Genomic DNA, 230,686 nt, shown 5'->3' on the forward strand with positions numbered 1-230,686 from the left:
GGCACTGGGTAGTCCCCAAATTATAAAACAATATCTTGAAAACCAACCTCGACTATTTCTTCATCCTCAAATTTTACCGCAAGACCATGCTCAGGTTCCCACGTGCATTCAAGTAACAAACCAACTTGTCTTACATCTTCATCAAAGACCATAGGAAATATCAGTTGCTTAGGTTCAACAATATTAGCTATCTCGTCCTTTGTAGATATGACAGGAGCCATCTTATCAGCGAATTTCTCACCGAGCCGCTGTCTGTAATCTTCGTAAACTTCTAAATAATAGTTCAATATAGCATCCTCAGCCAAGTTCAAAAGACGTTCTTTGTCATTAAAAAATTTATGATAAGCATTGACCTGTGCATCTTCAAATTCTGCATCATCTTCCGCTTCAATATTTAATGTTACAGTCTTTTCATGTCCAAACAAGGTAATGTTCATAGCCCTCTTCCAACCATGGTAGTAGGCTAATTCTCCAAACATTTTATGTTGAATGGTCTTCATTGCTGCCACCCTCTACTTGTTTTTTTACTTTACCTGCCTTAAAAACTCCACTTAGGGTTTCATTGACCCTCTCATTCTTATAAGCAAATGTGGAGTCACCACGTTCTTCATTCTATTTTCCATTATTCACCGGCATTTGTGCAAGTCTTTCTCCATACGTATTGTTAAAGGTTCTAGCTGGGCTCTTCTGCCCAACTTCAAACGTACCCTTAGGAGCCTCCTCAAAATTTACGCCTTCTCTCAGTAGCGAAACTGCCTTTTATAAAAAGAAACCCTTTAACGAGTAACTGACACTCAATCAAGGGTTCTTAATAAGTAAAAAGCTATTTTATTATTAAATATGTTCCCTCTTAACTTGCTCAAACCACCGCCTAGCAACGGAACTTGCAGTTTCATTAGAATCAATTGTATGCACAAGCTCATACTTATAATCTGCGGTTAATTTATTTGCTTTAACATCGTAAACCAGTTTAATCTCTGTTGGCATTTCACGATTGTATTCTTTGCATAATTTAATCATTTCTTTAATATCTTCATTGATTATTTTAACAACTGCTTTTTGACGGACTACAGAAGTATCATAAGAAAAATCGTCTTTATTCTCTACATTGATCAATGCATCATTAAGTTTATGTCTCTCGACAATTTTACCATTGATATTATAAAAAAAATCATTTAAAATAAGACCTTCTTCATAAGAACAATATATATATATTTTATTTGCTCTATCGAAAACATACTCTAAACATATCGAAACCATATCCGCCTGCAATTCACTAAAGTAATCCTCAAATACTTTTCCCAATATATTCACTCCTAGTTTAGTATATTTATTCCCTCATATCTTCCGTCTATCTCATATTCAACGATAAATTCTGATGGCCTTTTATTATTTCCCTCGTATTTAATTTCAACATTAACTTTTACTTCTTTAGGAGGAGTCTCTTTTAAGGCTGTAGCCCATTCTTCTTCTATCTTTTTATATTGTTTTAGATTAACATCCGATAACTGTGAAACTAGATTATCAATTTTAGGCGATCCACCAAATCTATCACCTGCCAAATGGCCTGCATGATCTTGCCCTTTAACTTTACCAGGTGTATTTTTACTGTGTGGTAATCTTTCTTCTCTGTTTGTTAATTGTAAATTTTCTGTTTCAAATTTCACAAGTCTACCTGCATTATCTGTTTCATAGAAGTAGTCATACTCTCCTGTTATATATCTTATATTAGGCTTTAATCTATTTTTTCTTCCATTTGTATACTGTTCTCCTCTTCCCACGAATGTTTTAACTTCACTTTCTCCAGCTAAACGATTACCCGTACCCTTAGTATTCTTTCGAATTTGAGGCTCACTCACACGCTCTACTTTTACAGGCTTATCAACTTTCCGAACCGTCTCTACCTTAACCGAATCACCCAGCTTCTCCACATCACGCTTGGACATAAACCTTCCATCAGCTTTGCGATAGCGATTATGAACAGGATCGTAGGTCACCTTACCAATCATCTGCATCGTCTGTTTCTTCGCGTTCTGCAAGGTCTCTCTCACGGTCTGCTGGGCAAGTGCTGAACCTGCAGGTGCTAGCTCTGGCCCCAGTCTTGGCATACTGCTGTCTAGGATGTTGTTATACGTTTTATGTAGCGACTGTGCCCAAGAGGCCGGTGCATTTTTGACGCTTTGGTAGGCTTGCTTTGTGACGTTGGCAACGGCGCTTGTGCGAAGCGTGTTGCGCATGTTGTTGAGCTTTTCGGTTCCTTTGGTCGCAAGGCTTAGGCCTTTAGCTAATCCGACTAAGCTTCAATTGAAACAATGAAAAATAAAAACCCTTTGAAATTATATACCCTCAGATAAAAGAAAACATTTGCTGCCTATTGTAGACAATCAAGTGCTTTATAGTTAGCTATATAAAATAAGTCATAAGTTTTGGTATGCTCCATGTAACGAATAATTTTAGAATTTAAAATTCCATTCGGCCTAGTAAGTATACCTATTTTCCCAACAAAATATTGTTACACAATTCCTCAATAATACTTCTGGGTTAAAATGTAAAAAAGCACTCGTTGCCATAAGTGACAATCAAGTGCTTTAAGTTCATCTTTTTTTAAGTAGCGTAAATTTGTAAGTTTTGTAGTAACAGTATGATACCCTTTACATGTCATGATAACTACTACTTTAAAACTTACAAGTTTGTACGAGTTCGTTAGTTTCATGCTCATTCCATGTGTTTATATTCACCGCCATGTAAAATGTCATTTCGCCTAAGCTCGTACTTCGTTTTCTATTCTATCATTACACACATTACTCCATGATAGTACAACCATCATAGAATATCTATTTTCAAATACCCCATTATTTTTTCTATCCACTTCACATGTATTTTGTTTTTCATTTATTTATATATGTGTTAACATGTTTCATTATAATATTTGCTTGTAAAATATAAAATAAGTAGTAAGTCTAATTCATTTGAACGAACCTTATACCTCTACTGGCCCCATAAAACCAGTAATAATAAGAATATGTTCCTTCAATTTGACCTTTTTTAAGTTCTCTACTTTTTCTGCTCCACCTAACCCTAATAGAGGTGTATAACCAAAACACTCATCATACTCTAACTCATTGTATTGTTTAAGCGCTTCGGGATAAGGCTGCCAAGATAAATCTTCATCCCTGAATTCTAAATCAGCAATATTTTGAAAGAAAAATTCAAATGTAAACATAATGATTTTTACTATACCATACCTGTAATTAAGTAATCCAACATATCCATCCGACCAAATAACCAAGTCTCCCATACCTGTAGCAAACAATACGATTGAATCCTTAAATCTTGGACAACTCTCCTCCAAGATTTCTATAAATTCCTCTGGATTTACGCTTTTAAAATACCCTTGCATAAATGTACCAAATCCATAATTACTCCAAAAATTTATTACTTCATTTGGTACTAATTCTTTATACTTTTCAATGATTTCACTCGGAACTTTACTATGCAACTTAAAATCTTTTAAATATTGCTCCATCTAAACTCCTCCTTTAATGTGTTAACTTTACATTCAAATACGTATTTTTTAGTTGTTCTGTTGTCATGTTGTTTGCCATTTCCTCGATTTGTTTATCAACAATTTTGATTCTAGACCTCCATTGACTACCTATAGAGAAATTAACCCTCTTATCTCCCATTCCTCCTATTATTTCAGCTTTTCCACCTGCTATCTGGTCAGGGTTATGAAGTGCTGCTTGAGTATCTAACCATTCCTGAGCTTTTTTCTTTGCTTGCGATAACGTTATTCCTTCGCCTTGAAGTTCATTTACCTTTTGTGCATAAGCTTTTTGTCGAGCAATTTTTTGAGCTGCATTCCCTTCTTTCGCTCTACCTTTATCATTAAATCGCTCTCGATTTTCCTGGTATTCATGTACGGTTAATTCATTCATACCTTTTTCTTGATCCTTTAACTGTCTTGCAAATTCTTCTGAATCGAATTTAGTTTTGTAGTTAAATTTCACTTCAATTTCTTTTGTTCTAGGTATATTATCTAAATGCTTGACTTCACCCGTATCCTGTTGAATTTGACGTTCACTCACACGCTCTGCTTTTACAGGCTTTTCAATCATCTGCATCGTCTGTTTCTTCACATTTTGCAAGGTCTCCCTCACCGTCTGCTGGGCAAGTGCTGGACCAGCCGGCACAAGTTCTGGCATGAGTCTTGGTATACTGCTGTCTAGGATGTTGTTATACGTTTTATGTAGCGACTGTGTCCAAGAGGCCGGTGCGTTTTTGACGCTTTGGTAGGCTTGCTTTGTGACGTTGGCAACGGCGCTTGTGCGAAGCGTGTTGCGCATGTTGTTGAGCTTTTCGGTTCCTTTGGTCGCAAGGCTTTGTCCCATTTTCCCCGCTACCTTCGTAGAAAGCGCCCCAGCTCCAGCAATTCCTAATGCTTGCAGAAGACTTGCTTTACGCTGTTCTTCACTGATTTTATTCCCGAACATGTCGCGTCCGGTCATATATTCTCCTAGCCCGTTTGCAGCCACAAGACCGTAGAGGCCTTTTTCGGTTTGCTCCAGGACTTTGAAGGATTTGGCGGATTTGTAGGCGTCTAAGGCGTGATCCGCTGCGCTTAGACCTTTAGCCGTTTTGTAGATGGCTTTTCCGCCTTTTGCGGCTCTTCCTACCCAGCCGACAACCGGAATGAAGCCGGCTGCTGCCATGGCTCCCGCTGCGACGCGCTGTGAGGTGGAAAGTTTTTCACCCGTAACAGGGTCTACGCCTTCTGCTGCTCGTTTATAATCATAATATCCGCTGACCTCTCCTGTAAAGGTAGAAACCGCGTCCCACGTTTTTTCATACCACGGCTTGTTTGCTTCTTCTTCTTGCTTTTTTTCCAGCTCGTATACTTCTTCTTGCTGCTTGTTATAGTCAACATATGAAGTTGCATAGTCGTTTAGCTTTGTTTGAACTTTATACAGCTCGCTGTCGTGATAGGCTTTTTCGTCAAAGGCAAGCTGATAGACACTTCCTCCTTGACTCGTAGCAAGCTCTAAGCCGCTTACTAGCGTATCCACTACCGCATAGAAGTCGTCCATTTCGCTGTATTCTTTTGACCATTCAGCGTCTAGCTGGTTCACTGCTTCAATTGTATCGGTGCGTTTTTTCTCTGCTTCTTCTATTTTATCGTTAAACTCACTCGTTGAAAACGCTGAAATAGAGACGATATCATCGATGCCGTTTAAAATACTCTGCAGATCTTCGTGCTGCTGCGCAACCATTTCTTTAGCATTGCTATTGGCGTTTTTTAGCTCTGTTTCTAAAAATGATTCATCTACAATCGTGCTTCCTGATAGCTTTGCTTTTTCAGCTTTAACGTGAAGCGTTGAAAAATAGCTTTGCTGCATTTTAATTAAGTTTTCCCACTGTCCGGCCGTATCGGCGTGCTGCTTATAAAAAGATTTTATATTGTCAGCGCCTTTTCCTTCTAAGCTGCCTTCTAAGTCCGCTACGCCCTGCAGCGCTTTTTTCAGTTCACCCAGCTGGCTGAGTAACTCATCGTAGGCTTTTTCCCTGTCTTTTGCTACATCAAACAGTGCTTTTGCATCGTATACCTTTCCCACAGTCATCCCCCTTTGCTGCTACGAATGGATAATAGATTCGTCTTGTTCTTTTAGTAAGTCTACATTAGATTTTGTATCTTTTACGTTTTTGTTTAGTGCTTTTATATAAGTAGAAATAAGCGTTTGAATTTCTTCTTCGCGCGCTTCCCATTTCTCTGTAGTATCAAGGCTGTTTTTTCCAAGGTCAGGCATTTTGCTAATGGATAAATTTCCAATCGCTGTGCTGACTGCTTCAAGCTTTTTGATAACGTCAGCGTGATCAAGCTTAATTGTCATGAAAACAGCCCCCTTCTAATTTCACTAATCTTGTTTTCTACTGCGTCATAGGCTTCTTCACCTTTAGCTAATAAAGAATCCGCTTCTCCAATAACGGCGTTCAAGCCGCTCAAAGCTCCTTTTTCAGCTTCTAGCGCCCATATCTTTGTTTCAATTTCACGAATGTATCCATCGTAATCACCGTCTAAAATGCCTTTTATGTTGTCGTAGGCTGCCGTACGTTTTTCGTCAAAATCATCCGATAACGTGCCCGTCCATTTGTCTCCCAGCTCAGGCTTTTTGATGTGTTCAATTTCTTTTAATGAAACAGCTTGTTCATGCTCAATTTTACTTTTAGCCGTTCTTAGCTTAGAAATTTTCCCTTCTACATCTGAGACTCTTCCAGATACTTCACCCAGCAGTCCGTCTAATACGCTTCCTAACCCCATATCGTTCCTCCTGTTCCGCACATTTCAAGTTCAATCCAATAATTATAAGTATAAAATTTGTCTCATTATAGCTAAATAGGAAAAAACTCTCTTTTTTATGCTTCTAGTTTTATGAATTGAGATAAAAATGGAAAATCAGAGAAAAAAGACTCATGTCTAAATACGTCATCCAACCATATACCGTTATCTAAAACAAAGAATAAGTAGAATAAAACCATTTCTTTGTACCCATACCCGTTTTTTCCCACAAATTAAAGCTTTTTGCGTAAAAAGACCAACTTCACTTCGTTTTTTTACACAGCAAAAAACCTCTGCACATCCTGCAGAGGTTTTGTTTTATACTTGAACCGGCGTTGGTTCTTCAGCTGTTTGTTCGTGCTGTATAAGTCCGTAGTTTTCCCATGCTCGGCTTTTCCAGCGGAAAAACATAATAACTGCGCGCGTCCATTCATCGGCTGCGATGGCAAGCCAAATGCCAGCGAGCCCCATGTCTAAATGGAAAACGAAGAAATAACCGAGCGGCAAGCTCATCATGACCATCGACATCGCACCAATTAACACCGGATATTTGGCATCTCCCGCTGCCCGCAGCGAGTTAATCAGCACAATGTTCATCGTTCTTCCCGTTTCAAGCACAATGCTCAGAAGCAGCACTGTCGCCCCAAGCTCAATGATATGCGGATTGTCTGTAAACACGCTGATCAGCTGTGTTCTGAATGTCATCACAAGAACAACCATCATCATCGTTACGGCACTGGCCCATTTGACGCTTTTCCATACGCGATGGTACGCTTCATCTTTTTCGTTTCCGCCTACTAAACGGCCGACAATAATCGCTGTACCCATTCCAATTGCAATGGCAAATAAGTAAATGAACATTGAAATATTCATCGCGTACTGTCTCGCAGCAAGTGATTCTGCTCCTAGGTAGGTTGCATAGTATAAAAAGACAATTTGACAGCCTTGATACATCACTTGTTCAAAAGCCGACGGAATACCGATTTTTAAAATTTTACCGATATATTCTTTTGAAAGCGTAATGTAGTATTGAAATTTCACTCTATATTCCATCACTTGATACAGCAGCCAAAAGAACACAATAAGGGCAACGAATCGGCTGAACGCAGATGAAATCGCTGCTCCTTGCACGCCCATTTCCGGAAAGCCGAACTTTCCGAAGATTAAAGCATAGTTTCCTGCAATATGAAAAATGTTCATTCCAAGTGAAACAAACATTGCCTGCTTCGTAAAGCCATGTACGCGAATAATCGCTGCAAGAGAGTTAATAATCGCTTGAAGAAAAATAGCTCCTCCGACGATGGATAAATAGCTTTGTGCATACATCAGCACATCACCTTGTAAGTTCATCGCTTCCATCATATGCCTTGAAAACAAAAGAAAACCCGCGCTAATGACTAGCCCGACTCCTAAATTTAACGTAACGGCCAAAGCAGAAATCTTTGACGCTTCCATATACCGTTTTGATCCTAAATACTGAGAGACAACAATTGCCGCCCCGTTACCAATGACCTCTAATACCAAAATCGCAATGTGAAGGTATTGATTGGCTGCTCCGACTCCTGATACGGCATCATCCGATAGCGCACTTAGCATAAAGGTATCAGCAATCCCCATTAACATAAAAAGAAACACTTCTAAAAAGATCGGCCACGTTAAGAAAAACAAATTCAGCTTTTCTTTTGGCCCTTTTTTTGTTTCGACCGCGGTCATCCCATCACCTTCTTTACCGATATCCAATTTCAAACAAGAAGTATCTTACCACACATTTCCTTTGTATACATCCCCTTTTTAGCACATTTTTTATTTTATTTGTTTAGGCATAAAAAAAGCCGCTCCCTTGAAGGAAGCAGCTTTTTTCCGTTATTAAATTGAAATTTTCACTTCTGCGTTCATACCTGGAAGAACTTTATCTGATGCATCATCGATTGAAATTTTCACCGGTACTTTTTGCGTTATTTTTGTGTAGTTTCCTGTATTTTGAGCAGGAAGCATAGAAGACACTGAGTTTGTTGCGCGGCCGATTGCTTCAACATGACCTTTAAAGACTTTACCTGAATCTCCGTCCACTGTAATATCGACGCTATCTCCTTCTTCGATATCACCTAGGTCTGTTTCTTTAATGTTTGCTGTGATATAGATTTTAGATAAATCAGCTGTTTGTGCTAACACATCGCCAGCTTTTACTAATTGATTTTGAGATGCGTTGTTTTTAATGATTGTTCCGTCAATCATAGACGTTACGTCTGTTGATTTGTCGCCTTCTTTTAAGCTTCCAACAGAGTCACCTTGAGAAACGCTATCTCCTTCTTTTGCATTCCATTCGCTCAACTGACCGTTAGCTGAAGCCATAACTTGTGAAAGCGGTGCTTCTACCTGCGCTTCATCGGTTTTAACGTAATTTGCTTTTTCGTAGAAATAATATCCACCAAAACCTACTAGTAATAAAATCACAATGATTCCAACAATGTTAGTAACCAATAAACGACTTTTACTCATCGGAATTCCTTCTTTCTATAGTTAGTATATTATACAGATGTTTCTTCTGTTTGAGGTGCCGGCAGCATTTTTCTTTCTTCTTGCGGCTCAGCTTTTTCTTGCACCTCTTCTTTTTGAACAAGAATTCTATTTTTACCGCTCCACGCTTTACTTAGTGAAGCAATGAGCATAATTACGCCTAAAATACCAAGCATGAAAAATAAGTTATGATACGCATGTAAAATCGACGCTTTTTTAGCGCCTGCTACAACAGCCGTCACTGCCGATGTCTTTGCGTCCGCTTGACTCATTCCCATACCCATATAGCGTTTGATCATTTCAGACAGCTGCAGCTTCACCTGAGGATCTACTGAGCTAATTTGTCCTCGAAAATCTTCATAATAAATCGCGTTTTGTCGAACAACAAACCATCCTATTACAGGTGCTACGATGGCTCCTAGTAAATTTCGAATGGAGTGCAGTGAAATCGAACGCATGGAAGCTTGATGTAAATCTCCGGCTAGTGCCGCTCCTAGCGCGCCAGATACCAGTGCCATACTAACACCCATACCAAAGAGCATAATGTGAACATACAAGCTCACTAGTGATGTATCAGCTGATACGTTCACCCAGCTAAATCCCACAATGACAATAAGAAGTGATCCAATCGCTCCAAGGTAGCCTGGGCCAAACTTGTCATACAAGAATGTCGTCGCAAATGCTGAAATCAGTACCCCAATAAAGAAGTACAAATAAAAATAAGAAAGCGTAGTGTACGATGCATTTTGCACATTTTGCATGACGCCATTAATACCTGCGATTGCTAAGATGTATGCCATATGACCGCCAATGGCCATAATTGTACCCGCAACTGGTTTTACAGCTAGCAGCGATTTTAATGGTACTAACGGATTTTCAGCCGCTAAATCCACTAAAACAAAAATGACAACTAACCCTGCTGCAGCCAATAAGAACGGCCACACTTGGATAGAAGCAAATCCTTCGTATCTTAGTTCATACAGTGGATAAACTAATAAAATCATAAGAAGGCTAAGAATAAAGATACTTTTCTTATCCACTGGACGCTCTTCTTGCTGAGTTGGATCATGAGCGGGTAATACCTTATATCCGATAAACAGACAGACAAGAGAAGCAAGTATTCCTAAAACAAACACCCAGCGCCAATTATCCATGCTAAGAGATACAGCACCTAAAAAGGCTCCAATCGCCGTTGAACCGAACAGTCCGCCGATCGCTAACACTAAAAAGAAGTTTCGGATTTTATTCGGAAACGAGATCAGCGCAGCTGGAATAATGGTTAAAAACAGCATTCCTGAGCTTAAGCCTTGAATCAGACGACCAAGGGATAAAAATGCCACATTTTCAGAAAAAACGTTGATAATCGAACCTGCTAAAAAGACTAAAACGAACGTTAAGTATGCTTTACGTACGCCATATTTTTTCGCAAGCATCGGACCAATTGGTACCCCAAGTCCAAATGCCAAGTTAGAAATAATAGATGGCAATAGTAAGCTTTGTGTACTCGCATCAAATCGATTTTGAATCAATACTTGATTGACCGTGTAAGATAAATTCAAAAAATACTGAGGGCCAATTGAAAATAGCGTTAAAATCGCCATAATTAAGTATTTAGGTACGCTTAAACCTTGTTTGTCGGAGGCTACTGCTGGATTATTCTGACTCATATTTATTCCTCCTTTTATTAAATTCTTTTCATATGACTAACAATTCCTTACATATTTTATTGTACAAGTTGTATCATGCAAGTTATAGCAGCACTACATATTATACATCTTTTAATGAAGAAATCAACTTCTTTGTTTCAACTTAAAAAGACTATTTTTCAATAGCCTTTTTGTTTATCTATATGTATTCGCTTTAACATCCATTGCTGCGCCATTTTTTAAAATTATGATTCAAGCGGGATAAGCTTTTTTCCAGTACTAAAATCTCTTCTTCCGACCAATCTTCTAACACTTCAGCATAGGCTTGTTTACGCTTGCTTTGTACATGCTGCAAAATATCTTTCCCTGCATCCGTCATTTCAATTAAACTAATCCGCCCATTTTCTGGACTTGGAAAGCGACGAACAAACTGTTTAGTCTCAAGCGCAGATACTTGCCGGCTAGCTGTAGATAAGCTCAGCTTTAAATTTTCAGCTAATGCATTAATCCCGAGCGGACTGCGCTGATCTAGCTCGCTTAACAGTAAATATTCAGACCGGTCCAAGCTTCCAAGCTTGGGACTGTGCGTCGTTGTTAGACGAACAAGCAGCGCAATTTCGTGCTCAATGGTTTGCAGCGAGTCTCGCTTCACCTCTGTCTCCCCCTTTATCTCCTAGAACATTCTGTACTTTTCGATATGTTTACTATACCGCAACCGTTCGCGTGAACCAACCTTTTTTCCGTTTTTCTTCTATTATATAGAAAGATATCATAGATGGGATACATTTAATTCTAGCATCACAGGACAGTGGTCGCTTCCCATTACATGCGGATGAATAGCAGCTTCTTGAATAACATCTTTGATTCTCTCCGATACGATAAAATAATCAATGCGCCATCCGATATTCCGTTCTCTCACTTTGTTCATATACGACCACCACGTATAGGCTCCTTCTTGATTCGGATACAAATAACGAAATGTATCAAGAAATCCGCTAGCAAGAAGCGTCGTCATTTTCCCTCGCTCTTCTATGGTAAAACCAGAATTTCCTCGGTTTGGCTTTGGATTACGCAAGTCAATTTCTTCGTGTGCTACGTTTAAGTCTCCGCATAAAACTACCGCTTTACGGCTATTTAATTTTTTTAAGTACACGAGCAGATCATCTTCCCATTGAAGCCTTTCTTCAAGCCTCGCTAAGTCTCTTTTAGAATTTGGCGTATACACATTTACTACATAGCATTGTTCAAACTCAAGCGTGATAATACGTCCTTCATCTTCTGATTCTTTATCCACACCGTATGAAACCGATAAAGGCTTCTGCTTTGTAAAAACAGCCGTTCCGGAATAGCCTTTTTTCACGGCGTAATTCCAGTACTGATAATATCCTTCTAGCTGCAAATCAATTTGTCCTTCCTGCAGCTTCGTTTCTTGAATACAAAATACATCCGCATTCACTTCTTGAAAATAATCTAAAAATCCTTTTCGCACACACGCACGAATGCCATTTACGTTCCACGAAATCAACTTCATAAACTCTTCACGTTCTCCTCACTTGATTTATGTATCAGTGTTTAGTTTAGACAATTTTTTGCATGAGTTCAAATAATTTAAAGGATACACTTCTTTTTAAGGTATTCCTGATATTTCTTCTTATTTTATTTTCTGTACCTCAAACACTAGATATAAGAGGTGAAACATAATGTCAACAAACCACACGTATGAAAATAACGAAGAAGTTTCTGCTGTTTCTAAAAAAGAAGAGCACCCTACTAAAGAATGCAAAACACAGAATCAAACAGCGCTTACTAAAGAAGATTTTTCTTTAAATGATTCTGCCATTAAGCACTTTAGCAGGTAATTCATAAAAATAAAAACGCGTTTACTGGTAGCAAGACTTGTTGTACGAAGCTCTTGCTATCCATTTCTTAAAAACAAGGTGATCATATGCTAAAAACCAATCAAATGATAGAAGCCAATCAAATGATAGAAGCCATCAAAAAATATTCCATCCCTTTTGCTGATGTCGATGACTTACTGCCGCTTATTAACAAATCAAGCCGCGCTCAATACGTACTTCTCGGTGAAGCATCTCACGGTACATCTGAATTTTACAAAATTCGAGCAGCTATTACGAAAGAATTAATTCAGCATCATGATTTTTCCTTTATAGCAGTGGAAGGAGACTGGCCTTCGTGTTTTGAAGTTAATCGCTATATTAAAGGATATACAACTCAGTACGCGAATGCCGAAGATGTCTTAAAATCTTTTAACCGCTGGCCTTCATGGATGTGGGCTAATCAAGAAATAAAAGAATTGATTGAATGGCTTCGTGATTATAACAACAACTTACCAGCACATCAGCCGAAAGTAGGTTTTTACGGCTTAGATGTATACAGCCTGTGGGAATCGATGGAAGCTATTATTGAGTACTTAGAAAACAACCACGCTTCCGATGCAAAGAAAGCGAAAAAAGCCTTTGGATGCTTTGAACCTTTTCATCGCGAAGCACAGATGTACGGAATCTCTTCTGCTCTTTACGGAAAAAACTGCATGGTAGAAATCTTAGAGCTTTTACAAACCATTCAGCAAAAAAAAGATACCTATACTCATGAGCCTGAGGCTGCGCTTAGTATGCAGGTAAATGCGCTGGTAGCAAGCAATGCTGAAGCTTATTATCATACGATGATTACCAACGACAATGAATCGTGGAATATTCGCGATCGTCATATGGTAGAAGCTTTAAAATATATTCAAGCTTACTACAAAGATAGCGCTAAAGGCATTGTATGGGAGCATAACACTCACATCGGAGATGCAAGAGCAACGGACATGAAAAGCAGCGGCATGGTGAATGTAGGTCAGCTTACCCGTGAAGAATACGGACCGAAGCATGTTTACGCCGTCGGATTCGGGACTCATCACGGCACGGTCATTGCTTCCGATAGCTGGGGTAATCCTCAGCAGGAGTTAACCGTTCCTCCAGCTATAGAAGGAAGCTGGGAAGATACCATCCACCGAGCAGGTGCTTTTGATCAATATCTCATGTTTACAGAGGAAAACCAAAATTTTTTTCATTCAACGATAGGCCACCGCGCCATTGGTGTTGTATATGACCCAGAGATTGAACAATACGGAAATTATGTTCCTTCTCGCTTGTCAAAACGATATGATGCTTTTATTTATGTAGAAAAAACACACGCCTTATCGCCACTCATCTTTTAATTAAATAAGCGGACTTCCAATGAAGTCCGCTTATTTTTATTGCAAAAAGCTACGAATTGTATCGGTCACCAGTGCATGATCTTCTTCTTGTGACATGCCTGATACGGTAATGCTTCCAATTACACCGACGTTTTTAACCGAAATCGGAAATGACCCGCCTACCGCTTCGAATTCCTGAGGGTTCGCTGCATAAAACTGCGCGTAAGAACGATCTTTTAACTCGCAGTACAGCTTCATATAATACGAGCTGTGATGGTGGCGAAGAACAGTATTTGATTTTCGTTTAATCCATTCTTCATGATCCGGAATCGCCCCTTCCATCGCATGATGAAAAAGTGTTTGACCATTTCGTTTAATACTTACAGTTACTGCCTTACCCTTGCTTTTTGATTCATTAATAATGGCCGTGCCGATCCGTAACGCCTGGTCATTTGTAAATTGATGAAAGATTAGTTCTTTTTCCTGCTGAACTACTTTTTCAAGCAGCGTCTCTACCGAATGATTACTCACTGTTTCTCGCTCCTTAGTTAAAATAAACCGCTCGTTTTTCTTTGCTGCTTTCAAATGCCGCTTCGATAACTTTAACTACGTCACGAGCTTCTTCTGCTGAAACCGGAAGCTCTTCTCCTCGAAGCAGGTTGTCGGCAATTTTTTGATAATACATTACGTAAGAACCGTGCAGCGTTTGAATTTCTTTCGTTTCACCTTCGCCAGTTGTCAGCTTTCCATAGTGCTCAGGGCTCTCGGCTCCCCACGTATCATCCACTGGCTTCTTGCCGGCTCTTAGCATATCTTCCTGGCCGTCAATCCCGTATTTAATATAGCTTGCTTTTGTTCCGTGAACTTGAAAGCGCGGCCCGTTGCTTGGCACAATAGCGCTTGAATGCAAAATAACGCGAAGAGAACCGTATCCAAGCACTACGTGGAAGTAATCATCCGTACGTGCATGATCTCGCTGCCCAAACACATCAGCTTGAACAAAGTCAGGCATTCCAAAAAGATGTAAGGCCTGGTCAATTAAATGAGAGCCTAAATCGTAAAGCGCTCCTGAGCCAGGTCCTTCATTCTCTCTCCAGCGGTCTCGAACAGCTGGACGATAGCGGTCAAAATGAGCTTCATACATTTTAACGTCGCCTAATTTCCCTTCTTCAATCAGCTGTTTCACTGTCAAATAATCATTATCCCATCTGCGGTTATGATAGACGCTTAGTTGAACATCTTGTTCTTTTGCTAATTGAATTAATTCATTTGCTTCTTTTTCTGATACGACCATTGGCTTTTCAACAATTACATGCTTGCCTGCGCGTAGTGCGTCTTTCACCATTTCATAGTGCATGCCGCTAGGCGTTGTAATAATAACTAAATCAATGCTGTCATCTTCTAGAAGTTCAGATAGAGTGCTCACTACTTCAACATCCTCTAAGTCACTCTTTACTTTTTCAGGATTTGAACTCATTACCTTTGAAATATGAAATTCTTCTAACACGCTTAAAAGCGGCGTGTGAAAGACCGTTGCTGAAAATCCGTATCCTACTAATCCTACTTTTATTTTCTTCATTGTGTTTCCTCTCCTTTATCAAAATCTGTTACGATAAGCTGCACTTGATTTTGTTCTATTTTTTCTTTTACATCCGCTTCTGGCGCTTTATTTGTAATTAGGATATCAATGTCGCTCATATCACATACTCGATGTAAAAATTCACGTTCAAACTTTGTATGATCCGCAAGCATAATCACTTGTCTTGCGCATTGAATCATCTGTCTTTTTAAAAACGCTTCTTCTTCACTTGGAGATGTAATACCATCTGCACCAACGCCGCACGTACCTAAAAACAGCTGATCTACTTTGTATTCCTGCAACGTAGAAATCGTTCTTGGCCCGGTGACGTTACGGTTTTTCCCGTTAAACTTGCCCGGCAGCAAAAACGTATCACACGCTGTATATTGATCGAGCAAATCCACATTATCAATGGAATTCGTAATAACGGTGACATGCTTTACATCCATATACTTCGCCATCAGTGCGATGGTAGAAGACGTATCTAAAAGCACGTCATACCCCTCCGACATTAACGAAGCTGCTTCTTTAGCAATTTGTTCTTTCGCTTTGGTAGGCGTCCGTTCACTGTAATCAATAATATGACTTGACGATAGCGTCGCTCCGCCTTTAACTCTCATAACCTCGCCGTTTTCTTCAAGCTTGACTAAATCGCGTCTCGCCGTATCTTTTGAAACGGTGAACATATCGCAAATTTCGTCTAATGTAATTGTGCGGTGTGTGTGAAGGTATTCAATAATCCCACTCATGCGCTGCTCTTGATACACCCGAATACCCTCCTTTTTTACTTTGATATGAGCTAATTATAGCGCAAAGAAAAGTTAAAAACCAGCAAAAATACTTAAAATAATTAAGTTTTTTACGTTTTTAACTTAAATTATAAAAGTACGCAAACGCCTTCTGGAAATAACTATCTTATTTTGGATAATACTTCTTTTATATCTGATACCCTTTCACGCTTTTCACTAATCGCTTATGGTTCAGACTTCTAGCAAACGTATAGGCAAAAAAAGCGGGAATCGTAAAGATTCCCGCTTTTTCGTTACATCTTATGTTCAAGCGCCTTGAAGTTTTCTTGAAATTGCTCCAAGCGAACAAATCCTTCTTCACGAAGGCGTTTATTTTCCTCTTCAATTGCTTTTGTTTCCTGCATTCCTTTCATAATAATATTCCACGTTTGCTCCATCGTTTCTACTTTTACGCTAGGGGCACCGGACATTTTAGCGATTTTAACGCTTTGCTGTGAAATATTTTCTGCATTTCGAATGAGCAGTTCATTTGTACGTTTGTCTAATTCGTTCATCGACTCGGCTACTAAATTTTGACGCTTTGCTGCGATTGCGTTAATAAGTCCATTTTTAAAAATAGGAATCGTTGTAATAAACGCAGAATTGATTTTGCCGATCAGCTTTGTATTTCCTCGCTGCAGCATGCGGATTTGAGGAGCGGATTGATAAGATACTTGTTTTGCCATTTCTAAATCATATAATCGCTGCTCCATCAGCTCAACTGCGTTTTTTAAGGTTTGAAGCTCCATTGCCGTCAGCTGATTTCCACTCGACGCTCTTTCTTCAAGCACCTTTAGCTCTTGTTTTAACTCTTCTACTTTCAATTCGCCCGCTACAATGTATTTTTCAAGCTCCATGTAATACTGATAGTTTTGCTCGTAAAGCTGTTCAAGCGTTGTGGTTGAGTGCTTCATTTCAGTTTCATATTTTGTGATTTCAACATATACTTTATCAATTTCAGAGCCCATCGTCTCATATTTTTGAAACAGCTTGTCCACTATTTTTTGACCGCGTTTAAAAAGCTTAGAGAAAAACCCTTTATCTTCAACAAAATCCTTTGCATCAAATTTATCCATAATCTTTCCAAGCTGCTTTAATAATTGACTTGATTCTTCCATGCTAGACGATTTAATTGTACTAAGCACTTTTCCGGAAAACGAGGAAATTTCATTGGCTGTTTCTTTTCCGTATTCAAGCAGAGCCAGCTGATTTTTATAATCAATTTGTTCTGCTAAGCGACGTACTTCCGGCTCTTCTCGCAGTTTTGCTTTTACTTCATTAGGCTTTGTTTCTAAAACTTCTTCGGCTTCGTTTACATCTAAAGGCTGTAATTCGTTTGTTGCCATTTAAAAACCCTTCTTTCTTTAAAAGATTCGTTTTAACCATTTTTGAATGAGCGAGGGCTCTTTGAATTCTTCATTAAAGCTAATATCTTCTAGCCAGTGCATATCGAAATACTTTTCTTCGACGAACGCTTCTATATCCAGTTGCCCCGTCGGATTAAAGAGAACAATATCAACGCCGAACTCATTTAACAGAAGCAGTAAAGCTGCATCTTCACGCGTAAACGTTTCATGTTCATTTCCATGATAAATAATGAGACGGGGTACATGCTGCGTATAATCAAACTTTTGAAGCATACGAAGCACGTTGTTTGGAAGCTTCAAAGACTGATTAAACAAATACATTTGATGCTGATACGCATCTTCATGATCCAACCGAAGAAGCTTTGGATGTGCACAATACCTAGAAATAGCTTCAGCAAGCCCTTGCTGAAGCCCGATAGGCAGCTCTTTATAGCGCCACCAGTTGCTTTCAATCATTTTATCTGGACTGAGCGTCCCATCACTTCCGAGAGCTCCTTGATAATGAAAGTGATTATTCCCCTCTATCTTTTTGGCAAAAGGAACAGAACCAATCGTCAGAGCTAACTCATTTTCCGTTTGCATGAGCTCATGCACTTTACTCCAGTACTCTTTTCGGTTTTTAGAAATACCAAGTACTTTTGAAAATAGGACCGGCACGTGTACATATGGCTTTGACACTTCAAAATTAGGACGGATAAACGCCCGTTCTCTCATTAATAAAAAGATCTCATCATACGTTGTTTTAAGAGTAACTGAAGCAGGAAAGTAAAAGCGAAATTGCCACGGTTTATACAGCATGGACTCCTCTGAATGAAGCACTTGCTCAATTTCTTGTGAAGCTCTAAATGCTACCGTACCTTTTCGAACCGGTTTATCCGTTGGAAAAGATACAAGCGAGCTAGTAGAAGGAAACGTATAAACCGTTGTTAAATGCTGATTCTTATCTACTTCTTTTAAATTATCCTTTCCTTCTGGATGAAAGGTAAGGACGTCAAAACCTAGTAAAATTAAATAATGGAAAAAATACTGCTCGCTTTTATTCGCATCCCCATACCACATGATGCGAGGCGCGTGCTCAGGAAATGCTTTATCGACCATCCAAGGTTTTACATGATTCCACTGCCACTTTATTAAATCGATTAATACGCGTTGAAAATGCCCGTCCATAAAGCCCTCTGCGTGCTGTTCTTTAAAACAAGTTAACGTTTCAATAAATTTTTCACGTACTCTTCTATGTATAGCGGGATTTTCTGACTTCACGATCAGCTTTTTTCCTTCTAAAAAAGCAAATAGCCGATTGACAGAAAGACCGCGCTCTTCTTGATTAATTTTAAGGATCGTTTGTACTTCTTTTAATCTATCATTAGAAATGGACTTATCAAGCTTATCTTGCAAGACAATAATTGATGGTGATGAATGTGCAAGTTCATAAAGAAAAGCTGCGTACTCGTCCGCATCAAGATGAGTGCCTAAATATCTGCCTGCCACTTGTTTATAGGTAGTTTGCTGCTCATTTTGTATAAAGTCACCTCGCAGAGAAACATCTTTAGAAAAAAGAGAAGTTCCATCCTGCTCGTTAAGATTAATCATATGAGGATCAATTAATTTACTCACACCTTACAGCTCCTTTCTTTTCAGACATATACATGCTAAAAAGAAAGGGTACTCGTTAAAGCACCCTTTCTTTTTCATTTATCGCATGCCTTTTTTATACGGATAATCCGTAGTTCCGGCAAAGATCGGCCAATCCGCCAGAAAAACCGCTGCCAATGGCATTAAATTTCCAATCGTTTCCGTGCTTGTATAGCTCACACACCACAACAGCTGTTTCAATTGAAAAATCTTCGCCTAAATCATAACGAAGCACTTCTTCATTTGTTTCGGCGTCAATGAGACGAACAAACGCGTTGGATACTTGTCCAAAGTTTTGTCCTCGAGCATCTGCGTCGTGAATGGTGACGCTAATTCCGATTTTTTCAACGTGGTCAGGAAGAAGAGAAAAATCAACGGCGATTTGCTCATCGTCTCCATCTCCTGCACCTGTACGGTTGTCACCGGTATGCTCCACAGCTCCGTTTGGACTTTTTAAATTGTTGTAAAAAACAAACTCTTCGTCATTTACAACTTGGCTTGATTTATTGGCTAAAAATGCACATGCATCTAAATCGAAGTCCTGAGACCCAGCATATTTATTTGTATCCCACCCAAGACCTACTATTACTTTTGTTAAGCCTGGGTTCGTTTTGGTTAGGTCAATGCGCTGACCTTTTGATAAAGAAATTGACATAAAAACATCCTCCGTACATTTTCTTACTTTAATGATTAGGCGTTTAAACCAAAGTCGTTTACAAGTGCCGCTAAGCCGCCTTGATAGCCGCTGCCAATGGCATTGAACTTCCATTCTCCACCGTGTCGATACAGCTCGCCTACCACGACCGCTGTTTCGATCGAGAAGTCTTCACCTAAATCATAACGAATTAACTCTTCGTCATTTGTTGCATTTAAAATACGAACGTAGGCGTTGCTTACTTGGCCAAAGTTTTGACCGCGTGCTTCCCCTTCATGGATCGTAATGGTAAACGCAATACGTTCAATAGATTGAGGCACATTTTTCAAATCTACTTGAACCTGCTCATCGTCTCCTTCGCCTACGCCTGTACGGTTATCTCCGGTATGCTCAACTGCTCCGTTTGCACCCGTCGTATTATTGTAAAAAATAAAATCAGATTCTGAAGCGCATTTTCCTGCTCCGTTTAATAAAAAGACAGATGAATCTAAATCAAAATCGTTTCCACCGTCATACTTATTTACATCCCATCCAAGACCTACTACTACGTTTGTTAATCCTGGATTCGTTTTTGTTAAATCTACTTTTTGTCCTTTTGAAAGATTAATAGCCATTTTATTCCCTCTTTTCAAGTTGTTTATTTTGTATATTTATTTGCAATTTCTCCTAATCCAGTATCTCTCGTTGCATCTCCAGTTGCTGAAAACTTCCATTCATTCCCGTCTCGATAAATTTCACCTGCAAATAAAGCTGTTGCTCCTGAATGGTCTTCAGATAGATTAAAATAGATAAGCTCTTCGTTTTTAGCGCTGTCCACAACACGAATAAAAGCATTTTTAATCATACCGAAATCTTGGTTTCGCTCAACACACTGATAGATGTTGACTATAAACACAAGTTTATGTACGTTTCCAGGAACATTTTTTAAATTAACAAAAATTTGTTCATCGTCCCCTTCACCTGCTCCGGTAAGATTATCGCCTGAATGCTTAACGCTCCCGCAGTTACTGTGACGATTCCCAAAATACACAACGGCTGAGTTACTTACAAGCTTATCGTTCGAATTGAGCATAAGAACAGACGCATCGCAGTCAATCTCTGGTCCGCTTCCTCCAAAACCAAAAAAGCTGCGTTTTTTTACAGGATCCCATCCTAATCCAACTGTAATAGAAGATAACCCTTCTCTTCCTTTTGTTAAATCAATTTTCTGCCCTTTTTGTAGATTAATAGCCACTTTTATTTACTCCTTTACTATAGCGAACACGTTCTTTTACAGGTTCTATATAACTTTACATAATAGCGTAGATAAATGAAAAAATAGTGAAATCTGTGATACTATTTTTAACGTTTACGTAAGTCTTCTTATGGAGAGAATACCACAATTTGGTGATTGTTTCAAAAATTAAGCTATGTTTTCTAACGTAAATTCATTGACTGAGAGTTTAAAATTTAAGTTAAACTATTAAAAAAAGGCTGTCTCTAAACCGGAAATCCGAGTTATGAGACAGCCTTTTTTGGCTTATTGAGCTATTTTTAAAGTAGGTTCTTGCTGTTCAGCTGTTTTAGCAGCTGCCACGTTTTGAATACGGCCTTCAGCTTTGTATTCAAACGGGCTCTTAAGTGTTTTAATATAGTTTACCGTTGCTTGTAAATCTTCTGGTCCCACTTCCATATCTGAAGAAAGTGCACCAATACCATACTTTTCATTTCCGTACATATAGTTATTCACTACTACCGTGTATTCTTTTTCTTTGTCGATTTTACTTCCATCTGGCAGCGTAATATCGACTACTTTATTAGTACTACTGTCCCACGTATAGTTAAAGCCTGCAACATGAAAGTCGAGTCCGGATGAGGTAATCTGGTTATTCAGCACCGTTTCTAAATCCGCTCCGCTTAGCTTTACTTTATTTAAGACGTTGCCAAACGGCTGAATCGCAAATAAATCGCCGTATGTCACGTCACCTGCATCAAGCTGTGAACGAACGCCTCCGCCATTCATTAAAGCAAAGTCAGCGTTCATTTCTGCTTTCATACCGTCAGCAATTAAGTTTCCAAGCGCGATATCGCCTGTTGGCCCGCTAGACGGATAGCCTTTTGCTAAATCAGTAGATGACTTCCCAACCACTTCTGCTTTAATAGGTGCCGCTAAGTCTTCATATTTTTGCATAATCTTTGAAACTTCAGGATCTGGCGTATAGTCTTTTTGATATACGGTCACAATTTTTGCATCCTTTTTCACGATGTCACCCGTATTGTCGATTTCAACGTCTACGTCAGAAAACGCTGAGCCGTATGAATAAGCTTGAACAATTAGTTTGTTATCTACTACTTTGTTATTGTATACGTGATTGTGAGCTGAAAAGATCACGTCAACTTCATCATCAACTTTTTTAGCGATATCCGCTGCATCAAATTCAGTAGGAGTTCCGTTTTGATTAGATGGATTATGAGCAAGTACCACAATGGCTTTAATACCTTGCTTTTTCAACTCTGCCGTATATTTATCAATCGCTTCTGCTTCGTCCGTAATTTTTAAGTTTTCATTTCCTTTACGAACGATCATGCTTGGCGTTTCTTGTGTTACAACGCCGATAAAGCCGATTTTCTTGCCGCCTACTTCTTTTATTGCGTAAGGTTCCGTAATTAATTTATTAGTTGAAGTATCATAAGCATTTGCCGCTACCACCGGGAAATTCATGCCGTCGTATCCTTTTGTGCCTTTTGGATGGTTTCCGCCTTCAATCATACGGTGAAGCTCAGCAATGCCTTCATCAAACTCATGATTTCCAAGCGTACCTACATCAAATCCAAGTGATTCCATCACTTCAACCGTTGGCTCATCTTGAAACAGCGCTGAAACTAACGGGCTTCCGCCAATCATATCTCCAGCATGAACTAAAAGCGTATTCGGATTTTCAGCTTCTTGTTTACGAATAGCTGCTGCCGTATACTTCATATTTCCAGCTAACAGCGTTTGGCCATTTGAATTGATTTTTGTATCTGTATCGAGCTGACCGTGCAGGTCGTTCATACCTAACAGCTGAATCTTTGTATTATCTTTGGATTCGCCGTTTAAATTAATTTTGTAAATGCCGAATCCTTTGTCGTCCGTTTTATTTGTATACGTAATGTTGCTTCCTTCAGTTAAATAGCTTTCTCCGCGCGGTGAGCTTGTGAACGTCACGTTAGCTGTTCCGTTAATTGGTGCAATGGACCAGTTATCGTCAGCTGTTGGCGTGATTTCTTTTTGCTCGGTAATGTAGTCCATGAGAATTTGACGGTTTTCATCCGCTGAATCAACTACAAGCTCGCTTCCTTTTAGACCAGGGAAGTTTCCGCCTCCGCCAGCTCGGTAGTTATTTGTCACAACAATAAACTCTTGATTCGGGTCAACCGGTTTACCGTTATACGTTAAGTTAACAACTCGGCTTGAATCTGCGTGAATGACATTTCCATTCACATCGTATTTTGCTGGTTTTGTGACGTCAATTTGATATTGAACGCCATCGATTACGTCGAAGTTATAAACAGGGAAGCTTGGGTTTAATAATTCCTGCTCTTCTGTTTTGTTCGGTGTAATTTGATTAAACTTACCGGCAGACATATCAATCCAGTCTTTTACAACAGAACCTTTTACTTTAACCGCTTTTAACGTATTGTCATACAGATACAGGTCGCCTGCGCTTCGAATCGTTAAGTCACCTTTTTTAATTTCTGTATATTCATCGACGCCGTTTCTTCCTGCTTTAAAAGGTGCTCCCACTGATAAAATCGGAAGGTCTTTATATTCCGGCTTGTTTTGAGAAACGTATTTTTCTACGTAATCTTTTTGTGCATTTGTTACAACTTGAATAGATGGATCATCTTTTACAAGAGAAAAATAGCTGTGAATATCATCCGTCGTTTTACCAATTGGTGTGTTCACATATTTAACCGTTGCATCGTGATCTTTTTGAACTGCTTTAACAACACCTTTATCCGGTTCTACCGTACTTTGCGTAACCGTTTTCCCTGATGCATCTTTTACGTCTTTATACGTTTCACGCGTAGACGATTGAGAGCTTACTACTTTCCATTTTCCTTTTTCTTCTTTTAACGTTAAGTCAATTAAACCAAGTGATCCTCCGCCGTAACCTGCTTGGACAGCGGGAACGCCGTTGATTGTTCCTTTTGCATTATCAACGCCAGGAAGAGGCTTTTTATCTGCTCCAAGGAACAAACCGTCTAGCGAAGCTTCCGTTTTAGCAGGGAAGACTTTATGCGTATGCGAAAACGTAATAGCATCAATGCCTTTTACTTCACTTAATGAGTAAATGACATCTTCCGTATTTTGCTTGTTGCTACTAAACCCAGAGTGAGCCATCGCGACAACTACGTCCGCGCCTTTTTTCTTCATTTCTGGAATGTACTTATTGGCTGTTTCCACAATGCCTTTTGTAATGACTTTCCCATCAAGGTTTGCTTTATCCCAATCGTTAATTTGAGGCGGTACAAAGCCAATAAAACCAACTTTAATCGTTCGTTTCTTTCCATTTTCATCGACGACTTTTTTATTCATAATTTTATAAGGCGTAAATTTATTTTTATCATTTTTTGGGTTGTTGTCATGATCATCAACGTAGACATTGGCATTTATGTAAGGGAAGTTCGCATCGTTGTACGCTTCTGTTAAGAAGTCTAATCCATAGTTGAACTCATGATTTCCAAGCGTTGCAATATCGTAATCCAGCTGATTCATTGCTTTAAATACAGGATGAACTTCACCTTTTTTCAGCGGGTTAATCTTGGCTTTATACGTGCCTAGAGGCGTTCCTTGAATGAGGTCTCCGTTATCTACTAATAAGCTGTTTTTCACTTCTTTTCGAGCATTTTTGATTAAGGTAGCGGTTTTAGCTAAACCTACTTTTTCATAAGGGGCGTCTTTGAAATAATCATAGTTTAATAGATTCGTATGAACATCGGTTGTTTCCATCAGGCGTATGTTCACAAGCGCATCTTTTTTATTATGGCCTTGATGCTTGCTTTGCTGTGAGCTTTGTCCAGGATGACGTTCTTCCGCTCCTGCTTGTGTAGTTAAAAGAGGCATCGATAATAGAGAAAGTGCCAGTGATGTGGAAAGGATTTTCTTCGTTTTACTGCGAGTATTCTTTTTCATCTACCATTCACCTTTCAAGTAAGTTATCATCGCTATAAATCTAGCAACTGTTCAAAAATAGTATAGCAGAAAAGATTTATAAAGGATGTAAATTTTTTGATTTTTTAGTAAACCATTTGTATGCGTTTTATTAACTTTTTGTAAACCGAAAAATTTTTTTTAGTTTCTCTCTTTAAAACAAAGGACTATAGTTTTTATTAATTGGATGAACCCTCCTTTTTAAATGAGTCTTATTACCTAATAAATCAACATTCCCACGCTCTCTTTTCATTCAAAAAAAATTTATTTCAAGCGGTGTGTATATATGTACTATACATAGGATATGAAAAGCAGACATTAAGTTTGTCACAGCTTCTAACAAAATTTCGTAGATATAAAAAAGAAAGAGGAGGTTTTTGTCTTCTAACAAATAGATATATTTATATAATTTTACATTTATAACATGGAAACGAGGTTGAGTTATAAGACATACCTACTATATCAATCCAATCTAAAGCATCTATACACATGAAACCTACGTTCACCCTACAAATAAAAAAATCCGAACGAAGTTGATTCTCCATCAAGAATCTTGATTCATCGTTCGGATGTTCTTTGGTTAACATACTTTTTTCTCAGCCGCGTTTTCTTACTGACCTAATTCTTTAATTTGTTTCATAATACTTGATACATCTTGAATTGATTGAAACAATTCACTGTTTTTTAGCGCTTCCGGATTGAAGCTGCCATCCTTTATATTGGCTTCATACGCTTCAATTCCACTAATGATTTTTTCGTTTTGTTGAACAAGCTGATCGTGCACATCAGAAGCGATGTCAGGAGCTTTGGTTTGGTTAAATTCTTCAGCTTTCCCTTTCATTTCCTGCAGCTTTTGCTCTAGCTTTTTTATTGCCTCATCGTCATTAACAGCTTTTTCCGCTAGAGGCGGTATTTCTTCAGCAAACTTTTGTGCTTCACTCACGTAATCTTTCGCATCGTTTGCGTAGTTCAGCGTACTGCTTGTATCTTCAAGAAAAGAACAGCCGCCGACCATAAAAAGAACAGCAGTTGATATGACTAGCATCCACTTTTTCACTTAGCACTCAACCTTTCTTATTTTCTTTTTTGCTATCTTCTTTTCGATTTTCGTTTCTTTAACTCTTTCATAATAATGGGTACAGCTTTTTTTATTCCTTTTTTTACAGCGGGGCTTTTTAACAGTCTCGATAGTTTTGACATTTTTAAGCTCCTCTCTTCTTTTGAAATAACAAAAAACACCTTTACCATATGTGGTAAAGGTGTTTGTATCCAGACCTTTACCAATGGCAACATTGGCAAAGGTCTCGCTAACAATTTACATTGTCAATAAAGCCGGAGATAATAATCTCGAAATGACGACTTTACTGCAAGAGCTACTCCCCTTTGAGCAAAACAGCATTTTTTGTTAACACAATCATAACGTACGTTCCTGATTATCGTCAACTTATATGGAATTAGTACACATCTTTTTTGGTAAATACCAGAAACGACACGAGCAGCCCGGCAAGTCCCCAAATGGTTAAAACACCCAAGGAAAACCCTAGTGTCATTCCTTCAGTCGGAGGAGCTGTGCCTTGCAGGTAAGAAGTTAAATTTAAATTGACCATAAACAAGTACTTAGCTGAATTCCACGAAGAAACCATACTGCTTAAAATCGTACCTGCAATCAAACAAGCAAGCATCACACCCATACCCGCAGCTGTACTTTTAATTAAAACGGACAGCATAAAAGCAAGCGTTCCAACCACCAGTGATACAAACCAAGCAAGGCCAAACTCCATTAAAATATATCTCCACTGCGAAATTAAATGAACGTCCGCTGTATTCAAATCATTGCCCTGCACGCTAAACCCCGTAAGAATCGGGGCTGTCCAGCCTTTAAATCCAAATACAATGCCAGAAATGAGATACGACAACACGCCAAACATTAAAATTAAAAACGAGACGGACATGACGAGCGTGATATATTTACTAAGCAGGATTTTCCACCGTTTCACAGGCCTCGTCAAAAGTACCTTGATGGATCCCAAGCTGTATTCTGAAGACACTAAATCCGCTGCAATAATCATAATCATCAGCGGCAGCAAAAGCTGAATAGCGTTTTCAATGAACCCTCGCACAAACGTTGGTGCTCCCGGTTCTGAAGGATTGATATCGTTATCTAAGTAATACTGCTGCTGCGCCACGCGAATTTCAAGCTGCTTGCGCCAATCATCTGAAATTTGGCTTCCGCTCAGCCGATTTTGCGTATCGATAATTTCTTGCTGCAGCGTACTGCGCCAATCGGTCGTTCCTAGCTTTTCTTGAAGGCGCTGCGTTTCGCGAAGCTGAGCATAGGTGAACATGGAAATCAAAACGCCCATAATAAGGGTAACGATTAACAGGCGCTTTTTTCGAACGAGCTTGATCATTTCATTTTGAACCAAACTAATCAATCGATTCGCCTCCTGTCATTTCGATAAATAAATCTTCAAGAGTTGGAAGCTTTCGGTTCATTTCTTTTACCGTTACTCCTGCTTGAATGAGCTGTTTGTTCCACTCCCCCACTTCAGCTTCCTCATAAAACGTCGTGACATATTCTCCCTGCACTTGCACAAAGTCCGTCACTTGTTTTAAGACGTCTATTCCCGCAGGCTGCGGATCTAGCTTCCACAGTAAGCGCTCTTGCTGAGTTAACAGGGTCTTCACCGATTCTGTGTGAATAACTTCCCCTTTTGCAATAATCGCTACTCGGTCACACATCAGCTGAATCTCACTCAGCAAATGACTCGATACTAAGACGCTTAGACCTTCACTTTCAGCTAAAAAGCGAATAAATTTACGCATGTCCCGAATCCCAGATGGGTCGAGTCCGTTCGTTGGCTCATCTAAAATGAGCACTTTTGGTTTTCCGAGAAGCGCTTGCGCAATTCCTAAACGCTGCCTCATGCCTAACGAATACGTGCGAACTAAGTCGTGGATACGCTCTTGCAAGCCAACTAATGCCACAACTTCATGAATGCGTTCTTCCGTCATAGAAGGAATCATGCGTGAAAAATGCTGCAGATTTTCCCAGCCGCTTAAGTATGGATACAGCTCAGGATTTTCAACAATACAGCCGATATGCTCCATCGCTTTTGTAAACTGCTTCGATACGCTGTATCCACAGATAGAAATGGAACCAGCCGTCGGGCGAATCAAGCCGACAAGCATTCGAATCGTTGTCGTTTTACCGGCTCCATTGGGTCCTAAAAAGCCGAACACTTCGCCTCTTTTTAATTCAAAATCAATATTTTTGATAATTTCTCGTTTTCCTATTACTTTTTTCAGTCCTTTTACTGAAAGCGTTACTTCACTCATATCATTCCCTCCCTTACCACGTAATAAGCGATGCTACACGTTCTGCGATCAGCTTGTAGCCTTTTGCATTCGGATGAAACTTATCAGTATATAAGTAGTCATCTACCTTTAGCTGAAACAAATCAAAGGTCGGAACAAAAACAGTTTGCTTATAATTAGCACTTAATTCACTGCTTTTGTAATTCCATTCTCGTACAATAGCCGTTGTCGTTTTTGCATCTTGCAGGTTACTAAACGGATTATATAAACCAATTAAAAAAATCGTCGCGTCTTTATTTGCCGACCGGATGCTTTTTAAGATGCTGTCTACGTTTTTTAAATAGTCATTTTCTAGCTTTTGGATATTGTTTTTATTTAAGTTCTGCAGCGTTTGTCCACCTTGAAATAAGTCATTTCCTCCAATGGTGATCAGCACGGTATCTGCCGACTTAATCTGCCGCTGAATTTCCTGCTGCTTTACTTGACTTGCCAGCTGCGAAGACGTTTGACCTTTTATTCCAAAGTTACTTAAGAGAATTTTCTTCTTCGTTTTTTCTTCAAGATTATCTTTTAAATACCCAACGTATCCTTTTCCCGCTGCATCTCCTGTTCCTCTTGTCAGGGAATCACCTAAAGCGACAATCGTATAATCCTTGGTGTTTTTGTTACTGCTGCTTGTTTCCTGCTTCGGCTTTGGCATTTCTTTTACAGTAGCTTTTGAGGCGCTAACATAATCATAAATAGACATTCCAAGCCCTGCTGCAAACAGCAGACACGAAATAATCGAAATCAAGGATACAATCCATACCCACTTTCCTTTCGCTTTCACTGGCTGCACTCCTTTTCGCCTTTTTAGTTATCTTTTTTTAGAGCTTCAACTGTTTTTAGTAAAGCGGACCAGTCTAAATGACCCCAGCCATTTTCAATTCCTTGTTCATAATGACCTTTCACAAGCTCTCCTAACGGAAGCGGAGCGGACACTTTTTTGGCTGCATCAATAGCCAAGTCTACATCTTTTAGTCCAAGCTCCAGCTTAAATCCAGCTGGATCAAAGTCTCTTTTAGCAATTAAATTGCCGTAATTTTTATACACAGGAGATGCAAATAAGCTATTAACCACTTCAAGAAACTGCTCCGCTTGCATGCCATACTGTTCTACCATGACTACTGCTTCAGAAACAGCTTCTAACATCGATACTAATAAAAAATTATTGCCAAGCTTAGCTACATTTGATAAGTAAGGCTCGTCTCCTACAGTAAAAATAGTTTGACCAATCGCTTCAAACAGCGGCCAAACGTGCTCTCTTGCTTCTTTATTACCTGCAACTATTACTTTGAGAGCCGCAGCAGCTGCTGCGTCGGGGCGACCTAAAACAGTCGCTGCAACAAAATGCTGTCCTGATGCAGCATGTGCGCTTGTTAATTTTTCGGATAAATCTACGCTAATAGTACTCACAGAAACGTGAATACCGCCTTTTTGAAGGCCTGCAAGTATACCGTCTTGTGACATCGTTACTTCTTCTAAAGCCTCGTCATTTGAAAGAATTGTAAAGACAAGATTTGCTTCTTGTGCTGCTTGAGCAGGTGTCTCTACAACCTTTGCTCCTTTTTTCACAAGACTTTCCGCCTTCGCAGCAGTCCGGTTATAAATCGCAAGTTCATGACCCGCTTTTATCATATTTTCCGCCATCGGTAATCCCATATTTCCTAAACCAATTAAACCCACTTTCATCTTTACCACTCCATTTCAGCACTCAGTATGTACATTTATACTTGTTTTCTACCTTTAGAAAAACTATATTTTCATTATTATATAACTACAGTAAAAGCGAATACAAAGAATAGCCTTTCTAAAATGTTCAAAATGTGACATTTTTTAGACGTGTCTTATAAAAAACTTGTCAAAAAAAACACGGATACTTTTTAAATAAAGCGCTTGCAAGCATAGGAAATTTCTGCTAAGATATAAGAGAATTATTTTTGTTCGGTGGGGATGTATGAGTATTGTCACTTTTCGTCTTTAGATTTGAGCAAGAATAGTACCACAATGTGCGAGTCCGCACGAGGAGGCAACAATTATGGAACAAGGTAAAGTAAAATGGTTTAACGCAGAAAAAGGTTTTGGATTCATCGAGCGCGAAGGTGGAGACGATGTATTCGTACACTTCTCAGCAATCCAAAGCGAAGGCTTCAAATCTTTAGACGAAGGTCAAGCTGTAACATTTGACGTAGAACAAGGTCAACGCGGACCTCAAGCTGCTAACGTTCAAAAAGCATAAGAAACACAACATATCAGAAACAGATCCTTTAAAGGATCTGTTTTTTTGTGTACAAACATAAAAAAGCCCTGTTTTTCAACAGGGCCAGTCGGTACAAATACAGAAGTAAAGTTAATGGTACTCTTAGTATAGCACAAGATCATAACAATCTATACGAAATAATAAAATAAAACTTTCATCCGGCACGTTTACCTATGTTTATAGCTATTCCAGACTCTCTAGGGCGCTCGCAAATCGTTTAATTCCTTCTCGAATAACCTCTTCTTCCCCTCTGCCAAACGTAAAGCGAATAGCTCCGCTTTGAGAACTCAGCACGCTTCCTGGGACAAAAGCCACTCCTTTTTTAAGCGATTCTTCCAATAGACGATAGTCATCGACCGGCTGATTCACTTTGCACCATAAATGAATCCCGCCTTGAGGCGAATCAAAAGATACTTTTGATCCAAGCAATTCGTTCAGACTCGACGACAGGGCATACTCTTGCTTTTTAAGCTCTTGTCTAAGCTTTGCAATATGAGAAGAAAACGTAGGAGAATCTAAGAATTGATAAGCAATCCACTGCGGAAAGATGCTGTGACCAAAGTCAATTTGCTGCTTAGCATCTGCCAGGCGCTGAATCACTTGCTCCGGCCCCACTATCCAGCCAATTCGAAGGCCTGATGCCACAATTTTAGAAAGCGAGCTGATATAGAGGACATTTCCGTTCTCGTCCATCGATTTCAGCGTTTGATGTACATTGCCATCAAATGCCGTGAGTGAATAAGGATCATCTTCAATAAGCGGAATGCCGTATTCTGAAGAAAGCTCTAAAAACCGCTTTCGGCGCGCTTCTGATAACACAATACCGGTCGGGTTTTGATAATACGGATTTAAAAAAACCATTCGAATGCGATGCTTTTTATGTAATTCTACTAAGTCGTCCGGGTTGGCTCCATTTTTATCTACAGGCAGTAAAAACGTTCGTAGACCTGCTGATTGAAAGAGCGGCAGTGAATAGCTATAGGACGGATCTTCAATCGCTACTGCATCTCCTGGTTTTAACAAACACTGCACAATCAAATGAAGTGCTTGCTGTGCACCTGATGTAATTAGAATAGAATTGGAGTCAGTGGAGATTTTCCGGTACTCATGAACATGAGCAGCAATAGCATCACGCAAACGTTCATTGCCGTGGGGATGATCATAGCCTAAATGTTCATTAAAAGGCATGCCCGCTAATATTTGCTGAAAATCTTCGCTTGGAAATAAGCTAGGAGCTAACTCTCCGCTGGCTAAGTTCACAAAATCCGTTCGCAAAGCCTCGCTTCTGATTCGCTGTACGAGCGGTAAATTAGGCAAAAATGAACCGTCTTCTACATATCTCCCCCAGTTTGGAATACGTTTTCGGGAAATTCCCCAGATGCTCGAACTAACTCGCGTTCCGCTTCCTTTTTTACGTTCTACGATTCCAAGTGCCTGCAGCTCTTCATAAGCAGCTACTACCGTGCTTCTGTTCACGTTGAGCTCAGCGGCAAGCGTTCGTTCTGATGGCAGCATAGAATCCGGCGGAAAAGCTCCCGATGAAATACAGCTTTCAATATATTCTGCAATTTGTTTATAAATCGCTTTTTTGCTAGCGCGATCTGGTCTCCAGTTCATGCGGCGTCAGTCCTTACATTTAAACTTTCTTATTAGTAGTTTATCCTTTATCTCTCTTATCTTAAAGAAGTTTTATAAAAAAAGACCATCCAATTTGGCATTTTTTTGCTCATCCACTTTACAAAAATATGATATCACTACTTTTCATTTGTTAGCATTTAAGTTTACATAATAATTTTATAGTTAATTAAATTAAATTATATTCATTATATCAATAAAAAATCCGAACGAAGTTGATTCTTCATTAAGAATCTCGATTCATCGTTCGGATCTTTACTAAAATACTTTTGTCACAGCCTCTTTTTTATAGAGGAGGTAAATCTAGCTTGCCTTCTTGAAACAATTCTTTCACCATGTGCTTGGCATACCCTGTTGCTTGCCCTAGCGTAATCTTTGCTGGCATAGGCGCTTCATTTGCATCGACGATTACATCGATAATGCACGGTTTATTCTGTCTAACTGCACTTTCAAAAGCCGGCAGCAGCTCGTCTTCCTTTTCTACTCGGTAGCCAACACCTCCGCAGATATCTGCATACCTAGCAAAATTCGGGTTTGTTAAATCTGTCCCAAATTCAGCATTTCCCATTACTTCTTGTTCAAATTTAATCATGCCGATTTTATGATTGTTAAATAGCACTACGACTAGCGGAAGATTGTATTTAACAGCTGTAATAAAATCTGCCATTGTCATCGCAAAGCCGCCGTCTCCACATACCGCAAACACCTGCTTCTCGGGATAAGCAATTTTCCCAGCAAGTGCGCCCGGCAGCCCGCAGCCGAGAGTCGCTAGCCAGCTTGAAATCACAAACTGCTGATTTGTCATACGAAAATGACGCGCCATCCACACTGTGACGTTTCCTACATCTACAGACAAGACCGCGTTATCATCCGCTACGTGCTGAAGCGCTCGAATCACTCGCTGGGGCTTGATAGGTACACTTTCTTTGGCTTCTTGGGTATCAAGCTGATTCCACCACTTTTTCATACGTTCTTGACTTTGCTCTAAAAACTGGCGATGCTCTGAGCGGCCAACGTTTTCTAAAAACCACTGAACCGTTGCTTTCGCTTCTCCCGCAAGCCCTGCATCTACAGGATATCTTTTGCCAATTTGTGCAGGATCAATATCAATATGAATCGTTTTCGCATGGTCTGGCAAAAAGCCTGTAAACGGATAGGACGTCCCAATCATGATGAGCGTATCCGCTTCTTGCATCGCTTCATACGCTGGCTTTGTCCCGATTAATCCAAGTCCTCCGAGACAATATGGATGTTCATCCGGTATTGCGCCTTTTCCAGGAAGCGTAAGGACAATAGGTGCTGCGATTTTTTCTGCAAATGCAAGCAGCTCTTCTCTCATTTCATGTGTGCCTCGACCGGCTAGGATAACCGGACTTTCCGCTTTACCAATCAAATCTTTTGCTTTTTCAAGATCTTCTCTATGGGGAAAAATGTCTTGTTTGACAATTATGCTTGATGTTTCTCGTGCTTCTGATCCAACTTCAAAACGAGGAATATCATCGGGAATGGTTAACACAGCCACACCTTTTTTAGCATACGCTGTTCGAATCGCTTGATTGACAACAGTCGGAAGCTGCTCAGCGGACATGACTCGCTGGTTATATACAGCCACATCATCGAACATTCTCTCTAAATTAATTTCTTGAAACGCATCGCTGCCGATGAGATCTGATTCTACTTGCCCTGTAAGTGCTAAAACGGGCGCTTTGTCTAATTTGGCATCATATAAGCCATTTAGTAAATGAATTGCTCCCGGTCCGGCAATAGCCGTACATACACCGATTTTACCCGTTAACTTCGCATATGCAGCTGCTGCGAGAGCTCCCGCTTCTTCATGCCTTACTTGAATAAATTTAATTTTATCCTGTACTTTGCGAAGCGGTTCAATAATTGAATTAATGGAGTCTCCTGGCATGCCGTAAATATGATCAACGCCCCATTCAATTAGCAGTTCAATCAGTTTTTCTCCAGCTTTTTGTTTAAACATATGACTACCCCTTTCTTCTTATATATAGAGATAGTGTGACCTGATACGCTCTTTCTTACTTATTTTCAGCCGTATAATTTTCGTTTTCTTTCGTTAAAGGAAGGCAACATCTTCGTTAAATTTTCTTCATTCCTTGCAATTATCATTATCTTTTGCTATTCTATAAGAAGAATTATTTTTGTTCGGCAACAATCGATAGGTGAATACTTTCGTCTTAAAGATTTTGATCATGAGCAAGGATAGTAATACAATGTGTGCATAGCACACGAGGAGGCAACATTCATGGAAAAAGGTACAGTAAAATGGTTTAACGCAGAAAAAGGTTTCGGATTTATCGAGCGCGAAAACGGCGACGATGTATTCGTACATTTCTCAGCAATCCAAAGCGAAGGATTCAAATCTTTAGACGAAGGTCAAGCTGTAACATTCGACGTTGAAGAAGGTCAACGCGGACCTCAAGCTGCTAACGTTCAAAAAGCATAAGTAGTAAAAAGACTCTGATTTCAATCAGAGTCTTTTTTTATGTAGAGCTACGCATAAATTTTTTTAACATGTAGTTTGTACACGTTATTATAAATAGTAAACTAAAAGAGTCTCTTCATTCCGAAGAGACCTTTTGTGGAAGAAATAGTTGAAGAAATAAAGTGTGGATGTTGCATCGTCCTCATTTTTTAATAATTAGCACCAGCCGCCGCCGAAGCAAGAAGCACCGATGATGATTAATAAGATGAAAAGTACAATGATTAAAGCGAAACCGCCGCCGCAGCCACCGCCGCCATAACCACAACCGTATCCGTAACCTCCGTAGTATCCCATGTGTTTCACCTCCATTTGCTATACTTTAAGATATGTGGATTTGGTTAAATTGCTCCTAATAATTCCATAGAACTTTTGAAAATGTTTGTCATACACTAAAATACTGAGCTTCTCAAACAAGTTTCACAAAGTGATAAAATATCTGATTTTATGGGCATTTACTCCTCTTTTTTTTATCTTTTAAAAATGTAATCGCTCCCTTTTTCATGAATGTACACCGCGCTGAATACCTTTAGTTATGTACACTCACACAGGAGGGATTCAATATGTTAACACTCGAAATTTCAAAGCAAATCGTTAAAAACGTCTACCCTATTGTCTTATCGAATCGCAGTAAAATCTTTCAAGAGGAAGTGAGCGTCGCTGCTTTGCAAGACTACTTTGGTCTTGATCATGCCTTTAGCGTGTATGCAGCTGCCACCATTATTTATCAGCTAGAAGCTGACGGATATGTATCCAAACCTCTGAAGCGCAGCGAATACAAGCGAATTTTGCTCAAATAAAAACAAGCATCCCCGCAAGGATGCTTGTCTTATTTATAGCTATACCTGTCGAATAATTGCTCGACTCTTTTGTGATAGTCCGCAAGGTAATCAGAGAGTTCCGTTTTGCTCAAATTATTGGCCTGCTCCTCAAATAGTGACAGCAGCGAAATTTTAATCATTTCCATTTCCGTTTCCGAACGATTTTCATTTCGCAAATCTTTTCTTAAATTCCACAGGCTTTGCTCCATTTCATGCTTTAATTGTTCTAGTGATTGTGGCTCTTCAAATCCGGCACGAATGTCTTTTTTAAATCCACTCATCTTATCACTCCTCGCATTTGCACCTGCTAGATAGTATCTAATGTATACTATACCATAAATAACTATACGAGGCTTAAGCATGCATTTTAAGCAATCGGTCACAAAATAAAAAACATCTCTTTGGATGTCTTTACGTTACTTTTTATCTTACTTCGTCTTCTTCACCTTTTACATATTTAAAAAATGAATCAATCATTTCATTTAAGAAATCATTTCGATCTTCAAAATTCATAATTTCTAAAAACTCCACAATATCCTTATCTAAGCTAATAGAAGCGGGAACATAAGCAGCTGCTTCCCTTCTTTGCGGGAATGGAATCACATTATCTTTCTTCTTCATAAAACACCGTCCTTTTTCTGTGCTTTACTAGTGTAAGCTTTCAAGGAACGATTTGCAAGTCCCTCTGATGTAAAATTTTATATAAACATTCTTCTGAAAAGACAGAGTATATCTTTAGCTACTCAAGTAAGCTCATTTGACATTAGCCTTTTTCGTGTTCTGGCGTCATATTAATAATTTGCCGCTGTTTTCTCTTTTCCTTTTGGCATCTTTTAGCAAATTTAAACACAAATAGTTTAAAAGAGGTTTTTATTTCCTTCTTATAGGTTAAAGAAAGGAAACAACATTTTTATATGGAGGGGTTACAAATGATTGCATTAACTGGAAAAGTTGCGCTTGTGACGGGAGCGGCATCTGGGATTGGACGCGCTTCAGCCATCACATTAGCTGAACAAGGAGCGCGCGTTGCTCTTTTAGATTTAGACGAAGAAAAATTACAAGAAGTAAAAGAGACCATCATGTCGAGCGGCGGAGAGTGTATAGCCATTAAAACAGACGTCTCTAACTCTGAAAGTATAAAAGAGAGTATCGAAACGATCAGCAGCTTATGGAGTCAATTACATATTGTTTCTATTAACGCAGGCATCAACGGTACGTTTTCTTCTATTGAAGAACTATCACCAGAAGATTGGACAAAAACGATTGATACAAATTTAACGAGTACTTTTTTAAGCGTGAAGCATTCTATTCCTTATTTAAAAGCTCAGGGAGGAAGCGTTATTATTACTAGCTCGATTAACGGCAACCGTACATTTTCAAATATCGGCATGAGCGCATACAGTTCCTCAAAGGCTGGCCAAATGGCGTTCGGCAAAATGGCAGCTCTTGAACTTTCTACATACGGAATACGCGTTAACGTTATTTGTCCAGGAGCAGTTGATACAAATATTGAAAGCAATACATTCCGTCAAGAAGACAAATTAAAAGAAGTCGCGATTCCAATTGAATATCCAAATGGCAATCAGCCGCTTGCTAAACGCTCGGCTAAGCCCGAAGAAGTAGCGGATTTAATTTCCTTTTTAGCTTCTGACGCGTCCAAACATATTACCGGAAGTGAAATGTTTATTGACGGCGGAGAATCGCTGCTGTAACGTACAAGCCCCTGCATTATCTGCCAGGGGCTTGTTTTTTGCTTTTATGAACAACGTCTACTCCGCCCGAAGCGGATATAATGCTGCCTGTAATCATATCTGAGTTTTCATCACAAAGAAACTCAATAATACGCGCAATGTCTTCTCCTGTCCCTGATCGGCCCACAGGCGTTTCCTTGTCTTCTAGTAATCTTGCTTTTATGATATCATTTTCTTTCATGTCTCCTACAATATCTCCGGGACAGACCATATTGGCCGTAATCCCGTATTCGGCTACTTCTAGAGCAAGCGATTTGGTCAGAGAAGCCAGCCCTGACTTAGCGGCACTAAAAGCCGCGCGGTGCATCCATCCAGGGGTATGCTCTACATCTTGAAAACCGTATGTAATAATCCTTCCAAACTGCTTTTTTTGCATAATAGGAACAACAGCTTTGACAAAGTGAAAAACAGAGCTTAAATTCCCTTCCATCATTTCGTACCATTCACTGTCTGTGTACTCTATTAATTTCTTTCTTTCAAATACATACGGACCTGCATTATTAATTAAAACATCAATACGTCCAAACCGCTCCATGGCCTGCGCAACGACATGTTCAATATCTGCTTTATTTGTTATGTCTCCTTCTACAAACTGTACGTTATCGCTATATTGATGCCATTCTTCTTGCAGTTCTCGCACTTTATTTTTATCACTTCGAAAATGGACGGTAACGGAATACTGCTTTTTTAAAAACTGTTCTGTTACTTTTTTGCCAATACCTTTATGACCCGCTGTAATCAATGCATGTTTCATCTACCTTCACCTCTTTTACTCTACTTATCTACTATATATTAGACAGCTCCTTAGTTTCTCCTTTACTAACGGAAAAAAGCCCTTGACGAAAGGGCTTTTTTTTACGGTCTTAACAAAATTTTACCTGTACTTTTTCGGCTTTCAAGAAGCTCATGTGCTTTCGCTCCGTCTTTTAAGTCAAATACCACAGGATCGGTTAGCACAAGCTGACCTTTACTGATCCACTCAAACAGCTGCTGTGAACGTACTTTACGTTCTTCATATGACACAAGCACGTTCCATAAGTCTCCGCCTGTAAGCGTTTTAGAGGTATCCATCAACATACGCGGATCCACTGGAGCCGGATCGCCTCCTGCCATTCCGTAAAACACCACGTTTCCTCCTGTTTTTACGGCTTCAAAGCTTTTTTCTAGCGTAACCCCTACAGATTCGTAGGCAACATCTGCTCCTCGCTTCGTTACTTCTTTCACTTGTTCCACCCAGTTATCTTCGTATAAAAAAACATAGTCAGCTCCTGCTTGAGCGGCTGCTTTTGCTTTTTCAGAAGATGACGTTAAGCCAATAACCTGTCCGCCTAATAGCTTGGCAATTTGAACTAAAAGCTGCCCTACACCTCCAGCAGCTGCGTGAACAAGCACATAATCGCCGGGCTGAATGCTGTAGCTGTCTTGTGTTAAATAGTGAGCCGTTAACCCTTGCAAAAGTACAGAAGCAGCTGCATCAAACGAAATATTGTCAGGTACAGCAATTATTTTATCTTGTGGCACGGCAACAAGCTCTGCATTTGCAAAAGGAACGTCAGCAAACGCAATACGGTCTCCTACGTTAACATGACTTACTTCTGCTCCTACTTCTTCTACCACACCTGCTCCTTCATATCCTAAAATATACGGAGGTGTACCTGTTAAGTGGTAGTTCCCTTTTCTTCGGTACACATCAGCAAAATTAAGCCCAATTGCTTTTGTTCTTACTAGTACATCTGTTGGGCCAATAGAGGGATTCGGTATATCTTGATAGTGAAGAACGTCAGGTCCTCCAAATCTTTCAAATACTAATGCTTTCATATATAAGTTACCTCGTTTTCTTTATGTATTCCCTTTCATCGTAATTCAAAGAGATACCAAACACAAGTTTCTGACTCAGGGAAAAAACGCTTTGTCTCCTCAGGAGACAAAGCGTTCTTTTACTTTGTTTGCGCTACAACTTCTCGCATTGTTCCATTTTTTTGATAAGACGTATGAAAAGAAAAGGCTTTTTCAAGAACGTGCGGTGTTTGGCCGCCTCGCGTGAGCGCTTCTTCGTAATACGCCATAAGCTGGTCGCGGTACATTGGGTGGGCACAATTTTTAATGATTCGTTTTGCCCGTTCTCTTGGAGCGAGTCCGCGCAGGTCTGCGTATCCTTGCTCTGTTACAATCACATCAACATCGTGTTCCGTATGATCAACGTGCGAAACAAACGGCACTATGCTTGAAATATCACCGTTTTTAGCAATGGATTTTGTTACAAAAATACCGAGACGCGCATTTCGGGCAAAATCTCCTGAGCCTCCGATTCCGTTCATCATTTTTGTTCCCATCACATGCGTGGAATTGACGTTTCCGTAAATGTCTAGCTCTAGGGCAGTGTTAATAGAAATCAGTCCTAAGCGACGAATGATTTCGGGATGGTTTGAAATTTCCTGCGGGCGAAGAATGAGCTTATCTCGATAGACTTCAAAATTAGAGAAAACTTGTTCCATTTTATCTGCTGAAAGCGTAATTGAGCAGCAGGAAGCAAACGTAACTTTTCCTGCGTCAAATAAATCAAACACGGCGTCCTGCAATACTTCTGAATACACTTCTAAATCATGAAACTCTGAATCTAACAAACCGTGGAAAACGGCATTTGCTACAGATCCAATTCCAGATTGTAAAGGAGCAAGCGATTCAGTTAATCGCCCTTCTTTAATTTCTTGGCGTAAAAATGAAATCAAATTTTGAGCCATTACAACCGTTTCTTCGTCAGGTGCTACAATCGTAGACGGTGAATCTAGCTGATTTGTAAATACAATACCTTTTACTTTATCCACATCAATTGGTATGCCTAACGAACCAATCCGGTCATCAGATTTTTTTAAAGGAATTGCATCCCGCTGTCCTTGAACGCCTGGATCATACAAATCGTGAATGCCTTCTAACAGCTCTGGCTGCGCTGTGTTAATTTCAATAATAATCGATTTTGCATGCTGGGCAAAAACCATCGAATTGCCAATTGACGTTGTTGGAATCATCATTCCGTCATCTGTGATAGAAACCGCTTCCAAAATAGCGAAATCTATTGAATCTAACACGCCTGCACGCACCCATTCAGAAGTATGCGATAAATGCTGGTCAATAAACTGAAATTCACCTTCATTAATTTTTTTACGCATGGTCGGATCCGCTTGAAACGGCAGGCGTTTATTTAACATCCCTTTTTCTGCAAATAGCTTATCCACATCTGACCCAAGTGAAGCACCGGTATACACGCTAACTTTTATCGGTTCTGTTTCCGCTCGTTTCGCTAGCGCAAACGGTACAGCTTTGACATCCCCCGCTCGTGTAAAACCGCTTAGACCAAGAGTCATTCCATCTTGAATCCAAGACGCTGCTTCTTCAGCAGAGACAACGCGATTCTTTAGTGCTTCATGTTTAATTCGACTGCAAACGTTTTCCATTCTGTTCACTCCTTGTTTTTGCTCTTTTTTACCATTTTACTGTAAAGCAAGCGGCTACAAGAGTTTTTGGAATGAAATGGACAAAAATAGCGATAAAACAGCATATTTGATGATAATTAAGCAAAAAGACGGTTAAAAGCCAAGCAGCTTTCGAAAATAGCTGGCGTACGACTGACTGACCGGAATTTTTTCTCCGTTGTTCATCACTAATAAAAAAGTTGAATGTGTATCAGGATAAATTTCTTGAATCTGCGTCACATTGACGATAAAGGAACGATGACAGCGCACAAACTCTTCTTTTGGAAGCACATAATCAAATTCATTTAACGTGTATTTATGCGTACCCGTATATTTCTGTGCGTACACATATGTTTTTCGGTCACGCGCTTCTACGTAGATAATTTTTGAGAAAGGAACCGGTATCCATCCCTCGTTCACCTTTAACGTCACAACTGACTTTCCGCTCGTTAACGCGGGAAAAATGGCCGTCACGCACCCTTGAACCTCTCCTTCGTCTAAGAAAGGCACGGCCATGCCGTAGTAGGGCGTGCCAAACACGTCTCGGTGAATAAATTCCGATACTTTTTGCTTTCGTTCTAATGCTTTATATGTAATCGTTCCTTTTTTAATTTGATCTCCAGGGCTGATTTTTAAATTAATTCGTTTACTTGCGCGGTAATACACGTACGTTTCTAGATCTGACACGGCAATCGACGCTTCATCAGAGAACAATTCGCTGATAACGTCTAATAATGCTGAAGCTTTAAATGGTTTCATCTTTTCACCTTCTTTTGTCTAGTCAAACATGCTGCTTCTTTATTGTAGCGCAAAAGCAAAAGCTAGTGGGAAAGAAGCATGGAATTTATCTTTTCAACTGCATAAAATTTCTATTTTTTCACAACATAAAACAATGAAATGAAGGAAGGGTGAAATGTATGGGCTATGCTGAATCGACGTTTCGAATCGCCTGTTCATTTTTTGTGCTGCTTCTTTTAACGCGGCTCATGGGAAAAACAGAAATCAGCCAGTTAAATGTGTTTACATTTATTACGGCGATTACGATTGGTAATATTGCCTCTTCCCTCTCCACTGATAAGGGAGTGGAAATTGATAAAGGGATTTATTCACTGCTAGGATGGACATTTTTAACGATTGCTATGGGCTATATTGGGATGAAATCGAAAAAAGCACGGCATCTTATTACAGGTGAACCTAAAATTGTGATTAAGCAAGGAAAAGTGATGGAAAAGGCGTTAAAACAAGTCCGGCTAGATATTGAATCTCTTTTAGGCATGCTGAGGCAGCAAAACGTATTTTCCATAAAAGATGTAGAATACGCCATATTAGAAATCAACGGAAACCTTTCCGTTATGCAAAAACAAGATAAAAAGCCGAACTCATGGTCAAAAACGCTTTTATTCCCCACTTCAACAGGCGTTATTTACGATGGAAAAGCGAATGAAGATGCGTTGAAGGACCTGCACGTAGATAATAATTGGCTGCATAAACAGCTAGAAAAAGCGGGAGTCAACTCAATTGATGACGTCTTTTACGCTGAGGTTCAGTCAGACGGATCGCTTTACATTGACTATAAAAAAGACAAATTTAACTCATAAAAAAAATCCGTACCAAAAGGCACGGATTTTTTATTAGCTTGCTTTTTTTACACGATTTGTAATGGTATCTTCTTTTGGTGATGTTTTACGAATAAAGAAGGCTAACACAAACGCGATCACACTTAAAATCGTTGCAATCATAAACGCATCGTTAATACCCATTGCCGTACCTTGATTCACAGCTTCAGCCATACTGCCTTTATCTGTCAGCAAAATTTGCTGATTCGTTACGATGTTTTTCACGTGTTTTTCACCTTGATTCATCATAATAGATACAAAGAACGCCATTCCTACAGCTCCAGCAACCATTCGAAGCGTATTAACCATCGCCGTGCCGTATTTATTTAAGCTAAGCGCAAGCTCATTTAATCCTGCTGTAAAGATTGGCATCATGAGCAGCGACATACCAAACATACGAACAGTATAAACAATCATCACATACATAAATGTTGTTGTCGTTTCAAGTTTTGTTAATTCATATGTTGTCACAACGGTAATTGCTAAACCAATAACAGCAAGCCATCTTGCGCCGAACTTATCAAACAGCCGTCCTGTAATCGGAGACATAATCCCCATTACAATTCCCCCTGGCAGTAACAGCAAGCCTGAAAGAAACGGTGAGAAGCCCCGTACGTTTTGCATATAAATCGGCATTAAAATCATACCTGAAAACATTGCCATTGTCACAATCACGTTAATAATTGTTGTTAATGTGAACATACGGTAACGGAAAATACGGAATTCAAGAAGCGGCTGATCAATTTTTAACTGACGGAAAATAAAGAACAGAATTGAAATACCGCCTACAATGAACATGGCTAATACTTCAGTGCTGGTCCAGCCCTTTGTACCGCCCGTAGCGAACGCATAAAGCAAGCCTCCAAATCCAATTGTTGACAAAATAACGCCAAACACATCTAGCTTAGGTCGGCTTGTTTCTGTCACGTTTTTCACTAAAATAATAGCCGCAATTACGTTAATGAGTGCAATTGGAAACATCATAAAGAATAAAACGCGCCATGAGTAGTGTTCAACTATTAAACCAGAAAGCGTCGGCCCTACTGCCGGTGCGAAGTTCATCGCTACACCAAAAATCCCCATCGCAAAGCCGCGTCGGTCAGGCGGGAATAATGTAAAGATAACGTTGGTAATTAACGGAAATAAAATTCCCGCTCCCGCTGCTTGCACGACGCGTCCCACTAAAATAACGGAAAATGTCGGTGCAATACCGCAAAGCAGTGTTCCTACTGTAAACAGCCCCATTGCTGTAATATACAGCTGCCTCGTAGTAAATCGATTCATTAAAAATGCTGTAATTGGAATAACAATTCCGTTTACTAACATAAAGATGGTTGTTAACCAGTTGCCCGTAGCCGCCGTTACATGGAAATGATCCATCATTTGCGGAAGCGCAATGTTAATCAGCGTTTGATTTAAAAAAGCGACGAGCGCTCCCATTATCATTACGCCAAAAATAGACCGAGTTCGGGCTTGATCGGACTGTTGTGTTTGTGTATTCATTTTAACAAGACCTTTCCCTTTAAAATTATCTGTATGTAAATCTTCAGATGACAAACAGGTTAAGAATATATTTTATGTGTTCATTCTATTAATTTATGTCACGAATATTTAATGAACTTAATTATATACCGAATAAATATATCCGTTTCCGAAATATTTGTCAACAAATATGATCATTTTCGTAAAACTTTTCCATCAGTATATATAAAGTAGCATGCCCTTTAATGAAGAAAAAAATAAGAGCCCTTCAACGAAGGCTCTCATTTCCTTAAGAAATACTTATTTTAAGATTTGAACTTTTACTGTTTTTCTTCCCCATTTTAACGCTTCTTTTTGAGAAGGAAGAAGAACGTCAATTTTATTTCCTTTAATCGCGCCGCCCGTATCAGCTGCGATTGCCGTGCCATAACCTTCTACGTATACTTTTGAACCAAGCTTAATCACTTTTGGATCGACAGAAATAACTTTTTGATTTGGATTCTTTTTTAAATCGATTCCAATCGCCGTTTTTCCACTGCAGCCTTTGCAGTTCGCTGTGTACGCTGTTGCTGTTACTCTAAATTCTTTCACAACATTTGAAGACTTCGCAGGCGCTGCTTTAGCAGGCGTGCTTGATTTTACTTGAGATATCTTTAATACTTGTTTCGGATGAATGCTGTCTGACTTTAAGTTATTCCACTGTTTCAGCTGACTAACCGATACTTTATATGTCTTTGCAATTTTGTATAGCGAATCTCCGCTTTTTACTGTATATGTATTTGTTGCAGCTGATGCACCACTTGCCACTCCGAACAGTGACATTAGAACTAAACTGAACGTAATCATTGTCTTTTTCATGTAATTGATTTCCCCTTTATCTACCAATACATAAAAAATAACACATGAATATTACAGTTATATTTCAGTAGCATGTCAATAGTTTGATAGTTTAGTTACAGTAAAAATAAAGATTCTTCCTTTTAAACTAGTAAATTAATCACCTTCACTCTTCAAAAACATACATATTTAGGTATATGACGGTGCATTTACACACATTTATAATGGATTATTTCATTTGTAACATTTCACTGGTTCTAGAGGCTTAGACTTTATTTTATATTGGTTATTTAGAACATAGTTTATTTAAAATTAATAAATGCGTTAAAGGAGCTTAATAAAATCACTTTTTACACCGCTGTTGATTTCCGTGCAAGACTTCGCTTTCCGCGGATGGCTGATGAGCCTCCTCGTCGCTTGCGCTCCTGCGGGGTCTCATCTATTCCACTATTTCCGCAGGAGTCTTCGTCTTGCTCTCCAATCAACTGCTAGAAGCGCATACATATATCACCGCCATAACAATAAAAAATCCGAACGAGTTGGATTCTCCATCAAGAATCTCAATTCACCGTTCGGATTTTCCTTCAACTAAAATGCTTTTATCATAGCCTTTTTATTTGAAATTAAAATACCTGCAATACTTGTTAATACGGCTGCCACTGAAGCATTCTGGCTGCTTCAAATCTTTTTTCTACGTTCGGCCAGTAAACGATTTTCCACCAATTATCCACGTACGGATCACGTTCATTTTTGTACTGTAAATAATACGCGTGTTCCCATACGTCTAATACGAGCAGCGGAATCGTATCCCACTGCGTGAGAAGCTGATGGCGCTCAGCTTGCAAGACTTCAAGCTTTCGCGAACGCGGCGACCATACTAAGATGGCCCACCCCGCGCCTTCTACTTTTTTAGCGGCTTGAGAAAAGTGCATCATAAACTTCTCATAGCTGCCAAAGTCTTTTTGAAGCTGCTGCAGCAGCTGCCGCCTCGGTCGTCCTCCTCCTTCTGGACTCATAATCTCCCAAAAAATTGTGTGTAAGTAATGACCGGAGCCATGAAAAGAAGCTTCCCGTTCCCAATGTTTTATGAGGTCAAAATTGTTTGTGTTACGGGCTTGCTGCAGCATGAGCTCTGCTTTATTTAATCCATCGACATAGCTTTGGTGATGCTTGCTGTGATGAAGACGCATGATTTCCCGGTTAATATACGGTTCAAGAGCTGAATAGCTATAGCCAAGCGGCGGCAGCTCGTGCTTCCCTGGCGCTATCGATTCTCGCTCCCTGCCGTCGTCTCCAAGCCGCTCTTTTAAAACTTTATCAATATGCCGTACTGCATTATTGATTTCTTCTAACGTATATTCGTTAACATCTTCTTCGCTTAAATATTCAAGAACATCTTCTTGCGTGCGCGTTATATATGACGTTATATCTACTTCTGTAATGGCTTCTTCAAATACAGGATCACATACTTGTTCAAGCCAGGTCTGAACTTCCATTAAGTATCTTTTTCTCTCATCTTGATCGGCCATACTTTCCCTCCTTACACCTCATCTTCACTATCATATTCAAAAGAAAAAGCAACATAACTTCCTACTTGTATCTATTGAGTTAGAAAATTCGACATGAAAAAGCAAGAGCTCCTTAAAAAACAAACTCTTGCCTTTTTTCTTATATCTTCTTCGCCATATTCACATAGTCAATCGTTTCTTGCTTACTAACAGCCGCGTGCTTCAGCTTTGGGTTATAATAAAGCTCCACTTTTATATTATTGATTTCACAGTGGTCTGGCATATCCTGCAAATCCGTTAAAAATGGCAGCAAGTGATTGTTCATATCGTATTCAAACGCCCCGTTTTGCAAGTAATACACCTTCGGCACATAGTTAATATGGCGAAAAAACTTCACTACGTTAATTCGCTCACCGTATGAGGCGATCACTTCATCTTCTGTCAAGTCCGGATAAGATAAATTAAACACTTGCCGAACCGGCGTTTTCAGCCACTTGGTCAAGCAAGTCTGCGGATTGTTGACAAGCGCTTTTGCTCCTTTTACGTACCCCGCTAAAAACATCGACATAAAGCCGCCGCCCGATGATCCGTAAAATAGCACGTTAGACGAATTTACCTGTACTTTTTTCATGAACTTTTCAATTAAAACCGCAATGTCTTTTAAATAAAAACGGTCGCTTGTCCCTTGTCCCCATGCAAGTGACACTTTTCCTAAATAAAGCGTGGGGTCGTTGTAATAAATAATCGAATCTTGGAATTCATTCATCCACGAATGCCGCTGAAAATATGGAGGTCCTGCCGGCATTTCTTGACTTGCCCCTCCTCCTGATCCAAACACAAGCAAATGAGAAGACTCTCTTTTCAGCCTTATTAAAAACTCAAACAGCACTCCGTTCCACTCGACCGCGACTAAAACGGGCTTATTAAACGGTAGCTGAAGTTCGTCCAGCTTCTCATACGTACTATTTATTTTTTCATATTGATCAAGCAACAGCTCTGCAACTCACTTTCCTCAAAATGATCCGTCGTATACGTCTGACATTGATCATGGCTCTGTAAAAAAGAACCTGTTACAGTGTATGAAAATCAGTGGACAAATGTTTGTACACCTTATCAAAAATAGGCCTTACCTACATATCCTCCTAGGCTTCTGTCACGAAATAAAACTCTTCACATACGATACAGCATCATAAAAAATTCAAAGATCGGAGCTGGAGACCGTTGTCAACGCCCTATATGGATTATAATAATCCAAACGTACAATACTTTTCCGATTTGAACAAAAACAGACTTAATACGCGCAATGATGAGAACTATATCAATCGGCTAGGAAGAGATGTGCTAAATACTCTTGGAAACGTATCGTTACTCGATATTTACTTAAGCAAAAGCCGCGTGGTCGAACCGCACTACCATCAAAATGCCGCTGAGCTTGTCTACTGCATTTCAGGCTCAGCCGTCGTTTCATTAATCAATCCGTTTAAAAACGAAGTCACAAACATTCCGATTACTCCCGGTCAAGTAGCCAATATCCCTCAAGGCTGGTGGCACTGGGAAATTGCGTCTGAAGACAATACGCATTTACTTGCCATTTTTGACGCCCCTTACCCGGAATATATTTTTGGATCGGACATTTTAAATAAAACGCCTATTGAAGTCCTTGCTCACACGTACTGCTTAGATCCAGAGCAGCTAAAGAATGCGCTGGCTCCGTTAAAAAATCAAACCATCGTAATTGGACCAACAGACGAATGCGGAGAAAAAGAATACTATAAAAAGAAAAAACAAGGAGGCCCTGTTCACCACCAGACGCCCACTTATACGTATCCTCCGCCTCAAAATTCTTATTATCAACCTCAAAACCCTTATCACTATCGATACTGGTAGAAGCAAAAAAACCCGTTGCCAATGCAACGGGGTTTCTTAATGAATACATAACGTTATTAATCTGTATATGTACTATGAAAAGCGGCTTCAATATATGCAACTTGGAAATGGTAATGTCCAATTAAATATTTAACAATGTCCACTTGATCGATTTTGCCAGGCTTATCGACCATCGCTTCTTTCACCATTTTTTCAAATGTACCTTGATCAAATTGTTCTTCATGAATAACAATTGTTTCAGAGTACGTTTCGCCTTGCCCTTCTGAAATGCGGTAGTAATACAATTTTTTCACCTCGATTTGTCTTAAGTGTATGTATACCCTTAACTACTCATTTTGAAACATTTTTTCAGCGTTCTTTTTCCGCTTTACGATAGGCTGCGGCTTTCGCTTTTACAAGCAGCCTTGTAATCCAGTACGCCACTAATGTTATTCCTATATCAATAAGAAAAATATAAAACAAGCTCATTCCTTTTCTTGAATCAATAAATTTAAAATGATGTTCAAGAGGCGCCAGTCCGAACGAAAAAACAGCGCTTAACAGAATGGTATACAGATAGAAATTTTTTTGATGATTTGTACAATATTGATAAAGCAGCAGAAAGCCTACAGGCAAAATAGAAGCGGTAATATTTGTTGCATTCGGAAGCAGCGGCGTTAAGAAAAACGTGTGCGTTAAATGACCGCTTCTCCCAAGTGCAATATCAATATATGCCCAGAGCATATGCACTGTGTAACCGAAGAAAAACACCTCAAAGATCCGTGTCCGGTCTGCGGTAAAATATAACAACACAAGAGGAAGAACGAGCGAAGCAAGTACCACCCAAAACTGCCAGTTCCCAAAATCTGAATACTGATGCCAATACGACGATAATAACTTCTGCAGCTTATCGCTTTGTTCATGTATGTTTCCCCAGTATCGTTCATAACTCACTGAAGTAACCTCCTATATAGAGTCTCTGCTTATATATGTACGAATAAGCTCCATTTTATACAGAGAAACATGGAAAGCGACCATTTATTGCTTGTCATCACCTAAATACGTCACCAGGAGTTCATGCTCAATGACTTTACTTGCTTTTCGATTAACAGCATACACTTTTGCTGTTGGTCTTGAACTGACTGATACCGATAGCTTTTCATCTTTAAAATGCAGCGCGACTCCATCATCTACAGCATAGCCTTCTTTCATTTCTCCGATTGCCATTAACTCATGATACGACGGTCTTCGATTGCTTTCTCCGTCGTAGTGAGGACAGTTACTTCCCGTTAAAAAACCTAAACAGTCGATTTTAGACAGGTTGTTGTTCATTGAATCAGTGACGCCTTCTTCAAACCAGCAAATCGAACCTGCGCTTATTCCTGCTAAGATTATTCCTTTTTTATAAGCTTCTTGTGAACTACCCACCACTTACCAACCTAACGGATCGCTTGAAGTGGGGGGCTTCCTGGGTAATTGCCACTTTTGATAGCTGACAAAATAAATCAGGCTAACCCTCTTGTTCCAAGAGTTTGGTTTACAATTGATTAGGCCATTGCTAACAAGCGAATGCCTTCTTTTTTGATATTGAGTGCCGAATTATGATCCCTATCAAGGTGTAATCCACAAACGCATTGATAGACACGTTCAGACAATTTTACTTCTTTCACTGAGCAGCAATTCGAGCACATTTTTGTAGAAGGGAACCACTTGTCAATCTTGATCAGTTGTTTCCCTTGGTCAGCTAATTTATATTGTAAGAACGTAATAAACATTCCCCACGCGTTATCAGCTACACTTTTTCCAAACTTGAGTGCTTTAGACATCGCCTTCATATTTAAGTCTTCAATCGCGATGGCGTCAAAAGTAGCCACCAGTTCTTTTGATTTTTGATGAAGAAAATTTTTGCGTTGATTAGCCACTTTTTCGTGTAGTTTAGCAACCTTTACTCGCTGTTTTTTCCAATTTGAAGAACCTTTCTTCTTACGAGAAAGTTTACGTTGTTCAGTAGCTAACTTATCAAGCATTTGACAATAAAACTTTGGGTAATTGGCTTTCTTACCTTCGCTATCGACAAATAGCCCATCCATCGCAAAATCTAAGCCTTCAATTTTTTTAACCTCTTTACCAACAATTTTTTTCTCGCAAACTGTTAAAATGGAGACATAATACTTTCCAGAAGCAGACATTGATAATGTACACGATTTAATTGTTGATTCTCCTGGAATCTTCCTGTGTTGTTTAATTTTCACTTGTTTTAACTTAGGTAACTTGATATGACCATCCAACAACTGAATGTTTCCGTTCACCACATTGGTTGTATAGCTTTGTTTATGGCGTTTACTTTTAAATTTCGGGAACCCCGCGTTCCCTTTGAAGAACGCTTTGTACGCCTTCTCCAAGTTCAGTTGCGCGTTAGCCAGCGCGAGAGAGTCCACTTCCTTTAACCATTCAAACTTTTTTTGTATTTAGCAGGAGTAGGATGCTTGATTTTTTTAGCTTCTCTTTATCGTCTTTCATCCTTTCGAACGTATCCATACGTTCCGCCAGCATCTTATTGTAGACAAACCGAACACAACCGAAGGTTTTGTGGAGTAATATTCTCTGTTCTTCTGTTGGATATATTCTGAACTTGTATGCCTTATTTTGTGTAGCCATATCAATTCACCTCATTTCATTCCTTGATTTTCAATATATTCTTTCACAACTTTGATAGGAGATCCATCCGTAGTCAACAAACAAAAACTTCTCGACCAGAACATTTCTTTCCATAACTGCTTTCGGACAGAAGGAAATTCTTTTTTGATAAGCCTTGAGCTGGCACTTTTGTAAGCATTGATGAATTTGGATAGCTCCGAATTAGGTTGAGCTTTGAACAAGATATGGATGTGGTCAAAGTCGTAATTCCACTCAACCAATGTAATATTGTATTTTTCACTCAGTGACACAAATTTGTCTTTGGCATATTCTGAAATGGTATCATCAATGACATTTCTTCTATATTTTACGACCAAGACTAGATGGTAATACATCGAGAACACTGAATGATTATTGCTATCTAATTTCATTGATTTATCAGTCCTTATTCTTTATAAGACTGATTATATTATATAAGATTAGGAAACAAAAGCTTTTGGGCTGTCGCCCAGCCGAAATTCATCCCCCCCCCCTTACGGTTGGGCTTCGCTCTTCACACGCTTGAAGAGGGAGAGTTCTTTCGGAAGTATGCTAAAGGTAAAAACAACAAAAAGTATATATTAGCGGCTCCTTTTAAAATTGTTTAATCGAGTCTTAAAAATATTCTAGGGCAGTTTGATTAAAGGTAAAAAAGCACTTACCCGTTATGAGGTAAGTGCTTTTTATCAGCTCTGATTTAAAACACGAAGCTTAACTTGCTTTGTTCCGACTTTTACCGTCTCTCCGTTTTTGATAGCTTCTTTCACACTGAGACTGTGCAGCAAAAGATTTTCTTGAAGCAATGTTTCAAACTTCGCCACGGCTTTCTGCACTTCTTCGTCTCCGCTAAGTTCCAAATCAATACGTAAATTCACGGGTAAATCCAGCTTTTTGCGATAGTCTTGAACCGCTCGAATTACTTCACGAGCGATTCCTTCCTGCACGAGTTCTTCGGTTAACGCCGTATCCAACACCGCAGTATACGTGCCGTTTGATGCAACTGCAAAACCTTCTTTTGGCACTTTTTCAACAAGTACGTCTGCCGTTTCAAGCGTTAAGTTTTCTCCTGAAGCAAGCGTAACACTCAGCTTGCCTTGTTCAACAAACTCTTTTCCTTGCTCTTCTGAAAGGTTTTTCAGCGCTTGGTTGATCTCATTTACTCGTTTTCCAAATTTTGGTCCAGCCTGTTTAAAATCAAGTTTTAATACATAAGAAACAAGTTTGTCGTCGTCTTGCTCCACGTTAAAGTTCTTTACATTAAGCTCATCTTTGATGACATCACGATATGCTTTCCACTCTACATCTTCTTCCGTTACCACAAGTGAAAGACTTTGCAGAGGCTGCTTTACTTTTAACGAATGCGTATTGCGGATGCTTCGGCCTAGTTCCACTACTTGAAGCACCGCTGCCATTTCTTTTTCCAGCTTTTCATTCACTTTCGTTTGATCACACACAGGATAGTCTGCCAAATGAACGCTTTTTCCTGTCAGATTTTCATGAATATCATCCGCAACAAACGGGGTAAACGGTGCTAACAGCTGACTTACCTTCACTAACACTTCATGAAGCGTATCGTAAGCTGCTGCTTTTTCGCCGTCCATTCCTTCTGACCAAAAACGATCGCGAGAACGCCGTACATACCAGTTGCTTAGCTCTTCAATGAATGCTGCGATTTCACGAGCGGCACTTGTAAACCCGTAATCTTCAAGATGTGCTGTTGTTCGCTTAACCGTGCTGTGCAAACGCGAAAGAATCCACTCATCCAATTTTGTTTTTTTCAATTCATACGTTTGCTTCGGGTCATAGCCGTCAAGCTTGGCGTACAGTACGTAAAATCCGTACACGTTCACAAGCGTATCAATCACTTTTGATTTCGCTTCTTGCACGACGCGCTCTGAAAATTTCTTCGGGTTCCAAGGCGCACTGTCTGCTAAAAGCGCCCATCTAAGCGCATCGGCACCAAATGTATGAATAAGATCAACAGGGTCCAGCGCATTTCCTTTACTTTTAGACATCTTTTGACCGTTTTCATCTAACACGTGCCCAAGAGATAAAACGCGCTTATAAGGTGCTTTTCCTGTAAAGAGCGTTGAAACTGCCATCAAGCTGTAAAACCAGCCGCGCGTTTGATCAATTCCTTCTGCGATAACGTCTGCCGGGAACTGCTTTTGAAACAGCTCGCTGTTTTCAAACGGATAGTGATACTGCGCAAACGGCATCGAGCCGCTGTCAAACCAAACGTCAATCACTTCCGGCGTTCGCTTCATTTTTCCGCTGCAGACCGGACACGTTAGCTGCACGTCATCTACATACGGCTTATGCAGTTCAATGCTGTCATCCACAGAATAAGACGCATGATTCTGAAGCTCTTTGATGCTTTTCGGCGCTACTTGATGCTGACACCCCTCGCATTCCCATACGTTCAGCGGCGTTCCCCAGTAGCGTTTTCTGCTGATGTTCCAATCCACCATATTTTCTAAAAAGTTGCCAAAGCGACCGTGCTTGATATGATCCGGGTACCACGTCACGCTTTCATTGTTTTTCAAAAACTGTTCCTTCAACGCCGTCGTTTGGATAAACCAGCTTTCATTTGCGTAATAAAGAAGCGGCGAGTCGCATCGCCAGCAAAACGGATAGCTGTGCTCATGCTTTTCTTTATGATACAGCACGCCTTCATTTGCTAAGTAGCGCACGATATCAACGTCGCAGTCTTTTACAAAACGTCCTTTAAACGGCGGCACGTCAGCCGTATACTGTCCTTTTTCATCCACTACGTTCACAAATGAAAAGCCGTTTTCTTTTACGACTCTGTAATCATCTTCGCCGTATGCAGGTGCTAAATGAACAATGCCCGTTCCGCTTTGGTCCGTTACGTAATCAGCCGTTACGACTTCATGCCCTTTTTCCACTTTCACAAAATTAAACGGCGGCTCATACGACATCCCTTTTAACTCATTTCCTTTATGCTGAGATAAAACGGTATACTCTCCTTTTAACACTTTGTCTGCGAGCGCTTCTGCCACTATATACACGCTGCCGCCTTGCTCGGCGCGCACGTAGTTCATCTCTTTATGCACCGCAAGCGCCACGTTTGACGGAAGCGTCCAAGGCGTTGTCGTCCAGCCTAAAAAATACTCGTTATCGCGGTTTTTCACTTTAAATTTCACCGTTACCGTTAAATCTTTTACATCTTTATACCCTTGCGCCACTTCATGCGAACTCAGCGACGTTTGACAGCTCGGGCAGTAAGGTGATACGCGGTGACCTTTATAAAGAAGTCCTTTATCATGAATCGTGCCAAGCACGTTCCATACACTTTCAATGTATGAATTCTCCAACGTGATGTAAGGGTCTTCCATATCAACCCAATAGCCAAGCTGCTCCGTGAACGTGCGCCACTGCTTTTCATATACAAACACACTTTCCTTACATTTGGTGATAAAAGCTTCTACGCCGTATTTTTCAATATCATGCTTCCCCGATATCCCGAGCTGCTTTTCAACACCGAGCTCTACCGGCAGTCCGTGCGTATCCCAGCCCGCTTTTCGAATCACTTGATGCCCTGTCATCGTCTTATAACGAGCCACCACGTCTTTAATCGTCCGACCTAGCGCGTGCCCAACGTGAGGCAAACCGTTTGCTGTAGGAGGCCCTTCATAAAATACAAACGAAGGATGCCCTTCTCGATTTTGAACCGACTGCTGAAACACATTTCCCTTTTGCCACTGCTGCTGGATACGCTGCTCGCGCTCTTGCGAAGACTCCCTTACATTCACTTCTTTCATGTGATACCACTCCTTTTAAAGTTAAAAGCACACAAAGAAACCCGTCCCTATGACTAGGGACGGGTTTTAACCGCGGTACCACCCTGGCTTCTATTGATCCGTTCATCAATAGCACTCAGCAACGTACAATCATACGCGTTCTTTTTAACGGTAGACTACCGTTCAAACTTACTTATAGGTTCAGTTTGACTTCTCAGAGAGGATATTCCGCTGCCGCTTGAACACTGGCTTTCAGCTATCACCAGCTCTCTGTGGAACAAACTTGCAGCGTACTGATTCTCTTCAACGAATTTGTGTGCTTTTATTAGTAGCTATTGTATGCGTTTTGGAAGGGAATGTCAATGTTTATGAAATTTATGTATGTTTCTCCTTATAATATAGTCGTCCAATGATAAAATAACCGCTTACTACTGTTTGCTACAATATTTTCTGCCTTTTTCACGTTCTCAGGAAAAGAAAAGGAAATATACACAAAAACCCACCTCATTTAAGATGGGTATTGTTTGGCCCTCCGGCTTGAAAGATGATTTTTAAAACCAGTTAATAAACGGCGGGATGCTTTGAGGGAAATGAAATAGATTGCATGGATCATATGCTCGTTTCACTTCTCGAAGCTTTTTAAAATTCTCTCCATAATACGCTGTTGGCCAATCTCTGATGAACCGGTCCGGCCAGTTCACATAATCTCCAGTTGTATATCTCGATAAAGCATTTCTTAATTCTTCAATCCATCTAATGTTTGATCGCTCTTCTGAAGGATGGCTCCATGTAACAAGGTACTCCTGTGCGATAATAGCATCTCTATAATAGAAGGCCGTTTCATTAGAGGCAACTTCCTCCACTGCTCCCCCCAGAGACTGGTGCCAAATACTAGATTTTTCATTTGGAGCATTTTCTAAAAAATGCTTCATTGTTAAAATAGCATCTTTTGGAAAAGGTTTATTAAGAAAAGAACCTGACCTTTTTCGAGGGGCGGGTTGGTTTCCACTCGGATCGTCAAAAAATTGTACAGCTTCAATATATGAAACTTCCTTTATTACTACTTTTTTAGGACAACCAACATCTATTAAAGGCTGCAGAAGTTCCTTCAACTTGAATGATGAGCCAACGAATTCACCTTGAGCGATAATCTGATTTGCTTCCTTGGATTTTAACTCAATCTCCGAAGTTAAGCGCTTATCGGTATTCGTGGCCCAGTGCTGCCATGCATCAAAAGCAGCTTCAAAATCTTCCCATTCCCATGTAATTGAAAAAATTGACACCTTTGAGATAGGCCGTACCTTGAATGTAAGAGACGTAACGATACCAAAGTTTCCGCCCCCACCGCCACAACAAGCCCAAAAGAGATCACTGTTGTGATTTTTATTTGCCTTAATGAGTTCAACTTCTCTCTGTTCATTTACGATCGCCATTTCAACTTCAAGCAAATTATCACAGGTAAGCCCAAACAACCTTGATAACATCCCAATTCCTCCGCCAAGCACAAGGCCTACAAGACCAACACTGCTTTCCGTTCCTGCAGGGATAGTCGTTCCTTTTTTCCATAATTCATTATATACTTTCCCTAGATTAGCTCCTGCTTCTATTTTCGCTGTCATGTCTTTAGAGTTGAACGTGATTCTATCCATTTCACTGACATCAATCACTAATCCACCGTTTACTAATGAAAAATTTTCATAGCTATGCCTGCCGCTTCTTATTCGAAATGGGACATGATTTTCCTTTACCCACTTCAATGCATTTACTACATCGTTTGTATTCTGACAAAATACAATTATTCTTGGAAATTTAGGCACACCTAAATTATTATTTGTTCTAGCCTGATCATATTCCGCATCATCAGGTGTAACGATTCGTCCAGTAAGCTTTGTTTCCTCCACGATATAACCCCTTTCTCACATAATACAGATAAGATGCTATATCCTATGAATTTTTTCCAGAAAAGACACACAGTTTAAAGGGAAGAAATAGAGAAGAGAAAACTTACCGGAGGGTTTCTGGACAAGTATGCTCATTTATTTTCGATGCATCAACTCTCTTGTTGTAGATAAGTTTTCAATTGAACAAATTTTTGCTTTATATTAAAGTTTTCCTGGCGGTATTGTAAATTGCATAAATTGAAGTACTTTTATTTTCCGTTAAATTATTTAAACGCGCTACATTACGGATTTTTTTCATTTGAGTATAGGGCAATTTGCATTCTTAAAATGAATGATTCGTCTTTCCAAAAATGAACCTTCTTAATTATATCTGCCTAAAAACCATTGATTAAAGCTTAGTCAACGGTTTTTTCGGATTCTTTATTTTATCTATTATTCAGATATCATATCATGCTAGATCAATATAGTACCTATCATCCTCCACCATCTTCTTCAAAAACTCTTCTAAAGAATCGGCAATTTTTATATCATCATAATAAATGGGATTATGCGGTTCTTCACTTATTTCTATCAGCAGCAGCGCACTTTCATTGGCTTCAAAAAATAGTAATTTACCCTCTTCCAGCTCTTCGTAAAGTTCGATATCAGGGTAAAATTCAAAATCGTTTACTTTTAATCTAGCGTCTCTGATTGAGGAAGGACCCATGATACGGTTTATATTATCTTTTGAGCTCTGGAGGAAACCATAACCCACCTCTAAAAGAAACTTCCTCAACTCAAAAGGAAACTTTAAGCCTAACGTTCCTTCTACCTCTTCAATATCAGCTTCACATACGGGGTAAAACTGATTATCTTGTTGATTCGCAACAAAGTCGTATCTCATCATTTCCTCTCCTTTAGATCTTACACATATGCACACTCATCATTATTACACATCGCTTAACGTAACCCTCACGAGAAAAGGCATCATTAACATCCATTAGATCAATTACAACACAATGTCCTGATACCCTACTTCTTCTACAACTTCATCTTCAATTTTAACTCCTATTCCATTTTCAATATCCCAAGAGACATCGCAAAGTAAACCTAGCCTTCTTTTTCCATTCTTCCTTACTCTTCTTACAATTAATTCAGCGGGCTCTACTAATTTTTTAAAATCGGAGACGGCATGAATGTTTGTAACAACCTGATCTGTTTCTAATTTATTACCTATCATCTCTCTATACTCTTCATAGTTCTCAATATAGTAATCATAGATGTGCTTTTCTGCCTCATTCATTATGTTTTCCATGTCTTGAATGAAGCTAAGAAATGCTTCTTTCTGTACATTTGAAAAATCAGTGTTTTCGTATGCATCAATGCTTAAAAGAATTTCCTTTTCTTCACCAAACATTTTAATCGTAGTTTTCCCTCGCCAAAAGTTGTTTTTATATTCAAGCTTTCCAAATAACTCATCATTAATCCTTGTCATTCTAATCGCTCTCCTAGCTTAGCTTTTAAATTACATAGTCTGTTTATTTGTAGCAGCTACCGTTTTTTCTACTCTTCAATTAAATCCATGTAATACTCATTATCGTCTATAAATTTCTTAAAAAAATCTTCTAATGAGTCTGCGATTGGCGTGTCCATATAAAAGACTGGATTATGAGGTAATGTTAAGTCTAACGATATGTATACTCCTTCATTCACTTCAAAGAAAATAAGTTTACTTTCTTCGTAAAGTTCTTCTAAATCGAAGTCGAATTCAAACATTCCTTTTCGTAGTTTAGCATCTGCTATCGTTTTGGGTCCCATAATTCTATTGATTGCCGTATTACTTGGCTCCTTAATAAATCCATACCCAACGTCTAAATATAACTGCCGTAAATCGTTAGGAAAACGAATACCTATTCTTTCTTCTGCTTGTAAAATCTCCTGTTCAGATACATGATAAATGTTATTTTTCCCATTATTAATAAACGCAAAATCTGCCATTGCTGTTACCTCCTATGAGATGCCGTTCATACATTTTTTATGATCACTTAGATTCACTCCAATGGTGAAGACTGTGTACGATTAGCGAAAGTGCAAACTATCTATTTCACTTAAAATCCAGCTGAGAAATGAGCTCTTTTAAACTAGACGACAAATATTTATAGCTTTTCTCTTCACCGTTTTCTACGAAAATTTCTCCAGACTCATTATTTATAACAACTAGCATGCCATTGCTTTCAAAACCTAACGGAATGTACGTGCTGTTTTCTTTTTCAAGAATATACTCCTTTACACGTTGACAAAATGTTTCAGGTTCTACACCGGGAATGACAGGATATAAGTTAATATTATACTGAGACACCCATCCAATCATTTCAAGAAACCAAAACGCGTTAAAATAAGCTTTTACATCATTATGAAGTATCACGTTTATTTCTTGTTCAAACTGTTGAAAATTTGTATTTTCATACTTTTCTAGAGGCTTCCACGCTATATAGCCTTCTTCGTCTTGAGAACCTACATAAATATGTGCATCTGCTTCTTCATTCCAAGAAATCAAAGGCAACGTTCCATTGAACTCTTCCCATTTTCCCGTTAGTTTCTTAAAATATTGTTTCATTACATGTTTCAAAAGCTTCCCCCTACCTTATATACAACTATATTTCCAACTCAGTATTCTCCGTCCCATTCACACGGAATATAACCGCTAAAATCCATACCTACCAATTAAAATAGGATTTCAGAAAATCAGAAAAGGTAGGCCACGTTGCCTCTAATTCTCCTTTTAACAGCAGCTCGTCTCCTCCTTCGAAATTAACTATGTACACGCTATCGGTTAAAGCATCAAGCACTAGTGCGGCATTAGCTGATATTTCACTTAAAATCAGATATTGTTTAGGAAAGCCGTATTCTCTTCGGCAAATAAGCGTATATGCTTCAATGTTATTTTCTTGATCTACTAAATCGAGTAATTCAAAAGGTACGTATTCTTCCCAGAATGGCCCAGCATACCGGTTATAAAATTCTGTGAAGGTTTGGGATACCTTTACTTCTAGCCGTGCTAAAGCATCCTTTACTGCAGTTTTACCTTCACGTATATATATTTCCCCTTCAAGAGCTTGGTTCAATTTATCTGGCAACATCTTAATCTAACATTCCTCCTATGTCTTGTTTTCTACTAATTAATTGCCTATTCAACATTTACCCAAATGAATGTAGCCACATCACTCGGAAAATCATCTGAAAATGCATCACAGGCTAACTTTTTTGTAATGATTTCACATAAAAAATCGGTCATGGACAGTGAGTAAATATGATGTTCAGGCGATCTAGATTCATACACCATCACTTTCCATTCTTCAGGGCTCCCCTTCAGTTAGCCAATATAATTCGTCACCATTCTCCGTATATCCCCAAGGCAGAACCCTTCCACTTTCTGGATAAATATGATGTTTATAATATTGAGGGAATTTTAATTTTGATTGACTATAAGCCCTGCTCATTTCTTTTTGTCTAAGAAAAAAATTAACATGTTCATCATTTACAAAAGGCGTTAATATCCATAAAAACCTCCAACTTCAGTCGCCCAAAAACATTTGTTTCCCATAGATTTAGGATCAATGTTATTTAATCGTTCTTTTAGCCACTTAATGACGGATTCTGGTATATCGTTATCAATAAAAGCATCTTCACCATTTAGTTGAACTGCCTGATCAATCATTATTGAATATACTAATAAGCATTCGGCAAATTGATTGATAGAAGAATTTATAAATACTTTTTTGTCACCATTGCTCTTATCAAGAAACACCACATTTTCCGTTTCTTTTGTTAGGCATATTGGATCACCAGCAGCAGTTGACCCTAAAAACCAACAGTTTTGAAATTCTTCTGACATACTGAATATACTTGTAATAGGTTTTAATACCCCTTGTGACGAAGTAAAGTCTAAATACGGCGCGGGAGTTTCAGGTAAACCTGCTAGAGATAAAAACTGCTTTACTTCTTCGGAAAAACCTGTGCTTTGTAAAGTAGCATATTCAAATTTTATTAGCGGTCCGTCTTTTTCAACGTTCCAGGAGTTATTAAACGCTTTTGGTAAAATCATTTTTCCACCTTCCTACTTCTTATTTGCTAAAATGTACGCTGCTTATTTTTTTACTAACAACTCAACTCACCCTAATTAACGACGCTTTTTCTAATTCATTAGTAAGCCCGATTCTACTAAACCGCACCAACTTCTAGAGATATCTTTCATGTCTTTATCCCATTAAATAATTAGTGCATCGTACATATTTGTCTTTAAGTTTATACAAATTGTATCACCATAGTTTGAATCAGCCATAATTAAATATCAATCCGGTAACCATCCTATCGGTCTTCGTTCAGGATAAAATCAATCATCCGGATAAGAAACTCCTCTTTTTTAGAACCATTGGAGGGAATATAAATCTCACTTAGTGCTGTTCCAGGAATGAATAACTCTCCTCCATTATACATTTGTAAGAAATTTTTATAGATTTGAGGAAATTGAATATGAAGCTTCCATTCAAGCTCTTTTAAGGCCTTTTTATTTACTCCTGAATTTAACTTATGGATGCCTTCAACATACTTATTTATTTCTTCAACAAATGGCTTTAGTTCAGAATTTTATGAGTAAATCCCATTTATTTAGACTCCAAAGGGACCTATTGTCTAACTCCTGCCATTATCACCTGCATAACCCGACTCCTAAATAATCACTAAAAGAGATACTCATACCTCTACAACACATAAAATAAACATATACAGAATGATAACTCTGATGGGATTTGAAAGGAGAAATCACCTTTGACAAAATATCGGATTATGACCTTTGATGGAGGCGGTACTTTAGGGGCTTTAAGTTTACAGCTTTTGAATAGATTAGCTCATCAAAACCCAAAGTTAATTAGTGAAACCAATGTTTTTTCAGGAAATTCAATTGGTTCATTCACCGCTCTTGCATTAGCAAGCGGAAGATCACCGGAGGAGACGTTTCAGTTTTTCAAAGATCACATCTTACCAGCGTTCAGCGTTTCCCGACCGGGCGGACCTGTCTTTAACCAGCAACTACCCTATTCTGGTTTTATTAAAGCCATACGAACATTTTTCCCCCGAGACCTTCGCCTTAGAGACTTAAAGAAACGAATTGTTGTGCCTGCATTCCACTTATTTTCACCGGATCTGAATCGTTGGAATCCAGTGTTATTCCACAACTTTCCTGGTTCCCCTTATCTTAATGAAAAAGCGAGTGACGTAATCCTGCGGAGCAGCGGTGCTCCCGCAACGCAAAGAGCTTATCAAAACTACGTGGATGGGTATACAGTAGCAACTAATACCAGTACAGCTAGTATCGCGTTTGCAGTAGGGAAAGCAAAACAGCCGTTGGATCAAATTGCCGTATTATCCATCGGAACAGGTGAGCAGCCAACTCAATTAAGAAGAGATACAAAAGGATGGGGAATGGTAAGTGCGGATAACATACGACCAGAAGATATGGAGGACCTTCCGCCAAATTGGGGAGTCCTTTTAGACCGGTCTCCTAATGAACCGTTGCTGCCGTTTCTTCAGATTATCTCTGGTGGATCGAGCTATTATGAATCAATGGTTAGCTCTGAGCTTTTAGGCGATCAGTTTTTCCGGTTAAATCCGCGGATTCCTAATTTCTCTAAAACCGATCCTTCTGTGGTGCCCGCTCTTATTTCAATTGCTAATAAAACTAATTTACGACCTGCGTTTCATTTTATAGAGAAAAACTGGAATTAATCTGACCGTACTTTAGATTAATTTTTTGTTTCTATATGGAAGTATTTAAAATTTTATATAACAAGATATCCACGCTGGCAGCGTAGCGGTCATCCTACGCTCAAGCAATTCAACTAAACCTCTTCTCTCCCCCCAACCACAACAACCGCTAGCTCCAAAAAGGAACTAGCGGTTGTTCATAATCTCTCAGAAACCAATCACTCTTCCACCGGCTTCTGCTCATCTGTTAACGTATCAATTTTAGTAATTTGAAGTTTGTCTTTGCTAGCAGTTTTCACATGGTAAATTCGTTCTTTTTTAAACTGCGTGCTCGCGTCATATGAGTCAGTGAACGTATATACTTCGTTTGTATAAATGTCGTAGGTTCCGTTGTCATGTGATTCTGTCTTTTTCACTAGAAACTGATCGTTAGCAAACGATACGTTTTTTCCGGCGAGTGATGTGATATAGCTTTTTAGCTGTTTATATACTGGCTGATTCGAGTCGATATAAGGCGCCATCGAACTAAAGTCCCCGCTGTTTAAACTTGAAAAGTAAGCAGCTTTATAGGAGATAAAAAAGTTTTCAAGATCCGTTTTGCTTACTTCAGCTGGTTTAGTCTGTTCATTTTTTAGCGGCTTCGTGCTGGACGTTTCTTTTATATCTGAGCTTGTTTCTGCCGTTTGATTGTCACGATTCATATATACAATCGTCAGCAATAAGACAAGGACGATAGCGCCTCCTATTAAAATAGGAAAAGTGCGTCGTGATGATTGCTGCTTTTTGAGCACGGGAAAGTCTGCGTAGGATGGCAGCGTAACAGGTTCTATATCTACCTTTAACCGAGCTAATGGCTTTAGCATCTCCGTGCTCTTTATACTGTTAAGCCGCTGAAGTGCTAAAAATTCTTCGTATGTAACAATAAATTCATTTACTGCTATTCCTTTATACATGCCGTAAATTCGGTTCCATAGCTCTCGACATCGAGTATCCTTGATATCTTCACTCAGTTCGTTAAAAAATGGTCGTGATTTTTTAATAAAAGCCGATAACCACGTTTGATGAACATCAACTTTGTGGACTCCATTTAGGTCGTTAAGTGATTGCTTTAACTTGGCATGTTCATTTGCATCGTTTTGGCTAATGACTTCCATACTGCGTTGCGTTTCTTTCAGCACAGTAGAAAGACTCTTACTCATTTTTTCTTGTAGCGCATCAAACTGACTGCGAACATCAGGCCAGTGAAGTTCGAGTAACTGTTTTTGTAAATTCGTGGCTTTTCGAATACTTTCATTTAGCTCATGCTGCTTCGTGCGAAAGGCGGTCGCTTTTTGTTTGGTCACTACTTTATTTTTGCTTAGCTGATGCCACTCTTGCTTCAAGCTCTTGTCTTCTTCGAGTAATGTGGCTATCGCTTGTTTTACATGTTCATGCTTTTTTTGAAATTCAACGAACGCTGACAAATACGTACTCCAGTTTTCCTTCAATTCTTTTAACGATGACGTGTTAGCGTGTTTTTCTGTTAGTTGAAAAAAGTCGTTTCTAAACGCTACCATATCCGCTTCAGAAGCAAGTTCTTTTCCGAAAAGCTCTGTCACATTCCTATGTATATTTGTTAACTGTTCAATCTGTCCCATATTGCTTTGACGCTTTTTTATGTAATCCGGATAATCGTTTGAAAGAAACCTTAACATCATATATTCAATGTTATTTATGTTGTACTCTGTACGTTCTTTTTCCAGTTCGTCATACACTTTCTGCAGATGACGTTCTACTATGGAGAGAAATTTTTCTTTATCCATCCCGTCTACTTCTTCTTTTAGCATGTTTAAAGATTCCGTTTCTCCAATAAGAAATCCCTTTTCCTTATATAGCTGTATCCATGCTTCTAGCAGCTGCGCTGCTGATTCATTCCAGTGGCTTGTATTCATCGTTTGCTTCACCTGTTGTTTTTATTTTAATCCTTTCTTAACTATACAGGAATTGAACAGAAATTCTATTACAGTTTTATTACTCTTGAAAAATCAAGTTCAAGCTTTCTAGAGCCGCTTCTAGCGTTTGTTTGTCTCCTTGATCGTCACTGTGTGCCACAAGCACTACGGTTGTAAATACGGCTTTCCATTTTGCCAGTCTGTGCGTTTCTTCGTCTACTTCTCCGTACTCTTTAAAAAAACACGTTCTTCCTTGAGGCGGTAAAAAGCTGTAGGCAATCGCTAGGTCAACTGCCGGGTGACCAATATGAACATCTCCCCAGTCAATGATGCCTGAAACCATATTGGTTTGATTAACAATCATGTTTTTAATATGAAGATCTCCGTGAACTAGTACATGTTTTTCTTGATAGTGAATTTCTTGTATGTCATTTACATAGTCTTCAAGAATCTCTTGTTTTGAATAAAGACTACGCTCCTTCATTTGCTTGACATACTTTTCTAACGCCGGCTTTCGTTTCATCATATCAAGCCGATTTAACTCATCAAACGGCACGCCGAGCTTTTGAGCTTTTAAATAAGGATAGTGATGCAACGCGCGAAGAAATCTTGCTAGTACAGAAGCAGATTGTATGCGCTCTTCTTCTGTTAATCCTGCAGGCGGAGTTCCTTGCACGTAGTGATAGCCCGTAAAAGGCCAAGGATAGCCTCCATTCGACTTACCGAAAAAAATGGGTTCGGCAATCGACAGAGGCAATTGAGAAGCAAGACTTGGTAAAAGCTGATTTTCTGTTTTTAATAGTCCTACTGCCAGTTCTCGTCTAGGAAACCTGAAAACAAACCGGTCGTTTACTTGATAAACCGTATTGTCAAAGCCGTAGCCAAGCAGCGAAATTGTAGCAGGCGCAAGTACTGGAAACTGCGTCTCGATTAGCGTTTTGGCAAGCGCTGCTGATACGATTTGTTCTGCATCCCATGCATTTGGCACTGTGATCACCTTTCTTTAACATGAAGTTTGTATGTTATGTAAAAGTATATTATAAATGATTTTGACCATAAAAACCCTCTGGCGCAAAGCCAGAGGGTTTCAGTGAATATATAAATAAAATAGATTCCTCAGACCAGTACACCCCGCCTCTAGGTTAGTAGCTTACGGTACGTTTACTACTTAATACGTACACCAAAATACCTCATCGACCGTTTCTTCAACATGCTCCATCTTAATAAAGTTCAATAAAAAATCCGTTTGGTCATTTCCTGTATACTCATCTTGGTCAACATTATAAAATTGAATAAGCTCGAGCTTGTACATACCGTTTTTAATATCAATTCTATACTTAGAACAGTTTTTATCAGGCACTAACTGACCTTCAAACTGGGCGGCCATCGTAAGGCAGTCATAATCTACGAGATAAAGCTGATGATTGGTTACATTTATATAACCTGTTGCTTTCCTAAAGTATGTATCTATATTCGACTCTGTTCCAATATTCACTTCTACGTTCCAAGAGTGTTCAATTCCTTCTTCTGTCATTTGACATACTAGGATATTTCTCTTTTTCATTTCACTGCCGAAGTGGTTCAGAAGCTGGTCTAGCTCCCAATCCTCATCGACAAATGATTGGTACTCTTTTGCGTTTGCCACTCCGATAAAATTGGTATCGCCAAAATCCATAGAAAATTTCACTTTATCTCCTCCGAACTTTTGAGTAATTTTTATTATCCATTAACATATATCCGCAAACTTCTTACAAGCCTTCTCTAACTCTTCTTTTTTAGCAAGCTGACAAACCCACTCTTCAGGAATGCCATCCATCTCATAATATGCTCCTGCCATAGTACCTGTAATAAAGCCTATTGTATCGGTATCTTCTCCAAGATTCACAGCAGTAAGTACAGCTTCTTTGTAGTCATCGCTTTGAAGAAGAGACCAAAGAGATGCTTCTAGCGAGCTGACGACGTATCCGGTTGACCCGATTTCCTTTCTCGCTGCGTGCGGCAAGCTTAGGTTTAACAGTCGTTCATACGAAGAAAACCCTGCTTCATACTCCGTACCTGTTAACTGCTTTTGACAGAGATTTACCGCGTTTTCATATGCTTCAAAAGGCTCGTTGCCGTCAAGAAGACGAATAAGCAGCTCCACATATATAATGCAGCCAAGCGTAGAGCGCATATGACGGTGCGTAACGTGCGCAATTCTTTCTATTTCTTCTTTTCTTTTTGTAAAGCTAGGTTCATCACATAGTGTAAACGCAAGCGGAGCAATACGCATAAGCGCTCCGTTTCCGTTGTCATACTCACCTTTTCCTCCCCATTCTTCTTTAGGAAGTCCGCTTTTATAGCGGCGAATCGCTTCGCTTGTGGCAATGCCAATATCAAACATTTCTCCGTACGGTGTCCAGTAGCCATTCGCCCAATAGCTCTCAAACTTTTGCATCAAATCATATTCATCTTGTTTTTCTAGTAAATTATCAATCAAGCACATCGTCAGAGATGTATCATCTGACCACGTTCCTTTAGGCTGGTTGTATGTACCGTAGCCGGTCATATCCGTAATCCGAAATGAATCGCGTTTTTTAAACTCAACTGGAACGCCTAAAGCGTCTCCCACAGCTCCTCCTAGAATCGTAGAAAGGACTTTTTTATGTAGCGTCATGTGATCAACTCCTTTCTATTATTGTAATTGTTTGATTTTGGAATTTGCAAGAGATCTCTTGCCTAGATGCTTTTTCTTCTTTATAAAATAGGAAGAAATATAAAGACATCCCTTCATAATTCTCTAAAACAATTGACCAACAAGAACAAGTGTTCTATAATTATTTTTTGTAAATATATGGAGGGTAAAACAATGAGACCCGAGCTTAAAAGAGACTTACCTATCAACGAATTTACGGACTTTTACTGGCTCAAAACCGAGCTGCAGCAATTTTGCCGAGAAAACAACATGAGCCCGTCTGAATCTAAAATAGAACTTTCAAAAAGAATTGAAGTGTTTTTAACAACCGGTGAGACTCAACACTCAGGAGCACCTTCTAAAAGACGCTCGTCCTCTAAAACACAAGCGCCGCTAACATTAGATACCGTCATTGGGGAAAATCACCGCTGCAGTCAAGAAGTACGGGCTTTTTTTAAAGAAGCCATTCATCCTACGTTTCATTTTTCCACTTATATTCAAAACTACTTTAAAGAAAATGTAGGGAAAACCTATCGAGATGTGGTAAAAGCGTGGCATGAAGAAGAAAAACGAAAAAAGCAGCCGCCCTATCAAAAAGAAATTGCGCCTCAGTTTGAGTACAACCGCTTTATTCGCGATTTTTTTAAGGATCCGAAAAACAATGGAAAAAGCCGCGATGATGCAACTGCGGCGTGGAAGCATTTGAAACTTCAGCCTGGAGCAATCAATACCGCTCTTAAATCAAACTCTACATAAATAAAGACCATTAAAACACCACCTCAAGAAAAGGTGGTGTTCGTGCACGCCTGTAGATTTCTTCACATACACATGTACCGTTTGTTGCGGCGTAAAATCTTTAGCTATAAACAGACTCTTTTTTAATTAAACCAAGCGTCTGTGAAGTAGAAGCATGAATTTCGTTAAAGAAGTCTGGATGATCAACTAACGACATGCCATAAGAAGGAATCATTTCTTTTATTTTTGGCTCCCACTTGTTCATGTTTTCTGGGAAGCATTTTTCTAATACTTCAAGCATAACGTGAACGGCCGTTGACGCACCAGGAGAAGCGCCAAGAAGTGCAGCAACAGAACCATCAGCGGCACTTACAACTTCTGTACCAAACTGAAGCGTTCCTTTCCCACCGGCTTCCGTGTCTTTGATTACCTGCACACGCTGGCCTGCTACGACGATATCCCAGTCTTCGCTTTTCGCGTTCGGGATAAACTCACGCAGTTCTTCCACACGTTTTTCATTTGATAACAGCACCTGCTGAATTAAATATTTTGTTAACGCCATTTCTTTGACACCTGCTGCTAGCATGGTTAAAATATTATTCGGTTTTACAGAACTGATTAAATCCAAGTTTGAACCTGTTTTTAAGAACTTTGGTGAAAAGCCGGCAAATGGACCAAACAACAGCGTCTTTTTATTATCGATATAGCGTGTATCAAGGTGCGGAACCGACATTGGCGGAGCTCCGACTTTGGCTTTTCCATATACTTTCCCGTGATGCTGCGCAATCACTTCAGGGTTATTGCATACCATAAATAATCCGCTTACCGGGAATCCTCCAATATGCTTGGATTCGGGAATACCTGTTTTTTGAAGCAAAGGCAAGCTTCCGCCTCCGCCTCCGATAAAGATGAACTTTGCCGTGTGGTACTCAACTTTGCCGCTGTCTACATCTGAGACTTTTACTTCCCACATACCGTCACTTTTACGTTTCATATCTTTTACACTTCGTTTGTAATGAACGTGAACCCCTTTATTCTTCAGATGGTCAAACAACATGCGTGTTAAAGCACCGAAGTTTACGTCTGTTCCCGAATCAATTTTAGTTGCAGCAATTGGTTCATTTGACGTGCGCCCCTTCATGATTAACGGAATCCATTCTTTTAGTTTGTCAGGACTGTCGGAATACTCCATTCCTTGAAACAACGGATTGTTTGACAGCGCTTCAAAACGCTTTTTCAGAAACGATACATTTTTTTCCCCTTGTACCAAACTCATATGTGGAATTGGCATGATAAAGTCTTGCGGATTGCGAATCAACTTGCTGCTTACAAGATAAGACCAAAACTGTCTTGACAGCTGAAACTGCTCGTTAATTCGGATCGCTTTCGTTATATCTATAGATCCATCAGCTTTTTCTGATGTATAGTTTAGTTCGCACAGCGCAGAATGGCCCGTCCCTGCATTATTCCATTCGTTCGAGCTTTCTTCCCCTGCGTCTGCGAGTTTTTCAAATACTTTAATGTCCCATTCAGGTGCTAACTCTTTGAGTAATGATCCCAAAGTTGCGCTCATGACTCCGGCACCAATTAAGATAACGTCTGTTTTTTTCTGTACGTTGCTCATTATAACCTTCCTCATCCCCTATATTTGTAAAAAGATGTAGGCGCTCCTGCTTACGTAGTAAAAAAATTCAGGTGCGACCTAAGAACACACCTTTTTCTGTCTCACTTATAACTATATCACAGTATAATTGTCTGATGATTATAAACTATTCAAAAATGATAAAAAAGTGAGAAAATCGCCCACAAATTCCAAAAAACTTATTGAATTCCGTCTGCATTTTCTTTTATTAGTAAACTTTTATACCTACTTCTAAGTGGCAAAGCATCGATTAATAAAATAACAAACTATTCCAAAAATTCAGCTTAAAAACCAAAATAATTGTCTTGAAAATTTCACCTACTATAACTATACTCAGCCCAAAGAACAATCAGCACTATAAATAGAAAAGCCTTCATTCTTTTTGACTAGTTATACGTAGATGTATATATATGTATAGAACACCAACTTGTCCAGAGGTGCATATCTAGAAAAATAAGTATATATTACAACAGCTAATTCTCAACAGATATTGCAAGTTGCAATATCTATTGTCATATAACATACCATGAAATAAGTGAATAAGTAAATGATTATTCAGAAATTTATGTTATAAAACCTAACATGTATGTTGACTTTTACATAGGACATACTTAACAGTACTTTACATGCTTCTTTCATTTTAAATTTGTTTAATTGCCTTGTTCATGCGCCATAGTTGTTGCTGAGTTCAATCAAAATAAGCCACGATTAGCACGTGACTTATTTTAATTCTTATTGAGCTGGTTGAATATCATCTTGTGTAAACGTCCAAATACCACGATTTTTACTAAAACCGCTTAATTCAAACTTAAAATCGCCTTCTTTTGGTATATCAAACGTTGCAATACCGCTTTGTTTTTCTCCTGGTGAAATGTTTCCATTCAAATAATCCTCTGTGGCACCAGAAACAACCTTGGCGTTGTCCATATTCATCTAAATAGATTATTCTATCTATCGTGCGCTCTGAATGCAAATACAAAGTTTTTTTTGTTCTTATACTTATGCCTTTTTTAATAAATTCTTATGGTGTACCTATTAAACCAGGATTTATTTGTTCAATCCTTGCCCAGTCAAATAAACACGTAATAGACATTCTATTAGTACATTGAATTTTTATAGATCCCCCTTCACCAATGTCTTCAATTTCGAATTCCTCAATTTCATTAATAGTTCCAAATGAATTGATTTCCAATTCTTTCACACCCAAAAATGACATTTCAATATATACTATGTCCCATTCCCCCCACCGTTTAGGCTTATTTTTTACAATCTCTTTAGTAGATAATTGAATAAATAATGTCGGACCATCTCTTTTTATTTGAACACTCAATAATTCAGAATCGTTAAACATTGGCATCCTGCCAAAAATGCCTGTAACTGCTTGAGGGTTCATTATCCTACTCGAGTTAATCATATATACACTCCTCTATTTCTATTAATACGTTATCTATCTCTTACACGCTTTATAATTAATCAAGACTATATTTCTATATATAAACACAATACATATTCACATGAAATATATACCTTCAAAACCTCTATTTCCCTCGCTTGTTCTTCGCGTTGTATGTTAGTATTTATATAAAATTTAGCACTTAGTACACTAAGTAAGTAATCGTAGCCTTTTTAATTTACGTATTTAAACGTGCAAAAAGCACTTGTAGTCTACTATAGACAATCAAGTGCTTTAAGTTCATAAATTTTCTAAGTTTATTGATATTTGTAAGTTTTATAAGTTATTTTTATAGTTGACAGTTTGACATGTTTTTTACCATGTCGCAAGTGTAACATTTAAACCCTTTAGCTTGTTTAATCTCATGTGTTTCGAGTTTATGGCATCCATAAAGTGATTCTGATATGTAAAGAGGTATCTCACCTAATTTTTGGTCTCTTCTCGTTATCCTCGTATAATAACACCATAACGATATAACCTTTATAAACTCTCGACTTTCAAAATGACATTCTTCGTTTTATTTCTAAGGAGCGTGAATTTGGGAGCTTAAAGCGTTACAAGCTTTGTCGTTAGCTTAACACTCCCCATTCCTTTTATTAAATATTTTATCACACCAAGTGTCACTATGACTAAATTATGACAAGTGTAAAAGAGGGTTGCAAAGAATTTTGTTACCTTTACATATTTGGACTTTTTGGACAGCTAGATTGTAGAAGATGCAGCATTCAATTATCTTACTTAATTCTCACAATACACTTGTAATCTATCAACTTTCAAATAAACAAAGTGTCCTATCAAATATTGATAATCTTCAAATAAGTCACTTGTAATGAAAAAACCTACATCTAAAATATTATCTTCTAGCATCTTACCCCAAAGAATATAACTATAATTATTAACATGCTTAACTTTCTTCAAACATTGATCTTTTTGTTCCTCTATATCCAAACTATCGTTTATAAATATATCTATTTCAACTTCATATTCTTTGCCTACTTCCAGTTTTTGAGGGGATACATTAAATCCTATAACTTCTTGATTATTAACTAAAAATTTAATTTCTTCCTCAGCAAGAGAGTCAAGCTTGCATATTTCTATTTTGTTATTCATAATTTCTCCTCTATTCCACAGGATTAATAACAGGAATATTCTTTCCGTTATTCATCATTTTCCAAAAAGTTTTACCACTTTCAACATGATACGTTGTAATTTCTCCTAAGTTATTTGTTCCTACAAATTCAAACTTAGCATAACTTTTTATAGGAACACCTTTAGCATTAGTTAAACTACTGTTTTTCATAAATTTAACATAGCCTGTTCTTAGTTCTCCATTATAGTTGTATTGAACTTTTATTCCATTTTTTATTACATCATTAGCTCCTGCTAGATACTCATCAGCATTAGAATATGCTCGTCCGAATTCACCACCATGTTTACCAAAGTGTGATTCTAGTTTTTCTATACTCCCAAAGTTAATTCCGCTGGTTTTCTTACTATCATTACCTGTACCCTTAGCGACAGCCCCCTGATCATTGATCCTCTCAACATTCGCCTTACCACCAGACTCTTCCACTTTATCCAACGCTTTCGACTGGCCTTTTGAAACATTCCCCATCTTATACGTCGTTAATCCATTTAACGCTTCACCAAAGGTCTGTCCAGGTAACGCCTCTCCTATCCCTACCAGTTGAGGTTGAGGGCGTAAAGTCGGTATCTTAGCATCTAGTAAAGGTTGAAGCTGCTTCTGAACAGGTTCATACACCTTCTTCGACCAATTGCTTGCTGCTTTTGGGCTGACGACATTTCGCATATCGCTTAATGTTTTGGTTGCTTTATGTGCAGGTACACGCGGAACGGATTTTACGGCTCCTGCGGGTTTCGCTCCTCCAATGACGCTCGCAAACAGAAACATGCTGTTTTCCCAGTGCTCTTTTGAAAGAGGTTTGTCAGGATTAAGTGCCTGCTGCCCTACATCTAAGAGTCCCATCGTTGCGTGATTGACAAAGTCATACGGTGAATCAAACGATTTTTCCCCTCGTTCATTCAACCCCTCTTTGAAGGCAACAGCGCCATCAAATCCACCCATCGTTACAAAGTTTCCAAAATCATATAAGGAGTTGAACTGTTTATCTCCTCTCTCCCCCATACCGGCCCAAACGTCTTGTGCTACTCCTTTAGTACCCGTAACTGTGCCTTTTGCTAAGGTGACAGCACCTTCCCCTACGTCCTTGACTACAGCTTTTATACCGGTTTCTTCTTTTTTAGCTTTAGGATTTTCACAGATTTCTGTAAAGTCAAAGGATTCAGCTGTTTTTTTAGTCCCAACACTCTTAACCTGCCCCTGACTCATCACCGACTGCATAAGCATTCCCTCAACGCCCGTAGCGTTTTGAAGAATCTGTTGAGACGTTAGCATGCCTACAGTTGAAGAATCGTTGAGCGCCTGCAGGTATGGACTTTTTTCCAGTTCCACTGCTTGCTCTGCAAGTGACAGTTCCGCTAGTTTTTTCATGTTAGCAGGTGCTGTATCCTGCTGAATTTGCGTTAGCACTTCTCTTATGTAAGGCGAGGTTTTTTCAAGTCTGTGAATTTCTTTTAACTGTTCAGCAGGCGTCATCGCCTGAAGCTGAATCAGTTTTTCAAGTCCTACTTCCTTTATCACTTTCTCTTGTTTTTCTTTTCTTGTCAAGGTTGTTGGAATACCTTCTTCAAAAACCGAGACGCCTCCTGAATCGGCCATCGCTTTTTTCGCCAACGCGCTCAGCTCACTTACATTGCCCGGCTGAATGGAACCATTTTGAAACCCAGCTTTCACTTTAGAAAGCAGCGAGTTTAAAGACGTCAGCTGATCTTGAATGACTGAAAGGCTTTGCGTTTGCTGTTCGTCAAAACGGACTAAATCGTTCATCGTTTTGTCCGCTTTGTTTTTTGCTTGTTCTACTTCTGTTAAAAAACCTTGATCGTTAAGCGCTGAAACAGAAGCAAGATGACTGACTTTTTGAATTGCTGCATTCGCTTGATCGACAAGCGAAACGGTTGTATTTCTTGTTTGATTTAAATGCGCGGGAATAGTGTCTTGTAGAAACGGCTGCGTGATGTAGCCGTCTTCGCTCGGTTCGAATGAGCGCAGCGCATGTGTGATTTGAGTTAGTCGAGCTTCATAGGAAGTGAGTAATGAATGATACAGCGTTAAAAAAGAAGCATGTCCCGTTTCGTAAAAAGATCGAATCGCTTCTCCTCCTTTTCCTTTAAACGCATCATCTAAGCTTGAAAATGCCTGAACCTGTGAAATCAGGCTCTGAATTTGTTCTTTTTGACTTTTAATAGAATCTAAGATAGCTTGAATATTTTCGTGAAAAGCATCGACATCAAGTGTTTTCAATAATCTGTAACCTCCTAGCTGTATCGATGTAGAAAAACAACAAACGGTTAACGAACAACCGCCCGTCATTTTTCTAAACCTAAGCGGACGCTCCTCTTTACAAGGCTTGCATCATCCGCTAGATAAAACCTTTTTATTTGAATGCCAAATCTATGCTGGTTGAAAGGTTGTTTTTGATAGCTTTATATAAAATATGAACATTATTTAGCGGCGTTTGCAGCTTTTTCATCTGCTTCTTTTATGGACTGCACGGATTTTTTGGTGGCGTTCAAATCATCGAGGAGCGTTTGCTTGTAGTCCACAATTAACGTTTGCAGCTGCTGGTTCAGCTGGTTTAATTCATCGAGCACCGCTAGTTCTTGTCCGCTTCCGACGTGAAACGGAAAAAGCGGCTGAAACTGCTGCGCAGCAGCGCTTAGGTCACTAAGCGTTCTATTAATTTCACCATCTATTACTTTAATTTCGTCTGCCATACTGTATCACACCTTATCTTTTGCTTCGTCTTCTTGCATTTTAATGGCGCGTTCCATCCCTTGTATATCTGATTGAAGCGTCGTAATTTTTGCATCAATTGTCGTGATGGCATCCGCCAGCTGACGGTTCAGCAAATCATCGTATTCGTCTAACATAGCCGTACGGATGTCTTCAAACCCAACAGCAAGGCTGCCTGACCAAGTGGCGGAAGTAAGCTCTGGTTCTTTTACCTTTTCCTTTGCACGTTCAAGCTCGTCTTTGACTTCCGTTAACGTGTTTTTACTAGTCGTAAGCTGCTGGATATCTTCATGTGCCTGCTTTACTTGGGTATACAGATGAGCAACAAACATCTCATTCATATGATGACACTTCCTTTATATCTATCTCTTGGTTCTTCTAACAGTAATTCCCTTTTATAGCTTATCAAATAAAGAAAGAGAGCACACCGGCACGTTTTCTTATATTTTTTGGGAATAATGTAGGTTTTTAGTTCAATACCCACTCTTCAGGATAAAATAACCAAAACTATCTTACCATTGACAATTTATCAAGATTTTTGGACTACTTCACTTGTTATTTCCACGCCACTAAAAGGCCTTTTTACACAATTTTTTTGTTAAAACGCATTCATTCTTTCTATTTCCAAATATTTAAACATGCGCTAGTATATACATAATATAAAGAGGAGGTTGAGTATGAGAGAAAAGCTCGTAAGGCTCGGTTATTTACTGGGGTTGGCTCTTGTTTTGTCCGGCATTTTATATTTCTTTGCATCGAACTGGCAAGGCTTTGACCGCTACACTAAAATTGCGCTGAGTGTGGGGCTGATGCTGCTGTTTTACGGAAGTGCGTTTGCGGTGCGAAAGCTGCTTCCTCAGCAGGCATTTTTAAGTCACTGGACGCTTTTGGCCGGCGCTCTTTCATTTGGATTAAGCATCGCGCTTCTTTCTCAAATTTACAACACACACGCTGAATCGTACTGGCTGTTTTTAATTTGGCTTGTGCCGGTTATTTTGTTTAGCTTTTTTACAAAGTATCAGCCGTTTTACGTGTTATCGTTTGTTTTATTTCAATTCACCATGGCTTTTTTTATTTCACCAACAGGTGCAGTTTCACAGCGAGGCGAACACGAGACGCTTTTACTTTACGCAGGAATGGCGTTTGTGAACTTGATTATTTTTTGGATCATAAAAAAGAAACAGCGCTCGTCTCCTGTGATCATGTATGCAGCGTTTTGTTTGTTTCACTACATTTTTTTAACTGTTTCCCTGCCGGATTTCACAGGCAGCTCTAGCTTACGGATTGGTCTTATTATTTTTTATTTGCTGTTTTTACTAAGCTCCTTTTTTTATTTTTCAAAAGTGAAGCCGCAAAGGTCGTTTTTAGGGATTTCCATTGTGGCATTTGCTTTATTTGTTATTGAACAGTTTTTCTCTTTTATTTTTAAACACTACGCTGAATGGTCACTGTTTTTAGCTTTAGGATTCGTGATTTTATTTATTGGTGCAAGCGTATGGTTTGTCAAATGGCTCACGGCTAACACGTCAGCACAAAAAACCTCGCTCCGCGTGATCAAACGAATAGCGGTGATTGGGATTACGGCCATTGCATCGGTGATCGGCAGCAGCTCTTTAGGAGGACTTGTCACACTTATTACAGGAACGTACCCAACAAACGGAATGCTTGTGATTGGCGTTTTGCTGATTGTGGCATGTTATTTAATTAAAGCAGATATTCCAACCGTAAAATATACGCTTTTAATGATGGGCGTATTAATTAGCGGCGGCGCTTCTTTTTTTGTGAACGACATTCTGTTTTTTATCTACGTCATCGCACTTGTAGCGCTTTTAGTATTCACGAAGCATACGCCCGTTCGCATGCTGCTTTTTGTGCTAGTGCAAGGGCTTCTGTTAATAAAGGTTCCCACTGCTTACTATGACACTATCAAAATAGATTATGTGCTGCTCGCTTTGTTTCTATTAAATGCCGCTGTGTACGCGATAAACGTACACCACGCGTTTAAAAAAGCAGCGCTGCTTCTTGCTTTTATCTTTTTACTGTCGCTGACTGAATTAAGCGAATCTTCTTTTTTAAATATTATTTACTGCACGGTGTTTTTTGTAATTTCGACCGTCTTTTTATTTGTGACGGTACGAAAAGAGCCAAAATATGATTTTATTGTTGGCATGATTTTCTGGTTTGTTTTTTTAGCGATGAAATATTACGACTTTGTGTGGGATTTATTTAATAAATCACTTGTGCTCGTTATTTTAGGTCTGATCTTTCTTTTCCTAAGCAGGAAATGGGACCTGTCAACGCCTGATCAGCCGCAGCCGTCGTTTCTTGACCGCAGCCGAACCGCTGTATGGATCATCATTCTTGTTCAGCTTATTATGCTGGGCGGCATTTTCACTAAAAACGAAGTGCTTCTTCAAAACGGAAAAGAAATTAAGCTCGCTTTACAGCCGATCGATCCACGCTCGCTGCTGCAAGGCGATTATGTTGAGCTTAATTACAACATTGCGCACGTTACCTTACCTCATGTGAAAGACGGAGAAAAAGTGAAGCTCGTTCTTCGCCCTGACAAACAAGGCGTGTATGAATACGCAAAAATCTACCAAGCGGATGATGACTGGAATAAACCGTATACTTCTAAAAGGAAAGACGTTGTCATTACGGGGAAGTATCACGACTGGGGAATTCAGTACGGAATTGAGCATTACTTTATTCCAGAAGGAACCGGCAGCAAAGTGGAAAGCGAAGCTCGTTTTGCTACTGTACGCGTTGGAAAAAACGGAGATGCGATTGTTACAAAAGTAGGCAAATAAAAAAGCAGCCGCTTCAACATTTAAGCGGCTGCTTTTTGTTTTAATTGATAAATACGCCGATGATCATCGTTAAAATAAGGATCACAAAGAAAATAATGATTCCATAGCCAATCCATTTTATTCTTTTGGGCGTTCCTTTTACATTCATATCTGTTAGTTTTCCTTCAATACGCTTTTGATGTTCAGTAACATCATTGTATTCATTGTTAGGTGAAGTGATATTACCCTTCCTTTCTATTTAATCGTTTTCTTTCTTTTAACAGCTCTTCATATCTTTTTTCAAGCCGCTGCTTGTCTTTTCCTTCTGGCGTGATAGAAAGCTCGCTAATCACTTTTGTTAATTCTAGTTGAAGCGCAAGTTTCTCCGCTTCATTTTGCTGCTGTGACGCTTTTTTGCTTTTACCCGTGTCTTCAATCGCCGCGAGCTCCGCTTTGGACTGTTTTAACGTCAAAACATGCGTCGCAAGCTTTTTAACAAAATAGCGGTCGTGCGTCACAAATAAAATCGTCCCTGGATAAGCTTTTAACACTTCTTGAAGCGCTTCTTTTGTATGAAGATCAAGATAGTTGGTCGGTTCATCTAAAAGAAGAACCTTATAATTTCCTAAAAAAACTTTTGCTAATGCCGTTTTGACTCGTTCTCCTCCGCTTAGCATCTCTACTTTTTTATACACGTCTTCACGTTTGAAAAGTAAGCGCGATAGCACCGTACGAATAAACTGCTCGGTGTACGGACTGTCTTCTTTAATGTTTTCTAAAATGCTTTTAGCGGGATCTAGATTTTCAAGGCGCTGATGGAAAAAGCCGAGTTTTACAGGCTTCGCAACCGTGATGCCTTCTGTTTGCTGTTCAATCATATTCAGCAGCGTAGATTTTCCGGCACCGTTTTTGCCGACAATCGCTACTTTCGCTCCTGGCTTCACACCGCCTTTTAGATTTTGAAACAAGATATGATTACCAGCTGATGCCGAGACTTTGTCAAAGCTCAGTACCTGCTTACTGTGTACTTGGTGAAACTGCGATAAATCAAAATGAATTTCTTCCATTTCTTTTGGCTTTTCTTTTTTCTCTAGCTTTTCAATTCTTGTTTCAATTGCTTTTGCACTTCTGTCTAGCTTCGCTTTTTGTTTTCCGACCGCTCGCTTATGAAGTCTCGCTTCAGAGTTCCCCATGCGGCTCGGCGCTTTTTTAAGCGAATTTGATTTTTGGCTTTTTTCTTCAGAGGCCAGTTCAAGCCGCTGCTTTTCTTTTACATACTGTTCATATTCAAACTGCTGTCTTTCCACTGCGTGTTTTTTTTGCGTCACATATTCTTGATAATTGCCTTCATAGCAGTGAATTTTGCCGTCTTCTACTTCCCAAATAGACGTACAAAGGCGGTTTAATAATTCTCGGTCATGTGAAATCAGCAGCAGACTGCCTGTAAAAGATTTCATTTCTTCTTCAAATTTTTCTACGCCTTTTACATCTAAGTGGCTCGTTGGCTCATCGGCTGCAAGCAATTCTGCGCCGGATGAAAGAGCAGCAGCAATTTTCTTTCTTGTTTCTTCTCCTCCGCTAAGAAAGTCGGCTTCATTTGGCACGTTCCACTGACTTTTCATATCAGGAGAAACGGCTCCTGTAGGTTGAACATCAAGCTGCGGAATCAATGCGGCACGGCAATATGTTTGCACAATTCCTTGATCTGGACTCATTTTTTTCATTAAAATATGAAGCAACGTCGATTTGCCTTCTCCGTTTTTCCCTACAATTCCAATTCGCTCGCCGCGATGTACTTGAAGTTTCTCTGCTTGAAAAAGCAGGCGATCTCCATAGCTTTTTTCAATATTTATAGCTTCTAACAATAACATAAAAAAACCTCCCTAGGATTTCTAGAGAGGATTAGAGGTCATAATTAGGCATACGCAAATATGCACCCTTTTTATAGAGTAAAAAAAGGGAGAAATCACTTCATATAAGACATATAGAAATGGCACCTAAAAATGTACAGACTAATCCTATCTAGACAAATGTTCATTTAAAATAAAGTTTTAAAAGAATGTCTAAAAAAATAGGATTACTTATCCATTGTCTACGGTACCTTTCCTTTCTTAGTATAAAATGACTTACTTCTTACAGTGTATGACGAACATTTTTAAATGTCAATATCGATTTGGATGATATTCCCTTCTTTTCCTACGCACAAAAAAATCCTCAGCCCATCACAGCCGAGGATTCCTGTATTACACGTATTGGTTCACTTTCCCTGTAAAATCAGGCAGCCACTCGCCGTGGGCTTCAATTAAATCATCGCACATACGAATGATGTCATCCATAGATAATTCCGCATTTGTATGAGGATCTAGCATCGCTGCTTGATAGATGTGCTCTCTTTTTCTAGTGACTGCTGCTTCAATTGTTAGCAATTGCGTATTAATATTCGTACGATTTAACGCCGCAAGCTGCTCAGGTAAGTCCCCTACATAAGTCGGCATAATACCGCTTCGGTCTATAACACATGGAACTTCTACGCACGCTTTTTTCGGCAGGTTACTAATTAAGCCTCCGGTATTTAATACGTTACCTGCAAATTTAAACGGCACGTTCGTCTCCATTGCTTCAATGATTCTAGAGCCGTACTCATGTGAACGTGTATGAGTTAACTGACTGTTATTAACCATTTCTTCTCTCATTGATTCCCAATTGCTAATTTGCTCTTCGCATCGGCGCGGGTATTCATCAAGAGGGATGTTAAACTGATCAACAAGATTTGGATATTTATGTTTAATAAAGTATGGGTGATACTCTGCGTTATGCTCAGACGATTCGGTAATATAGTAACCGAACTTATCCATTAGCTCAAAACGCACCATATCGTGATGCTTTGTTCTTTGCTTTTCTTTTGCCAGACGCTTAATTTCTGGATATAAATCTTGTCCATCTCTGTTTACTTCTAGCAGCCATGCCATATGGTTAATGCCTGCGATTTTCTCTTGTATTCCTTCATGATCCATTCCGAGAGAATCAAATAAATCTTTTGTACATACTTGAACACTGTGACAAAGGCCTACCGTCTTTACATTTGTATAGCGCAGCATTGCACCAGTCAGCGTTGCCATTGGATTGGTATAGTTTAAAAACAGCGCATCCGGACATACTTCTTCAATATCTTTTGCAAAATCAAACAGGACCGGAATCGTGCGCAGTGATCTGAAAATTCCTCCAATTCCTACTGTATCTCCAATCGTCTGACGCAAGCCGTATTTTTTAGGAATTTCAAAATCAATGACGGTGCTTGGTTTGTAACCGCCTACTTGAATGGCATTAATCACATACTTTGCTCCTGTTAAAGCTTCTCTGCGGTTCAAATAGGCTTTAACCGTAATATTCACTTTATAGTTTTCTTTTAGATTGTTTAGCATATTTTCCGAATCTCTTAAACGCTCAGCATCTATATCGTAAAGAGCAAACTCAAAGCCAGCTAAAGCAGGCACAAACATGCAGTCTCCTAAAATATTTTTTGCAAAAACTGTACTTCCCGCTCCGATAAATGTGATTTTAGACATTGTCATCTTCCTTCCCCGTATTGGTTTTATCCTTTTACAGATCCTGATGAAAGCCCTGCAATAAAGTATTTTTGTAGCACTAAAAATAAAATGGTCATTGGAAGCATCGCAATAATCGCAGCTGCTCCTACTAAGCTAAGATTATTTTGATTTTCGGCAAAAAAGCTTGCTAACGTAACGGTTAATGTATGCATTTCCTTATCTTGAAGGAAGAAAATTGCAAACTGATAATCGTTCCAAATGTAGACGCTGGCAATAATTAAAATAGACGCAGTAACAGGCTTTAGCAGTGGAAATACGATTTTAAAGAAAATCGTTAACGTACCGGCACCGTCAATTCTTGCTGCTTCCTCGAGCTCTTTAGAAATAGTGGAGCGAATGAAACCCGCATACAAAAAGATCGTTAGCGGCAAAAATGCTGCGACATTATTTAAAATAGCAATTTGGTACGTGTTCATCATCCCCATATTCACAACCATTTTGTACAGCGGAACTAACGCTGTTAAAGGCGGTATTACCATCACGGCGATAAAGATAAAATAGACGTACTTATTTAGTTTCGTTTGGCGGCGTGCTAGAGGATACGCAGCCATTGATCCTAAAACAATAAGCAGAACCGCGGAAACGAACGTAATGATAAACGTATTCATAAAAGAACTGCCTAAATTCGCTTGCTCCCAAGCCGCTGTGAAATTTTCAAGGTGTACGCTTTTTGGAAATACCCATTTGGAACTAAAATCCCCGGTTGCTTTTAAAGAAGTCGTAACAAGAATATAAAAAGGGACAATATGAACAAGCGTTATACAAAGAGCGAGAAAGGTAAAAAATCGTTTTTTTCGTTTATTTGTATAGTCCATCACGCTTCTGTCTCCTTTCGTTTAAAGTACACAAGTGCTGATAAGCTAATGACTAAAATAATGAGCGCCATGCACACACCTTGAGTTGCTGCATAACCGGCGTCTTGTCTTCTAAAATATAAGTCATACATAAAAGTAGACATCGACTGTGATGCATCTCCAGGTCCTCCTCCTGTCAGCGCCACAATGACGTCAAACAGTTTTAAACCCCCGATAATATTTAAAACGACGTTAATTGTAATAGAAGGCATAAGCAATGGAAGCGTGATGTTTTTGAACTGCTGAAGAGCAGATGCTCCGTCAAGCTGCGCTGCCTCGTAGTAATCTTTTGAAATACTTTGCAGCCCTGCTAAATAAATAATCATCGCAATTCCAACAAATTGATACGTATTGACGAACACGATAATCCAAGAGTTAAGCTCCGGAGTTCCCAAAGCATTAATCTTCTCAAAGCCTAAAAACACAAGAAGGTCATTTAAAGCGCCCCCTTGGTAGGCAAAAAAGAAGTACCAGATATACCCCATAATAATTGGGCTGATAATAACCGGAAGGTAGACAATTGTTCTTGTTACAGCTTTCATTTTAATGCTTTGATTCAGAAGCAAAGCGTATAACAAGCCAATAATATTTTGGAAAATTGTACTGCCTATTCCGTAGAGCAGCGTATTTTTTATCACAAGCCAAGTCGTTGGATCTGCAAGCAAACGTTTATACTGCTCGAGCCCAACCCAATCGTACGTTTGTGAAAAACCATTCCAATTAGTAAAGGAAAGTCTAATTCCGTTAATAAAAGGATAGATAATAAAAACGGTGATAATTACTAAGCCGGGAAGGTACATCCACCATAAAGAGGATTCTGTTTTTAATTTTTTCCTTCGTTTTTCCGTATCTCTTACTACAGAAACCGGCTCTTTCCTGACTAATTCATTCATCGTGTTCACTCCTATTTCAGCTTGTGTTGAAAAGAAGCAGGAGCCTATCTCCCTGCTTCTCGGCGAACAAGGAACTTTTGCACACTATTCTATTGTTTACTGAGACGCTTGTACTCTTTTTCCATCTCATTTGATAATTGCTTTGGCGTTAAACTTCCCGCTAGCATTTCTTGACCTGTAGAAGACATCACTGCCCACATGCCGCTCGGTAAATACTTTCGGTCGAAGTATGGCTCAACTTTGATATCACTATACTTATCGTAGTATGCAGAGTAGTAGTTTTGTGTTTTATTGTTTGTCAGAGCCGATGCTGAAGACGTTCCTTCTGCAATCTTTTTGGCAACTTCCGGCTGCGACACAAATTCAATAAATTTCTTGGCTTCTTTAAGGTGCTTAGAATCTTTCCACGCAGCAAGAGTAAAGCGCTCTCCGCCAATCCAGCTTTGCGTACCGCCTTTATGAATAGCAGGCACCGGTACCGTTCCTACTTTTACTTCAGGATTTAATTCTGTTGCATCCGGTCCAAGAGATCCGCCTACAAATGTGAAAGCAATTTTATTTTGAGCCATTAATTCCGTTGCTTGAGATACTTTTGCGGTTAATACATCTTCATTCAGCAGCCCTTTCTTCTTCATTTCTGCCATTGTTTCCGCTAGCGGCGTGTAGTTTGACCAATTAAATGTTCCTTTTTCCAACTGCTTAGCGTAGTTCTTATTTTTTGCTGTAATAAGCTGAGGTGTAGCCAGCTGATCAAACACTTGAGCAATATTGCCGTTTTCTCCTCCTGGGATCCATAGAGGCGCTACTTCTCCTTTACTTTTCTTCTTTACTGTTTCTAACGCTGTTATAAATTCATCCATTGTATTAGGAGGCTTTATTCCGTACTTTTCTAACAGCGTCGCATTATAGCTAATTCCGTCTTTTGCTTGATTTAAAGGATACGCATACACTTTGCCGCTTTTATCTTTTAAAATTTGATTTAGCGCCGGATCCAAATGCTGAACCCAATCCATATCTTTTAAATCTGCTACATACTCACCGTAGCGAAGCTGAGACCAGCCGTGCGTATCAAATAAATCAGGCATATCATTTGCACCCATTTTCACACGAAGCATATCTTCATAGCCGTTACCCGGAAAATTTGCATCAATTTTAATATCTGGATTTTGTTTTTCAAATTCTGCAATCGCGTTTTGAAGCGCTTTTCTCTCGCCTTTATTACTCATCGTAGAAAAAAGCGTTAACGTTGTTTTTCCATTTCCGCCTGTTGCCGCTTCTTTATTTCCGCAGCCCGCTGCCACAACAGAAAAGACTAGTAATAGAACGAAAAGATACGTAAGCTTTTTCATTTATCTTTTTTCCTCCTTATACTCTATCAAGACATAAATAACTGAATATTCAGTTATTTATACATAGACAAATTCATTGCACAACGAAATAAAGTCACTTATAATTTAATCCTATACTTTTACAAAGGTTCAAAGAGTCCTAGAGATGAAAAAGCTTTTTCATTTACATACTTATCTGCCAATAAGTATGTAGTTTCTAGGGCTTTTTAACCTGCTTTTTCTATGTTTTTTTCTATTTTTCTTCCCCCTTATCACTCTTTATGTATGAATTCTTCTTTTCTATCACCCCCTTTCAAGTTATAACTTTTAGGCTACTGTTTTTTGAGTAAGGCTCCGCAGCTTTCACGATAAATTAATTTAGTCGGCACCATGACTTTTAAAGGAATGGACCTGCCGCTTAATCGATCTACTAGCATTTTAACAGCCTGCCTTCCCATTTCTTCGGTATATACTTTAACTGTGGTGAGCGGCGTACTCGCAAATGCTGCGATATCCACATCATCAAAGCTTACAATCGCTACGTCTTCAGGAACCTTTATATTTGATTGCTGCAAGGCACGCATTGCTCCTATCGCCATTGCATCACTTGCGATAAAAAATGCCTGAGGAAGATTTCCTTGCTTAATCGCTTGTCCCATCAGCTCATATCCTTCATTCATTGAATATTCGCCGACATAAACTTTCTCAGAATCGAGCAGGCCTTTTTCATACATAACGCGTTCAAAAACCGTTTGACGCTGATCTTCAATAATAGAACTTCCGTTGATATAATGTTCTCTTTCTGTCCCTCCGATATAGCCAATTCTTTTATAACCGAGGTCAAATAAATGATTTAATGCATGTTTAGTAGCTTTCTCAAAATCAATCATGACCGAATCGTACAAATCCTCATCCGCTTTGTGATTGATAAAAACAATAGTATCTAAATGATTGCTCACTTCTTGAACCGTTTCTGGACTAACTCTTCCCACTACAATTACTCCATCAAGATCCTGCAGCAGCTCTTCTTGCTTCATGCCTTTTAGTCTAAATGACTTTACTGTAAAAATTTCTTTTTCTGCGCATTGACTTTCTATTCCATGGCGAATAGAAGAAAAAAAAGGGTCTACTAACTCTTCTTCAAGGGATTGAGCAAAAATAATACCTATCTTTGGAGCTTCTATGTCTTTTCCGTTTGCCGTTCCTTTTCGTATCTTCACGGGCGTATATTGCAGTTCCTTGGCTGCATGAAGAATGCGCTCACGAGTAACCTCAGATACAGAAAGCGTATGATCATTATTTAGTACTCTGGATACGGTTGAACTGGAAACATTAGCGTACGCCGCTATATCTTTTAAAGTTGCCATCTTTTTACCTCTCTATTATAATCTTCTATTTTTACTAAATATTTATCTCTTATATTGGAAGAATAGCACATTAATAAAACGCTTTCAATAAATAATTTTAAAATTTCAGTAAATTTATTAAAATATTCCCCAAAATTCTTCATTTCTTTTGTTAGTTCCGCCGTTAAAATGACAAAAATCCGCTATTACTACTTTGTTTTTATCACACCGCACTAAAACTTAAGTAAACTTTTAGTAAATATTAATTTTCATAAGAATTTGTTCATATTTGATATAAAACGGTTTGTTGGGGAAAATAAAAGGAGAAATACTGATAAGGAAAGAGAGAGCCTATGATTAGCCAACATTCTTATTTTCAACAATGTCTGCCTGCCCTTCAACAATTACATAATATGAATTTTACGAAAGAACAGCTGTTGCAAAAAGACTTTTTAATCGGTCAAGAAAAGGAACTAAGCATGTACTACTCACCCCATAACGATTACATAAATCCAAACGCTCATATTATTATTGTCGGCATCACACCAGGCTGGTTTCAAATGAAAACCGCTTTTAAACAATGCGTTTCCAGCCTGTCCCATCATCATCCGCTTGAACAAGTACTGTATGAAACAAAAAAAGCCGCTAGCTTTAGCGGAACGATGAGAGTAAATTTAATAGACATGTTAGATCGATGCGGCGTTCAAAAAGCGATCGTTATGGACAGTGCCGCTGAGTTATTTGCTTCACAGCGAGATATGCTGCATACAACGTCCGTATTAAAGTATCCTGTGTTTTACAAAGGAAAAAACTATACGGGTCATCAGCCGCCAATTGAACGATCAGCACTTCTTTCACACTATGCTTTTGAAGTGTTTCCACAGGAATGGAACGAAATAAAGAATCCGTGCTTAATCGTTCCGCTAGGAAAAGCAGTTGAAAATGTTTTAAGAAAACTTTCAAGTGAATCTTCGCTTTCTCAGCATACGTATTTATTTGGCTTTCCACATCCATCAGGAGCAAACGGACATCGAAAACGAATATTTGAAGAACACCTAAGGGAATTTACGGAAATTGTGGAGGAGTGGGCTGTAAACAGAAGGAGTTGAAAACGACCTTTAGCTCTTTCTGTTTGCAACATCTCCTTCTTTTTCTTCTAGTTCTCGTTCATTTTGCTCTTCATGAAACTCTTCTTCTGTTTGTGCAGCAAGATAGTCAAACGGCGTATAGTAATTACGAGGAAGCTTTCGGTGCCAAACTGTTTTAATAATAATAATCATCAGCGGAATACTCACCGTTAAAATAGCGACTAAAACTAGTAGCGAAAAAATCATAAATTATTTCCTCCTGCTTTATGAACCGTGCCTCCTGAAATAACAAAGCGGATCCCCTACACCCATCCACTTATATTTCATCTACATTCACTGTCATCAGTATACGGGATTCATGAGTAACAAAACCGTTCTTTTCAAAAAAACGTTCTGGTTTGCCTTGGCCTCTTTCAGTAGACACGTAGACTTCTTTCACTTCTTTTTGTATAAGTAACTCGTTAAGGAAAGATAAAAGACTCGTTCCTATGCCAGTTTGCTGAGTGTTGCTTAACACACAAATTTCATTTACATAAAACGTCTTATAGTTCGCCCACTGTTCTTCATTTCCTATTATAAATCCTATGAGTTTATTATTTTTACTGTGGAAGTAACCTATCCCTATGTAACCTGGAGTTTTACTGATATCGTATAAACGAGCATAAGCAGTGTTTATACTCCAAGGCTCATTCCACGGTGACCCACTAAAAACACTTGTATAGATGATTGCTGCTTCTTCTAATTCTTTATCCCTTAGTAAACGAACTTGACTTTTCATCATATTACTCCTTTTCCTATCAACTTTCTTGAAATTCATTTATATATAAAACACTCCATGTATTGGTTAATTATAACATTTATAGACATAGAACGAATAAATTAGTTATCGTTCTCACTGTACTAGAAAAAGGAGATCCAATTTTCGGACTCCTTTTCTTAAATCAACTTTATTTCTTTTTACTTGAATTAATAGATGTATCTATAAAATCATTCACATATTCGCTCATTTCTCTGTACTTCGTCCAATGTAAATAGTGATGTCCTTGTAAAACAACTAGCTTTTGCGACGATACGTGACTTAATTGATTCTGGTAAAACGTAATATTTGATTTTCCCTCTTTTGGTTCTTTGTCTACTTTTCTAGTAAAAATCATTACGGGCATCTTTGAAAGAAATGACATATCGAGAGTTTTATTTATATTGTTGTTCAGTTCTTTTGCTTCATCGATGACGTTTTTGTTGTAGCCTTTCCAGCTGGAGATTACTTTTGTCATTTTTAAATTTTTTGTTGTATACGTTCCTTCTTCGGCTAGCGGTAGATACTGATTAGGACTAGTAAGCAGGGCTAAGCGAGCAAGTCCACTTGGCGCTAAAACACTCATCAAACTTGGTATATTCGGCGCTTCTTCTTTAAAATAATCTAGCGCTTGTGGCAGCGTAGGGTCTATTCCAATAATTGCTTTTACTTCATCTGGATATTTATTAGCGTAATACATGCTGTAAACACCAGAAACTGAGTGCGGCATTAATATATACGGGCCTTTTATATCCGATTTTTGCAAGGCTTCTCTCATTTCACTTACACTATTTTCTACCGTTCGTTTTTTATTCGTAATGTCACTCCATCCGTATCCAAATGGTTCTACCACCACGACTTTATTATCCTTTGACAGTTCATTTACTAACGGTTCAAAATCCAGTGCAGGCGCAGTCGTTCCCAACCCGCTTAGTAGTACAATCGTATTTTCCCCTTTACCTTTTGTATATACATGAATATCTCTGCCATTAACCTCTACTAGTTGACCAATAGGAGGGTACTTTTTCTTTTCTACTGCCGTTATAACTTGATTCGTTACAACCCAAATGATGCATATCCCCAATATAGCTACTATCACATTTCGTAGAATTCTCAAGAACCTAAACTTTTTTTGCACGTTTACCTCTCCTTTCCTTAAGTAGCAGTTAGTAAGCCGACGAGAATGCTAACGAATCTTTGTAACTGCTTACTTACTATGATGCTTCAGAAAACGTTTAGTTCTATTTCCTATATAAAATTTAAAAGAATGATAGCAGCTTACTTCAGCACTAAACGAAAAAAAGGCCTCTTTCATCAGAAGAGACCTTTTACTATTTATTAAAAAGGGAACAATAAAAACTGTAACTCCTTTACTTTATGCCTAAGCGTATAACTGACGCTACGTTTTTAGCTGTTCTTTCAATGTTTTCACCGGCTTTTTCCAGTGCTTCCGGAAGAGTCACTGCCCCGGGCACGACGCTGAATAAAGCAGAAATACCGTGTTCATACACAGCTTCGCTTCCCGCTCCAATGCTTCCTGCTATCGCTATCACGGGAACGCTATGCTTTTTTGCTGTTTTCGCTACGCCGATGGGTGTTTTTCCGTAAATGGTTTGTCCGTCTATTCTTCCTTCACCGGTAATGACAAGATCAGCATTCTTAATATAGCTTTCTAGCTGAGTTGCTTTAATGACAATGTCTACACCTGGCTTTAACTCCGCAGATAAAAATGCCAGCAGCCCGCCACCAAGCCCTCCTGCCGCTCCGGCACCAGGAACGTTCTGAATATGAATATCCATTTCTTTTTTAATAACGGCTGCGTAATGAGCTAGATTACGGTCAAGCTGTTTAACCATATCAGGAGTTGCGCCTTTTTGAGGACCAAACACAGCGGCTGCTCCGGTTTCACCCGTTAACGGATTGTCTACGTCGCACGCAACTTCTACTTTGACTTCAGCAAGCCGAGAATCCAAGTTTGTAAGATCAATAGAAGTTAACTGATCTAAGCTGCCCCCTCCTTCTTTTATTTCTGCTCCTTTAGCATCAAGAAGCTTTGTGCCTAAAGCTTTTGCCATACCGGCTCCTCCATCATTTGTAGCACTTCCTCCGATGCCAATAATGATATGCTTCACTTTGTGATCTAACGCTTTAAGAATGAGCTCGCCAGTTCCTCGCGTTGTTGTGATAAGCGGGTTTCGTTTATCGACAGGGACATGATGAAGACCTGAAGCGGCTGCCATTTCAATAACAGCCGTTTTGCCGTCTCCAAGAATTCCGTAAAAAGCTTCCACCTCTTTCCCTATCGGTCCAGTTACTCGCGCTTGTATAATCTCTCCACCCGTTGCGTCCACAAGCGACTGAACGGTTCCTTCTCCACCGTCTGCCATAGGTACTTTACTAATCTCAGCGTCTGGAAAATGAGCTTTTATTCCTTTTTCAACCGCTTCACAAACATGCAGAGCCGTTAAGCTTTCCTTAAATGAATCAGGTGCAATCACAATTTTCATAGAAACACTCCTTTTTGTTTTTACCCGTATAGCTTTAATACACCAAATATAAGCGTGGATACAATTGCCATAATGAGTCCAATAAGCGATTCGTAAGGGATTAATTTTAAACGTTCTTTTATTTTCATATTTACACTTCCGCCCGTTGCGTGGAAAAAGCTTCCGTGCGGGAGGTGATCAAGTACGGTCGCTCCGGCATGAACCATAGCAGCTCCGGCTAAAGCAGAAACGCCCAGCTCTAAAATCGTCGAGCCAAAAACTTGGCTTGCGACTGCTGTTCCTGCTGTTGTCGAAGCGGTTGCCGCTGACATAAAAATACCTGAAACCGGAGCTAAAACATAAGCTGGCAATCCAATGGCAGACAAGCCTTGAATAATCACGTCTTTTAGCTGGGAGTTGGCAATAATTCCTGCTAATGTCCCTGTTCCAAGAAGCATAATGGCTACACCTGACATTTTTCCTAATCCAGAAATAGCGTATGTATTAAGCTGTTTTCCTTTTTTCATCACAATGGCACCAACAATTCCTCCTACAGGAAGCGCAACCATTGGATCAATATTAAGATCAAAAAGCGGGCGCAGCGCCAGTAGCACGATGGTAACAATTGGTGCTATGATGGCCGTTAAAAACAGCGGCAAGCTGCTTGCATCCACTGTATCTATTTCTTCAATTTGAACCATTGTTCCTTTTTTCACTAATCGTTTGGCTACTATATAAGTGGCCGTTACGCCAAATATAGCGGGAATAATTCCTGCAGCCATCACGGATGTAAGCGGAATATTAAATGCATCTGAAGCAGCAATGGCGTTAGGATTAGGAGACATTAAATTTCCTGCCTTTCCTCCTCCAATCATCGCTAATAAAATAGCTGGCTTTGACATACCCGTACGTTTAGCAATTGCTAAAGCAATAGGCGCCACTGTGATCACAGCCACATCCACAAACACACCTACTGTCGTAAGAATGAGTGTGGCTAGCGCTAGAGCTAAAAGCGCTTTTGTTTCCCCTAATTTTTTTACAATGGTTTCTGCTATAACTGCTGCAGCACCTGATTCTATTAATACCCCGGCCAATATACCAGCTGCAAGAATCCGCAGCACTGCGGGAATGATGCCTTGCGCTCCTTCAATCATTAAAGTAACGGTATCAGCAATATTAACTCCGCCAATCAGTCCTCCTATTAAAGCTCCGGCTATCATTCCGTATGCAGGAGCCACTTTCTTTAGAATTAATATAATGGCAATTACTAATGCACAAATCGCGCCTAACGCGCTTACTTGAACGTCCATAAAGCATCCCCTTTCTTGTTTCTTCTATCCCCAATGCTAATTGTAAGCGCTACCTTTAATTCTTTCATTAGTCACTTCAACAAAAAAAGACCTTACTATCGCAAGATCTTTTATGCACGTGCACAATTATGAAATTTTAGATAACAGTAGCGCTACATACAGTTCAAGAAGGTCTTTTACTTTCCTTGGATCTTTTCCCGTGATATCTTGAATTTTATCTAAACGGTAGCTTAGCGTATTTCGATGAATAAAAAGCTTTTTAGCTGCCGTGCTTCCTTCGCCATTTTCTTCTATGTAGATCGTTAACGTTTCGATAAGCTCTTTTTTCTTATCATATTCCTTAAGCTTTTCATAGTATTGCAACAGATCATGATTTTCTTGAAAACCGGCGCGTTGACGTAACAGTACGGGAATTTGATAATCCGAATAGCAGTAGAAATCAGCTTCTGGATGAAGCTTTGAACCAACCGAAAGCGTATCTTTCGCCTGCTGATACGATGTATGAAGGCCTTTAAAATCAGCTTGAACAGATCCTGCCGCTAACTTACACACCATACCAGACGCCTGAAGCTGTTTTTCTAGCTGTTCCGCATAGCTGCTAGCGCTGCCGGCTTCTATAGATTTTAATAGAACCACTCCGTCTGGAAGCATAGCGTATAGATCATTATTAGCTATGTATTTCTTTACAACCTTCATAACTTCATGGCGATTTTCAGCTTTAATAATTAGTGCCATTCTTGGAAGGTATAAGTTAATATTAAACCGATTCGCTCGTTCAAAAAATAAGGAATCAAGCGGCTCTTCTTGTTGAAGAAGCTGATGAACCACCTCTTCTTTTAATCGTTCATCCCATTGAATTTCCTCTATTAAAATCATTTCTTGAAAAATCATTTCAGCCGCCATGCGCACAAGCTCTCCGTAATTACGAATCTGTTCTGGCAGTCCTGTTAATCCCACAACCCCAACAATTTCTCCGTTAAAGAAAATAGGCAAATTCACGCCCGGTTTGGCTCCGCGCAGCAAGTTAGCCTGCTGCTGAGTGATTTCGTAGGAACTGCCGCTTTTTAATACCATTAACGCTCCTTCGTGGATTTGATTCATTCGATTTTTATCACCCGAACCAATAATGACTCCTTTTTCGTTCATTACGTTAATGTTGCAATCAATAATCTCCATCGTTCTACGCACAATTTTCTGAGCTAATTCTTTTGTTACGTATCTCAAGCCTGCTCCTCTCTTTCTTTACATTCCCATCTTTTTAGTTTCTTTATCAAAGTAGAATGATCGATACCTAATTCTTTCGCTGCTTGCCGGAGTGATGAACAATGTTGAATAGTTTCTTTAACGAGCCGCTGTTCAAACTGCTCCACTTTCTTTTTTAGAGGTAAATAATCACATTTTTCATCTTCATTATAAGTATGAAAAGGTAAATGATGGGCTTCAATTATTTCACCAGGAATAGACACAATCATATTCTCAACCATATTTCGAAGCTCTCTTACATTTCCCGGCCATTGGTACGCTTCTAGCATTTGCTTCGCTTTATTTGATATGCGCTTTTGGACGTAATACGAGCTGCAAAAGTAGGAAACGTAATGATCAACTAGTAAACCAATATCCTCTTTACGTTGAGATAAATGCGGAAGGGTGATTTCAACTACCTTTAAACGATAGTATAAATCTTCACGGAACCTCCCCTTTTGAATAAGCTCTCCTAGATGTTGATTTGTTGCCGAAATGATTCGTATATCGATACTTTTTGTTTTAGTTCCTCCAATTTTCTGTACCTGCTTTTCCTGTAACACTCGAAGCAGTTTTACTTGCAAGGAAATTGGCATTTCACCAATTTCATCAAGCATCAAGGTTCCGCCATCAGCGAGTTCTAACAGTCCTATTTTCCCTTCTGTTCGAGCGCCAGTAAAAGCTCCCTTTTCATAGCCGAATAACTCTGATTCTAGCAACGGTTCAGGAATGGCTCCGCAGTTCACTTTAATGAATGGCTGATTGTTTCTATCGCTTGAATCATGAATAAGATTAGCGACTACTTCTTTTCCCGATCCTGAGGGACCTGATAGAAGAATACTTGTAGGAAACGGAGCTACTCGTTTGGCTTGCTGATAAACCAAGTTCATCTTATTGCTTTGAAACACTAGGGGCTGTTCCGACCCATTCACTTTTACAGCGTATTTATTTGCATTCATATGTGAAAACTCTTTTACCTTTAACAGCTCTTTTTTAACTGCGTTTAACTGTGTAATATCCTGTACAGTGGTAACAACGAGCTCTATTTCACCTTGTTTGTTAAACACTGGATTTCCTGTTACCATAACGTCTCTTCCGCTTGAAATCGTTTGCATAATAGAGCGCCGTTTTTTTCTTCTAACACAAGTAGGGAAACAGATTGATCAATATATCCTTCATCTATAACGGTTTGCATATGCTTTCCTAATACGTTTTGTTTATTGGTTCCTGTGATTTTTTCATAAGCTTCATTTACATATAGCGTTATTCCCTTTTTATTTACTACATATATTCCGTCCGTAGAGAATTCAATAATGGCCTGTAACGTTTCGTTCGTCAAATCTTTTTTTTCTTTAAAAGAAGTCATTATTTCATGTTCCTTTCTTATGGTGAATTTCCGCCAATATACGGTGAAACTTTTCACCACTATCCATTCAATGTACAATAGGCTTTTTCCTTCTAAAAGCGGTGAATTTTTTCAGCACATGGTTATAAAAATCAAGGAAAACTGAGCTAATATTTACTTTTCGAATATTGGCATAGAAATTGCAGTTTAGTATGTTGAAAGAACAGGAGAGAGTCTCCCCCTTCTAAAAAGGATTATTCTCTCCAGAATATAGGGTAAATGCAGTACAAAGTCATTTTAGAAGTACAAATAAAAATCCCGCTACGTTTAGGAGGCTATTGTATGTGTAATATTATTAAACCTAACTCAAAGCTTTATGTGATGGATAACGGCTCGATGCAAATGGATAAAAACTGGATGCTTGCAATGCATAACCCAGCAACTGTTAAGGACCCTCATACACCTACGGAATTTGTAGAGTTTCCAATTTATACTGTATTAATCGATCATCCGGAAGGGAAAATTCTGTTTGATACAGCCTGCAATCCTGAATCAATGGGACCACAAGGACGCTGGACTGAAGCAACTCAACAAATGTTTCCTTACTCAGCTACAGAAGAATGTTATTTACCGAATCGACTAGAACAATTAGGGGTTGATCCTAAAGAAATTAAATTTGTTGTTGCTTCCCACCTTCATCTTGATCATGCTGGCTGCTTAGAATTGTTCACTAACGCTACTGTTATCGTTCATGAAGATGAGTTAAATGGCACCCTTCAGTCTTATGCACGCAATCAAAAAGAAGGTGCTTATATTTGGGCTGACATTGACGCGTGGATAAAAAATGACCTTCATTGGAAAACGATTAAACGAAACGAAGACACCATTAAACTGGCAGAAGGAATTAATATCTTGAACTTTGGAAGCGGACATGCTTGGGGTATGCTTGGCCTTCATGTTCATTTGCCTGAAACAGGTGGCATTATCTTAGCATCTGATGCAATCTATACAGCTGAGAGCTATGGTCCTCCTGTGAAACCACCCGGTATTATCTACGACTCTCTCGGGTATGCAAACACGGTTGAACGTATACGCCGTCTAGCCTACGAAACGAATTCGCAAGTTTGGTTTGGTCACGATGCAAATCAATTTCAGCAGTTCCGCAAATCTACTGAAGGTTATTACGAGTGAAATCAAGCAACTGCTTAAGATAAAAAATTTTTCTATAAATTGGAGGGCAAACAAATGACCATCTCAAAACTAGTTTTCACCCCTCTCAGCTATACAGGATGGGGATCACTTCAACAACTGCTTCCGGAAGTGAAAAAATATCACCCTGCTCATATTTTAATTGTCACAGATTCCGTATTAAAAGACATTGGACTTGTAGATAAAGTGAGTGCTCCTCTTATCCAAAATGGATATGAAGTAGATGTATACGCAGATACGACACCAGAGCCGCCTTTAGCGCTTGGTGAAAAACTCGTATCTTACGCAAAAAGCCGAAAATTTGATTTAGTCATTGGAGTTGGTGGGGGCAGCGCATTAGATTTAGCAAAACTTACGGCCGTTTTAGCCGTTCACGACGGAGCTGTGGAAGAATATTTGAACTTAACTGGCACGAAACAAATTACGGAAAAAGGGCTTCCAAAAATTTTAATTCCCACGACCTCCGGCACGGGCTCAGAAGTAACGAATATTTCTGTATTATCTCTTGAAAGCAGCAAAGACGTTGTGACCCACGATCATTTGCTTGCGGACGCCGCGATTGTAGATCCCGAGCTTACGCTGAGCGTTCCTTCTAAAGTAACGGCGGCTACAGGGATTGATGCATTAACTCATGCCGTTGAGGCTTATGTATCGGTGAATGCAAATCCAGCAACGGACGCCTTAGCCCTGAAGGCAATACGCATGATCAGCTCTTCTTTAAGAGCAGCTGTAGAAGATGGCCAAGATAAAGAAGCACGAACTCAGATGAGCTACGGAAGCTATTTAGCAGGTCTTGCTTTTTTTAACGCCGGTGTTGCTGGTGTTCATGCACTTGCATATCCGTTAGGCGGACAGTTTCACATTTCTCACGGTGAATCAAACGCCGTATTGCTTCCATATGTGATGGGTTACATACGCAGCAGCTGCGTGGCGAAGATGCGTGATATTTTTGAAGCACTAGGCGGAAACGTGACCTCTTTATCAGAAGAGAAAGCTTCTTATCAGTGTGTAAAGCAGCTGCAGTCACTTGTTAAAGACGTCGGCATTCCTCAGACTCTTCGCGGATTTGAAATTCCAGAAAGTGCCCTTCAAAAGCTGACAGCAGATGGCGTCCAGCAAAAACGAATTCTCGCTCGCAGTCCTTTGCCTCTTCATGAAAAAGATATACGAGCTATTTACCAATCCGCTTATGATGGAGTCATAGTAGAACCTCTGCACTAAAAAACTCCCCCTTATATAAGGGGGAGTTCTATTTATGCTGCTTTGACTGTTGTACCGAAACGATTTTCTCTTGGATCGCTAGGCTGACAGAATAAAACAATTAGCCAAATACCGCCAATCAGTGGAACCAATGTAATGAGCTGCCACCATCCGCTTTTTCCCGTATCGTGGAGCCTTCTTGCCCCTACCGCTAACGAAGGAACGGCAACCAATAACGAGTAGATTACCGGCAGAAAAAGAGGCTTATCAATCACGAACTGAATGAACGAAAGAATAAAGGAAATAACAAAGTTAACTAACACAAACATCCAGTATTCAGTTCGGCTTGCTCTGCCAGAAAACGTACCGTAATTTTTCAACACCTTTATCTACCAGTTCAACTTTATCACTCCCCTTTTTTATTATAAAATTGTAAATTTATAGTTTATATATCCTTTTTATTCAAAAAACAAACCGTTCAACGAACAAATAACGACATTTTTTATGCAAAAGAAAAAACTTCTTTCAAAAAAGAAGTTTTCTTCATGTATTATGCTTTTCTATTTAATCAAATCATTTCGGTCTTCCATACTTGGCGGTTCCTCAAGCCACCCGTTTTTGGCCATGATTTTCCCCCCGTCTTGCCCGTATGTTAAAATGTCTTTGGCCGTACTGACAAGAGTAAGAGGAAGATCTCCACGTAAACTAAATGCAGTGCCTAGAGCGTTGCTTCCCAGCCCAAAACTGCAGAACAAACTCACGCAGTACATCATTAGTTTATCTGAAAAAGGTGCTACTTTTGACTCAGTTGCTTTCGCTCCCCACGTTGCAGGCGTCTGAATATCGCTCTCTAAAAGAATTTTGCTATAATCACTTACAATTTTCTTAGCCAGCTCTTTTCCTTTTACAAAATACTTCTTTACTTCAGGCTCACTTGCTACTTGAGCAAACCCTGTGATCATTTGCATGCCAAGAATGTTGCTTTCAATAGCGTAATAAATATGTGCTACCTCTACAGTATTTAATGCACGTTTACTGGAAAATAAATGGAGGCCATTCATGTAATCTGTACCTTCAGCAAACTTCGCTGTTTTAGGTACTGAAACAGCTGGAGGCCTTGGAAGCACGTTTTTTTCCTGAAGATAATCTACACATTTGTCATAGCCACTTTGCGTGAAAGCGGTAAGCTCTTTATATAGAGAGATCATGTCTTTTCTGTAGGACATGGTTAAATGAAGCGTATGTAGCCCCATGCTAATTTCTTTTAAAAGGCGAAGAAACATAATATCAAACATTTTATCATAAAGCTTAGGAACACCGACATTTACGTCTTTTTCTGTGTATCCTACCGGTATGGCTGCCCCTTCATTTTTTAGAATCGTTTTGATATCTTCAATATAGTTCACCACTTGCATATGCGTATCTTGCATAATTTCTTTTGCCCCGTCATCTTCTGCGTGCGCAATAAAATATTCTAAAATTCTTCGGATCATTGTCTTTTGCTGATAGGTCATCCAAAGAGTAGCAATTTCACTTGAACTTAACGGTATTTCTTGACTCATACACTAAACCTCCTGCTAGGGATACATACGTAAAGCGCTATTTATTCAAAAGTCGGCATCTGTACAAGTGAAGGTTGTATTCTACTTTAATGTTCATTCACGTAATCAGATACAAAACTCTGTCTCTTCCTCAATTAATTCTGCTTCATTTACTATGCACAAACTGGAAGAATTCTATGTATTTACCCTCACTTTTAAATAGAGGAAACAAAAAAAGCCCCCTTCTCATTAAAGGCGCTTTTTTCAAAGAAAACGTTTTTATTCCATCGTATCAGAAATTCTTTTGTAGCTTCCGCACTTTTTTAGATATTGAATGATATCTTGATCTTTTACACGCTGAATAGCTGATCCGAACAGTTCTGCTGCTACCTGCATGCGTTCATGTTTATGTTCAATGGTCATAATATATCGAAGCGCATCCACAACCGGTGCATTGTGACGTGTACGACGAGTTATGTACTCGTGGATGGCTTCATTTAACCCTTCCGATTCCGCTTGTTGAAACTCAGGTTTTCTTACTGCTTGACTATATACCACTTTTTTGCCACTCCTTCTCCTCATTTTTAGTCATTTTTTATCTTTCTTTTATTTCCATTTCCCTAACAAAAAGGAAACAAAACATGAAATCTTAACTTTTTTTATAAAAAAACAATTATTTTTCATAAAGCTCTAACAAGCGTTTGTGTATCCAAATAGCTGCTTGTAAACCTTCTCCCATCGCTACCGTAACTTGTTCAGAATGAGCCACAATGTCTCCTGCTGCCCACACGTTTGAAACATTCGTTTCTTTTGTACGTGAATTTACGATAATGTGCTGATTTTCTAGGAGTTCTACTCCGAGCCCATGCGCTAATTCTGTTCGAACTTTATTTCCTCCAAACGCTAAAAAACCTCTTTCTCCATAGATAAATTCATTGTTTTCGAGGATGACTCCTTTTAACATTTCTGCTTCAGTTATGACTTTTTTTATTGCCTCTTCTTTATAGGTAATTCCCTTTTGCATAAAAGCATCTGCTAAAGGTCCAATCTCTTTTTTGTCATGATTAATGTACGTAATGTCGTTTGTCCAATATGTTAACGTAAGAGATAAACTGGCTCCTGCTTTTCCCGACCCTAGTACTAATACCCTTCTATTATTTACTTCGTACCCGTCGCAGTCGGGACATACATATACGGTTTTTCCCATACACGGATATAGCTCTTGCTGAAGTTCAGGCGGAACCCGGTCTACTACTCCCGTCGCAAACAGTAGAGTAGCTGCTTTGTAGTTAGCAGAGTTTGTGATGACGTTAAACCCTTCTATTTCTTTTTCACACTGAAGGACACGCTCTTCTGCAAATTGAATGCCGTAGCTTTTTGCTTGCTGCCTTCCCGTTTCTCTTAGAGTTTGCCCGCTTATTCCCTCAGGCCATCCCAATATATTTTGATAATTTTTGCAAAGATTGGAACGTCCATCGTTTGAATCAATAACCAATACACTGCGCTTATATCTTCCAAGCTGAATAGCAGCTTGAAGTCCTGCAATTCCTCCACCTATAATGACGCAGTCATGCTTTTCTGCCACAGCACATCACCCCAGCTTTTACTATTTTCTAAACGAAAGCTTCAGTTCTTCATTATCTGTTCTTCTATTATTTTTATACGCTTTATTGTCTTTATTTTTTGAAGTCATTCTACATACAAAAAAACCGCCTCGGCAGCTGCCCTGCCTAGAGACGGTTTTGTATAAAATGAAGAAAGACGATATTACTCATTTTTCTTTCCTGCTTCTTTTTTATTAATTTTAGTAATCAGCTCTTCTTTATGTACTTCACTACCTTTCCCGTAGCGTAGACGGCTATGACAGTTGGGACATAGTGCCGCAGCGTCCTTTGGCTTAGCGAGTCCGCTCTCTGAAAGCTTTGAAAGATAATACATTTGCAAAAAGGCGCTTCCATCTTTTGCGATAAACGGCGCGCTTTCTCCGCAGGCTTCACAAATACCAGCTGCGCGTTTGTGAACATATTGTTTAAGAGCTGCCGTTTGCTCATAAACACTTGTCTTTTTTTCTTTCCCTGATGCCATATGACGAAGCTGTTCAGTTGAATAAAGTGAAACATCCAGCTTTGCTGCTTTTTCCTCGATCACGGGATTTCGTTCAAGTTCAAAAATAATGGCTTCACGAAGCTCTCCGTCTGAGTCCCACATAATTTCTAATTGATGATTAATATACGTCACTTCATCAATAAACTCGACTACTCCAGGCTCCACGTAGTGAAACAAGTAAACGGCTTTTCCTGATAAAAAATGTTCACGAAGCGCTTTATTGCCTTTAATGAGCTGCATCGATCCTCTTTGACCTTCTCCCGTATGGAAAAAAGCGGTTTTATCTCTATTCCACCCGTGTCCTGTTCCGTATTCACTTCCGCTTTCTTTTGTGAAAATAAAAATATATGGATGCACTTTTGGCGTTGATATTTCGCTTTGTTCCTGTCCTTTATAAAGCTTATGAATTTGTTTTCTGCGATAACGATGTCCTTTTTGAAAGAAATCTCCGCGCTGTAAATCCGTAATCAATGAATTGCCTCCTACTGCGGTCCTGCTTTTATAGTACTTATAGCTCTACTATACACTAATTTTTGTTTTCTTTGCAGATCGTTTCTTCTATCTATTGGATTTATATCATACAAAAAAGCAGCTGTATGGGCAGCTGCTTTTTTGCTATAGTCAATTTTGCACGGTATAGTCTTCTCCTAGCCATTTTGTGCTGAGTTTTTTTAACGTACCGTCTTTTTTCAGCTTTTTAATCGCCTGATCAACTTCCGACTTTAACTTTTCGTCTTTTTTGTTAAACATAAAATACACTTTTGAATTAATCACAATATCTCCAACCGTTTTTTGCTGAAATTTCAGCGCTTGATTGCTAAAATTAATGGAAAATGGTGTCGCAAGCGTAGCATCTGCTCGGCCTGTTTTTAATTGAGTGGTAGCATCATCCGCACCTTGACCGGCGTAAACTACATCGATTTTATTGCCGTGTTTTTGATTGTATTTGTCTAGATAAACAGCCGCATTGCTTGTAGCTCCTACAATCATTTTTTTACCTTCTAAATCTTTTAAGGAATGAATATCATTTCGAGTTTTAGGAACTGTTACATAAAGCGGAGAATAATTATATGTTTCATCATTAAATAAAAATTTTTTCTTTCGCTCAGCGTTTTGAGCCATATTATGAGCAATCATATCAATTTTATTACTTTCTAAGCTCAGAAGCAGATTTGAAAATTCCATCGTTTTAAATTCAAATTTATAATCCTGTAGCTCTTTGTCGATTGCTCTTACTACTTCTACATCATAGCCGGTCAGTTTGCCTTTATCATTGATAAAGCAAATATTAGGAAACTGAGTGCCTGTTCCAACAACAATCGTTTGAACATCTTTTTCTTTCTTTTCTCCTGCACTTGAAGATACGTTTGTTCCGCAGCCTGCCACGCTAACAGCTACTACAATTGAAAGTAAAAACAGCCAATATTTTTTCATACGTTCCTCCCCTAAATCCCTATATTATCTAATAAAAAGAGGCTCTTGATAAAGCACCTGCTTCATCAAGAGCCTCTGGTTAACCAGTCGGCATACTTCGTGTAAGATTATTCACATCATAATACTAGTTAACCGATAAATCAAGTAGGTTTTCAGAAAAAGATTATCTTGACAGCTCGGTGTCTACCGCTTAAGATACAACTAATAAAACAATAAAACTACATATCTACCAGTCAACTGGAGGCAAATGGACACGATAATAAGTGTACGTTTGCTTTTTTTATTGTCATCCATCATTTTATCTTTTGGAGGTAAAACGTATGAAATTTGCTTTATTTAGCCTTATTCAAAACATTCCGAACCCGGTTACTGGAGAAACATTAACTGCTCAAGAAAAATTTCAGCATGTGTTAAATCAAGCAGTGCTGGCAGAAAAATTAGGTTTTGATGCTTACGGGGTCGGCGAAAGACACGGAGCTCCTTTTTTGTCTTCTTCTCCTCCCGTTGTTTTAAGTGCAATCGCTGCTAAAACGTCACACATTCGCCTCCTTACTACCGTTACCGTTCTAAGCATTTTAGATCCTGTACGAGTAGCTGAAGATTATGCAACGCTTGATCACCTGTCGGGTGGACGCCTCGAACTGATTATTGGAAAAGGCAACGACCCGCGTCATTATCCGCTTTTTGGCATTACAGAAGAAGAACAATGGGAATCTCTTGCTGAAAGATACGCTCTTTTGAAACAGCTTTGGACAGAAGAAAATGTCACGTGGAGCGGCCGTTATCGTCCGCCTTTAACTAACGTTACGACTCAGCCTCGACCGTTTCAGCCTTCTATTCCCGTTTGGCATGGAAGTGCGTCAAGCCCGCTGTCTACAGAACTGGCGGCTAAATACGGAGAGCCGCTATTTTCATCTAATTCCTTTCACCCTCAGGCTAAATATAAAGCGCTGATTGACCACTACCGCGAACGTTTCGCTTATTATGGCCATGACCCACGCAAGGCCATCGTCGGTTCGGGGACGAGCAGCCTATATATTTCTGATACAACGGAAGAAGCGATTCGCCGCTATCGTCCGTACTATAACGCATTTAGCAATACAGAAGCAGCGAAGCATAATCAATCGCCGTTCACGTCACTAGAAGATATCGTTCAACACGGCCCTGCTTTAGTAGGAAGCCCGGAGCAAATCATTGAAAAAATTATAGACTATCACCGCGCTTATGGAAATGAAGTGCTGAGCATCAGCGTAGACGGTCTAAGCGAAGCAGAGCAGCGCGAACAGCTAGAGCGTTTTGCAAGTGATATTGCACCTGTTCTTCGAAAAGAAATTCCCAGCAGCGTGTGGGAAAATAAAAAAAAGAAAACTCCTTTTTAACAGGAGTTTTCTTTTTAGCTAAAAATAATTTGTCTATTAATTTATCAACTTTTAAACTAATAAACTACTCTGGTTAAGATGCCTGCGTGTCTGTGTCGTAAATATTGGCCGTTACTTCACTTCTTTGACAAAGTAAGATGAGCAGCCAAATGCCTCCGATAACTGGAACAAAGTTAATTAAATACCACCAGCCGCTTCTTCCTGTATCATGCAGTCGGCGAACAGTAACTGCAAGTGAAGGGAGAATCATTGCTGCTGCGTATAACCATATTAAAATAGGTGCAAAGAGTGTAAGTGAATCAATGAAAATAAATATAAATGGAACAAGCGCAAAGATATAACTAAACAATGTAAACATCCAATACTCTTTATGTGTTGCTCTTCCTTGAAACGTTGCATAATTTTTTAGTGCATGTAAATACCACTTCATATAAAAACCTCCTTTTTAAACCGAATTTTGTAAGACAAGCTTACTAGCAGTAATTACCTTAGCATACAAAAAATTAATTTCATCTCCTATTTTTTGAAAAAATCCCAAATGGCAATATAGATATAGGAGAGAGATGGATAATAATTAGTAATAAATACCCAAAATTTTTAGATCAGAGACCATTTTATACCTATAATTACTTTTAATTAATAAAATGTTCTTTTATAGAAAAAAGCTGCCGTATTAATAAACACGGCAGGCTCTATCTTTACTTATGTTCGGTAAAAGTAAGGCCCACATGAGCTTTCATGGGTAATCACATAAGACCACGTAAAATCTTTATCAACCACATATAAATCTTCTAAATACATGTTTGTATTTTCACTTAAATCAGCGCTTATTAGATACTTACATTTAGATAGCTGCAGCACTCGTTCATCATCCTCAAACAGCAAATAACAGTCGTTTATTATTTGCTGTTCGAACGCTTGAATCGCTTGTTCTCCTTGTAAGCAAGGGAGCTTTTCATAGCTAAATGCATGCCATAAAAATTGGTCCATATAAATTTTCTTTTTTTGCGATGCGCTTAAAGCACTTGCAAATTCATGTTCCCATCGCTTTCGAAAGAATTCACCTTGATTCGATAATTTTTTAACAAACATTCCTTTTTTCTTTAACGCATCTTTCATTTTCACTGTGCTTTTCCATCCTTTATTCTGTATTCATTTCTTGTTATCGGCTTCTTAGCTTATTTTTCCACTAGTACCCGTGCGTTAGATTCTTTGCTTTTTGACCAAATTCACTTTATAAAAAGTCGGCTTTAACGTGCACAAAAACAATACAATTGTACTTAAAAGCATGATCAGGCTTCCACCAATTACAGCTCCTTGAATCGAAAAGATGTGCGCAGCCATGCCGCATAAAAAAGTCATGATAATGATCAGAAGTGACTCAAGCAGTCCATATATGCTTCCTACTCGACCCATCATGTCAACGGGAATACTGTTTTGATAAAAGGTTTGAAAACCAGCACTTGCAAAAGCTAACGCAAAGGATAAGCTAAAAAATCCTGTTCCCATGGTTTGAAAAGAAGACGAACACGCATACAGCAAATAGCCAAGCGACACTCCTACACTGCCGGCGCCTATGAGAAAGTTGGTCGACAGCTTCTTAGCAAACAGTGTGTTCACAACTGCTCCAATCATAATGCCAGCGCCTGCTATGCTTAATAAAAATCCGTATTCACTTTCGGACAAATGAATGACTTTTGTTGCAAATGAGACTTCAAGAGAATCAATTGCCGTGGCCATGACCATTAAGAAGCTGAATAATACATAAATGGTGATAATGTATCTGTTGGCTCTACTGAAGTGAAACACCGCTTTCCAGTCTTCTCGAATGGTGTTTACAGACAGCTTATTTTCTTTAACTTCTGTTTTTGTATCCAGGTTCGGCATGAACAAAGTAACCACCCCTGACAATACCAGCGCTGCAGCATTGGCATAAATGGCAAACGCAGGCGTTCCAATCATAAATAACGCACCTGCTGCGGCTGGCCCAATAAGAAAACCACCTGAGTCAATCAAACTGCGCAGCGAATTAAATCTTTTTCGTTTTTCACGTGGAATAAGCTTTGTGATATAAACCATCGATGCCGGCCGAAACATTGAACTTGCCATACTGATGATAAATACGAGCACATAAATGATCAGTATGGATGAGAAAAACGGAAAGCAAGCAATAATCCCCGCGCGCGTCCAATCTAAAACCATCATAAGCTTCCGTTTGTTCATGCGGTCAATTAAGCTTCCAGACCATATATTTGTACATAGCGCAGCAAGCGGCTTTATCATATATAGCCCTGAAACCGCAAGCGGCGAATTCGTCATATCAAGCATCATTACATTTAAAGCAATTAAATAAATCCAGTCGCCGATATTGCTAGTGCCAATTCCAAACAGCAATAAACACGGGTATTTCCAAGACAACAGCTTATTTTTCATAAAAGAAAGGCCTCCGCTTCACTATTGATTTTTGTCAATAAAAAAATCCCACCCCCAAGACATTTGTCTTAGGGGCGAGATTATGAATCGCGGTGCCACCCTAGTTTGTTCATATGTCGCCATATAAACCTTATCGAGTACGGCTTTCGCTTATACTCTAGCTTTGTAACGGAAGCAGCCGTCGCACTATCACGTTAGATCCAATGCGCTGCTCAGAGGCTTGCTTCAACAGCGTTTCTCTTGCTCCTTTTCAGCTTCCGGAGCTCTCTGCTAAGAATACGCACTGTCTACTTTTCTCTTCACGGCATTTAATTTTTAACATCTTACCATTATTATCTATTTTTTGTAAATACTTTATTTCAAAATCATTTTTTGCGGCTGAGAAAAGAATAGTCGATACCCTAGATATACGAAATAAATGATAGAAGCCACCAGCACGATTCCCCACATATTGTACATATCCTTATTTCCCCATACGCCTGTTAGTGAAAACAGCGCTGGAATCGTCAACGTCACCCACGACTGGACAATCGCCACTTTCCCCACATATGCAGATACATCTTTTTTGCTCGTGTTAAGCACATAAAATAAAAACCATAAAAACGACCAAAGAATCCATGTAATGGCGTTAACTACGTCATGATAGTGAACAAGAGAAACCGTAACGTACACTAAAGCGATAATCGATACCCAAAGCGAGTAATAGCCAAGTCCTGTTCCCTGCATTCCCTTTAATACAGTCACCCCTACATACAAATACGTAAGGCCAAATAAAAAGATTGCCGTTCTTTCATACAAAATCCAGTTGCTTTGATCTGACGTAATAATTAAATAAAACGGAACAATAACTTGAAAAGCTCCAACAAATAAGTTAAATACGCCTACGTTTTTTTCATCTGCTTTTCCAAGCAGCATCAGTCCATTTAAAAATAAAGCTGCTCCTGACAGCAACAGTCCAATTTGATCCATTTTTCAGTAAGAAAAGCCCCCAGCTTTTCTTGTCCTCCTCTGCGTCGATGTTTTTCTTTAGGATGTACGGAGTTGTAGTTTACATGTAAAAAAGAAAAAGCAATTCCTTTTGAAAAGGAAACTGCTTTTCTTTCTGTTTCTATTACACTTATAAAATGAAGCTGACAACAATTGCTGACAGTACGCTTACAAGCGTAGCTCCGTATAGTAAACGAAGACCAAAGCGCGCTACTGTATTTCCTTGCTTTTCGCTTAAGCCTTTAACAGCTCCTGACACGATTCCAATTGATGAGAAGTTAGCAAATGATACTAAGAATACAGATACAATTCCAAGCGTTTTAGCACTGAATGTTGAAGCCATATCCGACAGGCTCATCATTGCCACAAATTCATTTGTTACAAGTTTTGTTGCCATAATTCCACCCGCTGCCACAACTTCTGAAGCAGGAACACCCATGATGAATGCAAACGGTGCAAACACATAGCCAAGCAGATGCTGGAACGATAGACCAAATAACATTTCAAACACGTTATCAATCGCAGCCATCAGCGCAACGAAACCAATCAACATCGCACCTACGATAATCGCTACTTTAAATCCATCCATAATGTATTCGCCAAGCATTTCGAAGAACGTTTGTTTATGACCAGTTTGTACTTCTAAAATATCTTCTTGATCCGTTACTGTGTAAGGGTTAATGATAGAAGAAATAATAAATCCACCAAACAAGTTAATCACAATTGCTGTTACTACATATTTTGGTTCAATCATTGTCATATAAGCACCGACAATTGACATTGAAACAGTCGACATAGCTGATGCACAAAGCGTATATAAACGGTTTGGCGGCAGTTTGTCTAGTTGCTTTTTAACAGTAATAAATACTTCTGACTGACCTACAATCGCAGAAGCTACTGCGTTATAAGACTCTAATTTTCCCATTCCGTTAATCTTGCTGAGAACTAAGCCAATCCATTTCATAATGAACGGAAGAATTTTAAAGTGCTGTAAAATCCCAATCAAGACAGAGATAAAAACGATAGGAAGCAGCACGTTTAAGAAAAACGGCATTGATCCTTTATTCGCGATTCCGCCAAATACGAACTCTACGCCTTCATTTGCGTATGAAAGCAGCTTTCCAAAAACGCTGGCAATCGCATTGATAATAATCAAACCAAACTTTGTATTAAGAAGTAAAGCTGATAAAAGAACTTGAATCACAACCATAATAACGATTGGTTTGTATTTGATTTCTTTACGGTTATTACTTGCAAGATACGCTAATCCAAAGACAACGAGTAACCCTAAGATGCCAATTAAATATTTCATAGTATCCTCCACTGCTTACTTATTTTTGTAAGTCTTTTGATGAAAAATAGCCTGGTAAGATTTCGTTGATGTTGGTAATCACAAAATCTCCTTTTAGGTTTGCTAAGATAATTTGTGTGTGATCATCACAGAACTCAGCTAATACTTGTCTGCATGCGCCGCAAGGAGAAATTGGGCCGTCCGTATCTCCTACAACTGCGATAGCTGAAAACTGCTTGTCCCCTTCTGAAACAGCTTTAAAAATAGCCGTTCGCTCAGCACAGTTCGTCAATCCATAGGAAGCGTTTTCAATATTACATCCACGATAAATCTTCCCATCAGTTGTTAAAAGAGCTGCACCAACATGAAAATGAGAATAAGGTACATGTGCTTGTTTGCTTGCTGCAATTGCTTCATCTATTAATTGTTTTGGCTCCACCTTCATCATCCTTTGCTTAGTTTACAGCAGGTTAGCTAGTACTAACCTGCTGTCAGTTATTAATAATCAGAGTTGCTTAATTGACCTTTTGCAATTGATACGCCAGAGCTTGCACCAATACGTGTTGCACCAGCTTCAATCATTGCTTTTGCATCTTCTAAGCCGCGAACGCCGCCAGAAGCTTTTACACCTACATCTGGTCCAACCGTTTTTCTCATAAGCGCTACGTCTTCTACCGTTGCGCCTCCTGTTGAGAAGCCTGTTGACGTTTTAACAAAATCAGCTCCAGCTTTTACAGCTAGCTCAGAAACTGTTGCTTTTTCTTCGTCTGTTAAAAGAGCTGTTTCAATAATTACTTTTACTAGCGCTTTGCCTTTTGCAGCATCTACTACTGCTTGAATGTCGCTTTGCACTAGGTCATAGTTTTTATCTTTTAACGCACCGATGTTGATTACCATATCTACTTCATCTGCACCATTTTCGATTGCATTTGTTGTTTCAAATGCTTTTACTGCTGAAGTAGTAGCTCCAAGAGGGAAACCGATTACCGTACACACTTTTACTTCTGGAGCATCTTTTAATAACTCAGCTGCTTTTTTTACCCACGTTGGATTTACACAAACCGAAGCGAATGAATATTCTTTTGCTTCTTGTGCTAAAACAGTAACTTGCTCTTCTGTTGCATCTGCTTTTAATAATGTATGATCAATAATACCCGTAATGTTTTGACTCATTTTGTTATTCCTCTCTCTTTCTTAATGAATTTCTTTATAAATTAACGTTGGAGCTTCCACTTTTTCAGCGACCGTGCTGTAAGAATCATAAACGATATCCATTACTTCCTGTACATCTTCGCTATTGCTGTGGATTGTAACAAGAGAGTCGCCTTTTTTCACTGAATCGCCAACTTTTTTATTTAGCATAATACCAACTGCTAAGTCGATTTCAGATTCTTTTGTTGCACGTCCTGCACCTAGCTTCATTGCCGCTACGCCGATTTTTTCTGCAACGATTTCTGAAATGTAGCCATCTTCTTTTGCTGGCACTTCAATTTTGTGCGCTGCATCCGGTAATTTAGAAGGATCGTCTGCCACAGAAGCGTCTCCGCCTTGTGCGCTTAAGAACGTTTTGAACGATTCTAATGCTTTTCCGTTTTTAATTACTTCTTGAAGCATTGCACGCGCTTCATCTAAGCTGCTCGCTTTTTCAGCAAGTACAACCATGTGACTTCCTAATGTTAAGCAAAGCTCTGTTAAATCTTCAGGACCTTCGCCTTTTAACGTGTCGATAGCTTCTTTCACTTCAAGCGCATTACCAACCGCAAATCCTAGAGGCTGGCTCATATCTGAGATGATTGCTTTTGTGTTTCGGCCTACACCTTTTCCGATTTCAACCATTGCTTTTGCTAATTCTTCAGCGTCTTCAAGCTTCTTCATGAATGCGCCGTTCCCCGTTTTTACATCCAAGCAAATGGCATCTGCTCCAGCTGCAATTTTCTTACTCATAATTGAGCTTGCAATTAACGGAATCGAATCAACCGTTGCTGTTACATCACGAAGCGCATAAAGTTTTTTATCCGCCGGCGTTAAGTCTCCGCTTTGACCGATAACGGCAATTTTATTTGTATTTACTAAACGAATGAATTCTTCGTTTGTAATTTCAACGTGGAAGCCAGGCACTGCTTCAAGTTTATCAATCGTACCGCCAGTGTGTCCTAAGCCTCGGCCAGACATTTTGGCAACCGGTACATCAACCGCAGCTACTAAAGGTCCTAATACAAGTGTTGTTGTATCACCTACGCCGCCTGTGCTGTGTTTGTCTACTTTAATACCTTCAATTTTTGATAAGTCGATTTGATCGCCTGATTCAACCATTGCTTGCGTTAAATTTACGCGTTCTTCCTGCGTCATTCCTTGAAAGTAAATTGCCATCGCAAATGCTGATAGCTGATAATCAGGTAAATCCCCTTTTGTATAACCTTCGATAATAAAATCGATTTCAGCTTTATTTAATTCATGTCCATTACGTTTTTTTTCAATTAAGTCAACCATTCTCATGACGTTTTCCCCCTAAAAGTATCTGCATATTGTGCATCCACTAAAACGTTTTCAACAACTTACACCCTTACTATATAATAGCTTTGAACAATTGTAAACAGATATATTTACATTTGTTCAAAAATATTTATAGCGTTTGTTTTAGTGAATAAAAAAAGACTTCCGCACTCGGAAGTCTTCCCTTATTTTTCAGCTTTTATCACAAATGACAACATGATTCGGTACTTATTCTTTACCTTTTTATAAGGAATTAATACATATGGCTTATCAAGCGGCGTAAACCGTTCAATTCCTTTTTGATTAGCATCCGGAGAGAAATACATTCTTCCCCACCGTTTAATCATATAGCCTGTGGTTCCTTTGGCAATCACTCCGTCTTTTGAGACGTCTATTTGAAAAGGATACCGGTTTCGCTATGCCTGCAGAGATGACGCAGAATAAGATACGATATCTTCTGCTATTTCAATCCGATGAAGCTTTTGCTCTTAAAAAAACAGCGTCTTCATCTCCTTTACTCTTGTTTATCTAATAAAAAGCGCGCCGTGAACTGATCCGTAACGAGCACATTTGCAAATTTCCCTTGCAGCGCTCCGTAAATGCTGTCGATTTTCTGATCTCCGCCGGCTACTAAAATGGCGTACTCTTTCTTCTTCAGCTCTTCCAAATCAAGTCCAAGCGTCCGTTCGTCCAAGCTTTCATTGCAAATTTGTCCATCTTTATCAAAAAAACGTGAACAAATGTCTCCTACTGCTCGGGAGGAAATCATCTCTACATCTTGTTCGGAAAAGTAGCCAAGCTGAAAAAGCAGCGAATCCGTTTTAATGGGTCCCGTAGTAAAGACGGCAATGTTGGCTTGCTTGCCTAAATCTAAAATGCGCTTAATATGACGGTCCGTTTCCATTGCTTTTTTGACTACCACATGATCAACAATTACAGGCAACGGAAGATGCATAGGAGGCGTATTGTATGCCTTTCCAAATAAGTACATAATTTCAGAAGCATACGTGCTCGTTTCCGAATGGCTTACTCCGCCTTTTAACTGCACAACCTGCACGTCATTCACATACTTTTGTTTTAAATCGATGGCTACTTGATAAAGAGTTGTTCCCCACGTCACCCCAATAATATCTCCATCTTTTACAATGTCATAGAGATAGTCAGCTGCTGCCACGCCTAGATGACTTTTAATAATGTGATTTTCATATTGAGGCACCGGTGTGACGATTGCTTTTTTTAGATTGAATTTTTGTTCAAGCTGAGAAGACAATTTTTCACTATTGATAGATGAATCCACAATTTTAATTTGAACAATGCCTTCTTCTTTTGCTGTCTGCAGCAATCGAGAAACCGTAGGCCTTGATACACCAAGCTTTTTTGCAATTTCACTTTGATTATAATCAAGAATATAATACATCCTTGCCGCTTCAATCACCTTATTAAATTTCTCTTGATCCATCTCCATCGACTTGTTCTCCCTTACCTCATGAATTTCTTATCCCAATTTTACCAAACTTATGTCTTTAGTTTACTTGTTTGGTGAACAAAATTTCAAGAGGGGATTTTGTAACTGAGATGAAAAGAGAAATACTCGGGTTTAAGGAGACCAGTTTTCTACGTATCCATTCATTCCAGCATACTCATAAAGAGCTTCTAACTTACGCTCCGAATAATAGTTAAAATCATTGTGAACTGCTGTTAATTTAAGATTCTCATTACGAACAAACATCTTCTCAAGGTATAAGCTCTTAGCAAGTTTATTGCTCTTTTTTGTGTTGCAACTTTGACAGCTTAACACCAAATTCCACATATTATCTGATTGGATATAACTCCATGGAATAAAATGATCTACATGAGTAGCGATGCGTTTATCAGAAAGAACTTTCCCACAATAAAAACATTCTTTTGTTTCGTATTTCCAAAGTATGTTATAGAATGCATGCAGCGATTCGCGTTTTGATATATTTTCCACTTTCAACAAGACATCTTCTAACTTATTTTTGTCATTATGCTTTTCTAAAAATTTCGCCAAATGATAATTGGTTAAATGAGTAACAATTTGTCTATATTTTTGTAAAAAAATATACATACTGCTATTAAACTTTATGTATTCTGTTCTTTTATCAAACTCATAAATAGAACCTTCCATATCTCCGTATAACGCCCCTACTACATACCTTGCCCCCACTTTTTAGTTCTTTCTACTAACTGCAATTGAAAATTACTTGGTAAATGATCGAATACTACTTTATTGGGGACACCATACATTAACTGAAATTCCTTTAACTCTTTTTGAATTCCAGCTTGTCTATTGGGTGTATTTAATTGATTTAAATCATGATGAATAACCAAGTTCCAATATATTTTAGCAAATGAAAAATACACTTGATCAAACGTGAGTACTAACCGATTGTCAACGTTATATAGGTTTTCAATTAAAGCTTTCATTAATCCATATTTATACGTTGTGGTAAAGTGACCATTAGCAAAAAATTGATTAATGATCTTCCAAATTTCTTGTTCTGTTAAATAAGCTTTTTTTATTTCTCCTACTTTTAAATTAAAACTCACCTGCCACCGCTCGCTCCTCCCACTATTGCACCACCAAACTACGCTTCTTCTGTTTCCACTAAATAAACCCGATCATCAAACTTCCCGCGCTCCTTGGCCTTCTCCTCACGCACTTTCTCAAGCTGTTCTGGCGTGGCCCCGTGCACAGCTGCTAGCGCGTGCATAACTTCCAGTAAATCTGCGAGCTCTTCAATAGCATCTTGATGCGTTGGGGCTTCTATGTATTCTCGAAGCTCTTCTTTTGCTTTTTTTATCAGCTCATTTTGATATTCTTCTCGCTGCAGCACGCGTGATTTGAAGGTTTTTCCGCTTTGTTCAATAATAGTAGGAATTTTATCTCGTACTAGCTTGTTATAAGTAGGCATTATTTTTTCCTCCATCTCTTACCTTTCTAGTAAACTAGTATCTTTCAAATTCTGCTTTATTTCCGTTAAATACATTTAAATCAATAAACGTTTCTTTACCTTTATAGCCGCTTAACCGCCCTTTGTCCGTATACTGCCAAAACGTCCATTCTTTCTGCTCTTCAAGAGTAGGCTTTTTCACAACATCGCGAATCCAAATATCACACCCAGGATATCTGTTTTTAATATACAAATCATACGCTTTAGGCGTCGTATAAAGAATGACGCGCTTGTCATAATGAGATTTAAGACGTTTAATCATGCTAGAAAGCTCCTTGTATACATGTTTCGGAGACGGAAGGTTTTGTTTTTTATCTCCGTAAAATTCTACATCAATTACTGGAGGCAGATCGTTATTTTTAAGAGAGACCGTTTTGATAAAATTAGCCGCTTGTGTGGAACCTTTTCTATCGTAGCTAAAAAAGTGATAAGCTCCGATCCGCATGTTTTTGCGATTTGCTTGTTCCCAGTTTTGTTTAAATAAAGGATCTTGAAATGAACTTCCTTCCGTTGCTTTAATAAAAGCAAACTGAATATCTTGTTTACTCAGCACATTCCAATTAATCTCCCCTTGATAAGTAGATACGTCTACGCCTTTTACATCATAGCGGTTGGCACTTATCGCATTAGGAATTACCCAGCCTTTACTCCATAGTAAAAATATAAAGCTTACAAGAACGACTAATATAACTCCTACGGCAAGAAATCTTTTGTTCTTTTGATTTGCTTTATCTATTGTGTTTACCCCCTTTTTTTAGAAAATAATGCTAATATTCTAACATAAAAAGGATTTTCCAAAGCAAAAGAGCCTACAAGTCTTTATTTGGAAATATAAAAAACCACCTAAAATCAGGCGGCTCTTCTTTTATGCTGCGTCTTCAGATGGTTCATTATCTTTGGCTGCTTCTATAAGTAAGAAAATAGCCGTTAAAATGTGCATGATCATGCCGACCACAGGAATCCACGCAATAGCGGAACAGACAATTCCCATGATATGCCCTGTCCGAACTTTGTTTGTTTTAATGGCAAATACTAAACCTACGATATGCAATGCGAGCATTAGAATAAGCGGCGTGTAGGCTAGGCTTATAACCAAGGTGCCACCTAGAAGTGGAATCCCCCAAAGGGCCTCCAATCCTCCGCCGACCCATTTCAATATACGACTTGCTTTTCCCATTGTATCCTCCCCCTTTGTCTTCAATGTATGCAAAGAGGTTTTGTTTCTGAACGTTTGTATATGAAAAAAGTGGCAAAAATACGTGTACGAAAAATAAATCGATAGTCCCGTATAAAGATACGTTTTTATACGGGACTAGTGTAATAGTGGAAAATGAATGAGAGGAAAAGGCGTTGTTTTACATGTAATAACGAGAAGCTCTTCGGAAAGAGAACGAATTAAATATAAACAAAAAAGCCGAACTCAAAATGTAAGCTCGGCTTTTTCTTATATAACAAATAGAAGTATTATAAAATGTTTGTCGTATTAGTGTTCTCGACTCTTCTCAAATTTTTCAACAGCTTCAAAATCAAGCTCGGCTGATATCCAATCGCCTTTTTCCGGGAATTCTAGATTTCGAACGACTATTTTATTTGGCCCTTTTTTTTCTAAAATTTTCGCCTGGCAGTTTTTGTACATAACTACTTCTCGTTCTTTGATATCTGTCCACAACAAGTGCAGAACCCCTTTCAACTTTAAGAAGTTAATATTTCGAAACACTGTTTTACATTTTATTATATTTTTTTTGATTTGTTAATTTTTTTGTCTTGTTTTTCATAAAAAAATGATCAAAACGCTTTTTTCTACTACAATATACCCAAAATATCTTTTAATCCTTAAACATTTATGTTATATTGTAAAAATTGTATTACAAATTTTTTATTTTTGTAGAAAAAAGCAGAACGGCTTATGCGCAAAAAACTTTGCTGCTTGTAGCAAGTTTTTTTATTTTTGCCTTTTAGCCTATCCTCTTTTCTTTTTTTCACATAATTATAATGGACATATCAATTCGTCCTAATACGTAGGAAGGCTTGAAAATTCAAAAACATCTTAGCATAAAGCCATAAAGTTATTCCGCTAAAAATACAGTTGAATTTAAAAATACTCTACCGAAACAGCCAAAACCCTCTATCCATACAAAAGACTGCTTTTACCGCGTTTATCTTTTGTAGAGATATAAAAGGCTACCTTCCACTATTTAAGAAACCGCAATTTACTCGCTGGGAAGCAATACATACTGATAGAAGTGTTCAGAAACAAAATAAATTTTACTCTTGATATCTGGCTATAAAATGAATAATAACAACACAATTTGAGGTGCCAATAATGAACGTATTAACAAACGCTATAATTATCTTATTAGCTTATTTAATTGGGTCAATTCCTTTTGCTTTAGTGATTGGAAAGGGCTTTTACAAAACCGATGTTCGCAAGCACGGGAGCGGTAACTTAGGAGCCACTAATACCTTTCGTACTTTAGGAAAAAAAGCAGGTATTATAGTATTGATTGGAGATATAGCAAAAGGTTCGCTAGCTGTCTGTTTACCGCTTATGATGAATAGTCACTTGCATATGCTTGTCCCTGGGTTTATCGCTATTCTTGGACATAGTTATCCGATTTTTGCAAAGTTTAAAGGAGGAAAATCTGTAGCGACTGCCGCTGGTGTATTCCTTGCATTTTCACCATTAGCTTTCATTCTAGGGATTCTTGCTTTTTTAATTTCTCTCAAAATTTCTAAATACGTATCCTTATCTTCACCTATTGGCGCATTGGTTGCCTTTTTAGCATCAATCTATGTAGGTGATGTAGTATTAATAGTATTCGCAGCCGTTATTTTTGTTTTTATTACATGGAAGCATATTAAAAACTTCAAACGCATTAAATTGGGTACAGAACCTAAGGTTAATTTTTAAACGTACTAAAGTTGGTAATCTTTAAATGGTGTTACCAAAAAGGTGTTCATGAGTTGAACACCTTTTTAATTATTTTAGTACGTCTTGTCCCAAGATAGACGTAAATTATGAAATTTCTTTAAAAATGATCTTGATTATAGACTAAACAATACATTTCATTTAATATTTACTATTTAACCACTTAACATAGTAATCTTTTTAATAACTTTGAATAAATAAATGAAACCTTTCCTCTCCACTAACCGTATACCTATCATGCACGTATTAGTTAAAGGAGGAAGACTTGTGCTAAAACGAATTTCACTGTTTATTTTCGTTAATATTTTAGTATTAATTACGATCACAACGATTACATCTTTATTAGGTGTTCAAAGCTATATGGGAAGCGGCGGTTACGGCGGCCTGCTGGCATTTAGCGTCATTGCCGGCTTCAGCGGCGCGATTATTTCTCTTATGATGTCACGCGTGATGGCAAAGTGGATGATGGGTGTTCAAGTTATTGATGAACGTTCCCCTCAAGGTGAATACGAACGGTTTGTTCTAGAAGAAACGCACCGACTTGCATCTGTTGCAGGATTAAGAAAAATGCCTCAGGTCGGAATTTATCATTCAGCGGAAGTTAACGCTTTTGCAACAGGGCCAAGTAAAAGACGCTCACTTGTTGCTGTTTCAAGCGGAATGCTCGAACGAATGGACCGCGATGCGATCAGCGGCGTTATCGCTCACGAAATAGCGCATATTAAAAGCGGTGATATGGTCACAACTACGCTTCTGCAAGGAGTATTAAATACATTCGTTATTTTCTTCTCTCGTTTAGTAGCCAAAGCGGTTTCAAACTTTGTGCGAGAAGAGTTTGCGATGGTTGTTTATTTCCTTACATCGATTGTATTTGAGATTCTCTTTAGTATCTTAAGCAGCCCAATTATCTTCTGGCATTCAAGAAGACGTGAATTCAAAGCCGATGAGCTTGCAGCTAAACTCGGCGGCAAGGAAAAAATGATTTATGCGTTAGAATCGCTTCGTCATACTACTTCATTAGTAGATGATCGTCAAAAATCCATCGCTGCTTTTAAAATTAGCGGTAAAGAAAAATTCTCACGCTTATTTTCTACTCACCCGCCGCTCGAAAAACGCATTGAGCGCTTGCATTCACTATAAGCAAAAGAAACCAGCTTCTTTAAAGAAGCTGGTTTTTTTTATGTTATGACTGATGAGCAAGCACGCGTGCAGCTTCCCACAGTAAGACGCCTTCTTCATTTTTGGTTAATTCAACGTAGCCTTCTTTTTCTAAATACGTAAGCTGGCCGTACACTTCTGAGAAAATGAAGTCAGGTGCTTTTTGATACATATCCGGGAAAAAAGCAGCGCTTACTTCAAGCGTTGTTTTCTTTCCTTGCCCCATCGCTTGTAACACGCGCAGCGCCCATTTATGCTGCTTTTGAATACGTTCCATAATTAAAGAATGAATGTCACTAAGCGGTTCACCATGACCGCTATATATCAAATCAATGTCGTAGTTCAACGTTTTTTCAAGAGACGCCAAGTAGTCCAATAGCGGCGTTGGCTTGGGATTTTGAATGGTTGGCTCTAAATACGGGTTTGACGGTACTTTTGGCAAAATATGATCTCCGCCAAACGCCACCTTTTCTTTGCGATTGTAAAACATCAGCTGACTTAAAGAATGCCCCGGTGCTTCAATCACTTCCCAATCACTCGCATACGGAAGTGTATCGCCTTCTTTTAAATAACCCGTTAGCTTCTGCCCTTTAGGTGAATATACTTGAATTGCAGCCGTTGCTTTACGAAGCCATTCTTCCATTACATCATCACTGACTCCAAACTCCATAAGGAAATTACGGTATAGCTCGCTATGCTGCTGAACAAACTCTTCATCTTGGTAAATCCAAGGCTCCACAAGCTTATGACCGTAAACAGGTATATCACTCGGCAGCCATTCTAAAAATCCAGTGTGATCCGGATGCTGATGAGTCAGAATAACTTGTTCAATATCTGTTACTTTATATCCTTCTTTACGTAGTGCCTCTTCAAAAACGTCCCACGCTTCTTTTGTTTTCATACCTGCATCAATTAACGTTAACTTGTCTGCTTTTAATAAAAACACATTCACTGGTCCAATTGGAAATGGTGTAGGCAGCTCAATGCGTATCACTTTATGATCTAAACTCATTTTACCAAACCCCTATATCTGCATTCTTTTTACTTTTTTATACTGTTAAACGTTTTATTCTTTTAGATAGTCAAATTCCTTCTAACTTCTACTTGTAAAAGTACGCTGAGCAGCAGTCATTACATAGCTCTTTATACTCGTACAAACATTTTATATAAACTCATACTATTAATAGTTTAGCAGGTTTGAAGACAAATTGATAAAGGAATGCTTTCCAGTGTACTTATTTAAAGCAAACGAAAAGTTCATCAAACGAAAAAAGTAAGATAGAATAAAGAGACGAAATGATGATATAAGGAGTATAGTTTATGATTAAAGCAATTTTTCTTTTTATCTTAGCGGGTCTTGCTGAAATTGGCGGAGGCTATCTGATTTGGCAGTGGTTGCGCGAAGGAGCTTCGAGCTGGTTAGGGCTGCTGGGCGGTATTGCTTTGGTGCTGTACGGCGTCATTGCCACGTGGCAATCGTTTCCGGACTTTGGGCGTGTATATGCAGCTTACGGAGGTATTTTTATTGTTTTAAGCTTGTTTTGGGCGTGGTGGGTTGATAAAAAAATGCCCGATACATATGATTGGATTGGCGGACTTGTGTGTCTGATTGGCGTAGCCGTTATGCTTTGGCCAAGAAGTTAAGTGATAACGCAGAAAGCGGCAGAATACATGAATTCTGCCGCCTTTTATTTTTTTAGATAAATACAGCTATATTGCCAGTTTATGTACTCACAAAAAAGACAACCCAAAGGTTGTCTTTTTTATTACTTCAACTCAGCCCATCTTTTATCTAATGATTTTAACAGCTCATCTTCAGATGTTTGGCCGCCGATGTATTCTTGTACATCCGCTCCAAATTTTTGCGTTACGCCTTCAGGGAATTTTGTCCATTCCCAAGGAAGCGTTTTTTGATCCTTAGAATATTTAAGAAGTTCTTCGCCTAAAGGTCCAATGTCTTTTGCTTCAATTGATTTAAAAGCTGGAATGTACTTAAAGTCTTCTACTAACGCTTTTTGGCCTTCTTTAGATGTGACCATCCAGTTTAAGAAGTCTTTTGCTGCTTTTTTATCTGCCGCTGGTGCTTGTTTGTGAATAACCCAGTTGCTTGGAACGTCGATTGCAAGCTTGTCAGCTACAGCTGCATCATCGCTTAACGGCATAGGTAGAATACCTACATCCATGTTCGGCGTAATTTTATTAAGCATTGGCTGAATCCAGTTTCCTTGCTGAATCATCGCTGCTTCACCGTTCGCAAATTTCGTTACTTGTGTGTTGTAGTCCGTCGTTAACGGATTTTTATTTCCATATTTCACTGTTAAATCAAGCAGCTTTACATACTGTTTGAACTGCTCGTTTCCTGCAATTTTCGTACTGCCGTCATTTAATCCTTTAATAAATGCATCCGGATCTTTTTGACTGGCAAATGGAATGTTTAAGCCGTGGTTTCCAAGCACCCACCACTCGCCGTAGCCGATAGAAAATGGCGTAATGCCGGCAGCTTTTAGCTTTTTAGCCGCTGCTTCTAATTCTGAATATGTTTTTGGAAGTTCTTTAATGCCTGCTTTTTTGAACAGTTTTTTGTTATAGGTAAATCCATAGCCTTCGAGACTGATCGGCTGTCCATATACTTTACCGTCCATCGTCATGGGTGTAAGTGTGTTTTCGTATGCGTCATCAATCCAAGGCTGATCCGATAAATCTTCTAATTTATTTTTCCACGTTTTCGCCTCTTGATATCCGCCGTTTGTGAAAAGGTCAGGTGCATTCCCCGACGCAAACTGCGCTTTTAAAGCTGCTGCACCGTCAGCTCCTCCACCAACCGTTTGGATATTAAACTTTACGTTTGGATGTTCTTTCGTATATTGATCAGTTAGAGCTTTTAGCTGGTCTGCAATTTCTACTTTTCCTTGAAATACATCTACTACTACTTGATCTCCGCCGCTTTTTTTATTACCAGATGCGCTTTCGTTTGAACATGCGGTTGAAAATAAAAGCGTAGCCGATAAAACACCTGCTGCTAAAGGCCATTTTTTCATTTTGAATGCCATTTTCTGTTCCTCCCTATTTGCTGCTGGTTTTGATGCCTCAGCCTCAAAACCAGCCCTGTTGCCGATACTATTATTTAATTGAACCGCTTGTAATTCCTTTAACAATGTGTTTTTGCATTGCAAAGAAGAAGATTAATAGCGGGATAATACTGATTACAAGTGCTGCTAGTGCTAAATCCCACTGCTTTGTATACTGACCAAAGAAGAAGAATGTCGCAAGCGGAATCGTTCTTAGCTCAGGATCTTGCAGAACAAGAGACGGAAGTAAGAAGTCATTCCAAATCCACAGGCTGTTTAAGATAACGACAGTTACTGTAATTGGCTTTAACAATGGGAATACAATTCTCCAAAATACGCCTAGACGTGAGCATCCGTCGATGATTGCTGCTTCTTCTAGCTCGACTGGAATTCCTTTAATAAATCCGTGGTATAAGAAGATCGTCATACCTGAACCGAAGCCTAAGTACATGATCACAATACCCCAGATGCTGTTTAACAGATTTAAGTTTCCTGCTACTTTTACAAGTGGAATCATGATGGATTGAAACGGAATTACCATTGCCGCTACGAATGCCATAAAGATAATGCTGCTGATTTTTTTCTTTGTTCGAACCAGCATGTAAGCTGCCATTGAACAGAAGATGACTAGAACTGCGTTACTGATGACTGTAATGATCAGCGAGTTGCTAAGCACTTTTAAGTAATTCATTTGGTGGAATGCATTAACAAAGTTTTGAAACTGAATCGTTGTCGGCAGGGCCGATGTGTTTGATAAAATTTCTGCAAATGACTTCAGTGAGTTTGAAAGCACATAATAAAAGGGAACCAAGAACACTAGTCCAAGCAGGACTGCTAAAATTTCAACAATAAAGGTTTTGCTCGTATATTTGTTTCCCATCACGATTCAACCTCCTTCTTCTTGGTGTATGTTACTTGAATAATTGTAATTGCTGCTACGACGATGAAGAAAATTAAGGCTTTTGCTTCACCTAGACCGTATCTGTTATTCACAAATGCTTCTGTATAAATGTTAAGCGCTAACATTTCTGTTGATTTGAATGGACCACCGTTTGTTAATGATAAGTTGACATCAAATACTTTGAATGACCATGAAATCGTTAAGAATAAACAAACCGTTACTGCCGGCGCTACCATTGGAATTGTGATGTGACGAAGAATTTGCCATCTGCTTGCTCCGTCAATTTTTGCTGCTTCAATCAGCTCTTGCGGTACGTTTTGCAGTGCTGCTGTGTAAATAAGCATGATATAACCTGCTCCTTGCCATACACTTACAATCACGATGCCCCAAAATGCTGTTTTTGCGTCTCCCAACCAAGGAAGTTCAAAAAGCGAGATTCCCGTAATTTGTCCGATAGATGCAAATCCTTTTACGAAAATGAACTGCCATACAAATCCTAGTAAAAGTCCGCCAATTAAATTCGGCATAAAGAAAACCGTACGTAAAATGTTTCGTGTTTTTAACATTTGAGTAACAAGGATTGCTAACACGAACCCAACCACATTCGTTAAGATAATCGCAACGACCGTATATTTTGTTGTGATCCAAAACGACTGCTGGAACTGCTTATCTTCGGTGAACAAGTACTTAAAGTTATCAAGTCCCACCCAGTTAATCGTGCCGTTTACTCCGTTCCAGTCTGTAAATGAGTAATAAATCCCTGTAAAAAATGGTATAAGTACAATCACACAAAACGCTAAAAGTGCGGGCCCTACAAATAGTGCAAATAAACCTACATTTTTCAAATTTTTACGTTTTTTCGTATTAATGGATGGTTCTCTTTTAAGTTCTTGCTTTAAAGGAACATATTCTGTCTCCTGTAATTTACTTTGGCTATTCATCTTACTAGCACCTCCCTATGTCTTATTTTAGCGAAATCCGCTATTTATGAAACCGCTTTAATTGACGAGTAGGGTGTAAAATATTGACCTTTGTGCAACATTTTCTCCCCTGTGCACATTTTACGCCCTTTTTTAAAACATGGAAGAAATAAAAGAAAAAGCTAGAAGTGGACGACGTATCTTCTTATCTTATACACTAGAAAAAAGATGTAGTTGGAAGGAACATACGCATGACAGCAAAACGAGCGTTAATTACGGGTGCCAATCATTTAGGTCACTTTTTATTAACTAATTTACTTTTAAATCCATTAGAAAAAGCTCAACAAGGACGCATTATAAACGTTGGCTCCGGTGCTCATAAAGCTGGAAAAATAGACTTCAATAATCCTCACTTAACAACAGGATTCGGAATATGGCGGGGATACTCTCAGTCTAAATTAGCAAATAACTTATTTACGGTTCATTTAAGTAAAAAGTTAAAAGACACCTCTGTAACCGTAAATTGCCTTCACCCCGGAGCCGTTTCTACCGCTATCGGCGTTAACCGTCAAACGGGCTTTGGAAAAAGCGTTCACGCCGTGCTTCGCCCCTTCTTTTTAACACCTCTTCAAGGTGCCGAAACAGCTATTTATTTAGCAGGCAGCCCTGAAGTAACGCATATTAGCGGCGCTTATTTTTATAAAAAACGCGTGACTCCTCCTTCTCCAAGAGCAAAAGATGAGCGACTCGCAGAAGAATTCTGGGACTGGAGCGCGCGCGAAGTTGGCTTATAAAGTAGATCGATACGCTTGGGAAAGAAGAAAGTAATGAAAAAAGGTCAGCTTTTCAGCTGACCTTTTCGTATTAGAAAAACGTTAGTCCTATAGCAAAAATAAAGCCTGATACAATTAAGGTCGTCACGCAGTAGCCCATTATATCGCGCGCTCCAAGCCCTGCGATAGCTAGTGCGGGCAGTGCCCAAAACGGCTGCGCCATATTCATCCATGCTTCTCCGTAGGCAATGGCCATCGCAGCGACTCCCGGATCTACGCCGAGCTGTTCAGCTGCCGGCATAATAAAAGGTCCTTGTACAACCCAGTGTCCTCCTCCAGACGGAACAAAAAAGTTCACAACGCCAGAACTTAAAAACGCAAGAAACGGAAATGTCGTTTCATTTGAAATGGAGATAAATGCGTTCGTTAGCTTCCCGCCTAAGCCTGATAGTTCCATCATGCCTTGAATACCTGCGTAGAATGGAAACTGAATCACAATTCCAGCGGTTCCTTTCGCAGCATTAGAAACGGCATTCATATAGGATAAAGGCGTGCGGTGAAGCAAAATACCCGTCGTAAAAAACAATAAATTCACTGTGTTGATATCCATTTTAAAACCGTTTGTAGCAAAATAATAAATTAAATATGAATACCCAAGAAGCGCAATTGTCAGACTTAAAAACCTGCTGTTCTCCATGCGTACAGCAAATGTTGGCTTAGAAGAAGTTGTCTCAACAACTGTAGCCGGAGCCATTTCATCTTCTGCCAATAGTCGTGGATCAATTTCTACCACTTCTTTTCCCGTCGGCATCATCAGTCTTGTCATAATAGGAAGGACAATTAATAAACCGAGAGTAATAAATAAGTTGTACCCTGTAAAAATCGTGTCTGACAGCGGAATAAGTCCAGCCGTTTTTTCCATTGGGTTTCCAGGTGTAGCAGCGACGAGAGGAATCGAACCTGACAAGCCTCCGTGCCATGTTAAAAAACCTATGTAAGCACAGGCAATTAAAAACCGGTAATCAGATCCCGGCACGCGCTTCGCTACTTCTTTCGCAAACAGCGCACCTACAATTAAGCCAAACCCCCAGTTAATCATACAGGCCATAGCTGCGCCGAGCGTGACCAGAATTACCCCTTGTGCCGGAGTTTTGGCTAACAGTGCTATGTTCACAAGCCACTTCTTTACGAGCGGCGAGCTAGCAAGCGCATGCCCTGTGACAAGCACTAAGCTCATTTGCATCGCGAATGCCAGAAGGTTCCAAAAGCCACTTCCCCAAAACTGAACCATCTCAATCGGCCCGTGAGGAGTAAAAACAATACCTGATACAAATAAAATCAGCGTCAGGATTAAAGCAAATACAAACGGATCAGGTAAAAAGCGCTGCACAAGCGCCGTAAAGAAATTAGATAACGCTTTCATTTTACTCCTCCTTTACAGGAATACTCCTGTGAATAAATGTCGACAAGCATCTTTAATTATACATAATTTGTTGAAAATTGTTAATATTTAGTTTAAATAAAAAACCCTTCTGTTTTTCAGAAAGGTTTTACACACTAAACGTTTGAATAAGAGTTGGCTCTCCGTCAAGTTCAATTTTCTTTTCTTGAAAGGAAATATGTAAGCTTTCATAAATATGTTTCCAAAATGAAATAGCCCGCTTATTGCCTGCAAGCTCAATAATCATATATGTTCCTTTTCGATGAGAGAAAATGTCTTTTACCGTTTTGGAAGCGATGCCCTGCCCTCTGTATTTGTTTAAAATAAAAAAATCATTGATGCAGTAATCTGCTTCTTGCTGAAGTGCGGGCTGTTCAAGAAGTAAAAAAAAGCCCGTCAGCTTATCATCTACTTTAATAAAGTATGGCGAGAGGCCTTCTACTTTCCAAAACAGCGGCAGCTCTTCAAAATGAAAAGCTCCATCTTCGCGAATATCTAAAGAAGGTGTATACGCAGATAAATCGTGGAGATAAAGAGAATACAAATTTTGCAAAACGCCCGCTTGGCTTTTAGGTACTTTTTCAATCGTAAGCATTCTTAGTTCATCTCCTTCTTTTCCTATCATAAGGGTTTTTTCTGAAAGTTTACAGTAAAAATGTTTGGGGCAAAGTGAAGATGGATAGTCAAAAAGCTATTTTTTCATTTTGTAGATGTATGAAACGCAATAAAAAAACGATCATCTCCGGTACTGTACGCTCCGTCTGATAATCGTTTTTTATGTTTTGTTTGGTGATGCTGAAGTTTTTCCTTCTTTGTTTTGGTTTTGCGCGTTTCCATGTCTGCAAATATAAACAGGCTGCGGTTTAATTCTGGATTTCGCTTTCCTTCACGCGTCATTTTATCACGCATTTTTTTTGCTTTTGACTTTGCCATGTAACTTCCTCCCTATATAAACGATGTATACATATCTTACTGCTTTTTTATAAAATGTCAAGTGCAGAAGCACTGATGTGTTAACAGTGCTTCTGTATAGTCATGACTCTTTATTTTTCAGCATATCATCTAATTTTTGTTCCATTCTCTGAAGCCTTTTTTCATTTGCTCCCTGCTTTTGAATCAATCTTTTTAAGCCTATAATCAATGCGATAATAACTCCTGCTCCTCCTATAAGAATCAGCAGCATAAGAATTTGAAAAATAATATCACCTATATTAACCATAACTCCACCTTTAATCTATTTTTTTACATTATATCATTTATTTGGATGAATATCGCTTTATTTTATAAAAAAAAGCCCTCAATACTGAGAGCTTCATTTACTATCTTCGTCGTAAACCGTCCACTTTTCCTGTTTGATTTGATTGGAAACATCAATCAGTTTATTTTTCACTCGGTCCTTCTCTGCTCCTGTTAAAGGCGTAGGTCGGTAGTCGTTTCGCGCCGTTGTGGAAGAAATACGGAATGGAATGACGTTGATGTCTTTATTAGTCGTTAGCTTTCCATCTTTAATCGTAAACGTCTGCTGAAATACAAATGTATCCTTATCACTTGGATTTTTGTTTCCGCCAAACATAAAGTTTCCTAAGCTATAGACAATAAATTTATTTTTGTATTCTTCAATTCCTTGAACAACGTGAGGATGATGACCTAAAATCAAATCTGCTCCGTTATCAATTGTATACTTCGCCAATGTTTGCTGCGCTGTATCAGGAACATAGTGTCGCTCAGAGCCCCAGTGAAAATGCACAATGATAATTTTAGCGCCTTTTTCTTTTAAAGACTTAATTCCGTCTTTAATCTCGCTTCTTATTTCTTTTGTGTCATCCCAGCCCGGATATCCAAGCAATCCTACTTTGACTCCTTTTACCGTTGTGATGTATGTATCTTCGTAGCCAAAATAGCCTATTCCGCTTTTCTTTAAGTTCTCTCTTGTATCATCATATCCTTGCTGTAAATAATCATGCGTATGATTATTAGCTAAGTTAACGGTTTCAATACTTCCTTGTTTTAAAATATTCACAAAAGAAGGATCACCTTTAAAACGAAATGTTTTACTTGCTTTTTCGGTCGCTGTTGTCAGCGTCGTTTCTAAATTAACCGTTGTTAAATCATCTTGTTCAAAAATCGACTTTACGTTTTGCGTAAAATACGGCAGGCCATTTCTTGCCGCTACGTCATTAAAAGTAGAGTCGTACCCAAAGCTTTCATCATTTCCTAAAGTAAAATCTCCCGCTGCGCTAATTTTAATGGTTGTATTAATGCTCTCTTTTTTTTCTTTTTTTGTCACTTCTTCTTTTGATTTTACCGTTTCTTCTTTTTTCTGCGGTTCAGAAGATGTTTGTTCTCCTGCTCCTCCGCACGCTCCCAGTAAAAAACACAAACTTCCATAAATAACAACTTTTTTTAAATACTTGTTCATGTAACGTTAAAACCCCTTTTTACGTTTTAATAACTGTGTTTGGACATGGTGTTTAATGTACATTTCGCCAAATACATACAATCTTCCTGTTATATCGGAAAAATAAGTGAAATTTTTATAAAAAAAGGAAGTTTTTATATTCTTTTTGGGTTAGGACAAGAGGATTTGGCTAAGAGAAAAGTAGCGCAAACGCTGCGGAGAAAACTGATGAGCTGTACTAAACTTCAAGTGATTCACAAAATAGAAGAGCGATTCCAAACATCACCTAAAATAAAAACCTCCTTTGCTCATGCAAAGAAGGTTTTATCTAAACTTAACAAATCGAATCATTAGATTTAGGATTTTTGAGTCCAAATAACGGGCGGATAAATAATGCTAAGCCTGTGCCTAGCATCGCCATAACCATCCATACCCATCCGTGAAGACTAAATGAAGCAATGCCGCCAAAGTAAGCGCCAATATTACAGCCAAAGGCAAGACGCGCACCATATCCCATTAAAAGGCCTCCAACAACAGCTGCTCCTGCAACGCCGGGTTTAATCTTTCCTGGTTTGAACGTTCCTTGCGCCGTCGCTGAAATGAAAGCGCCTAGTATGATCCCAAAATTCAACACGCTGGTAGAGTCTGCTAGCACACTTTGCGTTAGCGCTTCTCCATTCGCTCCTTGGAAAAATCCCCAGCTCGATACATCTATCCCAGCTGCCATCATCGCTTTTCCGCCCCATAAAGCAAACGCAGAAGTAATTCCCCATGGATTTCCTCTTACAGCAAGCGTCAATGCATTTAATACAGCCAGCACAACCGCTGCGGTGAATAGGGGCCAAGAGCCGCGAATGATCTTTTTCCACCCTTTTGTAGTAGGAAGCTGTTTCATCATAGGCGGATTTTTCTTTTTCGCAATTTGAATCGTAATCCAGTAAATCGCTGCGAACGCGATAAGCTGTACAATCCAAGCTCCAAAATAACCAAGACCTGTCGATTCAGCTAATGAGATAGGGGGAAGCGAAGGTTGTTTTTGCCAAAATGGCAAATGATACGCCCCGAACATAGAACCTACAATAAAGGCTAAAAGCGTTAAAATCATGGAAGAAGAGCCGCCACCTAACGAATACAGCGTCCCTGAGGCACATCCATTTCCTAACTGCATGCCAATTCCAAACATAAACGAACCAACTATTACACTGACTCCTACAGGTGAAACGTATCCTTTTGGCGTTACCCCTGTAAAGCTAAAGCCCGTACTTAAAATAATAGCAAACAATGTTGACGCAATCGCTAGCATAAGCATATGCGCTTGCAAGCCTTGAACGTTGCCGACAGATACGAGTCGGCGAAATGCTGATGTAAAGCCAAAACGTGCGTACAGAAGCGTCATTCCTAGTGCTAGACCGATAATAAATAACACACCTTGCGTCCAATCAGTCGTTAGCACAATCGCTAGAAGTAAAATAACCGCTGCTATAACCCCTCCTGCAAATAACGGCTTTTGCATAGGGCTTAATTCTGTTACAACAGTAGTTGGCTTTGATTTATATGATGAGTGCAACGTTTGTGCCATATCATCCACTCCTTTTCTGATAGAAATACTAAGGATTAATATTTATCATCTTATAGCACTTCCCTTTCTCTGTAAACTATTTAGCAAAATGAAAATGAATTGTTTATTTTTTGAGTATTCTTACTTTTGTTCATACAAAAAGCAGAAGTTTCTGTTCTTCTGCTTTTCGCTGCTAAACGTAAATAGAATGAATCTCTTTTAACGGTTTAGGATTAGGCTTTGCAAAATAATACCCTTGAAACAAATCATAACCCATCTCTATCAGGCATTTTAAATCTTCTTCTGTTTCTACCCCTTCTGCAAGAGCCTGTGCCCCCATTCTATGGGTGATAGCTAACATCTCTTGAGCCACTTTTTTCTGTTTCTCATTCTTACTGATTCCGTTTGTGAATTCAAATGCTAATTTCACGACGTCAGGCTCCACTTCTAAAAGCCGATTCAGCGTATTATAGCCAACTCCTACGTCATCTAAAGCATATTTAAATCCGTGGGAGCGATAATAATTCAAAATGTTTTTCAAATGCTCAATATCTTGAACATCCTCCGTTTCAATCACTTCAAATACAATTTGCTCGGGCTTTATATTCAATTCTTTAATTAATGTAAATGTAGATGCTAAGCAATGCTCAGGGTTATATATTGCTGTAGGAATAAAGTTAATAAAAATCAGCTGATGATCAATAATACTAGCATTTTTTACAGCTTCTAAGCGGCAGGCTCGGTCAAGAGCGAAGGTTTTATTTCTTATTTGAGCAGCTTCAAACATTTTAAAAGGAGGTATAATACTTCCGTTTTCTTCTAATCCTCTTGATAAAATTTCGTGGCCAACGATATGCACGCGTTCATGATCAACCGATACAATCGGCTGATCATACGAGCAAATTCGCTTGTCTTCAATCAGTTCATCAATCCACAAGGCATCTTTCATTTTTTGGAAAGCGGTGATTGGCTCCATACGCGGCAGGTTTTCAAACGGGCTCCCCTGCTTGGCTTCTACAGCCCGCACATGCCGAGGGTCTAAATGCTGATGAGCATAATCCATAAAACTCCAAAAGGTATCTTCTCTCATCCAGAACATATCTTCTCCAAGACTCTTCCATTGATTTTGAGAAATATCTTTAAAGTATTTTTCCAATTCCTTTACATCGTTTGATTTCTGAAAAGAAACCGTATATCCTGTCCTAATTGGCAGACACGCGTCGCACCCCATAAGTTCGTCTTCTCCCTCATTTATCATCAGTTTTTTGTATGTATACATGTATAGTTCTAGGAACTATACCACTTTTAAGAAAGTTGCAAACCCTATTTTCCCTTTAAAATAGAATACACCGAAAAGTTTTGGTAAAATGATAGACGGCTTTTATTGTCTAGATTATAAGAAGAACTTGCTATAAGGAAGTGAATGATTCATGAGCAAAAACCGTTTTACTAAGTGGTTTCTATTGTCTTTAACACTCTTCGCCTTAAGTACCGGAGCAATGTATTATATGCTGTATATATCGTACTGGGCGTATTCTATCAAGCTGTTTTTAATCGTGGTGCCGCTCTTTACATTATTATCGGTTGCTTTTGGTTCGTTGGTAATCGTTCATGAGCGCAAAAGAAAACGCGTATTTCAGCTGCAAAATGAAGGAGGCATTCCCAAAAATACGTTTATTCAAGGCTTTTCCGAAATAACGGTAGGAGCAGGCTGCATCTTGCTGTGCTTTTTTCTCTTTCTTTATTTTCTAATGGATTATTAAGTACATATAAAAAAGACGAGCAGGCAGCTCGTCTTTTTATTTGGATCTTTCTAGAATATCTCGAACGCTTGCATAATCAAGCTCTTTATAAATACCAACACCTGGTTTTACAAACGTCTTTTCAACAATAGCATCAAATTCAGAATCATCAATATCATAGTCACGCAAACAGTTCGGGGCTCCTAAGTCATTCCAGAAAGTACGGAGCGCTTTTGCACCTTCCATTGCTGTTTCTTCATCGCTTTTTCCTTCTGGGTTGATGCCAAATACGTTTACAGCCAGTTGTTTTACACGAGAAGGATCTTCTTTTAGCACATGCTCTAGCCAATTAGGGAACAAGATAGCAAGGCCGCCTCCGTGGGGAATATCATACACGGCCGACAGAGCATGTTCAATACGATGAGTAGCCCAGTCTCCTCCATCCGTTCCGTTTGCTAAGCTTCCGTTAAACGCCGTCGTGCTGATATACATCATTGTTTCACGATACTGATAAGAACTAAGGTCTTCAAGAAGCTTAGGACCTTCTTGTACAGCCGTTCTTAGCAATGATTCAATAAAGCCATCGATCATCGGCGTATTTCCTGTGCGATGAAAATAGTGTTCAAGCGCATGCGACATACTATCAACAATTCCATAGACGGTTTGGTCGCGCGGCACTGAAAACGTGTACGCCGGATCTAAGATAGAAAAGACGGGAAATACGTGAGAAGACGTCCATCCTAGCTTTTCTTTTGTTTCCCAATTTGTAATGACAGAAGTTGAATTCATTTCAGATCCTGTTGCCGCAAGTGTTAAGACCGTTCCAAAAGGAAGAGCACCTGTAATCTCTTTTTTACGTGTAATTAAGTCCCATGTATTCCCTTCATACACGGCTCCAGCTGCGATAGCTTTTGTACAATCGATCACGCTTCCTCCCCCAACGGCTAAGAGAAAATCAATGTTTTCTTTTTTACATATGTCAACGCCTTTAGCAACCGTATTCAAACGAGGGTTCGGTTCTACACCAGACAGCTCGTGAACAACTGCGTTAATAGACTGAAGTTCAGCTTTCACTTCGTCGTATACCCCATTTCGTTTGATACTTCCTCCACCGTATACTAACAGAACGTTTACTTGTTTTTGATAAGAAGCAAGCTCTTGCGATAGTTTCGTAATTTGATTTTTTCCAAAGTATAATTTTGTAGGATTGTGCTGCAAAAATATATTCATGTTCTACACCTCTAGTTTTCATTTCTTATAAAAAGTGTAGCACGAAAGCAGCTTTATCATTATTGAAGATTCTCTATATCTATTATCAATATTTTTGATAACCTTCTTGTATAAGTGAAATAAATTGTTGAATAGGTGCTGTCAGCCATTTTTTCTTTTTAAATATAAGCTGTGAATAAAGATAAAATTCTTCATGATCAAACGGGATTTTAATCAGTTTTCCGCTTTCAATCTCTTGTTTTACCGCTATTTCTGGTACAAGAGCAATACCTAGATTATCCGCTACGCACTGTTTAATCGCTTCAAGACTGCTAAATGAAATCACCGATTGCATATGAATACCCCTGCTGCGTATCATCTCTTCTAAAAGAGTACGATAAGGGCAGCCGCTCTCGGTTAAAATGATGGTTTCTCCTTCAAACTCTTCCATTACAACGTTGTTTTTTTCACTAAAAGAATGAGAAGGCGAAGCAATCATAACCATGTTTTCTTTTCGAATAGGAATCACTTCTAAACTTGAAGAGGTTTGAAGGCGATCAAGCAAAACGGCTACGTCATACTTTCCGTCAATAATTCCTTGTGTTAAATTTGGACATAAACCCGCTTCTAACATAATCTTTAGAGAAGGGTGCTGCTTTTTTAATTCCCTAATATACGGTGTAATAAAATAAGCGGCCAGCGACTCCACGGTCCCTATCGAAACCGTGCCTCTTGCATCTTCGTTCGTAGTAAGACGCTCTTTTGCTTCATTTAATAACTCAGTTACTTGATTCACATAATAAAGCAATTCTTCACCAGGCTGAGTCAGCTTCATTTTTTGTCCTGTTCGTTCAAATAGTTTTTGACCGTAATGACCCTCTAATTTTTTTATATGAGTGGTAACGCTTGACTGAGCATACCCTAATTCCTCACCCGTTCGTGTATAGCTCCCCCACTTCGCTACTTCTTTGAATGTATATAAATAGTTAATATCCATGTGCTGCTCCTTATGTGCTGCTGTTTTGTTTCGTTATCCATATGCTAAAGCTGTTCTTAATCAGAACCTATACGTAAATAGAATCAAAGTACAGTATAAGCGAACTCGTTTTGCCAAGCAATTTTATAGTCCCTAAAGATTCTTTTTATTTCAGGCAATTACACCGTTTTTTGTTCATAGAATTTAAAAAAACTATAAAAAGAAAGGGTGTATGTTGTGATAGATTATAAAGAAGTGCTCTATAAAGGAAAACGCTTTGTACTGATTCACGTATATGATTCAGGATACTGTGAAATTCGACCGGTTAATCATTCTTTTAAAGTGGAACTTGTGCGGTTAGATGAGGTAGAAGAATGCGGATAACCACGGTAAACGCAGCCAATGCAGCTGCGTTTTTGTTTGTATTATAAACAAGTGGATGAGATAAAAATAGCTGAATTGGCTGGCCTTTTACACAATTTCTTCCTGTATACTTTGTAACTAAGGATATCCGCACTTATTTAATTTATATATTTACCTGAGGTGATGACATGAAAAAAGGCTGGCTGGAATGGATATTATTATCCGTTGCGTTAATTTGGGGAGCCAATTATACAATCGGAAAATTTGGAGTTGCTCATATGTCTTCCATCCAATTTAGCGCGCTGCGTTTTATAATGGTTGCTCCTATTCTTTTACTTATTACAGGAATCATAGAGCGAGGCATTCGTATCGAAAAAAAAGACTGGGGACGTTTAATAGCGGTCAGTATAGTAGGGGTTACGCTCTATCAAACGCTGTTTATGGTATCCGTTAAGTATACGACAGCTACTAATGCTTCTTTACTTATTTCGATGTCTCCTATTTTCACAGGAATCTTAGCTATATTATATAAGCATGAAGCTTTTTCATTAAAAACACAGCTAGGCTCTGTTCTTGCTTTTTTCGGGGCTGCGTTTGTACTGCTGTTTGGTCACTCTAGTCATGCGCTGTCGCAGCTTGCATGGTTCGGAAACATCATGGGGATTGTAGCGGCCATTGCGTGGGGCTGGTACCCAATTTTAGCAAAACCTTTAGTCGTAAAATATTCTGCTTTGCGCGTGACTGCCTGGTCTGCTTTGATAGGGGCTATTCCGCTTACTGCCTACTGTCTTTTCACCTATCAAACGCTTATCTGGCCAACAGATATAGGCAGCTGGAGCTCTCTGGCATACTCTGTTCTGTTCGTGACGGTGTACGGGCTGGTGATGTGGTATGTAGGAATTGGAAAAATCGGCTCTACAAAAGTAATGGTCTACATGTATGTTATTCCTTTGTTTGCCGTTGTTTTTGCTGCTGTAGCCATTGGAGAAACCATCAATTCCATGCAGCTGCTTGGAGGACTTATTATTTTTAGCGGTTTGTATATTGTTAAAAAAACCCCTGCTCCTAAAACGACTCTCAAACTAAAAAAAGCAAACTAAAAAGAGTAACAGGTTCGGTCGATGCGTTGATGCATGGTAACGAATAGCGCTCAGATTTTTTCTGAGCGTTATTCGTATACTGTTTTAATGCCCTAATTGAATGAAACACCCGTTAGTTTGATTAATGAACATTTTTCAGTTTATATTCATGAGTGATTTTATGCTGATTGTGTATGCATTTAAAGCCGTTCCGTTCATAAAATAACGTCGCTTCGTCCGTATCTGTATATAAAGCGAGAGTGTTATAATAGTTCCCTGCATAATGAATGATTTCTTTTAAAAGTCGCTTACCTATACCCTTTCTGCGAAACCGAGCTGAAACATAAAACCTTCTTACTCTTCCAACGTTAGTATGCTCCACAAGGTACGTTAGCCTGATGATTCTCATATACCTTCTCTCCGTTCAGCAGGTGTCTTGTCTATTTCGATAGAATGCTTGTTATACATTAATGCTGCCATGCCTGTTAGAGCTGTCATTAGCAAAATGAAGCTTGAAAATAGATATACAAACCTTACCCCAAATAGATCGGCTACTGTACCTACAAACGCGATAGAAAGAATAAACACAGCCTGGACAAGAGTTGATTTTGCCGCTATTACTTTAGGAAATACCGAACTGCTGCAGACATTTTGATAAATGGTTTCCTGCGCTGCGTCTCGAAGCTGATAGGCAGGACCCATCATTATCAAAAGTACTAAAGCTAGATACGGATTTGTTACTAAACCGTAAAAACCGGTTAAAACAGCATAACCAATTGAGCCTGCGAACATAAAAAGCAAAAGCCTTCCTTTTACGATAGAAGACATTTGATACACGATAATTCCTCCGACTATGCTTCCAAAATAATATGCACCGTTTATATATCCCCACCATGCTTCTCCTTTTCCAAGCACTTCTTTCACAAAAGAAAGAGTAATAGCTCCAATCCAAACGGTTCCAACGAGTGATTCAATTATGTCCATTATAACGAGTGCTCTGATGCGTTTATGTATCCATAAAAAGCGCCATCCTTCCATTAGCTTTGCCACGCTTCGCTTTTCTGGTTGTTTGTATACATGAGCCTCTTTTATAAACAGCAAGCAAACAAACGAGAACAGTAAAAGACCTTCCGTTATAAATAAAGAATAAGTGAATCCTGTTAAAGACAAAACGAAACCACCAAGGGACCACCCTGCAAATAGAAAAGTTTGGTCAATTGTTGAAAGCAAACTGTTCGCCTGCATTCTTTGGCTATCACTTACTAAGCTGCGGACAACCGACGTTTTGAAAATGGAAAAAAAGCCGTTAAAAAAAGAAATGATCCCAACAATGACAAAACACATCGCTAGTACTGTGACTGTAAATTCTTGTATAAGTAGCATATACAATCCAGCGAGCATTCCTATTTGTATAACCTGTACAGCCCGCATAATATGAATAGATTTATATGTATCGGCTAGTAAAGGTACGCTAAGGCCACTGAGGAGGCGAGCAATTAAGCTCGTCATTGTAATCAGTGATGCAAGAGCTGTTGAACCAGTGTTTTGATTTATATAGGAAGTGAGTGCCATTGTATACAGAACAAAACCTAAATTTGTGCTTACTTGACTTGCTGCTAAAAAATAAAAACGCTGGGTCAATTTTTTCTCCTTTCTGTTAGACGTAACATGTAAATGGATAATGTTTTTGTTAATTTTTCCCTTTTCAAACTATAACACTATTTGACGAAATCCAAAACTATCTATAATTTAGTAGATGGAGGTTTTTATGTTTAAATATAGTTTTCTTATTGTTCTTATTGCTTTTTTACTTATTAACTTTAACGGCCAGGAAAATCAAATTGTAGGTGGGAGAATAAAAAAAGAGCGAAGTGAGGTTTTCTTTGGAGAATATGACAGCTTTACAGGCCGCTACTCTCGGAGCATTAAACTCAAAAAAGGCGTAACCTATGCTTTTACGCTATCTAAAAACACTAAAAGTGGAGACCTTTCTCTATATGTAGAAGATCCAAGACGTACACGTTTCTTTGAAATGGCCAATAACTCTCTTTATTTAACACCTGAAAAAACGAAAAGATATCGTATTAACTTTATAGGCTCGGAGCATAAAGGCTCTTTTCAGCTTTACTGGAAAAGCAGCGTTCAAAGGGATAATGAAACATCTGGTTAATGCCATGTGATTTAGACAACGTTTAAACGAGGAGGAATGGTTTATGATGATTAATCAAGCTGTCCTGTACACTCATCTACTGGACGAAATGAAGGATTTTTATGTAAATTCTCTCGATTTCCCTTTAACCGCCGTTTCACCGCGTTCTTTTTCCATCAAAGTTGGTGAAAGTGAGCTAACTTTTAAAGAAACTTCTCTACATACAAAGCCCTTTTACCATTTTGCTTTTAACGTTCCAGCAAACCGCTTTATGGAAGCAAAACAATGGGCTACTCAGAGAGTCTTCCTCAATACAGAAGAGAAGAAAGATGACATTTACTTTGAAGCATTTGATGCTCATTCTTTTTATTTTGAAGACCCAGCTCATAATATTGTTGAATACATTTCAAGACATTCAGACTGCCCGCCATCCAACGCCCCCTTTTCTTCTAGGTCGCTTTTAAGCATAGGAGAAATCAACTTGACAACGCCTCATGTCCGCTCTGCAGGGACACAGCTTATTAACTCCGGTATCACCGTGCGCAACAACAGGCTATTAAACGAGACCTTTAACTTTTTAGGAAGCGGCAGTGCGTTTTTTCTTGTAGGGACGCCTAAAAGACGGTGGTTTTTTTCGAACCGAGACTCTGAAGTTCATCCATTAACGGTGAAGGTTAATCATTCTCTAGCAGTTTCGCTCGACGAAAAAGGAATGCTGAAGATTACGCAAGAATGATTGTTTTTTCAATAAAGCCACGTAACAAGCGAACTTGTTACGTGGCTATTTTTGTTCAAAATTCAGCTCGTACTTCACCTATAGGTTTTGTATATAGTTTTCGATGTCCTTTCTGTTCATCAGCATAAAAACCTTGCAATCCTCATCGTTTCTAAGCTTTTCAAACCGTTTTCTCATCTTTTTTTGCCGCTCTCTGTACGTCGTAAGAATAAACGTAAAAAATGACCAATCTACTTTTTCAGGGCAGCCTTTTGCCATATCTTCACGCGTTTTTCTTGCATATACGATTCTCCGCTTTATTACTCGGTACACACAAACGATTAGCGGCAGCTCTAAATAAATAATGGTATCTGCACGCTTCACTCGCAGGTCATACGAATTGCTGTAGTTCCCGTCGATAATCCAGCTGTCTTTTTTTACAATGCGCTCCTGCAATTCTCTAAAACTATCATTGTCTCTTTCCGTCCAGCCCGGCTGCCAATACAGGCTGTCTAAATGATGTACGTCTAGATCAAGCTTTTCCCCTAATTTCTTGGCAAATGTGGACTTTCCTACTCCTGGAGAAACGCCCATTATCAGCACTCTTTTCATCTCATCACCTTACCTTTTTAAAAAATAAAGCTAATTGAAGAGAAGGCAACTGTTCATACTGATTAGGTGTACTAAAAGCAGACTGCTGTATAAAGCAGCTCCATGTTAGCATTTTTATTTGCATAATTTTCAGATAACATATAAACATTCATCATAAATTTCTGTATTCCTTCTTGCTTTGTAGTAAATAGGTTGCTTTTATTAATCGTTTCCTTTACCTTAAATGTGAGTATATAAAAGTAAGGTGAAAAAAATGAATGCATCTATGCTAAAGAGATTTTTACGAAACCTCGGGATTTTTATTTATATTGTCATCGCAGCTATTAATATTTACTTAACGAGAAATGACTTAGGCGATATGCTTACTCGCCTTGTGCTGCTGACTATTTTACTTCCTTTGTTTTTTAGTTTTGTGTATGCGTTAGGAAAATCACATTTTAAAAGACAAGAAGAGCTCGCTGAACAAGAGAAGAAAAAAGAGTAAAAAAAGCCTTTTATCGAGGGAGATTCCCCTTTCTAAAAGGCTTTTTACTTTTTTTCATATAACTGAACATTAACTACATTAGGATTAACGTGATACTGCTTGGCAAGTTGATTTACGATTTGCTGAATCTCCTTCTTCTTATAGGAAGAAAGTTGTTCGGCGGGCAGAAGAACCAGAACTTGAGCTTCCGCATAGTCATTCAGCACTCTAACTTCTTGAAAACCATGCTGCGTCAAGACAGCTTTTAACGCTTTTTCAAAGTCTGTGCTTTCTTTTGGAACAGCTATGGAGAGCTGATCGTAAGAAAATAGCGAAACTTCTTTCTCTTCAGGCTTTGTATACACCGCCCAAGCAGTTGTCAGCACTGTGACCGCAATCCCAACATTCAATATCCAGACTTTCATATCATGCACGCTCCTTTTAATCGAGTTTGTTCATGATATGAAAAGATTTATTGGTTCATGCGTTATCTTCCTAACCATCCTCCGTCTACGGCAAGCAAGTGTCCATGAATATAAGCAGACGCATCAGATGCTAAAAAGACAACCGCTCCTTTAAAATCATCTGCCTGTCCCCATCTGCCTGCAGGAATACGTTCAATGATTTGTCTGCTGCGCGTTTCATCGTTAATAAGTGCTTCATTCATATCAGTGGCAATGTACCCTGGTACAATTCCATTAACGTTTACGCCTTTTGCTGCCCATTCATTAGACAAAGCCTTTGTAAGCTGAGCAACGCCGCCTTTTGCTGCGGCATAAGCTGGAACGGTAATACCTCCTTGGTAAGAAAGCAAAGATGCCATATTAATGATTTTTCCGCTTCCTTGTTTAAGCATTTGGCGGCCGGCCTGCTGACATAACAACCATACGGTTTTTAAATTAACGTTCATAACAGCGTCCCAATCTTCTTCTGCAAAGTCTACAGCGGGTGAACGTCTTTGAATGCCCGCGTTGTTCACTAAAATATCGAGCTTGCCAAAATAAGCAACAACCGATGAGATCGCTTCGCTTACTTCAGAAGCATTTTCCAGATCACAATTAATAATAAAACATTTTCTTCCGAGACGTTCAATTTCTTCTTTTACTCCAAGAAATTCCTTTGATCGCTGCAGCAGAGCGATATCCGAACCTGCTTCTGCCAAAGAAATCGCCATTGATCTTCCAATTCCTCTTGTTGCTCCTGTAATCGCTGCTACTTTACCATCTAAAGAAAACAAATCTACTGTCATTGTTCATTCCCCTCTCCGTTTGGTGCAAATAAAACCTTAAGTGATTCATCAGGCCGCTGCATAAACTCAAACCCTGCTTGAATATCTTCAAGCGGCAGTTTATGAGAAATTAAAGAATCTGCTGCTATTTCACCGTTTGCCAGTAAATCAATAGCCGTCTGAAAATCTTCCCTTGTATAACATCTTGTTGTAGTTAATGAAATTTCTTTAAAGTGCATTGCTGCTAAATTTAGTTCTGGAGCGCTTTTATATACGCTCACCACCACAATCTCTCCTTGAATACGGCTTGTTTCAACCATTTGTTTTGCTGTCATTTGATTTCCGGCTACTTCAAATACAACGTCTGCACCGACGTCATTCGTAAGCAAACGCACTTCTTTTACGACGTCTTTTTTCGCTGCATCAATTGGTATAAAGCCAAGTTCTTTCGCTTTAGTTAAGCGATAAGAACTAATATCTGAGATCATTACTTTTTTTGCACCTGCTCGTTTCGCAATCATCCCGATCAGCAGTCCAATAGGTCCTGCCCCTAAAATGACAGCTTGGTCCCCTACTTTCAGCCGCGAGCGTCGTACTGTATGTACGGCAACCGCTACAGGTTCTGCAAGAGCAGCATGCGCACTAGACAGTTTCTCCGGCAAGAGGTGAAGGCGGTTCACTGGAACAGCTACGTACTGCGCAAACCCTCCATCTTGATCAATGCCGATTAGTTTTAACTTTTTACAAACGTGAAACTGTCCTCTTACACAGGCTTCACACGTTCCGCAGCTAAGCGTAGGTTCAACTGTTACGCGGTCACCTAAAGAAAATTCCGTTTCCCCTCGAATCTCTCCTATAACTCCGCTGAATTCATGCCCCATAGTGAGTGGCGCCTGTGCTCTAGGGTGTTTTCCAAAATAAATCATCATATCCGTTCCGCAAATTCCAGCATGAGATACCTTTACAAGCGCTTCTCCTTCTTTTATAACCGGTTTCGCTTTTTGCTGCATAACGGCTTTTGTTTCTGAAACGTAGACACCTGCTTTCATTTCTCCATCCCCTTTGTATACTTGTCGACAAAAAAAGGGAAAAAGTTCAAAAACATTTTGAATCTTTTATCCCTTTTTTATGCTTCATTCAAAAGTGAAGCTGTTATCGTATTTCGCGTGTCTTCAAAGTGACGCTTCACTTCATCTTGAATACGTTCTGTATTTTGAGACTTTAATGCCTTAATCATTTCATGATGCTGCTTAATCAGTGGGAGCACAGCTGCTTTATCATCTCGAAATCTTTTTTCAGTGGTAATTAAAAGAGCAGCTAAAATAATTTCACGGATGCTTTCCCACAATTTTAATATCCGCTTGTGGCCTGCTTCGATAATCACGAGCTCATGGAACCGCAAATCTTGATAAGCAAACTCTACATAGTCATCGTATTTAGCTGCCATGGTCATTTGATCAATGCTTTGCTCAAGCTTTTTAATAAGCGAATCATGGTTGACTTCAGATAAACGTTCTAAGACAAAATGTTCTAAAAGCAGACGAACATCGTACAGCTCGTTTAAATCCCTTGTTGTTAAACCAATAACAACTGCTCCCATTCGCCGTAAATCAATGAGCCCTTCGTTTGAAAGAGTCCGCAGCGCTTCTCTTATAGGAGATCGACTCATTCCAAACTCCGCCGAGAGCTGATTTTCTGATAGTACGGTTCCTTTCTTCAGCTCGCCGCTCATAATTTGAATTCTTAATTTGCTTACAACTTGTTCTCCCAGCGAGGCTCCGCGAAGCCATCTTTCCGGGTAGGTTACCTTTTTAATGTGTCATCACTTCCTTAGCCAACTTGTATACAAGTATTCAAGATTTAGTATATAGATAAGAAACTGAATTGTAAACGCTTTCTTTATAAAATGTATATTTTTACAATTCTTTCTTACACTAAGAACTACTGATAAATAAAAGGTGGGAAGATGAATGAATCAAATGATATTATGGGGGATTCTTGTTATTCCATGGTTTTTATTGCTGCTGCTTGATAAACAGCGTGTTAAACGATTTTTTACTGTAGGGTTATTTGCTGCATTAATGATGACAATCGCCTATCAAGTAGCGGAAAAAATGCACTGGTGGACGGTTCAAGAAAATGTATTTTTTCTTACTAGCATGGGAGCAACGATTTATTGCCTTCATATTGTGATTACAATCTTTGTCTTTTACCTTACGTATCCCGGATTTATCTTGTACATAATTGTTAACATTATTTTGGATTTGATTCATGGTTATGTTATTGTTCCTTTTCTCGCTAAAATTGGGCTTTATAATCTGTATGAAATTAGTCATTTTGGTCTTTTCCTCGTCATGACTACCGTAGCCATTATCCTTTACTTATTCCAACGGCTGCTTGATTTTATATTTGAAGAAAGCCATGCATAAAAAGCCACAGCAAACGCTATGGCTTTTAATCAATAAAAAAATGGAATAACCGTATCTCCGCGAATCGGTTCAATAGCCGCATGAAACTGAATTCGCAAACTTTTTGACGTTTCGATGTCAGAGGCATCCATGACGTGAAAATGAATGTGGGGCTCAGATGAATTTCCAGAATTTCCACATCTTCCAAGCAGCTTTCCTTTACGAACTACATCTCCTTTTTTCACAGAAACCGACCCTTTCTTCAAATGTGCAAGCACACTGTATTCTTTCCTTTCATGCTCAATAATAACGTAGTTTCCTAAGGGATTTTCTTTATTGGTGTGCCCAAGTTCATTGTCTTCTTGGCCGTCAGCTGCTGAAACGACAACTCCTTTTAGCGGTGCTACAACCTTTTTTCCATAGGCATAGTAATCTTCGTTTTTCATTCCACCATTTTTATAGCTTTTCTTTCCTTTTTGCACGACTAAACCATACGCATACCTTTGGTTTTCGACTGGATGGTGATAGTTCAACACCTCATGCTTTCCTCCCCAATAGACAAACCATTCACTTTGAATCGGCATCGTATATTTGTTTGTAGTCCATCGATCTCTCTCTGAAAATGATTCTATAGGAGCAATCACAAGTGCTTGTATAATGTTATGTTCATCAAACATAACGCTGATGGCTTTTGTCTGCGTAGAATTTAACCAAATAAACTGCTCAATTTGAGGAGTTAAATAAAGATTTGTTTCTAGTCTGTAGAACTGTTCTCCTTGATTAAACAATCTGCTCTGCTCCAAAAATTGCTGAAGAGAAACTTGACGTTTAAACTCTTCGCTTACACAATCATAAAGCTTCTTAAAATCCCCTTCTGCAAATAAAGTTCCAAACTCTTCTCTGATATTTACTTTTGTCTCTGTCTCCATCATTGTAATCCACCCTTTTATATGTATTTCAATTTGTTTGAATTATCTATAAGTAATACGTTTTATCTTATAAAAAGGTTTCATTTTCCAATTATTCTATCTGAAAATCTTCTTCTATGCCGTATTTACAATTTTCTCAATCCATTTTATACTTATTTTACAAATATTTGAAAGGAGGTGCAGTATGATGAAAATAACGTTAAATAAAAAAATCAAGCTGCGCCGAGTAAGTATTTTTGGCGCTTAAATTTTAAGGAGATTTCACAATGAAAGTAGCATTAGTACGTCATTACAAAGTAAACAAAGGGCTTCCAGAAAACCACCGCTTATCCACCGATGAACTAGTGGCTTGGTTTCAGGAATATGATGAATCAGATATTACGTATGAAGAGACTGATTTAAATAATATCCAATGGAAACGCTGTTTTTCAAGCGATATGCCGCGAGCACACAAAACGGCAAAGCATATTTATAAACAAGAGATCACTCTTCTTCCGGAGCTTAGAGAAATACCTATGCCTATTATTCCATTAAAATTCAAACTTCCTTTTATTCTCTGGGTATTACTGTTTCGCATGTCCGGACTCATCAACAAACAAGTTCGTAAAGATATGGCTGAGACTAAGAGAAAAGTAGCAGCAGTGCTAGATCGCGCTATTTCCGAGTCAGAAGACGATTTGCTGATTGTCAGCCACGGAGGAATTATGAAGTTTATGCGTAAAGAACTTATAAAACGTGGCTTTAAAGGACCTCGGTTTGATATTGCTGTTAACGGAAAGCTTTATCTTTTTGAAAAGCAATAGAATGAAGATCATCAGAAAAATTTTCCTAAAAAAGTCGCAGAGATCAGTCCCTGCGACTTTTTAATAACCATTTTCTTCAATTGTTAGTGCTTCACGCAAAGCGATATCTTTGCGGATATTATGAGCGATTTCACGTGTGATTTCTCCTTTTTCATAAAGCTCTTGCACCGTTTCCCGCTCGGTATGAAACGCTTTATAACATAAATCTCTCGTTGTTTTTTTACGTTTGCGTGAATTATACTCCGTACTCTCTTTTCTAAGTCTCGCCATAGATCTATGATATTCACTAATAATAGCAAGTGAAATCATTCGATTTTCTTCGTTCATATTTTCTTTGATGACCTTTATCGCTTCTTCAATCATTTGAATACGTACTTTGTTCACTTTGGTTCTTCTGCGCAGGCTTTGTTTTCTTAACGCCTGCTTATTCGGTGAAAAAATTCGGACTAGTAATAATAAAACTTTTTTAAACCTCATCCAGCTTACCAATAATTTGTACCTTACACGATTGGTTACAGCCATTTCAAGCTTGTGCGTATGTTCCAAACAAATATACGCTGTCTCACGGTCTATTTTTTCCTCTTTTAATAGCTTTTCCACCAATTTTCCCTTGGCCTGAAGAGCCAGCAATCGAATTTCTTCTTCATACTGTTTGTTTTCAGAGGCTTCTAAAGGATGAGTTTTAACGATGATGTTATTAATCGTTGTATTATACGTTGAAATTAAAGAAAGGGCTGCTCCACGATTTTCCTCGGTCATTTCTCTTTTTAACCGCTGAATAGCAGCTTTGTGCACTTTAATGCGGGCTTTGACCTCTTTTGTATTGCGCTCAGGCTTCTTCGGCGCCTTTTCTGTTTTCGCAATGACAGGTAAAAGAATACTTGCCGCAACTAAGGTTAACAATATAACGCCTGCTGCTAGAAAAATAATCAAAGAGCGTTCCGGGAAATCACTGCCGTTCTCAAGCGTATAAGGAATCGAAAACGCTCCGGCTAAGGTAACAGCTCCTCGTACACCTGAAACCGTAATAATGCCAATAGACCGGGGCTCAGGTTTTAGGTGCTTGTTATTTTTGTAATACCAGCCTACTGACCATGACACCATCACCCAAATAAATCGTAGTACAAGCAAAAAGACAGTAATAATCAAAATATAAAGAAGCACTTGTCCATTATTAAAGTTTGGATCTTGAATAATTGCTTTCGCTACTTTTGGTATTTGCAGACCAAGCAGTACAAACACCAAGCCATTTAACAAATATAAAATAACCGTCCAAGTACTTTTTGATACTACTTTAAGCTGCTGGTTAGGTGATTCCTCTCGGTCGCGCTCAATCGCATGCACAATGCCGCCTGCTACAACTGCCAAGATTCCTGACAAATGAAAGTGTTCAGCAATGTAGAAGACAACAAATGGAGTTAAAATTTGTATTAACATATGAATCGTAATATCTTCCATTCCTAAACGTCGAACAAGTACACGCAGTCTGATAATCAGAAAAGCGATAAATGCTCCTACAAACAAACCGCCCAGCGCTACCCAAAGGAACTGAAATGTAGCATCTACTATTGAAAAGACGCCCGTTACGGTAGCAGTTACTGCTACTTGAAACGCTACAAGGCCAGAGGCATCATTCATCAGCCCTTCACCTTCAAGCAAATGCATAATTCGCTTAGGCAGCTTTACTCGGCTCGCCATAGCTCCAACAGCCACTACATCTGTTGGGGACAAAATAGCGGCTAGTGCAAATGCCGCCGGTAACGGAATGGAAGGGATGAGCCAATTGATTAGATACCCTCCTGCTGCCACCGTTACGAAAACCAGTCCCAGCGCTAGTAATAAAATAGGTGTGCGAAGCTTCCAAAGAGCAGCTCTTGACACGTTTTTCCCGTCATTAAATAATAGCGGAGCAATAAATAAAATAAAAAATAACTCAGGCTCTAAATGTACATCCCCGCCAAATGGCAAGATAGCAAGCCCTGCTCCCAAAGCTATTTGAACTAAGGGAACAGGAATAAATGGTACAAAATGATTAATGATATTAGATAGACCAATCAAAGCCAATAAGACTAATATCGTCAGAAAAAATTCCATAAAAACAATCGACTCCTACTTCTATTTACATCCTTTTAAAGGTATCACGTTATCTCTTTTCATTCATTTTATAGTGTTTAGTTTACGCTTTTTCTGCCAAAAAATGTTGTGGGTTATTAAAAAGTGCTCTTTCTTTTCGGTAAGTTTATTTCTACTGACATTAAGGGAACAGTATACATGATATTCTTTATTTACCATATAAATCAACTCATCAAACTTTTATAAGGGAGGTGTTCCCTTATCCGTTTCAACGGGGTAAGGAGATAAATTTGGAAACAGTCAATGTCATTTTATTCATCGTACTAATCATATTAACAGCCTTTTTTGTTGCAACGGAATTTGCCGTCATTAGGGTACGGTCGACTAGAATCGACCAGTTAGTTGAAGAAGGAAACAGGAACGCTTTAGCAGCAAAAAAAGTAGTATCAAATTTAGATGGTTATCTTTCAGCCACGCAGCTGGGCATTACGGTTACCGCACTGGGTCTAGGCTGGATAGGTGAACCTACGGTAGGTCATTTATTAGAGCCCCTTATTGACATGCTTCCTTTTGCTACATCACTTTCGCATGTCATATCTTTTGTTCTTGCTTTTTCGATTGTCACATTTTTAAATGTGGTAGCTGGAGAACTTGCGCCCAAAACAGTGGCGATTCAAAAAGCCGAACAAGTGACGCTGTTATTTTCCCGTCCTCTTATTCTTTTTTCTAAGCTACTTTATCCGTTTATTTGGCTTTTAAACCACTCAGCAAGAGGCGTTGTCGGATTATTCGGCCTGAAGCCAGCTTCTGAAAATGAAGTAGCTCATAGTGAAGAAGAACTTAGAATTATTTTATCTGAAAGCTATGAGAGCGGTGAAATTAATCAATCGGAATTTAAGTTCATGAATAATATTTTTGAATTTGATAACCGTACGGCTAAAGAAATCATGGTGCCTCGTACAGAAATTGTTAGCGTATCAGCAGATGAAACGATAGAAGAATTCTTAAAGATGGCTAGAGTAGAGCAATATACTCGCTATCCAGTAGTTGTAGAGGGGAACAAAGATCAAGTGGTGGGATTAGTTAATATTAAAGAAATATTAGCGGATTACATAAAAGAAGATGATATTAAACCGCGTACCGTGCAAACGTATATGAAACCCATCATTCAAGTCATTGATTCCATCGCCATTTACGACTTATTGCTTAAAATTCAAAGGGACAGAATTCACATGGCCATCTTAATAGACGAGTACGGAGGAACAACAGGACTTGTAACGGTAGAAGACATTTTAGAAGAAATTGTTGGTGAAATTCGTGATGAATTTGATGATGATGAAATACCGGACGTACACAAAATTAATGAAAATCACTACGTACTAGATGCGAAAGTGTTGATTGAAGAAGTAAATGATTTACTCGGAACAAATATTGAACAAGAAGATGTTGATACCATTGGCGGCTGGATGCTGACCGAAAAGTTTGATCTCGCTAAAGGTGATAGCATCAAAAATGAAAGTTTTTCATTTAAAGTCATTGATATTGAACATCACCATATTAAACGAATCGAAATAACAAAGGAAAAAAGTACGGATCCCAGCTGATTATCCGTACTTTTTTTGATGCTCTTTTTTCAATTGCAAGTACTCTTTATTCTCTCGTACCTCCTTCCATTTTTCCATAAAAATAGATGCCGATTCTGCTTTTTGTTCATCAATTTGCCGTTCGTTACGCTCTCCGTCTTTGCTGTATTTCTTTCCGCCTTTGTAGTTCGCGTAGCGCCTGGATCGCGTGTATCCCATTTGGAGAAATTTCCGGGCCATGTCCATTCCAACAAAATCGTTTTTTTCTTTGTAGGTTAAAAAAAGCTGATAGATGGCCTCCGCAGATTCCTCAGCAATTTCAGGTGTTCGAAAGCGCCAATGAGGAAGAATTTCACTTTTATACGGCTCAACAAGGAGAACTCCTTGTTCTCCTTTTCCTACTCTATACTTTTCAGGATGTTTTCTAAAATCGATATGTTCAAAGTCAAGTGAATAATCAAATGCCACGGCTCTTCCCTCCTTTTTAATCTCTACCCTTTACAAATGAATGGTAAAACTTTTCTTAAAGAAGTTTTTCACATGCAGATGCGGGTAATAATAGGTGGATAAGTATGACTAACTTTTTTCTCCATGCTAAAAGAAGTCCGAACTTATTAAATCATGGTACGGGAGCTTTCTATCAAATTCGCCATTATGGAAAAGAAGATGTCTCCGTGATGTCTGCTATCATTAAGGCATTAACCGTAATCGCTGAAACAAATCGCTCTGCCATCAAAAACGACGTATGGATTTTTTCTTCCTACATCGTAAAAGAACTGCAAAAAGAACAGTGGCTTAAAATGGACAAAGAGTTTCTTAATCAGCTTCTCAAAAACCTTGCAAAAGCTTGTGAGAAAAAATGCGCGTCTATGCCGATAGAATAAAAACAAAAAACGCCGCTCATCAACTGAGCGGCGTTTTCTTACGATATAAAATGCTCTATCTCTTTTCTCTTTTTCACTATTATGAGTTTATCGCTATATGAAGTACGAAGGATATGCAAAATTTCAGATTTACTTTACTTTTCGAAGTCCGCATTCCACTGAAACATTTTAATGAAAATAGAAAACGTCGGTGCATAATTTGCTTTTTCTATTTTAGCTTTTTGCAGAACATACCTTCTTAGAATAAACCAAACTCTTTTTAAATAATGCGTATCGAGAAAAATAATAAAATCAGCTTTATCAAAACTTTCTCTCACCCACATATAATGTACGCCTTCTATGATCCATTCTTTTGAAGCTATAATATGATGTAAACACTTTTTTCGATCCGCTTCACTTCTTCTTTTATCTCCTTCTTGTGTTCGTTCCCACATAACATTATCAAGTTCATAGTGAGGAAGTTTTAATTTATGAGCTAGCAAACGAGTAAAAGTCGTTTTTCCACTTCCAACCGATCCGACGATATGTATTTTTTTACATGGAGCGCTTTGCATACTTCATGTCCCCTACTTCAAGCCTATTTTTCACATATATTGTATCATTCAAGTTCCTTTTCTCTAATGCAAACCAGAACGTTTTATGCTAGTATTTTATGGTACTTGACTGACAGAAGGAGTGAAAACACAGTGCCTAAAACCCTTTTTGGAAAACTTACGCTGTTTTGGATTGGACTATTGTTATTGATTACGGGTCTATTTTTTTATTATAAATATACAAACCAAGGGTTTACCGCTGCAGATCTATTCTTTCGCGCCTCTCCTCCTTTAGCTGCTATTGGCTTCCTGTTAAGCGCAGCCGGACTATATGAAGAACGAGGAAGAAACAAGATAATTCCTCTCGTTGTACTCACCATTAGTTTTATCATGCTTTGCCAATCAGGCTATCACTTTCTCCATATGCATACTCCACCGCCGCGTCCTTGACTTTGTCTCACTCTCATTTATAAAAAAGCTTGTGCGTTTATTTTCTATTCAAATAAACGCACAAGCTTTTTTGTATAGGGATGCCTGTTTTTATCAAATAGCTGTGCACGGTCAAATTGATCGATAACCTCGCCTTGCTGTATAACCATCATGCGACTGCTCATAAATTTTACTGCCGCTAAATCATGTGAAATAAAAAGATAAGACAGCTGAAACGTCTCCTGTAAATCTTTTAATAAATTTAAAATCTTTGCTTGTACCGTAACATCAAGGCTCGCTGTTGGTTCGTCTAACAGTACCAAAGACGGACCTACGCTAATGGCACGCGCAATCGCTACACGCTGAAGCTGTCCTCCGCTGAGTTCATGAGGATAGTTCAACGCATATTCTGCGCTAATCCCGACTTTTTCTAACAAATAAAAAGCGATTTCTTTTTCATTCCTGCTCACATGAGAGAAAATTGAAGGAACGGTTCGCTGCTGCCGCAAAGGCTCGAGCAAAGAATCGATGATTTTCACTTTCGGATTAAAAGAAGCCGCGGGGTTTTGAAATACCACTTGCATGCCTAGACGAGCTTGCTGCAGTTTTTTTCCTTTTAACCGGTGAAGAGGTTTTTCTTCAAACCATACTTCTCCCTGCTGAATTTCTGTTAACCTTAGCACACTTTTTACAAGCGTACTTTTTCCGCTTCCACTTTCTCCGACAATCCCTACACATTCCCCTTTATCGATATGCAGAGAAACATTATTTAGTGCTGTGACGGCTTTATACTGTTTCACAAGCTGCGTGACGCGTAATATACTTTTTTCTTTCATATTTTACTCCTATATCAACACTTTTTTCTGCGTATCTAACAATCGAGCAGGCGTTTTCTGTAAAGAAGGAATGGCGTTAAACAGTTTTTTTGTGTAAAAGTGATGCGGAGCGCGAAGCAGAGATTCGATACTGTTTTCTTCCACGATTTCTCCTGCTAGCATAATGGCTGCCCGGTCCGCATATTTCCGCACATGACGCAAGTCATGGGTAATAAACAAAATGGCACAGCCTGCTTCTTCTTTCAGCTTATACAGCAACTGAAGAACTTCAGCTGCTGCCACGCTATCTAAAGCCGTAGTTGGTTCATCTGCGATAATCAAGGCAGGCTTCATCACCAGCGCTAAAGCAATCGCTGCTCGCTGAAGCTGTCCTCCGCTCAGCTGAGCAGCATAGCTTTTATACACGCGTTCATCAGGTAAATTCACAGCTTTTAAAGCCTGAAATATAGCGGCTTTCCTGTCTTTTTTAGACAGCTTAGTATGTGTACGAATCGTTTCATCAAACTGCTTTCCAATTGTTAAAAAAGGAGTAAAAGCACTTCGATAGTCTTGAAAGATATACGAAATATCTTTTCCAAGGATAGGCGCCTCTCCTTTCTGCTTAAAGGTAATAGAACCTCCTTTAAGCGTTACACCTGAAGGCAGCAGTCCTCCTATCGAAGCAGCAGTGATGCTTTTCCCACTTCCACTTTCTCCAACGAGCGCCATCCACTGTCCTTGTTCGATTGCAAGAGAAACGTCTTTTACAATTTGTTTTGTTTTATTATGAATGGCTAGATGTTTTACTTCTAACACGATGACGACCACCTCTTTTACTGATTAACTTGATATTTTCCTCGAATATATTCACCTAAAGCTGTAAACGTCAGCACAAACAGAATAATCGCTGCGCCAGGTATGAACATTAGCTGCGGAGCATTGTAAAAGTAGGCCCTGCCTTCATTTAGCATCGTTCCCCATTCAGGAGTAGGCGGCTGAGTCCCTAATCCAATATAGGATAATGAAGCCATCATTAAAATAATTTTCCCTATATCCAGCGTAGCAAGAACAAGAATATGTCCTCCCACATGTGGAAGAAAATGGCGCAAGATTAAGGAAACTGTTCCCACTCCGTTTAATTTAGCAACCAGCACATATTCTTTCGACTTTTCTTGAAGCACAATACTGCGCACTACCCTTGCATAACTAACCCACTTTACAATAACCATCGCAGCAATTAAGTTAAATAATCCGGGCCCTAACAGCCCGCTTAAGACAATGGCTGCAATATAATCAGGAAAAGCTAAAAAAGCATCTACAATTCTCATTAAAAAGCGGTCTATTTTTCCTCCAATATACCCTGAAACTAAACCAACCGGGACTCCAATCAAAAGAGAAAGAGCTAAGACAAGAAAACTAGTTCCAATCGTAGTCTGAGCTCCAGCTATGATTCGTGAAAAAAGATCTCTGCCTAAGTGATCAGTCCCTAGCCAGTGATCACTGGTGGCTTTTTGAAGCCGGTCTTGCATATTGACTTGTGTAGAATCCATTGATGTTAGCTGACTTCCAAACAGACAAAATAAAATAAGCGCAATACCACAAACGCTTATTACTACAAAAGGAAGCTGCGGCTTTTTCACGTTTTATCCCCTCCCTTTATATAGAGCTGGGGATTTACATATTTGTAGCTCAAATCCACAAGTGAATTAATTAAAACAACAAACAGGCCCATCCACAAAATATACCCTTGAATCACAGGATAATCACGATTCATAATCGCATCAATAACTAATTTTCCAATTCCAGGATAAGCAAAAAGCACTTCAATAATAACCGTTCCTCCAAGCAAACTGCCTAAGCTCGTTCCTAAAATGGTAAGGATGGGTGTTAAGCTATACCGAAACGCATGGAAAATAAAAATGCGGCTTTCACTGATTCCTCTTGCTCGAGCAGATCGTACAAAATCTTGTTTCAATCCTTCTAGCAGACTAGCTCTAATCATTCGCATATACACAGCGGACATGGCAAAACCAAGCGTTAAAGAAGGCAGCACAAGATGAGCTGCTGTGCCTGTACCCATTGAAGGAAGCCATTGAAGACGTACAGAGAACAGCTGTATAAACAAAAGACCGAGCCAAAAGCTTGGAATAGACGCTCCAAGTAAGGAAATACTTCTGCTGAGGTAATCAATCCACTTATTTGGATATAGTGCTGATAGCGTTCCGAGCGGCACAGCTATTAACAGCATCACAACCAAAGATGCAGCCGTCAAGCGCAGCGTAGCCGGAAACTTCTCTACCAATTCATCGATGACAGGCTCTTTTGTCATATACGAAGACCCTAAATCAAACTGAAAAAAACGCGTCAGCCATTTTACATATTGAATATATACGGGTTCATTAAGTCCTAGTTCTGTTCTCAAGTTATTCATTTGTTCCTCAGAAACTGCCACGTCTTCCACACGAAGCATTTGCTTAACCGGATCTCCTGGAGCTAGCTTCATTAAAACAAAGCTGAGAAACGATAGGATAACTAAAAAGATGAGTAATTCTATTATTCTTTTACCAATTAATTTCATATCTACTTCACATCTAAATCCTTTGTTATGACATAATATTCACTTTTGGTTGTAACCCAATTTTTCACATTGTCTTTATAGGCTACAAAATTGTTCGGGTGAACAATCGAAGAATGCAGCGTTTCCTTTTCTGCTATTTCTTCGGCTTGTCTTGCTAACCTATCGCGCTGTTTTTGATCAACCGTTTTATTAAGCTCATCAATAATGGAAGTTAATGCTGGTTCATGAAAATGTCCTACATTAAATGCTCCTCCCTCCATATAAAGAGCATTAAAGAAATATCCTGCGTCTCCTCGAGGCGCCGCTATTAGACTATATGTGACCATTCCCCAATCATCTTTTGTTGTCATATACTCATCCATGTTTTCAACTTGTTGAATATCTATCTTTACGCCAATCTTTTTTGCTTCTGACTGAAGCATTTGTGACATTAAAGGCAGTTCCGGACGATAAGGATATGTAACAAGCTTAAAAGAAAGCTGTTTCCCATTTTTTATTGCTTTTCCATCCTTGAGTATATAACCGGCTTTTTCTAAATATTTTTGAGCTTCACTTGGTCCATAGATTTTCGTTTTTTGATCGTTCGAAAAATCCAAACTCTCTAAAAATGGACCTTTTGCTGGTGACCCTTGACCTGCAAGCGCTGTGTCCACAACATCTTTTGGATTCAGTAATACATCAAACGCTTTTCTCACATTTTTATCTTTAAATGCTTCTTGCTTTGAATTATAGAAAAACATTTGATTTCTGAGGCTCGGCTGTATATCTACTACAATAGACGAATCTTGTTTTAATGTATTTAAGCTTTCAATTGCCGGACGATATACAATATCAGCTTCATCCGATTGTAAAGCGGAAGTTCGTGCATTTTCATCATCATTAAATGTTAACACAACTTCATCCAATTTTGGTTCCCCGCCCCAGTATTCTTTGTATTTTTTTACTTTCATTTCATTATCCGGTTTAAACGAAGCTACTTTAAATGGTCCCGTTCCCAATGGTTTACTTTTTATATCTGAAGTATCTACATCAATAATTGCCGTGTTTGGATGAACAAGTTCAGAAGGCAGCGTGGCAAGCGGCTCTGTTGTTATAATGGTCAAGATTTGGCCACTGGTTTTCATTTCTTTAATTTTAAGTGCACTTTTCATTGCTTCATTTTGTTTTATCGTTCTTTCTAACGAATGTTTCACGGCTTCAGCATTCAGAACTTTGCCATTTTGAAATGTAATCCCGTCTCTAATCTCAAATATCCAGGTCATCCCATTATCTTCTGTTTTCCATTTCTTTGCGAGCCATGGTTCAATCCGTAATTGCTCATTCACTTTGACTAGTGTTTCCGCAATGCCGGCTCGTACAGTTGTGTAATTTAGCTGAGGATCGAGCGTATCACTTGGAAAATTCGATACAAAAGTAAGTGATTTCGTTTCACTCTCTTGTCCGGTACTCGCAGATTTACTCGAACATGCCGCTAGCATACCTATCGTAGCAAGCGTTAAGCATAGCAGACTTATCTTTTTTCTCATATAAACCCTTCCTTCATTAAAAGCTATCCTTTTTATGTACTGTCTCTAACTATACTTTCCCTCCTTTAAATCGTAACGATTATTATTATCATAAAAAGTTTAATTTGTTTACCTTACTTTGTCAACAAAGGTTTTTAAAGGATAAAGGTGCTCTAACACCTATTTTCACCCGTTATGATGATTGAATTTATTGATAACGCATACAAATGAGCACAAAAAAAACAAAGCCTTCTCGAGGCTTTGTTTATGCAGCATGTTTTTTTCTTTTATATTTCCACATCATATATCGATAACGAATCGTGCAGCCTATACAATACCCCATCAGTGCTCCACCTGCAGCAAGAATTACCATTATACTAAATACATAGCCGATAAGCGTATAACCAAGTAAAAATGAAACGAAAGCAATCCCGATACATATAGTTGCAATCCATTGGTTAAAAAGCTGCTGATCCCGGTCTTCCATCTGATAAGAAGAAGCAGGTTTTTTAAGAAGCTTTTTTCCTGCCATGATTACAGGATTACGCTTTGTTGCAAGTGTGACTACTCCAACGAGAAAAGGCAAAAGTAAAAGCCACTTTGCCGCAAGTAAAGCGGTCAAAACCGTTATAATGATAAAGAGTTGATTAAGCTTAACTAATGGTTTGGGAATGCTCATGGAACTCCTCCTTCTTAAAACCCATTATATAAATTGGTTTACTAATCTAAAAGAAAAAGCACTCCAAATAAGCGACAAGACTCATACAAAGAAGTTACATAATTTCACTAACGTACTTTAAGATCAGTATCGTAAATAAAATCAAGACAACGTATCGTAAAGAACGAATTCGACGTTGAAGAAGACGCTTTACATGCCTTTTATTACGCATATGGGTTCTTCCTTTCGTATATTGAATTGTCTCTAGACACACTTATATCATACTTTTTCGGAGAACACCAACGTCAGAAAAAATTGCCAAGAACCATAGCTTTATGCGCTTAGAAAGCCTTTTCTAATTACATCTCGTACATCATGTACAATCACAAATGCTTCCTCATCAATTTTTTTAATCAGCTTTTTAAGTTTAAGAAGTTCTTGTTTATTAATGACCACATACAAGATTTCTTTTGATTCTTTTGTATAGTTCCCTCGACCGTTTAGAATCAATTCGAGCAATAATGGCTGAACCTGCTGTTGTTCCACCAACGCGCAAAATCATCCCAATTCCAACGCCTAGCAGTACACCGGCAAAAACCATGCCAATGAGCTCTTCATGAAGATGAAGAGCCCAACCTTCAGTTACGTGAAGAAAAATAGATGTAGCAATAATCGTAATCATCGTATAGACGATCGTTTTTTTCTCTAAAAATTTATACCCTACGATAAGCAACATACCGTTTAGAATAAAGTTAGTGACACCCGTTGAAAGATGCGTTGTATAATATAAAATAATGGATATACCCGTAACGCCTCCTTCACCTAGTCCTATTGGAATGACAAACATGTTAACGGCAAGTGAAAATACAAACGAACCTATTAATAAAAAGATGATATCTTTTACTGTTTTACTCATCGATTAAACCCTCCTCGGCATAAAAATTCACATAAAAAAGCCCCTTCTCCAAAAGAGAAGAGACGCTTATGTTTAGTTTTTATATTACGTATTCTTAAATTGCCATGCATGACTATAATATGTCCACATACGTTTGTCAAACGGAAAGTTTATGCATTATGTGTAACCAAGGCTATGAGTCATTTATCTTTTATGTATACTAGGAATGCTTTAATTTATTTAAGCAAAGACGGATGCAGGAATTAGTCGACTCAATCAATTCTTTATCGCCTTTTTTCAATCGAATTTCTAACGCGCGTTGAAAATAGTGATGTGCTCTGGAAACAACCCGCTGATCAAGTAAGCATTTTCCATAATGTTGATAGACAAAGTCTTCATATATGTGAAGGTCTTCATCCGTTTTTAATTGTTCAATGAGTAGCTGAAACGTTTCATTCGCTTTATCCCACTGTTCTTGCCAGTGATATGTATGTCCAAGTCGGATCGTATTCAAAAATTCACCTATTGTATCAGCATGTCGGTCATATAGATAAATGGCCAGCTGCAAGTGTCTTTCGCTGCTCGTTAATTCTCCAAGTATGCGCTCATATACACCAATATGTCCATATGTTTTAGCAGCGGCACACTCATCTTCTTCTTCAAGAGCTCGTTTCTTTAAATAGATAATTCCCTGCTTCATTTGGTGTGGGTTAACCGGAACTTCTCGAAGCTGTTCATTAAATCGATAACTCATATTAAACGGAAGATCTCTGATGTTCATGCACGCTCCTTTCATGTGGCACATCAGCAAACATACTTTCATGACCGCTTGCTTATGGTCCATTGGATGTACGATTCTTTCCATTTTGATACGTTTACGCGATTTACAGGAAAGCTCAGCAAAAGTGCTGAGCTGTTGGTTCTTATTATTTTACTTATATATCCATTTTATCACAAAAAATACTACCGTAAAGATGATCAGGCAGTCTTCATATAAAAAAATGGTTTTTTATCAATAAAAATGGTTTTATGCTCTTGAAAGCCTATACGCTGATACAATTTTTTGGCTTCTACGTTATTATATTCAACGTTTAACGATAAAAACATCTTACGCTTTTTGGCTTCTTGCTTGGCTACATTTAAAAGAGCCGTTCCTATCCCTTTTCCGCGGTAAGCTTCATCTACACATAGAGAGTCAATATAATAATCTCCATGTTCAGTTTCTATATCAATTTCCCACGCTGGATTATTAAGTTTAGCACGTACAAAACGCTTAACTGGTTCATAAAGCGTTTGTAACATACTTCCTTCGTAGCAAAGCATAAGTCCAGCTACCTTCTCATCGACTTCTGCGACTGTAATATGATGATAGCTATAGCGATTCTTCTCAGACAGAATAAACGCTTTAAGTCTTAAAAGCGCTTCTTCATTCGTTGTAGCCGCCGTATGAGAGCGTGCAATACTGCCAAGCATGTCATAAAGTAATTCCGTTACAGCAGAAGCATCTTCTTTTCTTGCTTTCCTTATTTTCACGATTTTCAAACTCCCTTTATTCTCTTCGCTTGCGTTATTTATAGCAAAACTTCTTACCTATCTACTTTAACACGAAAAAGAAAAGAAAGAAAAAATTAACTCCTAATCTTCCTTTCGTTGTATAATTAATGTATATTTTCAAATGAATGGATGATGACTATGAAAAAACACTGTCAGCAGAAAGATACTACGTTAAGTGGATGGGAAGTTTTAGCAGAAATTCTTTTACAAGTGCCTCAGCTGCTCATATGGCCACTGCGCCTTCTTATACGGATCGGCCGCTCTTTGTTGGATGGTATTTAGCCAACCCTATAGCAAACCTTTAGTGAGTTCACAAAAAAAAGAAACTCAGTAATTACTGAATTTCTTTGTTAGTTCTTTGCTTTTGTGTATCCTGCTTCTTGTGCATCTTTTTCAGTACAGAACCAAATGACGTTATTCATAGTTTGATTGTAGTGCGCCCCTGTTGGCACGTGATAAATTTTGGAGTTTTGATTTCCCTTTATTTTACCTTCACAGCTTGTGGCAGATTGAGTATCTTTTTTATTAGAAGAGGACTGATTTTTTACAGCATCCGTATTATAGCCTTTTTCTTGGGCATAGTTTTCAATACTCCAGATGCCTTTTTCGCTTTTTCGAGCCTGCTCCTGTATTTTCTTAAATTCATCTACGTATTTTGTATTAGGCGGAAATACTGCTACGCGGGCTAACCCTTTTGCTAGCAGCTCTTCATTATATAGCTCATTATCTATCCATACATACGCAAGTAACCGTCCATATTGATCACGTTCTTGTACATCAAATTCAAGAGTGATTTCCTGCCCTTCTAGCCTTTTTTTCGTGTAAGCAGATGCTTCTGGACCAAAGGGCTGTACGCCTAGTTTGGGATGCTTTGTTTCTGGGGTATCGACAAGAAGTAGTCGTACACGATCCGTCTTTCCGTTCAGCATTTTTACTTTAAGCGTATCACCGTCCACCACTCTTTCTACCGTAGCTGCCTCACCTACTACATCTTCACGACTTGCTTTAGAAGGACTATGATCTTCTTCTTGATCTGATGAATCTTCTACTTGAACTGCTTGTTTTGTATCGGTAGAAGATGTGCCTGAATGACTTGCCTGCTCATCGCTGCATCCAGTAAGAAGCAGCATAAACATCGCGATCATGCTGTAAATAATTGCTTTTATTGCTTTTATTTCTTTCAAAACCAGGGTCCTCCTTTAACACATTCCCTATCTACTATATAAAAGTAAAATGATTTTATAAATAGTGTAAATCACCTAAAAACAAAAACTCGTGAAAATACCTTTCACGAGTTTTTCGCGCAGCTTGTTTTAAAGTCATTATTTTAAATAGCATCTATTTTATTTTTATCTCACGAACACATTTTTCGTTTTAGTGTATCCAAATTTTTAATCATGAGGATATTTTACACTACAAATACATTTATCGTCTACCGGCTTATAAGAATAAGGAATAGCCGCATAAGTAGAATAAGTGTGAATATTTCAATATAATAACTGACTAACATGCTTGCTATTTTTTTTAACATAAATAAGAGCCCTCGCTAACGATAGCTAATAGGGCTCTTCAAACCTTTGTTTTTACGATCGAATTTTTTGTTTGCGCATCCACTGGGTAGCGACCCACTTTTCTCCTTTTATAACAGGAGCTCCACCGTGGAGAGTACGGTCATTAAGTTCAGCGTCACTATAAAAATATTCAAAGTACACGGCCATTCCTTTTGCCGGAGATACGGAAAGACCCAGCTTAGGAAAATAAGTTTCTCCTCCTTCTTCGACATCATTTAAGTACATAACCAATGTACTAATACGGTTATTTTTAGATGCTTTACTTGCAGAAGTGAAATAGTCGTGATGCGCTTTGTATTCTTGATCAGGCAAGTATTTTAAAACTTGAAGGCCTTCAGCATATTCAATAGACGGTCCCATTATCTTAGAAAGTCTTCTTTCAATTTGATGTACAAGCTCATTTTCGCTTTCTTCAAAAAACATCCCGCTGCTCGTTCGAATACTGTTTACTTCACGTGCAGCGCCAATTTTTGATCGCTGCATTTTATCTTTAGATAGCTGTATAAGTTCATCACATTCTTCGTTACTTAGAACATTTCCTAAAACTAGAACAAGAGGCTCTTCAAATCGAGCAACAATATTAATCTCTCTATCTTCTAATTTAATTTTATTCCCTGAATGGTTAAAAATCGTTTGTTCTTTTGTTAGTAAAGATGTATTAGTTGTAATCATCTTTTATCGGCTCCTCGAAATAGCTATTTTCCACTTCTTCACTTCATTATATGTAAACGCTTACTAATAAGAATTATATCATGTATACGAAGTAAATTCTGCTAGTAAAGGAAATAAATAAAAAGAAGCCCGTTATATAACGAAGCTCCTTCATTTTTTCTTATAGATTTCACTTATATTTTAAACACTTTATAAAGCAGCCTGAAAAATTCTTTTCATCTAAAGCATACGTGTCAAAGGCCTAAAATCATCGGTATACAAGTTCTTTTTTACTTAAATCAAGCGTTTGTGCTGTAGAAGCATGAATTTCGTTAAAAAGCGCTGGATTTTCTACCAGAGACAAGCCGTAAGAAGGAATCATTTCTTTTATTTTTGGTTCCCATTTCTTCATATGCTGCGGGAAGCATTTTTCTAGCACTTCAAGCATGACGTAAACAGCAGTCGAAGCACCTGGCGAAGCTCCGAGCAATGCAGCGATAGAACCATCAGCTGAACTCACAACTTCTGTACCAAATTGAAGAGTGCCTTTACCTCCGGCTTCCGTATCTTTGATTACCTGTACACGCTGACCCGCTACGACGATATCCCAGTCTTCACTTTTTGCATTTGGAATAAACTCGCGAAGCTCTTCCATACGCTTTTCATTTGACAACAGCACCTGCTGAATCAGGTATTTTGTTAAGCCCATCTCTTTGACGCCTGCTGCTAACATCGTCAAGATATTATTCGGTTTTACAGAACTGATTAAATCCAAATTTGAACCCGTTTTTAAGAACTTTGGTGAAAATCCGGCAAAAGGTCCAAACAGCAGTGTTTTTTTGCGGTCGATATAGCGTGTATCAAGGTGCGGAACCGACATTGGCGGAGCACCAACCTTCGCTTTCCCGTACACTTTCCCGTGATGCTGCTCTATCACTTGGGGATTATTACATACCATAAATAATCCGCTTACCGGGAACCCTCCAATATGTTTGGACTCGGGAATACCCGTTTTTTGGAGTAAAGACAGACTTCCGCCTCCTCCTCCGATAAAAACAAATTTCGCCGTGTGATATTCCTGTTTACCGCTATGAATATCATGTACTTTTACTTCCCACGAGCCGTCTGCGTTACGTGTCAGATTTTCAACGCTGTGGCTGTAGTTAATTTCTACGCTTTTACTCTTTAGATGTGTAAACAACATACGAGTTAAAGCCCCAAAGTTCACGTCCGTCCCCGAGTCTATTTTAGTTGCCGCAATTGCTTCAGGGGATGTACGGCCTTTCATGACAAGCGGCATCCATTCTTTTAACTTTTCAGGATGGTCCGAATACTCCATTCCTTGAAACAATGGATTATTTGATAGCGCTTCAAAACGCTTTTTTAGAAAAGATACATTCTTTTCTCCTTGTACGAAACTCATATGAGGGATTTGCATAATAAACTCTCGCGGATTATGAATTAAATTACTGCTTACAAGATACGACCAAAACTGCCTTGAAAGCTGAAACTGTTCATTAATTCGCACCGCTTTTGTAATATCTATAGATCCGTCAGCTTGTTCAGATGTATAGTTCAACTCGCACAGTGCAGCATGGCCAGTCCCTGCATTATTCCATTCATTCGAACTTTCTTCTCCTGCATCTGCGAGTTTCTCAAATACTTTAATGTCCCATTCAGGTGCTAGCTCTTTGAGTAATGATCCCAACGTTGCGCTCATAACTCCGGCCCCAATTAAGATAACGTCTGTTTTTTTATATACATTGCTCATCACAATCTTCCTTATCTTTTATATTTTCAAAAAGCGCCTTTTAGCAACAGGCCTGTTCTACCTGACTCTCTATAGATTAAGCATGTCTGACAAGTTAGCTGTCTTACATAGCAGCAGTTTTTATACATACCCTTTCACCTTGTCTTTTTTTAGCATGCTCAATATCACTTCAGCGGTTTCTTCAACTGCTTTACCTGAAACATTAACAATAGGACAGCCAATGAGCTTCATAATTTTCTCAGCATAGTCCAGCTCTTCAAGGATTCGATCTACATTGGCATAATTGGCTTGAGACGCTAAACCTAAATTTTTTAATCGTTCTTTTCGGATTTCATTGAGCTTGTCTGGTGTAATAACTAAACCAATACATTTATTTTTCGGAATAGTAAAAAGTTCATCAGGAGGCGTCACTTCTGGAACTAACGGTATATTCGCTACTTTAAGACTTTTATGAGCTAAATACATAGAAAGTGGCGTCTTAGATGTTCTCGAAACACCAATCAACACTAGATCAGCTCGCTTGATACCTCTGAAGTCTTGTCCATCATCATACTTAACAGCAAATTCAACTGCTTCTACTCTTCGAAAATAGTTATCGTCTAATTTTCTCGTTAATCTCGGTTGAAGATTGGGTTCCTTATTAAAGGTTTGGCTAAAGGCAATCATAAGAGGAGTCATTAAATCAATGGCTACAATTCCTTCTTCTTGTGCCTTTTGGTCAAGATACTGTTTTAAAGGTGGGATGACGATGGTATACGCAATGATGGCCTCATTATACCTTGCTTCAGCAATGATATTATCAATATTTCCTTCATCTTCTACGTAAGAAGTATTTTGAATTTCAATATCTTCTCCACTAAATTGAGTTAAAACTGCTTTTACCATCAACTCAGCCGTTTCACCTACTGAGTCGGAAACTATATAGACAATTTTTCTTTTATTCACATTAAATCTTCCTATTCTTTGATTTTAATAGTTTAATAACGCTAATATTTTTTATTTAGCAGCTTACAAGATACACAATTTAATAGTAATGAATAGATAAATATGCTGGTCACTGTGATTACAAACACTTTAACAAAACAATTAAATTAAGAATTTATGTCATACTAATTATAAAATAAAGCTAAATATGTTATACTATTTTCATTAAATGTTATATTAGCATTAATTATACTTAGATACAATCCCTTTTCTCAGCATTTTATAAAAAGTTTGAAGAAAGAAAAAGTTTAAATGTTAAAAGGATTTATGATTTTAGATGATGGGACTCGACTCGCTGAGCGGCGTGTTATAAAGGTAGACACGAGGATAGTTATATTTATTTATAACATGATTTGAAAAAGAACATTATAGAAGGTTTAATCTCATCTATTCTTTTTAGCTAAGAGTGCTATAACTAATAATAATGAACGGTTTACTTTTGACCTTATATATACTAAAAACACCGCCTAAACGACGATGTTTTGAATAGTTGGTTCTATCTCACCGTTGCTTTATGCTTCGGCAATCCATGCATTAATTCTTATAAAACGGGATTACTTCTAGTAGATTTTTGCAATAAAAATTTAGAAAGATAATGAGATACGCCGTTTTCGTCACAGTTAAATTCCGTTACGTCATCGACAATTTCTTTAATATGATCCGGCGCATTTTTCATCGCTACAGCGTAGCTGGCAAACTGAAACATTGGTAAATCATTGTTGCTGTCGCCAATTGCTAGAATGTCTTGCTCGGGCAAATTAAAATGTTTTAGCATTTGCTGAATTCCTGTTGCTTTGTTTACGTTTGCCACCATCACTTCAACATTGTGTTTAGATGAAGTAGAAGTTGTAAAGTCGATTTCTTGCTTAAGTTTTTCAAGCTCCTCTTTCCATTTATCGATATGCTCGTGCGTTCTTGCAAAGAAATAGAACTTTGAAAATTCACTTCCTTCTACGGAATCTTTCCAGTCAATTTCTTCTTTAATTGCTTGTTTACGAGAAAGCCATTCGTTAATCTCCACACTGTCTGGCTTTGGCTCTCTAATTTCATTTTCAACATATGGCTGATCTTGTTTTAACGTCACGCGAGGTGTGCCATACGGGAAAAGCTCATAGTATACCTTGTTCGCTCTTGCTTTTTCAATAATAGTTTCCACCAATTGAAGCGAAAGCGAGTGCTGAAAGACTGCTTCTTTTCCTACGTACCCTGCCATGCCATTTGACGTGATAAATCCATCCACTTGAAAACCTTCAGGAACTAACTCTTCTATTTCATCAAACGCTCTTCCCGTAGCAATAAAAACAAAAATTCCCTGTTTTCGTAATTCGTCAATGATTTCTTTTGTTTGAATACTTACTTTGTTGGAGCGATTTAATATCGTACCGTCCATATCTAAAAAAATTGCTTTAGGTTTTAACAACATACTTATTCCCCCTATTTGTAAAAAGAGTGTACTTGGCAAGTATAAACTTTTCCATTTTTAAACTCAATGAATGTACGTTGTTTTTCTCTTTTATAAAGCTACTATAATACTCTCCTTACAACTAAAATTTTACAATCGCTATAAAGAAAAAGTTTTATATTTGCAATAAGCCTTTATGTACTAATAGCCAGCTAGGCTAATTTAATATAAAACAGCAGTCACAAAAACGAATTTTCCTTTTAGCCTTTAGAGTATCGTTCAAAAAAGATATAATAAGATTGTTACAGATTAAATACATACAGAGGAGGTCAACATGAACGAACCATCCAATTTTTCTCCTTACCTTATTAAACAAATCAGCGATGCGATCGATGACAATATCAAAGCAAAGTGCATAGACTTTTTATATGATTCTCATTCGTTTTTTTCGAATGAAAAAGATTTTATAGAAGACTACATTTTAAATATATTGCAAGATACGTTTGTTTTAGAGAATAAATTAATAAATCCTAAGGAAATAAGAAACCCCGCTTACAAAAGAAGACAATCAAATAAGAAAAACTGGCTGCAAACGTTAAAAAAAGATATTAAAGCAGAAAAGCCTAACCCTATTTTTGAAGACATTGAATTAGCCAAAAAAGTGATGGATAAAAAAGTGGATACCGAACACTTAAAAAAGCTGTTTGGCGTGGAAAAACCTGAAGATATTTTAAAGATAAAGTTAAAAGAAGTAGAGGCATGGGCTAAAAGCAAAAAAACAAACATTACCGATTTTCCTTATTTAGATTCAAAAATGAATTATCAAATAGAGAAAGCATTTCACACGGACTTTACTTTTTTAATTGCTGAAATCATATTAGAAAAATACAATGGAAATTTAAGCAACTGGATTGATAAACGATTAAATTCGTGGGTAGAGGCCCCTATCTTCTCAAATGAAAGTCATTCTCTTAAAACTAATATGGAAGTTAAAACAAACTCCCAAGAAGTCGTTTTATATAATGACTATAAAGTTGATGAAGAATATTTCATTCGTACCATTATCCCTGTAAATGATAATCAAACGGTCCTTTCCAAGCGAAATATGGTTTTAGATCCAAAAGATTCTCAAATTATCCAGTTTGCCCTTTCACAGCGCGACGAGATGTTTTATAAAGAAAAAACGGTGACGCTTGATTTAGCGGATATCGTGAAAGAAATTTATAATTCAAAAGGTGTAAAAAACTACGAAGCGGTTGAAGCCCGCATTATGAAAATTGCCAGATATCACGTAGAAGGTGTAGCAAAGAAGAAAAATTCCAGAGATACAAAATTTGCGATAAACTTCTTCCAAAAAGCTGTTATTGAAACCGATGAAGTAACGGGCAGACGATATGCAACCATCGTATTTAGCGACGATACGCATCAAGGCTTTTTAAATCAGCAGTTTGTACAAATTTACAGTGATGTTATTAAAAAGTTTAAAGATAACTCGCTTTCTTCTTTACTGCTGTATGCATTTCAAAAAGAGCGATTAGATTGTTATTTACAAGAAAAGTCTTACACTCATTTTTACCCGTATCAATATTTTGCTTCAAAAGTTCGTTTTCGTTCAAAGAAAATTGATGTAAACCTAAAATTAATTAATGAATCTCTAGCAGAATTTGTTAGCAATCAAGTACTGATACAAAATTATCAGCAAAAACTTCAAGGATTTGAAATCTCTTTTATTCCTCTTCAAAATTATGAAATTCAAGACTATTTTGGAGGAGAACATAGAGAAACATTGGAAGGGTAAATCATTCCCTTCCTTTTTTATTTAATATTTTGCCACTTTCAGCTTATAAATACAAAATATCCCTCTACTTTTATTTCATAGTTTGGAAGTTTTGTCATTTTTAACGTACTAACCAGAAGCTTTTGCCGTTTTTGACGTACCTCTTCGCTTCTTTTGCCGTTTTTAGCGTACTAATTACTACCTTTTGCTGTTTTTGACGTACCACTCTGATTCTTTTGCCATTTTTGACGTACTAAATTCATTTTATTTACTCGTAATCACTTATTAAGTGTTAATTATTCTCTTTTTTTCGTAAAACAATCCTACCTTTTGCCGTTTTTGACGTACTCCTTCATTACTTTTGCCGTTTTCTGCGTACTAAACATTGCTTTTCCCTTTGTTATTGCCTTTTCAAACCCCATTTTTTATTTTTTTCGCAGCATATATAAAGCTTTTGCCATTTTTGACGTACCAAACGAAAACTTTTGCTGTTTTTGTCGTACTACTACGTCGTTTTTGCCGTTTTTCACGTACTAAAAATAGCTTTTGCCATTTTTGACGTACTAATGAAATTCATTGTGTTATTTACAACGATCAGAGAAGTGATTTTCTTCCCTTTTTTTAGGTGAATCGAGATCACTTTGGCTGTTTTTAGCGTACTATTCTTCACTTTGGCTATTTTTAGCGTACTATACTGAGACTTTTGCCGTTTTTTACGTACTAAAACGCATAAAGTTTTTTTTGATTTTTACTGATTGTAACAAACACTGTTCTACCGGCGCTTGCTTGCTTTTGCCGTTTTTGTCGTACTAAAAAACCTATACGCTAAACCCCTTGATATGACAGCATTCTTTGAACCTTTTGCCGTTTTTAGCGTACTACTCGTTCGTTTGCGATTCTCTTTCTTATTGATATAATTTTCACAAGGTATTCTTTGTTATTTTACCCTAATAAATTATTGTTGATATGAAATAGATTGGAGGGATTCTCATGATAAAAAAAGAATTTGCGAAAATTGGAAAACAAATTATTCGCCAATTGTCTAGCACCGTAGAAAAATATAAAGATATTGAAGATCACATGGACCTAGACGCTCATGGGAACCCTACAATCAAAACAGTGGCAGAACATCACCGTTTATCTAAATCTCAAATTTCACAATTAATTTTTTATCACTTCCTTCACGTTGATGAAAGAGGTATTATTTGTGATGTTTCTGAAAAAGAGATTGCAGCCGCTTTGAATTGTACAGTTCGAACAGTTCGCAACAACAATGTAGTATTAGCAGAAACAGAATTAATTTCCTATTCTCGCAGCGGCAAAGGAATCAATATTTGTATTGTTCCCTACCCTCAATATTTTGAAGAACACGGCTTTGGGTTTATGGAATTAGAATATACTCGCTTTGAAGAACTTATTCTAATTGAAAACGTAAATGCCCTTCGCTTAGAGCTGCGCAAAGAATTGGTTTATGACAACGATACGATTAAGCGTCAGTTTAACCCTGGAGAAAACACTTCAAAAATTAGCTTTAATGACTATAAAATTTTTACGCCGAAATATACTCACTACAAGGGTATGATGCAAAAAATAGCTGAAACACAGATGAGCGCATTTAAAACCGTTGTCCAAGGATCTACTATTTTCTTTGTTTTAAAAGACGGCGCTAAAAATGGCAAGATGTCAAAACAAGAAAAGAAAGATCAATACGATGCGGCGATTCGACTTACTATTGAAGAGACTTTTGTAAAATTATCTGGACACAGTACAGATTCTACAGGAATTGTTATGTCTTCATTCCAAAACGAAGACATTGCTGATTTGGTTCAGCTTTCTTTTGAATATGGTATTGAACGAGTGAAGTCTGCCCTTTATTCTCTGATTGAACAGGCCTTCTTCAGCCATGATGCTCAAGTCGTCGAAAATTACGGTGGGAAAATCCGTACGCTCATTCGAAAAGAGCTTTCAAAAAATCTTCAAGATCAAGTCCCTGCCGAACTTACAGCTTCATAAGGGGCTTCTTTGGCATGCCTTTTTTTTATTTTCTCTCCTTTCTCTTCTCTTTTTGATACAAGTAGCGCAAACAAACACCCATTTTTTCAGCTCTTTAATTCCATTATCCTATCTATATAAACGTAATGAGTGCAAATGAATGATATTTCTTGTGTATAACTACGGAATATTGCTAAAAAAATACCTTCATACTTATCCACAAAAGAAAGAAAACATATTCAATTAATGTTATATTATCCTCTCTGTTAATAAAAACATCCCTTTTATTTTTTTATTAACGATGATTTCCAGGTTATTTACTCTTTAACACAACGATTTTTATCCACAATGGAAATAATTCATACTTTTAATAGAAATCTTCATACTATGAATTTTAAAATCCGTCTATTGCAGAAGAAAAAACATAGTGAATAAAACATTTTCCATATCTGTTGTTATAAAAAACATCCTTTAGCTAAAGGATGCTGTTCACAAAAAAGGTCTATTTTCCACACAGTTATTTATTGAAAAGCAATTTCCTCTCTAACCCTTGATATCATTGGGTTTTTACAGGATTTTTCTTTCTTTAATATCTGTATATAATGTTTGTTAATAAGATCTATACTAATCTCTGCTATAAGGTTTTATTTAATATTTGTATAAAGAAATGTTTTAAAAATATCTATACCTGAGGATTTTCACTTTTTCTAAATTAAGGAGTTTTCATTACATATCCCACATACAAATAAATTAAATTAAAATAAAACAATAGTTCAAACACCTTTTAATAAATTCTAGTAGTATATTTTTTAAAATAAATTATACTATTCAGTAGAGAAAATCTTATAAAGCAAGAAAGGAACTTAGTCATGAAAGACATACAGTGGGTACAGCAAACTTTATTTAATACCGGTAAGTGGATTGACATTAGTGAAGTAATTATAAAGATTATCTTGATTTTTATTATTGCTCAAATCGTTATCCGTTTTGCTCGTAGTGTAATTAAGAAAATCTTTGATTTCAGATTTAAAACTAAGCTGCTGAGGTACAACGAACGTAAAGAAATAACGCTGAAAAAGCTTTGTCTGAGCATTGTCATGTACGTCGTGTATTTTATTGTACTTATCACATCTTTAGAAGCAATCGGAATTAATATGAAAGCACTTTTAGCTGGTATTAGCGTAGCAGGGTTTATTACAGGCTTAGGTGCACAGAATTTGATTAAAGATATTTTAAACGGGTTTTTTATTCTATTTGAAGATCAATTCTCAGTGGGAGATCACGTATCTATAAATGATACGAAAGGAACGGTTGAAGAAATTGGATTGCGTACGACAAAAATTCGCGGAGTTGACGGAGAGTTTTATTTTTTTGCTAATAGTAACATTACGAAAGTAGCGAACTACACGCTCGGTGAAATTCCCGAAATACATACACCTGAACAAATAAAAACTCGTGAAGAATAGCTTCACGAGTTTTTATTTACGACAGTTGTAAAGAATTGATCATATGATGTAAGGTGATAATCTGCTTCAATATCGTCATTTTGAAATGCACATGTTTTAATTCCTAGTTCACGGGCAGGTTTTAAATCGAGCTCGCGATCTCCAATCACTAAATCGAGCTGATACTTATCGTGAAGATAGGCATAAGCGCCGCTATCAGGCTTTCGTTTGTAGCCATCATCTTTTGTAATAATCTCCGTAAAGTAGTGCTCCATATTAAAAAATGCCAGAATATCAAGCGTAGACTGTCTAGACTTGTGCGTAACAATTACGTTTGTATCCGCAAAGCCCAGTACGTCTTCCACGTGAGGAAAAGCAGGCTTATCTTTAGGATTGATTTTTTGTTCGAGCACATGGAAGTGATTATCAAACAAAGACTTTTCAATATCAAAATGCTTAATTGCTACGTCAGAAGATATTTTCATTTGTTTTAAAATATCATCTTCTGAGATCGTTGGATCTGTTAGTAATTCTTTGAATGCTTTCACAATAGTCGGATAGGTATCAAAGATCGTTCCATCAAAGTCCCATAAAATATTCATTTTCGCTGTCTCTCCTTTTTAAAAACGTAACGATTATACCAAATTTTTCATTGCTTGTCAGTTAACCTTTTTATAATTTTTACTTTATTAGCTGCTGCTGCACCCACTCCCGCAGCTAGAGCTTGAACAGCTGCTGCCGCTGTCATGATGGTGATGACCTCCATCGTTGTGGTGATGGTGGCGGTTGTCTTCCCAGGGGCTTGAACAGCTATATCCGCTGTAAGAGGCTGTCTCTCCCGCATACATCGTCTTTTTATATAACAGCAGTTCATTCATGTGGCTTGAAAAGTTGGTGGCTTTGTAGAGAGAATAAAAAACAAAGCCTTGAAGAAGAAGTTCGTTTGATACATTCCCTTTTTTAGCCGCTTTTTTAAAATAAGTTGATCCGCCTGCTTTTTTTCTTTTTTGTGCAGCAGTGACTTCTTCTTTTAACGTTTGAATCAGGGCTCTCTGCTGTTTTTCCCATTTGCCGTTTCTTAAAAAATAGCGATCTAGTAATTCATCTTCTGATAACCTTTGAAAATCTTGAAGCGTACTCTTATCAAGCGGATGCTGAAAAAACTTCCCCCAAAGCAGTCGGCTGTTACCCTTTATGTCAAACAAATGAGCATAAACCCAATCAAAGAACGCTCGCTTATTCGGCTGTGGGGATGGAGTTGTCTCTACATTTGGCTGATGATGTAAAAAGCGGTTGAAAAAACGGTCTGTAAAACGCTCATAATCTACTGTAAACATAATCATTTCGTGCCACACTTCATCCACTTTTTCACTAAACATCGGTACGTCTTTGATGACTGCATTTAATAAAAAGTAGCGCTTCATCTCAAAAAACGTCCATTCTACTTCATCGTCTTTTGTATTTTTCCCTTTCATACGCTGTTTCACTTGCTGAACATAGGCTATAGGTAAAGAATCTTCTAGTGAATGAACAATATCTTCAAACTCTTTATCTCTATGTATTCCGAGCTCATCTGGAAGCTCCTCTTTATACAAGCGAAATCCTCTCGACTTTGCAATCCCTTTACTAATCAAAGCTAAAAGAATTACCGCTCCTACTATAATTGCTGCTATCATCTTCTTCCCCCTGTATCGTACTGTATATTCAATATTTTACCACATTCGTAAAATACAAAAAAAGAGCTCAATTAACTTGAGCTCTCTTCATCCTCGGGTATCTTGTCTACCTTTTCTACTTTGACTAGACCTTTCGTGCTATATTCCAGATCAAAGTATGCTTTAACAATATCCCCTTTTTTCAAATTGCTTGGAATCGGTTCATTTAAATTTTTATCGGAAAATTTAATGCCCGTTCCTTCTTTTGTTGTTCCGCTGTATGTACCATTTTCGATTTTTTCAATAGTAATATAATACACTCGATATTTGTGCGCTTCCTCGTCGCCTTTCGCTTTTTCTTTAACGGTTTCTTGTTCAGGAAGCTTACTCAGTGTTTCTTGGGCCTGTTCAGAAGTCGGCTCTGCTGATCGATTTATGAATTGCATCACAACTAACACTAAACATATAACTACTAAAACTAATAATAATATCTTTTTTGCTGATAAAGACAATGAACTGTGCCTCCTTACACCTTTATGTATATCATGCTGCACACAAGAGATTATACACGATAAAGGATTAGAAATTGGAATAAATTCTATAAAAATAGTAAAAATATGAGAAAGTACCTAGAGTTTTTTGCGCTTTTCTGCACTTTTTTGAGGTAGAACAGAAATTTGGTACCTTATCCTTAAATTGTAACTGATTTGCTTCATTTTCGAAAAGAGTTTTGCCCATTTTGTCGTAAAAAAGTCATAATAAGAAGGAATATCACACCATATTGTCGAACGTATGTATATACTTATAATGAACTGCCGAACTGCTTTTCTCTACCCTCATTGTTGAGGCAATATGGCAACTGAAACAGCTTGCTGTTAAATTCAGATTACACATCTATACTCAGGAGGTGGAATGCAAAATGATGTTTGCACTTATTGTTGTGGTTGGTATCGTAGCACTTGGCGTAGCTAGCTTCTACGTCATTAAGCGACCTCAAGGCGCTGTTGATCCTGAGGATCGCAAACCGCTTGTTTCTGTAAACGGGCATGTTAAATTTGCAGAAGGAATTAATCAAATTTCCATATCTAAAATTGACATGTACGATCAGCGTCTTGTTATCAATCAAGTAGCTATTATTCCATTTAACCGTATTCAACGAGCAGAATTTTCAAAGGTTGTCAAAAATGAAAAAGGCCTTCACGGAGCTCCTGTTCAACGCTATTTCGGTGAATTAACCATTCATTTCACAGACAAGAACGGGCAAGAAACCTACATTCGCTGTGAAACACCGAAAAAAAATCAATTTCACCTCATCTACCAGTACGATTTAATGAAAAGACAATTAAATAAGCGTCTTGGTCTTGAAGATCAGCAGCCTTACCTTACTCTCCAAGAACCATACGAACTATAAGAGAAAACCTCCCTTTTTCACATATTATTTCACTTCCCTGTACATACTAGAAGCGAAACTGAAAATGGGAGGTCATTCCAATGGATTTCGTCCGTTTTTTGCAATATTTTTGTTCGATCGCGGGTGCTCTATGCTTAGGGTTTACCTACTATCACATGTTCAAGCGTGAAGCTCCGGTTAAAAAAGAAGAATCACAGCAAGGTGGAACTGACTGAAGTTCACCTTGCTTTTTTATGTGGAAGCACCTTCACATAGCATGTGGCAATTGAAAGTTAGATTACTTTAATCATTTGTAAAATCACGGGTGCTTTTTCTAAAGGAATATCTTCTGTGTTAATGATAAGAAGTCCTTTTTGAACGCTGTAATTGGAGGAAGGCTGTAACACCGTTTATAAATAGATTACTGTATGAGTAGCTACGGGTGTCGGTTCTTTAGCTATTACTGTTCCTGCAGGATCTAGCATTTTAACAGCTTCTCCTATAGTTTTGGAAGTTGTTAACTTTGCTCCTGATTCTACAACTGATGTACAAACTTAAAAATAACTTGCTATCGTTTTGTTTTAAAGCGTAATAGCGTGATATATAAATTCTCAGTTTTACAGAGATTTTGCGTTCATAATAAAAGCTTCTGCGGATGTAGCGCAGAAGCTTTTATCATTGTTATTTATTTAATTCAAAACGCCCAGTTCCCTTTTCTAAACACAGGCTCGCTTGTACCGTCAGCTTTGATGCCGTCGATGTCCATTTCAGCTGAGCCAATCATGAAGTCAACGTGGGTGATGCTGTCGTTTGCTCCGTTTTGTGATAGCTCTTCTTTAGACATCGTTTTTCCACCTTCTAAACAGAAGGAATACGAGCTGCCGATGGCTAAATGGTTGGATGCATTTTCGTCAAACAGCGTGTTGTAGAAAATGATGTTTGACTGAGAGATTGGCGATTGATGCGGTACTAAGGCTACTTCGCCTAAGTATTTGGCACCTTCATCTGTTTCAATTAAGTGCTTTAACGTTTCTTCGCCTTCTTCTGCTTTTACATCAACAATTTTTCCGTTTTCAAATGTTAGCGTGAAGTTTTCAATTAAGTTTCCTGCGTAGCTAAGCGGTTTTGTGCTCGTTACTTGACCATTTACGCCGTCTTTTTTCGGAAGTGTGAATACTTCTTCTGTTGGCATATTGGCCATGAACGAGTTGCCGTCTTCATTCACACTGCCTGCGCCAACCCAAATATGTTTGTCAGGAAGCTCAATTGTTAAATCTGTTCCTGGCGCTTTATAGTGAAGCTTAGAAAATTTCTTTTCATTTAAAATGTCTACTTTTGTATGTAATGAAGCATTATGCTCTTCCCATGCGGCCACTGGATCTTCCTGGTCTACGCGCACGGATTTAAAAATAGCTTCCCACAGTTTTTCTTGCTGCTGTTCTTCTGGAACGTCAGGAAATACTTTAGCTGCCCAGTCTTTTGAAGGAACAGCTACAATGGACCAGCTGATTTTATCGGATTGGATCGCTTCACGGAATTTTTTCATTGCTTTTCCGCTTACTTTTTGGAACGCAGCAATACGTTTGCCGTCTACTCCTTTTAGTAAGTCAGGACCACTTGAAATTACAGATAAAACAGCGCCTCCGTTTTTCACAAGCTCTTCTCTTGCTTGAGCTTTCCAAGCAGGAAATTCATTAAATACAGATTCATCCGCTTTTTCATATTTCAAACGAACTAAATGATCGTCATGCCAGTCTACATCAACAGACTTTGCTCCAGCTTCGTACGCTTTTTTCGCAATTTCACGAACAAAATCAGCGGAAGAAATGTCGGCATTAATATTTAATACTTGCCCTTTTTGAATGTTTACACCGACTTTTACAGCCAGCTCGGCGTACTTTTCAATATTGCGCTCAAACTGTTCCATAATTTATCTCCTTTACGTATATATTCTAACAACTTCATTGTATCATGAATAAAACGCCAATTAAAAATCCTTGCTTATAGTTTACATAATATAATTACGTTATTTTACAGATTATTATATAGCAAAAGTTTGTTCTCTAAGAATCAAAACAAACTTTTGTTTTTTACAGATTCAGTTTTGTAGCCGAGCCGCTCCGAAATGTTCTTGCCTATATCAACCATGCGTTCTTGAAGATACGTTAAGCGCTCATTTGTCATACGCATCGTAGCACCAGAAATGCTGACTGCAGCAACGACTTGACCAAGGTGATCAAAAATAGGCGCTGCAATACAGGTAATTCCATATTCATTTTCTTCTAAATCCAGCGCATATCCCTTTTGCTTCACTTCTGAAAGTTCTCGAAGAAAGCTTTCTTCATCTGTAATGGTGTGATCGGTATGAGCTGGTAAGCCTTTTCTTTCAAGAATGCTTGTTACCGTGTTAAGCGGTAAAAAAGCTAGGATAGCTTTACCAACGGAGGTACAATGCATTGGTGCTCTTTTCCCCACTTTTGAATGCATACGCAGCGTCTGATTTCCTTCTAATTTTTCAATATACACTACTTCACCTTGATCGTAGACAACAAGATGAATAACTTCATTTGTTTCACTTTCAAGTTCTTGCAAAAACGGCTTTGCTTCTGTCCTTAAATCAATAGAATCTAAAAGCTTTGAACTTATTTCTAAAAACTTATACCCAAGCTTGTACCGCCCGCTTTCTTGATCTTGTTCAATATAGCCATACTGAGCAAGAGTAGTTAGAATACGGTATACAGAGCTTTTATTAATGTCCATTTGCTTTGCAATTTCTGTGACTCCTACCCCTTCTCTTTCCATGCTGACAATTGTGACAATATCCAATGCCCGGCTTACAGACTTAACCATATTTTCTCTCTCCATTTTTCCTCTCTCCTCTATGTGTCATTTTACTGCCGGGCATTTTTTTATCACTTTTATACGTTTACACGTTCTTTCTCTGCAACAAATGGATTTTGGAGAGTTCCAATTTCTCGGATGGTGCATTCAATAACATCGTTTGCGCTCACCAGTTCCGCGCCGACCGGACTTCCTGTTAAAACCACATCTCCCGGCTTAAGGGTCATAACAGTAGATAGGTAAGCGATCATTTCTCCAACAGAAATAATCATTAAATCTGTCGAGCTGTTTTGTTTTTCAACGCCATTCAAAAACGCTTTTACGTGAATTGACTTAAAATCAAGCTCTGTTTCAATTACGGGTCCAAGAGGCGTAAATGAATCAAAGGATTTTCCAATGGTCCAGTGCCCGTCTTTATGAAAATAATCCGGAGCCGTTACATCGTTTCCAATTGTATACCCAAATATATAATCCAGTACGTCTTCTTTTGCGATGTTCTTTGCCTCTTTTCCAATAACAACCGCAAGCTCGGATTCAAACTTAACGTGCTTAATAGCAGTTGGAATAACAATGTCTTCGTTTGGACCAATCACAGAAGATGTGGGCTTAAAAAAGAAGACTGGAATAGAAGGTATTTCTTTTGGAAGCTCCGCTTTTGCGGCTGCATAATTTGCGCCTATTCCAATAATTTGGTTCGGCTCTAAAGGAGCCAAAAGCTTTACTTCATTTACTGAAAAAGTCTGTCCTGTATAGTTCCATTTCTCAAATATATTTCCTTCAATAACGCTGATCGCATCCTCTTTTAGTACACCTGTATGACGGCTATCTTGTACAGCGAACCTTACAAATTTCATGACATAACTCCTTTTCCCATTTGCTTTGTTTTAATAAGGATCGTAGGTAGTCAGGTTCTTAAGATGTAAGTACAGCCTGCCATCTCTATGCTGACAGGCCGTTTTTTTTACTGTTTTATAGCTGCTTTTGCCTTTGCTTCGATACGGCGGCGGTGTAAAATGGGCTCCGTATAGCCGTTTGGCTGATCATAGCCTTGAAATACTAAATCGCAGGCTGCCTGAAAAGCAATGGATGTGCTGTAGTTCGATGACATTGGCTGATACAGAGGATCATTTTCATTTTGTTGATCCACTACTTTTGCCATTCGCTTTAGCGTTTCCGTTACTTGTTCTTTTGTACAAATTCCATGATGAAGCCAGTTGGCTACGTGCTGACTGGAAATACGAAGCGTTGCCCGGTCTTCCATTAGCCCGACGTTATTAATATCCGGTACTTTTGAGCACCCTACTCCTTGGTCAATCCATCTTACTACATAGCCAAGTATTCCTTGAGCGTTATTGTCTAGCTCCTGCTGGATTTCATCTTTGCTCCAATTTGGTTTTTCTGCCACAGGAATTTGCAAAATATCATCTCGTAGATCGGTAGACTGAGTAAGCAATTCATTTTGAACATCTCTTACATCAATTTGATGGTAGTGAAGAGCATGGAGCGTCGCTGCAGTTGGTGAAGGCACCCATGCCGTATTGGCTCCTGCTTTTAAATGCCCCACTTTTTGCTTAAGCATTTCGGCCATCATATCCGGCATTGCCCACATGCCTTTTCCGATTTGAGCGCGGCCTTGGAACCCGCTTGCTAACCCTACATTTACATTAGACTGCTCGTAGCCTTGAAGCCATTTAGACGCCTTCATATCATTTTTACGGATAACAGCGCCTGCTTCCATAGAAGTGTGAATTTCGTCACCTGTTCGATCCAAGAATCCCGTATTAATAAACGCCACTCGGTCTTTTACTTCTTTGATGCACGCTTTTAGATTAAGCGTTGTGCGGCGCTCTTCATCCATTACGCCGATTTTAATTGTATGACGCTCAAGCCCTAGCATATCTTCAATTGAATTAAATAACGTGTTGGCAAAAGCTACTTCTTTGGAGCCGTGCATTTTCGGTTTAACGATATAGATAGAGCTCTTTTTAGAATTTTGATACGTACCGTTTTTAAGCAAGGTGTGTTTGGCAATTAAACTAGTAATCACGCTGTCTAAAATACCTTCATAGATTTCGTTGCCATTTCGATCTAAAACAGCGCTGTTTGTCATTAAATGCCCAACGTTTCGAACAAACATAAGTGAACGGCCAGACAGTGAAATCTTTTCCTTGTCGGGAGAAATATAGGTACGGTCTGGATTTAAACGCCTTGTCATGTTTTGACTTCCTTTTTTAAAAGTAGACGTCAAATCACCTTTCATTAATCCCAGCCAGTTGCGGTAAACATCTACTTTGTCTTCTGCGTCTACTGCCGCTACTGAATCTTCACAATCCATAATCGTCGTAAGAGCTGCTTCCATTAAAATATCTTTTACACCCGCATCGTCTGTTTTACCAATCGAATCCGTACGATCAATTTGAACTTCAAAATGCAGGCCGTTGTTTTTGAATAAAAGAGCATCAGGGCTTTCTTCTTCTCCTTGATACCCTACAAATTTATCTTCTTCCTGTAACTCTGTTAAACTGCCATCGTTTAATTGAGCGACAAGCTTTCCATTTTCAAGACTGTACTGAACCACTTCTGTATGAGAAGACTGAACGAGCGGAATAACTTCATCAAGAAAATTCTTCGCAAACGCAATAACTTTTTCTCCTCGAATTGGATTATAAGAACTCGTGCGCGAAGCTCCATTTTCTTCACTGATTGCATCAGTGCCGTAAAGTGCATCATAGAGACTTCCCCAGCGTGCATTAGCAGCGTTGATAGCATACCGAGCGTTATTCACTGGTACAACAAGCTGCGGTCCCGCTTGATAGGCAATTTCGCTATCTACTCCTTCTGTACCAATAAGAAAATCTTCTGCCTTATCTTCTAAATAGCCAATTCTCGTTAAAAACGACTTGTATTCGTTAAAGTCACCGTCAGGGTTTTCTTGATGCCACGCATTAATTTGAGCTTGCAGCTGATCACGCTTTTCTAACAACCGTTTATTTACGGGTGTTAACTCGGTTACTAACGCTTCAAAATCAGACCAAAAATGTTCTGTACTTAGGCCGCTGCCCGGAAGAGCTTCCTCATTAATAAATTGATAGAGAACTGGAGCTACTTTCAGATTTCCAACTTGTTTGTAGTTTGTCACCGTCTGTTTCCTCCTCTTATTCTTTTACATTTTAAATTTGGACGCGCTTTCAATTCTTTTTGCCAAAATGGTTAAGGCGAACATATGTGGTACTGTTTCTTATTACAAAACAGCGTTTTATTTTTGTTAAAAAAATCATATCATCGAGCGAATGTATTTTCAAGAATTTTCTAAAAATAACCCACTTTTTTCTTTTCTTTTTTGACTTCAGCGCAGCGGCTCGGACTTGGAAAAAGCTTTCCTGCATTTAATAGATTTTTAGGATTAAATACTTCTCGTATATTCGTTTGTGCTTGAATTTCATCTTCATTAAAAACAAATCGCATTTCTTCTTTTTTTTCAATGCCCACACCGTGTTCCCCGGTAATCGTTCCTCCTACTTCTGCACATACTTGCAAACATGCGCTTCCGGCGTCGAGTGCTTTCTCAGTTTCCCCCGGCTTTCTAGCATCAAATAATACAAGCGGATGCAAGTTCCCGTCTCCGGCGTGAAAAATATTGGCAATACGAAGGCCTGCTTCTTCACTAATTTTGTTGATTCGCTTCAGCACTTGAGGCAGTTTACTTCTTGGAATAACGCCGTCTTGTACGAGATAGTCAGGGGATATAGCTCCCATCGCTCCAAATCCTGTTTTACGATTTGCCCACCACCTGGCGCGCTCTTCTTCACTTTCAGCTACTTTCATTTCCCGTACGTTTTGTTTTTTGCATACGTCTAAAATACGAAGGATTTGCTCTTCGATACCGGCTGAAATGCCGTCTACTTCAATTAATAAAAGAGCTTCAATATCTCTAGGGTGCCCGACTGGAAACGCAGCAGCTTCCACTCCTTCAATGGCGGTTTTATCCATCATTTCAAGCGCAGCAGGTACAATGCCGGCTGATATAATGTCCGATACCGCTTGGCTACCGTCTTCTACGCGGTCGAAATAGGCAAGAACCGTTTGTTTTGCTTCGGGGTTTTTCAAAATGCGTACCGTAATTTTTGTAACGATTCCTAACGTCCCTTCTGATCCTGTTAAAAGCCCTAATAAATCATATCCCGGTTCATCTGGAATACCTTGCTTGCCAAGCTCAATCACATCTCCATTTGGAAGCACCACCTCTAACCCTAAAATATGGTTGGTAGTTACTCCATATTTAAGACAGTGTGCCCCTCCCGCATTTTCCGCTACATTTCCACCAATGGTGCAGCAATACTGACTCGAAGGATCCGGGGCATAATAATATTCTTTTTCAGAGATTGAATTGGTTAATTTAAGATTAATAAATCCCGGCTCTACAACGGCACGTCTGTTTTCATAGTCCACGCTAAGCAGGCGCTTCATTTTCACTAAACTAATAATCACTTCGTTATTAAGAGGAATCGCTCCGCCGCTTAGTCCTGTGCCTGCTCCTCTTGCAAGAAAAGGCAAATCATGTTCATTGCAGTATTTAACAATGTTAGAAACTTCTTTTGTATTTTTAGGAAATACCACCGCTTTGGGTAAATGTCTCTGAATAGTAAACCCGTCGCAGTCGTACGCAAGTAAATCTTCTTTGTGATACAAAATAGAATGACCATCTACTAGTTGAGAAAGATTTTTTACGTGAAGATCTTTTATTCTATTTTTCTTCAACACGATGCGCTTCCTCCTCTTCTTTTTGATAGGCCCACTCCAAAAGCTGTACCGTGTGAACAATTTGCTGACTTCGTCCATATTTTTTCACTCCTACTGCCATCTGCAGCATACATCCTGGGTTTCCCATTGAAATCATTTCTACGTCATGAGGCACGTGTTCCATTTTACTTTGAAGCACGGCTCCCGCCATGTCGGGGTTTGTTAAATTATAAATTCCTGCGCTTCCACAGCATCGGTCCGCATTAGCCATATGAACCATTTCAACTCCCGGAATAGAAAGCAAAATATCTCTTGGTTCTTCTTTAACTCCTTGACCATGAGCTAAATGGCAAGCATCGTGGTACGTAATGCGCGTATGCAGCTTCGCCTGCGGAGGGCGATATCCCGTATCGTAAAGGTATTTTGAAATATCCTGGACTTTTTCAGCAAAGACTTCGGCTTTTTCAAGCCACTCTTGCTCTTCTTCTCTAAATAGTTCAGGATACTCTTTTAACATGCAGCCGCATCCCGCAGCGTTTACAATAATGGTATCGGCATGCTGAAACGCCTCTATATTTTTTTTGGCAAGCTGTCTTCCCATGTCTCGGTCTCCTGCATGAACGTGCAAAGCACCACAGCACGTCTGAGAATGAGGAATAACGACGTCGTTCCCATTTCTTCGTAATACATTAAGAGTCGCTTCGTTAATATCACTGAACATGACGTCCATAATGCAGCCGGTTAAAAAAGCAACTTCGGCTTTTCTTTCTGCATTTGCTTTTAGAACGCGTTTCTTTTTATATTTTTTTCGAACAGAGCGGGTAATCTTAGGCATTACATGTTCCATTTCTGCTAGATGTGCTGGCATGATATTTAACATGCCTGTTGTGCGCATCACTTTTTGCATTCCGCTTTTTTGATACAATTTTAATAGACTTCCTACAGCTTCCAAGCGATGGGAATGAGGAAAAAGTTCCTTAAGAAAAAATTTGCTGATCATCCCTTTCCAGCCGGTCAAAGGCATCGCTTGACGAATTTGGCCGCGAGCTTCTTCAATGAGTCCGCCAACGTCTACATTTGCAGGGCAGGCAGTTGTACAGGCACGGCAGTCCAAACAGGCAAAAACAGGATCTGTAAACTGTTCATTCACGCTTATTTTTCCTTCTGCTACCGATTTGATAAGGTGAACGCGTCCTCTTGGTGAATGCTGTTCTTGTCCCGTTATTTCATAAGTAGGACAAGACTCCAAGCACATTCCGCAGTGTACACAATCCGCCCATTTTTTTTCGTCTGGCGCGTCTTTCCACAAATAGTTGCTAACGCTTTGACATGGAGCATCTTTGATATCCGCTTTCGCTGAATTCACTTAGATTCCTCCTATAAATCGTTTATAGTTAAGCACATTTTTAGCGTCCACCTTTGCTTTAATTCCTGCTAGTAACGGAAAATGAGAAGGTTTTTCCCCCCACACATTTACTTTTTGACGCAGTATAAAAGGCAAATGTTTAACCACCACGTATCCTCCGTATGTTTTAGCCGTTTCAGTAAATGAAGTTATAACGGAAAGAATGGCTTCTTCTGAGCCCTTTATGTAGATCGAGCAAAGACCGTGTCCAACTCCTCCATGTGCTTTTATCAGCATTGGACGGGACGTTTTTAATGCAGTACTTTTGTTTATTACATCGAGTACATTCATATTTGGTACGCCGACTTTTAGAGTGGCTTCCATTTCATCTTCGGAAGAACAGCAAGCACCATTTGGACTAATGTTACTAAAAAATCCCCAAAACACCTCGGCTTCTTTTTCGTACAGTACTTTTAAAATCGTATCAGACGGCTGAATGCTTTTGATGTAATTCTCTTGATAATGAACGGAACTTTTCACGTCTTCAAAGCTAATTACAAGCGTAAACAAATGCTGCCCTATTACATCTTCAGCTAGAGAAGGGTTTAATAATTCCAAAGCAACGGGCTCTATCATGGAATCTAGGACTTTGCTAACAAAAGCATGAATTTCTTCGATGTTGCCCTTTGAAAAAGAAAGAAAAAGAACGCTTTGATACTTAGGCAGCGGACGCAGCTTTAACGTTATTTCGGATATAACGCCGAGCGTTCCCATTGAACCAATAAACAGCTTATTCATATCATAGCCAGCCACGTTCTTGACGACTTTTCCGCCTGAACGAACAATGGTTCCATCTGAATATACGACTCTCATGCCGATTACTGCATCTCGAGCTGATCCATAAGACAAGCGCTTTGGACCACTTTCATTCGCTGCAATAACTCCGCCGATTGTAGCGTAGTCTCTTAGAGCTGGATCAAGTGAAATTTGCTGGTTGTACGTTTTTAAATACGTTTGCAGCTCTCCAAACGGCGTACCAGCTTTTACAGTAACCGTCATATCACCTACTGTATGTTCAACAATTCCGCTGTATTCAGTCAGCGAAAGCAAAAGGTCTGCTGTATCTATAAGTCCGCCAAACCCTTTTTTTGTACCGTTCCCTTCAATGACGACTTTTTTTCCGTGTTCCGCCGCATACTTTAAAACGGCTGCTATTTCTTGTTCTGAAGTTGGCTTAACATGAAGGGATCCGTTATTTCCAAGGAAGTGATTCATCTGCTGTTCTTCAAGTGTGGAAGGATAAGATAAAATGGATTTTAAATGACCTGGAAGCTTCAACGTACTCAATAAATTGACTCCTCTCGTTTTGTAATAGCAAACACCGTTTCACTAATAACATAAAGAAGTGCCATATATAATACGACTAAAAGTAGTAGATCAATAAGAAGAATAATTAGTAGAATAGATGGAAAGATATATTTAAAACGCTTACAATCATTAAATCACCTATTCTTGGGATTTTCAACCAATATTTTCTTCTTATCAACAAAAAAATGTCCGTTTTTTTGAAAAAAAGTTTCTTTTAGTACTTGCCTATCACAAAAGGATTAGAATATAATGTAAGCGAATTCATTTTTACATAAGTCATCAGATGACCTTATCATCGTAGTTTTGATTGTTTCGTAGTTCACTAATTTGAAAATGAGGTGTTAGTTATGACATGGACACAGCAGTTCACTCCTGTAGGAAACAGCGTCATTTGGTCTTCATTAATCGCTTTGATTCCTATTCTTTACTTCTTTTGGGCTCTGGCTATTAAACGAATGAAAGGTTATATGGCTGGAGTTACAACTTTACTGGTCGCACTTGCCGTTGCAATATTTGCTTATAAAATGCCGGCTAGCATGGCTTTTATGTCAGCTAGTCAAGGAGCCGTATACGGTATACTGCCGATTGGATGGATTATCATTACGTCTGTTTTTCTTTACAAACTAACCGTCAAAACCGGTCAGTTTGATATTATTCGTACCTCTGTCGTATCTATTACAGAAGATCGCAGACTTCAAGCTTTGTTAGTTGCTTTTTCGTTTGGGGCTTTTCTTGAAGGTGCCGCTGGTTTTGGTGCACCTGTTGCGATTTCAGCAGCTTTGCTTGTAGGGCTAGGTTTTAATCCGCTGTATGCCGCTGGCTTATGTTTATTAGCAAACACAGCACCCGTTGCTTTTGGTGCAATCGGTATTCCTATCACGGCTATGGAAGGTCCTACTGGAGTAGCGGCAATGGAAATCTCTAAAATGGTAGGCCGCCAGCTTCCTTTTATTTCTGTATTTATTCCGCTATATTTGGTTTTTGTAATGGCTGGATTTAAAAAAACATTAGAAGTACTCCCTGCTATTCTAGTATCCGGCGTCTCTTTTGCTCTTACCCAGTTTGTCAGCTCTAACTTTTTAGGACCTGAACTTCCCGATATTTTATCGGCACTCGTTTCACTTTTTGCGCTCGCTATTTTCTTAAAATTCTGGAAACCAAAAACAACGTTCCGTTTTCAATCTGAAAAAGCAGCACATGAAGTAGCTTCCGCTTCAGCTGAGCCAAGAAAAACTCAAGATCAACCCTCATTCACGGGAGCTCAAATTGCAAAGGCGTGGTCACCTTTTTTAATTTTAACGATCTTTATTTCTGTATGGGGAATTCCTCAAATTAAAACCGCTTTGACAGGACATTATGAAGGAGCTAACGCTTTTTTGGGGGCTATTAATTCCATCGGACATTATTTAACGTTTATGCCAGAAGTACCTTGGTTAAATAATTTAATTTTAAATGGAAATGGAGAACCGATTGCGGCAGTGTACAAGTTAGAATTACTAGGTGCTGCCGGAACAGCTATCCTGTTGTCTGCTGTTGTCACAAAATTTATTGTCAACATCTCTTGGAAAGACTGGTTTATTACATTTAAGGAGACGTGCAAAGAATTAGCGCTGCCGCTGCTTACAATTATGTCCGTTGTTGCATTTGCTTACGTGACAAATGCTTCTGGAATGAGTACAACCTTAGGACTGCTGTTAGCTAAAACAGGCGCGTTATTTCCCTTTTTCTCTCCTGTACTCGGCTGGCTTGGTGTTTTTATTACAGGATCAGATACATCAGCCAACTTATTGTTCGGCAACTTGCAAAAAATCACGGCTACGTCTATTGGAATGGATCCGCTTCTTGCGCTTGCAGCAAACTCTTCTGGTGGAGTAACCGGTAAAATGATTTCACCGCAGTCCATCGCCGTTGCCTGTGCTGCGGTTGGGTTGGCTGGAAAAGAGTCCGATTTGTTTCGTTTTACGGTGAAGCACAGCTTATTTTTACTGCTGATTGTCTGCGTATTAACATTTTTACAATCTAATGTATTATCGTGGATGATTCCTTAATTAAAAAAGCTTCCGCAGCTAGAGGTGAGCCTCTGCACGGAAGCCTTTTTCTTTTAGTCAAGATCGATTAATGGCATATACAACAAATAAAACTATATCTAGCAAGATTATTACAACACCGACAAGCAGCCACATGTTTCCTTGCGTCTTTTTCTCTCCTTCTTGCATTTCAAACGCTCGAATAGCAAATACAATTCCAAGGGTAAACACAAGAAAAAACAGCTGACGGTAATCAAAAAACGACAGTACAACAAAAATTAAGGTGAAAAACACCATAATCATTTCTAAAATCCGATAAGGCTGCTTTTGACATGCTAATACTAGTTTCATTTCTTGACCTACTTTCATCCCGTTTTTAATAGCGTTATTTTACTATTAATTTTAAATGAGATGTTAGTGTTTCGAGCACTGTTCACTGTTTTGTAACAAAAAAGCGTACGTTAGTTAAACGCACGCTTCTTTTTATTCATTTACATTTGGATTCATTGGGTTATCCATCCCTGTTTTATCTTGAATTTTTTTATAAATAAAATACGTGTAAATGGCAATTAAAATGGAGAATGCCCACGTAACGGCCTGACGGAACACAATCATGTTCCCGTACCCTTCTACTCCGTACTTTTGAATCAATACGTATTTTACAATTGCTAAAAATACATAGCGACCTGCAAACAGTACTGTAAGCCAGTTCATCATTTTGAATAAATCAGGCTGATGGAAGAGCTTAAGAGAATCTTCTCGCTTATAGCCCATTAAGTACGCCGTATCTACAAAAAAGTACAAACCAATTGGCTTTTTTATCACAATGGTAAACAGAACAACTACAGCCAGTCCAATCATGAAGTATACTTGATTGTTTAGCATCGTCGCTGCGTTTCCTGAAATTAAATCAATAATGGTACGTGCCAGCAGCGTAATGACAATAAACAATCCTGTTACGTTAAACTGGCGATCTTTAATAAATGTATAAATGGTATACACAAACGCTGGTGCTGTTGAAAGCAAAATGGCATAGTAATCACCAATAATGTCTTTTCCTTGGTTCCATATTAGGTAAGGAATAGCGATATAAAAAAGTAAATCAAACCATACTCGTTTTGTATTGTTCATATATAACTCCTTTAAAAACGTTGTTCCTGCTATTATATGGGATACTACGCAAGAAAAAAAGGCTTTTACCTGGAATGTTATGAAATTTTAATCATTTGATGTTTAGATCCAGAGCGACAGGGAAAACAATTTCTAGAAAGACTTCAAGAATTATAAACATCCAAACACTTGAGCAGCAGCACAAGTGAAAAATGCTGAAAGGATTGATTCATTATCACACTTCACCTAACGTACACGTCAGAAATGGAAAAGGCCATGCAGCTTTCTCACGGCGTGGGGTATGCTGAATATAGCCGTAAACTAGACAAACGTCTACAGGTGGAAAAAGAACGGGAAAAAGATTATCAGGCTAGCAAAGATATACTGCGTGATATTAACCAGCATCGATAATAAAAAGCCGCTTGCTACTTTTTAGTAGCAAGCGGCTTTTTATTTACAAATGAACCAAAATTATACATAATAAGGAAGTGCTTGTATCAAAGAAAGGAACTTACTTATTATGATGGAAAAATTACTTATTATTTGTGCATTTGTAGGAATTATTCACATGATTGAAACACTAGCCTACTCTGTGAGACTTGCGGGCTTGAAAACTGGAAAACTAGTCGTGGCCCTATCTCTTTTTAATATTATTGTCATCGTTTCAAGAACAGCTAATATGGTGCAAGCTCCGCTGACCGGCAAATTAGGAGATGCGGTCCAGTCTAAAGAAGATTTGCCTCTTCTGCTTCATCAGCTTCAAACTATCTTGCTCGCGGCCTCTATTGGGACAATCGCGGGTGCTCTTTTAATTCCTAGCTTTGTATCGATCTTCTCCCGCATGATTTCACACTTAGAAGTAGCGGGATCTGTACCCAAAATGATGAAAAACATTGCTTCCATACATACCCTTGAGAAAGCAAAAAAACACGTAAAGCGTCCTAGGTGGATTATGCTGTCTCAGCTGCGAATAGGCGGAGTACCCAAGCGGCTGCTTCTTTTGAATTTAATGGCTACGACCATTTATACAGTAGGTGTTCTTTCAACTCTTTATGCTTCTACGCTCGAGCCTACTCTTTCTAAATCAATTCTGATGTCTTCTGGCCTTATTAACGGACTAGCGATGATTACCCTTGCTGTGTTTGTAGATCCGCAAGTAGCAATTTTAACTGAAAAGGTAATGAAAGGTGAATCTACTAAGCAATCTATGAACAAAATGGTTGGTACACTCGTCATCTCTCGATTATGCGGGACAGTATGCGCCCAGGTTCTCTTAGTCCCTGCTGCTCTTTATATCGCTTGGATTTGTAAATTAATTCCTTAGAAAAAAGACTTCATTTCAGAAGTCTTTTTATACATATTCTACTTTTTTGTATCTATATACAGCAGCAATTAAAAGAAGAAAGCAGCTCACTAATGTCACAACTACGGTATAGGTGACACTTTGTGACCAGTGCAATTGTTCCAGTATACGACCGGCGTATTGTGACAGCGCTGGAGGACTCCACTTTAATTGATTCGTAAACAAAGTGTTTAAAAATGAAAGTGACGCAATGATCAAAATGCTTACTCCAGCAATTCCTCCGCTTTGTAAAAGAAAGGTTCCGGCTGTCACTAAAACGGACAGAATAAAAATTAGCCACAGGCTGTATAAAAGAAAGCTAACTATCATATGAGTCCAATCCACATGTGAAAATAAAAGATTTGTATAATACCACGCTGCTATATAGCTTATAAACATTGAGCCAATAACCAGTACGATTTGCGCAGCCCATTTACTTATAATGTATTGAATGACGCTCACCGGTCTCATCATAACAAGTACAGCCGCATGATTTTGTCGTTCATTTGAAATCATATTCATGCTTGCTAGTACAATTAGTAAGGTTCCTATTGTGCTATATTGTGAAAGTACGCCTTGCAATACTTCTTGACCGGTAGGCGTAGGAAGTTGAATAATTGCTCCTTTTGGCAAATTTCCTGCCATATCAAGGATCTGTGGCATATAGTAACTTGTTAAAGGCTGTGTGATGCCTAGCAAAATTAGAGAGATGGGCAGCCAAATTCCTTTGCCGTTCGCAAATAATTCATGCAGCTCCTTTTTAAATAAGACTCCAAATGTGTTCATTTATTCATCACCTCTAGATACACGTCTTCAAGAGAATGCTGTTTTCGTTCAAATAAAACAAGATTTGCTTGTTGATCAACAAGCAGTTGAAGCAGCTGCTGCTGCTGAGATGTATCTTTTACACTTACAGTGGCTTTATAAGGAGAATGAAACAGCACCTGTTCACTTGGCAGACTGCTAAATGATGCAGGGAGCCTTTCTTCTGTTTCAATCGTAAAAGCAGGAGCCGCAAACTCTTGGCGCAGCGAACTCTTTGTTCCATTCCATTTCATGCGTCCGTTTTTAATCATAATCATGTTATCGCATATTTGTTCTGCATCATGCAAAATGTGAGTTGAAAAAAGGATGGTTGTATCTTTTTTTAATGTTTCGATAATCATTAGGACATCTTTTCTGCCTTCAGGATCCAAAGCCGAAACGGGTTCATCTAGAATTAGCAGTTCAGGTTTATGTAACAAGGCCTGCGCCAAGCCTAAACGTTGTTTCATTCCTCCAGAAAAGCCAGCAATTTTCTGCTTTTCCTTTCCTTTTAAACCTACAGTTTCAAGTACTTCATCTATTCGTTGGGAAAGCACATTCTTTGAAATGTTAGATAAAAGACCTAAAAAAGTTAAATACTGCTGAGGCGTCATCCAATTAAAAAAAGTAGGATGCTGCGGAAGAAAGCCAATAAATGATCGTACGTCTTGATGCTGTTTATCTTCAAAAGAAATTTTTCCTTTATTAGGTGCAGTAAGACCTGCAATCATATGCAAAGTAGTCGTCTTACCTGCACCATTGGGGCCTAACAGTGCTACACATTTTCCTTTGTGGAGATTAAATGAAAGTTTATTTACAACAGTTATATTACGATACGTTTTTGTCAATCTTTCTACTTGCATAAACATCTTCGTTTCACCTCACTGTTTTTTACGTCCTAAAACAAAATATAAAACAGGGCCAACTGTACTTACACATAAAATGATGAGTCCCCATAACCATTTTGGTCCGTTTGTCTCTTCTTGCTTTATGCAGCTTATCAATGCTGGAATCATTAAAAACAATTGTAATAATAGAATTGGAGCAATTAACAACCAGTTAATGTCCTTCATTTACATCCCCCTTTTTCTTCGTGCTGGAAGCCAAATAATAAAAAAACAATAAAACAGCGTTGGCATTGGAATTTGAATCAGTCCCCATATTCCCCAAAACCATGGATGAGCGCCGCGTTTTTTTGCATTAATAAAAAGTAGAAAGCTTTGAAGAAGGAGAAATGGCGAGATAAGCAGCATAAGAATCCATTTTTCATTCATTATAAAAACATCTCCTTTTTTCGTTTATAGTGAAAAACGATAAAAGAAACAGGAGCAACAATAATCCCAATCACTTCAATAGCGATAAATAAGGCAGGTATTTGTAAAATAGCAGTTGCCATTACCGTTAAAATAACAAGTGCTGTTAATGTAAATAAGCATAACTCTTTCCGGAAAGCTTTTTTCTGCTTTTGTTTTTGGATGAGAAGCTGTTCTTGAATGACATGAAGAGAAATACGTTCATGACTTGCTAAACTCTCTAGCTGCTCCCAATCTTTTTTTAAAGAATGTAAGGACTGATTGTCATTTTCTTCTCTCATTCTTTCCACTCCTTTCTCAGTATGTTTACTCCTTTATTTACTCTTGATTTGACCGTTCCTGCTCGTATATTCAGCATATGGGCAATCTCATCGTATGAATATCCGTAATAATGTCGAAGCAAGACAGGAATTCGAAAGCGCGAATCGAGTTCATTAAAATCGGAAAACATCTCACTCCACTCCACTCCTTTGTATTTAGCTTTCCATTGAAGCTGGTGCGATAAAGACTGCTTTATTCGCTGGAGGCTGCTTTTTTCACGTTTTTGCTTACGCAAATAATCCATGTACAGTCTTGAAGCAATGGATATCATCCAAGTCGAAAACTTTGCTTCATTTTTGTATGAAGAAAGATTCACGTAACACTTCATCATTGCTTCCTGACACAACTCACTGCATAAGTCCTCATCTAATGTCAGCTTTAAAAGGTATCTATATAAAAATGAATGATAGCGCTGAAATAATAATGAAAAGGCATCATCATCACCTTGTAATGCTTGTTGGACAAGGATGAAATCATCTTGTTCCAAAGCGTTCACCCCTCCTTTTTGTTTCATCACCTATATGACGCTTGAGCGATTGAAATCGTTCATTTTTTATATAAAAAAAACGCCCCGCAGGACGTTTTTATTTAGTACGAAGCATTTTTAATCCTTCTTCATCTTCTTCTAATGAATAGACTTCATCGTTTTTAGCAAATAAAATACCGTGGAAGATTTGAAGATCATCATCACAGGCCTCGCAAAATTCCTTTTCGCCTTCGTTCCAAAAGCTAAAGAGCGCTAGTTCATCACTTCGCACGCTTGCGTATTTTTGATGAAATTCATAAATCATCATCGCGTAGTAGCGAAGCGCTTCTTCTTTTTTTTCAAATTCAATGGTTTCAATAATATCTTTTTCCCAGCCTTCTAAAAACAGCCAAGGTTCACAATCACTTTTTATTTTATGAACTCTCCATTTATCTGTCATGATAGAACATCTCCTTACTTACAGCTTACTTCTAAAATTTCTCTTTTCCTTATTATTCAGCAAAAATAACTTTGAATCAAGTAAAACGGAAAAAAACGCCTATTTTCAGGAAATAGACGCCAACAAGATAGCTTAATCTGAACTTCTTTTTTATATTAATAATAGCTCCTTAAACTATAAGGAACTAAACTGCCCGTATAATACTGGGTAATGGGAGGAAAAACGCCTGCTGAAGGCGTGATTTTCCCCCACCAAGAAGGTTTTTTGCCTCACCAGTTGTCCATCGCTCCATCAGGTGAAACGACAAATCCAATTGGACGTGCAAACGAAGGCATAAAATACGGATAAAACGAATACTGAAAAGGCGTGTAGAAAGAAGAGTAAAACATCTCTTTCCTTAGCCGTTTCCGAAGCCGGTTTGATCAGAACCATCCGGATCGATCGTATTTGTATTAGAAAGTCCTGAATTTGTATTTACACAAATTCCTGTATTTGAAGACCCTGAACCTTGTGCAGTTTTACTGTTACTTTTTGGAGAAACATAGTACGTATCGCCAAACGTAACGACTCCTCCTGTAACATTTGGAATCACTACATGATTAATAACAATCGGCATTATCCTCACCCTTTTTATTTTCATCGTGATGTAATATATGAACGATTTATCAAAAGGGTTATACATTAATGGATATAAATAAAAAATCCCCCTGCAGAGTGGGGTATTTTTACGCTTTTACCTCTTTTTTAGAATGACTTAATTCATCTCGCAGAATATCAAAATCTCGTTCTGCTACTTCTTCAATTTTAGTATACAATTCATTTTCTGTTAGAAGTCCTTTTTCTTCAAGTATTTCGACAAGAGCCTTAAACTTTATTCTAGATAAAAGCATTTCGTTTACCGTGCTCTCTGTTGGCTGTTCATTTTTTACTTGTTCTTTTGTTTTAACAGGTTCTTGCTGCAGCTTCACCCTGAAAACAATATTTGTATGATCGGTAATTTCAGGTGACTGATAAAATGTGCTATGCGAAATGTTTTTTAGTGTTAGCGTTTCTTTTGTCTCCATATTTGTTACTTCAAAGTAAGGATCCTCAAAAAATGCATCGTATTTATCATAAGCTGCTTTGCCTACAACCGAAAAAGAAAAGTTTAGCCTTTTCAACTCTTCACCTGTATTCGCATCAGTAATCATTTTTTCTTCAAACATATCAACGTGAAAATTTACGTTATTAATCATTAGTTGTGTCAATTCAATCGCCTCCTTCTTTATTAATACGACATGGAGTGACAAGTTCCCTGTTTTTTTATATAAAAAAACATCTCCCAAAAATGGAGATGTTTCTCAAGGAGCTAGAAAAATGCTCTTTTTCAGCTCTACAATTCTTCTTCTGCTTTGTCGTATTTGCGTTCGTGCGCCGTATCTTCTTCGTTATCACGAATGGTTTTTTGAAGCACAAAAGCAGACTGATATGACTACTAATAAATGTTGATATAACAGCTTTCCGTATGTAATTTAAGATTATCTTATCATTGATGTAGTCTTTTTATCAATAGAATTATACTAAAAATCTTTCGACAAATTCCATTGCCTTTCAAAAGCATCAGCCATTATAATTTAAGTAAACTACTTGGAAATTTTTTCTTTGTAAAATTAAACTCAGAGGAGCAATAGTCATGAACAAAATTCCTAAGCATATTTCTTACAATTTAGCTGGAACACTTACTCAACTAAATCAATTTGAACATTATAACAAACTTATTGAAAAAATGATCGCTTCAAGTAATCCTAATGAGTTTAATAAAGAAGGAATTGACCCCTTACTTAGAACAAACGAATATCGACATGAAATAGTTTTCCCTATAATTCATCGAAAGTCCATGTTTATCTCTGTTTTCTCTTTTATAGAACGGGAGCTATTATTGATTGCTTCTTTGTATGAAAGAAGTTTCTCTAAATTTACTACTCTGGAAAATACTAAAGATACAGGAATTGATAAAGCTAAAACTTTTTTCAAGAAAAATATGGACTTGAGTATTAGTAAGTTAGATGACTGGAACAAATTAAAGGATTACCAAATTATAAGAAATTTCTTCGTGCATAACCCTTATGAAACAATTAGAGATGACCATAAATCATTTTCTACTTTTAAGAGGTTAGATTCCATTAACCTAACAAAATATGATTTAGATGATAATACTTCCTCATACAGTATTGAAATTACTTCGCAACTTTGTCTTGATTTATTAGACTTAGCTCATTTTTTCTTTAATGATTTTTATGAATTACTTGAGAAATCAAAATAAAGCCTTTTTAAATAAAGGCTTTATTTTTCATCTTAATCAATAGCTCCATTTAAGACTAATGAATTTAAAAGAATGATTACACATTTTTTTCTTCCCCATTTAATTCTCCCTGTCCTTCTCTGCTTCATCTGGTTTTCTATTTATGTAATCCATCATCATACTTTCCATAACCTCAAGAATTTCTTTTCTTCTCTCTTCAGTTGGTTCTAATACAGTTATCTTTCCCAGTTTCAATTTATTAGTTTTTCCCATGATGTACTTCCTCCTGTTGTTAAACTCAAGAATAAAGATTAAATCACAACGTTTCTTTTGTCAAATGATGGATTTTTTAGCATTTATAATTAATTTACTTTTATTTAACGTCATAATAGACTTTCAAAGCATTTTTATCCTCTTTTTAATAACTTTATCTTTCAAAACTGGTTGAAATTACATTAAAATAGAGTATTTTTCATGAAAATGGCTATATAAATGTAGTTTTATAATTAATTTACTTTTAACTGAAAAAGAACAGCCCAATTTGAGCTGCACTAGAAGTAACTTTTTATAAAGTCTTGTATGTCCTTTGCCTGATATACACCTAAATTACCTGTATCAATGTTATATCGTGTCTCAGAAAGAATTAGAATAAAGGGAAATTGTTCAGTAAACCTTTTCCACTCCTTACTGTCATAGTAAGCCTGATAACGGTCTATCTTTGCTTGCATTACTTTTAAGGTGTATCTGTTTCTTTGTAATTCAATGAACATAGGCGCCCCATTCCATACAACATAGATGTCTGGTTCTATTGTTCCTTTAGCACCTAATTTCATTTCTACTTCAAATATCGATGGTTTAGTGAATTGAGATAAATCAAGATAAGTTTGTGTGATAGCTTTGAAATGAGGAATTTTAGTACTGTTAAGCTTCATGTTAGTTTCATTATGGAAATAATTATAAGGACGGGTAGTACGTTCTACTTTGACTAACCCTTTAGAGGTTAATCTATTCATAATACGATTACATGTTGTAATAGGTTGTTTTTGTTCTTGAAAATGCAGTTGAATTAATTGATCCCTATCTAGTACATAGAACTTCTTAAGATTCTCTAATATCTCCTGATCTCTCTTGTTCATTTGCGTCTTCCTCCAATAGTCGGTAATTGAGCAATATCAGATGCTATTAGATTCTCTAAAGGTTCTACTGCTACCTCAATATCATTATTTTCGTCTGGTAATAGTTCTATCTTATAAGGTTCAAGTAACTTCTTGGCTTCTTTTTTATCGAGAAAAGGAACTTGAATGAATTTTTCTTCTCCATTTATAGATAAAGCCATTCTTCCTGCGATAGTAATATCCTTACTACTTTTAAGCCCAGCTATTTTAGCATTTACTTCATTTGATTGTTTACCTGAAATGCGACCATTCATATTATTTAGCAATTGACCACCTAACTCTTTAGCTGCTGAACGCTGCATAGCAAGAATTAAATGAATTGAAGCACTACGACCTAGACAAGATATGTTGGTTAATATCTTCATGATTTTATCATTGTCTGTTAACAAAAATACCTCATCGATGACTATCATTATAATTGGCAACTTCTCCTCTAACTCTGACACATGTTCTACATCATATTCATCAAGAAGTTTACTTCTGCGTTTCATTTCTGTTTCTATAGCACGTAATTCAGCTAACAAAGGCTTCTGTTCCATATGAATACACTTTACATGAGGAATGTTTCTAAATATCCCAAACTCACTATTTTTTAAATCAGACATTATAAATTGGATTTCTTCAGGTGTTTTGTTAAAAATTAATGAACAAATCATTGAGCGAAAAAGGCTGCTTTTACCCGCGCCAGTACTACCTGTGAGCATGATATGATGCAATTCTTTTAAGTCCAACACGTTTAAGACATTCTGATTATCATACCCTGTAACAATTGGAACTAAAGCTTTCTCCATACAAGGCTCAATCTTTTTGAAATCATAATTAACCTTAGTTGGCATTCCTTTTGAATACACAGATAATATAAATCTCTTGTATTTACCTGACAGCTCTATGTTTTCTCCAAATGTCTGTTTAAACAGCCATATATTATTAAGGACTAACTCTGGATTCATGCCGTTTTTCAATGTGAAAACAAATCTATAATTTTTCTTCTTTAAGTCTATATCGATATTATGAATAGTTGGATAATATTCATTTCGATGAGAACCATGTTTGACAGTTTTAACTATGCCTCCATCTTTGAAACATTTCATGAGTTTACCTCTCCACTTCATTTTATGCCATTTAGTTTGTAGCCACTCCATTACATCCACCCCACTAATGGTAAATGAGTTAAAACGTAAACAAGACTACCTATCGTTAAAAGGGGAAACAAAATATGGGCAACACTTTGAATTACCATAGCAATATCAATATTACCTTGACGAATTAAGAACTTTTCAATTAGAGCTAGCCCTAGAATGCTCCCACCAATTACACAAACCGTGGGATCAAGAAATACCATTGGATTAATGTACAGGGAGTAAGCTCTCGTAGGCTTCTCTTTTTGTACAACCTTCTGATAACTTCTATCCATGAAATCGGAAAAGCTGATAGTGTGTACATATTTCATAAGCTCATACCTCCATCAAAACTTTTTAAATTATTTTTGATTCTCATGTATAAATTTTTTAGATATGGGCACTGGTCGCCTTCATTCGCTTCGCTCCCTCACTCTTAACAAATCCTGTAATCCTTGATAAATCAACATAAAAACAAACGACTGATATATTAGTGCTGATATAGTAGATGATATGGTAGGTGGTATAGTAAACCTTTTAATATAATGTATTAGATAGACTCGTCTGACTTAACTTGTCTTTCAAAATATTATTGAATTTTTTTTCAAAAATAACGGCAAAGGTATTTTGTTAAATTTGAAGAATAGTTGTACTAGGTGATGAAAATGCGGAGTAAAATTGGTGAAATTATAGACAAGCAAGGGTACAAAAAGAAATATGTAGCTGAGATAATGGACATTACTCAAAGTCAATTAAGTAACTGGATCAGTGGGAGAGCTTATCCTCCAATGGACAAAGCATTTAGATTGGCTAAAGTATTAAACGTTAAAGTGGATGATTTGTATGAGGAAATTGAGGAATAAATAAACCCCACTCAAACGATGAGTGGGGTAATAATTTTAATTATGTATTCAATCTGAAATTGTACTCTTATTTCAAACTCTTACTTAGAAAAGAACAATTCATTTATAATTATTGTACAATTACCCACACTTATGAATTAATCTATTTGTGCTAATACCTCTTTATAGAGTAACTCTGCTGGGAAGAAAACCATTCTTCCAGTGGGAAGTTTAAAATAATGTTCGGACTCTTCTTCATTTTCATCAACAAACTCAATTGAATTCCAATCTTCAAAAGTTAAGGTAAAGAGGAGAAAGTAATTATCTATTGCATCCATTTCTTCTTCTTTAAAGCCTAATTCTTCAATGACAAGGGTTTTCTTCATTAGTTCATTCATTCGATACAGCACCTTCCTTTTATTTTTAAGTATATCAAATTAGAACTCCGTTGCCCTCGTTAAATTACTCCTGTTATTAGAACATCATGTTCCACGTATTAGAACCGACTTTTCCATCGACTGCTAACTTGTGTTTCTTTTGATATTCTTTTACTTTTTGTTCAGTCTGTTTGCCAAAAATTCCATCGACTTGCTTTTCAGTTAAGCCTACTGCACGTTGGATTCTTTCCACGTCTTTCCCTCTCGCACCTAGCTTAATTACTTTGTTTGGATAAGGAACAATTGGTCTATCCTCATAGCTTTCTTGAAGTGCTTTGACTACATTTGATACAGGTTTAACTTCTACTTTTGCTGATGTAGGTGGACGTTTACCTGCTTGTAATTGTGAAAGAGTTAATCCAAATGTCATTTGAAGGTGTGGCGGGTCTACAAAACGCCACTTCAAGCCGATTTCAAATCCCATTGATTCCGCAATCGCACAAACACGTTTCCAATCCTTATTAACTGTCCATTGAGGTTGTTTCTTGTCATCAAAAATACAGAAATCTACTGCTAAACCATAGTTATGTATTGACTGTCCACCCTTGGCGTTGGTAACTTTAGTCCCCTTAACTGTACGTCCGATGGCATAAAGCGCATTCTGTTCAGCGAATGAACGGAAACCTTGAGTAATTGCAATTCCAATTCCTTCGTCATAAGCTTTCTTAATTAACTCTCTAGCTTTCTCTGCTACTGTTGCATGAACACCGACTAATTCTTTTTCACTACGATCCATTAAATATTTGAAATCTCCCATTTTAAACACTCCAGTTTATTTTATTTTTCAATCTGCTCTCGAATATCTTTGATTTCTTCCTGCATACCCGATACGCTCTGTTCAATTTGTTTCAAAGTATCTGTGGTACGCTCTACATGATTCATAAGCCTTTCTTCACGATCTTTTGAATCTTTCATAGTTTTAAAAAATAGCCAAATAAAGAGCGCAGCATAGCCCCCTTGTTTGATTAACATATCTAGGATTGTCTGATCCATTACTGTCACCTCCTCCCACTTTAGACATAAAAAATAACGCTCAAGGCGTTTAAAGTAATTTAAGATATAAGTTGTTCCAATTTTGCAAGTCTCGCTTCTAAATCTGCATTCTTAGAACGTAAATCCTGATTCTCTTTACTTAATTCTTGAATAGCTGACCAAGAGTAAGTACCCATAGCATAAGCATCAATACCTTCTCCACGAATATCGATAACATCGACTGGGCTTTCGTCAAGAATCAAACCTACATGTTTTCTTTCATTCTCTAACTCTTCAACAAATCGATATGTACGAATAGGTGTTTCGTTAATTTGCTGTAATGCTGTTTTAATCGTTCCATCAGGATATTCAGTACCAACAAAAGGTTCAATATCTTTCTTACGCTCACGAACAGAATTATAAGTGATATTTGAGGCGTAGATAGGAATGTAGGCACTATCATTAGCATTTTTAAAGTCAACTCTTGCTGTACCGTTATCTACTTTCACACGACATACATCAGTTTTAAAGATAATTTCATCTTTATCAGAAGCGATAACCATGTTGCTTCCTGTTGCTGATTCAGCACCTATATACCCTTTACGAGCACCACCATATGAAAACTCAATATATGCTTGGTTAGAACCGTTAAGCTTTAACATACCAGCGTTACTAGTAATACTTACGTCACCTTTGAATCCACCACCGCCCCATACATCGAGACTTGATGTAGCTGTAATATCTGATGCAGCCAATTTAGCATACGTAGTGTTAGCTTGATTTCGAATATGTACAGCTTCACCACTAGCTAATCCAGCAATATTAGCTGAACCTAAACTTAGTAATCTATGACCGTTGCTATCCCTCCAAAACTTAGGATTAAAAGCACCATCATCCATAACAAAGTTGAAATTATTGTTATCATCAACTGCAATATAGATGTTGTCATTAACACCAAAGCGAGCACGGTTAATAGTTCCTGCTGTTGTTACGTCAATCTTTGCGCCTTTATCACCAAAGTAGATAGTGTTACCACGTAAACCACTGAATCTAGCAGCAGTCAATGTAGCACCTTCACCAATCGTTACATTTCCATTAGCGTCAATTTGAAATTGAGTACCGACAGATAGACCATTCAAACTTTTGATATGGTCTGCTGTTAATGATTGAGTTGTAATATTTCCACCATTGATAATAGTTACTGAAGTAGGTTTAAATGGACTTGCTTTGATTGCATTAGGGTCTACTCGTTCAAATTGGAAACAATCAAAATAAGCTGGAACATTTGGAGTATCATTATAGATAACAAGATTACAAGCTGAAATACCTGTAGGAATATTAACTTTAACTTCGTATCTATACCAATCATCACTTCCACCAACTAATTTAGCACCACCAGTTGCAAATGTACCATTTGATAATTTAACAGAAGCACGGATTCTAGCTTGGTTTATCATATCAGGATTCTTAACATAGAATGAGAAGAAATATGAAGCACCCATTTGAACAGGAATATTATAAACACTTGAACCTGATGATAGATACAACCATCCATCTGAACTAGCTGAACTTTGAAGTACAAGTGAACGAGTACCGTCATATGAATAAAGGTTTGTGATATGTTTTTGAGTTAATGATGTTGTACCTAAGAACATTGAACTTGGTACTACTCCTAAATCTAACTGTTCGAATGAATCCATTCTTGCAGGCATCATATTTGGATTACCTTGAGCAAAGAAAGTAGTGATTGCATCAATATCTAATTTAGATACATTGATTTTAATTGTTTCAGCAGTTTGATTAATTTCACTTACTACTGCATTCTTAGCAACCTTAGAACTAATTTGTCCTGCTTGTTGTGAAATAGTTGATGTATTACTATCTACATTTTTCTTCAAGTCATCGAATGTAGTTGATTCAACTTTAGATGTAATGGAACTACTAAGTTGTTCAATTGTGCTTTCTGATGTTGTAACACGTTCATCTATTACTTCTAATGCGTCCGAATTATCAGTAATAACGGTTAACAATGCAGGGTCTAAATCTCCAACAGATAATGCTTGCTTTTCCCATTCAGTCCCATTATAGGTATACCAAATTGGAGGTGATACGGTTGAATCTATGTACATAGTTCCTTTTGTTGGATTCTCTGGACGTTCACCATTTATAATTGCGTCATTTAAATCGATAAGTGTAATCTGATCAATTGTAACTATTTTTCCATCTACAGTTACTTCACATTGAAATGTAGCTCTACTGCTGACTTCTTCACTTGTAATTGTCACAAGTCTACCAATACCCGTTCCAATCCATGTACTATCTTGTGTTCCATCACCATTAAACTTTTTCCAATTGAACGCTGTTTCTTGAAGAGTTGTAGTGATATCGTCTGTACCTTTATAAACTACTGCTACAAGTTGAGTATTAATTATTCCATTTTTAAATGTACTTCCTTTAGTTGAAAAGACATCACATTTATAGACAATATTATCTTTTACTTCATCTAGTTCTTTTGCTGTTCCGTGTGCTAAATCATAAGCTTCACTCCACTCTTTTTCTTTGAGTTGAAGTTTTTTCTGTGACTTCTCTACTGCTTCAATGGCTGTGACTTGACGCACAACAAATTCACCAAGTACAATTCCACCCTTAGTGTTATCAGTTTGACTTATTTCTTTTTCGAGAATACGAGCTTCTAAGAATTGCTTTTCTTTGCCTGATGTATCTTTTACATTAACAGTATCGCCAACTTCAACATACATGTGATTGTAACCTTCGAATTGTTCAAGCATAATTACAGAAGCTTCATATGTAACTTTTGGTTTGTTTACTTTTTGTAGATAAGCTAATGCATTATTGTAAAGTTCAACGGGGTTAGTTGACGTTTGATCGATAAAACTGTCTTCAATATGTTTAATACCATTACCGTACTTCTCTAGTGCATCATTATCAACCAATCTATTTCCGATAATCTCAAAACCGTCTGGTGGTGTAACCTTTGCATCTTTCAATAAGATTGCATTGCCATTACCATTTTTATTTGAGCATTTTACAACTAGTGCTGTAACAATGGGATTACCTTCAGTTGTTTTAGTAAGTCCTTCAAGATTCTGTTCATATTGAATTGTCACGCCTGTTTTTTGTCCAATTTTATCTTTGATGTTAATAAACTTATTCTCTGGACGTACATTATCCCACTCAATTTTAAATTCTACCTCTGCATCAAAATCAGAAATGGCATCAAGAATTGCTGCGTTTGCTCTTGGTAAATCTTCGAATGATTTAGTTATGCTTCCACTGTAATAACATTCACCTAGTTTCCATGTCGTATCAGTTGCAAGAAAATCAATGATCGTTTCTAAACTAGTTGCGGTAAAATCTTTATCTTCAATTACTCTACTGAATAAGTCACCGACTGCTGCTAATTCACATTTAATTGTAGCAGTCATACTTTCTCCATTTTCTTCAATTCCTGTTGTGATTCTGAATAGTTCACGATTCTTTTTAGCATCTACATAAACAATAAAGTTCCCAATAGTCAAAAGGGAACTTTTTTCATGGTCAGATGGAACATCAAATTCTAGATATTTAGCTCCATCAGCTAATGTCGATTTCATATTATCTCTAAGAATCGGACACCCTTCAGGGAAATTATTATCTAGAATACCAATCGTATTATAGTTTCTGTCTAATATGTACCACATTAATTATTATAACCACCTCTCTGTAAATCGCACTTTACCACTACTAAAAATAGATGGGTCTGAAACAGTCAACCCACTTACACCTTTAGGTATGATTAAAGGTTCTGAACCTATGTAAAGCTTATCTGAAGCGTCCATTCCATTACGTAATATCTCACCTGATTCACAATTGATATAAAGTCTGTCGTTCTTTTTAAACAAATAATCAACCTTGTTATCAGCTTTAGGAAGATATTCTTCAACAAAAACATTACCAATCCACATTGAATCAACTGCTGGATCATTGCTGTATGCACCAAAATGAATTTGAAGTTTAGCTACTTTTGTACCAAATTTATTCCATGTGTCTGTGATTGATTTATAGTCCTTAGCTACGTATTGGTTTAAAGCATCAAGTTTTGCAATAAAGCTATGCCATTGTCTTCCTCTACGTCCCAATTTGATATGTCCATGAAAATTACTGAATACGCCTTTCTTTGCACCATAAGTGTACTCAGTACCTTTAGTAAATCCATCAGGTGCTCTTAATCGTGTTTCAAAAATTGGATTATCTCGTTTATCATCAATATCTTTCATAGCAAGCTTACCAAGTTTGCGGTTTGATGAATCTAAAAGATAAATTTCCACCCTGCCCTTCTGTTTCTTATCAGTTGCTTTAAATCCTATCTCTACTTCAATCTCAAAATCTTGTACTTCATGGTCTAATGAATAAACCATTGATGAACCATGCCACAATCCACTTGCCGTACCATAATCTCTTTTACCATCTGTTGCTCCTTGCTCAAATGTGTAACCATTAGATTGAATTGCTGCACCACGAATAACTCCACCATCTACAGTCCAATCCGTTACATTTAACCAATTTTGCGTAGTACTACAATTGTCATTCATAATTGTTGGTGATAAATCAACTACTTGTTTTTCTGTTGGATCAAATGGTTCACCAAAATAATAATATTTATCAGATGTTGCAATAAAGAAATCAGTAACATTCTTAGCCATTGTTACATCGATAATAGGTGAGGTTTCCATGTTCCCCATATTGATAAGAGGTGTTGATTCTTTAGTTAAATCTAAAGCTACTTCTTGTGTTGTTCCATATCCATGAGGTTTATGACAAACAAAGTTAACTGTACCTCTTCCTAGTTCTCTAAATTGTTCTAAGTCTGTACCACCTTCAAGAATTGCGTAATATGTGATATTTGGTCTTTCTGAGAAGATAATAGGTTGCGGTGTTTTAGAGTAAAGCCATTCAGCTAATTTTGCACATGTTTCTTGATATTCGTCTTTGCTTGGTGCGATTAAAGCTAAATCAACTGGAATTGTACGTGAGTCAAACTTTTGATTAGCAAATAATTTACCACTTTTCATAGGAATTTCTTTAGTTGCTACAATTGATGGTGCTAATGGTGGTAGGTCAACTTTCTCGACAATTAAAAAAGAGGGAGTCGGAACTCCCCCAAAACTTATAATCTTACTTTCCATTAAATTAGACCTCCTGTTAGTTTAATACCTTTAGGACGGTTAGCTTTCTCCATATCCTCTTTCATTAGTTTCTTCAGATTCTCATATGCCAACTTCATGCTTTCCATATCAGGACTACCTGTGTACGTAAAGTTGATAGTAGGACTATAATTGATCGATGGTTGCTGTTGTGTAGAAGATGAATTGTTAGTCGTATTGTTATTAATAATATTGTTAGAAACATTTGAAGTCTTAGGCACTTTAGGAATGGGACTGTATGCACCTAGTCTTTCTGACACTTCTGCAAGTAAGGCTAAGTTTTTATTTCTGTAACGTGGTTCAGTAGTTAATACATACTCGTCATATCCATTTTCACCTAATTGAGCTACTTGATGGTCAGTAATTTTACCACCTGTTGCATATCCACCAAGACCTTGTTTCTTGAATCTGTTGTAGTTGGCTTGAACAATACGTACATAGTTTTGAGTCTCTTTAAATGGTGGAATACCGTGATATTTTTTAACGTTTCCGTAACCAGCATTATATGAAGCTAGTGCTAATGCTAAATTACCGTTATTCAATCTCAACATGTCTTTGATGTAACGTGTTCCACCCATGATGTTCTGATAAGGGTCACGAGGATTTCTAACACCCATAGAACGAGCTGTAGCAGGCATTAATTGCATTAAACCTGTTGCTCCAACACCACTACGAGCGTTAGGGTTAAACTTAGACTCCTGTTGAATGATACCAGCAATTAAAGCAGGACTAACACCGTATTTCTTACCTGCTGCGTTGATGATAGAAGAGAATTGTCCTTTGTAGTTTCCACCAGAATAACCGCCATCACCACCAGCTTTACCTTGTGAATATGCTAATGGGTCAATGTACTTACCGTTACGCTTAATCTTTAAGTCAAGGTGATTACCTGTACTGAATCCTGTTGAACCAACGTAACCAATTACTTGACCTTCTTTAACCGCATCGCCCACTTTAACATTAGGTGCTTTTAACATGTGACCATATGATAGCAAGTCTGAACCTGAACGAATACGAGCCATATTACCACCCGTTGCGTTATTAATTAAAACTTCGGCTACTGTGCCTGACGTTAAGCTCTTAATCGGGGTTCCAGCACTTGCGGCAAGGTCAAGACCATTATGAACTCCACCTTTATGTACACGGTCTTTTTTATTTCCATTTGGAGTAAATCGTGTTGTGATACGGAATGGAGCACCTAGATAATATCCACCGATACCAGTAAATGAACCATCTCCACCACCGAATGCACCAAGAAAATCATCAATCAATCCTTGAACGCTATCTACTGCAATGTCTCTCATAAGTCCTAATGGGCTACCTGAGATTTTGTTGAACCAATCAGGAATTAGTTTATCAGTAGCACCAATCTTTTCCATGCCACTATCCCATAAGTGCTCTGCACCCTTCATAGCCATATCAAAGACGCTATCCTTTGTACCATTTTTATAAGCAGGCATCTTTCCACCAAATCCATAACGTTTAAGAAGGTTTTTAGTGTGATGGTGAGGTAATACAGATGTACCTTTTGGTAAATCTAAGACTTGCTCTCCACCTACACCTACTAGTCCTACTCCACGCCCAGGAACATAGGCAAGCTCTTCACCGACTTCACCGACTCTAGCTAAACCGCCTGGGTGTGAACCGTTTGGTGTCCCAATTGCATATTGCTTCTCAGTTGCTCCACCTTTAGTTACTGTACCGCCTGAACGTTTACCAGTATCCTTTTTGAATTTAGTTGATTCCGTTGATTTCTTTTTCTTAGGGTCTTTTCCGAAGAATTCTAAGATGTTATTGTAGACTTTATGAACTTTGTCGTACATTTCATCCCATCCGTCTTTAACATCTCCTGTCTCCCAATCCACCGCATCAATATGTCCTTGTGCTTGCTTTTGCGCTTCTTCTACAACTTCTTCATGCATTTGTTCAGCTTTACGAACAGTTTGGTCACGTTGTTCTTTGGCATTTGCAATAGAACGTCTTGCTTGTTCTGCTGTAATGGTACCAGTTACATCACGTAGATATTCGTACTTTTTCTTTTGTTTCTGATACTGTTCATCGGCTTGTTTAACAGTTTTATCACGTTGAGTTGCAGATGATTTAACAACATTCGCTGCTTGTTCTGCTGATAATTTAGAAGCGTCATTTTTCAAACGTCCTAGAATCATCTTTTGTTCAGCTTCAGATTTACTTAAAGTTTGAACAGCCATAACTCGCATATTTTCGCGTATTCCGTTTACTGTGCGTTTTTCAGATTCAGTCAAATCACGTTTCTCTTTTGATGCTCTGTTTTCAATTTCAGATACTTTTCTCACGTACTCTTCAAGACGTAATTTCTTATTTGCATGGTCATCATCCATTTTCTTTATTGCTAATGCCTTTTCTTCGTCAGATAATGCAGTATTTGTTGCAAATAAAGCCTTAGTCTTTTCAATACGTTTTGCATGGTCAGTGTCCATTGAAGTTTGAATTTTAGCAGCCATTGCTTCATATTGAGAGATTTGTTTCTTCGCAAACTCATCTGTAACTATTCCACCTCTTGCAGATAGATTGACCATTGAAGCATACGCTTTGTTGTCCATATCCATGTAGGCTTGAACAGCTTTCTTAGTTCCTGCTGAAATCTTGTCTGAGTTTAATCCAGTGTCGATTGCTGATTTGTTCATTTGGTCACGGAACTCACGAATACTACCTACAAGTTCAATGAATTGTCCCTGAACAGGAGTTAGTTTAATAGCTAATCCTAACAATGGATGGTCTTTCATTAAGTCTTTTAAGGCGTACCAATTCTTATAAACTAGTGCTCCTTCTACTCCAACAGCAGCAATTGCTAATGCTGTTAAACCAATTGGATTAGATAATAAAGCAAATGCACTACCAATTCCACCAATACCGCCAATCATACCAGCGATACCAACACCAGCACCTACAAATCCTGAAACAGCAATCGTAGCATCTTGTGCAGAAGGTGACATTTTATCAAATGCAGTTGTAACATTTTTAATACCTGTTTCGATTTTAGGCATCCAACGATCAGCGATATCTAATAATCTAGTTCCCAATGGAGCAATTGCAGACATAAATTCACGGAAAGCAGCCTTAGCACGTTGTCCTACAGATTCAGTTACAGCAGAAGCTCTTTGCATACTTCCATCTACGCCTTTAATTTTTCCATCAATGTTTCCTAAAGCGAACATGGAATCTTTTTCTAAATCTTCCCATTTCGTTCCGTATAGCGAAACTCCCAAACTATTAGCGTCCACTTGGTTATCCATATTCTTTAAGTCATTAATAACAGCATTATGTACGTCTTTTACAGATGCTTTACCATCTTTGAACTCTTTCCAAAGTTTCTTAGTGCCTTTACTTAAACCATCAAATGCACCGTATGTAGCTTTGGATTCATCTTTAATACGAATTTGGAACTCTTTCATTGCATCATTTATGTAATCTAAGTTGTAAACTCCACTTTCAGTACCTTTTTGTAACAATTGGAAATATTCATCAGCACTAAAGCCCATTTTCTTATAGAGTGGCGCATATTCTGAGAGATTATCGAACATTTCATTGGAGAAGTTGAGTCCCTTCTGTGCCCCCCAAGCCATCAAATCGAATGCATGTTTAGAGTCTGTTCCGAAACCTTTCATTACATTTCCACCAGCACGAGTTACTTCATTTACATCTGATTCAAAAACATCTGCTAATACTAAAGCATCTTGTGTTACTTGTTTCAATTCATCGTTGTTCAAGTCTTTAATATTTTGTCTAGTTTGAACGAGTCCATTACGAACTTCGTCCATATTTTCACCGTAACCCTTTTTCCATAAATCTGTAGTAATTTTATTTAATTCTTTCGTGCTTTTAGCTGTAAGACCTAATTGTGATTGGATACGTTTTTGAGAACTGTTAATATCAACAGCAGCCTTTACAGATGCAGCACCACCAGCAGCCAATCCAGCAACCATACCAGCTTTCATTGATGAATGAATATCTCCTGCACGTTCTTTGAACTCATTCAACTTTCCACCAGCAATATGTACTTCACGTCCAAATAATCTAAATGTCCCTTTCGAGTCATCTATCTTATGATTTAGACTGTTCAAAGTTCTTTCTGTTTTGTTCATCTTTGCGATATATTCATTTAACTGAATGTACGCTTCTTTTGTTTCTTTAGCATCTTCACCTTTTTCTCTGGCTGATGCTTCATATTTACGCTGTAATGCTTGAACTGCTTTCTCTTCAAGCTTTAATTGCTTTTCCATATGCATAGATTGTTGAAATAAATCTTCTGATTTAGAACCCATCTTAGACATACTAGCAGACGTTTTACCATATTCACTTGCTAAGACTCTTAAATCTTGTTCAATGCCATCTAGTGAATGTTTAGCTTCCTTAGATGCTTTAGTAAATTCACTACCTTGTTCTTTTATCTTAACCTTTACACCATCTAGGGCTGTTTCGGTTTTCTTCATTGTTTGGATAGACTGGTTATAAGCTATTAAAGCGTCTTTCGTTGCTCTATTATCTTCACCCTTCTCAGTTTTTAAAGCTTCATATTTTCTCTTTAGTTGCTCAGAAACTTTACCTTGCAATTCTAAAGTCTTATTTAATTTCTCTGATTCTTGTTTTAAATCATTGATCCCATCAGTTGTTTTATCATACTGACTATTTAAAACTTTTAAATCTTGTTCGATACCTTTAATTGCTTTGTCTGCTTCTTTTGAAACTTCGACATAAGCACTACCTTGTTCCTTAATCTTTCCGTTTAGGTTTTGTAAGCCCATTTCAGTCTTCTTCATTTGAGCTACTTGACGATTATATCTAGTTAATAATTTCTGTGTCTCCGCATCATCTTCACCTTTTGTGCGAACTAAATCAGCATACTCTTCTTCCATTTGTTTAACAGTAAGCTTTTGTACTTCTAATTTCTTAGTTGTTGCATCTGCAACTTCTTTCATTGCATCTAAATTTTGTTCAAACTTTTTAATACCTGCTTTAGCTTTAGCAATTTCACTATCATAAATTTTTGTAACACGACTTAATTTTGCAAAGTCTGTTGTTGCTGAACCAAGTCCTTCTAAATCAAGCTTGAACTTCATTGAAGCCATATTGCCCATATCCATATGCTGTGTTCACCTCCCTCTTTTTTTATGCCCACCCAGGTATTTCATCTAAGAAACCTTTTCGTGGTTTAGGTTCTTGTTTCTTGTTTCCTTTTGTATTACTTTTCTCATTTTCTTTTGCTTGTTTAACTTGTTTACGTACTAATTTGAATAAGTGATGAATGTCCATCTGATCAATTTCATGTGGCTTTAAACCTTGAGTTGTCAACATGTAGTTGTAGAAATCGTCAAGCTTCTCCGCCTCCGTCTGAGGGTGTGGCATCATCTTCCGTTTCTTTAGTCATTTCTTCTAACTCTTCATCTGATAATTCCATTTGTGAAGGGAATCCTTTTACAATAGCTAAAAACTCTGCAATTTTTACACGTAAATCATAAGAACTTAGTCCACAATAAAACTCATCTACTGTAAACTGTTTATCAAAAGCTTCTACAATAAGAACAATCAAATCATCTAGTGCATCAAAAGGTACTTCTTCATGTAAATAATCGTGTTTTTCGCTCAAAGGTAGAAATTTTCTATAAGTCATTCCTGAAATAAAAGGTTCGTGCATTTGCTTGTATTCACCATTAATTCGTAATTTTAAATCCATCATTTTTTAAGTTCCTCCAATATTTTTTGGTTAATTTAATAGAAAAAAAGGGAGTACCCATTATAGATACTCCCATAGGGTATATTTTGATTAAACAGTTGGTGGTACAGTTGTTGCAACTGGCTTATAAACTTCATCGAACCAGTCAAGAATAACTTCTTGGTTAATTCCTTCATCGTTACTATGTACAGATACTTTCTTTTCACCATCAGATAAACGATTAACGAATTGACCTGTTACTGATTGGTTCTTGATCTCTACAGACTCGCCTTTAGTTTGGAATTCTTGACTTGGTACAGTAAGTTTTCCCTTGTACATCCAGTTCATTAATTTACCGCCATCGATAGACTCAGACTCGAATCCTAAAGCGATATATGGAGATTTACCTTTTGTTGCTTCAAGTAATACGCCATTAGCATCGATACGGTAGCCAAATAATTCTGCTGCTGCTTCTTTGGTAATGCTGTCCACTTGTAATTCCATTTCTAATACACCAGTACTTGTTACAGTTGCTACAGGCACATCATCAACATGTACAGTTTGTGAACTGGCATTCGGATTTAATGTTGCTTGCATTGCTCCTGCGAAATATTTAGGTGTTCCATAAGTTGTTTCACCTTTACGTACATCTTCTTGCATAATTGCGAAATGAATATTTTTAAAACCGACTGTCATTTTATCTGCTGACATTAATAATTCCTTCTTTCCTTAGTTTAGTTTTTTTGTGTATAGGAAAAGCGCATCCCGTGACGGAACAACTCAGTGTCCTCTTCATAGTCGTGGAATACGCTTCTTCTAATAAATCCATTTTTTATTAATTTGTTTTGTACTTCTTTTCCAAGTGAGAATGCATCAATTTTTGAAAACACGTCCACTTGAATGTAATATGTTGTTATTGATTCTTCATCGTTTATGAATCGTGTAGCGCCTTCATCATATTGAAAATAGGTTATGTACGTATCAGGTGGGTCAATTACTCTAATAACACCTGTCGTTACTTCAAATGGCTCTAACAATTCTTCAATTAAATCGTAAATCATATTTTCTTCAACTCTCTTACATAAACGTTGTACATAGCTTGTTGAATTTCTTTTTGCTTTGCATTAAACGCTGGTTCAAAGAATGGTCTGGCTTTCATTTTGCTTGTTCCCCATTCATGATATTTCATGAACCAATCATCAGGAATGAAACCAATAGCAATTTTACCTTCAATTACTGCTGAAATAACCACACGATCAGCAGCATGTTTACCACCGCCTTTAGAACGTGGTGCTCTACGCTTAACTTCATCACGTAAGATTTCCGCACCAGCTTCTAAAGCCATTTCACTAATTCTAGTACTCTTCATTACTGCTTCAATTTTTTTAATCTTGGTAGCCATTTCTTTTAATCCAGTTACTTCTAACGGCATTACAATTTACCACTATGAGCTTGACATTTTAATTCAATCGTATCGCCTTTTTCATACGTGCGTATGATTCTGTACGTTTTAGAATTAAACTCAACATATTCTTGGGCATTGTAATCTAAGGTGTGCATTTCCAACATTAATTCAAGTGTGAAACCAGTTTGAGAAGCAAGATAAAACTCTTGAGTACCAACGCTTTTCTTATTTACGAAAACCATTTGCTTACTAGTGATTACTTTGTTTTGAACACCATTCGTCTTCTTGATTTCAGTTGTTAATAGATGAGCGATATCACGATGAAGCATTATAATCACCTGCTAAAGATAGATGATTACGTAACGATTCAAATGAAGCTCTAAACCTTTCTGCATCAGGATTATCAAAGCCAAATTCAGCTTTGCAATATACTGTTACAGCACGGATAATCAATGGATCACTCTCATCTAATTTTTTAATACCTGACAACTGTAATTCCATTAATGCTGCGTCAATTAAGTCTTGAATATCATCGTCTAATGCAGTGTGAGAAATTCTTAAACTCTTTCTCACCTTTTCAATCATCTAATCACCTACTCTCAATGGCTTCTAATGCTTTTTGTTTACCTTTAACTCTTTCACCATTAGCTAGTTCGTACCAGCCACCACCAACATGTTTAAATGGTGGTTTATCTGCTGTTTCCTTCTTCTTTGTTTCAACGACAGGCTCAGGTTTAATTTCTTTTACTTCTTTATCAACAAAACCTAAATCACCTAAATAGGCAACTCTCTCAGCATCTTCAGAACTGAAAAAGCCACCAATTCCATAGTGACGACCTGTATCTTTGTCTTTAAAAGCTTTCAATACAGTCGATTTATAAATCATTAATTACCAATCCTTTATAATTTATTAACTATTAAGCTGTTGGAGCTTTCTTCACACGTAAGAAACCGTTGTGAGCTACTACGTTACCGCCAACAAATACAGAACCACGGTGAGCAATCATACCTTGTTTGAATTTGAAGTCATTAGAACGTTGAATATCAGTTCCAGAGAATGTTACAAGCTCATAGTTTTGTAGAACACCATAAGCCATAGCATAAGCACCAGCAGGTGTACCAGCAGCAGAAACAGGAGCACATACAGAGTTGATGATGTAAGGAACGCCATCGATTGTACCAGTGTTACCTTGAGATTTAACTTCATACACTTTCTTATCTTGACCATCACGTAACATAGCGAATGCTTTTAAGTCTGCTTTAGAAAGGATAAGTGTTGCAACAGCTTCAACATCCTCTTTGTTACCATAAGAGAAGATGATTTCATCTAAAGTGTCAGCAGTGATTGCAGAGATTGCTAAATCAGTAGCAGGGTCAATAGCTTTAGCTTGGTTAGAGAAGATACCTGTTAAATGACCAACAGCACCGTTACCAACTAGAATTTCCTTTGTAATTGTTTGACGTAATGCTTTACCTACACCATTAATAACTAATCCTTCATAGTTTGCAGCAGGTAATTTTTGAACTTCTTCAGTTACTTCACTGTAAGCAGTGATTTTAGTTTTACCGATTGTTGCATAATCAGTTTCTACTTCAACTTCTACATAGTTTCCTTGCTCATCAGTGTATCCACCTTCACTATGAGAAACTTCATATGGTTGTTGGAATGATTCTCCACCAGTCATCGGTGTAAGTTTTACACGATCAAGTAAAGTTGAGATTTGATTGAATGTACCATTGATAGAAGATGAAGTGTGTTTAGGTAATACTAAATCTCCACTTGCAACTGTAATAGCACGGTCTTCTTTAAGGTCTTTTGCACGTTTTTCTACGTCTGCTTGCTCACGAGTTTCTTGATGTTCTTGTGTGTTAAATGATTCAATTGTACGAACTTCTTCTTTCACGTTTAATTCACCAGCTTCCTTTAATAGTCGAGCACGTTTTTCATGCTTCGCTTTGTCTTGTGCTAATTCACGCATTTCATTTTCTAATGCGTCTACATCAACGTCTGTTTCACCTTCTAATAGTGCTTTAATTTCTGCTGAACGAACTTCGATTTCTTTTAATGTTTTCATAATTTTATTTAACTCCCTTTAATTGAAATATTTTAGTTTTAGTAATAGCTTTTTCCGTTTTAATTCGTCTTGCTTATTTTTTAATTCTTTTGCTTTGAATTCATCGTAACTTCTACATGCAACTTGACTTGATTCATATGCAGGTTTATTTGTTAATGTAACTTCGACTAACTCAATCTCTTTGAGATAACGTAAATCTGTTCCATCTGATAACCTAACAATTTCATCTTGAATGCAATAGAAACCGAATGAACAGTTTTCTAATAGTCCATCTTTTACAAGGTGATAAACGTCTTTGGCATATGAGATTTCAGGGTTAATTTTTAAACTGAACCTCAAACCAATATCATCTGCGTGTAACTGAAGTGAACCTGAATGCGTAGAGCCTAATCTAAGCTCATCATCATGATTTTTTAATGCATAAATGTTATGTCCATCTGCTAATGTTCGGTCAAATGCACCTTTCTGTACTTCCTCATAAAAAGAACCAAGATAATATGACCGATTATTAAATTTGTTTATGTAACCTTCTAAAATGTAATGATCATTACCAGTTGCACGAACTTCTAGGCTTGTTACATCAATCTGTCTGTTCTCCAACTGCTTTTCCTTCTGTTGATTGTTCATCTGTTTGTTTTGGTTCATCTCCTTTGTCAACATTTTCACCACCTTTCGATGATTCATCTGTAGTAGTGTTTCCACCGTCAACTATTGTGTCTAATCTACGTAGTGGTAAGTCTCCACCTTCAATTGGTGCAAGATTTAATACTCTACGCCATTCGTTAGGAACCATTGCACGTCTATCAACTAGTTGAACAAGAGCAAGTTTAGTTTGCATTGACGCATATTGTAATGAAGAAGCTTCAAAGATAATTTTGTTTCCATATCCCCTTTCAGTTCTAGAGAATATCTTACGTGTAAACTCTTCACTTAATTGTCTTGCGATAGGTTCAATTTCAGACTCATAAAAAGCGTTCCATTCATCTTCGTTGTACTTAGATTGAATAATCTTTTCATTGATGTTAAAGAATGAATAAATTCGTTGAATAGTTCTGTCCATTTGTTCTGCATTTGGTACAAAGTTATCTGCTTTAACTTGAATAGCATCAAATTTACTATCTACACCAGCAGCACCACCAGTATTTTCGATATTAAGATAACTATTAGTAAATTCATCTACTTGTTTCTTCATATCTTCTGGTCTAATGTTTGCTGTGAACTTTAGAATCCATTTGATTACTGCACTATTCTTAATTGCTTGAACGATACCTTGATCTGTTGTGTTTACAATTTCCATTAACGGTGCTAATGTGTTTGCAGGTGATTCACCAAACAAATCACTAGAATGAAAGTCCTTTCTTAGATGGATAACATCTGTATATGGAATTGTTTTAGATTTACCATTAGCAAAATAAAACTTTAAGAATAAATCGCCTTCACGACCTTCTAAAGCTTCAACAGAAACACAATTTAAATGGTAAATTTCATATGGTACATTGGTATATGGGTCACGCTTCATGTACGCAAATGCATTATGGTTGAGTTCTAGTTGAGTTGCCATTTTTTCTTGAAGCATTTGACCTGTCATTAATGGATTTGGTTCTTCTAATAGAAAACGAATAGTGACATTAGGGTTTTCTTTAAAGTCAGTTACACTATCTCGAATATGTTTAGCAATCAACTTCCCTATTGCTCTTGCTTTAGGACGAATACAAGAACGAACAATATCTGAAGCGTACAAGTCACCTCCCCATGCAAAGAATCCATTACTTTGATCACTAATCATTTCAAATCGTTGTAATGTTTTTGTGTCAGGTTGTTTATTGCCAAACATCCAGCCGAATAATCCCAAATTCTCACCTCCTTCTCTAAATCATGTTCATGTATTCATTTTTCTTTTCTTGTAACACTACATAAGCGTTTAATAATGCTGCTGTTCCATCAATACGTCTGCGTTGATTCTTTGTTTTATTAGGTTGAATCGATAAGTTCTTATCAATATCAATTGCAGTATTACTTAAACACCATCTAGTTATAGGATTGTTTTGATATATGATTTTCTTAGACTCTAATTCTGCTCCAAGTGATTTCATAGGTTGTGATAACGTTTGTTTACCTTGAGCAATAGGTAACATTGCAGGTTCTCCAAAATTATCTTTCATTTCTTCAACCCAATATTTAGCAGACCATCTATCATAGCCAATCCAAGATAGATAAATGTCGTGTTTCTCTTGCATTTCCAAGAACCATTGTGTTACAAACTTAGGGTGAATTTCTCGCCCAGGAGTTGTACGTAATAATTCCATGTCCTTCCAAGAATCATAAGGTATTTTATCCTCTTTGGAACGCTGTTCTAGTAAGTCCTCTGGAAGCCAATACATATGTTCAACATAAACATTGTCATCGTCAGGAAGCATAAAAATAACCGATGCTGATGTTAGATCGGTTGTTTCTGATAAATCTGTACCTCCAATTCCATAACGAGGTTTCAGCTCATCGATATCAAATTTCTTCTCATTGTAAACTTGTTCATATGTTAACCATGCTTCAGTCGATGTTTCACGAATATTGAAGTCTTTAGTTAACAAGTTCTTTACCAATAAAGGATTCTTCTTTGCTTTTTTAACTTTAGCTATTAATTGGTCAGTCTTTTTGATTGTGCCAAGCCCAGGATTTGCTTTCTTGAATACTGTGTAATCGTCACTTAACCATTCATCACGCTTATCTAATTCATAGACGATAGGAAGCACACGAGAACGCTCTGCATCTACATCATCGTAATCACCAATAATCAATTCGATTTCTTCATACTTAATATCAAAGATATTTTCACGAACTGTTCCCATTGTAGATGTGATAATTGATAAAGGTTGTTCACGAGCTGACATACCATCCACAATTACGTCATAAAGGTTCTTATCTTCAATGGCATGTAATTCATCAATCAAAGAACAATGAATATTAAGTCCATCGAGAGTATTTGAATCACTTGATAAAGGTTTAAATGTAGAATCCGTAGCATCTGAAATTAATTCACTTACTAATGTTCTAATACGCTTCTTTAATGCTGGTGATTTATTAACCATACGCTTTGATTCTTGCCAAACAATTTTAGCTTGATCTTTTTTTGTGGCTGCGCTCACTACTTCTGCGCCTGCCTCTCCATCTGCAATTAACATATAGAGTCCTACAGCACTAGCCCAAGCTGATTTACCATTTTTACGAGCAACAAGTAGAATAAATTCTTGCCACCAACGAACATCATCAATTTTATGTATGCATCCAAATAATGCAGCAGTCATTGCCTTTTGCCATAATTCTAAGATGAATGGTTTACCGCCTAGTTTACCTTTTGAGTGTTTACAGAAGTTTTCAATAAACTCAATTGCATGATTTGCTTTAGAGCTTCTATATTCCCACTCACACATATCATCGTTCATACTTTCAACAAGCATTTTGTAAACACGTCTTACTTTATTTGATACAATTTCCTCACCACTGTCTATTTTGTTCCAATACTCAATGATTGGATTATAAGCTAATGGATACTTCTTCATTTGTTCTGCACAAAGTTCTCAAATCCATCGTCTTCCTTCTTAATCACTTCTTTAGGAAGCATAGCAAACAATTCTTTCATGACAGTGGTATACCTTTGAATGGTTGAGTTATAAGATTTCAATGCAGGTGATTCACGTAAGATTGAGTACTCGCCTTGTTGCATATTATCAAGTACACCATTTTCATTAATGTCTTGTTTTAAGTCGTGAAGGGTTGCTCTCATAAATGCTGCTTCTTGAATTAATCCATCTACACTTGATTTCCTATTCTTATCAAGCTCTTTGAAGATTTTGTTTAATCTCGCTACTTCCTTCTTAATCATTGTCTCTTTTGGTGATAATTCATTACTCGCCATTATTATGCGCTCCTTTCTTCAAAAATTAGGGGGGTGGGGTTATATGGAAATTACCTGCGTATTACGTTAAGGCTCACCTTCGGTCTCTAGGCTAATCGTTATTTTAATTTTGATAGGGGGGAGTATGTCATTCCCACCAAGGTTTAACTTCTTTAACCTGAATCAGCTCACCATTCTCATCAAACTTTAATCCATACTGAACTACACCAAATCTCTCATGGTGTTCTCTGTTGTGACATTCTTGACACAAATATTCTAATAGCTCATGATTTAATGATACTTCTGGGTTGTTAATATTCTCTGGTGTGAGATATTCTTTATGGTGCAATATCTTACCTATCTCACCACATCTCTCACATAGATTAAAAACTGATACAATATAAGACTTCCTACATTTCTTCCATGCACTTGAATTATAAAAAGGTTTAGCCCATTCCTTTGCCATTACCCAATACCATTAACTGTATCTAATATATCTTGGATATATCCATCTGCTTCCTCTTGACTAATCATATCCATCGTAACCCAGGACTGTATTCTATCTATCGATGCTTGAACTGTTGGATCTAGATTTTTGTACTCTTCCTCTGTCATTACTTATCACTATCCTTTTCTCTTTTATTATCTTCAGTAATATTAGATGCATAGATTGGTACGTACTTATCATTCCTCATCTATATTGCCACCTTTCCTTTTTTATTTATTATTTAACACATATTCAACTTACACATTATAGGCATAATAAAAAGCCACCCACTGTGAGTGACCGAAACTTATAAAAATATTAACTTTTATTTCAGCTCTAAAAGTAAATAACTTAGCGCCCTATCTAATGCTTCAGATATAGTTTCGACCTCTTCAATCAAGTCTGCACCAGATTTTAAATGATAAGCCAAACCTGTATCAAAAATTTTAATTCCACCAGCAACTTGATAGTTAGATTTTAAAACTTTCCTCAAACTCAATGTAGGTCCTTGAATTTTAAACGAAACTAAGCAGTCTGGAAATGAAATTTCACTTATTTCTTTATTAAAATTGGCTTTAGATTGTTGATTATCATTTAGCTTTACATTTAACATCTCAATGAAAGAATCAATAATATCTTGAATCAGTAACAGTTCGAAATGTTTTCCTGAAATTTTAGAAACATAAGCATTAACCCAATTTTTATCGACCATATCCATTACCACCTTTTGTCTATTCTATTCGACAAAAAGTTATTTATTCTTACCTTATTATTTTTTTTCTTCTGTAACCATAAACTGCACCACATTATTTAAATTGATATGCACTAGCTCTTTTTCATTCGAAACAAATTTTTCATGTTTTGTTATATGACTAATGACTTCTTTCTTTGATGTGGCTTCAAATTTTAATTCCTTTGTCCTGCCGTTTATAAATTCAAAAACAACTTTAAATTTAAGCATATGTGTATCACCTCTTTACCTACTAGTTCGACAAAGGATGACAAATTACCTGTTTTTAATAAAAAGGGACACTGATGAATCAGCATCCTTATGCTTATTACTTTAATAGTAACCCCTTAACCTGAAAGGTATGGCAGGTCCTGAAATAGGCGCCTGGCCTCCACCCAAAAACTTTGGCGCTTTAGCTGGCTTACCCAGTGGATAATTCCCCCACCAACTATTAATTTCCCCACTAGATGTGAGTATATATCCAGTAGGACGTTCAAAAGAAGGCATAAAATAAGGGTAGAAAGCATAGTTAAAGGGAGTGTAGAAATTAGAATAGAACATTTAATCACCTACTTTGTTTCAACTTGTAAATAAAACCTTCATTAAGATATGAAAGCTTTTCTTTTATTGTGAATCATCGTTTTTACAACTTTTTATTACTTGGACAAAATAAATAGCCACCCATTCAGAGTGACTATGCTTTATCCCCATATTGCTTTTTTTGCAGTCTCACTTACTATATCTACAAGAATGTCTTTAAATCCTGTGGCTATTTCAGGAGTGGCTTTACCGACTAACCTTTTAAATCTGGTAGTTGCAACTACAGTACGAGGGCTATCTTTAACTAAATCATCTAGTGATTTCTTTAATAATTCTTTTTCCTCATCCGTTAGTTCTTCTAACTCTTCCGCAAGCTCTCTAGCTGCTTCAATCTTTGCTTCTGTCCATGGATATGCTTTACCACATTCATGACAATAACCAGATACTACGTCGCTACCAAAACCAAATACATCTGGCAAATGATAATATCCCTTAATTTTAGTATTACAATTAGAACAATTAGTGATAGTGGATTCTCCACATTCACCGCAATGCTTAGATCTAAATTCTATAGCGGTTTCGTATTGCGTAGTAACAACATGACCATTTAAACATACTTGCGCTGTATCATAATAACCTTGCGACATCTCAATCCCACCTTTCGTCTACTTAGTTCGACAAAAGGTAATATTATCCTGTTACTATTTGACTGATAATCGAAAAATTTTATTTAACTATGTATTACTTATACACCATATATTCTTTCACGTAATTCTTTTAACTCATTCGCTAAATTATCTTTCTGTTCAATGGTAATCTCTAAAACCCTTAATAATAAATCTAATTTACCGTTATTATCTGAGCTTTCATAGTCTCTGATAATAACTCCATTAACCACTTCATCAACCAGGGTATTTGATTTAAGAATTTCGTTTAAATTTTTCATTAATATAACCTCCACAAATTTTAAATTAGCTCACCTATATTCACAAACAAAATTAAAGAGACCCTGCATAAAAACAGCGCCCCTCATTATTTTTCATCCTCTTTATTTACTGTTTAACATTTCTTCTAGTGTAATTCCAAAAAGATTATAAAAGCGTTCTTTTTTATCCTCTGGTGATAATTTAGCGAATTTATCCAACAATTCCGCCTTATCAATTATATTTTTTTCTGCTAGAGCATCCATTAAGATGTCTAACCTTGCACCTAAAGTAATAACTTCTACAGTTGTTCCAGCTAAAATGCTGTCTTTTGTTATTTCGCTCATATATGCCACCTCCTCTCCATCTACTAAATTCGACATAATAGGAAGGTTTTCCTTTTTAATTGTAGAATATTGTAATTTAGTAGATAGAAAGGTGGTGAAAATTATGGCAGGAAATTCAGGTGGACATCGTGATGGTGCTGTTAAAGGTCGTTCTCAATTCAAAACTCCTAGTGGTCATTATGCAAAACGCGATACCTCAACTGGACGTATTATGGACGTAAAAAGTGACAATAAACCTTTTAAAGGTGTAAGAAAAGAAAAGTAAGTAATTATTAAGAACAGAGTGGCGTATTGCCTCCCTGTTCTCATTATTAATTTATGTAACTATTATGTATTAATTATTTTTAATTCGCCTAGAATACGCCACAGCAACATCCAGTTATTTACTTATGTATTATTTTAAGCTAACTCACCTAAGTTTTTATAGCTTCTACCTTCTAGTACATCAATAATGGCTTTATAACCTACTTCATACTTCTCAACCATTTCCCAAACGAATGTACCACGCTTATCTCCTTCAAAATCAATCCATGCTTGTAGGATTTCACGTACTTCTGGGATTGTTAAACGTCTACTTGTTCCCATTTTCGCTTTAATGTATGGGTCATGTTTATCTTGGAATTGTTGTTTGTGAGTGATTAATTCTAAATTGGAGATTTTATTGATGTGTTTGCTGTTCTCTTGAATGTGGTTTATTTCTAATCCCATTGCTCTCCAATCGGATTGTTTCATACCTGAATAAGAAGAATAAACTAATACATGTACGCTGTAAGGTCTACCTTTTCCACCTACTCTACATGATACATAACAGTATCCTTTATGATTCGGATTACTCACAAGGAAACGTCCACTACGCACTGAAAATATTCTACCGCCTTCTGTATCACAGAGATATGATTTATACACCTCTTCATTCTGGTTTAACAATTCAGGGATTGGAGTTAATATGATTTCTTTCCCATTTTCAATAATTTTCATTTTTAAGTACCTACCTTTTCAAATTTTAGTTTTTTTAATTAGTTGGTTTTATTTTTTAACTCTGTTAATGCTTGTTCTACTTCATCTTTGAAGAACATAGTAAAAGGCATATTCGTCTTATGATGTTTAGCCTTTGTAATATACGGAATGTCCTTCTCATTGTGTAAATAGTCGAATACATCCATTGAGTAGCAGTACCAAAACATACCGTTTTTAGGGTGTTTTTTATCTTCCATCGTCTGTTGCTCCTTTTGAAATTTAATGTAAGCTCATTTTAAAATTACAAGCTTCATTCATTATTAATTGTTTAATTAGTAATCAATGAAAATTGTAAAAAATTATTCTAAGAGTACTTAGCTGACGTGATAAGCACCCCTAGAATGTTAATAAAGAGAATGAATAATAAAACAATCAAAAAAGTTTTAAAAAAGATTGACTCACAGTGAGTAATACTTTATACTGAGTATAGAAAGTAATAATCGGGGGTTTTATAACCATTTTTAACAAAAAGAAGAATGGAGGTCTGTAGGTGTCTACTTTCGCACGAAACACTAAATTGCTTCTGATATGATTTCAACGGTCTAAACGCATGCATGCAAGACACTTTCCTACTCTCTCCTATAGACAATAATTGACTAACATAAAAAGCCCATAACCGCAAGGGTTACAGGCAACATTTTTTTAAATGTGTGTAATTTTCTTTCCATTTTTGACTATTTTTTAAATGCTTCTAAGAAAGTTTCTGTATGAGTCTCATATAACACTTTCAATAATCGTAATGGGTTTGCATATCCATTGTTTAGATCAAGTGCATATTCAATTGTAGCTACCATTGTCTCGATTTTAATACTCTTCTTTTGAACCTTGTACTTAGAATTATTAATTGCACCCATTTGACGTTCATCTTTTTCTCTTTCGTTAAGTCCACTATCTTCTGAGTTAACCGATTTAATGAAATCAGACATATCATTTACTTCTTCTAAGATAGCTGCCTTTTGATGTCTATCTGCATTTGAAGTTTTAACTTTAGCAAGTAGACTAGCAAACTCTACACCAGCAATATCACTTGCTTTAGGAAGCTTTTCAAGTGCTAAGTACAGGTAATCCATTGGAGTATCATATTTTACAAATTTGTTAGGTTTCTTTTCCTTTTTATCATCTTTTTTCTTATCATCCTCTTTCTTTTTATCCTTCTTCTTGCTGGTGTCTTTACTTCCGTTAACTTTCCAGAATAAAGGCTTTTTACGCTTTTTGTCTTCCTTATCAAGCTTCAACTCTAACTTATTTTCCATTGCTTTAATTTCAGCTTCAAGGTTAAGTTTGTAAAGCTTTTTGGACATATCAATTGCAATTCCTGAGCACACAGTCAAAATATTAACGCCTTTTAGTAATTTAACCAATTCTTCTTGAGTCCCATTATTACGTTTTCTATCCCAATATTTACTCATGTACAATTGAGCAGTATTAACGGTTTTTCCAATAGTTTTCTGGCTGACACTCAACGTATTATCAATCTCTGCTCTTGAAGCATTAGCTTTATCTAATTCATAATGGTTAGGCTCACAATCAACTTCATTCACACACACTAGAAAGTCTTCATTTAATTGTTTAGCCATTTTCAAGATATGTTCCTCAAAATCTACGAAAATTAATGTATCGCTATCGAAATCTGCACCTGATAATTTATTGAGTATGTTATGCTTCACTGAGTTTACACAGATGATATTTTTAGTTAGTTCAAAATATGTATCGATTGCTTTAACTTCCTTATTCAGTCCAACAAACACGTTTGATGGTGCTGTGTGAGGATTTCTAAACCCGACATATTCTTTATCAACTGGAAACAGCGTAGTGTAGATTTGATTGTCTTTTAATGATAATTCTTCAACATTGTTTACATCAAACTTACCGATAGAGTGGAAAAGGTATTCCATTGGATTTCCTAATAAAACTAGGTAATCACCATTTACTCGCACTTTCCCTTTTTGTACATGAGTCTTTTGTTTATTGATTTCTTCACGTCTGAATTTCTTAAACACTTCTGTACCAATAATATCTCTATTGACATTGTAGATGGCTGAAAGCATTTCATTACTGTTTAAGTTATTTGCTTTTTCATTAATATGCTCAATAAATGCATCACTATCTTCTTTTAGATTGATAACATAATCCACTTCATCTTGAGCAAGCTTAACAACATCAGCATTACTTAAATCCATACTGTTCAACATTTGATAAGACGTTTGGTGCATGATTTCTCCATCTTCGTTATACCCGAATTTTGAACCTTTTTCACCTTTACATATACCAAATGTAGCTTCTGTTTCTTCATTGATTAGTTCCTTCCAGTAAGCGTACATGTCAGCTTTAGTTCCTTTAGTGTAACTGAATTTGAGTGCTTTCAGCGAAGAAGGGGTAAAGATGAACTTAGTTTGTGATGCAAGCACCTTATTTCCAAACATGTCTTCTAATTCCCACTCATTATAGTTTACTGGAATAGATGAATTATAGGTCTTATTCTCAGGGTTAGTCATAGCTCTATGTTGATCAGTGAAGAACTTTTGTAAATTAGTTGCAAATGCTGCACTCTTAAACATATGTTGACGTAGTAGTAACATTGATTTACCTTCAGGGAAGAACTCTACATCAAGTAATGATTCTCCATCGAATAAGCTATTTTCTACTGTAACAGTTTGCTCAAAGCTATCTAATAATTTAGTTGTTTTATTTTCACGTACAACAGCACACTTTTCAGGGAATACAGACTCTACGTCATCTACAATTAACATATTGTCAGGGTTGATTTTTACTAATCCTTCTAGACTTGATGTTACAAGTGATTCATATGCTAAAAGTGAAGCTAAGTCATGCTTTCTAGTTGATTCAAATTTCAATCCCATACGTGACCATTTTTGCATTTTAGTTATTAATTTCTTATTGATAAACAAACATTGACCTGTACGAGATTTCGAAGCACTACGTTTATACACTACATAATGAATCGGTTTTGATTTCTTAGTTTTCTTATTGTACTTATTGATAGTGAACCCTTCTTTGTACAATTTGAATCGAAGGTCATCACTCTTAACTTCTTTCCATTCTTCATTATCCTTATTAGCTTCGATATGTACTTTACGTTCATTCATTTCAGTTAATTTATCATTTAACTTCTCTAATTTCTTCTCATCAGTTTCATTATTAATTGCTTCATTTACATTATCGATATTTTCATTAAGATTAATTAATAGTTCATCTGCATTGCGAACCTTCTTGTTAAACTTAACATTAATCACATCATCACTAGTCCATTTAGCTTCTTTAGGTTTTTTAACCTTCATTCCTTCTTGTTCGAGTCGGATACTTTCTAAGCTATATGGTAACATTCCTAAATATTCATTTGTGATTTCATGATCTCTATTCATATGAGAGAATAAGTCTGCTGCTTCAATTGATTTGATATATACTGCATTACCTTTTTCCATTTTCGCTACACTTGTTAAGTTTGTCATAATTAATTACCGTCCTTTGATTTTATAGTTTGAGTTTTTTTATTTATTTTGTTCTATGTATTAACCGAAAATTTCATCTGCTTTTTCTTGTGGTGACATTTCATAATCTAATAGATTTCTGATATCTCGTTCATCTTTCTTCTTTTTAGGTTTAATATCTTCATCAGTGATTAATAAATCATTCATATCATTGATTATGTTGTACTCTTCTTCTTTTTTCTTACTGTGATTATCTTCTATCTTTTCCCACATCATTTTTTGGAATTTAGACTTTTCTGTTTTCTTGAATTGTGCAGGAGGATTTAGTTCTAATTGATTCTGTCTTTCTGTCATGCGTTGAATGTGTCTCTCTAATTCCTTATCTGCCATTTCCTTAGCGTGTATTCTTTCTTGTGCATCTTTCAGATTATTTTCTACAAGAGACTTACCATTTTCACTTTTAGATAAAGCTTCCATACGTCTCTCAGCAACTTTTTTTAACTTTTCATCTTTAGTAGTTAGATAAACAATAAAGTCGCCCACATCTAAGCGACTACCTTTGACATGCCATGTGTGACTACGTTGTTCTTCATTTTCATTAACTACTTCAACTACATTTTCTAACTCCTTTTCAACCTTAACCTGTTCGGTTTGTTCCTTTTTAATAGTAGGAACTGTTTTCTCTTTCTGGCTGAAAGGACTAATTTTATAATTATTTCGTTCTTGCTTTCGTTGTTCGATGTTCTTACCAATATTCTTATAGATAATCCTTTTTTCAACCAAAGAATCGATTATGTTAATTGCTTGACGTTCTTTCTTATCCAATATGTTAGCCCATTCACCAAATGAAGCATGAAAGCCATTAGACCATCTAGAAACAACGTAAAATATGTATAATTCTTGTCTTGATTCAAATTGTAGAAACTTAGAATATGTAATTGCATTTGAGAAATTCTGATAACCTTGATCAGCTTCTTCTAATTTCTTATCATCTGATACACCATCATTACGTAAAACTTCATCATTAATAGTAAGCTCCAACATGACACTATTATTAATTTCATTTAATTTATTATGTAAAACAAATACCTGTTTGCTAATTAATGAGAATATACTCTCTTTAATTTTCTTCTTATTCTTAGCATCTTCTGAAAACCATTTATATTGATTAGGCATCATTTGATTAATAATATCTACATTCGTTCTGATAGAGTCGTCCTTCATTTGCATTGTGAATAGTAGACAGTATAAGAAAAATTCATCTGCATCTAACTTATAATTACTCTCTACATTCCCAAATGGATTATAGGCTCTAATGAATGCTGGCTTACCTTCTGATACAACTTTATTAAAATTTGAGATTAACATTTAAATACCTCCGAGTTTATAATTGAGTTTTTAATCTTTTGAACTTGAATTATTTAGGGAAACTTACCATCATGAAATTAAACGATTTTCTTAATTTCATAAATTTATCTGTATAGTATGTTTTATTTTTAATATGTTTTATCTGTAATCTATGCAATTATGTGCGTAAATTTCGGTTCAATATTGCATATGGTACTGTAATATCGTGCGTAAATCTCCGCACGATTTTGCATATGGGTATGTAATTTTGTGCGTAAATCTCCGCATTACTTTTTATACTACTTGTCGTTCACGTTGTCTCATTGCTTTATAATCATCGATTACTTTTTTTAATTCTGGTGTGATTATGTACTGACTATAGGTACGTCCATCATTAGGGTTAATTGCGACTGTTACAAATTTAATTCCACTCTTTCCAATGTGGTCACTTAACCGTTTGTTGTAGCAGTAGAAAAATTCAATATTGTTCATGGGTTAATCATTCCTTTTTTATAATTTGTTTATTTAGTTGTCAAAGATCATTAGGGATTTACCCTAGCATCACCTCCTTTACATTTCAGATTAATATTACTGTGTAAAATCTCAGTTTTATTGAGAGTATCTACATGCTTTATTTTCTAGATAAAATCAACCTTTTACGCAGACTTGTAATTTACATTTCCTGACAACAAGCTTTCATAATGATCTAATGTATCAATGTAATTATCTTCGTATCCTAAATTGTCATAAACATCTTTCATTTCATTAAATGCTTCTACAAATTCCCAGGCATTGTTTTTCATTGTTAGTTCCTCCCCGAATGGTAAACTACCTATAATAGTAGTTAGTCGTTTTTTCGTAATCTATTTATTACGTTTTTAGACTCAAACAGGGTATTAGTTGTTGACTTTGTTAACAGATGCATTTATAATAACGTTAACAACAAAAACTAATACGCCTAGATAGGTTTATCCCTGTCTGAGCATTCATAATAGGTAACACAAAATCAGCAATGTGTCGTTGCTGTAAAACTTCATAATTAACGTAAGAGTGCAATTAGATTGAATGGCGTAAGAGGAAAGTTTGGCGACAATCCCCTTACTATTGCTTAGAAAGTTTGGCGACAGACTAGGCAATTTTTCATCCATTCTTTGATTGTACTATTTTGCATTTCATTTGTAAATAATTTTCTGATTATTTTCGACAATTTCATCTTCAAACACTTCTTCGATATTACCAACTTCAATTTCATAGTTTGCTATTGAAAGTTCTACATCTTTCATATCGTGATTAACTACTGTTACATTACCCATTGATAAAAAGCAGTCATTGAATGTTTCTTGTGCATAATCTTCTGCTTTTTCATATGATACTGCTTGAATATCCTGCATCATCACTAGATTCATATTTCCACAAGCCTTATACTCATTCTCAAATTCATTGTAGATTTCCTCAATTTCAAAATCGTTATCACACCATCTAAAGCTCATTTTCTCACCTGTGACTGTCATAAATTCGATGTCAGTATTGAAACGTGTTGTAAAGCTATTAGTGTTAATTGTAGCTTTCTCCCATGCTTGCTCCATGTTTGCAGTGAAGATTGTGTTCACGTACTCAGCTTTCACTTCTACAACTACGTTATAAGTTTTTAGCATTTCCAAACACCTCTTTCTAATTCGTTATCCGTATCTCAGATAACTTATCCTTATATTACTAGCTAATTTATTCCAAGTCAACTCTTTTTTAAATTTTTTTCAACTTTATCCCTCTATATAACAACATTTAGTTATATCCAACTCAGATAACATGGTGTATAATTAAAAGAGAGGTGAATAAGTGATGATTAAATTTAAGTTGCGAGAGATATTAGCAAAGGAAAGTATGTCTCTAAATCAATTTGCTAAATTAGCGGGAATTCGCTATGAAGCAATATGGAATATGTGCAATTACGAAGAATTAGCAGCTCAAGGGAAACCAGTGAAGTTAATTTCTGTAAAAGTGCTTGATCAGATTTGTGAAACACTTGACTGTAGTTTAGAGGATGTTGTTGAGTACATACCAAATAAAAAATAACCACCCAAAATTTAGGAGTGGTTATTTTAACTCATACATGTAACTTTTGCTCAAGGTCTCTTTTAATCATGCGGCTAATCTTTTCATAAGCTTTCACTTCTCCTTGATAAAAACACGCACTATTCCAATCTTCTCTCTTTTCCGCGTCTTTTCTCCAAGCGTTAGATTGTGCTATTAACTTATCAATGTGTTCAATAAATTTTTTTCTTTCCATTCTTCCACCTACTTTTAGTATAATTGGAAATATTTATATGAACGGTTGATAAGTAATATTTCTAGAAATCGGTAAGAAACCCTGTTAAATTTTGTTATAATGCCCGAATACTTTTAGGAATAAAAGAAATAACCCCCAGTAATGGAGGTCATTTCTTTTAATATATATCCTTTTTATATTCATACTGCTGAGTTATTACTGATCGCAACCAATTCCGTCACCATCACGGTCAAACTTCGCTTGGAATCCTGGTTCACCTTGTCTAATTGGTGCTCTTCCTGCTGCACGAACTTCTGAGCAGTTTTGGAATGTAGCTGTTTGAGTTTGTTGTTGCTGTTGTTGAGCCTGTGCTTCTGCTTGAGCTTTCTCCTCAGCTTCTCTTTGTGCTTGTTCTGCTTCTGCTTGTTGTTGTTTTGCTTGTAACGCTTCTTGTTCCTTTTGTTTCTGTTCGGCTACACGTTTTTCCTCAGCAATACGATTCGCTTCTTCTTGTTTACGTTTCTCTTCTGCTGCTTTAGCTTGCGCTTCCTCTTGAGCTTTTTGCTCTTCTAATTTCTTAGCTTCTTCCTGTTTCTTTTGCTCTGCTTGTTTTTGTTCATCAGCTTTCTTTTGAGCCTCTTCTTTTTTAGTTGTTTCTGTTGCCTTTTCTTTATTTACACTAGCAATTACTTTCTTCTCTAAGTTAGGACTCATTTCGACTTTCTTAACCATATCATCTTTATCGTCATATGTTGCTTGAATCCATTCACCAGACTTATTTGTATCAGCATACATGTAAACATGCTTTTTCATCTTAGTAGTAAGATAACCTTTCATTACAGTTTCTTTGATAAATTTAGATTTGTTAATATCATCTTCAGGGTCTTCTACATTCACCATTTTATAAACAATTCCTGCTGCTTCTACAAATTCAAGTGTTGGTTTTACAGTTGCACTTGCTGTCTTAGCTGGCTTCTTTTCAATTCTCGCTTCACGTTCCTTTTGCATTTGAGCTTCTTTTTCTGCTGCTTGTTCTTCATCATTGCTAGAATCCACTAAAGCTAATACAAAACATAGAACGAGACTAGTTAATGAGATAAGAAAAACCTTTTTAGCTTTCTTCTTTCTTGCTAGGTTAACAATTCCCCATATTAAACAGATAACAAAAGCGAAGAACAATAAAACACCAATTACAGCTATAAACATTTTTTCTTTTCTCTCCCTTTGCTAGATATATTGTTTTATATATTACTGCAAGCCAAACTGTGATTTAGATACAACTTTAGCTGGACTCCCTTGAACCATGATTAATGCGTTAGCTCCTAGAGAACCTTCACCCATAAATGAATACATTGCCGTGTAATACGGATCACCTTTTGTTCCTGACTCAGAATTTAATTCACCTGATCCTCCAACTATAGCCACTACTTCATCTATACTCATTCCGTTTTGAATCTTATCAAATTCAGCTTTACTCATTTCTGCTGCATTAGAGCTTGATTCCTCTTCTTGAGCTTGTTGTTCTTCTTCAATTTTTGCACTTTCTTCTTCAGCTTTCTTATTCGCAGCATCTATTTTAGCCTGAGCTTCTTGTTTAATTCGTTCTGCTTCTTCTTCTCTTGCTTTCTTGTCAGCTTCAGCTTTTTCAGCCAATTCTTTTTCTACAGCTTCTTGTTTAGCCTGAGCTTCTTCCTTTTGAGCTTTCAATTTAGCTTCTAATTCCTTAACTTTAGCATCTGTTTCTTCTTTAGTTGCGACATCATCTTTATTAGATTCTGTAGTAGTTTTTTCAGTTTCTTCTTTCTTAGTCTCATCTGCTTTAGTTTCTTCAGGTTGAGCTTCTGCTGTCGCTTGTGTAGCGTTTTCTTTTTTCTCAGCTTGAGGTTTAGATTCTTCTTGCTTAACTTCTTCCTTGCTGGTAGAATTTTCTGTAGTGTCAGAACATGCCGTTAACATTCCGCATACCGTCATAGCAATAATCATCTTTTTCATTTTCATTTCTCTCCCTTTATTTTAATTAACAAAATTAACTTATACAGATTCTCTATATAACTCTTTCTTTTTTAGCTGTAATATCACATTCTCTTTATATGGGATATCCGCAGTGATACGATATTTAACGGCTCTTTTTTCTCTACTCACCTTCATTATCTCAGCTATGTCTGGCACTTTTTGAGCTTTTTTCTCTCGAACAGATTTATAGTGGTTTCTAAAATCCTCTTCTGTACAATTATTTACTTTAATAAAATGTTGAATTAACTCACTAAATTGTTCTTCTGTAGTTCTACTAAATGTAAAACCTAAATGATGAAATGCATGACATCTTTTACAGATCAAATCTATGCCTTCAAGCGTACAAATTAAATTATCTTCATCATAACGTTCAATTTCATGCATCTCTAGATATCTTAAATTTGCTTCATCTGGTTCATATCCACAAATTCTACACTTACATTCTCTCTCTTCCAAAGTTTGCTTTCTAATTTTACTCCACAAGCTTTGGGAAATATTTCGCTTTACACTGTGCCCTCTAAATGGGGCTGGCTTCCAATCTACTTTTAATTTGAACTCACTAAAATCTTGGCTCATAATTTATGCTCCTTACAAATACATACATTTTATTCCTGTATGATATAATTATACTATATTTTTAGTGTTTTTTAATTAAATATTAGGAATAAGGTTTTGAGTAAAAATAACTATTCAGTAAAGGCATGTTTTGTATTGCTCTATTCAAATTCAGGATAATATGACGCGTTAACTTTAAGCTTTTTAGCTTTCAACAGTACTTCCATAGGGACATCTTGAACTGAAGATTCAAATCCAACAGATTGATTAGGGCTTAACACACTGTCAATCATGTCATACGTTGTAGCAAGAAGTTTATCATTTTCATCATATAAAGCTCCGCCAATTAGGACAACATCCGTTTTATCTTTTAGTGTGTTTATGACCTTTCCAGAAATAGTAGCATCACTTGTTTTCTCTGTTTGATCACTTTCAATAGACATTTTTGTATTACTTGTATCAACTGACTCAACCATGTTATCCCCTGTAGCTATTGCTGATATGTTCATTTCGGCTTTATCAAATTCTTCTGGTTCTACGTCTATAGGTGAGCTAGACATTACATAAGCCTCTTGATTTGGTTTGAGAACATATGGAGCTACATAAGGAACTTCATCCATAGCTATAACTGATCCGTCTTTCCCTGTGTACGTAATTACTACGTCATCTAAATCTGCTGCTACTTTTCCTGTGTTTTTGATAACAGCGTAATATTGAACTTCTTTAGTGAATTCAGTTTTTATAGCATAACTAGCTTCGTCTGCTGTTTTTAGTTTAGGTTCTTCATTTACTTCGGTGTTTATATCAACACTTTCTACATCATCTTCTACATTTTGATTAACTTCTTCTTTACTTATTTCATTTCCCCCACATGCTGATAATGCCAATAAACTTGTTGAGAATAATACCATTAATAATTTCCTCATCCTTAATTCCTCCCATTTATTTCTAATGACTCACTTTATAATAAAAGATAAATCCCTATGTGTATACTAAAATTTACTAAATAAAAATGATAATATAGCTAGTTATTTAATTCTTTTTTGGGTTATTACCCTTATCCTAAGCACTAATTACAATTTTCATATGTTCTCTATCTAAAATATCAGTAACTATTGAATAATATAGCCCAAAGATATTTTTTGCTTTCTTTCCAAACTTAATTGCACGAATAAGCTGCTTAAATGCCATAATAGCCATTTCCTCTTTATCCTGTTGACTATAGTGCGTTAGATAATACGTGGATACAGTAATAACTCGCCAAAATTCCTCGATAATCTTAGCATCGTTGTAATAGCAGGCAATTAATCCAGTTAGTCGTGCGGGAACATTTATTGATGCATAAGTTGCATCAAGACGTGTATTGTTACGTTTAGTATTAATGTTGTTAGTTTCAGCATGGCTAGTTTCTTGATTTGCTACGTCAATTGTCTCTGGTACTTCATTTTTATAAGATTGAGATTCAACTTGTCTAATTGATTGATAACGATTGAATACATAAACATTATGACGTTGATTGGAGCCACAGAACGTGTTATGAACTGTTAAAATACCGTACTGTTTTGCTTTACGTAACATTCTTTCGAAAGTTGATCGAGATATTCCAATTTCCTTGTTATGTGTAGCGGACACAATTGTTTGAATTTTAGCATTTGAGATACCAGCATATTTACATGAATATCTAATAAGGCGCTTTAATCCAATTAACTCGCCTTTTGTAAATTGAGCCTTAAAATCTACCATCCATTGCTCGATATGATTGTTAAATTCGTCTTTATCTATAAACTTCGATAAGTGTACAAATTGCTCAATATTACCTGATTTCATTATAAATACCCCCATATGGTATAATCGGAGGCATAACCAATAAGCTTAAAAATTCTTGATTTTTTCAAGCTATTATTTTACACTGAATTTAGTGGAGTCAGTGTATATTTGATTATGCACAAGGGAGAGAGCATGGTTGCAGCCAAGCTCTCTCTTTTTTATTTTCACTTTGATTATTTTTATTTACGCTTAACGATTTTCTCTTTATGCTCTTCTAATCTCTTTATAGGAGCAAACTGGTTATGCTGTTCAATTAAAGTACTATCCAGTACATGAGCATACACTCGTGATGTAATCGATAAGTCAGAATGTCCAAGTAAAACTTGAAGTACTTTAATATTTCCAGACTGTTCCAAAAATAGCTGTGATGCAGAATGTCTTAGTAGGTGTGGATGAAAATCAATGTTTATCCCTTTTTCTTTTAGAATTCTGTTTACATGGGTACGAAATGTATCTGGTTTAAGTGGTTTCCCATGATTAGTGACAAAAACAAGATCAGTATTAAACGCTTCTTTATTTTCGATGATTAAAGTCTGTAGCATTTGACAAGTTTTCTTGCTGATTGGCACTATCCTAAAGCATTTATTCTTAGTTTTTTGAAATGTGATAGCCCGTCTTTCAAAATCAATATCACTCTCTGTAAGATGCAAAACTTCTTGGATACGCCCCATCGAGTCAAATAATGTGTACAAAAGTACATATGAGCGATACTGACTGTAATAAGTTTGGTCAAAAGCATTTAGTATTGTTTTAATTTCCTCAATCGATAATGTCTTAATTTTTTTCTTCTGAAATTTAATATTCTTAATTTCTACGAAGACATTGTTTTCTAAAAGCCCTTCTTTAAACAACAAATTAAAAGCAGCACGTAATTTTATTAGGTATGTATTGGCGCTACTAGCTTGTACACCCTGATTTTTTATTTGCCTAATGTTACTATTATCATGTAGTACTTTGTCATTTAGCTGCCAATTAAAGAAGCCTCTAGCATCACTCAAGTCAATTTCATTTAGCAATTTATCATTTCCAAAGAAAACTTTTAAATCATTAAAGACAATTCTATATAGCTGAATAGTTCCTTCAGATAAACCTTCCAACGTCTTGACTTGAGTAACAATTCTTAAGCCTTCATCTATCGTTAATTGGTTTGAACTAGTTCTTGTTCTTCTTAATTTACGTTTATTTGCAGACAAAAAAAGACAGCCTCCCCCACTAATACGGAAAGCTGTCTTGTTTCTATCGTTAATTTTATGTCGTGTTTTTATCAACAAAGGTTAAAAAGGATTTATTTTACAGGTAAATAAAGTAAAACCTTTTAACAGAGCCTTTTCGCTCTACAATTCTTCTTCTGCTTTGTCGTATTTGCGTTCGTGCGCCGTATCTTCTTCGTTATCACGAATGGTTTTTTGAAGCACAAAAGCAGACATCGTTAAGTATAAAGTTCCAACGGCATAATAA

247 protein-coding genes, 5 pseudogenes and 2 other annotated features (1 of these 254 running past the window's edge) are annotated in these 230,686 nt (G+C 37.7%); of the genes and pseudogenes, 45 read left to right on the forward strand and 207 right to left on the reverse strand.

Annotated features, from left to right (window positions below):
- Positions 1–20: 20 nt before the first annotated feature.
- The 13 genes and pseudogenes from SB717_RS14470 to SB717_RS14530 form a co-directional block, all read right to left on the reverse strand.
- Positions 21–500: a DUF6985 domain-containing protein gene (locus SB717_RS14470; RefSeq protein ID WP_028408251.1), complete on the reverse strand. Its 480-nt coding sequence runs from the start codon at positions 498–500 to the stop codon at positions 21–23.
- Between the two features lie 334 nt (positions 501–834).
- A complete protein-coding gene (locus tag SB717_RS14475) occupies positions 835–1,260 on the reverse strand; it encodes a DUF600 domain-containing protein (protein ID WP_410904263.1) in 426 nt (141 codons plus the stop codon).
- Positions 1,261–1,316: 56 nt separating this feature from the next.
- Positions 1,317–2,237, reverse strand: a complete 921-nt coding sequence (locus tag SB717_RS14480) for a DNA/RNA non-specific endonuclease (protein WP_410904022.1) — start codon at positions 2,235–2,237, stop codon at positions 1,317–1,319.
- 743 nt (positions 2,238–2,980) lie between these two features.
- Positions 2,981–3,526, reverse strand: a complete 546-nt coding sequence (locus SB717_RS14485) for a T6SS immunity protein Tdi1 domain-containing protein (RefSeq protein ID WP_098600023.1) — start codon at positions 3,524–3,526, stop codon at positions 2,981–2,983.
- Between the two features lie 13 nt (positions 3,527–3,539).
- A complete protein-coding gene (locus tag SB717_RS14490) occupies positions 3,540–4,010 on the reverse strand; it encodes a polymorphic toxin type 15 domain-containing protein (protein ID WP_028413060.1) in 471 nt (156 codons plus the stop codon).
- A gap of 633 nt (positions 4,011–4,643) precedes the next feature.
- Positions 4,644–5,618, reverse strand: a pseudogene (locus SB717_RS14495) (T7SS effector LXG polymorphic toxin); the annotation flags it as partial.
- A gap of 12 nt (positions 5,619–5,630) precedes the next feature.
- Positions 5,631–5,888 (reverse strand): YwqI/YxiC family protein, encoded by a 258-nt coding sequence (locus SB717_RS14500; RefSeq protein ID WP_013083474.1) that lies wholly within the window; start codon positions 5,886–5,888, stop codon positions 5,631–5,633.
- Entirely contained in the window at positions 5,885–6,316 is a 432-nt protein-coding gene (locus tag SB717_RS14505) for a YwqH-like family protein (RefSeq protein WP_013057382.1), read from the reverse strand. The genes SB717_RS14500 and SB717_RS14505 overlap by 4 nt, the downstream gene beginning before the upstream one ends.
- 336 nt (positions 6,317–6,652) lie before the next feature.
- Positions 6,653–8,047, reverse strand: a complete 1,395-nt coding sequence (locus SB717_RS14510; protein ID WP_014459767.1) for an MATE family efflux transporter — start codon at positions 8,045–8,047, stop codon at positions 6,653–6,655.
- A 153-nt stretch (positions 8,048–8,200) separates the two neighbouring features.
- A complete protein-coding gene (locus SB717_RS14515) occupies positions 8,201–8,833 on the reverse strand; it encodes an HlyD family secretion protein (RefSeq protein WP_410904023.1) in 633 nt (210 codons plus the stop codon).
- Positions 8,834–8,862: 29 nt separating this feature from the next.
- Positions 8,863–10,518 carry an MFS transporter gene (locus SB717_RS14520; protein ID WP_410904024.1) on the reverse strand — a complete coding sequence of 552 codons (1,656 nt, stop codon included), beginning with the start codon at positions 10,516–10,518 and terminating at the stop codon, positions 8,863–8,865.
- A 193-nt stretch (positions 10,519–10,711) separates the two neighbouring features.
- Positions 10,712–11,149: a MarR family winged helix-turn-helix transcriptional regulator gene (locus tag SB717_RS14525; protein WP_074680732.1), complete on the reverse strand. Its 438-nt coding sequence runs from the start codon at positions 11,147–11,149 to the stop codon at positions 10,712–10,714.
- 117 nt (positions 11,150–11,266) lie between these two features.
- Positions 11,267–12,028, reverse strand: a complete 762-nt coding sequence (locus SB717_RS14530) for an exodeoxyribonuclease III (protein ID WP_074680730.1) — start codon at positions 12,026–12,028, stop codon at positions 11,267–11,269.
- Positions 12,029–12,197: 169 nt separating this feature from the next.
- On the opposite strand from SB717_RS14530, the gene SB717_RS14535 reads away from it, so the two are divergent.
- On the forward strand, positions 12,198–12,356 hold the full coding sequence (locus tag SB717_RS14535; RefSeq protein WP_410904025.1) for a hypothetical protein: 159 nt from the start codon (positions 12,198–12,200) through the stop codon (positions 12,354–12,356).
- 104 nt (positions 12,357–12,460) lie between these two features.
- Positions 12,461–13,720 carry an erythromycin esterase family protein gene (locus SB717_RS14540; RefSeq protein WP_410904264.1) on the forward strand — a complete coding sequence of 420 codons (1,260 nt, stop codon included), beginning with the start codon at positions 12,461–12,463 and terminating at the stop codon, positions 13,718–13,720.
- Positions 13,721–13,756: 36 nt separating this feature from the next.
- Here the strand turns inward: SB717_RS14540 and SB717_RS14545 are convergent, their stop codons facing one another.
- The 14 genes from SB717_RS14545 to SB717_RS14610 form a co-directional block, all read right to left on the reverse strand.
- Positions 13,757–14,230, reverse strand: a complete 474-nt coding sequence (locus tag SB717_RS14545) for a heme-degrading domain-containing protein (protein ID WP_410904026.1) — start codon at positions 14,228–14,230, stop codon at positions 13,757–13,759.
- 13 nt (positions 14,231–14,243) lie between these two features.
- The gene (locus SB717_RS14550; RefSeq protein ID WP_410904027.1) at positions 14,244–15,278 is read right to left on the reverse strand and encodes an oxidoreductase; all 1,035 of its coding nucleotides are present in this window, start codon (positions 15,276–15,278) and stop codon (positions 14,244–14,246) included.
- The gene (locus tag SB717_RS14555) at positions 15,275–16,045 is read right to left on the reverse strand and encodes a DeoR/GlpR family DNA-binding transcription regulator (protein ID WP_074680723.1); all 771 of its coding nucleotides are present in this window, start codon (positions 16,043–16,045) and stop codon (positions 15,275–15,277) included. The genes SB717_RS14550 and SB717_RS14555 overlap by 4 nt, the downstream gene beginning before the upstream one ends.
- A 275-nt stretch (positions 16,046–16,320) precedes the next feature.
- A complete protein-coding gene (locus SB717_RS14560) occupies positions 16,321–17,412 on the reverse strand; it encodes a toxic anion resistance protein (RefSeq protein ID WP_410904028.1) in 1,092 nt (363 codons plus the stop codon).
- Between the two features lie 18 nt (positions 17,413–17,430).
- Entirely contained in the window at positions 17,431–19,047 is a 1,617-nt protein-coding gene (locus SB717_RS14565; RefSeq protein ID WP_410904029.1) for a YceG family protein, read from the reverse strand.
- Positions 19,048–19,141: 94 nt separating this feature from the next.
- Positions 19,142–19,720 (reverse strand): TerD family protein, encoded by a 579-nt coding sequence (locus SB717_RS14570; RefSeq protein ID WP_013057395.1) that lies wholly within the window; start codon positions 19,718–19,720, stop codon positions 19,142–19,144.
- Between the two features lie 35 nt (positions 19,721–19,755).
- Positions 19,756–20,334 carry a TerD family protein gene (locus SB717_RS14575; RefSeq protein WP_025751616.1) on the reverse strand — a complete coding sequence of 193 codons (579 nt, stop codon included), beginning with the start codon at positions 20,332–20,334 and terminating at the stop codon, positions 19,756–19,758.
- Between the two features lie 23 nt (positions 20,335–20,357).
- The gene (locus tag SB717_RS14580; protein WP_074680717.1) at positions 20,358–20,954 is read right to left on the reverse strand and encodes a TerD family protein; all 597 of its coding nucleotides are present in this window, start codon (positions 20,952–20,954) and stop codon (positions 20,358–20,360) included.
- 285 nt (positions 20,955–21,239) lie between these two features.
- Entirely contained in the window at positions 21,240–24,878 is a 3,639-nt protein-coding gene (locus SB717_RS14585) for a multifunctional 2',3'-cyclic-nucleotide 2'-phosphodiesterase/3'-nucleotidase/5'-nucleotidase (protein WP_410904030.1), read from the reverse strand.
- Positions 24,879–25,506: 628 nt separating this feature from the next.
- Positions 25,507–25,953 carry a DUF6376 family protein gene (locus SB717_RS14590; RefSeq protein ID WP_028408237.1) on the reverse strand — a complete coding sequence of 149 codons (447 nt, stop codon included), beginning with the start codon at positions 25,951–25,953 and terminating at the stop codon, positions 25,507–25,509.
- Positions 25,954–26,350: 397 nt separating this feature from the next.
- Positions 26,351–27,331, reverse strand: coding sequence for an ABC transporter permease (locus tag SB717_RS14595; RefSeq protein WP_045291810.1), 981 nt, complete (start codon positions 27,329–27,331; stop codon positions 26,351–26,353).
- Positions 27,324–28,235 carry an ABC transporter ATP-binding protein gene (locus SB717_RS14600; RefSeq protein ID WP_074680709.1) on the reverse strand — a complete coding sequence of 304 codons (912 nt, stop codon included), beginning with the start codon at positions 28,233–28,235 and terminating at the stop codon, positions 27,324–27,326. The genes SB717_RS14595 and SB717_RS14600 overlap by 8 nt, the downstream gene beginning before the upstream one ends.
- Positions 28,236–28,248: 13 nt before the next feature.
- Positions 28,249–29,043 (reverse strand): SGNH/GDSL hydrolase family protein, encoded by a 795-nt coding sequence (locus SB717_RS14605; RefSeq protein ID WP_074680707.1) that lies wholly within the window; start codon positions 29,041–29,043, stop codon positions 28,249–28,251.
- A 23-nt stretch (positions 29,044–29,066) separates the two neighbouring features.
- Complete coding sequence (locus SB717_RS14610) at positions 29,067–29,945, reverse strand: NAD(P)-dependent oxidoreductase (RefSeq protein WP_410904031.1); 879 nt, start codon at positions 29,943–29,945, stop codon at positions 29,067–29,069.
- 346 nt (positions 29,946–30,291) lie between these two features.
- On the opposite strand from SB717_RS14610, the gene SB717_RS14615 reads away from it, so the two are divergent.
- Positions 30,292–30,492, forward strand: coding sequence for a cold-shock protein (locus tag SB717_RS14615; RefSeq protein ID WP_013057405.1), 201 nt, complete (start codon positions 30,292–30,294; stop codon positions 30,490–30,492).
- A 204-nt stretch (positions 30,493–30,696) separates the two neighbouring features.
- On the opposite strand, the gene pdxR is transcribed toward SB717_RS14615, so the two are convergent.
- Positions 30,697–32,130 (reverse strand): MocR-like pyridoxine biosynthesis transcription factor PdxR, encoded by a 1,434-nt coding sequence (pdxR, locus tag SB717_RS14620; protein WP_074680702.1) that lies wholly within the window; start codon positions 32,128–32,130, stop codon positions 30,697–30,699.
- Between the two features lie 304 nt (positions 32,131–32,434).
- Complete coding sequence (locus SB717_RS14625) at positions 32,435–34,135, reverse strand: pyruvate oxidase (RefSeq protein WP_074680699.1); 1,701 nt, start codon at positions 34,133–34,135, stop codon at positions 32,435–32,437.
- A gap of 282 nt (positions 34,136–34,417) precedes the next feature.
- On the opposite strand from SB717_RS14625, the gene SB717_RS14630 reads away from it, so the two are divergent.
- On the forward strand, positions 34,418–34,618 hold the full coding sequence (locus SB717_RS14630; protein WP_013057408.1) for a cold-shock protein: 201 nt from the start codon (positions 34,418–34,420) through the stop codon (positions 34,616–34,618).
- 195 nt (positions 34,619–34,813) lie between these two features.
- Here the strand turns inward: SB717_RS14630 and yjcZ are convergent, their stop codons facing one another.
- A complete protein-coding gene (gene yjcZ / locus SB717_RS14635; protein ID WP_013057409.1) occupies positions 34,814–34,951 on the reverse strand; it encodes a sporulation protein YjcZ in 138 nt (45 codons plus the stop codon).
- A gap of 266 nt (positions 34,952–35,217) precedes the next feature.
- On the opposite strand from yjcZ, the gene SB717_RS14640 reads away from it, so the two are divergent.
- Complete coding sequence (locus SB717_RS14640) at positions 35,218–35,454, forward strand: hypothetical protein (protein WP_014459745.1); 237 nt, start codon at positions 35,218–35,220, stop codon at positions 35,452–35,454.
- A 29-nt stretch (positions 35,455–35,483) separates the two neighbouring features.
- On the opposite strand, the gene SB717_RS14645 is transcribed toward SB717_RS14640, so the two are convergent.
- Positions 35,484–35,756: a hypothetical protein gene (locus SB717_RS14645; RefSeq protein ID WP_074680695.1), complete on the reverse strand. Its 273-nt coding sequence runs from the start codon at positions 35,754–35,756 to the stop codon at positions 35,484–35,486.
- Between the two features lie 142 nt (positions 35,757–35,898).
- Positions 35,899–36,096 carry a hypothetical protein gene (locus SB717_RS14650; RefSeq protein ID WP_014459743.1) on the reverse strand — a complete coding sequence of 66 codons (198 nt, stop codon included), beginning with the start codon at positions 36,094–36,096 and terminating at the stop codon, positions 35,899–35,901.
- 308 nt (positions 36,097–36,404) lie between these two features.
- Between SB717_RS14650 and SB717_RS14655 the strand changes: the two genes are divergently transcribed.
- On the forward strand, positions 36,405–37,187 hold the full coding sequence (locus SB717_RS14655; protein ID WP_410904032.1) for an SDR family oxidoreductase: 783 nt from the start codon (positions 36,405–36,407) through the stop codon (positions 37,185–37,187).
- A gap of 16 nt (positions 37,188–37,203) precedes the next feature.
- Here SB717_RS14655 and SB717_RS14660 read toward each other — a convergent pair whose 3' ends face one another.
- The 4 genes from SB717_RS14660 to SB717_RS14675 all read right to left on the reverse strand — a co-directional run bounded on the left by SB717_RS14660 (position 37,204) and on the right by SB717_RS14675 (position 41,455).
- Entirely contained in the window at positions 37,204–37,980 is a 777-nt protein-coding gene (locus tag SB717_RS14660) for an SDR family oxidoreductase (RefSeq protein WP_074680691.1), read from the reverse strand.
- 101 nt (positions 37,981–38,081) lie between these two features.
- The gene (locus SB717_RS14665; protein WP_264135466.1) at positions 38,082–39,044 is read right to left on the reverse strand and encodes a quinone oxidoreductase family protein; all 963 of its coding nucleotides are present in this window, start codon (positions 39,042–39,044) and stop codon (positions 38,082–38,084) included.
- Between the two features lie 119 nt (positions 39,045–39,163).
- The gene (gene scpC / locus SB717_RS14670) at positions 39,164–40,678 is read right to left on the reverse strand and encodes a succinyl-CoA:acetate CoA-transferase ScpC (RefSeq protein WP_410904033.1); all 1,515 of its coding nucleotides are present in this window, start codon (positions 40,676–40,678) and stop codon (positions 39,164–39,166) included.
- A 132-nt stretch (positions 40,679–40,810) separates the two neighbouring features.
- Entirely contained in the window at positions 40,811–41,455 is a 645-nt protein-coding gene (locus tag SB717_RS14675) for a LytTR family DNA-binding domain-containing protein (RefSeq protein WP_050690645.1), read from the reverse strand.
- Positions 41,456–41,613: 158 nt separating this feature from the next.
- Here SB717_RS14675 and SB717_RS14680 point away from each other — a divergent pair, with 158 nt between their 5' ends.
- Positions 41,614–42,294, forward strand: a complete 681-nt coding sequence (locus SB717_RS14680; protein WP_074680685.1) for a DUF421 domain-containing protein — start codon at positions 41,614–41,616, stop codon at positions 42,292–42,294.
- Between the two features lie 33 nt (positions 42,295–42,327).
- On the opposite strand, the gene SB717_RS14685 is transcribed toward SB717_RS14680, so the two are convergent.
- The 5 genes from SB717_RS14685 to SB717_RS14705 form a co-directional block, all read right to left on the reverse strand.
- A complete protein-coding gene (locus SB717_RS14685; protein WP_410904034.1) occupies positions 42,328–43,815 on the reverse strand; it encodes a DHA2 family efflux MFS transporter permease subunit in 1,488 nt (495 codons plus the stop codon).
- A 279-nt stretch (positions 43,816–44,094) separates the two neighbouring features.
- Positions 44,095–44,652 (reverse strand): 3D domain-containing protein, encoded by a 558-nt coding sequence (locus SB717_RS14690; RefSeq protein WP_074680681.1) that lies wholly within the window; start codon positions 44,650–44,652, stop codon positions 44,095–44,097.
- Between the two features lie 329 nt (positions 44,653–44,981).
- Positions 44,982–45,116 (reverse strand): hypothetical protein, encoded by a 135-nt coding sequence (locus SB717_RS14695; RefSeq protein WP_255285430.1) that lies wholly within the window; start codon positions 45,114–45,116, stop codon positions 44,982–44,984.
- A 159-nt stretch (positions 45,117–45,275) separates the two neighbouring features.
- Entirely contained in the window at positions 45,276–46,160 is an 885-nt protein-coding gene (locus SB717_RS14700; RefSeq protein ID WP_410904035.1) for a superoxide dismutase, read from the reverse strand.
- A gap of 139 nt (positions 46,161–46,299) precedes the next feature.
- Complete coding sequence (locus SB717_RS14705; RefSeq protein WP_410904036.1) at positions 46,300–47,130, reverse strand: glycosyl transferase family 2; 831 nt, start codon at positions 47,128–47,130, stop codon at positions 46,300–46,302.
- Between the two features lie 230 nt (positions 47,131–47,360).
- On the opposite strand from SB717_RS14705, the gene SB717_RS14710 reads away from it, so the two are divergent.
- Entirely contained in the window at positions 47,361–48,026 is a 666-nt protein-coding gene (locus SB717_RS14710) for a cupin domain-containing protein (RefSeq protein ID WP_410904037.1), read from the forward strand.
- Positions 48,027–48,082: 56 nt separating this feature from the next.
- Here the strand turns inward: SB717_RS14710 and SB717_RS14715 are convergent, their stop codons facing one another.
- The 14 genes and pseudogenes from SB717_RS14715 to SB717_RS14780 form a co-directional block, all read right to left on the reverse strand.
- Positions 48,083–48,319, reverse strand: a complete 237-nt coding sequence (locus tag SB717_RS14715; RefSeq protein ID WP_226313298.1) for a hypothetical protein — start codon at positions 48,317–48,319, stop codon at positions 48,083–48,085.
- A gap of 55 nt (positions 48,320–48,374) precedes the next feature.
- The gene (locus SB717_RS14720; RefSeq protein WP_074680673.1) at positions 48,375–48,959 is read right to left on the reverse strand and encodes a hypothetical protein; all 585 of its coding nucleotides are present in this window, start codon (positions 48,957–48,959) and stop codon (positions 48,375–48,377) included.
- 84 nt (positions 48,960–49,043) lie between these two features.
- Positions 49,044–49,433 carry a Type 1 glutamine amidotransferase-like domain-containing protein gene (locus tag SB717_RS14725; protein WP_410904038.1) on the reverse strand — a complete coding sequence of 130 codons (390 nt, stop codon included), beginning with the start codon at positions 49,431–49,433 and terminating at the stop codon, positions 49,044–49,046.
- Positions 49,434–49,552: 119 nt separating this feature from the next.
- Positions 49,553–50,663 (reverse strand): annotated as a pseudogene (locus SB717_RS14730) (RNA-guided endonuclease TnpB family protein).
- An 11-nt stretch (positions 50,664–50,674) separates the two neighbouring features.
- Positions 50,675–51,073: an IS200/IS605 family transposase gene (gene tnpA / locus SB717_RS14735; protein WP_074680667.1), complete on the reverse strand. Its 399-nt coding sequence runs from the start codon at positions 51,071–51,073 to the stop codon at positions 50,675–50,677.
- A gap of 294 nt (positions 51,074–51,367) precedes the next feature.
- Positions 51,368–54,466, reverse strand: coding sequence for an isoleucine--tRNA ligase (ileS, locus tag SB717_RS14740; RefSeq protein WP_410904039.1), 3,099 nt, complete (start codon positions 54,464–54,466; stop codon positions 51,368–51,370).
- 52 nt (positions 54,467–54,518) lie between these two features.
- Positions 54,519–54,761, reverse strand: a binding site (T-box leader).
- Positions 54,762–54,996: 235 nt separating this feature from the next.
- Positions 54,997–56,346: an FAD-binding oxidoreductase gene (locus tag SB717_RS14745; protein WP_410904040.1), complete on the reverse strand. Its 1,350-nt coding sequence runs from the start codon at positions 56,344–56,346 to the stop codon at positions 54,997–54,999.
- Positions 56,347–56,794: 448 nt separating this feature from the next.
- A complete protein-coding gene (locus SB717_RS14750; RefSeq protein ID WP_410904265.1) occupies positions 56,795–57,229 on the reverse strand; it encodes an SMI1/KNR4 family protein in 435 nt (144 codons plus the stop codon).
- A 105-nt stretch (positions 57,230–57,334) separates the two neighbouring features.
- On the reverse strand, positions 57,335–57,820 hold the full coding sequence (locus tag SB717_RS14755) for a DUF6985 domain-containing protein (RefSeq protein WP_410904041.1): 486 nt from the start codon (positions 57,818–57,820) through the stop codon (positions 57,335–57,337).
- A gap of 68 nt (positions 57,821–57,888) precedes the next feature.
- Entirely contained in the window at positions 57,889–58,323 is a 435-nt protein-coding gene (locus tag SB717_RS14760; RefSeq protein WP_410904042.1) for an SMI1/KNR4 family protein, read from the reverse strand.
- 106 nt (positions 58,324–58,429) lie between these two features.
- A complete protein-coding gene (locus SB717_RS14765; RefSeq protein ID WP_410904043.1) occupies positions 58,430–58,954 on the reverse strand; it encodes a SecY-interacting protein Syd in 525 nt (174 codons plus the stop codon).
- 88 nt (positions 58,955–59,042) lie between these two features.
- Complete coding sequence (locus SB717_RS14770; protein ID WP_410904266.1) at positions 59,043–59,471, reverse strand: SMI1/KNR4 family protein; 429 nt, start codon at positions 59,469–59,471, stop codon at positions 59,043–59,045.
- 404 nt (positions 59,472–59,875) lie between these two features.
- Complete coding sequence (locus SB717_RS14775) at positions 59,876–60,430, reverse strand: SUKH-4 family immunity protein (protein WP_410904044.1); 555 nt, start codon at positions 60,428–60,430, stop codon at positions 59,876–59,878.
- 263 nt (positions 60,431–60,693) lie between these two features.
- Positions 60,694–60,942: an SMI1/KNR4 family protein gene (locus SB717_RS14780; protein WP_410904267.1), complete on the reverse strand. Its 249-nt coding sequence runs from the start codon at positions 60,940–60,942 to the stop codon at positions 60,694–60,696.
- 210 nt (positions 60,943–61,152) lie between these two features.
- On the opposite strand from SB717_RS14780, the gene SB717_RS14785 reads away from it, so the two are divergent.
- Positions 61,153–62,109 carry a patatin-like phospholipase family protein gene (locus SB717_RS14785; RefSeq protein ID WP_410904045.1) on the forward strand — a complete coding sequence of 319 codons (957 nt, stop codon included), beginning with the start codon at positions 61,153–61,155 and terminating at the stop codon, positions 62,107–62,109.
- A gap of 197 nt (positions 62,110–62,306) precedes the next feature.
- Here the strand turns inward: SB717_RS14785 and SB717_RS14790 are convergent, their stop codons facing one another.
- The 4 genes from SB717_RS14790 to SB717_RS14805 form a co-directional block, all read right to left on the reverse strand.
- Complete coding sequence (locus SB717_RS14790) at positions 62,307–64,019, reverse strand: TcaA NTF2-like domain-containing protein (protein ID WP_410904046.1); 1,713 nt, start codon at positions 64,017–64,019, stop codon at positions 62,307–62,309.
- 79 nt (positions 64,020–64,098) lie between these two features.
- Positions 64,099–65,007, reverse strand: a complete 909-nt coding sequence (locus SB717_RS14795) for a phosphotransferase (RefSeq protein ID WP_410904047.1) — start codon at positions 65,005–65,007, stop codon at positions 64,099–64,101.
- A 180-nt stretch (positions 65,008–65,187) separates the two neighbouring features.
- On the reverse strand, positions 65,188–65,694 hold the full coding sequence (locus tag SB717_RS14800; protein ID WP_312036142.1) for a hypothetical protein: 507 nt from the start codon (positions 65,692–65,694) through the stop codon (positions 65,188–65,190).
- Between the two features lie 51 nt (positions 65,695–65,745).
- Entirely contained in the window at positions 65,746–66,675 is a 930-nt protein-coding gene (locus tag SB717_RS14805; RefSeq protein WP_074680634.1) for an ADP-ribosylglycohydrolase family protein, read from the reverse strand.
- Positions 66,676–66,867: 192 nt separating this feature from the next.
- Here SB717_RS14805 and SB717_RS14810 point away from each other — a divergent pair, with 192 nt between their 5' ends.
- The gene (locus tag SB717_RS14810; protein ID WP_074680632.1) at positions 66,868–67,449 is read left to right on the forward strand and encodes a DUF6434 domain-containing protein; all 582 of its coding nucleotides are present in this window, start codon (positions 66,868–66,870) and stop codon (positions 67,447–67,449) included.
- Positions 67,450–67,549: 100 nt separating this feature from the next.
- Here SB717_RS14810 and SB717_RS14815 read toward each other — a convergent pair whose 3' ends face one another.
- The 7 genes from SB717_RS14815 to SB717_RS14845 form a co-directional block, all read right to left on the reverse strand.
- On the reverse strand, positions 67,550–69,052 hold the full coding sequence (locus tag SB717_RS14815; protein WP_410904048.1) for a malate:quinone oxidoreductase: 1,503 nt from the start codon (positions 69,050–69,052) through the stop codon (positions 67,550–67,552).
- Positions 69,053–69,802: 750 nt separating this feature from the next.
- Entirely contained in the window at positions 69,803–70,003 is a 201-nt protein-coding gene (locus SB717_RS14820) for a hypothetical protein (protein WP_410904049.1), read from the reverse strand.
- 88 nt (positions 70,004–70,091) lie between these two features.
- Entirely contained in the window at positions 70,092–70,484 is a 393-nt protein-coding gene (locus SB717_RS14825) for an immunity 50 family protein (RefSeq protein ID WP_098333025.1), read from the reverse strand.
- Between the two features lie 777 nt (positions 70,485–71,261).
- On the reverse strand, positions 71,262–71,633 hold the full coding sequence (locus SB717_RS14830; protein WP_047750727.1) for a hypothetical protein: 372 nt from the start codon (positions 71,631–71,633) through the stop codon (positions 71,262–71,264).
- Positions 71,634–71,643: 10 nt separating this feature from the next.
- Entirely contained in the window at positions 71,644–73,905 is a 2,262-nt protein-coding gene (locus SB717_RS14835) for a T7SS effector LXG polymorphic toxin (protein WP_410904050.1), read from the reverse strand.
- 200 nt (positions 73,906–74,105) lie between these two features.
- Positions 74,106–74,378 carry a DUF5344 family protein gene (locus SB717_RS14840; RefSeq protein ID WP_016764504.1) on the reverse strand — a complete coding sequence of 91 codons (273 nt, stop codon included), beginning with the start codon at positions 74,376–74,378 and terminating at the stop codon, positions 74,106–74,108.
- 6 nt (positions 74,379–74,384) lie between these two features.
- A complete protein-coding gene (locus SB717_RS14845) occupies positions 74,385–74,738 on the reverse strand; it encodes a YwqH-like family protein (RefSeq protein ID WP_074680624.1) in 354 nt (117 codons plus the stop codon).
- A gap of 336 nt (positions 74,739–75,074) precedes the next feature.
- Here SB717_RS14845 and SB717_RS14850 point away from each other — a divergent pair, with 336 nt between their 5' ends.
- Complete coding sequence (locus SB717_RS14850) at positions 75,075–77,207, forward strand: GDYXXLXY domain-containing protein (RefSeq protein ID WP_410904051.1); 2,133 nt, start codon at positions 75,075–75,077, stop codon at positions 77,205–77,207.
- Between the two features lie 221 nt (positions 77,208–77,428).
- On the opposite strand, the gene abc-f is transcribed toward SB717_RS14850, so the two are convergent.
- The 6 genes from abc-f to SB717_RS14880 all read right to left on the reverse strand — a co-directional run bounded on the left by abc-f (position 77,429) and on the right by SB717_RS14880 (position 85,236).
- Entirely contained in the window at positions 77,429–79,057 is a 1,629-nt protein-coding gene (gene abc-f, locus SB717_RS14855; protein WP_410904052.1) for a ribosomal protection-like ABC-F family protein, read from the reverse strand.
- Positions 79,058–79,429: 372 nt separating this feature from the next.
- The gene (gene melA, locus SB717_RS14860; RefSeq protein WP_410904053.1) at positions 79,430–80,752 is read right to left on the reverse strand and encodes an alpha-glucosidase/alpha-galactosidase; all 1,323 of its coding nucleotides are present in this window, start codon (positions 80,750–80,752) and stop codon (positions 79,430–79,432) included.
- Between the two features lie 26 nt (positions 80,753–80,778).
- Entirely contained in the window at positions 80,779–81,609 is an 831-nt protein-coding gene (locus SB717_RS14865; RefSeq protein ID WP_410904268.1) for a carbohydrate ABC transporter permease, read from the reverse strand.
- Entirely contained in the window at positions 81,609–82,541 is a 933-nt protein-coding gene (locus SB717_RS14870; protein ID WP_410904054.1) for a carbohydrate ABC transporter permease, read from the reverse strand. Before SB717_RS14870 ends, SB717_RS14865 begins: the two co-directional genes overlap by 1 nt.
- Positions 82,542–82,630: 89 nt before the next feature.
- Entirely contained in the window at positions 82,631–83,890 is a 1,260-nt protein-coding gene (locus SB717_RS14875) for an ABC transporter substrate-binding protein (RefSeq protein WP_410904055.1), read from the reverse strand.
- A 311-nt stretch (positions 83,891–84,201) separates the two neighbouring features.
- Positions 84,202–85,236 (reverse strand): LacI family DNA-binding transcriptional regulator, encoded by a 1,035-nt coding sequence (locus SB717_RS14880; RefSeq protein WP_410904056.1) that lies wholly within the window; start codon positions 85,234–85,236, stop codon positions 84,202–84,204.
- Between the two features lie 332 nt (positions 85,237–85,568).
- Here SB717_RS14880 and SB717_RS14885 point away from each other — a divergent pair, with 332 nt between their 5' ends.
- Positions 85,569–86,324 (forward strand): uracil-DNA glycosylase family protein, encoded by a 756-nt coding sequence (locus SB717_RS14885; RefSeq protein ID WP_410904057.1) that lies wholly within the window; start codon positions 85,569–85,571, stop codon positions 86,322–86,324.
- A 9-nt stretch (positions 86,325–86,333) separates the two neighbouring features.
- Here SB717_RS14885 and SB717_RS14890 read toward each other — a convergent pair whose 3' ends face one another.
- The 8 genes from SB717_RS14890 to SB717_RS14925 form a co-directional block, all read right to left on the reverse strand.
- Positions 86,334–86,549, reverse strand: a complete 216-nt coding sequence (locus tag SB717_RS14890) for a DUF3951 domain-containing protein (RefSeq protein WP_034651244.1) — start codon at positions 86,547–86,549, stop codon at positions 86,334–86,336.
- Between the two features lie 70 nt (positions 86,550–86,619).
- Entirely contained in the window at positions 86,620–87,084 is a 465-nt protein-coding gene (locus tag SB717_RS14895; RefSeq protein WP_410904058.1) for a GNAT family N-acetyltransferase, read from the reverse strand.
- A 166-nt stretch (positions 87,085–87,250) separates the two neighbouring features.
- Positions 87,251–88,144 carry an alpha/beta fold hydrolase gene (locus SB717_RS14900; protein ID WP_410904269.1) on the reverse strand — a complete coding sequence of 298 codons (894 nt, stop codon included), beginning with the start codon at positions 88,142–88,144 and terminating at the stop codon, positions 87,251–87,253.
- Positions 88,145–88,469: 325 nt separating this feature from the next.
- Positions 88,470–89,606: a glycerate kinase gene (locus SB717_RS14905; protein ID WP_410904059.1), complete on the reverse strand. Its 1,137-nt coding sequence runs from the start codon at positions 89,604–89,606 to the stop codon at positions 88,470–88,472.
- 20 nt (positions 89,607–89,626) lie between these two features.
- Positions 89,627–90,895 (reverse strand): GntP family permease, encoded by a 1,269-nt coding sequence (locus SB717_RS14910; protein WP_271994806.1) that lies wholly within the window; start codon positions 90,893–90,895, stop codon positions 89,627–89,629.
- A gap of 126 nt (positions 90,896–91,021) precedes the next feature.
- On the reverse strand, positions 91,022–92,119 hold the full coding sequence (locus SB717_RS14915; RefSeq protein ID WP_410904060.1) for a sugar diacid recognition domain-containing protein: 1,098 nt from the start codon (positions 92,117–92,119) through the stop codon (positions 91,022–91,024).
- On the reverse strand, positions 92,116–93,252 hold the full coding sequence (locus SB717_RS14920; protein WP_410904061.1) for a sigma-54 interaction domain-containing protein: 1,137 nt from the start codon (positions 93,250–93,252) through the stop codon (positions 92,116–92,118). The genes SB717_RS14915 and SB717_RS14920 overlap by 4 nt, the downstream gene beginning before the upstream one ends.
- Positions 93,216–93,503 carry a PAS domain S-box protein gene (locus SB717_RS14925; protein ID WP_410904062.1) on the reverse strand — a complete coding sequence of 96 codons (288 nt, stop codon included), beginning with the start codon at positions 93,501–93,503 and terminating at the stop codon, positions 93,216–93,218. Before SB717_RS14925 ends, SB717_RS14920 begins: the two co-directional genes overlap by 37 nt.
- 321 nt (positions 93,504–93,824) lie before the next feature.
- On the opposite strand from SB717_RS14925, the gene ahlS reads away from it, so the two are divergent.
- Together ahlS and SB717_RS14935 are read left to right on the forward strand one after the other, a co-directional pair.
- On the forward strand, positions 93,825–94,673 hold the full coding sequence (ahlS, locus tag SB717_RS14930; RefSeq protein ID WP_074680594.1) for an AhlS family quorum-quenching N-acyl homoserine lactonase: 849 nt from the start codon (positions 93,825–93,827) through the stop codon (positions 94,671–94,673).
- Positions 94,674–94,727: 54 nt separating this feature from the next.
- Positions 94,728–95,912: an iron-containing alcohol dehydrogenase gene (locus tag SB717_RS14935; protein ID WP_410904063.1), complete on the forward strand. Its 1,185-nt coding sequence runs from the start codon at positions 94,728–94,730 to the stop codon at positions 95,910–95,912.
- Between the two features lie 32 nt (positions 95,913–95,944).
- On the opposite strand, the gene SB717_RS14940 is transcribed toward SB717_RS14935, so the two are convergent.
- From SB717_RS14940 to SB717_RS14965, 6 genes are all read right to left on the reverse strand, one after another.
- Entirely contained in the window at positions 95,945–96,280 is a 336-nt protein-coding gene (locus SB717_RS14940) for a DUF805 domain-containing protein (protein ID WP_410904270.1), read from the reverse strand.
- Between the two features lie 171 nt (positions 96,281–96,451).
- Complete coding sequence (locus tag SB717_RS14945) at positions 96,452–97,453, reverse strand: DUF3231 family protein (protein ID WP_410904064.1); 1,002 nt, start codon at positions 97,451–97,453, stop codon at positions 96,452–96,454.
- A 258-nt stretch (positions 97,454–97,711) separates the two neighbouring features.
- On the reverse strand, positions 97,712–97,990 hold the full coding sequence (locus tag SB717_RS14950) for a hypothetical protein (protein ID WP_013083544.1): 279 nt from the start codon (positions 97,988–97,990) through the stop codon (positions 97,712–97,714).
- A 115-nt stretch (positions 97,991–98,105) separates the two neighbouring features.
- Positions 98,106–99,017, reverse strand: a complete 912-nt coding sequence (locus SB717_RS14955) for an NAD(P)/FAD-dependent oxidoreductase (protein WP_410904065.1) — start codon at positions 99,015–99,017, stop codon at positions 98,106–98,108.
- A 182-nt stretch (positions 99,018–99,199) separates the two neighbouring features.
- Positions 99,200–100,009, reverse strand: coding sequence for an SRA domain-containing endonuclease (locus tag SB717_RS14960; RefSeq protein WP_074680584.1), 810 nt, complete (start codon positions 100,007–100,009; stop codon positions 99,200–99,202).
- Positions 100,010–100,159: 150 nt separating this feature from the next.
- Positions 100,160–100,972 carry an amino acid ABC transporter substrate-binding protein gene (locus SB717_RS14965; RefSeq protein ID WP_410904066.1) on the reverse strand — a complete coding sequence of 271 codons (813 nt, stop codon included), beginning with the start codon at positions 100,970–100,972 and terminating at the stop codon, positions 100,160–100,162.
- Between the two features lie 320 nt (positions 100,973–101,292).
- Between SB717_RS14965 and SB717_RS14970 the strand changes: the two genes are divergently transcribed.
- Positions 101,293–102,351 (forward strand): LLM class flavin-dependent oxidoreductase, encoded by a 1,059-nt coding sequence (locus tag SB717_RS14970; RefSeq protein ID WP_410904067.1) that lies wholly within the window; start codon positions 101,293–101,295, stop codon positions 102,349–102,351.
- Between the two features lie 73 nt (positions 102,352–102,424).
- On the opposite strand, the gene SB717_RS14975 is transcribed toward SB717_RS14970, so the two are convergent.
- The 16 genes from SB717_RS14975 to SB717_RS15050 all read right to left on the reverse strand — a co-directional run bounded on the left by SB717_RS14975 (position 102,425) and on the right by SB717_RS15050 (position 114,202).
- Complete coding sequence (locus tag SB717_RS14975) at positions 102,425–102,781, reverse strand: DUF805 domain-containing protein (protein ID WP_410904068.1); 357 nt, start codon at positions 102,779–102,781, stop codon at positions 102,425–102,427.
- A 272-nt stretch (positions 102,782–103,053) separates the two neighbouring features.
- Positions 103,054–103,470, reverse strand: coding sequence for a DUF4275 family protein (locus tag SB717_RS14980; protein WP_410904271.1), 417 nt, complete (start codon positions 103,468–103,470; stop codon positions 103,054–103,056).
- A gap of 84 nt (positions 103,471–103,554) precedes the next feature.
- Positions 103,555–104,784: an MFS transporter gene (locus tag SB717_RS14985; protein WP_410904069.1), complete on the reverse strand. Its 1,230-nt coding sequence runs from the start codon at positions 104,782–104,784 to the stop codon at positions 103,555–103,557.
- A gap of 67 nt (positions 104,785–104,851) precedes the next feature.
- Positions 104,852–105,096, reverse strand: a binding site (T-box leader).
- A gap of 42 nt (positions 105,097–105,138) precedes the next feature.
- Complete coding sequence (locus tag SB717_RS14990; RefSeq protein WP_025751370.1) at positions 105,139–105,753, reverse strand: AmiS/UreI family transporter; 615 nt, start codon at positions 105,751–105,753, stop codon at positions 105,139–105,141.
- Positions 105,754–105,901: 148 nt separating this feature from the next.
- A complete protein-coding gene (locus SB717_RS14995) occupies positions 105,902–107,083 on the reverse strand; it encodes a NupC/NupG family nucleoside CNT transporter (protein ID WP_028408959.1) in 1,182 nt (393 codons plus the stop codon).
- A gap of 19 nt (positions 107,084–107,102) precedes the next feature.
- A complete protein-coding gene (locus SB717_RS15000) occupies positions 107,103–107,501 on the reverse strand; it encodes a cytidine deaminase (protein WP_013057475.1) in 399 nt (132 codons plus the stop codon).
- Between the two features lie 59 nt (positions 107,502–107,560).
- Positions 107,561–108,235: a deoxyribose-phosphate aldolase gene (gene deoC, locus SB717_RS15005; protein ID WP_045292255.1), complete on the reverse strand. Its 675-nt coding sequence runs from the start codon at positions 108,233–108,235 to the stop codon at positions 107,561–107,563.
- Between the two features lie 21 nt (positions 108,236–108,256).
- Complete coding sequence (locus SB717_RS15010) at positions 108,257–109,558, reverse strand: pyrimidine-nucleoside phosphorylase (protein ID WP_013057477.1); 1,302 nt, start codon at positions 109,556–109,558, stop codon at positions 108,257–108,259.
- A 182-nt stretch (positions 109,559–109,740) separates the two neighbouring features.
- On the reverse strand, positions 109,741–109,902 hold the full coding sequence (locus tag SB717_RS15015) for a hypothetical protein (RefSeq protein ID WP_410904070.1): 162 nt from the start codon (positions 109,900–109,902) through the stop codon (positions 109,741–109,743).
- Positions 109,903–110,069: 167 nt separating this feature from the next.
- Complete coding sequence (gene deoR, locus SB717_RS15020) at positions 110,070–111,014, reverse strand: DNA-binding transcriptional repressor DeoR (RefSeq protein WP_026106623.1); 945 nt, start codon at positions 111,012–111,014, stop codon at positions 110,070–110,072.
- A gap of 138 nt (positions 111,015–111,152) precedes the next feature.
- Positions 111,153–111,704, reverse strand: a complete 552-nt coding sequence (locus SB717_RS15025) for an HNH endonuclease (protein WP_410904071.1) — start codon at positions 111,702–111,704, stop codon at positions 111,153–111,155.
- A gap of 20 nt (positions 111,705–111,724) precedes the next feature.
- Positions 111,725–112,126 carry a hypothetical protein gene (locus tag SB717_RS15030; protein WP_410904072.1) on the reverse strand — a complete coding sequence of 134 codons (402 nt, stop codon included), beginning with the start codon at positions 112,124–112,126 and terminating at the stop codon, positions 111,725–111,727.
- Positions 112,127–112,164: 38 nt separating this feature from the next.
- Entirely contained in the window at positions 112,165–112,491 is a 327-nt protein-coding gene (locus SB717_RS15035) for a nucleoside triphosphate pyrophosphohydrolase (RefSeq protein ID WP_074680568.1), read from the reverse strand.
- A 34-nt stretch (positions 112,492–112,525) separates the two neighbouring features.
- Positions 112,526–113,266, reverse strand: a complete 741-nt coding sequence (locus SB717_RS15040; RefSeq protein WP_410904272.1) for a glycoside hydrolase family 25 protein — start codon at positions 113,264–113,266, stop codon at positions 112,526–112,528.
- A gap of 129 nt (positions 113,267–113,395) precedes the next feature.
- Positions 113,396–113,707: a hypothetical protein gene (locus SB717_RS15045; protein WP_410904073.1), complete on the reverse strand. Its 312-nt coding sequence runs from the start codon at positions 113,705–113,707 to the stop codon at positions 113,396–113,398.
- Positions 113,708–114,013: 306 nt separating this feature from the next.
- Positions 114,014–114,202, reverse strand: coding sequence for a hypothetical protein (locus SB717_RS15050; RefSeq protein WP_016764545.1), 189 nt, complete (start codon positions 114,200–114,202; stop codon positions 114,014–114,016).
- Between the two features lie 651 nt (positions 114,203–114,853).
- On the opposite strand from SB717_RS15050, the gene plsY reads away from it, so the two are divergent.
- Positions 114,854–115,441 carry a glycerol-3-phosphate 1-O-acyltransferase PlsY gene (gene plsY, locus SB717_RS15055; protein WP_028412953.1) on the forward strand — a complete coding sequence of 196 codons (588 nt, stop codon included), beginning with the start codon at positions 114,854–114,856 and terminating at the stop codon, positions 115,439–115,441.
- A gap of 285 nt (positions 115,442–115,726) precedes the next feature.
- On the forward strand, positions 115,727–116,599 hold the full coding sequence (gene htpX, locus SB717_RS15060; RefSeq protein WP_063247783.1) for a protease HtpX: 873 nt from the start codon (positions 115,727–115,729) through the stop codon (positions 116,597–116,599).
- Positions 116,600–116,642: 43 nt separating this feature from the next.
- Here the strand turns inward: htpX and SB717_RS15065 are convergent, their stop codons facing one another.
- Entirely contained in the window at positions 116,643–117,629 is a 987-nt protein-coding gene (locus tag SB717_RS15065; protein ID WP_098622551.1) for an MBL fold metallo-hydrolase, read from the reverse strand.
- 308 nt (positions 117,630–117,937) lie between these two features.
- Here SB717_RS15065 and SB717_RS15070 point away from each other — a divergent pair, with 308 nt between their 5' ends.
- Complete coding sequence (locus SB717_RS15070; protein ID WP_014459650.1) at positions 117,938–118,261, forward strand: YnfA family protein; 324 nt, start codon at positions 117,938–117,940, stop codon at positions 118,259–118,261.
- Between the two features lie 122 nt (positions 118,262–118,383).
- Here the strand turns inward: SB717_RS15070 and SB717_RS15075 are convergent, their stop codons facing one another.
- From SB717_RS15075 to SB717_RS15085, 3 genes are all read right to left on the reverse strand, one after another.
- The gene (locus tag SB717_RS15075) at positions 118,384–119,667 is read right to left on the reverse strand and encodes an ABC transporter substrate-binding protein (RefSeq protein WP_047931829.1); all 1,284 of its coding nucleotides are present in this window, start codon (positions 119,665–119,667) and stop codon (positions 118,384–118,386) included.
- Between the two features lie 70 nt (positions 119,668–119,737).
- Positions 119,738–120,565: a carbohydrate ABC transporter permease gene (locus SB717_RS15080; protein WP_057244665.1), complete on the reverse strand. Its 828-nt coding sequence runs from the start codon at positions 120,563–120,565 to the stop codon at positions 119,738–119,740.
- Positions 120,565–121,527 carry a carbohydrate ABC transporter permease gene (locus SB717_RS15085; protein ID WP_057244664.1) on the reverse strand — a complete coding sequence of 321 codons (963 nt, stop codon included), beginning with the start codon at positions 121,525–121,527 and terminating at the stop codon, positions 120,565–120,567. Before SB717_RS15085 ends, SB717_RS15080 begins: the two co-directional genes overlap by 1 nt.
- 248 nt (positions 121,528–121,775) lie before the next feature.
- Here SB717_RS15085 and SB717_RS15090 point away from each other — a divergent pair.
- Positions 121,776–122,300: pseudogene (locus SB717_RS15090) on the forward strand (SDR family NAD(P)-dependent oxidoreductase); the annotation flags it as partial.
- A 70-nt stretch (positions 122,301–122,370) separates the two neighbouring features.
- Here SB717_RS15090 and SB717_RS15095 read toward each other — a convergent pair.
- The 7 genes from SB717_RS15095 to SB717_RS15125 form a co-directional block, all read right to left on the reverse strand.
- Positions 122,371–123,702, reverse strand: a complete 1,332-nt coding sequence (locus SB717_RS15095; RefSeq protein WP_014459643.1) for a TIGR00366 family protein — start codon at positions 123,700–123,702, stop codon at positions 122,371–122,373.
- Between the two features lie 127 nt (positions 123,703–123,829).
- On the reverse strand, positions 123,830–124,315 hold the full coding sequence (locus SB717_RS15100; protein WP_034651113.1) for a GNAT family N-acetyltransferase: 486 nt from the start codon (positions 124,313–124,315) through the stop codon (positions 123,830–123,832).
- A gap of 104 nt (positions 124,316–124,419) precedes the next feature.
- The gene (locus tag SB717_RS15105) at positions 124,420–124,653 is read right to left on the reverse strand and encodes a hypothetical protein (protein WP_074680553.1); all 234 of its coding nucleotides are present in this window, start codon (positions 124,651–124,653) and stop codon (positions 124,420–124,422) included.
- A 100-nt stretch (positions 124,654–124,753) separates the two neighbouring features.
- Positions 124,754–124,939, reverse strand: a complete 186-nt coding sequence (locus SB717_RS15110) for a DUF4083 family protein (RefSeq protein ID WP_074680551.1) — start codon at positions 124,937–124,939, stop codon at positions 124,754–124,756.
- 93 nt (positions 124,940–125,032) lie between these two features.
- Positions 125,033–126,139 carry a CapA family protein gene (locus SB717_RS15115; RefSeq protein WP_074680549.1) on the reverse strand — a complete coding sequence of 369 codons (1,107 nt, stop codon included), beginning with the start codon at positions 126,137–126,139 and terminating at the stop codon, positions 125,033–125,035.
- Between the two features lie 313 nt (positions 126,140–126,452).
- Complete coding sequence (locus SB717_RS15120; protein WP_074680545.1) at positions 126,453–127,697, reverse strand: YeeE/YedE family protein; 1,245 nt, start codon at positions 127,695–127,697, stop codon at positions 126,453–126,455.
- A 172-nt stretch (positions 127,698–127,869) separates the two neighbouring features.
- Positions 127,870–128,907, reverse strand: coding sequence for an EAL domain-containing protein (locus SB717_RS15125; RefSeq protein ID WP_410904074.1), 1,038 nt, complete (start codon positions 128,905–128,907; stop codon positions 127,870–127,872).
- A gap of 199 nt (positions 128,908–129,106) precedes the next feature.
- On the opposite strand from SB717_RS15125, the gene SB717_RS15130 reads away from it, so the two are divergent.
- A complete protein-coding gene (locus SB717_RS15130; RefSeq protein ID WP_074680541.1) occupies positions 129,107–129,439 on the forward strand; it encodes a hypothetical protein in 333 nt (110 codons plus the stop codon).
- Between the two features lie 36 nt (positions 129,440–129,475).
- Here the strand turns inward: SB717_RS15130 and SB717_RS15135 are convergent, their stop codons facing one another.
- Positions 129,476–130,648 carry an iron-containing alcohol dehydrogenase gene (locus tag SB717_RS15135; protein WP_410904075.1) on the reverse strand — a complete coding sequence of 391 codons (1,173 nt, stop codon included), beginning with the start codon at positions 130,646–130,648 and terminating at the stop codon, positions 129,476–129,478.
- Positions 130,649–130,733: 85 nt separating this feature from the next.
- Positions 130,734–131,624 (reverse strand): LysR family transcriptional regulator, encoded by an 891-nt coding sequence (locus tag SB717_RS15140; RefSeq protein WP_074680537.1) that lies wholly within the window; start codon positions 131,622–131,624, stop codon positions 130,734–130,736.
- Between the two features lie 216 nt (positions 131,625–131,840).
- On the opposite strand from SB717_RS15140, the gene SB717_RS15145 reads away from it, so the two are divergent.
- The gene (locus SB717_RS15145; RefSeq protein WP_169746664.1) at positions 131,841–131,987 is read left to right on the forward strand and encodes a hypothetical protein; all 147 of its coding nucleotides are present in this window, start codon (positions 131,841–131,843) and stop codon (positions 131,985–131,987) included.
- 167 nt (positions 131,988–132,154) lie between these two features.
- Positions 132,155–133,066: a DMT family transporter gene (locus tag SB717_RS15150; RefSeq protein WP_410904076.1), complete on the forward strand. Its 912-nt coding sequence runs from the start codon at positions 132,155–132,157 to the stop codon at positions 133,064–133,066.
- A gap of 121 nt (positions 133,067–133,187) precedes the next feature.
- On the opposite strand, the gene SB717_RS15155 is transcribed toward SB717_RS15150, so the two are convergent.
- Positions 133,188–133,454 carry a GNAT family N-acetyltransferase gene (locus SB717_RS15155; protein ID WP_410904077.1) on the reverse strand — a complete coding sequence of 89 codons (267 nt, stop codon included), beginning with the start codon at positions 133,452–133,454 and terminating at the stop codon, positions 133,188–133,190.
- Complete coding sequence (locus SB717_RS15160) at positions 133,451–134,686, reverse strand: MFS transporter (protein ID WP_410904078.1); 1,236 nt, start codon at positions 134,684–134,686, stop codon at positions 133,451–133,453. Before SB717_RS15160 ends, SB717_RS15155 begins: the two co-directional genes overlap by 4 nt.
- A 127-nt stretch (positions 134,687–134,813) precedes the next feature.
- Between SB717_RS15160 and SB717_RS15165 the strand changes: the two genes are divergently transcribed.
- Positions 134,814–135,215 carry a hypothetical protein gene (locus tag SB717_RS15165; protein ID WP_074680529.1) on the forward strand — a complete coding sequence of 134 codons (402 nt, stop codon included), beginning with the start codon at positions 134,814–134,816 and terminating at the stop codon, positions 135,213–135,215.
- Positions 135,216–135,258: 43 nt separating this feature from the next.
- Entirely contained in the window at positions 135,259–135,930 is a 672-nt protein-coding gene (locus tag SB717_RS15170; protein ID WP_074680527.1) for a VOC family protein, read from the forward strand.
- 78 nt (positions 135,931–136,008) lie between these two features.
- Here SB717_RS15170 and SB717_RS15175 read toward each other — a convergent pair whose 3' ends face one another.
- Positions 136,009–136,521, reverse strand: coding sequence for a P-loop NTPase family protein (locus SB717_RS15175; RefSeq protein WP_410904079.1), 513 nt, complete (start codon positions 136,519–136,521; stop codon positions 136,009–136,011).
- 253 nt (positions 136,522–136,774) lie between these two features.
- Between SB717_RS15175 and SB717_RS15180 the strand changes: the two genes are divergently transcribed.
- Positions 136,775–137,005, forward strand: coding sequence for a hypothetical protein (locus tag SB717_RS15180; protein WP_013057513.1), 231 nt, complete (start codon positions 136,775–136,777; stop codon positions 137,003–137,005).
- A gap of 44 nt (positions 137,006–137,049) precedes the next feature.
- Here SB717_RS15180 and SB717_RS15185 read toward each other — a convergent pair whose 3' ends face one another.
- From SB717_RS15185 to SB717_RS15200, 4 genes are all read right to left on the reverse strand, one after another.
- On the reverse strand, positions 137,050–137,409 hold the full coding sequence (locus tag SB717_RS15185; RefSeq protein WP_074680523.1) for a hypothetical protein: 360 nt from the start codon (positions 137,407–137,409) through the stop codon (positions 137,050–137,052).
- Positions 137,410–137,471: 62 nt separating this feature from the next.
- Complete coding sequence (locus SB717_RS15190; RefSeq protein ID WP_410904080.1) at positions 137,472–138,233, reverse strand: SDR family oxidoreductase; 762 nt, start codon at positions 138,231–138,233, stop codon at positions 137,472–137,474.
- A complete protein-coding gene (locus SB717_RS15195) occupies positions 138,230–139,261 on the reverse strand; it encodes a zinc-dependent alcohol dehydrogenase (RefSeq protein ID WP_410904081.1) in 1,032 nt (343 codons plus the stop codon). Before SB717_RS15195 ends, SB717_RS15190 begins: the two co-directional genes overlap by 4 nt.
- Before the next feature lie 77 nt (positions 139,262–139,338).
- Positions 139,339–139,983 carry a GntR family transcriptional regulator gene (locus SB717_RS15200; RefSeq protein ID WP_410904273.1) on the reverse strand — a complete coding sequence of 215 codons (645 nt, stop codon included), beginning with the start codon at positions 139,981–139,983 and terminating at the stop codon, positions 139,339–139,341.
- A 199-nt stretch (positions 139,984–140,182) separates the two neighbouring features.
- Here SB717_RS15200 and SB717_RS15205 point away from each other — a divergent pair, with 199 nt between their 5' ends.
- Positions 140,183–140,641 carry a hypothetical protein gene (locus SB717_RS15205; protein ID WP_074680516.1) on the forward strand — a complete coding sequence of 153 codons (459 nt, stop codon included), beginning with the start codon at positions 140,183–140,185 and terminating at the stop codon, positions 140,639–140,641.
- Between the two features lie 29 nt (positions 140,642–140,670).
- Here the strand turns inward: SB717_RS15205 and SB717_RS15210 are convergent, their stop codons facing one another.
- Entirely contained in the window at positions 140,671–141,552 is an 882-nt protein-coding gene (locus SB717_RS15210; protein ID WP_410904082.1) for a M23 family metallopeptidase, read from the reverse strand.
- A 263-nt stretch (positions 141,553–141,815) separates the two neighbouring features.
- Here SB717_RS15210 and SB717_RS15215 point away from each other — a divergent pair, with 263 nt between their 5' ends.
- Positions 141,816–142,352: a histidine phosphatase family protein gene (locus tag SB717_RS15215; RefSeq protein WP_074680512.1), complete on the forward strand. Its 537-nt coding sequence runs from the start codon at positions 141,816–141,818 to the stop codon at positions 142,350–142,352.
- A gap of 60 nt (positions 142,353–142,412) precedes the next feature.
- Here the strand turns inward: SB717_RS15215 and SB717_RS15220 are convergent, their stop codons facing one another.
- Positions 142,413–144,446 carry a Na+/H+ antiporter gene (locus tag SB717_RS15220; RefSeq protein WP_410904083.1) on the reverse strand — a complete coding sequence of 678 codons (2,034 nt, stop codon included), beginning with the start codon at positions 144,444–144,446 and terminating at the stop codon, positions 142,413–142,415.
- A 269-nt stretch (positions 144,447–144,715) separates the two neighbouring features.
- Here SB717_RS15220 and SB717_RS15225 point away from each other — a divergent pair, with 269 nt between their 5' ends.
- On the forward strand, positions 144,716–146,029 hold the full coding sequence (locus tag SB717_RS15225; protein WP_074680508.1) for a hemolysin family protein: 1,314 nt from the start codon (positions 144,716–144,718) through the stop codon (positions 146,027–146,029).
- Here the strand turns inward: SB717_RS15225 and SB717_RS15230 are convergent, their stop codons facing one another.
- The gene (locus tag SB717_RS15230) at positions 146,030–146,476 is read right to left on the reverse strand and encodes a DUF4385 domain-containing protein (RefSeq protein ID WP_410904084.1); all 447 of its coding nucleotides are present in this window, start codon (positions 146,474–146,476) and stop codon (positions 146,030–146,032) included.
- A gap of 104 nt (positions 146,477–146,580) precedes the next feature.
- On the opposite strand from SB717_RS15230, the gene SB717_RS15235 reads away from it, so the two are divergent.
- On the forward strand, positions 146,581–146,892 hold the full coding sequence (locus tag SB717_RS15235; RefSeq protein ID WP_410904085.1) for a hypothetical protein: 312 nt from the start codon (positions 146,581–146,583) through the stop codon (positions 146,890–146,892).
- A 134-nt stretch (positions 146,893–147,026) separates the two neighbouring features.
- Here the strand turns inward: SB717_RS15235 and SB717_RS15240 are convergent, their stop codons facing one another.
- A complete protein-coding gene (locus tag SB717_RS15240) occupies positions 147,027–147,446 on the reverse strand; it encodes a P-loop NTPase family protein (RefSeq protein WP_234483431.1) in 420 nt (139 codons plus the stop codon).
- 132 nt (positions 147,447–147,578) lie between these two features.
- Between SB717_RS15240 and SB717_RS15245 the strand changes: the two genes are divergently transcribed.
- Entirely contained in the window at positions 147,579–147,875 is a 297-nt protein-coding gene (locus SB717_RS15245; RefSeq protein ID WP_074680504.1) for a hypothetical protein, read from the forward strand.
- Between the two features lie 44 nt (positions 147,876–147,919).
- On the opposite strand, the gene SB717_RS15250 is transcribed toward SB717_RS15245, so the two are convergent.
- The 9 genes and pseudogenes from SB717_RS15250 to SB717_RS15290 form a co-directional block, all read right to left on the reverse strand.
- The gene (locus SB717_RS15250) at positions 147,920–148,690 is read right to left on the reverse strand and encodes an ABC transporter ATP-binding protein (RefSeq protein ID WP_410904086.1); all 771 of its coding nucleotides are present in this window, start codon (positions 148,688–148,690) and stop codon (positions 147,920–147,922) included.
- Positions 148,691–148,699: 9 nt separating this feature from the next.
- Positions 148,700–149,497, reverse strand: coding sequence for an ABC transporter ATP-binding protein (locus tag SB717_RS15255; protein WP_410904087.1), 798 nt, complete (start codon positions 149,495–149,497; stop codon positions 148,700–148,702).
- Positions 149,498–149,502: 5 nt separating this feature from the next.
- Positions 149,503–150,309, reverse strand: a complete 807-nt coding sequence (gene nikC / locus SB717_RS15260; protein WP_410904088.1) for a nickel transporter permease — start codon at positions 150,307–150,309, stop codon at positions 149,503–149,505.
- Positions 150,306–151,247, reverse strand: a complete 942-nt coding sequence (nikB, locus tag SB717_RS15265) for a nickel ABC transporter permease (protein WP_410904089.1) — start codon at positions 151,245–151,247, stop codon at positions 150,306–150,308. Before nikB ends, nikC begins: the two co-directional genes overlap by 4 nt.
- 2 nt (positions 151,248–151,249) lie before the next feature.
- A complete protein-coding gene (gene nikA, locus SB717_RS15270) occupies positions 151,250–152,773 on the reverse strand; it encodes a nickel ABC transporter substrate-binding protein (RefSeq protein WP_410904090.1) in 1,524 nt (507 codons plus the stop codon).
- A 244-nt stretch (positions 152,774–153,017) separates the two neighbouring features.
- Positions 153,018–153,431, reverse strand: coding sequence for a DUF4395 domain-containing protein (locus SB717_RS15275; protein ID WP_410904091.1), 414 nt, complete (start codon positions 153,429–153,431; stop codon positions 153,018–153,020).
- A gap of 312 nt (positions 153,432–153,743) precedes the next feature.
- Positions 153,744–154,326, reverse strand: a pseudogene (locus tag SB717_RS15280) (YitT family protein).
- 199 nt (positions 154,327–154,525) lie between these two features.
- Complete coding sequence (locus SB717_RS15285; RefSeq protein ID WP_182006145.1) at positions 154,526–155,086, reverse strand: hypothetical protein; 561 nt, start codon at positions 155,084–155,086, stop codon at positions 154,526–154,528.
- A gap of 197 nt (positions 155,087–155,283) precedes the next feature.
- Positions 155,284–155,838 carry a GNAT family N-acetyltransferase gene (locus SB717_RS15290; protein WP_074680488.1) on the reverse strand — a complete coding sequence of 185 codons (555 nt, stop codon included), beginning with the start codon at positions 155,836–155,838 and terminating at the stop codon, positions 155,284–155,286.
- A 159-nt stretch (positions 155,839–155,997) separates the two neighbouring features.
- Here SB717_RS15290 and SB717_RS15295 point away from each other — a divergent pair, with 159 nt between their 5' ends.
- Positions 155,998–156,141, forward strand: coding sequence for a hypothetical protein (locus tag SB717_RS15295; RefSeq protein WP_410904092.1), 144 nt, complete (start codon positions 155,998–156,000; stop codon positions 156,139–156,141).
- A 68-nt stretch (positions 156,142–156,209) separates the two neighbouring features.
- On the opposite strand, the gene SB717_RS15300 is transcribed toward SB717_RS15295, so the two are convergent.
- From SB717_RS15300 to SB717_RS15320, 5 genes are all read right to left on the reverse strand, one after another.
- Complete coding sequence (locus tag SB717_RS15300) at positions 156,210–157,034, reverse strand: thermonuclease family protein (RefSeq protein ID WP_410904274.1); 825 nt, start codon at positions 157,032–157,034, stop codon at positions 156,210–156,212.
- A 408-nt stretch (positions 157,035–157,442) separates the two neighbouring features.
- On the reverse strand, positions 157,443–158,102 hold the full coding sequence (locus SB717_RS15305) for a 2OG-Fe(II) oxygenase (RefSeq protein WP_074680482.1): 660 nt from the start codon (positions 158,100–158,102) through the stop codon (positions 157,443–157,445).
- 247 nt (positions 158,103–158,349) lie between these two features.
- Positions 158,350–159,852: a malate:quinone oxidoreductase gene (locus SB717_RS15310; RefSeq protein WP_410904093.1), complete on the reverse strand. Its 1,503-nt coding sequence runs from the start codon at positions 159,850–159,852 to the stop codon at positions 158,350–158,352.
- 120 nt (positions 159,853–159,972) lie between these two features.
- A complete protein-coding gene (locus SB717_RS15315; RefSeq protein ID WP_410904095.1) occupies positions 159,973–160,797 on the reverse strand; it encodes a pyruvate, water dikinase regulatory protein in 825 nt (274 codons plus the stop codon).
- Positions 160,798–161,377: 580 nt separating this feature from the next.
- Positions 161,378–162,259, reverse strand: coding sequence for an HAD family hydrolase (locus SB717_RS15320; protein ID WP_074680476.1), 882 nt, complete (start codon positions 162,257–162,259; stop codon positions 161,378–161,380).
- 313 nt (positions 162,260–162,572) lie between these two features.
- Between SB717_RS15320 and SB717_RS15325 the strand changes: the two genes are divergently transcribed.
- The 3 genes from SB717_RS15325 to SB717_RS15335 all read left to right on the forward strand — a co-directional run bounded on the left by SB717_RS15325 (position 162,573) and on the right by SB717_RS15335 (position 167,473).
- On the forward strand, positions 162,573–164,036 hold the full coding sequence (locus SB717_RS15325; protein WP_045292344.1) for a hypothetical protein: 1,464 nt from the start codon (positions 162,573–162,575) through the stop codon (positions 164,034–164,036).
- Between the two features lie 969 nt (positions 164,037–165,005).
- Entirely contained in the window at positions 165,006–166,028 is a 1,023-nt protein-coding gene (locus tag SB717_RS15330; RefSeq protein WP_074680474.1) for a hypothetical protein, read from the forward strand.
- A gap of 848 nt (positions 166,029–166,876) precedes the next feature.
- Positions 166,877–167,473: a mechanosensitive ion channel family protein gene (locus tag SB717_RS15335; protein WP_074680472.1), complete on the forward strand. Its 597-nt coding sequence runs from the start codon at positions 166,877–166,879 to the stop codon at positions 167,471–167,473.
- Between the two features lie 2 nt (positions 167,474–167,475).
- Here SB717_RS15335 and SB717_RS15340 read toward each other — a convergent pair whose 3' ends face one another.
- The 3 genes from SB717_RS15340 to SB717_RS15350 all read right to left on the reverse strand — a co-directional run bounded on the left by SB717_RS15340 (position 167,476) and on the right by SB717_RS15350 (position 169,619).
- The gene (locus tag SB717_RS15340; RefSeq protein WP_114895771.1) at positions 167,476–168,054 is read right to left on the reverse strand and encodes an HAD-IA family hydrolase; all 579 of its coding nucleotides are present in this window, start codon (positions 168,052–168,054) and stop codon (positions 167,476–167,478) included.
- Between the two features lie 87 nt (positions 168,055–168,141).
- A complete protein-coding gene (locus tag SB717_RS15345; RefSeq protein WP_074680468.1) occupies positions 168,142–169,128 on the reverse strand; it encodes a glycine-rich domain-containing protein in 987 nt (328 codons plus the stop codon).
- Positions 169,129–169,199: 71 nt separating this feature from the next.
- Entirely contained in the window at positions 169,200–169,619 is a 420-nt protein-coding gene (locus tag SB717_RS15350) for a hypothetical protein (protein WP_074680466.1), read from the reverse strand.
- A gap of 407 nt (positions 169,620–170,026) precedes the next feature.
- Between SB717_RS15350 and SB717_RS15355 the strand changes: the two genes are divergently transcribed.
- Together SB717_RS15355 and SB717_RS15360 are read left to right on the forward strand one after the other, a co-directional pair.
- Positions 170,027–170,518 carry a hypothetical protein gene (locus tag SB717_RS15355; RefSeq protein ID WP_028409022.1) on the forward strand — a complete coding sequence of 164 codons (492 nt, stop codon included), beginning with the start codon at positions 170,027–170,029 and terminating at the stop codon, positions 170,516–170,518.
- 80 nt (positions 170,519–170,598) lie between these two features.
- A complete protein-coding gene (locus SB717_RS15360) occupies positions 170,599–170,733 on the forward strand; it encodes a hypothetical protein (protein ID WP_255285463.1) in 135 nt (44 codons plus the stop codon).
- A gap of 57 nt (positions 170,734–170,790) precedes the next feature.
- Here the strand turns inward: SB717_RS15360 and SB717_RS15365 are convergent, their stop codons facing one another.
- Entirely contained in the window at positions 170,791–170,904 is a 114-nt protein-coding gene (locus SB717_RS15365) for a DUF4183 domain-containing protein (RefSeq protein ID WP_376738436.1), read from the reverse strand.
- Between the two features lie 28 nt (positions 170,905–170,932).
- On the opposite strand from SB717_RS15365, the pseudogene SB717_RS15370 reads away from it, so the two are divergent.
- A pseudogene (locus tag SB717_RS15370) lies at positions 170,933–171,055 on the forward strand (DUF4183 domain-containing protein); the annotation flags it as partial.
- 136 nt (positions 171,056–171,191) lie between these two features.
- Here SB717_RS15370 and SB717_RS15375 read toward each other — a convergent pair.
- From SB717_RS15375 to SB717_RS15405, 7 genes are all read right to left on the reverse strand, one after another.
- Positions 171,192–172,424, reverse strand: a complete 1,233-nt coding sequence (locus SB717_RS15375; protein ID WP_045295036.1) for an aminopeptidase — start codon at positions 172,422–172,424, stop codon at positions 171,192–171,194.
- 143 nt (positions 172,425–172,567) lie between these two features.
- Positions 172,568–173,362, reverse strand: a complete 795-nt coding sequence (locus SB717_RS15380) for an IclR family transcriptional regulator (RefSeq protein ID WP_367039195.1) — start codon at positions 173,360–173,362, stop codon at positions 172,568–172,570.
- A gap of 53 nt (positions 173,363–173,415) precedes the next feature.
- On the reverse strand, positions 173,416–174,192 hold the full coding sequence (locus SB717_RS15385; protein WP_074680460.1) for a fumarylacetoacetate hydrolase family protein: 777 nt from the start codon (positions 174,190–174,192) through the stop codon (positions 173,416–173,418).
- A 107-nt stretch (positions 174,193–174,299) separates the two neighbouring features.
- Positions 174,300–176,477 carry a malate synthase G gene (locus tag SB717_RS15390; protein WP_410904096.1) on the reverse strand — a complete coding sequence of 726 codons (2,178 nt, stop codon included), beginning with the start codon at positions 176,475–176,477 and terminating at the stop codon, positions 174,300–174,302.
- Between the two features lie 170 nt (positions 176,478–176,647).
- The gene (locus tag SB717_RS15395; protein ID WP_410904097.1) at positions 176,648–178,099 is read right to left on the reverse strand and encodes an FAD-linked oxidase C-terminal domain-containing protein; all 1,452 of its coding nucleotides are present in this window, start codon (positions 178,097–178,099) and stop codon (positions 176,648–176,650) included.
- Positions 178,083–179,444 (reverse strand): (Fe-S)-binding protein, encoded by a 1,362-nt coding sequence (locus SB717_RS15400; RefSeq protein WP_410904098.1) that lies wholly within the window; start codon positions 179,442–179,444, stop codon positions 178,083–178,085. Before SB717_RS15400 ends, SB717_RS15395 begins: the two co-directional genes overlap by 17 nt.
- Positions 179,445–180,770 carry an FAD-binding oxidoreductase gene (locus SB717_RS15405; protein ID WP_410904099.1) on the reverse strand — a complete coding sequence of 442 codons (1,326 nt, stop codon included), beginning with the start codon at positions 180,768–180,770 and terminating at the stop codon, positions 179,445–179,447.
- 368 nt (positions 180,771–181,138) lie between these two features.
- Between SB717_RS15405 and SB717_RS15410 the strand changes: the two genes are divergently transcribed.
- A complete protein-coding gene (locus tag SB717_RS15410) occupies positions 181,139–182,839 on the forward strand; it encodes an L-lactate permease (RefSeq protein WP_074680452.1) in 1,701 nt (566 codons plus the stop codon).
- Between the two features lie 57 nt (positions 182,840–182,896).
- Here SB717_RS15410 and SB717_RS15415 read toward each other — a convergent pair whose 3' ends face one another.
- Positions 182,897–183,169: a hypothetical protein gene (locus SB717_RS15415; RefSeq protein WP_410904100.1), complete on the reverse strand. Its 273-nt coding sequence runs from the start codon at positions 183,167–183,169 to the stop codon at positions 182,897–182,899.
- A gap of 132 nt (positions 183,170–183,301) precedes the next feature.
- Positions 183,302–183,949, reverse strand: a complete 648-nt coding sequence (locus tag SB717_RS15420; protein ID WP_043981572.1) for a VC0807 family protein — start codon at positions 183,947–183,949, stop codon at positions 183,302–183,304.
- 243 nt (positions 183,950–184,192) lie between these two features.
- Here SB717_RS15420 and SB717_RS40250 point away from each other — a divergent pair, with 243 nt between their 5' ends.
- Together SB717_RS40250 and SB717_RS15425 are read left to right on the forward strand one after the other, a co-directional pair.
- Positions 184,193–184,339 carry a YuzK family famiily protein gene (locus tag SB717_RS40250; protein ID WP_014459567.1) on the forward strand — a complete coding sequence of 49 codons (147 nt, stop codon included), beginning with the start codon at positions 184,193–184,195 and terminating at the stop codon, positions 184,337–184,339.
- Between the two features lie 109 nt (positions 184,340–184,448).
- Positions 184,449–185,252: a lipid II flippase Amj family protein gene (locus SB717_RS15425; protein WP_081350943.1), complete on the forward strand. Its 804-nt coding sequence runs from the start codon at positions 184,449–184,451 to the stop codon at positions 185,250–185,252.
- Positions 185,253–185,279: 27 nt separating this feature from the next.
- Here the strand turns inward: SB717_RS15425 and SB717_RS15430 are convergent, their stop codons facing one another.
- The 7 genes from SB717_RS15430 to SB717_RS15460 all read right to left on the reverse strand — a co-directional run bounded on the left by SB717_RS15430 (position 185,280) and on the right by SB717_RS15460 (position 188,634).
- The gene (locus SB717_RS15430; RefSeq protein ID WP_410904101.1) at positions 185,280–186,056 is read right to left on the reverse strand and encodes an ABC transporter permease; all 777 of its coding nucleotides are present in this window, start codon (positions 186,054–186,056) and stop codon (positions 185,280–185,282) included.
- A complete protein-coding gene (locus tag SB717_RS15435; protein ID WP_410904102.1) occupies positions 186,053–186,943 on the reverse strand; it encodes an ABC transporter ATP-binding protein in 891 nt (296 codons plus the stop codon). The genes SB717_RS15430 and SB717_RS15435 overlap by 4 nt, the downstream gene beginning before the upstream one ends.
- 12 nt (positions 186,944–186,955) lie before the next feature.
- Positions 186,956–187,147, reverse strand: a complete 192-nt coding sequence (locus SB717_RS15440) for a PLD nuclease N-terminal domain-containing protein (protein ID WP_074680444.1) — start codon at positions 187,145–187,147, stop codon at positions 186,956–186,958.
- Positions 187,148–187,348: a transcriptional regulator gene (locus tag SB717_RS15445; RefSeq protein WP_410904103.1), complete on the reverse strand. Its 201-nt coding sequence runs from the start codon at positions 187,346–187,348 to the stop codon at positions 187,148–187,150.
- Positions 187,348–187,668, reverse strand: a complete 321-nt coding sequence (locus SB717_RS15450) for a YxlC family protein (protein WP_074680440.1) — start codon at positions 187,666–187,668, stop codon at positions 187,348–187,350. Before SB717_RS15450 ends, SB717_RS15445 begins: the two co-directional genes overlap by 1 nt.
- Positions 187,665–188,222: an RNA polymerase sigma factor SigY gene (gene sigY / locus SB717_RS15455; protein ID WP_312036138.1), complete on the reverse strand. Its 558-nt coding sequence runs from the start codon at positions 188,220–188,222 to the stop codon at positions 187,665–187,667. Before sigY ends, SB717_RS15450 begins: the two co-directional genes overlap by 4 nt.
- A gap of 70 nt (positions 188,223–188,292) precedes the next feature.
- Positions 188,293–188,634 (reverse strand): DUF1033 family protein, encoded by a 342-nt coding sequence (locus SB717_RS15460; RefSeq protein ID WP_074680436.1) that lies wholly within the window; start codon positions 188,632–188,634, stop codon positions 188,293–188,295.
- Between the two features lie 210 nt (positions 188,635–188,844).
- On the opposite strand from SB717_RS15460, the gene SB717_RS15465 reads away from it, so the two are divergent.
- Positions 188,845–188,982, forward strand: a complete 138-nt coding sequence (locus SB717_RS15465) for a hypothetical protein (RefSeq protein ID WP_176547918.1) — start codon at positions 188,845–188,847, stop codon at positions 188,980–188,982.
- A gap of 49 nt (positions 188,983–189,031) precedes the next feature.
- Here the strand turns inward: SB717_RS15465 and SB717_RS15470 are convergent, their stop codons facing one another.
- Positions 189,032–189,250: a spore germination protein gene (locus SB717_RS15470; protein WP_328127239.1), complete on the reverse strand. Its 219-nt coding sequence runs from the start codon at positions 189,248–189,250 to the stop codon at positions 189,032–189,034.
- A gap of 109 nt (positions 189,251–189,359) precedes the next feature.
- Positions 189,360–189,881 (reverse strand): hypothetical protein, encoded by a 522-nt coding sequence (locus SB717_RS15475; protein ID WP_098622596.1) that lies wholly within the window; start codon positions 189,879–189,881, stop codon positions 189,360–189,362.
- 425 nt (positions 189,882–190,306) lie between these two features.
- On the opposite strand from SB717_RS15475, the gene SB717_RS15480 reads away from it, so the two are divergent.
- A complete protein-coding gene (locus tag SB717_RS15480) occupies positions 190,307–190,936 on the forward strand; it encodes a hypothetical protein (protein WP_410904105.1) in 630 nt (209 codons plus the stop codon).
- Positions 190,937–191,035: 99 nt separating this feature from the next.
- Here the strand turns inward: SB717_RS15480 and SB717_RS15485 are convergent, their stop codons facing one another.
- From SB717_RS15485 to SB717_RS15500, 4 genes are all read right to left on the reverse strand, one after another.
- Positions 191,036–191,188: a hypothetical protein gene (locus SB717_RS15485; RefSeq protein WP_410904106.1), complete on the reverse strand. Its 153-nt coding sequence runs from the start codon at positions 191,186–191,188 to the stop codon at positions 191,036–191,038.
- A gap of 278 nt (positions 191,189–191,466) precedes the next feature.
- Positions 191,467–192,051, reverse strand: coding sequence for a replication-relaxation family protein (locus tag SB717_RS15490; protein WP_377258479.1), 585 nt, complete (start codon positions 192,049–192,051; stop codon positions 191,467–191,469).
- On the reverse strand, positions 192,048–193,232 hold the full coding sequence (locus SB717_RS15495) for an FtsK/SpoIIIE domain-containing protein (protein ID WP_410904107.1): 1,185 nt from the start codon (positions 193,230–193,232) through the stop codon (positions 192,048–192,050). Before SB717_RS15495 ends, SB717_RS15490 begins: the two co-directional genes overlap by 4 nt.
- Positions 193,232–193,540: a hypothetical protein gene (locus SB717_RS15500; RefSeq protein WP_410904108.1), complete on the reverse strand. Its 309-nt coding sequence runs from the start codon at positions 193,538–193,540 to the stop codon at positions 193,232–193,234. The genes SB717_RS15495 and SB717_RS15500 overlap by 1 nt, the downstream gene beginning before the upstream one ends.
- Before the next feature lie 333 nt (positions 193,541–193,873).
- Between SB717_RS15500 and SB717_RS15505 the strand changes: the two genes are divergently transcribed.
- A complete protein-coding gene (locus SB717_RS15505; RefSeq protein ID WP_410904109.1) occupies positions 193,874–194,071 on the forward strand; it encodes a helix-turn-helix domain-containing protein in 198 nt (65 codons plus the stop codon).
- 137 nt (positions 194,072–194,208) lie between these two features.
- Here the strand turns inward: SB717_RS15505 and SB717_RS15510 are convergent, their stop codons facing one another.
- The 26 genes from SB717_RS15510 to SB717_RS15635 all read right to left on the reverse strand — a co-directional run bounded on the left by SB717_RS15510 (position 194,209) and on the right by SB717_RS15635 (position 216,754).
- On the reverse strand, positions 194,209–194,448 hold the full coding sequence (locus tag SB717_RS15510) for a hypothetical protein (protein WP_410904110.1): 240 nt from the start codon (positions 194,446–194,448) through the stop codon (positions 194,209–194,211).
- A gap of 76 nt (positions 194,449–194,524) precedes the next feature.
- Positions 194,525–195,244 carry a D-alanyl-D-alanine carboxypeptidase family protein gene (locus SB717_RS15515; RefSeq protein WP_410904111.1) on the reverse strand — a complete coding sequence of 240 codons (720 nt, stop codon included), beginning with the start codon at positions 195,242–195,244 and terminating at the stop codon, positions 194,525–194,527.
- Between the two features lie 20 nt (positions 195,245–195,264).
- On the reverse strand, positions 195,265–195,480 hold the full coding sequence (locus SB717_RS15520) for a BhlA/UviB family holin-like peptide (RefSeq protein ID WP_410904112.1): 216 nt from the start codon (positions 195,478–195,480) through the stop codon (positions 195,265–195,267).
- 59 nt (positions 195,481–195,539) lie between these two features.
- Complete coding sequence (locus tag SB717_RS15525) at positions 195,540–199,160, reverse strand: phage tail spike protein (RefSeq protein WP_410904113.1); 3,621 nt, start codon at positions 199,158–199,160, stop codon at positions 195,540–195,542.
- Positions 199,161–199,166: 6 nt separating this feature from the next.
- Positions 199,167–200,645 (reverse strand): distal tail protein Dit, encoded by a 1,479-nt coding sequence (locus SB717_RS15530; protein WP_410904114.1) that lies wholly within the window; start codon positions 200,643–200,645, stop codon positions 199,167–199,169.
- Positions 200,645–205,786 (reverse strand): transglycosylase SLT domain-containing protein, encoded by a 5,142-nt coding sequence (locus SB717_RS15535; RefSeq protein ID WP_410904115.1) that lies wholly within the window; start codon positions 205,784–205,786, stop codon positions 200,645–200,647. The genes SB717_RS15530 and SB717_RS15535 overlap by 1 nt, the downstream gene beginning before the upstream one ends.
- A 25-nt stretch (positions 205,787–205,811) precedes the next feature.
- Entirely contained in the window at positions 205,812–206,051 is a 240-nt protein-coding gene (locus tag SB717_RS15540) for a hypothetical protein (RefSeq protein ID WP_410904275.1), read from the reverse strand.
- Complete coding sequence (gene gpG / locus SB717_RS15545; protein WP_410904116.1) at positions 206,014–206,379, reverse strand: phage tail assembly chaperone G; 366 nt, start codon at positions 206,377–206,379, stop codon at positions 206,014–206,016. The genes SB717_RS15540 and gpG overlap by 38 nt, the downstream gene beginning before the upstream one ends.
- Before the next feature lie 87 nt (positions 206,380–206,466).
- The gene (locus SB717_RS15550) at positions 206,467–207,066 is read right to left on the reverse strand and encodes a major tail protein (RefSeq protein ID WP_410904117.1); all 600 of its coding nucleotides are present in this window, start codon (positions 207,064–207,066) and stop codon (positions 206,467–206,469) included.
- Positions 207,067–207,089: 23 nt separating this feature from the next.
- On the reverse strand, positions 207,090–207,416 hold the full coding sequence (locus SB717_RS15555) for a hypothetical protein (protein ID WP_410904118.1): 327 nt from the start codon (positions 207,414–207,416) through the stop codon (positions 207,090–207,092).
- Positions 207,413–207,787 carry an HK97-gp10 family putative phage morphogenesis protein gene (locus tag SB717_RS15560; RefSeq protein WP_410904119.1) on the reverse strand — a complete coding sequence of 125 codons (375 nt, stop codon included), beginning with the start codon at positions 207,785–207,787 and terminating at the stop codon, positions 207,413–207,415. Before SB717_RS15560 ends, SB717_RS15555 begins: the two co-directional genes overlap by 4 nt.
- Positions 207,787–208,089, reverse strand: a complete 303-nt coding sequence (locus SB717_RS15565) for a phage head closure protein (protein ID WP_377258522.1) — start codon at positions 208,087–208,089, stop codon at positions 207,787–207,789. Before SB717_RS15565 ends, SB717_RS15560 begins: the two co-directional genes overlap by 1 nt.
- On the reverse strand, positions 208,076–208,345 hold the full coding sequence (locus SB717_RS15570) for a head-tail connector protein (protein WP_410904120.1): 270 nt from the start codon (positions 208,343–208,345) through the stop codon (positions 208,076–208,078). The genes SB717_RS15565 and SB717_RS15570 overlap by 14 nt, the downstream gene beginning before the upstream one ends.
- Before the next feature lie 4 nt (positions 208,346–208,349).
- Positions 208,350–208,646, reverse strand: coding sequence for a TenA family protein (locus SB717_RS15575; protein ID WP_410904122.1), 297 nt, complete (start codon positions 208,644–208,646; stop codon positions 208,350–208,352).
- A 31-nt stretch (positions 208,647–208,677) separates the two neighbouring features.
- On the reverse strand, positions 208,678–209,835 hold the full coding sequence (locus SB717_RS15580; RefSeq protein ID WP_410904123.1) for a phage major capsid protein: 1,158 nt from the start codon (positions 209,833–209,835) through the stop codon (positions 208,678–208,680).
- An 18-nt stretch (positions 209,836–209,853) separates the two neighbouring features.
- Positions 209,854–210,435, reverse strand: a complete 582-nt coding sequence (locus SB717_RS15585) for an HK97 family phage prohead protease (protein ID WP_410904124.1) — start codon at positions 210,433–210,435, stop codon at positions 209,854–209,856.
- On the reverse strand, positions 210,416–211,687 hold the full coding sequence (locus SB717_RS15590) for a phage portal protein (RefSeq protein ID WP_410904126.1): 1,272 nt from the start codon (positions 211,685–211,687) through the stop codon (positions 210,416–210,418). The genes SB717_RS15585 and SB717_RS15590 overlap by 20 nt, the downstream gene beginning before the upstream one ends.
- 16 nt (positions 211,688–211,703) lie before the next feature.
- Positions 211,704–213,392: a terminase large subunit gene (locus SB717_RS15595; protein ID WP_410904128.1), complete on the reverse strand. Its 1,689-nt coding sequence runs from the start codon at positions 213,390–213,392 to the stop codon at positions 211,704–211,706.
- A complete protein-coding gene (locus SB717_RS15600; RefSeq protein ID WP_410904130.1) occupies positions 213,389–213,748 on the reverse strand; it encodes a hypothetical protein in 360 nt (119 codons plus the stop codon). The genes SB717_RS15595 and SB717_RS15600 overlap by 4 nt, the downstream gene beginning before the upstream one ends.
- A gap of 127 nt (positions 213,749–213,875) precedes the next feature.
- Complete coding sequence (locus SB717_RS15605) at positions 213,876–214,193, reverse strand: HNH endonuclease (protein WP_410904132.1); 318 nt, start codon at positions 214,191–214,193, stop codon at positions 213,876–213,878.
- Positions 214,193–214,342 (reverse strand): hypothetical protein, encoded by a 150-nt coding sequence (locus tag SB717_RS15610; protein ID WP_410904133.1) that lies wholly within the window; start codon positions 214,340–214,342, stop codon positions 214,193–214,195. Before SB717_RS15610 ends, SB717_RS15605 begins: the two co-directional genes overlap by 1 nt.
- Before the next feature lie 197 nt (positions 214,343–214,539).
- A complete protein-coding gene (locus tag SB717_RS15615; RefSeq protein ID WP_410904135.1) occupies positions 214,540–214,926 on the reverse strand; it encodes a hypothetical protein in 387 nt (128 codons plus the stop codon).
- Between the two features lie 57 nt (positions 214,927–214,983).
- Entirely contained in the window at positions 214,984–215,175 is a 192-nt protein-coding gene (locus SB717_RS15620) for a hypothetical protein (protein WP_013057002.1), read from the reverse strand.
- A gap of 470 nt (positions 215,176–215,645) precedes the next feature.
- Positions 215,646–216,131, reverse strand: a complete 486-nt coding sequence (locus SB717_RS15625; protein WP_410904137.1) for a DUF2321 domain-containing protein — start codon at positions 216,129–216,131, stop codon at positions 215,646–215,648.
- Between the two features lie 98 nt (positions 216,132–216,229).
- A complete protein-coding gene (locus SB717_RS15630) occupies positions 216,230–216,430 on the reverse strand; it encodes a hypothetical protein (RefSeq protein WP_410904139.1) in 201 nt (66 codons plus the stop codon).
- 102 nt (positions 216,431–216,532) lie between these two features.
- The gene (locus SB717_RS15635) at positions 216,533–216,754 is read right to left on the reverse strand and encodes a hypothetical protein (protein WP_410904141.1); all 222 of its coding nucleotides are present in this window, start codon (positions 216,752–216,754) and stop codon (positions 216,533–216,535) included.
- Positions 216,755–216,857: 103 nt separating this feature from the next.
- Between SB717_RS15635 and SB717_RS15640 the strand changes: the two genes are divergently transcribed.
- A complete protein-coding gene (locus SB717_RS15640) occupies positions 216,858–217,019 on the forward strand; it encodes a hypothetical protein (RefSeq protein ID WP_410904143.1) in 162 nt (53 codons plus the stop codon).
- Positions 217,020–217,153: 134 nt separating this feature from the next.
- Here the strand turns inward: SB717_RS15640 and SB717_RS15645 are convergent, their stop codons facing one another.
- The 7 genes from SB717_RS15645 to SB717_RS15675 all read right to left on the reverse strand — a co-directional run bounded on the left by SB717_RS15645 (position 217,154) and on the right by SB717_RS15675 (position 224,222).
- Positions 217,154–217,732, reverse strand: a complete 579-nt coding sequence (locus tag SB717_RS15645; RefSeq protein WP_410904145.1) for a hypothetical protein — start codon at positions 217,730–217,732, stop codon at positions 217,154–217,156.
- Between the two features lie 38 nt (positions 217,733–217,770).
- Positions 217,771–217,968: a hypothetical protein gene (locus SB717_RS15650; RefSeq protein WP_410904146.1), complete on the reverse strand. Its 198-nt coding sequence runs from the start codon at positions 217,966–217,968 to the stop codon at positions 217,771–217,773.
- A gap of 477 nt (positions 217,969–218,445) precedes the next feature.
- Complete coding sequence (locus tag SB717_RS15655; RefSeq protein WP_410904148.1) at positions 218,446–221,241, reverse strand: hypothetical protein; 2,796 nt, start codon at positions 221,239–221,241, stop codon at positions 218,446–218,448.
- A gap of 60 nt (positions 221,242–221,301) precedes the next feature.
- Positions 221,302–222,588 carry a hypothetical protein gene (locus SB717_RS15660; protein WP_410904150.1) on the reverse strand — a complete coding sequence of 429 codons (1,287 nt, stop codon included), beginning with the start codon at positions 222,586–222,588 and terminating at the stop codon, positions 221,302–221,304.
- Positions 222,589–222,861: 273 nt separating this feature from the next.
- A complete protein-coding gene (locus SB717_RS15665; RefSeq protein ID WP_098907056.1) occupies positions 222,862–223,059 on the reverse strand; it encodes a hypothetical protein in 198 nt (65 codons plus the stop codon).
- Positions 223,060–223,223: 164 nt separating this feature from the next.
- Complete coding sequence (locus SB717_RS15670) at positions 223,224–223,370, reverse strand: hypothetical protein (protein ID WP_410904152.1); 147 nt, start codon at positions 223,368–223,370, stop codon at positions 223,224–223,226.
- Positions 223,371–223,739: 369 nt separating this feature from the next.
- Positions 223,740–224,222, reverse strand: a complete 483-nt coding sequence (locus SB717_RS15675; RefSeq protein WP_410904153.1) for a hypothetical protein — start codon at positions 224,220–224,222, stop codon at positions 223,740–223,742.
- A 184-nt stretch (positions 224,223–224,406) separates the two neighbouring features.
- Between SB717_RS15675 and SB717_RS15680 the strand changes: the two genes are divergently transcribed.
- The gene (locus SB717_RS15680) at positions 224,407–224,640 is read left to right on the forward strand and encodes a helix-turn-helix domain-containing protein (RefSeq protein ID WP_098907054.1); all 234 of its coding nucleotides are present in this window, start codon (positions 224,407–224,409) and stop codon (positions 224,638–224,640) included.
- Between the two features lie 31 nt (positions 224,641–224,671).
- On the opposite strand, the gene SB717_RS15685 is transcribed toward SB717_RS15680, so the two are convergent.
- The 8 genes from SB717_RS15685 to SB717_RS15720 form a co-directional block, all read right to left on the reverse strand.
- A complete protein-coding gene (locus tag SB717_RS15685; protein WP_410904154.1) occupies positions 224,672–224,854 on the reverse strand; it encodes a hypothetical protein in 183 nt (60 codons plus the stop codon).
- A gap of 195 nt (positions 224,855–225,049) precedes the next feature.
- Positions 225,050–226,039 (reverse strand): excalibur calcium-binding domain-containing protein, encoded by a 990-nt coding sequence (locus SB717_RS15690; RefSeq protein ID WP_410904155.1) that lies wholly within the window; start codon positions 226,037–226,039, stop codon positions 225,050–225,052.
- Positions 226,040–226,081: 42 nt separating this feature from the next.
- Positions 226,082–226,825 (reverse strand): hypothetical protein, encoded by a 744-nt coding sequence (locus SB717_RS15695; RefSeq protein ID WP_410904156.1) that lies wholly within the window; start codon positions 226,823–226,825, stop codon positions 226,082–226,084.
- Positions 226,826–226,864: 39 nt separating this feature from the next.
- On the reverse strand, positions 226,865–227,422 hold the full coding sequence (locus tag SB717_RS15700) for a hypothetical protein (RefSeq protein ID WP_410904158.1): 558 nt from the start codon (positions 227,420–227,422) through the stop codon (positions 226,865–226,867).
- A 140-nt stretch (positions 227,423–227,562) separates the two neighbouring features.
- Complete coding sequence (locus SB717_RS15705) at positions 227,563–228,327, reverse strand: FxLYD domain-containing protein (protein ID WP_410904159.1); 765 nt, start codon at positions 228,325–228,327, stop codon at positions 227,563–227,565.
- 136 nt (positions 228,328–228,463) lie between these two features.
- Positions 228,464–229,228, reverse strand: a complete 765-nt coding sequence (locus SB717_RS15710) for a hypothetical protein (RefSeq protein WP_410904161.1) — start codon at positions 229,226–229,228, stop codon at positions 228,464–228,466.
- A 179-nt stretch (positions 229,229–229,407) separates the two neighbouring features.
- Positions 229,408–230,421 carry a tyrosine-type recombinase/integrase gene (locus SB717_RS15715; protein ID WP_410904162.1) on the reverse strand — a complete coding sequence of 338 codons (1,014 nt, stop codon included), beginning with the start codon at positions 230,419–230,421 and terminating at the stop codon, positions 229,408–229,410.
- 141 nt (positions 230,422–230,562) lie between these two features.
- Positions 230,563–230,686, reverse strand: partial view of a YiaA/YiaB family inner membrane protein gene (locus SB717_RS15720; RefSeq protein ID WP_013057577.1) — the 3' portion only. The gene runs 116 nt beyond the window's last position; the window shows 124 of its 240 coding nt (coding positions 117–240); its start codon lies beyond the right edge, outside the window — the gene reads right to left on this strand; it ends in the stop codon at positions 230,563–230,565.

Origin of the sequence: Priestia sp. SIMBA_032, from assembly GCF_046535215.1 — a bacterium.
GTDB classification, from domain to species: domain Bacteria; phylum Bacillota; class Bacilli; order Bacillales; family Bacillaceae_H; genus Priestia; species Priestia aryabhattai.

Bases quoted from the DNA above. Each gene is read 5' to 3' on its own strand.
- SB717_RS14470 (WP_028408251.1), bottom strand. From the start codon at position 500: ATGAAGACCATTCAACATAAAATGTTTGGAGAATTAGCCTACTACCAT.
- SB717_RS14475 (WP_410904263.1), bottom strand. From the start codon at position 1,260: ATGGTTTCGATATGTTTAGAGTATGTTTTCGATAGAGCAAATAAAATA.
- SB717_RS14480 (WP_410904022.1), bottom strand. From the start codon at position 2,237: ATGCGCAACACGCTTCGCACAAGCGCCGTTGCCAACGTCACAAAGCAA.
- SB717_RS14485 (WP_098600023.1), bottom strand. From the start codon at position 3,526: ATGGAGCAATATTTAAAAGATTTTAAGTTGCATAGTAAAGTTCCGAGT.
- SB717_RS14500 (WP_013083474.1), bottom strand. From the start codon at position 5,888: ATGACAATTAAGCTTGATCACGCTGACGTTATCAAAAAGCTTGAAGCA.
- SB717_RS14505 (WP_013057382.1), bottom strand. From the start codon at position 6,316: ATGGGGTTAGGAAGCGTATTAGACGGACTGCTGGGTGAAGTATCTGGA.
- SB717_RS14510 (WP_014459767.1), bottom strand. From the start codon at position 8,047: ATGACCGCGGTCGAAACAAAAAAAGGGCCAAAAGAAAAGCTGAATTTG.
- SB717_RS14515 (WP_410904023.1), bottom strand. From the start codon at position 8,833: ATGAGTAAAAGTCGTTTATTGGTTACTAACATTGTTGGAATCATTGTG.
- SB717_RS14520 (WP_410904024.1), bottom strand. From the start codon at position 10,518: ATGAGTCAGAATAATCCAGCAGTAGCCTCCGACAAACAAGGTTTAAGC.
- SB717_RS14530 (WP_074680730.1), bottom strand. From the start codon at position 12,028: ATGAAGTTGATTTCGTGGAACGTAAATGGCATTCGTGCGTGTGTGCGA.
- SB717_RS14535 (WP_410904025.1), top strand. From the start codon at position 12,198: ATGTCAACAAACCACACGTATGAAAATAACGAAGAAGTTTCTGCTGTT.
- SB717_RS14540 (WP_410904264.1), top strand. From the start codon at position 12,461: ATGATAGAAGCCAATCAAATGATAGAAGCCATCAAAAAATATTCCATC.
- SB717_RS14550 (WP_410904027.1), bottom strand. From the start codon at position 15,278: ATGAAGAAAATAAAAGTAGGATTAGTAGGATACGGATTTTCAGCAACG.
- SB717_RS14560 (WP_410904028.1), bottom strand. From the start codon at position 17,412: ATGGCAACAAACGAATTACAGCCTTTAGATGTAAACGAAGCCGAAGAA.
- SB717_RS14570 (WP_013057395.1), bottom strand. From the start codon at position 19,720: ATGTCAATTTCTTTATCAAAAGGTCAGCGCATTGACCTAACCAAAACG.
- SB717_RS14575 (WP_025751616.1), bottom strand. From the start codon at position 20,334: ATGGCTATTAATCTTTCAAAAGGACAAAAAGTAGATTTAACAAAAACG.
- SB717_RS14585 (WP_410904030.1), bottom strand. From the start codon at position 24,878: ATGAAAAAGAATACTCGCAGTAAAACGAAGAAAATCCTTTCCACATCA.
- SB717_RS14600 (WP_074680709.1), bottom strand. From the start codon at position 28,235: ATGAGTGAAGTAACGCTTTCAGTAAAAGGACTGAAAAAAGTAATAGGA.
- SB717_RS14610 (WP_410904031.1), bottom strand. From the start codon at position 29,945: ATGAAAGTGGGTTTAATTGGTTTAGGAAATATGGGATTACCGATGGCG.
- SB717_RS14615 (WP_013057405.1), top strand. From the start codon at position 30,292: ATGGAACAAGGTAAAGTAAAATGGTTTAACGCAGAAAAAGGTTTTGGA.
- pdxR (WP_074680702.1), bottom strand. From the start codon at position 32,130: ATGAACTGGAGACCAGATCGCGCTAGCAAAAAAGCGATTTATAAACAA.
- SB717_RS14625 (WP_074680699.1), bottom strand. From the start codon at position 34,135: ATGTTTAAACAAAAAGCTGGAGAAAAACTGATTGAACTGCTAATTGAA.
- SB717_RS14630 (WP_013057408.1), top strand. From the start codon at position 34,418: ATGGAAAAAGGTACAGTAAAATGGTTTAACGCAGAAAAAGGTTTCGGA.
- yjcZ (WP_013057409.1), bottom strand. From the start codon at position 34,951: ATGGGATACTACGGAGGTTACGGATACGGTTGTGGTTATGGCGGCGGT.
- SB717_RS14640 (WP_014459745.1), top strand. From the start codon at position 35,218: ATGTTAACACTCGAAATTTCAAAGCAAATCGTTAAAAACGTCTACCCT.
- SB717_RS14645 (WP_074680695.1), bottom strand. From the start codon at position 35,756: ATGAGTGGATTTAAAAAAGACATTCGTGCCGGATTTGAAGAGCCACAA.
- SB717_RS14650 (WP_014459743.1), bottom strand. From the start codon at position 36,096: ATGAAGAAGAAAGATAATGTGATTCCATTCCCGCAAAGAAGGGAAGCA.
- SB717_RS14655 (WP_410904032.1), top strand. From the start codon at position 36,405: ATGATTGCATTAACTGGAAAAGTTGCGCTTGTGACGGGAGCGGCATCT.
- SB717_RS14660 (WP_074680691.1), bottom strand. From the start codon at position 37,980: ATGAAACATGCATTGATTACAGCGGGTCATAAAGGTATTGGCAAAAAA.
- SB717_RS14665 (WP_264135466.1), bottom strand. From the start codon at position 39,044: ATGAAAGCATTAGTATTTGAAAGATTTGGAGGACCTGACGTTCTTCAC.
- scpC (WP_410904033.1), bottom strand. From the start codon at position 40,678: ATGGAAAACGTTTGCAGTCGAATTAAACATGAAGCACTAAAGAATCGC.
- SB717_RS14675 (WP_050690645.1), bottom strand. From the start codon at position 41,455: ATGAAACCATTTAAAGCTTCAGCATTATTAGACGTTATCAGCGAATTG.
- SB717_RS14680 (WP_074680685.1), top strand. From the start codon at position 41,614: ATGGGCTATGCTGAATCGACGTTTCGAATCGCCTGTTCATTTTTTGTG.
- SB717_RS14685 (WP_410904034.1), bottom strand. From the start codon at position 43,815: ATGAATACACAAACACAACAGTCCGATCAAGCCCGAACTCGGTCTATT.
- SB717_RS14690 (WP_074680681.1), bottom strand. From the start codon at position 44,652: ATGAAAAAGACAATGATTACGTTCAGTTTAGTTCTAATGTCACTGTTC.
- SB717_RS14700 (WP_410904035.1), bottom strand. From the start codon at position 46,160: ATGGCCGATCAAGATGAGAGAAAAAGATACTTAATGGAAGTTCAGACC.
- tnpA (WP_074680667.1), bottom strand. From the start codon at position 51,073: ATGAAATTAGATAGCAATAATCATTCAGTGTTCTCGATGTATTACCAT.
- ileS (WP_410904039.1), bottom strand. From the start codon at position 54,466: ATGAAAGAAGTGAATGTAAGGGAGTCTTCGCAAGAGCGCGAGCAGCGT.
- SB717_RS14750 (WP_410904265.1), bottom strand. From the start codon at position 57,229: ATGAGATACGACTTTGTTGCGAATCAACAAGATAATCAGTTTTACCCC.
- SB717_RS14755 (WP_410904041.1), bottom strand. From the start codon at position 57,820: ATGACAAGGATTAATGATGAGTTATTTGGAAAGCTTGAATATAAAAAC.
- SB717_RS14760 (WP_410904042.1), bottom strand. From the start codon at position 58,323: ATGGCAGATTTTGCGTTTATTAATAATGGGAAAAATAACATTTATCAT.
- SB717_RS14775 (WP_410904044.1), bottom strand. From the start codon at position 60,430: ATGATTTTACCAAAAGCGTTTAATAACTCCTGGAACGTTGAAAAAGAC.
- SB717_RS14790 (WP_410904046.1), bottom strand. From the start codon at position 64,019: ATGAATACAAGCCACTGGAATGAATCAGCAGCGCAGCTGCTAGAAGCA.
- SB717_RS14800 (WP_312036142.1), bottom strand. From the start codon at position 65,694: ATGGATTTTGGCGATACCAATTTTATCGGAGTGGCAAACGCAAAAGAG.
- SB717_RS14805 (WP_074680634.1), bottom strand. From the start codon at position 66,675: ATGACGCTACATAAAAAAGTCCTTTCTACGATTCTAGGAGGAGCTGTG.
- SB717_RS14810 (WP_074680632.1), top strand. From the start codon at position 66,868: ATGAGACCCGAGCTTAAAAGAGACTTACCTATCAACGAATTTACGGAC.
- SB717_RS14815 (WP_410904048.1), bottom strand. From the start codon at position 69,052: ATGAGCAACGTACAGAAAAAAACAGACGTTATCTTAATTGGTGCCGGA.
- SB717_RS14820 (WP_410904049.1), bottom strand. From the start codon at position 70,003: ATGAATATGGACAACGCCAAGGTTGTTTCTGGTGCCACAGAGGATTAT.
- SB717_RS14825 (WP_098333025.1), bottom strand. From the start codon at position 70,484: ATGATTAACTCGAGTAGGATAATGAACCCTCAAGCAGTTACAGGCATT.
- SB717_RS14830 (WP_047750727.1), bottom strand. From the start codon at position 71,633: ATGAATAACAAAATAGAAATATGCAAGCTTGACTCTCTTGCTGAGGAA.
- SB717_RS14840 (WP_016764504.1), bottom strand. From the start codon at position 74,378: ATGGCAGACGAAATTAAAGTAATAGATGGTGAAATTAATAGAACGCTT.
- SB717_RS14845 (WP_074680624.1), bottom strand. From the start codon at position 74,738: ATGAATGAGATGTTTGTTGCTCATCTGTATACCCAAGTAAAGCAGGCA.
- SB717_RS14850 (WP_410904051.1), top strand. From the start codon at position 75,075: ATGAGAGAAAAGCTCGTAAGGCTCGGTTATTTACTGGGGTTGGCTCTT.
- abc-f (WP_410904052.1), bottom strand. From the start codon at position 79,057: ATGTTATTGTTAGAAGCTATAAATATTGAAAAAAGCTATGGAGATCGC.
- melA (WP_410904053.1), bottom strand. From the start codon at position 80,752: ATGTCTAAAATCACATTTATCGGAGCGGGAAGTACAGTTTTTGCAAAA.
- SB717_RS14865 (WP_410904268.1), bottom strand. From the start codon at position 81,609: ATGGACTATACAAATAAACGAAAAAAACGATTTTTTACCTTTCTCGCT.
- SB717_RS14870 (WP_410904054.1), bottom strand. From the start codon at position 82,541: ATGAATGAATTAGTCAGGAAAGAGCCGGTTTCTGTAGTAAGAGATACG.
- SB717_RS14875 (WP_410904055.1), bottom strand. From the start codon at position 83,890: ATGAAAAAGCTTACGTATCTTTTCGTTCTATTACTAGTCTTTTCTGTT.
- SB717_RS14880 (WP_410904056.1), bottom strand. From the start codon at position 85,236: ATGGCAACTTTAAAAGATATAGCGGCGTACGCTAATGTTTCCAGTTCA.
- SB717_RS14885 (WP_410904057.1), top strand. From the start codon at position 85,569: ATGATTAGCCAACATTCTTATTTTCAACAATGTCTGCCTGCCCTTCAA.
- SB717_RS14890 (WP_034651244.1), bottom strand. From the start codon at position 86,549: ATGATTTTTTCGCTACTAGTTTTAGTCGCTATTTTAACGGTGAGTATT.
- SB717_RS14895 (WP_410904058.1), bottom strand. From the start codon at position 87,084: ATGATGAAAAGTCAAGTTCGTTTACTAAGGGATAAAGAATTAGAAGAA.
- SB717_RS14905 (WP_410904059.1), bottom strand. From the start codon at position 89,606: ATGAAAATTGTGATTGCACCTGATTCATTTAAGGAAAGCTTAACGGCT.
- SB717_RS14910 (WP_271994806.1), bottom strand. From the start codon at position 90,895: ATGGACGTTCAAGTAAGCGCGTTAGGCGCGATTTGTGCATTAGTAATT.
- SB717_RS14920 (WP_410904061.1), bottom strand. From the start codon at position 93,252: ATGCAAACGATTTCAAGCGGAAGAGACGTTATGGTAACAGGAAATCCA.
- SB717_RS14925 (WP_410904062.1), bottom strand. From the start codon at position 93,503: ATGACTTCTTTTAAAGAAAAAAAAGATTTGACGAACGAAACGTTACAG.
- ahlS (WP_074680594.1), top strand. From the start codon at position 93,825: ATGTGTAATATTATTAAACCTAACTCAAAGCTTTATGTGATGGATAAC.
- SB717_RS14935 (WP_410904063.1), top strand. From the start codon at position 94,728: ATGACCATCTCAAAACTAGTTTTCACCCCTCTCAGCTATACAGGATGG.
- SB717_RS14945 (WP_410904064.1), bottom strand. From the start codon at position 97,453: ATGAGTCAAGAAATACCGTTAAGTTCAAGTGAAATTGCTACTCTTTGG.
- SB717_RS14965 (WP_410904066.1), bottom strand. From the start codon at position 100,972: ATGAAAAAATATTGGCTGTTTTTACTTTCAATTGTAGTAGCTGTTAGC.
- SB717_RS14970 (WP_410904067.1), top strand. From the start codon at position 101,293: ATGAAATTTGCTTTATTTAGCCTTATTCAAAACATTCCGAACCCGGTT.
- SB717_RS14975 (WP_410904068.1), bottom strand. From the start codon at position 102,781: ATGAAGTGGTATTTACATGCACTAAAAAATTATGCAACGTTTCAAGGA.
- SB717_RS14980 (WP_410904271.1), bottom strand. From the start codon at position 103,470: ATGAAAGATGCGTTAAAGAAAAAAGGAATGTTTGTTAAAAAATTATCG.
- SB717_RS14985 (WP_410904069.1), bottom strand. From the start codon at position 104,784: ATGAAAAATAAGCTGTTGTCTTGGAAATACCCGTGTTTATTGCTGTTT.
- SB717_RS14990 (WP_025751370.1), bottom strand. From the start codon at position 105,753: ATGGATCAAATTGGACTGTTGCTGTCAGGAGCAGCTTTATTTTTAAAT.
- SB717_RS14995 (WP_028408959.1), bottom strand. From the start codon at position 107,083: ATGAAATATTTAATTGGCATCTTAGGGTTACTCGTTGTCTTTGGATTA.
- deoC (WP_045292255.1), bottom strand. From the start codon at position 108,235: ATGAGTCAAAACATTACGGGTATTATTGATCATACATTATTAAAAGCA.
- SB717_RS15010 (WP_013057477.1), bottom strand. From the start codon at position 109,558: ATGAGAATGGTTGACTTAATTGAAAAAAAACGTAATGGACATGAATTA.
- SB717_RS15015 (WP_410904070.1), bottom strand. From the start codon at position 109,902: ATGATTAAACGGTGGGGAAGAATGTATTTCTCTCCGGATGCTAATCAA.
- deoR (WP_026106623.1), bottom strand. From the start codon at position 111,014: ATGGATCAAGAGAAATTTAATAAGGTGATTGAAGCGGCAAGGATGTAT.
- SB717_RS15025 (WP_410904071.1), bottom strand. From the start codon at position 111,704: ATGGAAGGTTCTATTTATGAGTTTGATAAAAGAACAGAATACATAAAG.
- SB717_RS15035 (WP_074680568.1), bottom strand. From the start codon at position 112,491: ATGCCTACTTATAACAAGCTAGTACGAGATAAAATTCCTACTATTATT.
- SB717_RS15045 (WP_410904073.1), bottom strand. From the start codon at position 113,707: ATGGGAAAAGCAAGTCGTATATTGAAATGGGTCGGCGGAGGATTGGAG.
- plsY (WP_028412953.1), top strand. From the start codon at position 114,854: ATGAACGTATTAACAAACGCTATAATTATCTTATTAGCTTATTTAATT.
- SB717_RS15065 (WP_098622551.1), bottom strand. From the start codon at position 117,629: ATGAGTTTAGATCATAAAGTGATACGCATTGAGCTGCCTACACCATTT.
- SB717_RS15070 (WP_014459650.1), top strand. From the start codon at position 117,938: ATGATTAAAGCAATTTTTCTTTTTATCTTAGCGGGTCTTGCTGAAATT.
- SB717_RS15075 (WP_047931829.1), bottom strand. From the start codon at position 119,667: ATGGCATTCAAAATGAAAAAATGGCCTTTAGCAGCAGGTGTTTTATCG.
- SB717_RS15080 (WP_057244665.1), bottom strand. From the start codon at position 120,565: ATGGGAAACAAATATACGAGCAAAACCTTTATTGTTGAAATTTTAGCA.
- SB717_RS15085 (WP_057244664.1), bottom strand. From the start codon at position 121,527: ATGAATAGCCAAAGTAAATTACAGGAGACAGAATATGTTCCTTTAAAG.
- SB717_RS15095 (WP_014459643.1), bottom strand. From the start codon at position 123,702: ATGAAAGCGTTATCTAATTTCTTTACGGCGCTTGTGCAGCGCTTTTTA.
- SB717_RS15100 (WP_034651113.1), bottom strand. From the start codon at position 124,315: ATGCTTACGATTGAAAAAGTACCTAAAAGCCAAGCGGGCGTTTTGCAA.
- SB717_RS15105 (WP_074680553.1), bottom strand. From the start codon at position 124,653: ATGGCAAAGTCAAAAGCAAAAAAAATGCGTGATAAAATGACGCGTGAA.
- SB717_RS15110 (WP_074680551.1), bottom strand. From the start codon at position 124,939: ATGGTTAATATAGGTGATATTATTTTTCAAATTCTTATGCTGCTGATT.
- SB717_RS15115 (WP_074680549.1), bottom strand. From the start codon at position 126,139: ATGAACAAGTATTTAAAAAAAGTTGTTATTTATGGAAGTTTGTGTTTT.
- SB717_RS15120 (WP_074680545.1), bottom strand. From the start codon at position 127,697: ATGGCACAAACGTTGCACTCATCATATAAATCAAAGCCAACTACTGTT.
- SB717_RS15125 (WP_410904074.1), bottom strand. From the start codon at position 128,907: ATGGGGTGCGACGCGTGTCTGCCAATTAGGACAGGATATACGGTTTCT.
- SB717_RS15130 (WP_074680541.1), top strand. From the start codon at position 129,107: ATGAGCAAAAACCGTTTTACTAAGTGGTTTCTATTGTCTTTAACACTC.
- SB717_RS15135 (WP_410904075.1), bottom strand. From the start codon at position 130,648: ATGAATATATTTTTGCAGCACAATCCTACAAAATTATACTTTGGAAAA.
- SB717_RS15140 (WP_074680537.1), bottom strand. From the start codon at position 131,624: ATGGATATTAACTATTTATATACATTCAAAGAAGTAGCGAAGTGGGGG.
- SB717_RS15150 (WP_410904076.1), top strand. From the start codon at position 132,155: ATGAAAAAAGGCTGGCTGGAATGGATATTATTATCCGTTGCGTTAATT.
- SB717_RS15155 (WP_410904077.1), bottom strand. From the start codon at position 133,454: ATGAGAATCATCAGGCTAACGTACCTTGTGGAGCATACTAACGTTGGA.
- SB717_RS15165 (WP_074680529.1), top strand. From the start codon at position 134,814: ATGTTTAAATATAGTTTTCTTATTGTTCTTATTGCTTTTTTACTTATT.
- SB717_RS15170 (WP_074680527.1), top strand. From the start codon at position 135,259: ATGATGATTAATCAAGCTGTCCTGTACACTCATCTACTGGACGAAATG.
- SB717_RS15175 (WP_410904079.1), bottom strand. From the start codon at position 136,521: ATGAAAAGAGTGCTGATAATGGGCGTTTCTCCAGGAGTAGGAAAGTCC.
- SB717_RS15180 (WP_013057513.1), top strand. From the start codon at position 136,775: ATGAATGCATCTATGCTAAAGAGATTTTTACGAAACCTCGGGATTTTT.
- SB717_RS15185 (WP_074680523.1), bottom strand. From the start codon at position 137,409: ATGAAAGTCTGGATATTGAATGTTGGGATTGCGGTCACAGTGCTGACA.
- SB717_RS15190 (WP_410904080.1), bottom strand. From the start codon at position 138,233: ATGACAGTAGATTTGTTTTCTTTAGATGGTAAAGTAGCAGCGATTACA.
- SB717_RS15195 (WP_410904081.1), bottom strand. From the start codon at position 139,261: ATGAAAGCAGGTGTCTACGTTTCAGAAACAAAAGCCGTTATGCAGCAA.
- SB717_RS15205 (WP_074680516.1), top strand. From the start codon at position 140,183: ATGAATCAAATGATATTATGGGGGATTCTTGTTATTCCATGGTTTTTA.
- SB717_RS15210 (WP_410904082.1), bottom strand. From the start codon at position 141,552: ATGATGGAGACAGAGACAAAAGTAAATATCAGAGAAGAGTTTGGAACT.
- SB717_RS15215 (WP_074680512.1), top strand. From the start codon at position 141,816: ATGAAAGTAGCATTAGTACGTCATTACAAAGTAAACAAAGGGCTTCCA.
- SB717_RS15220 (WP_410904083.1), bottom strand. From the start codon at position 144,446: ATGGAATTTTTTCTGACGATATTAGTCTTATTGGCTTTGATTGGTCTA.
- SB717_RS15235 (WP_410904085.1), top strand. From the start codon at position 146,581: ATGACTAACTTTTTTCTCCATGCTAAAAGAAGTCCGAACTTATTAAAT.
- SB717_RS15240 (WP_234483431.1), bottom strand. From the start codon at position 147,446: ATGCAAAGCGCTCCATGTAAAAAAATACATATCGTCGGATCGGTTGGA.
- SB717_RS15250 (WP_410904086.1), bottom strand. From the start codon at position 148,690: ATGAAAGAAAAAAGTATATTACGCGTCACGCAGCTTGTGAAACAGTAT.
- nikB (WP_410904089.1), bottom strand. From the start codon at position 151,247: ATGAAATTAATTGGTAAAAGAATAATAGAATTACTCATCTTTTTAGTT.
- nikA (WP_410904090.1), bottom strand. From the start codon at position 152,773: ATGAGAAAAAAGATAAGTCTGCTATGCTTAACGCTTGCTACGATAGGT.
- SB717_RS15275 (WP_410904091.1), bottom strand. From the start codon at position 153,431: ATGAGCATTCCCAAACCATTAGTTAAGCTTAATCAACTCTTTATCATT.
- SB717_RS15285 (WP_182006145.1), bottom strand. From the start codon at position 155,086: ATGAACATCAGAGATCTTCCGTTTAATATGAGTTATCGATTTAATGAA.
- SB717_RS15295 (WP_410904092.1), top strand. From the start codon at position 155,998: ATGAAAAAACACTGTCAGCAGAAAGATACTACGTTAAGTGGATGGGAA.
- SB717_RS15305 (WP_074680482.1), bottom strand. From the start codon at position 158,102: ATGATTACAACTAATACATCTTTACTAACAAAAGAACAAACGATTTTT.
- SB717_RS15310 (WP_410904093.1), bottom strand. From the start codon at position 159,852: ATGAGCAATGTATATAAAAAAACAGACGTTATCTTAATTGGGGCCGGA.
- SB717_RS15320 (WP_074680476.1), bottom strand. From the start codon at position 162,259: ATGTTGTTAAAACCTAAAGCAATTTTTTTAGATATGGACGGTACGATA.
- SB717_RS15325 (WP_045292344.1), top strand. From the start codon at position 162,573: ATGAACGAACCATCCAATTTTTCTCCTTACCTTATTAAACAAATCAGC.
- SB717_RS15330 (WP_074680474.1), top strand. From the start codon at position 165,006: ATGATAAAAAAAGAATTTGCGAAAATTGGAAAACAAATTATTCGCCAA.
- SB717_RS15335 (WP_074680472.1), top strand. From the start codon at position 166,877: ATGAAAGACATACAGTGGGTACAGCAAACTTTATTTAATACCGGTAAG.
- SB717_RS15340 (WP_114895771.1), bottom strand. From the start codon at position 168,054: ATGAATATTTTATGGGACTTTGATGGAACGATCTTTGATACCTATCCG.
- SB717_RS15345 (WP_074680468.1), bottom strand. From the start codon at position 169,128: ATGATAGCAGCAATTATAGTAGGAGCGGTAATTCTTTTAGCTTTGATT.
- SB717_RS15355 (WP_028409022.1), top strand. From the start codon at position 170,027: ATGATGTTTGCACTTATTGTTGTGGTTGGTATCGTAGCACTTGGCGTA.
- SB717_RS15360 (WP_255285463.1), top strand. From the start codon at position 170,599: ATGGATTTCGTCCGTTTTTTGCAATATTTTTGTTCGATCGCGGGTGCT.
- SB717_RS15375 (WP_045295036.1), bottom strand. From the start codon at position 172,424: ATGGAACAGTTTGAGCGCAATATTGAAAAGTACGCCGAGCTGGCTGTA.
- SB717_RS15380 (WP_367039195.1), bottom strand. From the start codon at position 173,362: ATGGAGAGAGAAAATATGGTTAAGTCTGTAAGCCGGGCATTGGATATT.
- SB717_RS15385 (WP_074680460.1), bottom strand. From the start codon at position 174,192: ATGAAATTTGTAAGGTTCGCTGTACAAGATAGCCGTCATACAGGTGTA.
- SB717_RS15410 (WP_074680452.1), top strand. From the start codon at position 181,139: ATGACATGGACACAGCAGTTCACTCCTGTAGGAAACAGCGTCATTTGG.
- SB717_RS15415 (WP_410904100.1), bottom strand. From the start codon at position 183,169: ATGAAACTAGTATTAGCATGTCAAAAGCAGCCTTATCGGATTTTAGAA.
- SB717_RS15420 (WP_043981572.1), bottom strand. From the start codon at position 183,949: ATGAACAATACAAAACGAGTATGGTTTGATTTACTTTTTTATATCGCT.
- SB717_RS40250 (WP_014459567.1), top strand. From the start codon at position 184,193: ATGGAAAAGGCCATGCAGCTTTCTCACGGCGTGGGGTATGCTGAATAT.
- SB717_RS15425 (WP_081350943.1), top strand. From the start codon at position 184,449: ATGATGGAAAAATTACTTATTATTTGTGCATTTGTAGGAATTATTCAC.
- SB717_RS15430 (WP_410904101.1), bottom strand. From the start codon at position 186,056: ATGAACACATTTGGAGTCTTATTTAAAAAGGAGCTGCATGAATTATTT.
- SB717_RS15435 (WP_410904102.1), bottom strand. From the start codon at position 186,943: ATGTTTATGCAAGTAGAAAGATTGACAAAAACGTATCGTAATATAACT.
- SB717_RS15440 (WP_074680444.1), bottom strand. From the start codon at position 187,147: ATGAAGGACATTAACTGGTTGTTAATTGCTCCAATTCTATTATTACAA.
- SB717_RS15445 (WP_410904103.1), bottom strand. From the start codon at position 187,348: ATGAATGAAAAATGGATTCTTATGCTGCTTATCTCGCCATTTCTCCTT.
- SB717_RS15450 (WP_074680440.1), bottom strand. From the start codon at position 187,668: ATGAGAGAAGAAAATGACAATCAGTCCTTACATTCTTTAAAAAAAGAT.
- sigY (WP_312036138.1), bottom strand. From the start codon at position 188,222: ATGAAACAAAAAGGAGGGGTGAACGCTTTGGAACAAGATGATTTCATC.
- SB717_RS15460 (WP_074680436.1), bottom strand. From the start codon at position 188,634: ATGACAGATAAATGGAGAGTTCATAAAATAAAAAGTGATTGTGAACCT.
- SB717_RS15465 (WP_176547918.1), top strand. From the start codon at position 188,845: ATGGGAGGAAAAACGCCTGCTGAAGGCGTGATTTTCCCCCACCAAGAA.
- SB717_RS15470 (WP_328127239.1), bottom strand. From the start codon at position 189,250: ATGCCGATTGTTATTAATCATGTAGTGATTCCAAATGTTACAGGAGGA.
- SB717_RS15480 (WP_410904105.1), top strand. From the start codon at position 190,307: ATGAACAAAATTCCTAAGCATATTTCTTACAATTTAGCTGGAACACTT.
- SB717_RS15485 (WP_410904106.1), bottom strand. From the start codon at position 191,188: ATGGGAAAAACTAATAAATTGAAACTGGGAAAGATAACTGTATTAGAA.
- SB717_RS15490 (WP_377258479.1), bottom strand. From the start codon at position 192,051: ATGAACAAGAGAGATCAGGAGATATTAGAGAATCTTAAGAAGTTCTAT.
- SB717_RS15495 (WP_410904107.1), bottom strand. From the start codon at position 193,232: ATGGAGTGGCTACAAACTAAATGGCATAAAATGAAGTGGAGAGGTAAA.
- SB717_RS15500 (WP_410904108.1), bottom strand. From the start codon at position 193,540: ATGAAATATGTACACACTATCAGCTTTTCCGATTTCATGGATAGAAGT.
- SB717_RS15505 (WP_410904109.1), top strand. From the start codon at position 193,874: ATGCGGAGTAAAATTGGTGAAATTATAGACAAGCAAGGGTACAAAAAG.
- SB717_RS15510 (WP_410904110.1), bottom strand. From the start codon at position 194,448: ATGAATGAACTAATGAAGAAAACCCTTGTCATTGAAGAATTAGGCTTT.
- SB717_RS15515 (WP_410904111.1), bottom strand. From the start codon at position 195,244: ATGGGAGATTTCAAATATTTAATGGATCGTAGTGAAAAAGAATTAGTC.
- SB717_RS15520 (WP_410904112.1), bottom strand. From the start codon at position 195,480: ATGGATCAGACAATCCTAGATATGTTAATCAAACAAGGGGGCTATGCT.
- SB717_RS15525 (WP_410904113.1), bottom strand. From the start codon at position 199,160: ATGTGGTACATATTAGACAGAAACTATAATACGATTGGTATTCTAGAT.
- SB717_RS15530 (WP_410904114.1), bottom strand. From the start codon at position 200,645: ATGGAAAGTAAGATTATAAGTTTTGGGGGAGTTCCGACTCCCTCTTTT.
- SB717_RS15535 (WP_410904115.1), bottom strand. From the start codon at position 205,786: ATGGATATGGGCAATATGGCTTCAATGAAGTTCAAGCTTGATTTAGAA.
- SB717_RS15540 (WP_410904275.1), bottom strand. From the start codon at position 206,051: ATGATGCCACACCCTCAGACGGAGGCGGAGAAGCTTGACGATTTCTAC.
- gpG (WP_410904116.1), bottom strand. From the start codon at position 206,379: ATGATGGATTTAAAATTACGAATTAATGGTGAATACAAGCAAATGCAC.
- SB717_RS15550 (WP_410904117.1), bottom strand. From the start codon at position 207,066: ATGTCAGCAGATAAAATGACAGTCGGTTTTAAAAATATTCATTTCGCA.
- SB717_RS15555 (WP_410904118.1), bottom strand. From the start codon at position 207,416: ATGATTTACGATTTAATTGAAGAATTGTTAGAGCCATTTGAAGTAACG.
- SB717_RS15560 (WP_410904119.1), bottom strand. From the start codon at position 207,787: ATGCCGTTAGAAGTAACTGGATTAAAAGAAATGGCTACCAAGATTAAA.
- SB717_RS15565 (WP_377258522.1), bottom strand. From the start codon at position 208,089: ATGCTTCATCGTGATATCGCTCATCTATTAACAACTGAAATCAAGAAG.
- SB717_RS15570 (WP_410904120.1), bottom strand. From the start codon at position 208,345: ATGATTGAAAAGGTGAGAAAGAGTTTAAGAATTTCTCACACTGCATTA.
- SB717_RS15575 (WP_410904122.1), bottom strand. From the start codon at position 208,646: ATGATTTATAAATCGACTGTATTGAAAGCTTTTAAAGACAAAGATACA.
- SB717_RS15580 (WP_410904123.1), bottom strand. From the start codon at position 209,835: ATGAAAACATTAAAAGAAATCGAAGTTCGTTCAGCAGAAATTAAAGCA.
- SB717_RS15595 (WP_410904128.1), bottom strand. From the start codon at position 213,392: ATGAAGAAGTATCCATTAGCTTATAATCCAATCATTGAGTATTGGAAC.
- SB717_RS15600 (WP_410904130.1), bottom strand. From the start codon at position 213,748: ATGGCGAGTAATGAATTATCACCAAAAGAGACAATGATTAAGAAGGAA.
- SB717_RS15605 (WP_410904132.1), bottom strand. From the start codon at position 214,193: ATGGCAAAGGAATGGGCTAAACCTTTTTATAATTCAAGTGCATGGAAG.
- SB717_RS15610 (WP_410904133.1), bottom strand. From the start codon at position 214,342: ATGACAGAGGAAGAGTACAAAAATCTAGATCCAACAGTTCAAGCATCG.
- SB717_RS15615 (WP_410904135.1), bottom strand. From the start codon at position 214,926: ATGGTCGATAAAAATTGGGTTAATGCTTATGTTTCTAAAATTTCAGGA.
- SB717_RS15620 (WP_013057002.1), bottom strand. From the start codon at position 215,175: ATGCTTAAATTTAAAGTTGTTTTTGAATTTATAAACGGCAGGACAAAG.
- SB717_RS15625 (WP_410904137.1), bottom strand. From the start codon at position 216,131: ATGTCGCAAGGTTATTATGATACAGCGCAAGTATGTTTAAATGGTCAT.
- SB717_RS15630 (WP_410904139.1), bottom strand. From the start codon at position 216,430: ATGAAAAATTTAAACGAAATTCTTAAATCAAATACCCTGGTTGATGAA.
- SB717_RS15635 (WP_410904141.1), bottom strand. From the start codon at position 216,754: ATGAGCGAAATAACAAAAGACAGCATTTTAGCTGGAACAACTGTAGAA.
- SB717_RS15640 (WP_410904143.1), top strand. From the start codon at position 216,858: ATGGCAGGAAATTCAGGTGGACATCGTGATGGTGCTGTTAAAGGTCGT.
- SB717_RS15645 (WP_410904145.1), bottom strand. From the start codon at position 217,732: ATGAAAATTATTGAAAATGGGAAAGAAATCATATTAACTCCAATCCCT.
- SB717_RS15650 (WP_410904146.1), bottom strand. From the start codon at position 217,968: ATGGAAGATAAAAAACACCCTAAAAACGGTATGTTTTGGTACTGCTAC.
- SB717_RS15655 (WP_410904148.1), bottom strand. From the start codon at position 221,241: ATGACAAACTTAACAAGTGTAGCGAAAATGGAAAAAGGTAATGCAGTA.
- SB717_RS15660 (WP_410904150.1), bottom strand. From the start codon at position 222,588: ATGTTAATCTCAAATTTTAATAAAGTTGTATCAGAAGGTAAGCCAGCA.
- SB717_RS15665 (WP_098907056.1), bottom strand. From the start codon at position 223,059: ATGAACAATATTGAATTTTTCTACTGCTACAACAAACGGTTAAGTGAC.
- SB717_RS15670 (WP_410904152.1), bottom strand. From the start codon at position 223,370: ATGAAAAACAATGCCTGGGAATTTGTAGAAGCATTTAATGAAATGAAA.
- SB717_RS15675 (WP_410904153.1), bottom strand. From the start codon at position 224,222: ATGCTAAAAACTTATAACGTAGTTGTAGAAGTGAAAGCTGAGTACGTG.
- SB717_RS15680 (WP_098907054.1), top strand. From the start codon at position 224,407: ATGATTAAATTTAAGTTGCGAGAGATATTAGCAAAGGAAAGTATGTCT.
- SB717_RS15685 (WP_410904154.1), bottom strand. From the start codon at position 224,854: ATGGAAAGAAAAAAATTTATTGAACACATTGATAAGTTAATAGCACAA.
- SB717_RS15690 (WP_410904155.1), bottom strand. From the start codon at position 226,039: ATGTTTATAGCTGTAATTGGTGTTTTATTGTTCTTCGCTTTTGTTATC.
- SB717_RS15695 (WP_410904156.1), bottom strand. From the start codon at position 226,825: ATGAAAAAGATGATTATTGCTATGACGGTATGCGGAATGTTAACGGCA.
- SB717_RS15700 (WP_410904158.1), bottom strand. From the start codon at position 227,422: ATGAGCCAAGATTTTAGTGAGTTCAAATTAAAAGTAGATTGGAAGCCA.
- SB717_RS15705 (WP_410904159.1), bottom strand. From the start codon at position 228,327: ATGAGGAAATTATTAATGGTATTATTCTCAACAAGTTTATTGGCATTA.
- SB717_RS15710 (WP_410904161.1), bottom strand. From the start codon at position 229,228: ATGAAATCAGGTAATATTGAGCAATTTGTACACTTATCGAAGTTTATA.